Annotated in this window: 226 protein-coding genes and 2 tRNA genes (2 of these 228 cut by a window edge); 114 read left to right on the forward strand and 114 right to left on the reverse strand. The window is 66.3% G+C overall.

Annotation, left to right across the window (positions count from 1 at the left end; genetic code table 11):
* The 3 genes from U1769_RS05155 to U1769_RS05165 all read left to right on the forward strand — a co-directional run.
* A protein-coding gene (locus U1769_RS05155; RefSeq protein ID WP_332712874.1) for an MFS transporter crosses the window boundary here: on the forward strand, positions 1-801 show its 3' portion. 513 nt of this gene lie to the left of the window's left edge; only the last 801 of its 1,314 coding nucleotides appear in the window; its start codon lies off the left edge, out of view; it ends in the stop codon at positions 799-801.
* A gap of 74 nt (positions 802-875) precedes the next feature.
* Positions 876-2,066, forward strand: a complete 1,191-nt coding sequence (locus U1769_RS05160) for a CaiB/BaiF CoA transferase family protein (protein ID WP_332712877.1) — start codon at positions 876-878, stop codon at positions 2,064-2,066.
* Positions 2,063-2,842, forward strand: a complete 780-nt coding sequence (locus tag U1769_RS05165; RefSeq protein ID WP_332712880.1) for an enoyl-CoA hydratase — start codon at positions 2,063-2,065, stop codon at positions 2,840-2,842. Before U1769_RS05160 ends, U1769_RS05165 begins: the two co-directional genes overlap by 4 nt.
* A gap of 198 nt (positions 2,843-3,040) precedes the next feature.
* On the opposite strand, the gene U1769_RS05170 is transcribed toward U1769_RS05165, so the two are convergent.
* The 7 genes from U1769_RS05170 to U1769_RS05200 all read right to left on the reverse strand — a co-directional run bounded on the left by U1769_RS05170 (position 3,041) and on the right by U1769_RS05200 (position 13,348).
* Positions 3,041-4,528 carry an NAD-dependent succinate-semialdehyde dehydrogenase gene (locus tag U1769_RS05170; protein ID WP_332712883.1) on the reverse strand — a complete coding sequence of 496 codons (1,488 nt, stop codon included), beginning with the start codon at positions 4,526-4,528 and terminating at the stop codon, positions 3,041-3,043.
* Complete coding sequence (locus U1769_RS05175; protein WP_332712885.1) at positions 4,528-5,784, reverse strand: iron-containing alcohol dehydrogenase; 1,257 nt, start codon at positions 5,782-5,784, stop codon at positions 4,528-4,530. Before U1769_RS05175 ends, U1769_RS05170 begins: the two co-directional genes overlap by 1 nt.
* A 40-nt stretch (positions 5,785-5,824) precedes the next feature.
* Positions 5,825-6,223 (reverse strand): c-type cytochrome, encoded by a 399-nt coding sequence (locus U1769_RS05180; protein ID WP_332712888.1) that lies wholly within the window; start codon positions 6,221-6,223, stop codon positions 5,825-5,827.
* 85 nt (positions 6,224-6,308) lie between these two features.
* A complete protein-coding gene (locus U1769_RS05185; protein ID WP_332712891.1) occupies positions 6,309-7,598 on the reverse strand; it encodes an MFS transporter in 1,290 nt (429 codons plus the stop codon).
* The gene (locus tag U1769_RS05190) at positions 7,595-8,953 is read right to left on the reverse strand and encodes an amidohydrolase family protein (RefSeq protein WP_332712894.1); all 1,359 of its coding nucleotides are present in this window, start codon (positions 8,951-8,953) and stop codon (positions 7,595-7,597) included. Before U1769_RS05190 ends, U1769_RS05185 begins: the two co-directional genes overlap by 4 nt.
* 380 nt (positions 8,954-9,333) lie before the next feature.
* Positions 9,334-12,447, reverse strand: coding sequence for a TonB-dependent receptor domain-containing protein (locus U1769_RS05195; RefSeq protein WP_332712897.1), 3,114 nt, complete (start codon positions 12,445-12,447; stop codon positions 9,334-9,336).
* 340 nt (positions 12,448-12,787) lie between these two features.
* Entirely contained in the window at positions 12,788-13,348 is a 561-nt protein-coding gene (locus U1769_RS05200) for a TlpA family protein disulfide reductase (protein WP_332712899.1), read from the reverse strand.
* A gap of 19 nt (positions 13,349-13,367) precedes the next feature.
* On the opposite strand from U1769_RS05200, the gene argH reads away from it, so the two are divergent.
* The 6 genes from argH (at position 13,368) to U1769_RS05230 (ending at position 19,166) form a co-directional block, all read left to right on the forward strand.
* Positions 13,368-14,738, forward strand: coding sequence for an argininosuccinate lyase (gene argH / locus U1769_RS05205; protein ID WP_332713677.1), 1,371 nt, complete (start codon positions 13,368-13,370; stop codon positions 14,736-14,738).
* Complete coding sequence (locus U1769_RS05210; protein ID WP_332712901.1) at positions 14,735-14,974, forward strand: hypothetical protein; 240 nt, start codon at positions 14,735-14,737, stop codon at positions 14,972-14,974. The genes argH and U1769_RS05210 overlap by 4 nt, the downstream gene beginning before the upstream one ends.
* Positions 14,975-14,978: 4 nt before the next feature.
* Positions 14,979-16,241, forward strand: a complete 1,263-nt coding sequence (gene lysA / locus U1769_RS05215; protein ID WP_332712903.1) for a diaminopimelate decarboxylase — start codon at positions 14,979-14,981, stop codon at positions 16,239-16,241.
* Positions 16,238-17,005 carry a precorrin-2 dehydrogenase/sirohydrochlorin ferrochelatase family protein gene (locus tag U1769_RS05220; protein WP_332713680.1) on the forward strand — a complete coding sequence of 256 codons (768 nt, stop codon included), beginning with the start codon at positions 16,238-16,240 and terminating at the stop codon, positions 17,003-17,005. The genes lysA and U1769_RS05220 overlap by 4 nt, the downstream gene beginning before the upstream one ends.
* On the forward strand, positions 17,002-17,958 hold the full coding sequence (locus U1769_RS05225) for a zinc transporter ZntB (protein ID WP_332712904.1): 957 nt from the start codon (positions 17,002-17,004) through the stop codon (positions 17,956-17,958). Before U1769_RS05220 ends, U1769_RS05225 begins: the two co-directional genes overlap by 4 nt.
* A gap of 68 nt (positions 17,959-18,026) precedes the next feature.
* The gene (locus tag U1769_RS05230) at positions 18,027-19,166 is read left to right on the forward strand and encodes a GNAT family N-acetyltransferase (protein WP_332712907.1); all 1,140 of its coding nucleotides are present in this window, start codon (positions 18,027-18,029) and stop codon (positions 19,164-19,166) included.
* Here the strand turns inward: U1769_RS05230 and U1769_RS05235 are convergent.
* The 4 genes from U1769_RS05235 to U1769_RS05250 form a co-directional block, all read right to left on the reverse strand.
* The gene (locus tag U1769_RS05235) at positions 19,066-20,766 is read right to left on the reverse strand and encodes a putative glycosyltransferase family protein (protein ID WP_332712910.1); all 1,701 of its coding nucleotides are present in this window, start codon (positions 20,764-20,766) and stop codon (positions 19,066-19,068) included. The two genes, U1769_RS05230 and U1769_RS05235, sit on opposite strands and share 101 nt — an antisense overlap.
* 10 nt (positions 20,767-20,776) lie before the next feature.
* On the reverse strand, positions 20,777-22,507 hold the full coding sequence (locus U1769_RS05240; RefSeq protein ID WP_332712912.1) for a hypothetical protein: 1,731 nt from the start codon (positions 22,505-22,507) through the stop codon (positions 20,777-20,779).
* Between the two features lie 110 nt (positions 22,508-22,617).
* Entirely contained in the window at positions 22,618-23,838 is a 1,221-nt protein-coding gene (locus tag U1769_RS05245; RefSeq protein ID WP_332712914.1) for an argininosuccinate synthase, read from the reverse strand.
* A 41-nt stretch (positions 23,839-23,879) separates the two neighbouring features.
* Positions 23,880-25,205 (reverse strand): MATE family efflux transporter, encoded by a 1,326-nt coding sequence (locus U1769_RS05250; RefSeq protein ID WP_332712916.1) that lies wholly within the window; start codon positions 25,203-25,205, stop codon positions 23,880-23,882.
* Positions 25,206-25,267: 62 nt separating this feature from the next.
* Here U1769_RS05250 and U1769_RS05255 point away from each other — a divergent pair, with 62 nt between their 5' ends.
* On the forward strand, positions 25,268-25,696 hold the full coding sequence (locus U1769_RS05255) for a DUF1801 domain-containing protein (protein ID WP_332713681.1): 429 nt from the start codon (positions 25,268-25,270) through the stop codon (positions 25,694-25,696).
* Here U1769_RS05255 and U1769_RS05260 read toward each other — a convergent pair.
* The 3 genes from U1769_RS05260 to U1769_RS05270 are packed head-to-tail and all read right to left on the reverse strand — an operon-like array spanning position 25,687 to position 28,439.
* Complete coding sequence (locus tag U1769_RS05260) at positions 25,687-26,925, reverse strand: class I SAM-dependent methyltransferase (RefSeq protein ID WP_332712919.1); 1,239 nt, start codon at positions 26,923-26,925, stop codon at positions 25,687-25,689. The genes U1769_RS05255 and U1769_RS05260 overlap by 10 nt on opposite strands.
* An 18-nt stretch (positions 26,926-26,943) precedes the next feature.
* On the reverse strand, positions 26,944-27,705 hold the full coding sequence (locus U1769_RS05265) for a molybdopterin-dependent oxidoreductase (RefSeq protein ID WP_332712922.1): 762 nt from the start codon (positions 27,703-27,705) through the stop codon (positions 26,944-26,946).
* Positions 27,702-28,439 carry a cytochrome b/b6 domain-containing protein gene (locus tag U1769_RS05270; protein ID WP_443030173.1) on the reverse strand — a complete coding sequence of 246 codons (738 nt, stop codon included), beginning with the start codon at positions 28,437-28,439 and terminating at the stop codon, positions 27,702-27,704. The genes U1769_RS05265 and U1769_RS05270 overlap by 4 nt, the downstream gene beginning before the upstream one ends.
* 152 nt (positions 28,440-28,591) lie before the next feature.
* Here U1769_RS05270 and U1769_RS05275 point away from each other — a divergent pair, with 152 nt between their 5' ends.
* Together U1769_RS05275 and U1769_RS05280 are read left to right on the forward strand one after the other, a co-directional pair.
* The gene (locus U1769_RS05275; protein ID WP_332712927.1) at positions 28,592-29,152 is read left to right on the forward strand and encodes a hypothetical protein; all 561 of its coding nucleotides are present in this window, start codon (positions 28,592-28,594) and stop codon (positions 29,150-29,152) included.
* Complete coding sequence (locus tag U1769_RS05280) at positions 29,149-30,990, forward strand: DUF1963 domain-containing protein (protein ID WP_332712930.1); 1,842 nt, start codon at positions 29,149-29,151, stop codon at positions 30,988-30,990. Before U1769_RS05275 ends, U1769_RS05280 begins: the two co-directional genes overlap by 4 nt.
* 12 nt (positions 30,991-31,002) lie before the next feature.
* Here the strand turns inward: U1769_RS05280 and rlmN are convergent, their stop codons facing one another.
* Together rlmN and U1769_RS05290 are read right to left on the reverse strand one after the other, a co-directional pair.
* A complete protein-coding gene (gene rlmN / locus U1769_RS05285) occupies positions 31,003-32,187 on the reverse strand; it encodes a dual-specificity RNA methyltransferase RlmN (RefSeq protein ID WP_503643685.1) in 1,185 nt (394 codons plus the stop codon).
* A gap of 161 nt (positions 32,188-32,348) precedes the next feature.
* Positions 32,349-33,296, reverse strand: a complete 948-nt coding sequence (locus tag U1769_RS05290) for an NAD-dependent epimerase/dehydratase family protein (protein ID WP_332712935.1) — start codon at positions 33,294-33,296, stop codon at positions 32,349-32,351.
* Positions 33,297-33,385: 89 nt separating this feature from the next.
* Between U1769_RS05290 and U1769_RS05295 the strand changes: the two genes are divergently transcribed.
* Positions 33,386-34,315 (forward strand): LysR family transcriptional regulator, encoded by a 930-nt coding sequence (locus U1769_RS05295; RefSeq protein WP_332712938.1) that lies wholly within the window; start codon positions 33,386-33,388, stop codon positions 34,313-34,315.
* Here the strand turns inward: U1769_RS05295 and U1769_RS05300 are convergent.
* Together U1769_RS05300 and U1769_RS05305 are read right to left on the reverse strand one after the other, a co-directional pair.
* The gene (locus U1769_RS05300) at positions 34,252-34,731 is read right to left on the reverse strand and encodes a hypothetical protein (RefSeq protein WP_332712941.1); all 480 of its coding nucleotides are present in this window, start codon (positions 34,729-34,731) and stop codon (positions 34,252-34,254) included. The two genes, U1769_RS05295 and U1769_RS05300, sit on opposite strands and share 64 nt — an antisense overlap.
* Positions 34,728-35,384: a histidine phosphatase family protein gene (locus U1769_RS05305; protein ID WP_332712944.1), complete on the reverse strand. Its 657-nt coding sequence runs from the start codon at positions 35,382-35,384 to the stop codon at positions 34,728-34,730. The genes U1769_RS05300 and U1769_RS05305 overlap by 4 nt, the downstream gene beginning before the upstream one ends.
* Before the next feature lie 136 nt (positions 35,385-35,520).
* Here U1769_RS05305 and U1769_RS05310 point away from each other — a divergent pair, with 136 nt between their 5' ends.
* The 3 genes from U1769_RS05310 to U1769_RS05320 all read left to right on the forward strand — a co-directional run bounded on the left by U1769_RS05310 (position 35,521) and on the right by U1769_RS05320 (position 37,803).
* Entirely contained in the window at positions 35,521-36,126 is a 606-nt protein-coding gene (locus tag U1769_RS05310) for an outer membrane protein (RefSeq protein ID WP_332712947.1), read from the forward strand.
* Positions 36,127-36,269: 143 nt separating this feature from the next.
* A complete protein-coding gene (gene dnaN, locus U1769_RS05315; protein WP_332712949.1) occupies positions 36,270-37,382 on the forward strand; it encodes a DNA polymerase III subunit beta in 1,113 nt (370 codons plus the stop codon).
* 28 nt (positions 37,383-37,410) lie between these two features.
* The gene (locus U1769_RS05320) at positions 37,411-37,803 is read left to right on the forward strand and encodes an energy transducer TonB family protein (protein ID WP_332713684.1); all 393 of its coding nucleotides are present in this window, start codon (positions 37,411-37,413) and stop codon (positions 37,801-37,803) included.
* Positions 37,804-37,822: 19 nt separating this feature from the next.
* Here U1769_RS05320 and U1769_RS05325 read toward each other — a convergent pair whose 3' ends face one another.
* Positions 37,823-38,782: an SEL1-like repeat protein gene (locus U1769_RS05325; RefSeq protein ID WP_332712951.1), complete on the reverse strand. Its 960-nt coding sequence runs from the start codon at positions 38,780-38,782 to the stop codon at positions 37,823-37,825.
* A gap of 305 nt (positions 38,783-39,087) precedes the next feature.
* A complete protein-coding gene (locus U1769_RS05330; protein WP_443030207.1) occupies positions 39,088-40,488 on the reverse strand; it encodes a M20/M25/M40 family metallo-hydrolase in 1,401 nt (466 codons plus the stop codon).
* A gap of 145 nt (positions 40,489-40,633) precedes the next feature.
* Here U1769_RS05330 and U1769_RS05335 point away from each other — a divergent pair, with 145 nt between their 5' ends.
* The 4 genes from U1769_RS05335 (at position 40,634) to gyrB (ending at position 45,989) form a co-directional block, all read left to right on the forward strand.
* The gene (locus U1769_RS05335; RefSeq protein ID WP_332712957.1) at positions 40,634-41,416 is read left to right on the forward strand and encodes a Coq4 family protein; all 783 of its coding nucleotides are present in this window, start codon (positions 40,634-40,636) and stop codon (positions 41,414-41,416) included.
* A 47-nt stretch (positions 41,417-41,463) separates the two neighbouring features.
* Positions 41,464-42,534, forward strand: coding sequence for a DNA replication/repair protein RecF (gene recF, locus U1769_RS05340; protein ID WP_332712960.1), 1,071 nt, complete (start codon positions 41,464-41,466; stop codon positions 42,532-42,534).
* 86 nt (positions 42,535-42,620) lie between these two features.
* Complete coding sequence (locus tag U1769_RS05345; RefSeq protein ID WP_332712963.1) at positions 42,621-43,394, forward strand: OmpA family protein; 774 nt, start codon at positions 42,621-42,623, stop codon at positions 43,392-43,394.
* A 105-nt stretch (positions 43,395-43,499) separates the two neighbouring features.
* On the forward strand, positions 43,500-45,989 hold the full coding sequence (gyrB, locus tag U1769_RS05350; protein WP_332712966.1) for a DNA topoisomerase (ATP-hydrolyzing) subunit B: 2,490 nt from the start codon (positions 43,500-43,502) through the stop codon (positions 45,987-45,989).
* A gap of 9 nt (positions 45,990-45,998) precedes the next feature.
* Here gyrB and U1769_RS05355 read toward each other — a convergent pair whose 3' ends face one another.
* Complete coding sequence (locus U1769_RS05355) at positions 45,999-47,687, reverse strand: hypothetical protein (RefSeq protein ID WP_332712969.1); 1,689 nt, start codon at positions 47,685-47,687, stop codon at positions 45,999-46,001.
* Positions 47,688-47,986: 299 nt separating this feature from the next.
* Between U1769_RS05355 and U1769_RS05360 the strand changes: the two genes are divergently transcribed.
* Positions 47,987-48,256 carry a hypothetical protein gene (locus tag U1769_RS05360; RefSeq protein WP_332712972.1) on the forward strand — a complete coding sequence of 90 codons (270 nt, stop codon included), beginning with the start codon at positions 47,987-47,989 and terminating at the stop codon, positions 48,254-48,256.
* Positions 48,257-48,464: 208 nt separating this feature from the next.
* Entirely contained in the window at positions 48,465-49,433 is a 969-nt protein-coding gene (locus U1769_RS05365) for a DUF1444 domain-containing protein (RefSeq protein ID WP_332712974.1), read from the forward strand.
* Positions 49,434-49,615: 182 nt separating this feature from the next.
* Here the strand turns inward: U1769_RS05365 and U1769_RS05370 are convergent, their stop codons facing one another.
* The 4 genes from U1769_RS05370 to U1769_RS05385 form a co-directional block, all read right to left on the reverse strand.
* Positions 49,616-50,176, reverse strand: coding sequence for a 3'-5' exonuclease (locus U1769_RS05370; protein ID WP_332712977.1), 561 nt, complete (start codon positions 50,174-50,176; stop codon positions 49,616-49,618).
* Positions 50,177-50,467: 291 nt separating this feature from the next.
* Positions 50,468-52,156 (reverse strand): N-acyl-D-amino-acid deacylase family protein, encoded by a 1,689-nt coding sequence (locus U1769_RS05375; RefSeq protein ID WP_332712980.1) that lies wholly within the window; start codon positions 52,154-52,156, stop codon positions 50,468-50,470.
* Positions 52,157-52,238: 82 nt separating this feature from the next.
* Positions 52,239-53,273, reverse strand: a complete 1,035-nt coding sequence (gene adhP / locus U1769_RS05380; RefSeq protein WP_332712983.1) for an alcohol dehydrogenase AdhP — start codon at positions 53,271-53,273, stop codon at positions 52,239-52,241.
* 33 nt (positions 53,274-53,306) lie between these two features.
* Entirely contained in the window at positions 53,307-54,698 is a 1,392-nt protein-coding gene (locus U1769_RS05385) for an NAD-dependent succinate-semialdehyde dehydrogenase (RefSeq protein WP_332712986.1), read from the reverse strand.
* A gap of 190 nt (positions 54,699-54,888) precedes the next feature.
* Here U1769_RS05385 and U1769_RS05390 point away from each other — a divergent pair, with 190 nt between their 5' ends.
* Complete coding sequence (locus tag U1769_RS05390) at positions 54,889-55,638, forward strand: class I SAM-dependent methyltransferase (RefSeq protein ID WP_332712989.1); 750 nt, start codon at positions 54,889-54,891, stop codon at positions 55,636-55,638.
* Positions 55,639-55,657: 19 nt separating this feature from the next.
* Complete coding sequence (locus U1769_RS05395; RefSeq protein WP_332712992.1) at positions 55,658-56,413, forward strand: class I SAM-dependent methyltransferase; 756 nt, start codon at positions 55,658-55,660, stop codon at positions 56,411-56,413.
* 12 nt (positions 56,414-56,425) lie between these two features.
* Here the strand turns inward: U1769_RS05395 and U1769_RS05400 are convergent, their stop codons facing one another.
* From U1769_RS05400 to U1769_RS05420, 5 genes are all read right to left on the reverse strand, one after another.
* Entirely contained in the window at positions 56,426-56,971 is a 546-nt protein-coding gene (locus U1769_RS05400; RefSeq protein WP_332712995.1) for an AAA family ATPase, read from the reverse strand.
* A gap of 139 nt (positions 56,972-57,110) precedes the next feature.
* The gene (locus U1769_RS05405) at positions 57,111-58,043 is read right to left on the reverse strand and encodes an electron transfer flavoprotein subunit alpha/FixB family protein (protein ID WP_332712997.1); all 933 of its coding nucleotides are present in this window, start codon (positions 58,041-58,043) and stop codon (positions 57,111-57,113) included.
* Complete coding sequence (locus U1769_RS05410; protein WP_332713000.1) at positions 58,040-58,786, reverse strand: electron transfer flavoprotein subunit beta/FixA family protein; 747 nt, start codon at positions 58,784-58,786, stop codon at positions 58,040-58,042. Before U1769_RS05410 ends, U1769_RS05405 begins: the two co-directional genes overlap by 4 nt.
* 60 nt (positions 58,787-58,846) lie before the next feature.
* Positions 58,847-60,046, reverse strand: a complete 1,200-nt coding sequence (sucC, locus tag U1769_RS05415; protein ID WP_332713003.1) for an ADP-forming succinate--CoA ligase subunit beta — start codon at positions 60,044-60,046, stop codon at positions 58,847-58,849.
* An 80-nt stretch (positions 60,047-60,126) separates the two neighbouring features.
* Positions 60,127-60,429, reverse strand: a complete 303-nt coding sequence (locus tag U1769_RS05420) for a hypothetical protein (RefSeq protein WP_332713006.1) — start codon at positions 60,427-60,429, stop codon at positions 60,127-60,129.
* Positions 60,430-60,479: 50 nt separating this feature from the next.
* Between U1769_RS05420 and U1769_RS05425 the strand changes: the two genes are divergently transcribed.
* Genes U1769_RS05425 through U1769_RS05435 form a run of 3 tightly spaced genes read left to right on the forward strand, consistent with a single transcriptional unit; the run spans position 60,480 to position 62,150 of the window.
* Complete coding sequence (locus tag U1769_RS05425) at positions 60,480-61,004, forward strand: sterol desaturase family protein (protein WP_332713008.1); 525 nt, start codon at positions 60,480-60,482, stop codon at positions 61,002-61,004.
* On the forward strand, positions 61,005-61,397 hold the full coding sequence (locus U1769_RS05430) for a hypothetical protein (RefSeq protein ID WP_332713011.1): 393 nt from the start codon (positions 61,005-61,007) through the stop codon (positions 61,395-61,397).
* 3 nt (positions 61,398-61,400) lie between these two features.
* On the forward strand, positions 61,401-62,150 hold the full coding sequence (locus tag U1769_RS05435; RefSeq protein WP_332713687.1) for a sulfite exporter TauE/SafE family protein: 750 nt from the start codon (positions 61,401-61,403) through the stop codon (positions 62,148-62,150).
* A gap of 306 nt (positions 62,151-62,456) precedes the next feature.
* Here the strand turns inward: U1769_RS05435 and U1769_RS05440 are convergent, their stop codons facing one another.
* A complete protein-coding gene (locus U1769_RS05440) occupies positions 62,457-63,392 on the reverse strand; it encodes a ribose-phosphate pyrophosphokinase (protein ID WP_332713014.1) in 936 nt (311 codons plus the stop codon).
* A 174-nt stretch (positions 63,393-63,566) separates the two neighbouring features.
* Here U1769_RS05440 and U1769_RS05445 point away from each other — a divergent pair, with 174 nt between their 5' ends.
* Positions 63,567-64,892, forward strand: coding sequence for an MFS transporter (locus tag U1769_RS05445; RefSeq protein ID WP_332713017.1), 1,326 nt, complete (start codon positions 63,567-63,569; stop codon positions 64,890-64,892).
* Positions 64,893-64,914: 22 nt separating this feature from the next.
* Complete coding sequence (locus tag U1769_RS05450) at positions 64,915-65,571, forward strand: ureidoglycolate lyase (protein WP_332713020.1); 657 nt, start codon at positions 64,915-64,917, stop codon at positions 65,569-65,571.
* Between the two features lie 5 nt (positions 65,572-65,576).
* Here the strand turns inward: U1769_RS05450 and U1769_RS05455 are convergent, their stop codons facing one another.
* On the reverse strand, positions 65,577-67,181 hold the full coding sequence (locus U1769_RS05455; RefSeq protein WP_332713023.1) for a carboxylesterase/lipase family protein: 1,605 nt from the start codon (positions 67,179-67,181) through the stop codon (positions 65,577-65,579).
* Between the two features lie 46 nt (positions 67,182-67,227).
* Here U1769_RS05455 and gltX point away from each other — a divergent pair, with 46 nt between their 5' ends.
* From gltX to U1769_RS05500, 9 genes are all read left to right on the forward strand, one after another.
* Positions 67,228-68,553: a glutamate--tRNA ligase gene (gltX, locus tag U1769_RS05460; protein ID WP_332713026.1), complete on the forward strand. Its 1,326-nt coding sequence runs from the start codon at positions 67,228-67,230 to the stop codon at positions 68,551-68,553.
* A 265-nt stretch (positions 68,554-68,818) separates the two neighbouring features.
* Complete coding sequence (locus U1769_RS05465; RefSeq protein ID WP_332713029.1) at positions 68,819-69,451, forward strand: TonB family protein; 633 nt, start codon at positions 68,819-68,821, stop codon at positions 69,449-69,451.
* A gap of 96 nt (positions 69,452-69,547) precedes the next feature.
* A complete protein-coding gene (locus tag U1769_RS05470) occupies positions 69,548-69,895 on the forward strand; it encodes a hypothetical protein (RefSeq protein ID WP_332713032.1) in 348 nt (115 codons plus the stop codon).
* Between the two features lie 14 nt (positions 69,896-69,909).
* On the forward strand, positions 69,910-70,902 hold the full coding sequence (gene ribD / locus U1769_RS05475) for a bifunctional diaminohydroxyphosphoribosylaminopyrimidine deaminase/5-amino-6-(5-phosphoribosylamino)uracil reductase RibD (RefSeq protein ID WP_332713034.1): 993 nt from the start codon (positions 69,910-69,912) through the stop codon (positions 70,900-70,902).
* Between the two features lie 33 nt (positions 70,903-70,935).
* Entirely contained in the window at positions 70,936-71,556 is a 621-nt protein-coding gene (locus U1769_RS05480) for a riboflavin synthase (RefSeq protein ID WP_332713037.1), read from the forward strand.
* The gene (gene ribB, locus U1769_RS05485; RefSeq protein WP_332713040.1) at positions 71,543-72,691 is read left to right on the forward strand and encodes a 3,4-dihydroxy-2-butanone-4-phosphate synthase; all 1,149 of its coding nucleotides are present in this window, start codon (positions 71,543-71,545) and stop codon (positions 72,689-72,691) included. The genes U1769_RS05480 and ribB overlap by 14 nt, the downstream gene beginning before the upstream one ends.
* Positions 72,691-73,110 (forward strand): 6,7-dimethyl-8-ribityllumazine synthase, encoded by a 420-nt coding sequence (ribH, locus tag U1769_RS05490; RefSeq protein ID WP_332713043.1) that lies wholly within the window; start codon positions 72,691-72,693, stop codon positions 73,108-73,110. Before ribB ends, ribH begins: the two co-directional genes overlap by 1 nt.
* A gap of 10 nt (positions 73,111-73,120) precedes the next feature.
* Complete coding sequence (locus tag U1769_RS05495; protein WP_332713046.1) at positions 73,121-73,627, forward strand: hypothetical protein; 507 nt, start codon at positions 73,121-73,123, stop codon at positions 73,625-73,627.
* Positions 73,628-73,672: 45 nt separating this feature from the next.
* Entirely contained in the window at positions 73,673-75,046 is a 1,374-nt protein-coding gene (locus tag U1769_RS05500) for a cytochrome P450 (protein ID WP_332713049.1), read from the forward strand.
* A gap of 102 nt (positions 75,047-75,148) precedes the next feature.
* Here U1769_RS05500 and U1769_RS05505 read toward each other — a convergent pair whose 3' ends face one another.
* Complete coding sequence (locus tag U1769_RS05505) at positions 75,149-76,237, reverse strand: alkene reductase (protein ID WP_332713051.1); 1,089 nt, start codon at positions 76,235-76,237, stop codon at positions 75,149-75,151.
* Positions 76,238-76,382: 145 nt separating this feature from the next.
* Between U1769_RS05505 and U1769_RS05510 the strand changes: the two genes are divergently transcribed.
* Genes U1769_RS05510 through U1769_RS05535 form a run of 6 tightly spaced genes read left to right on the forward strand, consistent with a single transcriptional unit; the run spans position 76,383 to position 82,220 of the window.
* The gene (locus U1769_RS05510) at positions 76,383-77,219 is read left to right on the forward strand and encodes a DMT family transporter (protein ID WP_332713689.1); all 837 of its coding nucleotides are present in this window, start codon (positions 76,383-76,385) and stop codon (positions 77,217-77,219) included.
* An 18-nt stretch (positions 77,220-77,237) separates the two neighbouring features.
* On the forward strand, positions 77,238-77,900 hold the full coding sequence (locus U1769_RS05515) for a COQ9 family protein (protein ID WP_332713054.1): 663 nt from the start codon (positions 77,238-77,240) through the stop codon (positions 77,898-77,900).
* 16 nt (positions 77,901-77,916) lie between these two features.
* On the forward strand, positions 77,917-78,219 hold the full coding sequence (locus U1769_RS05520) for a FeoA family protein (protein WP_443030174.1): 303 nt from the start codon (positions 77,917-77,919) through the stop codon (positions 78,217-78,219).
* Positions 78,220-78,231: 12 nt separating this feature from the next.
* A complete protein-coding gene (gene feoB, locus U1769_RS05525) occupies positions 78,232-80,091 on the forward strand; it encodes a ferrous iron transporter B (protein WP_332713057.1) in 1,860 nt (619 codons plus the stop codon).
* 10 nt (positions 80,092-80,101) lie between these two features.
* Positions 80,102-80,650 (forward strand): single-stranded DNA-binding protein, encoded by a 549-nt coding sequence (gene ssb / locus U1769_RS05530; protein WP_332713060.1) that lies wholly within the window; start codon positions 80,102-80,104, stop codon positions 80,648-80,650.
* A gap of 22 nt (positions 80,651-80,672) precedes the next feature.
* Entirely contained in the window at positions 80,673-82,220 is a 1,548-nt protein-coding gene (locus U1769_RS05535; protein ID WP_332713063.1) for a sensor histidine kinase, read from the forward strand.
* Here U1769_RS05535 and U1769_RS05540 read toward each other — a convergent pair.
* From U1769_RS05540 to metX, 4 genes are read right to left on the reverse strand one after another with little or no spacing between them, the layout of a single operon-like run.
* Entirely contained in the window at positions 82,207-82,617 is a 411-nt protein-coding gene (locus tag U1769_RS05540; RefSeq protein WP_332713066.1) for a response regulator, read from the reverse strand. The genes U1769_RS05535 and U1769_RS05540 overlap by 14 nt on opposite strands.
* A gap of 58 nt (positions 82,618-82,675) precedes the next feature.
* Complete coding sequence (metW, locus tag U1769_RS05545; RefSeq protein WP_332713068.1) at positions 82,676-83,266, reverse strand: methionine biosynthesis protein MetW; 591 nt, start codon at positions 83,264-83,266, stop codon at positions 82,676-82,678.
* Entirely contained in the window at positions 83,259-83,699 is a 441-nt protein-coding gene (locus U1769_RS05550; RefSeq protein ID WP_332713071.1) for a GNAT family N-acetyltransferase, read from the reverse strand. The genes metW and U1769_RS05550 overlap by 8 nt, the downstream gene beginning before the upstream one ends.
* Positions 83,699-84,820 (reverse strand): homoserine O-acetyltransferase MetX, encoded by a 1,122-nt coding sequence (metX, locus tag U1769_RS05555; protein WP_332713074.1) that lies wholly within the window; start codon positions 84,818-84,820, stop codon positions 83,699-83,701. The genes U1769_RS05550 and metX overlap by 1 nt, the downstream gene beginning before the upstream one ends.
* A 352-nt stretch (positions 84,821-85,172) precedes the next feature.
* Here metX and U1769_RS05560 point away from each other — a divergent pair, with 352 nt between their 5' ends.
* The gene (locus U1769_RS05560; protein WP_332713077.1) at positions 85,173-86,081 is read left to right on the forward strand and encodes a prephenate/arogenate dehydrogenase family protein; all 909 of its coding nucleotides are present in this window, start codon (positions 85,173-85,175) and stop codon (positions 86,079-86,081) included.
* 6 nt (positions 86,082-86,087) lie between these two features.
* On the opposite strand, the gene U1769_RS05565 is transcribed toward U1769_RS05560, so the two are convergent.
* Genes U1769_RS05565 through ftsE form a run of 4 tightly spaced genes read right to left on the reverse strand, consistent with a single transcriptional unit; the run spans position 86,088 to position 88,934 of the window.
* Positions 86,088-86,798, reverse strand: a complete 711-nt coding sequence (locus U1769_RS05565) for a lysophospholipid acyltransferase family protein (RefSeq protein WP_332713080.1) — start codon at positions 86,796-86,798, stop codon at positions 86,088-86,090.
* Complete coding sequence (locus tag U1769_RS05570; RefSeq protein ID WP_443030175.1) at positions 86,795-87,328, reverse strand: YdcF family protein; 534 nt, start codon at positions 87,326-87,328, stop codon at positions 86,795-86,797. Before U1769_RS05570 ends, U1769_RS05565 begins: the two co-directional genes overlap by 4 nt.
* A complete protein-coding gene (locus U1769_RS05575; RefSeq protein WP_332713084.1) occupies positions 87,328-88,221 on the reverse strand; it encodes a cell division protein FtsX in 894 nt (297 codons plus the stop codon). The genes U1769_RS05570 and U1769_RS05575 overlap by 1 nt, the downstream gene beginning before the upstream one ends.
* Positions 88,218-88,934: a cell division ATP-binding protein FtsE gene (gene ftsE, locus U1769_RS05580; protein WP_332713086.1), complete on the reverse strand. Its 717-nt coding sequence runs from the start codon at positions 88,932-88,934 to the stop codon at positions 88,218-88,220. The genes U1769_RS05575 and ftsE overlap by 4 nt, the downstream gene beginning before the upstream one ends.
* A gap of 162 nt (positions 88,935-89,096) precedes the next feature.
* Here ftsE and U1769_RS05585 point away from each other — a divergent pair, with 162 nt between their 5' ends.
* Positions 89,097-89,852 carry an MJ0042-type zinc finger domain-containing protein gene (locus tag U1769_RS05585; protein ID WP_332713089.1) on the forward strand — a complete coding sequence of 252 codons (756 nt, stop codon included), beginning with the start codon at positions 89,097-89,099 and terminating at the stop codon, positions 89,850-89,852.
* Here the strand turns inward: U1769_RS05585 and U1769_RS05590 are convergent.
* Entirely contained in the window at positions 89,803-91,203 is a 1,401-nt protein-coding gene (locus U1769_RS05590) for an MATE family efflux transporter (RefSeq protein WP_332713092.1), read from the reverse strand. The genes U1769_RS05585 and U1769_RS05590 overlap by 50 nt on opposite strands.
* A gap of 115 nt (positions 91,204-91,318) precedes the next feature.
* On the opposite strand from U1769_RS05590, the gene U1769_RS05595 reads away from it, so the two are divergent.
* A tRNA-Leu gene (locus tag U1769_RS05595) sits at positions 91,319-91,405 on the forward strand.
* 193 nt (positions 91,406-91,598) lie between these two features.
* On the opposite strand, the gene U1769_RS05600 is transcribed toward U1769_RS05595, so the two are convergent.
* Entirely contained in the window at positions 91,599-92,054 is a 456-nt protein-coding gene (locus U1769_RS05600; RefSeq protein WP_332713095.1) for a nuclear transport factor 2 family protein, read from the reverse strand.
* Between the two features lie 206 nt (positions 92,055-92,260).
* On the opposite strand from U1769_RS05600, the gene U1769_RS05605 reads away from it, so the two are divergent.
* The 5 genes from U1769_RS05605 to U1769_RS05625 all read left to right on the forward strand — a co-directional run bounded on the left by U1769_RS05605 (position 92,261) and on the right by U1769_RS05625 (position 97,784).
* Complete coding sequence (locus U1769_RS05605) at positions 92,261-93,337, forward strand: type III polyketide synthase (RefSeq protein ID WP_332713098.1); 1,077 nt, start codon at positions 92,261-92,263, stop codon at positions 93,335-93,337.
* Positions 93,334-94,020, forward strand: coding sequence for a methyltransferase domain-containing protein (locus U1769_RS05610; RefSeq protein ID WP_332713101.1), 687 nt, complete (start codon positions 93,334-93,336; stop codon positions 94,018-94,020). The genes U1769_RS05605 and U1769_RS05610 overlap by 4 nt, the downstream gene beginning before the upstream one ends.
* Entirely contained in the window at positions 93,999-95,129 is a 1,131-nt protein-coding gene (locus U1769_RS05615) for an NAD(P)/FAD-dependent oxidoreductase (protein ID WP_332713104.1), read from the forward strand. The genes U1769_RS05610 and U1769_RS05615 overlap by 22 nt, the downstream gene beginning before the upstream one ends.
* Before the next feature lie 4 nt (positions 95,130-95,133).
* Positions 95,134-95,544 (forward strand): peptide-methionine (R)-S-oxide reductase MsrB, encoded by a 411-nt coding sequence (gene msrB / locus U1769_RS05620; protein ID WP_332713106.1) that lies wholly within the window; start codon positions 95,134-95,136, stop codon positions 95,542-95,544.
* 98 nt (positions 95,545-95,642) lie between these two features.
* Entirely contained in the window at positions 95,643-97,784 is a 2,142-nt protein-coding gene (locus tag U1769_RS05625; RefSeq protein ID WP_332713109.1) for a transglycosylase domain-containing protein, read from the forward strand.
* Here the strand turns inward: U1769_RS05625 and U1769_RS05630 are convergent.
* From U1769_RS05630 to U1769_RS05640, 3 genes are read right to left on the reverse strand one after another with little or no spacing between them, the layout of a single operon-like run.
* Positions 97,760-98,458 carry a M48 family metallopeptidase gene (locus U1769_RS05630; protein ID WP_332713112.1) on the reverse strand — a complete coding sequence of 233 codons (699 nt, stop codon included), beginning with the start codon at positions 98,456-98,458 and terminating at the stop codon, positions 97,760-97,762. The genes U1769_RS05625 and U1769_RS05630 overlap by 25 nt on opposite strands.
* A complete protein-coding gene (locus U1769_RS05635) occupies positions 98,455-98,889 on the reverse strand; it encodes a YcgN family cysteine cluster protein (protein ID WP_332713114.1) in 435 nt (144 codons plus the stop codon). Before U1769_RS05635 ends, U1769_RS05630 begins: the two co-directional genes overlap by 4 nt.
* On the reverse strand, positions 98,886-99,518 hold the full coding sequence (locus U1769_RS05640) for an SCO family protein (protein ID WP_443030176.1): 633 nt from the start codon (positions 99,516-99,518) through the stop codon (positions 98,886-98,888). The genes U1769_RS05635 and U1769_RS05640 overlap by 4 nt, the downstream gene beginning before the upstream one ends.
* Positions 99,519-99,588: 70 nt before the next feature.
* Here U1769_RS05640 and U1769_RS05645 point away from each other — a divergent pair, with 70 nt between their 5' ends.
* Positions 99,589-100,191: an ankyrin repeat domain-containing protein gene (locus U1769_RS05645; RefSeq protein WP_332713120.1), complete on the forward strand. Its 603-nt coding sequence runs from the start codon at positions 99,589-99,591 to the stop codon at positions 100,189-100,191.
* On the opposite strand, the gene U1769_RS05650 is transcribed toward U1769_RS05645, so the two are convergent.
* From U1769_RS05650 to U1769_RS05700, 11 genes are all read right to left on the reverse strand, one after another.
* Positions 100,188-100,682, reverse strand: a complete 495-nt coding sequence (locus U1769_RS05650; RefSeq protein ID WP_332713123.1) for an MmcB family DNA repair protein — start codon at positions 100,680-100,682, stop codon at positions 100,188-100,190. The two genes, U1769_RS05645 and U1769_RS05650, sit on opposite strands and share 4 nt — an antisense overlap.
* 71 nt (positions 100,683-100,753) lie before the next feature.
* Positions 100,754-101,410 (reverse strand): cell wall hydrolase, encoded by a 657-nt coding sequence (locus U1769_RS05655; RefSeq protein WP_332713125.1) that lies wholly within the window; start codon positions 101,408-101,410, stop codon positions 100,754-100,756.
* 158 nt (positions 101,411-101,568) lie between these two features.
* Entirely contained in the window at positions 101,569-101,910 is a 342-nt protein-coding gene (locus tag U1769_RS05660; RefSeq protein ID WP_332713128.1) for a DUF1491 family protein, read from the reverse strand.
* Positions 101,907-102,377: a PaaI family thioesterase gene (locus tag U1769_RS05665; RefSeq protein ID WP_332713133.1), complete on the reverse strand. Its 471-nt coding sequence runs from the start codon at positions 102,375-102,377 to the stop codon at positions 101,907-101,909. Before U1769_RS05665 ends, U1769_RS05660 begins: the two co-directional genes overlap by 4 nt.
* Positions 102,364-102,831: a PTS sugar transporter subunit IIA gene (locus tag U1769_RS05670; protein ID WP_332713136.1), complete on the reverse strand. Its 468-nt coding sequence runs from the start codon at positions 102,829-102,831 to the stop codon at positions 102,364-102,366. Before U1769_RS05670 ends, U1769_RS05665 begins: the two co-directional genes overlap by 14 nt.
* A gap of 67 nt (positions 102,832-102,898) precedes the next feature.
* Positions 102,899-103,489: a ribosome hibernation-promoting factor, HPF/YfiA family gene (hpf, locus tag U1769_RS05675; protein ID WP_332713139.1), complete on the reverse strand. Its 591-nt coding sequence runs from the start codon at positions 103,487-103,489 to the stop codon at positions 102,899-102,901.
* A gap of 52 nt (positions 103,490-103,541) precedes the next feature.
* Positions 103,542-104,234: a DNA polymerase III subunit epsilon gene (gene dnaQ, locus U1769_RS05680; protein WP_332713142.1), complete on the reverse strand. Its 693-nt coding sequence runs from the start codon at positions 104,232-104,234 to the stop codon at positions 103,542-103,544.
* 8 nt (positions 104,235-104,242) lie between these two features.
* A complete protein-coding gene (gene coaE, locus U1769_RS05685; RefSeq protein ID WP_332713145.1) occupies positions 104,243-104,836 on the reverse strand; it encodes a dephospho-CoA kinase in 594 nt (197 codons plus the stop codon).
* A gap of 4 nt (positions 104,837-104,840) precedes the next feature.
* A complete protein-coding gene (locus tag U1769_RS05690; RefSeq protein ID WP_332713147.1) occupies positions 104,841-105,653 on the reverse strand; it encodes a shikimate dehydrogenase family protein in 813 nt (270 codons plus the stop codon).
* Entirely contained in the window at positions 105,650-106,246 is a 597-nt protein-coding gene (locus tag U1769_RS05695) for a Maf family protein (protein WP_332713150.1), read from the reverse strand. The genes U1769_RS05690 and U1769_RS05695 overlap by 4 nt, the downstream gene beginning before the upstream one ends.
* Complete coding sequence (locus U1769_RS05700; RefSeq protein WP_443030177.1) at positions 106,243-107,064, reverse strand: pyruvate, water dikinase regulatory protein; 822 nt, start codon at positions 107,062-107,064, stop codon at positions 106,243-106,245. Before U1769_RS05700 ends, U1769_RS05695 begins: the two co-directional genes overlap by 4 nt.
* Before the next feature lie 315 nt (positions 107,065-107,379).
* On the opposite strand from U1769_RS05700, the gene hemE reads away from it, so the two are divergent.
* From hemE to U1769_RS05720, 4 genes are all read left to right on the forward strand, one after another.
* Positions 107,380-108,417: a uroporphyrinogen decarboxylase gene (gene hemE, locus U1769_RS05705; RefSeq protein WP_332713695.1), complete on the forward strand. Its 1,038-nt coding sequence runs from the start codon at positions 107,380-107,382 to the stop codon at positions 108,415-108,417.
* Positions 108,414-108,866: a CopD family protein gene (locus U1769_RS05710; RefSeq protein WP_332713153.1), complete on the forward strand. Its 453-nt coding sequence runs from the start codon at positions 108,414-108,416 to the stop codon at positions 108,864-108,866. Before hemE ends, U1769_RS05710 begins: the two co-directional genes overlap by 4 nt.
* 159 nt (positions 108,867-109,025) lie before the next feature.
* On the forward strand, positions 109,026-110,282 hold the full coding sequence (gene rho, locus U1769_RS05715) for a transcription termination factor Rho (protein ID WP_332713155.1): 1,257 nt from the start codon (positions 109,026-109,028) through the stop codon (positions 110,280-110,282).
* A 94-nt stretch (positions 110,283-110,376) separates the two neighbouring features.
* The gene (locus U1769_RS05720; RefSeq protein ID WP_332713158.1) at positions 110,377-110,667 is read left to right on the forward strand and encodes an antibiotic biosynthesis monooxygenase family protein; all 291 of its coding nucleotides are present in this window, start codon (positions 110,377-110,379) and stop codon (positions 110,665-110,667) included.
* Between the two features lie 28 nt (positions 110,668-110,695).
* On the opposite strand, the gene U1769_RS05725 is transcribed toward U1769_RS05720, so the two are convergent.
* Entirely contained in the window at positions 110,696-111,397 is a 702-nt protein-coding gene (locus tag U1769_RS05725) for a dienelactone hydrolase family protein (RefSeq protein WP_332713161.1), read from the reverse strand.
* 166 nt (positions 111,398-111,563) lie between these two features.
* Between U1769_RS05725 and U1769_RS05730 the strand changes: the two genes are divergently transcribed.
* From U1769_RS05730 to U1769_RS05755, 6 genes are all read left to right on the forward strand, one after another.
* Entirely contained in the window at positions 111,564-111,788 is a 225-nt protein-coding gene (locus tag U1769_RS05730; RefSeq protein ID WP_332713162.1) for a DUF6489 family protein, read from the forward strand.
* Position 111,789: 1 nt separating this feature from the next.
* Positions 111,790-113,067: a tRNA uridine-5-carboxymethylaminomethyl(34) synthesis GTPase MnmE gene (mnmE, locus tag U1769_RS05735; RefSeq protein WP_332713165.1), complete on the forward strand. Its 1,278-nt coding sequence runs from the start codon at positions 111,790-111,792 to the stop codon at positions 113,065-113,067.
* A gap of 77 nt (positions 113,068-113,144) precedes the next feature.
* Complete coding sequence (gene mnmG, locus U1769_RS05740; protein WP_332713168.1) at positions 113,145-114,986, forward strand: tRNA uridine-5-carboxymethylaminomethyl(34) synthesis enzyme MnmG; 1,842 nt, start codon at positions 113,145-113,147, stop codon at positions 114,984-114,986.
* Positions 114,983-115,597, forward strand: a complete 615-nt coding sequence (gene rsmG, locus U1769_RS05745; RefSeq protein WP_332713170.1) for a 16S rRNA (guanine(527)-N(7))-methyltransferase RsmG — start codon at positions 114,983-114,985, stop codon at positions 115,595-115,597. Before mnmG ends, rsmG begins: the two co-directional genes overlap by 4 nt.
* Complete coding sequence (locus U1769_RS05750) at positions 115,594-116,376, forward strand: ParA family protein (protein WP_332713172.1); 783 nt, start codon at positions 115,594-115,596, stop codon at positions 116,374-116,376. The genes rsmG and U1769_RS05750 overlap by 4 nt, the downstream gene beginning before the upstream one ends.
* Positions 116,373-117,278 (forward strand): ParB/RepB/Spo0J family partition protein, encoded by a 906-nt coding sequence (locus U1769_RS05755; RefSeq protein ID WP_443030178.1) that lies wholly within the window; start codon positions 116,373-116,375, stop codon positions 117,276-117,278. The genes U1769_RS05750 and U1769_RS05755 overlap by 4 nt, the downstream gene beginning before the upstream one ends.
* Before the next feature lie 67 nt (positions 117,279-117,345).
* On the opposite strand, the gene holA is transcribed toward U1769_RS05755, so the two are convergent.
* From holA to U1769_RS05775, 4 genes are read right to left on the reverse strand one after another with little or no spacing between them, the layout of a single operon-like run.
* Positions 117,346-118,359, reverse strand: coding sequence for a DNA polymerase III subunit delta (gene holA, locus U1769_RS05760; RefSeq protein WP_332713174.1), 1,014 nt, complete (start codon positions 118,357-118,359; stop codon positions 117,346-117,348).
* A gap of 10 nt (positions 118,360-118,369) precedes the next feature.
* Positions 118,370-118,867 (reverse strand): LPS assembly lipoprotein LptE, encoded by a 498-nt coding sequence (lptE, locus tag U1769_RS05765; protein WP_332713177.1) that lies wholly within the window; start codon positions 118,865-118,867, stop codon positions 118,370-118,372.
* A complete protein-coding gene (leuS, locus tag U1769_RS05770; RefSeq protein WP_332713179.1) occupies positions 118,864-121,389 on the reverse strand; it encodes a leucine--tRNA ligase in 2,526 nt (841 codons plus the stop codon). Before leuS ends, lptE begins: the two co-directional genes overlap by 4 nt.
* Before the next feature lie 12 nt (positions 121,390-121,401).
* Entirely contained in the window at positions 121,402-121,839 is a 438-nt protein-coding gene (locus U1769_RS05775) for a DUF3576 domain-containing protein (RefSeq protein WP_332713182.1), read from the reverse strand.
* 228 nt (positions 121,840-122,067) lie between these two features.
* On the opposite strand from U1769_RS05775, the gene U1769_RS05780 reads away from it, so the two are divergent.
* Entirely contained in the window at positions 122,068-122,772 is a 705-nt protein-coding gene (locus U1769_RS05780) for a hypothetical protein (RefSeq protein ID WP_332713185.1), read from the forward strand.
* Here the strand turns inward: U1769_RS05780 and U1769_RS05785 are convergent.
* Entirely contained in the window at positions 122,745-123,263 is a 519-nt protein-coding gene (locus tag U1769_RS05785; RefSeq protein WP_332713188.1) for a thiamine phosphate synthase, read from the reverse strand. The genes U1769_RS05780 and U1769_RS05785 overlap by 28 nt on opposite strands.
* A gap of 70 nt (positions 123,264-123,333) precedes the next feature.
* Between U1769_RS05785 and U1769_RS05790 the strand changes: the two genes are divergently transcribed.
* Together U1769_RS05790 and U1769_RS05795 are read left to right on the forward strand one after the other, a co-directional pair.
* Positions 123,334-124,002 (forward strand): YggS family pyridoxal phosphate-dependent enzyme, encoded by a 669-nt coding sequence (locus tag U1769_RS05790; protein ID WP_332713192.1) that lies wholly within the window; start codon positions 123,334-123,336, stop codon positions 124,000-124,002.
* A complete protein-coding gene (locus tag U1769_RS05795; RefSeq protein WP_332713195.1) occupies positions 123,999-124,661 on the forward strand; it encodes an HAD family hydrolase in 663 nt (220 codons plus the stop codon). The genes U1769_RS05790 and U1769_RS05795 overlap by 4 nt, the downstream gene beginning before the upstream one ends.
* Here the strand turns inward: U1769_RS05795 and U1769_RS05800 are convergent, their stop codons facing one another.
* The 6 genes from U1769_RS05800 to U1769_RS05825 form a co-directional block, all read right to left on the reverse strand.
* Entirely contained in the window at positions 124,662-125,099 is a 438-nt protein-coding gene (locus U1769_RS05800) for a hypothetical protein (RefSeq protein WP_332713198.1), read from the reverse strand.
* A complete protein-coding gene (ribA, locus tag U1769_RS05805; protein WP_332713201.1) occupies positions 125,100-126,161 on the reverse strand; it encodes a GTP cyclohydrolase II in 1,062 nt (353 codons plus the stop codon).
* A complete protein-coding gene (locus tag U1769_RS05810) occupies positions 126,158-126,946 on the reverse strand; it encodes an exodeoxyribonuclease III (RefSeq protein ID WP_332713204.1) in 789 nt (262 codons plus the stop codon). The genes ribA and U1769_RS05810 overlap by 4 nt, the downstream gene beginning before the upstream one ends.
* A gap of 196 nt (positions 126,947-127,142) precedes the next feature.
* Positions 127,143-127,757 (reverse strand): LolA family protein, encoded by a 615-nt coding sequence (locus U1769_RS05815; RefSeq protein ID WP_332713207.1) that lies wholly within the window; start codon positions 127,755-127,757, stop codon positions 127,143-127,145.
* Positions 127,758-128,228: 471 nt separating this feature from the next.
* Positions 128,229-128,480, reverse strand: a complete 252-nt coding sequence (locus U1769_RS05820) for a hypothetical protein (protein WP_332713210.1) — start codon at positions 128,478-128,480, stop codon at positions 128,229-128,231.
* A gap of 96 nt (positions 128,481-128,576) precedes the next feature.
* Positions 128,577-130,871 carry a DNA translocase FtsK gene (locus U1769_RS05825; RefSeq protein ID WP_332713213.1) on the reverse strand — a complete coding sequence of 765 codons (2,295 nt, stop codon included), beginning with the start codon at positions 130,869-130,871 and terminating at the stop codon, positions 128,577-128,579.
* A gap of 124 nt (positions 130,872-130,995) precedes the next feature.
* Between U1769_RS05825 and U1769_RS05830 the strand changes: the two genes are divergently transcribed.
* Positions 130,996-132,213, forward strand: coding sequence for a UbiH/UbiF/VisC/COQ6 family ubiquinone biosynthesis hydroxylase (locus U1769_RS05830; protein WP_332713216.1), 1,218 nt, complete (start codon positions 130,996-130,998; stop codon positions 132,211-132,213).
* A gap of 16 nt (positions 132,214-132,229) precedes the next feature.
* Here U1769_RS05830 and U1769_RS05835 read toward each other — a convergent pair whose 3' ends face one another.
* The gene (locus U1769_RS05835; protein WP_332713218.1) at positions 132,230-132,868 is read right to left on the reverse strand and encodes an LON peptidase substrate-binding domain-containing protein; all 639 of its coding nucleotides are present in this window, start codon (positions 132,866-132,868) and stop codon (positions 132,230-132,232) included.
* Positions 132,865-133,761 carry a tetratricopeptide repeat protein gene (locus U1769_RS05840; RefSeq protein ID WP_332713699.1) on the reverse strand — a complete coding sequence of 299 codons (897 nt, stop codon included), beginning with the start codon at positions 133,759-133,761 and terminating at the stop codon, positions 132,865-132,867. The genes U1769_RS05835 and U1769_RS05840 overlap by 4 nt, the downstream gene beginning before the upstream one ends.
* 174 nt (positions 133,762-133,935) lie before the next feature.
* Between U1769_RS05840 and U1769_RS05845 the strand changes: the two genes are divergently transcribed.
* Positions 133,936-134,010: transfer RNA gene (locus U1769_RS05845), tRNA-Gly, on the forward strand.
* Positions 134,011-134,096: 86 nt separating this feature from the next.
* On the opposite strand, the gene U1769_RS05850 is transcribed toward U1769_RS05845, so the two are convergent.
* Together U1769_RS05850 and U1769_RS05855 are read right to left on the reverse strand one after the other, a co-directional pair.
* A complete protein-coding gene (locus tag U1769_RS05850; protein WP_332713221.1) occupies positions 134,097-134,999 on the reverse strand; it encodes an SDR family NAD(P)-dependent oxidoreductase in 903 nt (300 codons plus the stop codon).
* Complete coding sequence (locus U1769_RS05855) at positions 134,996-135,916, reverse strand: SDR family NAD(P)-dependent oxidoreductase (protein ID WP_332713224.1); 921 nt, start codon at positions 135,914-135,916, stop codon at positions 134,996-134,998. Before U1769_RS05855 ends, U1769_RS05850 begins: the two co-directional genes overlap by 4 nt.
* A gap of 151 nt (positions 135,917-136,067) precedes the next feature.
* Between U1769_RS05855 and U1769_RS05860 the strand changes: the two genes are divergently transcribed.
* The 5 genes from U1769_RS05860 to U1769_RS05880 all read left to right on the forward strand — a co-directional run bounded on the left by U1769_RS05860 (position 136,068) and on the right by U1769_RS05880 (position 142,507).
* On the forward strand, positions 136,068-137,501 hold the full coding sequence (locus tag U1769_RS05860; RefSeq protein WP_332713227.1) for an MFS transporter: 1,434 nt from the start codon (positions 136,068-136,070) through the stop codon (positions 137,499-137,501).
* A gap of 57 nt (positions 137,502-137,558) precedes the next feature.
* Positions 137,559-138,320, forward strand: coding sequence for a nuclear transport factor 2 family protein (locus tag U1769_RS05865; protein WP_332713230.1), 762 nt, complete (start codon positions 137,559-137,561; stop codon positions 138,318-138,320).
* Between the two features lie 86 nt (positions 138,321-138,406).
* The gene (locus U1769_RS05870) at positions 138,407-139,834 is read left to right on the forward strand and encodes an NAD-dependent succinate-semialdehyde dehydrogenase (RefSeq protein WP_332713233.1); all 1,428 of its coding nucleotides are present in this window, start codon (positions 138,407-138,409) and stop codon (positions 139,832-139,834) included.
* Between the two features lie 4 nt (positions 139,835-139,838).
* Positions 139,839-140,894 carry an amidohydrolase family protein gene (locus U1769_RS05875; protein WP_332713235.1) on the forward strand — a complete coding sequence of 352 codons (1,056 nt, stop codon included), beginning with the start codon at positions 139,839-139,841 and terminating at the stop codon, positions 140,892-140,894.
* Entirely contained in the window at positions 140,891-142,507 is a 1,617-nt protein-coding gene (locus U1769_RS05880; protein ID WP_332713238.1) for an MFS transporter, read from the forward strand. Before U1769_RS05875 ends, U1769_RS05880 begins: the two co-directional genes overlap by 4 nt.
* Here the strand turns inward: U1769_RS05880 and U1769_RS05885 are convergent.
* A complete protein-coding gene (locus U1769_RS05885; RefSeq protein WP_332713241.1) occupies positions 142,500-142,982 on the reverse strand; it encodes a DUF3237 domain-containing protein in 483 nt (160 codons plus the stop codon). The two genes, U1769_RS05880 and U1769_RS05885, sit on opposite strands and share 8 nt — an antisense overlap.
* Positions 142,979-144,448 (reverse strand): lignostilbene-alpha,beta-dioxygenase, encoded by a 1,470-nt coding sequence (locus tag U1769_RS05890; RefSeq protein ID WP_332713244.1) that lies wholly within the window; start codon positions 144,446-144,448, stop codon positions 142,979-142,981. Before U1769_RS05890 ends, U1769_RS05885 begins: the two co-directional genes overlap by 4 nt.
* A 24-nt stretch (positions 144,449-144,472) precedes the next feature.
* On the opposite strand from U1769_RS05890, the gene U1769_RS05895 reads away from it, so the two are divergent.
* Positions 144,473-145,018 (forward strand): Saro_0803 family transcriptional regulator, encoded by a 546-nt coding sequence (locus tag U1769_RS05895; protein WP_332713247.1) that lies wholly within the window; start codon positions 144,473-144,475, stop codon positions 145,016-145,018.
* Positions 145,019-145,042: 24 nt separating this feature from the next.
* Here U1769_RS05895 and U1769_RS05900 read toward each other — a convergent pair whose 3' ends face one another.
* The 3 genes from U1769_RS05900 to U1769_RS05910 form a co-directional block, all read right to left on the reverse strand.
* Positions 145,043-146,743, reverse strand: coding sequence for an acyl-CoA dehydrogenase family protein (locus U1769_RS05900; RefSeq protein WP_332713249.1), 1,701 nt, complete (start codon positions 146,741-146,743; stop codon positions 145,043-145,045).
* A gap of 57 nt (positions 146,744-146,800) precedes the next feature.
* Complete coding sequence (locus U1769_RS05905; RefSeq protein WP_332713252.1) at positions 146,801-148,111, reverse strand: MFS transporter; 1,311 nt, start codon at positions 148,109-148,111, stop codon at positions 146,801-146,803.
* A gap of 277 nt (positions 148,112-148,388) precedes the next feature.
* Positions 148,389-149,180 carry a CmcJ/NvfI family oxidoreductase gene (locus U1769_RS05910; RefSeq protein ID WP_332713254.1) on the reverse strand — a complete coding sequence of 264 codons (792 nt, stop codon included), beginning with the start codon at positions 149,178-149,180 and terminating at the stop codon, positions 148,389-148,391.
* A 260-nt stretch (positions 149,181-149,440) separates the two neighbouring features.
* Between U1769_RS05910 and U1769_RS05915 the strand changes: the two genes are divergently transcribed.
* The 9 genes from U1769_RS05915 (at position 149,441) to ligM (ending at position 161,371) form a co-directional block, all read left to right on the forward strand.
* A complete protein-coding gene (locus tag U1769_RS05915; protein ID WP_332713257.1) occupies positions 149,441-151,954 on the forward strand; it encodes a TonB-dependent receptor in 2,514 nt (837 codons plus the stop codon).
* 92 nt (positions 151,955-152,046) lie between these two features.
* Positions 152,047-152,814, forward strand: a complete 768-nt coding sequence (locus tag U1769_RS05920; protein WP_332713260.1) for a glutathione S-transferase family protein — start codon at positions 152,047-152,049, stop codon at positions 152,812-152,814.
* Positions 152,811-153,560, forward strand: a complete 750-nt coding sequence (locus tag U1769_RS05925) for a glutathione S-transferase family protein (protein WP_332713263.1) — start codon at positions 152,811-152,813, stop codon at positions 153,558-153,560. The genes U1769_RS05920 and U1769_RS05925 overlap by 4 nt, the downstream gene beginning before the upstream one ends.
* Position 153,561: 1 nt before the next feature.
* Positions 153,562-155,124 (forward strand): class I adenylate-forming enzyme family protein, encoded by a 1,563-nt coding sequence (locus U1769_RS05930; protein WP_332713266.1) that lies wholly within the window; start codon positions 153,562-153,564, stop codon positions 155,122-155,124.
* A gap of 43 nt (positions 155,125-155,167) precedes the next feature.
* Positions 155,168-157,327, forward strand: a complete 2,160-nt coding sequence (locus tag U1769_RS05935) for a PQQ-dependent dehydrogenase, methanol/ethanol family (RefSeq protein WP_332713268.1) — start codon at positions 155,168-155,170, stop codon at positions 157,325-157,327.
* Between the two features lie 97 nt (positions 157,328-157,424).
* Complete coding sequence (locus U1769_RS05940) at positions 157,425-158,297, forward strand: amidohydrolase family protein (protein WP_332713271.1); 873 nt, start codon at positions 157,425-157,427, stop codon at positions 158,295-158,297.
* A complete protein-coding gene (locus tag U1769_RS05945; RefSeq protein WP_332713274.1) occupies positions 158,294-159,058 on the forward strand; it encodes an SDR family NAD(P)-dependent oxidoreductase in 765 nt (254 codons plus the stop codon). The genes U1769_RS05940 and U1769_RS05945 overlap by 4 nt, the downstream gene beginning before the upstream one ends.
* 1 nt (position 159,059) lies before the next feature.
* Positions 159,060-159,824, forward strand: coding sequence for a glutathione S-transferase family protein (locus U1769_RS05950; RefSeq protein ID WP_332713277.1), 765 nt, complete (start codon positions 159,060-159,062; stop codon positions 159,822-159,824).
* A gap of 140 nt (positions 159,825-159,964) precedes the next feature.
* Positions 159,965-161,371 (forward strand): vanillate/3-O-methylgallate O-demethylase, encoded by a 1,407-nt coding sequence (gene ligM, locus U1769_RS05955; RefSeq protein WP_332713280.1) that lies wholly within the window; start codon positions 159,965-159,967, stop codon positions 161,369-161,371.
* Positions 161,372-161,443: 72 nt separating this feature from the next.
* Here the strand turns inward: ligM and U1769_RS05960 are convergent, their stop codons facing one another.
* Together U1769_RS05960 and U1769_RS05965 are read right to left on the reverse strand one after the other, a co-directional pair.
* The gene (locus U1769_RS05960; RefSeq protein WP_332713282.1) at positions 161,444-162,376 is read right to left on the reverse strand and encodes an SDR family oxidoreductase; all 933 of its coding nucleotides are present in this window, start codon (positions 162,374-162,376) and stop codon (positions 161,444-161,446) included.
* Positions 162,377-162,468: 92 nt separating this feature from the next.
* Entirely contained in the window at positions 162,469-163,344 is an 876-nt protein-coding gene (locus U1769_RS05965) for a beta-keto acid cleavage family enzyme (protein WP_332713285.1), read from the reverse strand.
* A 117-nt stretch (positions 163,345-163,461) separates the two neighbouring features.
* Between U1769_RS05965 and U1769_RS05970 the strand changes: the two genes are divergently transcribed.
* Positions 163,462-164,283, forward strand: a complete 822-nt coding sequence (locus U1769_RS05970) for a helix-turn-helix transcriptional regulator (protein ID WP_332713287.1) — start codon at positions 163,462-163,464, stop codon at positions 164,281-164,283.
* Here U1769_RS05970 and U1769_RS05975 read toward each other — a convergent pair.
* The 5 genes from U1769_RS05975 to U1769_RS05995 all read right to left on the reverse strand — a co-directional run bounded on the left by U1769_RS05975 (position 164,276) and on the right by U1769_RS05995 (position 169,680).
* A complete protein-coding gene (locus U1769_RS05975) occupies positions 164,276-165,670 on the reverse strand; it encodes an MFS transporter (protein ID WP_332713290.1) in 1,395 nt (464 codons plus the stop codon). The genes U1769_RS05970 and U1769_RS05975 overlap by 8 nt on opposite strands.
* Before the next feature lie 38 nt (positions 165,671-165,708).
* A complete protein-coding gene (locus U1769_RS05980) occupies positions 165,709-167,379 on the reverse strand; it encodes a GMC family oxidoreductase (RefSeq protein ID WP_332713293.1) in 1,671 nt (556 codons plus the stop codon).
* A gap of 319 nt (positions 167,380-167,698) precedes the next feature.
* Positions 167,699-168,565: a CmcJ/NvfI family oxidoreductase gene (locus U1769_RS05985; protein ID WP_332713295.1), complete on the reverse strand. Its 867-nt coding sequence runs from the start codon at positions 168,563-168,565 to the stop codon at positions 167,699-167,701.
* 21 nt (positions 168,566-168,586) lie between these two features.
* Positions 168,587-169,015: an acyl-CoA thioesterase gene (locus U1769_RS05990; protein ID WP_332713297.1), complete on the reverse strand. Its 429-nt coding sequence runs from the start codon at positions 169,013-169,015 to the stop codon at positions 168,587-168,589.
* Positions 169,012-169,680, reverse strand: a complete 669-nt coding sequence (locus tag U1769_RS05995) for a glutathione S-transferase family protein (RefSeq protein ID WP_332713300.1) — start codon at positions 169,678-169,680, stop codon at positions 169,012-169,014. The genes U1769_RS05990 and U1769_RS05995 overlap by 4 nt, the downstream gene beginning before the upstream one ends.
* 279 nt (positions 169,681-169,959) lie before the next feature.
* Here U1769_RS05995 and U1769_RS06000 point away from each other — a divergent pair, with 279 nt between their 5' ends.
* From U1769_RS06000 to U1769_RS06015, 4 genes are read left to right on the forward strand one after another with little or no spacing between them, the layout of a single operon-like run.
* Positions 169,960-170,709: a glutathione S-transferase family protein gene (locus U1769_RS06000; protein ID WP_332713303.1), complete on the forward strand. Its 750-nt coding sequence runs from the start codon at positions 169,960-169,962 to the stop codon at positions 170,707-170,709.
* A gap of 26 nt (positions 170,710-170,735) precedes the next feature.
* The gene (locus U1769_RS06005) at positions 170,736-171,569 is read left to right on the forward strand and encodes a beta-etherase (protein WP_332713305.1); all 834 of its coding nucleotides are present in this window, start codon (positions 170,736-170,738) and stop codon (positions 171,567-171,569) included.
* Positions 171,570-171,588: 19 nt separating this feature from the next.
* The gene (locus U1769_RS06010; protein ID WP_332713308.1) at positions 171,589-172,410 is read left to right on the forward strand and encodes a glutathione S-transferase family protein; all 822 of its coding nucleotides are present in this window, start codon (positions 171,589-171,591) and stop codon (positions 172,408-172,410) included.
* Between the two features lie 28 nt (positions 172,411-172,438).
* Positions 172,439-173,893, forward strand: coding sequence for an aldehyde dehydrogenase family protein (locus tag U1769_RS06015; RefSeq protein ID WP_332713311.1), 1,455 nt, complete (start codon positions 172,439-172,441; stop codon positions 173,891-173,893).
* Positions 173,894-173,934: 41 nt separating this feature from the next.
* On the opposite strand, the gene U1769_RS06020 is transcribed toward U1769_RS06015, so the two are convergent.
* Positions 173,935-174,546 (reverse strand): NAD(P)-dependent oxidoreductase, encoded by a 612-nt coding sequence (locus U1769_RS06020; RefSeq protein WP_332713313.1) that lies wholly within the window; start codon positions 174,544-174,546, stop codon positions 173,935-173,937.
* 166 nt (positions 174,547-174,712) lie between these two features.
* On the opposite strand from U1769_RS06020, the gene U1769_RS06025 reads away from it, so the two are divergent.
* Complete coding sequence (locus U1769_RS06025) at positions 174,713-175,549, forward strand: p-hydroxycinnamoyl CoA hydratase/lyase (RefSeq protein WP_332713316.1); 837 nt, start codon at positions 174,713-174,715, stop codon at positions 175,547-175,549.
* Positions 175,550-175,596: 47 nt separating this feature from the next.
* Here the strand turns inward: U1769_RS06025 and U1769_RS06030 are convergent, their stop codons facing one another.
* The 5 genes from U1769_RS06030 to U1769_RS06050 all read right to left on the reverse strand — a co-directional run bounded on the left by U1769_RS06030 (position 175,597) and on the right by U1769_RS06050 (position 180,796).
* On the reverse strand, positions 175,597-177,741 hold the full coding sequence (locus U1769_RS06030) for an acetate--CoA ligase family protein (RefSeq protein WP_332713319.1): 2,145 nt from the start codon (positions 177,739-177,741) through the stop codon (positions 175,597-175,599).
* A 66-nt stretch (positions 177,742-177,807) separates the two neighbouring features.
* On the reverse strand, positions 177,808-178,299 hold the full coding sequence (locus tag U1769_RS06035) for a MarR family winged helix-turn-helix transcriptional regulator (RefSeq protein ID WP_332713321.1): 492 nt from the start codon (positions 178,297-178,299) through the stop codon (positions 177,808-177,810).
* Between the two features lie 80 nt (positions 178,300-178,379).
* Positions 178,380-178,931: a methylated-DNA--[protein]-cysteine S-methyltransferase gene (locus U1769_RS06040; RefSeq protein WP_332713324.1), complete on the reverse strand. Its 552-nt coding sequence runs from the start codon at positions 178,929-178,931 to the stop codon at positions 178,380-178,382.
* Positions 178,932-178,962: 31 nt separating this feature from the next.
* The gene (locus tag U1769_RS06045) at positions 178,963-180,369 is read right to left on the reverse strand and encodes an L-serine ammonia-lyase (protein WP_443030212.1); all 1,407 of its coding nucleotides are present in this window, start codon (positions 180,367-180,369) and stop codon (positions 178,963-178,965) included.
* A 139-nt stretch (positions 180,370-180,508) separates the two neighbouring features.
* Positions 180,509-180,796, reverse strand: coding sequence for a CsbD family protein (locus U1769_RS06050; protein WP_332713326.1), 288 nt, complete (start codon positions 180,794-180,796; stop codon positions 180,509-180,511).
* Positions 180,797-180,943: 147 nt separating this feature from the next.
* Here U1769_RS06050 and U1769_RS06055 point away from each other — a divergent pair, with 147 nt between their 5' ends.
* Positions 180,944-181,141 (forward strand): KTSC domain-containing protein, encoded by a 198-nt coding sequence (locus tag U1769_RS06055; protein ID WP_332713329.1) that lies wholly within the window; start codon positions 180,944-180,946, stop codon positions 181,139-181,141.
* A 4-nt stretch (positions 181,142-181,145) separates the two neighbouring features.
* Here U1769_RS06055 and U1769_RS06060 read toward each other — a convergent pair whose 3' ends face one another.
* Complete coding sequence (locus tag U1769_RS06060) at positions 181,146-182,804, reverse strand: FAD-dependent oxidoreductase (RefSeq protein WP_332713703.1); 1,659 nt, start codon at positions 182,802-182,804, stop codon at positions 181,146-181,148.
* 98 nt (positions 182,805-182,902) lie between these two features.
* Between U1769_RS06060 and U1769_RS06065 the strand changes: the two genes are divergently transcribed.
* Complete coding sequence (locus tag U1769_RS06065; protein WP_332713331.1) at positions 182,903-183,706, forward strand: DUF72 domain-containing protein; 804 nt, start codon at positions 182,903-182,905, stop codon at positions 183,704-183,706.
* 4 nt (positions 183,707-183,710) lie between these two features.
* Here U1769_RS06065 and U1769_RS06070 read toward each other — a convergent pair whose 3' ends face one another.
* The 3 genes from U1769_RS06070 to hemC are packed head-to-tail and all read right to left on the reverse strand — an operon-like array spanning position 183,711 to position 186,193.
* Entirely contained in the window at positions 183,711-184,595 is an 885-nt protein-coding gene (locus U1769_RS06070; RefSeq protein ID WP_332713334.1) for a hypothetical protein, read from the reverse strand.
* A 30-nt stretch (positions 184,596-184,625) separates the two neighbouring features.
* Positions 184,626-185,285: a uroporphyrinogen-III synthase gene (locus U1769_RS06075; RefSeq protein ID WP_332713337.1), complete on the reverse strand. Its 660-nt coding sequence runs from the start codon at positions 185,283-185,285 to the stop codon at positions 184,626-184,628.
* Positions 185,282-186,193, reverse strand: a complete 912-nt coding sequence (gene hemC / locus U1769_RS06080) for a hydroxymethylbilane synthase (RefSeq protein ID WP_332713340.1) — start codon at positions 186,191-186,193, stop codon at positions 185,282-185,284. Before hemC ends, U1769_RS06075 begins: the two co-directional genes overlap by 4 nt.
* Positions 186,194-186,371: 178 nt before the next feature.
* Here hemC and tsaD point away from each other — a divergent pair, with 178 nt between their 5' ends.
* From tsaD to U1769_RS06095, 3 genes are read left to right on the forward strand one after another with little or no spacing between them, the layout of a single operon-like run.
* A complete protein-coding gene (gene tsaD, locus U1769_RS06085; protein WP_332713342.1) occupies positions 186,372-187,406 on the forward strand; it encodes a tRNA (adenosine(37)-N6)-threonylcarbamoyltransferase complex transferase subunit TsaD in 1,035 nt (344 codons plus the stop codon).
* 4 nt (positions 187,407-187,410) lie between these two features.
* On the forward strand, positions 187,411-188,388 hold the full coding sequence (locus U1769_RS06090; protein WP_332713345.1) for an NAD(P)H-dependent glycerol-3-phosphate dehydrogenase: 978 nt from the start codon (positions 187,411-187,413) through the stop codon (positions 188,386-188,388).
* The gene (locus U1769_RS06095; protein ID WP_332713348.1) at positions 188,388-188,918 is read left to right on the forward strand and encodes a DUF1697 domain-containing protein; all 531 of its coding nucleotides are present in this window, start codon (positions 188,388-188,390) and stop codon (positions 188,916-188,918) included. The genes U1769_RS06090 and U1769_RS06095 overlap by 1 nt, the downstream gene beginning before the upstream one ends.
* Positions 188,919-188,994: 76 nt before the next feature.
* Here the strand turns inward: U1769_RS06095 and U1769_RS06100 are convergent, their stop codons facing one another.
* Positions 188,995-189,162: a DUF1674 domain-containing protein gene (locus U1769_RS06100; protein WP_332713351.1), complete on the reverse strand. Its 168-nt coding sequence runs from the start codon at positions 189,160-189,162 to the stop codon at positions 188,995-188,997.
* Between the two features lie 61 nt (positions 189,163-189,223).
* On the opposite strand from U1769_RS06100, the gene U1769_RS06105 reads away from it, so the two are divergent.
* The 4 genes from U1769_RS06105 to purH are packed head-to-tail and all read left to right on the forward strand — an operon-like array spanning position 189,224 to position 194,563.
* Complete coding sequence (locus U1769_RS06105) at positions 189,224-190,507, forward strand: RsmB/NOP family class I SAM-dependent RNA methyltransferase (protein ID WP_332713353.1); 1,284 nt, start codon at positions 189,224-189,226, stop codon at positions 190,505-190,507.
* Between the two features lie 41 nt (positions 190,508-190,548).
* Positions 190,549-191,211: a ribulose-phosphate 3-epimerase gene (rpe, locus tag U1769_RS06110; protein WP_332713355.1), complete on the forward strand. Its 663-nt coding sequence runs from the start codon at positions 190,549-190,551 to the stop codon at positions 191,209-191,211.
* Positions 191,208-192,941, forward strand: coding sequence for a heparinase II/III family protein (locus U1769_RS06115; RefSeq protein WP_332713358.1), 1,734 nt, complete (start codon positions 191,208-191,210; stop codon positions 192,939-192,941). The genes rpe and U1769_RS06115 overlap by 4 nt, the downstream gene beginning before the upstream one ends.
* 38 nt (positions 192,942-192,979) lie before the next feature.
* Positions 192,980-194,563 carry a bifunctional phosphoribosylaminoimidazolecarboxamide formyltransferase/IMP cyclohydrolase gene (gene purH / locus U1769_RS06120; RefSeq protein ID WP_332713361.1) on the forward strand — a complete coding sequence of 528 codons (1,584 nt, stop codon included), beginning with the start codon at positions 192,980-192,982 and terminating at the stop codon, positions 194,561-194,563.
* 3 nt (positions 194,564-194,566) lie between these two features.
* On the opposite strand, the gene U1769_RS06125 is transcribed toward purH, so the two are convergent.
* The 5 genes from U1769_RS06125 to U1769_RS06145 form a co-directional block, all read right to left on the reverse strand.
* Positions 194,567-196,084 (reverse strand): lipopolysaccharide biosynthesis protein, encoded by a 1,518-nt coding sequence (locus tag U1769_RS06125; protein ID WP_332713363.1) that lies wholly within the window; start codon positions 196,082-196,084, stop codon positions 194,567-194,569.
* Positions 196,081-198,834, reverse strand: coding sequence for a DNA polymerase I (gene polA / locus U1769_RS06130; protein ID WP_332713366.1), 2,754 nt, complete (start codon positions 198,832-198,834; stop codon positions 196,081-196,083). Before polA ends, U1769_RS06125 begins: the two co-directional genes overlap by 4 nt.
* Before the next feature lie 123 nt (positions 198,835-198,957).
* Complete coding sequence (locus U1769_RS06135; RefSeq protein ID WP_443030179.1) at positions 198,958-200,100, reverse strand: serine hydrolase; 1,143 nt, start codon at positions 200,098-200,100, stop codon at positions 198,958-198,960.
* Between the two features lie 211 nt (positions 200,101-200,311).
* The gene (gene nadB, locus U1769_RS06140; protein ID WP_332713371.1) at positions 200,312-201,901 is read right to left on the reverse strand and encodes an L-aspartate oxidase; all 1,590 of its coding nucleotides are present in this window, start codon (positions 201,899-201,901) and stop codon (positions 200,312-200,314) included.
* A gap of 44 nt (positions 201,902-201,945) precedes the next feature.
* Positions 201,946-202,869 carry an ABC transporter ATP-binding protein gene (locus tag U1769_RS06145; RefSeq protein ID WP_332713374.1) on the reverse strand — a complete coding sequence of 308 codons (924 nt, stop codon included), beginning with the start codon at positions 202,867-202,869 and terminating at the stop codon, positions 201,946-201,948.
* 104 nt (positions 202,870-202,973) lie between these two features.
* Here U1769_RS06145 and U1769_RS06150 point away from each other — a divergent pair, with 104 nt between their 5' ends.
* The 7 genes from U1769_RS06150 to U1769_RS06180 all read left to right on the forward strand — a co-directional run bounded on the left by U1769_RS06150 (position 202,974) and on the right by U1769_RS06180 (position 208,429).
* A complete protein-coding gene (locus tag U1769_RS06150) occupies positions 202,974-203,207 on the forward strand; it encodes a zinc-finger domain-containing protein (protein ID WP_299904562.1) in 234 nt (77 codons plus the stop codon).
* Positions 203,208-203,226: 19 nt separating this feature from the next.
* Positions 203,227-204,657: a metalloprotease TldD gene (gene tldD / locus U1769_RS06155; protein ID WP_332713379.1), complete on the forward strand. Its 1,431-nt coding sequence runs from the start codon at positions 203,227-203,229 to the stop codon at positions 204,655-204,657.
* A gap of 169 nt (positions 204,658-204,826) precedes the next feature.
* Complete coding sequence (locus U1769_RS06160) at positions 204,827-205,768, forward strand: DUF5996 family protein (RefSeq protein WP_332713382.1); 942 nt, start codon at positions 204,827-204,829, stop codon at positions 205,766-205,768.
* A 48-nt stretch (positions 205,769-205,816) separates the two neighbouring features.
* A complete protein-coding gene (locus U1769_RS06165; RefSeq protein WP_332713384.1) occupies positions 205,817-206,368 on the forward strand; it encodes a pyridoxamine 5'-phosphate oxidase family protein in 552 nt (183 codons plus the stop codon).
* Positions 206,368-206,571: a putative signal transducing protein gene (locus tag U1769_RS06170; protein ID WP_332713387.1), complete on the forward strand. Its 204-nt coding sequence runs from the start codon at positions 206,368-206,370 to the stop codon at positions 206,569-206,571. Before U1769_RS06165 ends, U1769_RS06170 begins: the two co-directional genes overlap by 1 nt.
* Before the next feature lie 143 nt (positions 206,572-206,714).
* Entirely contained in the window at positions 206,715-207,053 is a 339-nt protein-coding gene (locus U1769_RS06175) for a P-II family nitrogen regulator (protein ID WP_332713389.1), read from the forward strand.
* Positions 207,054-207,067: 14 nt separating this feature from the next.
* Positions 207,068-208,429 (forward strand): ammonium transporter, encoded by a 1,362-nt coding sequence (locus U1769_RS06180; RefSeq protein ID WP_332713392.1) that lies wholly within the window; start codon positions 207,068-207,070, stop codon positions 208,427-208,429.
* A 92-nt stretch (positions 208,430-208,521) separates the two neighbouring features.
* Here U1769_RS06180 and U1769_RS06185 read toward each other — a convergent pair whose 3' ends face one another.
* The 7 genes from U1769_RS06185 to recQ are packed head-to-tail and all read right to left on the reverse strand — an operon-like array spanning position 208,522 to position 214,138.
* Positions 208,522-208,686, reverse strand: a complete 165-nt coding sequence (locus U1769_RS06185) for a hypothetical protein (RefSeq protein WP_332713395.1) — start codon at positions 208,684-208,686, stop codon at positions 208,522-208,524.
* A gap of 32 nt (positions 208,687-208,718) precedes the next feature.
* Positions 208,719-210,308, reverse strand: coding sequence for a GMC family oxidoreductase (locus tag U1769_RS06190; RefSeq protein WP_332713398.1), 1,590 nt, complete (start codon positions 210,306-210,308; stop codon positions 208,719-208,721).
* Entirely contained in the window at positions 210,242-211,195 is a 954-nt protein-coding gene (locus tag U1769_RS06195; protein WP_332713401.1) for a sterol desaturase family protein, read from the reverse strand. The genes U1769_RS06190 and U1769_RS06195 overlap by 67 nt, the downstream gene beginning before the upstream one ends.
* A 10-nt stretch (positions 211,196-211,205) precedes the next feature.
* On the reverse strand, positions 211,206-211,595 hold the full coding sequence (locus tag U1769_RS06200) for a hypothetical protein (RefSeq protein ID WP_332713404.1): 390 nt from the start codon (positions 211,593-211,595) through the stop codon (positions 211,206-211,208).
* Positions 211,592-212,020, reverse strand: a complete 429-nt coding sequence (locus U1769_RS06205) for a protein tyrosine phosphatase family protein (protein ID WP_332713406.1) — start codon at positions 212,018-212,020, stop codon at positions 211,592-211,594. The genes U1769_RS06200 and U1769_RS06205 overlap by 4 nt, the downstream gene beginning before the upstream one ends.
* Positions 212,017-212,379, reverse strand: coding sequence for a hypothetical protein (locus tag U1769_RS06210; RefSeq protein WP_332713409.1), 363 nt, complete (start codon positions 212,377-212,379; stop codon positions 212,017-212,019). Before U1769_RS06210 ends, U1769_RS06205 begins: the two co-directional genes overlap by 4 nt.
* Positions 212,369-214,138: a DNA helicase RecQ gene (recQ, locus tag U1769_RS06215; RefSeq protein WP_332713706.1), complete on the reverse strand. Its 1,770-nt coding sequence runs from the start codon at positions 214,136-214,138 to the stop codon at positions 212,369-212,371. Before recQ ends, U1769_RS06210 begins: the two co-directional genes overlap by 11 nt.
* 98 nt (positions 214,139-214,236) lie before the next feature.
* Between recQ and U1769_RS06220 the strand changes: the two genes are divergently transcribed.
* Together U1769_RS06220 and U1769_RS06225 are read left to right on the forward strand one after the other, a co-directional pair.
* Positions 214,237-215,136, forward strand: coding sequence for a hypothetical protein (locus tag U1769_RS06220; protein WP_332713412.1), 900 nt, complete (start codon positions 214,237-214,239; stop codon positions 215,134-215,136).
* A gap of 39 nt (positions 215,137-215,175) precedes the next feature.
* Positions 215,176-215,463, forward strand: coding sequence for a GNAT family N-acetyltransferase (locus U1769_RS06225; protein ID WP_332713415.1), 288 nt, complete (start codon positions 215,176-215,178; stop codon positions 215,461-215,463).
* A 4-nt stretch (positions 215,464-215,467) separates the two neighbouring features.
* Here U1769_RS06225 and U1769_RS06230 read toward each other — a convergent pair whose 3' ends face one another.
* On the reverse strand, positions 215,468-217,288 hold the full coding sequence (locus U1769_RS06230) for an ABCB family ABC transporter ATP-binding protein/permease (protein ID WP_332713419.1): 1,821 nt from the start codon (positions 217,286-217,288) through the stop codon (positions 215,468-215,470).
* A gap of 92 nt (positions 217,289-217,380) precedes the next feature.
* Here U1769_RS06230 and U1769_RS06235 point away from each other — a divergent pair, with 92 nt between their 5' ends.
* Together U1769_RS06235 and U1769_RS06240 are read left to right on the forward strand one after the other, a co-directional pair.
* Positions 217,381-217,611: a hypothetical protein gene (locus U1769_RS06235; RefSeq protein WP_332713421.1), complete on the forward strand. Its 231-nt coding sequence runs from the start codon at positions 217,381-217,383 to the stop codon at positions 217,609-217,611.
* Between the two features lie 74 nt (positions 217,612-217,685).
* Positions 217,686-218,096, forward strand: a complete 411-nt coding sequence (locus tag U1769_RS06240) for a hypothetical protein (RefSeq protein WP_332713424.1) — start codon at positions 217,686-217,688, stop codon at positions 218,094-218,096.
* A gap of 16 nt (positions 218,097-218,112) precedes the next feature.
* On the opposite strand, the gene U1769_RS06245 is transcribed toward U1769_RS06240, so the two are convergent.
* The 4 genes from U1769_RS06245 to crtY are packed head-to-tail and all read right to left on the reverse strand — an operon-like array spanning position 218,113 to position 222,315.
* A complete protein-coding gene (locus U1769_RS06245; RefSeq protein ID WP_332713426.1) occupies positions 218,113-219,057 on the reverse strand; it encodes a phytoene/squalene synthase family protein in 945 nt (314 codons plus the stop codon).
* Positions 219,054-219,635 (reverse strand): LOG family protein, encoded by a 582-nt coding sequence (locus U1769_RS06250; RefSeq protein ID WP_332713429.1) that lies wholly within the window; start codon positions 219,633-219,635, stop codon positions 219,054-219,056. Before U1769_RS06250 ends, U1769_RS06245 begins: the two co-directional genes overlap by 4 nt.
* Before the next feature lie 11 nt (positions 219,636-219,646).
* Positions 219,647-221,128, reverse strand: a complete 1,482-nt coding sequence (locus tag U1769_RS06255; protein WP_332713431.1) for a phytoene desaturase — start codon at positions 221,126-221,128, stop codon at positions 219,647-219,649.
* The gene (crtY, locus tag U1769_RS06260) at positions 221,125-222,315 is read right to left on the reverse strand and encodes a lycopene beta-cyclase CrtY (RefSeq protein WP_332713434.1); all 1,191 of its coding nucleotides are present in this window, start codon (positions 222,313-222,315) and stop codon (positions 221,125-221,127) included. Before crtY ends, U1769_RS06255 begins: the two co-directional genes overlap by 4 nt.
* A gap of 95 nt (positions 222,316-222,410) precedes the next feature.
* On the opposite strand from crtY, the gene U1769_RS06265 reads away from it, so the two are divergent.
* On the forward strand, positions 222,411-223,190 hold the full coding sequence (locus tag U1769_RS06265; RefSeq protein ID WP_332713437.1) for a hypothetical protein: 780 nt from the start codon (positions 222,411-222,413) through the stop codon (positions 223,188-223,190).
* A 9-nt stretch (positions 223,191-223,199) separates the two neighbouring features.
* Here U1769_RS06265 and U1769_RS06270 read toward each other — a convergent pair whose 3' ends face one another.
* A complete protein-coding gene (locus tag U1769_RS06270) occupies positions 223,200-223,814 on the reverse strand; it encodes a glutathione binding-like protein (protein ID WP_332713440.1) in 615 nt (204 codons plus the stop codon).
* An 87-nt stretch (positions 223,815-223,901) separates the two neighbouring features.
* Between U1769_RS06270 and U1769_RS06275 the strand changes: the two genes are divergently transcribed.
* The 4 genes in view from U1769_RS06275 to U1769_RS06290 are tightly spaced (at most 49 nt apart) and all read left to right on the forward strand, a layout consistent with a single transcriptional unit that may run on beyond the window.
* Positions 223,902-224,480: a TetR/AcrR family transcriptional regulator gene (locus tag U1769_RS06275; protein WP_332713442.1), complete on the forward strand. Its 579-nt coding sequence runs from the start codon at positions 223,902-223,904 to the stop codon at positions 224,478-224,480.
* 2 nt (positions 224,481-224,482) lie between these two features.
* Complete coding sequence (locus tag U1769_RS06280; RefSeq protein WP_443030214.1) at positions 224,483-225,049, forward strand: DUF2585 domain-containing protein; 567 nt, start codon at positions 224,483-224,485, stop codon at positions 225,047-225,049.
* 49 nt (positions 225,050-225,098) lie between these two features.
* The gene (locus U1769_RS06285) at positions 225,099-225,920 is read left to right on the forward strand and encodes a sterol desaturase family protein (RefSeq protein WP_332713448.1); all 822 of its coding nucleotides are present in this window, start codon (positions 225,099-225,101) and stop codon (positions 225,918-225,920) included.
* Positions 225,886-226,039, forward strand: the beginning of a protein-coding gene (locus tag U1769_RS06290; RefSeq protein ID WP_332713451.1) for a DUF2141 domain-containing protein. It continues 239 nt past the right edge of the window; 154 of the gene's 393 nt are visible here — the first part of the coding sequence; the start codon lies at positions 225,886-225,888; its stop codon lies off the right edge, out of view. The genes U1769_RS06285 and U1769_RS06290 overlap by 35 nt, the downstream gene beginning before the upstream one ends.

Genomic DNA, 226,039 nt, shown 5'->3' on the forward strand with positions numbered 1-226,039 from the left:
CTGTCCTTCTATGCCTGCGCGCTGATCGGCATCGTCGTCGGTATCATCTGGTACGTGCTCGCGCGCGACCGGCCCGAGGAGCATCCCCGCGTGTCCGCAGCCGAACTCGCGCATATCCGCGCCGGGCTGCCGGCGCCGATGACGGGCGCGGCGCCGCCCACGCCCTGGGGCGCGATCCTGACCGATCGCAATGTCTGGGGCCTGTTCGTCAGCTATTTCTGCTTCGGCTATGTCGCCTGGCTCTTTTTCAGCTGGTTCTTCATCTATCTGGCCGAGGTGCGCCATGTCGACCTGAAGGCGAGCGCGCTCTATTCGATGATGCCGTTCATCGCGATGACCATCTGCTGCCTGAGCGGCGGCGTCGCCAATGATCGCATCGCGAAAAAATATGGCCTGTTCTGGGGCCGCAGCGGCCTGGCCGTCGTCGCCTTCATCCTGACCGCCGGCTTCCTTGCAGCGGGATCGCAGGTGACCGGCACCGGGCTCGCCGTGGTGATCCTCGCGGGCGGCGCGGGGGCGCTCTATCTGTCGCAAAGCTCCTTCTGGTCCGTCACCGCCGACATTGCCGGGCCCTATACCGGCGTGGTCTCCGGCTTCATGAACATGGGGTGCCAGATCGGCGGCGCGCTCACCGCATCGCTGACGCCGTGGATCGCGGCGCAATATGGGTGGATCGCCGCGTTCGGCACTGCCGCCACGCTGGCGGTGATCGGCGCGATCGCGTGGTGCTTCGTGCGGCCGGACCGGCTGATCGTCACGGAGCGCCCCGCAGCCGGGCAGCCGGAGATGGTTGCCGCCTGATATCGCCGACGGGCCCGAATCCCTATACTATCCTGCGGCCGTCGCCGGGCGGCCCGAACGAAGGAAGAGATTGAATGACGACGCTGCCGCTCTCCGGCCTCCGAGTGCTCGACATCACCCAGGTGATGGCAGGCCCGTTCTGCTGCATGCTGCTGGGCGACATGGGTGCCGACGTGATCAAGATCGAGCCGCCCAAGGTCGGCGATTCGACGCGGCACTCGATGGGCTTTCGCCTGAAGGGCGAGGACAGCCCCGGCTTCCTCGCGCTGAACCGCAACAAGCGCAGCATCACGCTCGACCTGAAGAGCGAAGAGGGCCGCGAGGTGCTCTACGCGCTGGTAAAGACCGCCGACGTGGTGGTGGAGAATGCGCGGCCCGGCGTCGCCCACCGGCTCGGCATGGGCTATGAGACGCTGCGCGCGATCAACCCGCGGCTGATCTATGCCAGCATCTCCGGCTTCGGCCAGACCGGCCCCTGGGCGCAGCGCCCCGGTTTCGACCTGATCGCCCAGGCGCTGTCGGGCGTGCTCAGCTCCAACGGCTTCCCCGGTATGGAGCCGGCCAAGAATTCGATCGCGGTCGCCGATCTCGGCGCTGGCCTGTTCTCGGTCTACGGTATCCTCAGCGCGATCATCGGCCGCGAGAAGACCGGCGAAGGCCAGTATATCGACGCGTCGCTGCTCGAGGCGGCGATGGGCCTGTCGATCTGGGAGACGACCGAATTGTGGGGCACCGGCAAGTCGCCGCAGCCGATCGGATCGGCCAACCGCATGTCCGGCCCCTATCAGGCAGTACTAGCCAAGGACGGCTGGTTCGTGATCGGCGCGGCCAACCAGGGCCTGTGGCTGAGCTTCCTCAGGATTCTCGGCCGCGAGGAGCTGCAGGACGACCCACGCTACGCCACAAACGCCGCGCGCGTCGCGAACCGGATCGAGCTGATCGCCGATCTCGGCTCCACCTTCCTCACCCGCAACAAGCAGGAATGGATCGATGCGCTGCTCGGTGCCGGCGTGCCGGCCGCGCCGATCCTGGATTATGCGCAGGCAATGGAGAGCGAGCAGGCGATCGCGCGCAACATGGTGATGGACGTCGCGCATCCGATCGAGGGCACCTACAAGTCGCTCGGCTTCCCGGTGAAGATGATGGGCACGCCGCAGGAAGTCCGCCTCCCGCCGCCGCTGATCAACGAGCATGGCGAGCAGATCCGCCGCGAGTTGCGCGAGCGCGGCTTGCTGCCGGCCGAGCGGGTGGAGGCAGCCGAGTGACCGGCCAGACGATCCTGGAGCGGGACGGCGCGATCGCGCACGTCCGCTTCGACAATCCGGCCATGCACAACGCCCTGACGCACCAGATGTGGGTCGACCTGCACGATATCTGCGTGGCACTGGCCGCCGACCCGACGGTTCGCGTCGTCACTTTTCGCGGCACGGGCGGCAAGGCGTTCATCTCCGGCACCGACATCAGCAGCTTCGCCGATTTCACCAGCGGCGAACAGGGCGTCGATTATGAACGGGAGATCGATGTCTTCATGGGCGCGGTCGACCGGATCCCGGCCACGACTATTGCGATCGTCGATGGCTGGGCGGTCGGCGGCGGCATCAACATCTCCTGTGCCTGCGATTTCCGGGTGGCGACGCCCAACGCGAAATTCGGATCGCCGATCGGCCGGACGATCGGCAATTGCCTGTCCGCCAGCAGCACCGCCCGGGTCGGCGCCGCAGTGGGCGTTCAGATCGCCAAGCGGATGGTGCTGCTCGGCGAGATGATCTCCGCGCAGGAACTGCTCGACAGCGGCTTCCTCTACAAGGTGGCCGAGCCCGCCGAACTCGACGCTGTCGTAGCAGCGCTGGTGCAACGTGCGGCGGAGAATGCGCCGCTCACCACCAGGACGACCAAGGAGACGATCCGTCGGCTGACGCTGGACGGGCTGCCCGATATCCAGCAGCTGATTTCCGACGTCTATGGCAGCAATGATTTCCGGCGCGGTGTGCACGACTTCCTGGCGAAGACGAAACAGACGCCGGTGTGGACGGGAGACTGAGAGGTTTGGGCGGGCCTTCGCTGAGTAACCGTCACCCCGGACTCGTTCCGGGGTCCACGATGCCGCGAATCCGAAGCTGAGAAAATGCGGAACGGTGGATGCCGGAACAAGTCCGGCATGACGGTTGAATTGAAGGCGCCATAAACAAAAGCGGCCGCCCCCTTTCGGGAGCGGCCGCCTTGCGGTCTGTAAAAGCCGTTACCAGCTGACCGCGATATATTTGGCTTCGGTATATTCGTGCAGGCCGTGATGCGAGCCTTCGCGGCCGAGGCCGCTCTGCTTGACGCCGCCGAACGGCGCCGCAGCATCCGAGACCAGGCCGCGGTTGAGTGCGACCATGCCGGCCTCGATCCGTTCCGAAATGGCCAGGCCCTTTTTCAGATCGTTGGTGAAGACATAGGCGGCCAGGCCGAACTCGGTCGCGTTGGCGAGGCGGATGGCCTCCTCCACGTCATCGAACACGGTGATGGGTGCGACGGGCCCGAATACCTCGGTCGTCAGGATCTCCGAATCCGGGTGGATGTCGGCGATCACCGTCGGCGGATAGAAATAGCCGTCGCCCTGCGGGGTCTCGCCGCCGATCAGGACGCGCGCGCCCCTGGCCTTGGCATCGGCGACCAGGGTCTCGATCTTGTCGATCGCCTTCCGGTTGATCATCGCGCCGCATTCAGTGCCCGCATCATAGCCCGGACCGACCTTCAGCGCCCCCATCTTCTCGACCAGCTTCGCCGTGAACGCCTCATAGATGCCGCGCTGGACGTAGAAGCGGTTCGCCGCAGTGCAGGCTTCGCCGGCATTGCGCATCTTGGCGACCATCGCGCCTTCGACTGCGGCATCGAGATCGGCATCGTCGAGCACCAGGAACGGCGCATTGCCGCCAAGCTCCATCGAGGCGCTGAGCACCTGATCGGCGCATTCGTGCAGCAGGGTGCGGCCAACCCCGGTCGAACCAGTGAAGCTGAGCTTGCGCACGCGCGGATCGTGCAGCATCGCGCTGCACACACCGGACGGATTGCTGGTATTGATCACGTTGACGACACCAGCCGGAACGCCGGCATCGAGCATGATCTGCGCGACGGCAAGCGCGGTCAGCGGGGTTTCCGCCGCCGGCTTCAGGATGACCGTGCAACCGGCCGCCAGCGCCGGCGCGATCTTGCGCGTCGCCATCGCCGCCGGGAAATTCCACGGCGTGATCAGCAGCGAAATGCCGATCGGCTGATACTGGACCAGGATGCGGTTGTTGCCGGCCGGCGAGATGGACAGCTCGCCGTTGATGCGCACCGCTTCCTCGGCATACCAGCGGAAGAATTCGGCGGCATAGCCGACCTCGCCACGGGCATCGGGCAGCGACTTGCCGTTTTCCAGGCTGATCAGCTGGGCGAGCCATTCGGCGTTCGCCATCATCTTTTCCCAGCACGCCATCAGGATCGTGGCGCGGGCGCGCGGCGCGGTGGCCGCCCAGGCGGCGGCGGCGGCCTCGGCCGCGTCGACACAGGCGATTCCGTCCTCGACCGTGCCGTCAGCGATCGCGGTCAGCACGCCGCCGGTCGACGGATTGACCACTTCGATGCGCGCGCGGGCGCCGCCCTCGACCCAGGACTTGCCGATCAGCAGATCGGTCGGGACGTCGAACGGCGCTTCATGCTCGCCCGCGGCCGGGGCGGCGTAACTATGCAGGGATTCCATCATACTGCCTTTTGAAGGTCCAGATTGACACCATCGAGCAGCATCGAGCGGTCGCCGGCATAAGCGGCCCCGGTAATGCTGCGCATTGCGTCGAAATCGAGAGGACGGGGGTTGTTCTTGATCAGACGCTGCGCCTTCAGGCCGTTCTCCGCGACAAAGTCCTGCATGTCTTCGGCCAGGCCGAGCTGCTTGAGCGAGGTAGGAATGTTGACCGAGGCGAACAAGTCGGCGACGCCGTCGATGAAGCGCTGCGACAGCACGTCCTCGTCGTCGCCCGGCCCGCCCAGCCCGACAACGCGGGCCAGCTCGGCAAAGGCCGGCACGGCGGCCGGCCGGTTGAACTGCATGACATAGGGCAGCAGCGCGGCGACGCCGTCGCCGTGCGCGGTATGGGTGAGATTGCCGACCGGATATTGCAGAGCGTGCGCCGCCGCCGTGCCGGCGACCCCGAAGGCGCAGCCGGCGGCGAGCGAGCCGAGCATCAGCTCTTCGCGCGCGGCGACGTTGCCGCCGTCGTCATAGGCGATCTTTAGGCTGTCCCACACGCTCTTGACCGCAAGCTTCGCGAACTGATCGGACAAAGCGTTCTTGCCGACGAAGACATGTTCCTGGGTGAGCATCGCGTCGATCGGGCGGGCAAGCGCAGTGAACGCCTCGACCGCATGCGTCATCGCATCGGAGCCGGAACAGGCGGTCAGCCCCTTCGGGCAGGTGATGGTCAGATCCGGATCGCAGATCGCAGCCGTCGGGATGATGTGCGGGCTGGCGATGCCGATCTTGGTGCCGAGCGCGTTATCGGAGACGACCGCGACCGGCGTGACTTCCGACCCGGTGCCCGAGGTGGTGGGCACGGCGACCAGCGGCAGAACCGGGCCGGGCACCTTGAATTCACCATAATAGTCGCCGATCTCGCCGCCATGCGCGAGCAGGACCGCGACCACCTTCGACAGATCCATGCAGCTGCCGCCGCCCACGCCGAGCACCACGTCCGGCGTGAAATCGCTGACCTGCGCGACGCATTCCAGGATCGAATCGACCGGCAGATCGGGCTGAGTCTGATCATAGACATGGACTGCGACGCCGGCCGCCGCGAGATCGGCGAGCATCGTCGCAAAGGCCGGATCGGCGCTCAGCCGGGCGTCCGTACAGATCAGTGCGCGCTTGCCGAGCGCGGCGGTCACCGCGCCGATCGCGCGAATCTGGCCCGCGCCGAACAGGACCGAGCGGGGAAGGCGCATCGCGCCGAAAATGTTCATTGAATGCCTGCCGAAGATAAAGAGGTGGAAAGGGACATGGTTATTGCTTCGCGCCTTTGGCGCTGTTCTGTTTGAGATAAGCGATCACGTCGGCCTGATCCTGCGGCTTGGGCAGCCCGATGAAGATCATCCGGGTGCCGGGCACCGCCTGGCGCGGCGCGGCCAGGAAGCGGGCGAGATTCTGGTCGTTCCAGACGAGCGCCGAGGCCTTCAGGGCCGGCGAATAGGCGAAGCCGGCGACCGTGCCGGCCTTGCGTCCGGCCACGCCCCGCAAATTCGGGCCGAGGCCGTTCTTTCCCGACGGATCGATGCTGTGGCATGCCACGCACTTCTTGAAGATGACGGCACCGTTCACGGCGTTCCCCGGCGGTGCTGCCGAAAGGACAGCTGCCGCGCCGACCATCATGACAAACGTTGTCAGAGCTGCAAGATACTTCATTTTCGCCACTCCTGCGAGCGGAGACCCAAGCCTCGCGCCGGCCTTGGCCCGGCATGGCCGGCACCGTCCTGGATATACCGCACGCTCATCCCCGTGCCGGCTCGTCGATGAGCGGCCGCGAGGCATCGATGGTGAACATCAGCAGTGCTGCCGCCACGCACAAGCCGGCCAGCACACCGAATGCAGCGCCCCAGCCGCTGGCCGTGACGATATAGCCGGTGGCTGCCGCGGCGACGAAGGCGCCGAGATTGCCGATGGTGTTCATCACCGCCGAGACCGATCCGGCGAATTCACCGCCGATATCGAGCGTGACGGCCCAGGACACGCCGACCGTCAGCTCCAGGCCGAACAGTGCAAGGCAGAAACAGGCAATGCTGATCGGATGACTGTCCGACGCGGTCGCCAGCGGGATCATGATGGCGGCGATCGTGAAACCCACCACCGACACCCAGCGGCGGGCGAACAACAGGCCGCGCCCGCGCTTCACCAGATGATCCGAGAACCAGCCCCCGGCGAGATCGCCCACCACACCCGCCAACAGCGGCAGGCTGGCGAACAGACCCATCAGCGCGATATCGTAACCGCGCGCATCGTGGAGATATTTCGGGAACCACGTCAGGAAGATGTTGATGCAATACGCATAGCAGAAATACATCGCCGACAGCAGCCAGAGTTGCGGCCGGGCGAGCAGCTTGGCCCAGGGCACGCTTGCCCTGGTCCGGCCTTCGCCGAGCGCTTCCTCGATCATCACGCGCTCCGCCTCGTTGACCGAAGCATGCTCGCGCGGGCTGTCGCGGTAAAACCAGAACCAGAAGATCGCCCAGGCGACGCCGACCCCCGCAAAGGCGACGAACGGCATGCGCCAGCCGAAATCGACGATCAGCAGCGCGACGAAGAACGGTGTCACCGCGCCGCCGAGCCGGGCACCGGCATGAGTCAGGCCCTGCGCCCAGCCGCGCTCGGCCGGGAGCATCCAGCGCGAAAGCGAGCGCGTGGCGATCGGAAAAGCGCCCGCTTCGCCCATGCCGAACAGGAAACGGGTGACGATCATCGAGCCCGCCGACCAGGTGAGGGCAGTCGCGGCGGTGAAGGTCGACCACCACAGTACGACGCCGGTCAGCGCGCGGCGCGGCCCGAATTTGTCGCCGAGCCAGCCGCCGGGAATCTGGAACAGCGCATAGGAGATGGAGAAGGCGGCGAAGATCCAGCCCATCGTCACATCGTGGAAGCCATATTCCTTCTGGATCGACGGGGCGGCCGTCGAGATGACGACCCGGTCCATATAGGTGATGAGATAGGCGAGCACCGTCAGCCACAGCACCTTGTGCCGGACGTAGGTGGGCCGCGTGGCCCGAGCGCCCCGGGCAGCGTTCACTTAGGACCGCCCGTGCAGGCATCCGCGGCGCGACCCGTGCAGGTCTGCCAGATGGTCGGCACCGGCTCACCGGCGAGATAGACCGTGTCGATCGCGCGGGTGTTGCGGATGTCGGCGGTCGGATCCTTGTCGAGTACGAGCAGATCGGCTGCCTTGTTCGGCGCGATCGTGCCGACATTGGCGGCGCCCATGAACTTCGCGTTGTTGCCGGTCGCGGCGGTCAGCGCCTGGAGCGGGGTGATGCCCGACTTGACCATCAGCTCGAGTTCCCAATGGGCGAAATAGCCCGGGAAGCGCGCCGTGGGGCCGCTGTCGGTGCCCATGCCGTAGGGGATGCCGGCCTTTGCCTCGCGCCCGAAATTCTCCATCGCGTATTTCAGGACGCCCGGATATTGCGCGAAATGCGGCCCGGCCTTCAGGCGATCGCGGCGCGCCGGGTTCTTGAGATCCTCGATCACCTTCGGCGTCACGCCCCGCGAAAAGAAGGGATCGTCGACGAACGGCAGCAGATCATAGGTGAAGCTCGCTTCGCGGCTCAGCGTCGCGGCGATCTGCCACACGCCTTTCGCCTTCATCGCAGCGAGCAGCGGGGCATCGACGGCACGGTCGCGCACGGAATGGGCGAAACCGTTCACGCCCTCGCGCGTCAGTTCCCTGGCGTTGTCGTAATAGAAGATGTGCGCGACGGCCTTCTTGCCGTCCTTGTGCGCTTCGGCGATCACCGCCGTGCTGATCGCCGGCGGCATGCGTTCGGCGATGTCGCCGAACTCGTCGTCGACCCACAGCTTGATGAAATCGCTGCCCTTGGCGACTTCGCGATCGACCATCGCGGTTGCCTCGGCCGGCGTCGCGACCTGGGCGTCGAGCCCCGGGACGCCGCCATAGCTTCCCTTGAACACCACGCCGCGCCCCGCGGTCCACACGCGCGCACGGCCCGCCGGATTGGCGCGCACGTCGCTGACGATGGCGTGGATCTCGTCCTTGTCGGTGCCGAGCACCTGGACCGAGGTGACGCCGTACGCCGCATAGAGCCGCAGCTGCCGCTCGACATTGTCGCGGGTGTAATATTTCAGATCCTGGGTGATGCCATCGACCAGGCCGAGATGGACATGGCTGTCGATGATCCCGGGCATGACGAACTTGCCGGTCAGATCCTTCACCCTGACGCCCTTCGGCACCTTCAGCCGGGCGGCCGGGCCGACCCAGCTGATCCTTCCGTCGCGGATGATCATTGCGGCGTTGCGGACCGGCGCGCGGCCAGTGCCGTCGATCAGCGTGAAGTGCGACAATGCCACGGTCTTCGCCGCGACCGGCGCGGCGCTCAGCGCCCCCGCCATCAGCGCGGCCACCCTCATCCAGCTACAAGCACGCATAGGACCCGCTCCATTGTTCTCGGGACGTTGCTCGCCCCTTTGTTTGTGTCGCCGTCATCGGGCGCGCCGCATCGGCCGGGCCCGGGCGAACCCGCGCACGGTACACGATCCGGGCGAACGATCGGAAGAATTGGGAAGGACCAGGCGCATCCGCGCCGTGGCGGTAGCTCGCCGTTGCCGGCAAAGGGCGAAGGGCGCCCCTGAAATATCGCGGATCTAACAGCCGGGCCGGTGGCGAAGCCGGTGCCGGGGGGAATCCCCTTGAGCCTCCGTTCCGCTTGCTGCTCGCCATGCCGTCCTGGTTTCCGTTCAGTAGAGAAAGATCCGCCCGCTCCCGACCGGGAACGGGCGGATCGGGAGCGTTAGAACCTCGTCCGGAGACCCACCGAGATCAGGCGACCGAGCGGGTTCGACACGAACCCGTTATAGCCCCAGGCGCCACCGATGATGCCGGCCGTATTGCCGTTGTAGTAAGGCGGGGTCTTGTCGAAGAGATTCTTCACATCGACATAGGCCTGCCAGCCGTTGAACGACCCTTCGCTCCTGATCGTGTACTGGAGATGCAGATCGAAGGTGTTGTCGGCCTTGACCTTGTCGCCGCCGCCGGTCGGGTTACCGACCGAATTCGTCGCGATCGGGACCACCGAGGTGCTGATCCAGTTCCGGTACGAACCCGTGTGATTCCAGAACAGATCGGCCGAAATCCCGCCGAGTTCCCACCCCAGCTGAGCGCGATGCTTGTACTGGACCGACGGGAAGGTCGTGTTGTAGCCTGACGTATTCAGAATGTCGAAATCGGTGCCGCCCCCGAAGTTCTGACGGAACTTCGTGAAATAGGTACCGCTGATACCGACCGTGAAGTTGCCCATATCACCGATCGGCGTGCGATAGCTCGTCTGGAAATCGATGCCTTCGACGATCAGGTTGAGCGCGTTGCGCGAGCTTTGATCGAGCGTGAAGTACACGTTCGCTGGCACTGCGCCGCCGATCGTCGCCCCATTGGCGATGTTGGCGAACTCATCGATCTGCGCCTGGCTCATCCCCGTCGGAAAGATCTGCAGCAGGTTGCGCAGGCCGGCCGAGTTCACAATGGCAGTCGGGCTGGGTGAGCTGACGCCGCCATCGAAGGTGTTATGAAACCACGTTACCGCCGCCATGAAACCGGGCAGGAAGCGCGGTGCCAGATCGAGACCGAACGAATAGCTCGTCCCCTTCTGCGGCACCATATTGGAGAAGCCGCCACCGAGCTGACGGCGGAGGCCCTGGTTGACCCCGACCTGACCGATCGTGCACGTTGTTGCACTCTGGAGCGCGAGGTTGGCGTCGTTGCAGGCGAGCTGCGTGTTCGTAATGACGGCACCCGGCACCTGCTTCACGGCGGCATAGTTTGCGACTGGAACGTTGATCGTGTTGGGCTGAACACCGACGCTACCCGAGGCATAGAGATAGCCCTGCGTCGGATCGCCGATCACCGCGAGCGGCGGCGCCACGAAGGCCGTCGCATAGTTGCCGCGGAGCTTGACGCCCTCGAACAATTCCCAGTTCGCCGCGAACTTCGGGTTGGTGGTGCCGCCGACGTCGCTATATTTGTCGTATCGGCCCGAAATGTTCACATCGACCCGGCGGAAGAACGGGATATCCATATCCGGCGAGATCACCGGAACGACGATTTCGGCATAAGCCGAATTGACCGTCCGCTCGTACATGTACTGGCGGAAAGTCGCGCCGGTCACCGATGGGCCGGTGCCGTTCGCGTTGTTGATCTTCTGCGTTTCGTCGGCCCAGTAATGCTCGCCGCCGAACGCGACCTTCACTTCGCCGGCCGGCAGATCGAACACGCCGCCCTGGAAATCGAGCTTGATCTGGTTGAAGGTGTTGAAGTTCGTGTTCTGGGAATCCGCGCCATAGAGCGAACGGAGGACCGCCGCCGAGGTGCGGTTGGCCGACCCCGTCCGCCAGACGTCGAGCGCATTGCCCGCGTTGAGCGGCAGGTTCAGCGCGATCACGTTCTGGCCGGCAATGTCGCTGGTCGTTGTGCTGCCGCTGAGCTGCGCGGTGCCGTTCAGGGCGAGCAATGCACAGGAGTTGCAGAAGCCGTCGATCGTGTTGCCCGCGGAGCGATTCCGGCCGAACGCGTCGCTGAACTTGACCGACCAGCTGTCCGTCAGATCATATTCCGCGACGAAGGTGGCATAGATCGAGTCCGACTCGGACTCGTTATACCCGTAATTGCCGTCATCGCGCAGCGCGAGCCAGCTGACCGATTCCTTGATGGCATCGGGCGAGCCGGCCGGCGCCACGAAGAACGGATTCACCTGTGGCGTAAGGTAAGTGTTGGTGCCGATCGTGATCGACGGGACGCCACCCGAGAAAATCGACGCCGCGCCGTTGCCCAACCCGTCGTCATAGCGCCCAAAGGCCGTAGCGCCGTTGAGCGTACCCGGACCATTCGGCGAGGTCGTCTTCTGGATATTGTAGTTCAGCATCGCCGTGATGCGGAACTTGTCCGAGAATTCGTTGTACACCTTCATCATGCCGTTGGCGCGCCACTGGCCCGATAGCAATACGGTATAGATGGAGTTGTTGCACGGCGCATTGATTGCGGTGTTGGAGACCGTGCTGGTCGCGCTCGGCGAAAGATAGACGCCTGACGGATTGGCCGCGCCGCCGGGACGGCCGGTGACCTGAATCGTTGCCGGGTTGCAGGCGAAGCTGTTGGTGTTGGTGCCGCCCACTGGACGATAATCGCCCATGCTGGCGAACGACCGGTCCTTGTTGAAGAGCGTGCTGCCCTTGCTGTACGATCCGGCGATATAGACGCCGCCATTATCCCACTTCGTGCCCCAGATGCCGTTGATGTCGTAATTGTGGTAATCGTCGGCAAAGCCATAGCGGGCGTTCACTTCGAGCCCGTCATAGGTGCGGCGGGTGATGAAGTTGACCACGCCGGCGACTGCATCCGAGCCATAGACCGAGGAAGCGCCGTCAGCGAGGACTTCGACGCGCTCGATTGCGCCGATCGGAATGATGTTGGGATCGGTCTGCGCGAACTGCGTGCCGCCGCCCGGCAGGCGCAGGCCATCCATGATCACCAGCGTGGTGTTGGACGACGAACCGGCGAGGCTGTGGATCTGCGGCGAATAATAGGAATAGGCGTTCTCGCCCTGGGAAACCGAGCCCGAAGTGGTGATGGCGGGAACGGTGTTGACCAGCTGCGATACGTTGATCGGCGCCGTCTTCTCGATCGTCGCCTGGCCGACCGACACGAGGTTCGATCCGATCGGCGCGACGCCGCGGATGCTGGTGCCGGTGACGATGATGTCGGCCGTATTCTCGAGCGCGCTGCCGTCCGTCAGGGTTTCCTGCGGCAGGGCGGCTTCTTCGGCGGGTGCCGCCGGGCGGGTTGGTGTGGTCGTCGTGCTCTGCGCGAAAGCCGTGCCCGGGGCGAAGAGCATCGCCGCCGTCAATGCCATCATCGAGCCGCTCAATTTGATTTTGGACGAGAAGTGCATCCCCGTTCCCCCTTTCAGACTGTTTATCCTCTCAATTCACAACCTGATCTATTTTATTTGATATGATATAGGATCGTGAATCGACCGCATTCCTACGTACGGTTCGATCGTCCGTCAAGCGGCTCCGTGCATCGCCCAGCGCCTACGCGCCGGGGCGCGTGCCGCCAGATGCAGAAGGAGGCATGACGGAGCCTGTCACCGGCGCGCAGAAGTGCGGCCGCGACATTTGGCGCGCAAAGACGTTGTCAGCAGGTTAATTGGCCGGCCAGCCGCACTAGCGATCGCCGGCCGCGGCGCCGTGCGATCAGTGCGCCTCGGCGAGCAATTTGCGCGCGGCCGGGCTCGTCCAGTCCATGCCGCCAGTCATCCGCCACACTTCCCGGCCCCGTGCATCGTAGAGGATGCTGGTCGGCAGTTCGGCGTTCAGCGCGACGCTGAGGCCGACCTTCGGATCGAGATAGGGCTGAAGCCGGGCGAAGCGGCCCTTGGCGAAGAAGGGCCCGACCTTTTCGGCGCCGGCCAGATCCTGGCTGACCGCCACCACCGTCATGTCCTTCGCCAGGGCATCGAGCGTCGGCATCTCGGCGACGCAGGGCGCACACCAGGTCGCCCAGAGATTGAGCAGCACCGGCTTGCCGGCGAACACCGCGAGCGTGACCGGTTTTCCGGCCGGATCCTCGAACACCACGGTCGGCGCCGCCTCGCCCAGGTGCGTGCGATCGAGCGTGCCGGTCGCTTCGGCCGCCGGGGTGGCAGTGGGCGCGGGCGAGGCCTTTGCTTGCTCCGGCGCGGAGACTTGCCTATCGCAGCCGCCGATCAGCAGCCCTGTGGCCAGGAGAGATACGATCGTCGAGCGCAAGGACATGTCGGACCAATCCAATGCCATGTGGGGCGGCCGCTTCGCCGAAGGGCCGGCGGCGGTGATGCGCGAGATAAATGCCTCTATCCCGTTCGACAAGCGGCTGTGGCGCCAGGATGTCGCCGGATCCAGGGCGCATGCCGCGATGCTGGGCGCGCAGGGGATCGTCTCGCCCGAGGATGCGGCGACGATCGTGGCCGGGCTCGACCAGGTCGAAGCGCATTATGCGGCGCACGGCGTGGCCGAGGACATGGTGCTCGAGGACATCCACATGCAGAGCGAGGCGAGGCTGGCCGACGCGATCGGGCCGGTCGCCGGGCGGCTGCATACGGCGCGCTCGCGCAACGATCAGGTCGCGACCGATTTCCGCCTGTGGGTGCGCGATGCGATCGACGCGGTCGAGGCGGGGCTGGTCCAGTTCCAGCAGGCGCTGCTCACACGAGCCGAAGAGCATGCCGCAAGCGTGATGCCCGGCTTCACGCATCTGCAGAGCGCGCAGCCGGTGACGCTCGGCCACCATCTGATGGCCTATCACGAGATGATCGGGCGCGACCGCAGCCGCTTCGCCGATGCGCGGGTGCGGATGAACCGCTCGCCGCTCGGCTCGGCCGCGCTGGCCGGCACGGGCTTCCCGATCGACCGCGAGATGACGGCGGCGGCGCTCGGCTTCGACGGGCCGATGCGCAACTCGCTCGACGGCGTGTCCGACCGCGACTTCGCGATCGACTATCTGAGCGCAGCCTCGCAGTGCGCGCTGCATCTGTCGCGGCTGGCGGAGGAGTTCATCCTGTGGGCGTCGCAGCCCTTCGGCTTCGTGTCGCTGAGCGATCAATGGTCGACCGGATCGTCAATCATGCCGCAGAAGCGCAACCCCGACGCGGCCGAGCTGGTGCGCGGCCATTCCGGGCGGATCATCGGCTGCCTGACCGCGCTGATGATCACCATGAAGGGCCTGCCGCTGGCCTATTCGAAGGACATGCAGGACGACAAGCCGCCGGTGTTCGAGGCGCACGACCTGCTCGGCCTGTCGATCGCGGCGATGACCGGCATGGTTGAGAGCGCGACCTTCCGTACCGACCGGATGCGCGCGTTGGCCGAGGCCGGCTTCTCCACCGCGACCGACCTGGCCGACTGGTTGGTGCGCGAGGCCGGGGTGCCGTTCCGCGAGGCGCACCACATCACCGGGCGCGCGGTGAAACGGGCGGAAGAGCTTGGCGTGGCGCTCGACCAGCTGCCGCTGGACGCGCTGCAGGCAATCGATGCGCGGATCGACGAACGGGTCTATGGCGTGCTGAGCGTCGATGCGTCGGTCGCGAGCAGGACGAGTTTCGGCGGCACCGCGCCGGCGCGCGTGCGCGCGGCGATCGCGGCGGCGAGAAAGGAAAGCGGAACATGAGGCGCGCCATCATCCTGGGGCTGGCCCTCGCTTTGGCGGGGTGCGGCGTGCAGCAGGACCTGAAACCGCAAAAGGGCCAGTCCCTGCCGGTCGCGCCCTATGGCGCGAAGCAGCAGCCGACTCCCCAGGAACTGCTGAAACCGAGCAACCAGTCCCGCCCCGCCCGCAGCGACGATCTCCTCCGCAATTCGCAGGACCGCCGCAGCGACGAATTCGACCTCCCGCCACCGAATTGAACAGATGGACCATTTCAGACTCATTGACGGCGCCATGCACGCCGAGGGCGTTCCGCTCGACCGAATCGCCGACTCGGTCGGCACGCCGGTCTATGTCTATTCGCGCGCGACGCTGACGCGCCATGCGCGCGTGTTCCGCGAGGGACTGGCGGGCGTCGAGCGCGCCCATTTCGCTTATGCGATCAAGGCCAATCCCAATCTCGCGGTGCTGAAAGTCCTCGCCGACGAAGGGTACGGCGCCGATGTCGTGTCGGGCGGCGAGCTCGCCCGCGCGCTCGCCGCGGGGATGAAGGCCGAGGACGTCGTCTTTTCCGGCGTTGGCAAGACCCGCGCGGAGCTGCAGCGCGCGCTCGACGCCGGGCTCGGCCAGTTCAACCTCGAGCTGGAGGAAGAAGGCGAAGCGCTGTCCGGCCTTGCCGCCGCGATGGGCCTGCGCGCCAACGCGACCTTGCGGGTCAATCCCGATGTCGATGCCGGCACGCACGCGAAGATCTCGACAGGCAAGCGCGAGAACAAGTTCGGCGTGCCGATCGACCAGGCGCCGGCGATCTTCGGCCGGCTTGCCGCCCTGCCCGGCCTCGCGATGCGCGGCGTGGCGATCCATATCGGCAGCCAGCTGTTCGACCTGGCACCGCTGGAAGCCGCCTATCGCAGGGTCGGCGAGCTCGTCGCGCAGCTCCGCGCCGCGGGCCATCCGATCGAGCGGGTGGATCTCGGCGGCGGGCTCGGCGTACCGTACAAGGCCGGCGACAACCCGCCCAGCCCGGCCGACTATGGCGCGATGGTCGCGCGGGTGACCAAGGGCTGGAACGTCATGCTGATGTTCGAGCCCGGCCGGGTGATCGCGGGCAATGCTGGCGTGCTGCTGACCAAGGTCATCTGGGTGAAGCCGGGCGTGGTGAATCCCTATGTGATCGTCGACGCGGCGATGAACGACCTGATGCGCCCGGCGCTGTACGATGCGTGGCATGATTTCGCGGCGGTCCGCCCGACCGGGGAACGCATGACCGCCAACATCGCGGGCCCGGTCTGCGAAAGCGGCGACACCTTCGCGATGGCCCGCGAGATCGACGCAGTGAAATCGGGCGACCTGGCGGTGTTCCGCACCGCCGGCGCCTACGGCGCGACCATGGCGAGCACCTATAACAGCCGCGCGCTGGTGCCCGAGGTGATGGTCGATGGCGACCGTTTCGCGGTGGTCGCCGACCGGATCGAGCCGGAGACGATCATCGCCGCCGAGCGCCTGCCGGAGTGGCTGACCGCGTGACCCTGCACAGCCTGCCGCTGTTCGTGCGGCTGGCAGGCCGGCCGGTGATCCTGCTGGGCGAGGGCGAGGCGGCCGAAGCGAAGCGGCGGCTGCTGGAACGCGCCGGCGCCGTCGTCGGCGACGAAGGCGCCGATGCTGCGCTGGCGATCGTGGCGATCGCTGACGCACAGCTGGCGGGTGAAGCCGTCGCACGGCTCAAGGCGCGGGGCATCCTGGTCAACGCGGTCGATCGACCCGACTGGTGCGATTTCACCCTGCCCGCGATTGTCGACCGCGACCCGGTGCTCGTCGCGATCGGCACCGGCGGCGCCTCGGCCGGACTGGCCGCGGCGGTGCGCCAGCGGCTCGAGACCCTGTTGCCAGCGCGCCTGGGCAGCTTGGCGACCGCATTGCACAGCGCACGGGCCGGAATCCGCGCGCGCTTCCCCACGGCGGAGGAGCGCCGCCGGGCGCTCGGCACGGCCTTCGCTCCGGGCGGCCCACTCGATCCGTTGACGGCCGACCCAGAAAGCGTGGGCCCCTGGCTGGAGCAGGCGGGCGCGACCGGCGACCGGCTGGTGACCATCCGCCTCCGCTCGCCCGACCCCGACGACCTCACGCTCGGCGAAGCGCGGGCGCTGGCACTGGCCGACCGGCTCTATCACGGCGCCGCCGTGCCGCCCGCGATCCTGGATCGCGCCAGGGCCGATGCGGCCCGGATCCTTTGCACCGCAGCGCCCGTTGAGCTTGGTCCGGGACTGTCGATCTATATGGAGATGGCATGAGCGGTTTTGCCTATCGCGTGCACGGCGGAACCGCCGAGCAGATCGAGATCAAGCAGGCGCTGGCCAGCGAGGCCGAGCTGGTTTGGGTCCATTTGACCACCAACAACGAGCATGCCCAGGCCTGGCTGAACGACGAGGTCAAGGCGCCCGACTATATCGTCGAGGCGCTGACCGCGACCGAGACCCGGCCGCGCTGCGACGCGCTGGGCGACGGCGCGTTCCTCAACCTGCGCGGCCGATCGAGCGAGGAGATGACGACGTCCGATCCGCTCGGCTCGGTGCGAATCTGGGCCATAGCGGGTCGGGTGATCTCGGTCACGCGGCGCCCGCTGATCGCGGTGGACGATGTGATCACGACGATCGAAGGGGGCCAGATCCGCGATCCCGGCGACCTGATCGCCGAATTCGCCTCGGCGATCACCCGCAACCTCGATCCGGAAGTAGCCGATCTGGGCGATACGCTGGACGATTGTGAAGCCGACCTGCATGCCGACAAGGTGTTCGAACTGCGCCGCAACGTCACGCGGGTGCGCGTCGCGGCGATCGGCTATCGTCGCTTCCTCGCACCGCAGCGCGCCGCGCTCGAAAAACTGGCGGCGCTTCCGATCGCCTGGCTGCAGGACGACGACCGGCTGCACCTCAACTCAGCCGCCGACCGCGCGGCGCGCATGGCGGAAGAGCTCGAGAGCATCCGCGAGCGCGCCGCGCTGATGCATGAGGCGCTGACCGACCTTCGCGCCGAGCAGATCGACAGCCGCGCACTGATCATCTCGATCGCGGCGATGATCTTCCTGCCGCTGACCTTCATCACCGGCCTTTACGGCATGAACGTAAAGGGGCTGCCCTATGCCGAGGAGCCATGGGCGTTCGATGCGATCATGGGCGGCTGCACCATCGTCTCGATCGGGATCATCATCTATTTCGTGCAACGCCACTGGTTCGGGCGCGGCTGAGCGAACTCCTGAATCCCGACACTCGCTCTCCGGTTGGAAACCCCGCCCGCGCCGCCTAGGTAGGGGCCGTGAGCAAACCAGCCGTCACCGCCCGAATCGCCGACGGCATCTGCTCGATTCAGCCAGCGGACTGGGACGCCTGTGCCGGGACCGGCAACCCCTTCGTCAGCCACCAATTCCTGTCCATCCTTGAAGAATCGGGCAGCGCGACGGCGGAGACCGGCTGGCAACCCATCCCGATCGTGATCGACGGCGCCGACGGGCGTCCCGCCGCGATCGCGCCGGCCTATGGCAAGAGCCATAGCCAGGGCGAATATGTCTTCGATCATGGCTGGGCGGATGCGTGGGAACGCGCCGGCGGGCGCTATTATCCCAAGCTGCAGGTCGCCGTACCGTTCACGCCAGCGTCCGGACCGCGCCTGTTGCTGCGGGACGAAAGCCTCGCCGCCGCGCTGATCGCGTCGATCGAGGCAGTGACCGACCGGCACAATCTCTCCTCCGCCCATGCCAGCTTCATCGCCCCCGATCAGCTGCCGCTGTTCGAGGCGGCGGGATGGCTGATCCGCGCCGGCACGCAGTTCCACTGGCACAACCGCGACTATCGCGGATTCGACGATTTCCTGGGCGACCTGGCCAGCCGCAAGCGCAAGGCGATCCGCAAGGAGCGCGCCGGCGCGGTGGAAGGCCTGACCATCCGGCACGTGACGGGCAGCGCCATCACCGAAGCCGATTGGGACGCCTTCTGGGTGTTCTACCAGGATACCGGATCGCGCAAATGGGGCCGACCCTATCTCACCCGTGCGTTCTTCTCGCTGCTCGGCGAGCGTATGGCCGTTTCGGTCTTGCTGATCCTCGCCGAACGCGACGGCCGCCCGATCGCCGGCGCGCTCAACCTGATCGGCGCGGATACGCTGTATGGACGCTATTGGGGCTGCGTCGAGGAAGTCCCCTTCCTCCATTTCGAGCTATGCTATTACCAGGCGATCGATGCGGCGATCGAGCGCGGATTGCGCACGGTCGAGGCGGGCGCGCAGGGCGAGCACAAGCTGGCGCGCGGCTATGTCCCGGTGCCGACCTGGTCGGCCCATTACATCCCGGACCTGAATTTCAGGAAGGCGGTCGCGCAGTTCCTGGCGCAGGAGCGGGAGGCAGTGGCATCGGACCGGGAGTGGCTGGGAGAGCTGACCCCGTTTCGCCGAGGGCCTTGAGCCGGCGCGCCCGAAGCTCGAGCGCCCTGATCTCTTCCGGAAAGAGCGGCACGCGCGGCGGCGTGACATTGTGATCGACACGGAACAGCGCGCTGTTGCCGTCTCGCCAGACCTCCACCAGCCCCGCGTTGAGCGCGGGATCATAGGGCGGCACCCGGATCAGCCACACATAATCGAAAGCGTCGCGCGGGAAGCGCGCCATGGAGAGCGAGATGCTCCGCCACCATTCGCCCCGGCAATATTTCGCGGTGACGATCTGCGACGCATCATGCGCGAAGTTGCGGGCGGGCGCATAGCGCGTCGTCAGCAGCTGCGCGCCGGCCATCGACCATTGATCGTTGGTATAGGCGAGGCGGCGCACCAGGCCGATCGCGGGCAGATGCTCGAGCCTGGTCATGAACCAGGGCGGCCGGCACTCGCTGCCGACGAAGCTTACGACCTTGGCGCCGATCGGGACATAGTCGAGCGCCTTGAGCTCGCGATCATAGGCAGCGTCGTACATCCAGAAGCTCACCGTCGTCGCGCCGATGCGCACGAGGAAGAAGGCGAGGCCCATGACCGCCAGCACCGCCGCATGCCGGATCGAGACGCCGTGGCGCGGCCGCAGGGCGATCACCGCGATACCGATCATGAACGGCGCAAGGCGCATGTCGGCATAGGCCGAACCGAACACGATGCGCGGCAGCAGGATGAACACGACCAGCAGGAACAGCGCCGACAAAGCGAGGTTGCGGGAATATTCGATGGTCGGATCGCGGAAACCCTTGAACAGGATCAGGCACAGGATCGCCGCTGAGGCGATGTCGAACAGCTCCCACCGGTCCTTAAGGACCATCGTCAGCCACATCGCCTTGGCGCGCCAGTTGAACCAGTCGCCGGTGATGCCGCCGACATGATGGCCGCTGCGCCACAGCACCATCAGCACCATCGGCAGCGCCAGCGGCAGGCAGCCCAGCCCGGCGCGCACCCAGGCATTGAGCCAGCGATGCCCCGCATCGTGCTGGCGGACCATCTCGGCCGAAAAGGCGAGCACGCCGAGCACGCCCCAGCCGAAAGTGTGGCACAGCCACAGCACGCAGGAGAGCGGCACGAAGATAACCGCGCGCAGCCTGAACTTGCCGAGCCGCGCCAGCCTGAGCCACAGGGCGAAGGCGTTGAGCGCGATACCCATCGCCAGCGCGAAATTGATGAAGCCGAAATGGAAGGGATAGCTGTAGGCGATCGGCAGCGCGAACAGGGCGGTCGCCGGGATGCGCCCATGAACTTCGCGCGAGATCCACAGCAGCCCGGTAACCGTCATCGCCGGGATGGTGAGGACGATCAGCTTGACCGCCAGTTCGAGCCCGAAGATCCGGGCCAGCGGGATGATCAGGATATCGATCCCGAGATTGCCGATCAGCTGCCAGCTGAAATTATACCATTCGCCCAGCCAGGGCGCCCGGCCGATTTCGAGCTGAACCCGGTAGCGCCCGAGATGCCCGGGCAGATCGACCAGCGGCGGAATTTCGGGGCGCAGCAGCGGCACGATCGCAATGAGCGCGGCGAATGCCACAAACCAGCGCGTCTGCCACCAGTGCAGCCTTTCGGTATCCCCCAACATGGGGAGGGCCTTACCGCGTTGCGGGTTGCCTAAACAAGCGTGGTTCGACGCGGTACACCGCAAGGCCCCCAGGAACGACCGCAACGGGTTGGAGCCAGTCGGGGACATGGCCGCCCTGGAGCCGGTTCACCATCCGGCCATCGCCGGCCGCGGCATCGCCCAGTTCGCTGAAACTATCGGCGCAGAGCGCGACATAGCCAATTTGCCAGTCCCGTGCGATCGCCGCTGCTTCATCCGGCGTGCCGAGGAAGAAGCGGTAGACCGCCAGATTGCCGGCATTGTTGCGGTGATAGGGCGCCCCGACCACCTCGAGCCGGGACGCGGCAAGCACAAACGCGCCGAGATCGAGCGGCGCGAGCAGCCGCCCGGGCGAGAGCCGGCCAAACCGGGCGAGCGCATCGGGCGCGGTGCAACCAACGACCGAAGCCTCGGCGGGTGCCGGCTCACGCTTGACCAGCGCCTGCGCCGCTAGCGGATACAGCATACCCGCCGAAACGAGCCAGGCACCGGCCAGCCAGCCAATCCCCCGCGCGCGCGCCGCCGTGATCGCAGCCGCGAGGGCGGGCGCCGCGAGGATCGCGCCGGCATAGGCGCCGCGGAGCTGGAAGCAGGCAAGCCCGAACGCCGCGACCTGGAGGACGAGCAGCGGGATCCACCGAGGATCACGGGTCGCGGCAAGCCGCCAGCTGCTCGCGGCGATACCGGCGACCATTACGCCGGCATAGCCGATCGCAACGCCGGCGGGCGCGGTGAACAGAGGCTGTGCCTCCCCAACCTTGCCCAGCCATAGCCGGGCGAGCAGCGGATCGACCATCCCATAGGGCGCCGCGCCAAGGCATTGCGGCGCCTGCGCGAACACGATCGCCCCGATCACACACGCCACCAGCAGCGCCAGAATCGCCCGCACCGCCGGTTTCATGAACTCGCGCGCGGTGAGCGCCAGCAGCATCGGAGCGAACGCCGCGACCACCGCGCCACGCCAGGCGATGACGGTGAAACCGTCGCACGCGGGATAGCCCCATTGCAGCGTCCTGAAGACGATCGACGCACCGAGCAGGCCGGCGCCGAGCGCGATGCCGAAGCCCATCATGCGATCGTCGGCGGACGCCCGGACGAACAGCCATTCGTGGAGCATGGCGAGCCCAGCGGCGGCGAGCAGCGGCGCGGTCTCCATCCCGACCACCAGGCTCGCCGCCGCGGCCAGGCCAGCGACGAGACCGCGACCGAGCGTCGGCGCACTGGTCAGCGTGCGGGCGACGACCAGCAGCAGCACGATCTGGAGACCGTGATGATCGATCCGGCCGGGCATGAAGATCGTCGTCGCGGGAAAGGCAATCGCCGCGACCACCAAGGCGGTGCGCGCGATCTCCGCCCCGCCGATCGACTGCGCGATCCGGGCAACGAGGAACAGGGCAGCGGCGAACAGTGCCGCCGGCCAGACGAGCACGGCAATGAGCGCGGCCTGTTGCGCGCCGAGCAGCGGCGTGAGCAATGCGATGATAGCGGCCGGAGCGAGATCGGGCAGGCGCGACCAGTGCATCGCCAGGCCGGGCGCCTCACCCAGCCGGTGTTGGGACAGATCGTTGAACGGCTGGCCGGCGAGCCAGTCCCGGATCTGCTGCAGGCGCATGACATCGTCGGTATCGGGCAGCCTGAGCGCCGCCAGCTGATGCCAGTCGCGCATCGCCCAGACGGCCGCTAGGCCCATGGCGAGCAGGATCGCAACGAGCGCGTCGCCCAAGGCCTGCCGTCGTACCGTTCCTGTCCCCATAGCGGGGGCCTAGCGCGGTCAGGTTAAGGCCGGGTTAGGGCTATGTGCGGACCGAGCCCCGCCTACCCATATCAGGCAGATCAGTCCCGGTCGCGCCGTCCGAGCAGGCGCAGGCGCAGCGCGTTCAGCTTGATGAAGCCGGCAGCGTCGCGCTGATCATAGGCGCCCTGATCGTCCTCGAAGGTGACGACCTTTTCCGAATAGAGCGAATTGGGCGACCGGCGCCCGATCACATACACGCCGCCCTTGTAGAGCTTCAGCCGGACGGTGCCCGACACCTTTTCCTGGCTGTGATCGATCGCGGCCTGGAGCATCTCGCGCTCGGGCGAGAACCAGAAGCCGTTATAGACCAGCTCGGCATAGCGCGGCGCCAGCTCGTCCTTGAGATGCGCTGCGCCGCGATCCAGCGTCAGCTGCTCGATGCCGCGATGCGCGAGATAATAAATGGTGCCGCCCGGCGTTTCGTACATGCCGCGCGACTTCATGCCGACGAAACGGTTCTCGACCAGATCGAGACGGCCGATGCCGTGCTTGCGCCCGAGATCGTTGAGCTTGGCGAGCAGGGTCGCCGGCGACATCGCCTCGCCATTGACCGCGACGCCGTCACCACGCTCGAAATCGATCGTGATGATCTCGGGCTGGTCCGGCGCATCCTCGGGATTGACGGTGCGCGAATAGACGTAGTCGGGCACTTCCTCCCACGGATCCTCGAGCACCTTGCCCTCGGACGAGGTGTGCAGGATGTTCGCGTCCGTCGAGAAGGGCGCCTCGCCGCGCTTGTCCTTCGACACCTGGATCTGATGCTGTTCGGCGAATTCGATCAGCCGGGTACGGCTGGTGAGATCCCATTCGCGCCACGGCGCGATTACCTTGATGTCGGGCGCCAGCGCGTAATAGCCCAGCTCGAAGCGGACCTGATCGTTGCCCTTGCCGGTCGCGCCGTGGCTGACGGCATCGGCATTCACCAGCTTCGCGATCTCGATCTGGCGCTTGGCGATCAGCGGTCGGGCGATCGAGGTGCCGAGCAGATACAGCCCCTCGTACAGCGCGTTGGCGCGCATCATCGGGAAGACATAGTTGCCGACGAATTCCTCGCGCAGATCGTCGATGAAGATGTGCTCGGGCTTGACCCCGGCAGCCTCGGCCTTGCGGCGCGCCGGCTCGAGCTCCTCGCCCTGGCCGAGATCGGCGGTGAAGGTCACGACTTCACACTGATAGGTCTGCTGAAGCCATTTCAGGATCACGCTGGTATCGAGCCCACCCGAATAGGCGAGGACGACGCGGTTGATCTGATCGGTCATGAAAGCGGCTCCGTGGAGATACGGTGGAATCGGCCCGCGCTCTAGGTCGCGGCTGCGGGTTCCGCAACCTCGATGGTCTTGAGCAACCCGGGCAAATAGGCGGCGAGCGCGAGAGCGCGGTAGGGGTAGCTCGCCATGAACGCCCACCAGATGCCGTTGGCTCCAAAGGGTCGGAGCAAAAGATCAGTGGCGATGTAGAGCGCGGAGGCGACGATTGCGGCGTTGCGCAGCGCTCGCCCCCGAGTCGCGCCGATGAAGATGCCGTCGAGCAGCCAGGCCGGCACGCCGACGGCGGGGATGATCGCGGCGAAGGGCAGCAGCGCCGCCGCCTGAGCGCGAACGCCAGCATCAGCGGCGAAAAAGGCGATGAGCGGCCCGCCGGATACGAAGAACAACAGCGCGAAGCCGATTCCCGCGAGCAGCGAGAATTCCCCGGTCAGGCGGATCGCCCGGACGACGGCTGGGCGCGACCGCGCGCCGATCGCCTGCCCGACCCGCGATTCAGCGGTGAAGGCGAAGCCGTCGAGCACGAAGGCCGCGACGCTGACGAACTGCAGCAGCACATAATTGGCGGCGAGCGCAGTTTCGCCGAGCCGCGCGCCGGCATTGGTGAACCACAGGAAGGTCAGCAGCAGCGCAATGGTGCGGATCATGATATCGGCATTGACCGCGAACAGCCGCTTCAGCGCGCCGCCGCCGAACAGCGCCGGGGAGAGCATCCGCCGCCAATCCACGCCGCGCCCGACGATCGCCAGCCCGACCGCGAGCGAGACCCATTCCGCACAGGCAGTGCCGAGCCCGACGCCCCGCGCGCCCATGTGGAAATGCCAGACGAACAACAGATCGAGGCCGATATTGACCAGGTTCATGACGATCTGGAGGACCAGTGCGGCGCGCGTCCGCCCCAGGCCGAACAGCCAGCCGTTGATCGCGAACAGCGCGAGACTGGCCGGCGCCCCGAAGAAGCGGGCACCGACATACCCACCGGCCGCCGCATCGAGCGCACCGCCGCCGGCGAGCGTAGCGAGCGCGAGCGGGATGAGCGCGATCTGCAGCGCGAACAGAACGACGCCGAGTGCGAAGCCCGCCGCGACACCGCGCAACAGCATCGCCTCGACTTCGCGTCCGTCACCCGCCCCCTGGGCCTGCGCCGTCATCCCGGTCATGCCCATACGCAGGAAGCCGAAGGTCCAGAAGATCAGGTTGATCACCATGGTGCCGAGCGCCACGCCGGCGAGCGCGGCGGCATCGCCCGTGCGCCCGATCACCGCGGTATCGACCAGCCCGACCAGCGGCACCGTCGTCTGGCCGAGCATGATCGGCCAGGCCTGGGCGAAGATCGCGCGACGGGTGAGCGGGGCGGTCATGCGCGTGCCGATAGGCAGGGGCGGGCCGCCGCGCTAGCCTGTCGTCACGACTCGGATGGGATATCGCGATGCCCGAGAACAAGACCAAGCCGACCGATGTCAGCGTCGATGCGTTCCTCGCCGGGGTGGAGCCCGAACAGCGCCGCATCGACGGACGCGTGATGCTCGACATGATGACTCGCCTGACCGGCGAACCGCCGGTGATGTGGGGGCCGTCGATCATCGGTTTCGGCACGCTGCACTATCGTACCGAGGCCGGGCGGGAAGGCGATATCGGCCGGATCGGCTTCTCGCCGCGCAAGGCGCAGCTGGTGCTCTATCTCGCCCCGGGCATGCCGGGCCGCGACGCGCTGCTGGCGAAGCTCGGCAAGCATTCGACCGGCAAGGGCTGCCTCTACATCAGGAAGCTCGCCGATGTGGACCTGGCCGTGCTGGAGGAACTGATCGCCCGATCCTGGGCGTATCAGTCAGCGGCTCAGGATCACCCCTGAGTCCGCAGCGCCTGCTCCCCTTCGATCATGTAATCGCGTGTGATCGGCAAGGTGTGGCGGTTCTTGGCATATTGCAGCTGGTAATTGACCATCCCGCCATAGCGAAACGCCGCGACCGCACCGGCCAGATAGAATTGCCACATGCGGTAGAAGGGCTCGTCGTACAAAGCCACGATAGCGTCGCGCGCGGCGACGGTGCGATCATACCAGTGATCGAGCGTATAGGCATAATGGAGCCGCAGCACCTCGACGTCCGTCAGGATGAAGCGCAGGCCTTCATTGGCGCTGACGATCTCCGACAAAGCGGGGTTGTAGCCGCCGGGGAAGATATATTTGGCGGTCCAGGCATCCGTCACGCCCGGCGCACCCATGCGGCCGATCGTGTGGAGCAGCATCACGCCGTCTTCGCTGAGCAGGTTGCGGCATTGGCGGAAGAAGGTGCGGTAATGCGCCGGACCGACATGTTCGAACATGCCGACCGAGACGATCCGGTCGAAGGTGCCGGTGACGTGGCGATAATCGATCAGCTCGAACTTCACCTTGTCGGCGACGCCGGCCTCTTCAGCGCGGCGGCGGGCGACCTTGAGCTGTTCCTCCGACAGAGTGACGCCGAGCACTTCGGCCCCGGTCTTCTGGTGCAGGTACAGCGCCATGCCGCCCCAGCCGCAGCCGATGTCGAGCACTTTCATGCCCGGCTTCAGCGCGAGCTTGGCGGCGATATGCGCCTTCTTGTCAGACTGCGCCTGTTCCAGGCTGTTGGCGGGATCGGTGAAATAGGCGCAGCTATATTGCCGGTCGGCGTCGAGGAAGAGATCGTAGAGCCGGTCGCTGAGATCGTAATGATGCGCCACGTTGCGTTTCGAGCGGCGCGCCATGTTGATGCGGTTGATGCGGTGCGTGACGGCGGACACTGCGCGGTGTGCGCGGTTGGCCGTCAGCGCGCCGATCCCATGCTCCCACAGATCGTTCGCGGTCATCAGCTGGACGAGGCCCATGATGTCCTCGCCATCGACCGTCATCCGGCCCTGCATATAGGCTTCGCCGGCGCCGAGGCTGGGGTTGCGCACGATGAAATTCGCGGCGCCATTGTCAGCGAAGCGGATCGTGACGTTGGGGAAATCCGGATCGGAATCGGGCTTGCCGAAAGTCCTGATCGCGCCATTGGCGTGGTGGACGGTGAGCTGGCCGCGTTTGACGCGGGCGGCGAGGAATCGGTCGATCAGAGCCATATTCGGCCCCCGTAACAATCAGATGCCCGCATACCAATCGTAATCGACATTATCCTCCCAATAGCCGCCCTTGCCCTTGCCGATTCCGGCCAGAGAGGCGACCGCATCGATGCGCATGACGTATTTCGCATGCTTGTAGCCAAGCTGGCGTTCGACCCGCAGGCGCAGCGGAGCACCGTGCCCGACGCCGAGCACCGCGCCGTTCATCGCCCAGGCAAGGATGGTCTGCGGATGGAAGGCATCGATCAGATCGATCGATTCGTAATAATGCTTCCCGCCGAACAGATCGGCACAGGTGAAGACGACATAGCGCGCCGCGGACCCGATCCCGGCGGCCCGCAGGACGGTGCCGAGTTTCGGCCCGTGCCATTTGCCGATCGCGCTCCACCCCTCGACGCAATCATGCCGGGTGATCTGAGTCCGCGCCGGCATCGCGCGGATCTGGGCGAGCGACAGAGCGAGCGGCCTGGCGACGAGCCCGCCGACCTGGAGCCGCCAGTCGGCGAACCGGTTCGCCAGCAGCGCGGCATATTCCGGCGTGGCCGGGTTGTTGGTGCCGTTGGTGCGGAAACGCGGCGACATCTGATCGGGGCGGAATTCCGGGGCGAGCGCGCCGCGGTCCGTCAGCGCGCGCTGCAGCCCCTGATTCATCGCCTCGCCCGAGAACAGGATCTTCCTGAAGCCCGGATTCTGCGCGATCCGGTCACAGCCGGCGAGCAGGCCGCCCGCCCCGAGCGCGGCGGAGGTGATCAGCGCGCGGCGGGTGATGGGAGCGCTCATGATTCGTCCTCCGGCACGGTCCAGCGGCCGGTGATCATCGAGCGCACCTCGTTCCACGCGCCGGCCAGGATGACGAGCGCGAGATGGACGATGATGAACACCACCAAAGCCGCCGCCGCGATGAAATGCAGCGACCGCGCCGATTGCCGCCCGCCGAACAGATCGAGCAGCCAGGGCCAGGCCGCGTTCAGCGCCGGCGACATGGTCAGCCCGGTGAGGATGATCAGCGGGATCAGCCCGAAGATCACCAGCACATAGGACAGTTTCTGGAAGATGTTGAAGGCGCCGGGATCCTTCGGATCGTGGAAGCGCAGCGCGGCATGCGCCCGCAGATCGCCGAGCAGATGGCGCGGCCCGAGTTCAGCGAGGCGCACGCGCAGATCGCGCTGGAAGTGCCGGTTGAGCAGGCTCGCGACCATGAAGAACAGCAGCGCGAAGCCGAGGATCAGCGCGAAGAACAGATGCCAGCGCCGCGCCAGCGCGAGATTATAGGTCGATGGGATCGTCAGCCAGCCGGGCCATTGCGGGAGGGTGAGCCAGGCATGATCGAAATTGGCGCCGTACAGGCCCCAATAGAGATGCGGGTGCGCGTTGAAGATCATCAGGCCGCTGCCGATCATGATGAAGATCGTGACCGCGGTGATCCAGTGCCACAGCCGCGTGGCGAGCCGGTGCCGGTAGATCACCCGGGCCGGCGGCGGCGCGGGTTCGGGTGCGGGCGCTTCGCTCATCATGGCTGCATATCCGCTCCGGAGAGAATGGAGAACCCGAATCGGAGAAATCGGGGCGTCGGGCAGCGGGGGATCCTCGCCGAAAACTGCCGCACCGCGTGGATTCGGCCCGTTCGTGCAAGCGAATTTTTACCTGCCGCCGTTATCCCGCGCCCATGGACATGCCGCGCCGCAAACTTGTCGAAGAGCTCGCTGTCCATCTGGCCGGGTGGATGACCGGTACCGGGACCCGGCACGGACGATCCGGCCCGATCCCCCATTCCTTCCAGGCGCCGTTCGATTCCTGCTGCCACGCACTATGGCGCCTGCGCGTGGCCTTCCCGACCGACCAGGCGGGATCCGACCTGGGCGAGCCGGGCCTGGGGGAATTCAACGGCCTGCCATCGGGCTATTTCGCCTTTCTCGACGAAGCCGAGATCAGGCGCCGGATTACGGCCTTTTACGATGGTGGCGACGCGCTGTTCCTCGCCGCGATCAACGCCTTTGTCGATTGCCTCAACTGGCGCGACGCAGCGGTCGGCCTGTCGCGCGATCCGCAACCGGCGGATGGCCTGCCCGAATCCCTCTGGCATGCGCTGGAGCAGGCGGCACTCGCGGTGCCGGACGGGACCGGATATCGCTGGACCGACGCCTTCCTGCAGCATGTCTGGCGGCACCATCCCGAATTATCCGGGTTCGAGGAGTCGCGCAGCCAGCGGCGGTCGGCCGGGCGATGACCGGCTATGTTCCGCTCCTCCTGTGCGGCGTGCTGCTGTTCGGTCTGGTCCTAGCGTTGCCGCGCTTGATCAGAGCGACGGCCGGCGGACGCCGCGGCGACGATGACGGGCCTGCGGCCGGATCCGAGCAGGCCCCGTTGCGACGGCGATCGATCGCGACGGTTTCGGATATCGCCCGGCGGGAAACCGATCCCCTCCCCATTTTCTCCGACTCGCCCTTCCCCGATCCACCGGCCGAGCCAGGCCCCGCTCAACCGCCCCACGCCGAACTCGCTCGCGCCGAGCCACCCGCCGACGAGCCACCCGCCGCCGAGCCGGCTCCCGTCGAAGCGACTCCTGTCGAATTACCCCCTGTCGCAGCGCCACCGCCGCCCGCGCCGCAGACGGAGAGCGCGATCGCGGAGACGATGTCCGTCATCCTGCGACGCCAGGTTCCACCGCGATTCGACCAGCCCGCGCGATCGTGGATCGGCGGCTTGCCACAGATGCCGGACGACATGGCGTGGCCGCGGTCCAGCCCGACGGAGCATCGGGACGAACGGCCGCTCCATTTCGTCGCCCAGATCTGTTGTGATGATCTGCCCGAGGCCTTGTGGGGGAGGATCGGGCCGCGGACCGGATGGCTGCTGCTGTTCATTGATCCGAACGCGGGACAGGACGGGCCACACCCGTTCCGGATCCTGCACAGCGACCGTCCCGGCGCGGAGCGCCAGCCGCCCGCCGATCTCGGCCCGGTCCATGACGGTGGCTCCGGCGGCCCGGACTATGGGTATCTGCTGCCCGGCGAACCGATCCCCGCCGGCTGGCGGCGCTGGCCGATCGACCTGGTGAGCGTCGCCAACACCGCCCGCGAGGAGAATGGGCGAACGCTGGTTGCGCCCGAGGCCTTTGCCCGGATCCTGTACGACGCGCCGACCGGGGACGGCGCCCCGCTCCCCCCGCCGCCCCGCCCGCTGACGTTCGGACAGGCGCATTATGCGCTCGCCGAGCTGCGGCGCAGCCTCGACCGCCCCATTACGCCAGTTCCGGTGCCCAACGACATGGCCGACGCGCTGAAGGAAGAAGGGGCAATCCAGGCGGTGATCGCCGGCTGCGGGGCGGACATTCGCGCGCGCCTCGCCGCCTTCGACCAGCAGGGCGACGATGCGGAAGCGCAGGCGCGCCGCGCGGCGGCACGCAAATGGTTCGAGGAACGCACTGCCTGTTGCTACCGCATGTCGCAGTGGCTGGCGGAGCTGCGGACCGCCGAGGCGATCATCGCCTATGTCGAGGAGACGCCCGCCGTCGAACAGGCGTGGCAGGACGATGTGCGCGAGCATGTCGACGAAGTGATCGAGGCGCTGCGCGATTACGATCCGACCATCCCGCTGTCCGATCAGGACTGGAACGCGTTGCTCGAGACGTTCGCTGCCTATGAATTCCTGTGCTGGCGGCCAGACCAGGTACAGGATGCCGATGGCCGGACGCGCCTGACCTTCAGCGAATACCGGCGGTCCGGGGCGCTGCGGCCGCCGGCCGCGATGCACCAGCTGGTCAAGGATCTCTATCTTGATCCCGAACGGCAGTACCTGCTGCCGCGCGAGATCGCCGCGCGGTACGAACCGCACTGGCGGGACCTGAACGACAACCGCCCGCACCGGATGGGGGGCTATCATGACGGCCTCCAGTCGACCGCGGTGATCGGTCCGGCGAAGGAGCTGTTGCTGTTCCAGATCGCATCGGACGACGCGATGCAATGGGCCTGGGGCGATGGCGGCGCCTGCTATTTCTCGATCACGCCGGACCGGCTTGCGGCCAGGGATTTTTCGGGCGTTACGCTGCGACTCGAATCCCGCTGAGGCCGGTTCGGATCAGCCCAGCGCGGCCAGCTTTTCCTCGGCCTGGCGATCGAGCTCGGCGCGGCTCTTCTTCTCCGACGCCGTCTTGAGCTGGCCGCAGGCGGCATCGATGTCGCGGCCGCGCGGGGTGCGCACCGGGGCCGAGATGCCGGCCTCGAAGATGATACTCGAGAAGCTGCGGATGCGCTCCGGCGTCGAGCATTCATAGGGCGCGCCGGGCCAGGGGTTGAACGGGATCAGGTTGACCTTGGCGGGCAGGCGATAATGGCGGATCAGCCGGACCAGTTCATGCGCGTCGGCATCGCTGTCATTCTTGTCGCGCAGCATGACATATTCGAAGGTGATGCGCCGGGCGTTGTTCGCGCCGGGATAATCGGCACAGGCCTGGAGCAGTTCCTCGATACCGTATTTCCGGTTGATCGGGACGATCTCGTCGCGGACTTCCTTGGTAACGGCGTGGAGCGACACGGCGAGGTTCACCCCGATCTCGGCGCCGGCGCGCGCCATCATCGGCACCACGCCCGAGGTGGAGAGCGTGATGCGGCGCTTCGACAGGGCAAGCCCGTCTCCATCCATGACGAGCTTCAGCGCATCGCGCACCGCATCGAAATTATACAGCGGCTCGCCCATGCCCATCATCACGATGTTGGTGAGCATGCGGCCCTCGGGCTGGCTCGGCCATTCGCCGAGACCGTCGCGCGCGAGCATGACCTGGCCGACGATCTCGCCGGCGGTGAGGTTGCGCACGAGACGCATCGTGCCGGTGTGGCAGAAGCGGCAGTTGAGCGTGCAGCCGACCTGGCTCGACACGCAGAGCGTGCCGCGATCGGCGTCGGGGATGAATACCATCTCGTAATCCTGCCCGTCGGGCGAGCGCAGCAGCCATTTGCGCGTGCCGTCCGTCGAGACCTGCGCCTCGACCACATCGGGCCGGCCGATCACGAAGCGCTCGGCGAACCACGGATGCTGAGTCTTGGAGATGTCCGTCATCGCGGTAAACTCGGTAGCCCCGCGATTATACATCCAGTGCCACAGCTGCTTGGCGCGCAGCTTGGCCTGTTTCGGCTCCATGCCGGCGTCTTCCAGCGCAGCGCGGATCGCTTCGCGCGGCAGCCCGATCAGATCGATCTTGCCGTCGGCACGCAGGGTGGGTGCGCGCGGGACGGGCACGGGATCGATGTGCCCGGGGATGGGCATGGAATAATTCGGGGTATCAAGCATGGCGGTGCACATAAGCCAATTGCGCGCATTTTTCCAGCGGGCCGGATTTCGCGCTCTCGCGACAGATCGCCGCGCTTGAATCGAGCGCCCCGTTGTTGGGGCCCGTTGCTGGGAATGTCATGAGGGTCGATGACATTTTACGGGCGGCAACCCAGCGCGGTTAGCGTCTCCGCTATCGCCTCGGGCAGCGGGGTATGCGGTTCTTCGCCGAGCACCGCCACCAGCGCGCGGTTGTCCAGTTCGAGCGGGTGGTGCCAGAAGGGACGCATCTCGATCATTTCACGCATCGTCGGGTTGAAGGGCGCGATCAGCGGCAACAGCGCCCAGGGGAAGCGGAAGACCGAGATGCCGGGATTGCCGGTCGCGGCGCGAATCGATTCGATGATGGCGGTGCCGTCAGCGTCCCAGTGGCCGCGGAAATGATAGCGGGCAAAGGCGGGCAGATCGGCATCGCGCGCGAGCAGGCGGACAAAGGTCTCCGCAACATCGGGCAGATAGGCCCAGCCATGGCCGACGCCGCGCGCGCCGGGATAGAGGATTCGCTTCACTGGCTTGCCCGGCGTGACCATGCCCTGGGAGAGCCAGTTGTTGCCGGGGCGCGGGCCGAAGAAATCACCGGCGCGCAGGATCAGCGCGCGCATGCCGCGGCTGCAGGCATCCTCGATCGCAGCCTCCATCGCCACCCGGATCGTGCCCTTGCGCGTGGCTGGCCGCTGCGGCGTTGCTTCGGCGGCAAGCGGCACGGCCCGGGGATCATAATTGTAGATCGTGCCGGGCAGGACGAGGCGGGCGCCGACGGATTCCGCGGCCGCGATGCTGTTGGCGAGCATCGGCATGACCAGCTTTTCCCAGTCCCGGTAACCGGGCGGGTTGACCGCGTGAACGATCGCCGCGGCGCCTTCAGCTGCGCGCAGCACCGCCGGGCGATCGAGCGCGTCGCCGATGACCCAGTCGATGCCGTCGCCGGTGCGCGGCGTGCGGGTGAGGCCCCGGACACGCCAGCCAGCGGCGATGAGGCCGCGGGCGGTTTCGCCACCGACACCGCCGGTCGCGCCGAGCACCAAGGCAATTTTTCCAGTCGTCATGACAGTCTCCATCAGTCGAGACACGGATATGCGGCATCCGAGCCTCATTTAAAATTGTCAGGTATGTGCAGTCAGCCTATACATTTTTGATGAGCATCGATTGGGAACGTCAGCGCGCCTTTCTCGCCGTGTTGAGCGAAGGCAGCCTGTCGGCCGCGGCACGGACGCTGTCGGTGGCGCAGCCGACGGTACGGCGGCGGATCGAGGAGCTTGAGGGCGCGCTCGGCGTGCCGCTGTTCACCCGCTCATCGGGCGGCCTGCAACCGACCGAGGCAGCGCTGGGGCTGCGCTACCATGCCGAGGCGATGGCGCTGGCAGCCGATGCGTTCGTCCGGGCGGGATCGGCCGGGGCGAAGGAGATTGCCGGCACCGTGCGCATCTCGGCAAGCGAAGTGATCGCGGTCGAAGTGCTGCCGCCGATGCTGGCGACCTTGCGCAATGCCCATCCCCGGCTGGTCTTCGAGCTGTCACCGAGCAACCGCAACGAGGATCTGCTGCGGCGCGAAGCCGATATCGCGATCCGCATGGTGCGGCCGACTCAGGATGCGCTGGTCGCGCGCCGCATCGGCGAGGTGCCGCTGGGGCTGCACGCGCGCGCAGACTATATCGCAACGCACGGTACGCCCGAGTCGCTGGAGGCGCTGCTCGCGCTCGGCGTGATCGGAGTGGAGCGCGAATCGCTGGCGTTGCGCCAGTTCCGGGCGATGTTCGGCGTCGAGCGTGAGGATTTCATCTTCCGCAGCGACAGCGATCTCGCCCAGCTCGCCGCGATTCGCGCCGGGATCGGCATCGGCATCTGCCAGGTGCCCCTCGCCGCGCGTGATCCGGCGCTGGTGCGAGTGCTGCCGGATCTGTTCGAGCTGGGACTGGAAACCTGGGTGGTGACGCATGAGGATTTGCGCGGCGTCGCGCGGATTCGCGCGACCTTCGACCATTTGGCCGCGGGCCTGACCGACTATCTGCGCGCGCAGCCAAGCGCGGCGGCGTCGATCGCGGTGGCGGCACCGCGCAACGGATAGACGTCAGCGAAGGGGTGGCCGCCCGTACCGAGTGTCTCGACGCTCATGCTGCGCCCGGAACGGATCGCGGCCACCACGGCCGCATCAGCGCGCGCGTCCGGCGCCCAGGCGTCAGCCTTGCCGCCGACCAGTTCGAAGCGGCGCTCGCCGACCGACAAAGTGACGCGCGCACGGGGATCACGTTCGCGGCTGAGGCGAATATGGAGCTGGTTGCGCGCGCCCTGACCAGGCCAGGTGGCGATGCTGGCAAAGGGCCGTCCGCCCACGCTACGGTTCAATCCCACAGGCTCGGCAATGGCGAAGCAACGGCGCGGGGATGGATCGGCAAAGGCGCCCCAATGATCGAAGATGCCGAGCGAGTCGCGCGCGGCAACCGGGACGCCGGCGAACAGCAGCAGAAGCAGGGCTCGCTTCACGCCGGCGCGTGACCAGTGCCGAGATGGACGATGGTTTCCACGCCCCGCTCTATCATCACCACTGACCCTTGCGGCAAGCCCGGCGCGGCTGGCGCGTCCAGCCCGGGGAGATCCGGCGCGCCCGTCATCACCCCGCGCAGGACGCGACTCGAAATGCCGTGCATGATCACCAGCCGGTCGCCGGGATCGTCATTGGTCTCGGCCAGCCAGGCGGACACGCGTTCCGCGATTCCGGCATGAAGCTCGCCGTCGGGCGCGCTCATCAGCATGGCATGGACCGGATCGAAGACCGGCCCGACCTCCTCGACCAGATCGGCATAATAGCGGCCACCCCAACTGCCCATGCCGATTTCCACCAGGCGTGCATCGGTCCTGGCGGCATGCCAATCGAGCTCGAGATGTTCGGCGATGACGGCAAGCGTCTGCAGGGCGCGGCCGGCCGACGAGGACCATAAGGTCAACGCCGGTTTTGCGCCCAGCGCGGCCCGTAGCGCACGCCCCATTTCATCGGCCTGAGCGAACCCGGCGCGAGTCAGCGGCGTATGCGGATGATCGCCCTGCAGCCGTCTGGCAGCGTTGAATACGGTTTCCCCGTGCCGCGCGATAAAGTCCCTGCCCCGCCTTGGGGCACCGCGCACTGCCTTGGAATCCATGGGCTCGGTTTCAACCCCGTGTGGCGCAATTGCAACGTTTTTTCCTGTTTATCTGAGGTTCATGCAACGCAGCGCGCGGTCACCTATTTCACGCATCCCGGCTCAACACCCGCCGGCATTCAACGGAGTCTTCGTTATGCGTAAGCTTGTTCTCACCGCCGCCACCGCAGCTCTCGGTATCGGCCTCGCCGCTCCAGCCTTTGCACAGGATTCGGAGAAGGCACCTTTCACCGGGGTCCGCGTCGAAGCGCTGGCCGGTTATGATCACATCAGCGGCGGCGACGGCAACGCGAAGGACGGCGTCGTCTATGGCGGCGCGGTCGGATATGACGCGCAGGTTGGCGGTGTCGTGCTCGGCGTCGAAGGGGAAATCACCGGATCGAGCGCGAAGATCCGCGCCAACGATCTGCTGACCACGGGCGACCGTCTGCGCGTGAGCGCTGGCCGCGATCTCTATGCCGGCGCCCGCCTGGGCTATGTCATCTCGCCGCAGGCGATGATCTACGCCAAGGCCGGCTACACCAATGCCCGTCTCGAGGCGAAATATGCAGTGGGCTCGACCACGATCGAGAACCATGAGGACCTGGGCGGTTACCGCCTTGGCGCCGGCATCGAATATAATGTCGGGCCGACGACCTATGTGAAGGCGGAATATCGCTATTCGCATTACGGCGATCTCGACGGGTACGACATCGATGCCAACCGCCATCAGGTGCTGGCGGGCGTGGGCGTACGCTTCTGAACCAATCCGTCTGTTTACAGGCGTAAAACAAGGGGTCGGGGCGCTTGCCCCGGCCCCTTTTATCGTTAAGGAAAGGAGACGGCGAATTGCCCCCGGCTGAACGCTCGGAGGGAAAGAAATGGGCGGCGGCCCGGGGGAATGAGATGAAGGCCACGATCGAACGCGCAACCCTCCTCAAGGGACTGAGCCACGTCCAGTCCGTCGTCGAGCGGCGCAACACCATCCCGATCCTCTCCAACGTCCTGATCGAGGCGACGGCTGAGGGCAGCCTGAAGCTGATGGCGACCGATCTGGATTTGCAGATCAACGAAACCGTGTCCGCGGCGGTCGATCAGCCGGGCGCGACCACCGTTTCGGCGCACACGCTGTTCGACATCGCCCGCAAGCTGCCCGAGGGAAGCCAGGTCAGCCTGGCGGCGGCCGACGGCAAGATGACGATCATGGCGGGCCGCGCCAAATTCCAGCTCGGCACGCTGCCGCGCGACGATTTCCCGGTGATCGCCGAAGGCGAATTGCCGATCTCGTTCGAGCTCCCCGCCGAAACGCTGAAGCAGATCATCGACAAGACCCGCTTCGCCATCTCCACCGAGGAGACGCGCTATTATCTCAACGGCATCTTCTGGCATGTGTCGGACGATCCTCTGCCCGTGCTCAAGGCCGCTGCGACCGATGGCCACCGCCTCGCCCGGGTGACGATGCCGCGCCCGGACGGCGCCGAGGGCATGCCCGACGTGATCATCCCGCGCAAATGCGTGGCGGAACTCCGCAAGCTGCTCGAGGAGATCGACGGCTCGGTCGGCGTGTCGCTGTCGCCGACCAAGATTCGTTTCGACCTGGGCCAGGCGCTGCTGACCTCTAAGCTGATCGACGGCACTTTTCCGGATTACAGCCGCGTGATCCCGACCGGCAACGACAAGATCCTGAAGATCGATCCGCGCAGCTTCGAAGAAGGCGTCGATCGCGTCTCCACCATCGCGACCGAAAAGACCCGCGCCGTGAAGATGGCGCTGGATCGCGACAAGATCACGCTTTCCGTGACGAGCCCCGAAAACGGCACCGCTGCCGAAGAAGTGCCGGGCGATTATGCCGCCATGCCGTTCGAGATCGGCTTCAACAGCCGCTATCTGCTCGACATATTGGGCCAGCTGGATGGCGACACGATCGAGGTGCACCTCGCCGACGCAGCAGCGCCGACCCTGATCCGCGAGAACGACAAGTCGTCGGCACTGTACGTATTGATGCCGATGCGGGTCTAAGCCGGTGCGTCCCGGAAAGCGGGTGTCGATGCTTGTGGCGGCGTTGCTGCTCATCGCGGCGCAGGATATCCAGATCGCGATCCCATCCGACAATCAGAGCCTCGTCCCGCCCCCCGCGTCCGTCCCACCACCCGAAACGGATGCGGCATGGCAGCGGCAAGTGGTCGCGCAGCTAACGCAAAATCAACGTTATCCGCCCGCAGCCCTGCATAAGGGCGCCCAAGGCACGGCGCATATCCGCTTCCGCGTCGACCGGACCGGACGAATCCTGACCGCGCGGCTCGCCCATTCCTCGGGCACTGCCGAGCTGGATGCGGCAGCGGTGGAATCCGTGCGCGGCGCCCGGCTGCCGCCAATGCCGGCCGGCATGACCGGCCCGGTCGATCTCGTCCTGCCGTTGACCTTTCGCATCGCCGACTAAGCGGGCCCTGCAGGGCCGATTATCGCGACGCGGTGGCGCGGGCGAGCGCGCGGGCAGCCTTTTTCTGCTCCGGATCGAGCGCCACTGCGCGGGTGAACAGCGTCACCGCCTGCGCCTCGTCCCGCTCGACACCTTCGCCGTTCTGGTAAGCGCGGCCGAGCAGATAGCAGCTTTCGCCCTGATCGAGATCGCAGCCGCGCTCGAACAACTCGGCGGCGCGGAGCCGATCCTTGGGCACGCCGGAACCTGACCGGTAAAGCTCGCCGAGATTGCCGCACGCAGCGCCCTCCTTCTCGGCGCAGGCGCGCTCATATAATGTGGCGGCGCGCTCGCGATCGCGGCGCACGCCGATCGCGTCGGCATAGACCACGCCGAGATTGTAACAGCCGTTCGAATCGTCGCCGTCGCACGCCTTGGTGAAAAGCGGCAGCGCGCGGCGACGATCGGTTCTCACGCCGACACCCTTCACATAGGCCGCGCCGAGATTGGAGCAGCCGCCGGCGTTGCCCTGATCGCAGGCGGCCTTAAAATAGCCGACCGCCCGCACCTCGTCCTTCACGACGCCCTCGCCGCGGACATAAGCCAAGCCGAGATTGGAGCAGCCCGACGCGTCGCCCGAATCGCAGGCGCGCGCAAACAGGGCCGCCGCCTTGACCGAATCCTGGGGCACGCCGACGCCCTGATGATGTGCGATGCCGAGATAGATGCAGCTGCCCATGTCCCCGCGGTCGCATCCGCTGATGAACAATGCGGCGCCGCGAACACTGTCCTGCGGGACACCGTCGCCTTCGACGAACAGCGTGCCGGCGCCGCCACAGGCCGCGGCATCGGCCGCGCATTTTGCTTCAAGCGCGCGGGCCGTTTCGACTTCGTCAGCTGGTTCCTCAGCCGGGGTGGCGGTGACCTCGACGAGGGGCGGCTGATCCTGCGCGGGCACAGCCTGGGCCAGCGCCAGCGCGGCGACCATCAGATAAAGCATCGAAAAACCACCTCTCGCCGTTCGCAGCCCGGCGCTGCACCGCTACCTTTCGACGATTTCCCAGAGATTTACGACCCATAACCGGTAAGGGCAGGGCTTCGCCCCGAGGAAAGACCGGCCATGCCACGCAGAGGATATAAGGGCGCAGCGCGTGGCATCGCGATCACGATCCAGTCGGCGACGGCGCGGGCGATAACCTATCGCGTCGCGATCGAGCGGGAAGCGACGCCGGCGACGCATATGTGTCGGCCGAAGGTTGCGACACGAAGATCGCGGAGACCCCCGGCAAATGACGGGCCGATGCGTTACCGCGCATAGGCCTTGACCAGATCGTAGAGGAAATCGCGGCCGACATACACCGACTCCACCCCGCGCCGTTCGTTCAGGCCGTGCGCGCCATTGCCGGCGAAATCGCCCCAACTGCCCGGCACGCCATAGGTCGGGATGCCGATCGGCGCGAGATAGGTCGCGTCGGTGGCGCCGGTCGACATGGTCGGGATAAGCGGGACTCCCGGGAAATAGCGGGCGACGAGCTTTTCGGCCGGCACCATGACTTTCGGATCCAGCGGCGGCGGGACCGCGATCGGGCGCAGCCGCCCGACCAGGGTGACGCTCACCTTGGCACCGGCGACCGTGGCGACCAGCGCCGCACGGGTCGTGTCGGCATCCTCACCCGGCACGATGCGGCAGTTCACCGTCGCCCTGGCCCGTTGGGGCAGCGCGTTCGCGGCGTGGCCAGCCTCCAGCATCGTCGCTACGCAGGTGGTGCGCAGCATCGCGTTGAAGGTGCGATCGGTCGAGACCAGCGCTGCGGCGGCGCGATCGTCCGGATTCGCGGCCAGCGCCACCATGGCACGGCCGAGATCGTCGTTCCGGCCCTTGCCCGCCCGCGCGAAATAGGCGCGGGTCGTATCGTTGAAGCGGATCGGAAAGCGGTAGGCCCGCACTTTTTCCAACGCGCTGGCGAGCTCGTAAATGGCGTTGTCGTCGATCGGAACCGAGCTGTGGCCGCCGGGGTTGGTCGCCTCCAGTTCGAAGCTGCGGTTGGATTTCTCGCCCACCTGCATGGATTGGGAGACGAGCTTGCCCTGGCCGTCGGTGCTGCCGCCGCCGCCTTCGTTGAGCGCGAATTCGGCTGCGATCAGTTCGGGCCGGTGCTCAGCGAGCCATTGCGCGCCGTTCATGCGCGCGCCCGATTCCTCGCCGCAGGTCAGCGCCAGCTTGATCGTGCGCTTCGGCTTGAACCCGGTCTGCTTCAGCCGGATCAGCGTATCGACCCAGGTCGCCACCATTGCCTTCATGTCGGACGTACCACGCCCGTAGAAATAGCCGCCTTCCTCGATGAAGGCATAGGGATCGCGCTGCCAGTCCTCACGCCGGGCGTTGACCACGTCGAGATGGCCGAGCAGCAGTATCGGCTTGGCCGTGGTCGAGCTGCCGGGCAACTGCGCGACCAGCCCGCCATCGAGCGGGAAGCCATCGACCGTGAAAAGCGTGACCTGTTCGTCGGCAAAGCCGGCGGCCTTGAGACGCGCCGCCATCTTTCCAGCGGCAGCGGTGCAGCTGCCGGTCGAGACGGACGTGTCGGTCTCCACCAGTTCCCGGTAGATATCCCGGAAGGCCAGCTGATCCGGCCGCGGATCGCCCGCCGGCGCGGCCGAAGCGGGAGAGGCAAGCAGGGCAAGCACGCTTGCGGCGGCGACCATTAGATTCATGAATATCTCCCGAGCCAGATCACGGCATCTTAAGCAGGGGTTCGCCAATCAGCCAACCGATAACGACGGGCGTAAACGGTCTTGCCTTGGGGATGGAATTCACTTACTGACATAAGTGTCAGCAAGGATCGACTCGATGGCCAAACTTCCTCCCTTTCCCGGAACCACCGGGCGCCGCGACTGGCGGACCGCATTCGACGCGATCCGCAAGCTGCTCGCCAATGGCGACGACACGACTCAGGTATTCCGCATCATGCGCGCGCTGAACGTTGGCAGCACGGCCGCGAACTTCGGTCGGTTCATTGCCACCGAAAAGGGTGGGCGCATGGCCTATGAGCGGGTCGAACTGGCGGAGCGCTTCGTCGATAAAGCCTTTGTCGCCTCATTCGCGCCGGGCACGGTCGGGGCGGCCTATCGCCATTTCCTCGAGACGACCGGCTATTCCGCCGATGGCCTGGCCGAGATCAGCAAGATCAACCGCGAAGAGGAAATGCTTCATCCTTACGCCTGGTTCGGCCGGCGGACGCGCGACACGCATGACATCTGGCATGTGCTGACCGGTTACAAGGCTGACGAAAGCCTGGGCGAGGCAGCTTTGGTTGCGTTCAGCTACGCTCAGGTAGGCGGGCTCGGTTGGGCCTTCATCGGCGGAGCGGCGGCCCTGAAGAGCTTGCGCGTGACCGGCAACACGCTGTTCGCCAGGGCCGTCATCGAGGGCTACCGCAACGGGCGGAAGGCGAAATGGATTGCGGGTGAGGATTATCTGGCGCTGATGCACGAGCCGCTCGACGCAGCGCGCGCGCGTCTCGGCATCCGGACACCTACCGCCTATCTGCATGCGCAGCGCGAACTCGGTGCGGAGCTGGCCTCCTATCTCAGCGCGTCCAAGAAGACGGGTGCGGAGCAGCTCGCCGCCTGATCGGCGGCCCTCGCTAGCCAGGTACGAACTGGGCTAAGGCGCTGGCAATGCTGTCGCGCCTGGTCCTTACCGATTTCCGCAATCACGCCGATGCCACGATCGAGCCCGGCCCGGGTTTCGTCGTGCTGACCGGTGAGAATGGCGCGGGCAAGACCAATATCCTCGAGGCGGTATCGCTGCTGGCGCCGGGGCGCGGGCTGCGGCGCGCGGCGCTGGGCGAGATGGCGCGGCAGGGCGGGACCGGGGGCTTCGGGGTAGCGGCCGCGCTGGTGGGCGAGGTCGACATCGCCACCGGCACGCAGCCTTCAGCGCCCGAGCGCCGCATCGTGCGGATCCAGGGCGCGACCGTCGCCGCAACCGCGCTGGCGGAATGGCTCACCACCCTGTGGCTCACCCCGGCGATGGACCGGCTGTTCGTCGAGCCGGCCAGCGAGCGGCGGCGGTTTCTCGACCGGCTGACCCTGGCGCTGGGCCCGGGCCATGCGGTCCATTCCAACCGCTACGAGGCAGCGATGCGGGCGCGCAACCGTTTGCTCGCCGAGGCGAGCGACAGCGGGCGGCCGGCCGATGCCGACTGGCTGAGCGCGCTCGAGACGCAGATGGCCGAGCATGGCGCGGCGATCGATGCGGCGCGGCGCGCGACGGTCGCAGCACTGGCCGAACGGCTGATAGTGCAGCCCGAGGGGCCGTTCGCCCGGGCGGGACTCACGCTGGAAGGCTGGACCGGCGCTGGCGAGACACTGGCGGCCGATCTCGCCCAGGGGCGGCGGCGCGATGCGGCAGCCGGACGCACGCTGGCCGGCCCGCACCGCACCGACCTGGCCGTCACGCATCTCGGCAAGGGGCAATCCGCCGGCCTGTGCTCGACCGGCGAGCAGAAGGCGCTGCTGCTCGGTATCGTGCTGGCCCATGCCGATCTGGTGGCCGAGCGCACCGGCCAGCCGCCGGTCCTGCTGCTCGACGAAGTGGCGGCGCATCTCGATCCGGTGCGCCGCGCCGCCCTGTTCGAACGGCTCGCCGGCAAGGGCCAGGTGTGGATGACGGGCACTGAATCGGCCTTGTTCGACGACGTCGGGACTGAGGCGTTCCGCCTGACGATCGGGCGCAGCGCCCGCTGAACCTCACCTGTCGAGCCGGCTCACACCGCGTTCAAGCGTCGGGCTGCAGAAACCGCTCCATGGCGGGGGCCATGGGAGTAAGAACAATGAACAAGAACCCAATGATCGCCACTGTGCTGGCAGCAACTCTGTTGACCGCGGGCGCCAGCCCGGCGCTTGCTCAGGAGCGCTGGGACTGGGGCGGCGGTCGCGCTGACGATCGCGACTATGGCCTGGTCGGTGCCGGCGTTCCGATCCTCTACCGCGAACTGCGCGCGACGAATCGCGGCCGTGCGTTCGTGATGCGCAATTTCGATCGGGACCGCGATGGCCGCGTCAGCCGACGCGAGGCGCAGGCCGCCAACCGCGCCTTTGCCGAGATCGCCGGACCGCGGCGCGACCGCTTCGACTGGGAGTCGCGCGACCGGGCAGTAGTGGTCGAGGACCGCGGCGGCGGCTGGGATCGCGGCGCGATGCGTGGCTATGGCTTCCGCCAGACGTCGCGCGGCGCGACACTGCGTCTGCAGGAGGACGTGCTGTTCAGGACCGACAGCGCCGTGCTGCGCCCGGGCGCGATCGAGAAATTGCGGCCGCTCGCATCCTATCTGCGCGCCGAGCCGGGCGTGCGAGTGTCGATCGACGGCTATACCGATGGGCGTGGCACCGACGCGCATAATCAGGCGCTGTCCGAACGCCGTGCTGCCAGCGTGCGCTCTGCCTTCGACCAGCTGGGCGTCGTGCGTGCCCGCTTCTCGGTGGTCGGGCATGGCGAGGCGGATCCGGTCGCGACCAACGCCACCGCCGCCGGCATGCGCCAGAACCGCCGGGTCGAGGTGACTCTGCTCGGCCAGCGCGCCGACCGTTTCTCGCGCGCGGATTAAGGCCCGATACGGGGCATTTGAGGGCGGCCGCGCGCGACATGCGGGCGGCCGCCCCGATGCGGCATTTTGCTTCCGTTTCCAGCCTCGAATCCCTATATGCTTGGCATGGCAGAAGATCCCAACACGAACGATTACGGCGCAGATTCCATCAAGGTCCTGAAGGGCCTCGACGCCGTCCGCAAACGCCCCGGCATGTATATCGGCGATACCGACGACGGATCGGGCCTCCACCATATGGTGTTCGAGGTTTCCGACAACGCGATCGACGAAGCCCTGGCCGGGCATTGCGACCGGATCGACATTGTCCTCAACGCGGACGGTTCGGTCTCGGTGACCGACAATGGCCGCGGCATCCCCACCGGCATCCATACCGAAGAAGGCGTGTCAGCGGCCGAAGTCATCATGACTCAGCTCCATGCCGGCGGAAAGTTCGAGAACACCTCGGACGACAATGCCTACAAGGTTTCGGGCGGCCTGCACGGGGTCGGCGTCTCCGTCGTCAACGCGCTGAGCGAATGGCTCGACCTGACGATCTGGCGCGACGAGACCGAGCATTATATCCGCTTCGCGTTCGGCGATGCGGTGGCGCCGCTCAAGGTCGTCGGCCCCGCGCCGGGCAAGAAGGGCACGCGCGTCACCTTCTTCCCGAGCCCCGCCACCTTCAAGATCACCGAGTTCGATTTCGAAAAGCTCGAGCATCGTTACCGCGAGCTCGCTTTCCTCAACTCCGGCGTGCGCCTGTTCCTGAAGGACGCGCGGCACGAGGACGTGAAGGAAGTCGAGCTCTATTATGAAGGCGGCATCGCCGCGTTCGTGAAATATCTCGATCGCAACAAGGTCGCGCTGATGCCCGATCCGGTCGCGATCTCGGGCACCCGCGACGATGTGACGATCGACGTCGCGCTGGAGTGGAACGACAGCTATTACGAGAACGTCCTCGCCTTTACCAACAACATCCCGCAGCGCGACGGCGGCACGCATCTGGCGGCATTCCGCGCCGCGCTGACGCGCACGCTGAACAATTATGCCGAGAAGACCGGCCTCCTGAAGAAGGAGAAGGTGACGCTGACCGGCGACGACATGCGCGAGGGGCTGACCGCGATCGTCTCGGTGAAATTGCCCGATCCGAAATTCTCGTCGCAGACCAAGGACAAGCTCGTTTCGTCCGAAGTGCGCCAGCCGCTCGAAAGCCTGATGGCCGACAAGCTGGCCGAGTGGCTCGAGGAGAATCCGGCGCACGGCCGGTCGATCATCGCCAAGGTGATCGATGCCGCCGCAGCGCGCGAAGCCGCGAAGAAGGCGCGTGAACTGACCCGGCGCAAGGGCGTGATGGATATCGCGTCGCTGCCCGGCAAGCTCGCCGATTGCCAGGAGCGCGATCCGGCCAAGTCCGAGCTGTTCCTGGTCGAGGGCGATTCGGCCGGCGGCTCGGCGAAGCAGGGCCGCGACCGGCATTTCCAGGCGATCCTGCCGCTACGCGGCAAGATCCTCAACGTCGAGCGCGCCCGGTTCGACCGGATGCTCTCGAGCCGCGAGATCGGCACGCTGATCCAGGCGATGGGCACCGGCATCGGCCGCGACGATTTCAACGTCGAGAAGCTGCGCTACCACAAGATCGTCATCATGACCGACGCAGACGTGGACGGCGCGCATATCCGCACCTTGTTGCTGACCTTCTTCTACCGGCAGATGCCGGAGATCATCACCAACGGGCACCTCTTCATCGCCCAGCCGCCGCTGTACAAGGCAACGCGCGGCCGTTCCGAAGTGTATCTGAAGGACGACAACGCGCTCGACGAATATCTCGTCGAGAATGGCGTGGCGACGAGCGTGCTCGAAGGCGCCGGCGGCGCGCGAACCGGCGCCGATCTGCGCAGCCTGGTCGATCATGCACGGCGGATGCGCACGCTGATGCGCTACGTGCCGCGGCGTTACGACCCAACCATGGTGGAGGCGCTGGCGATGGGCGGCGTGCTCGATCCGACCCTGTCCAACGAAGCGCGGGGCACGCTCGTGGCGACGGTGGTGCGCGGGCTCGACGCGGCCGATACCGATGCGCGCTGGTCTGCGACGATCACTGGCGAGGGCAGCATCCATTTCCAGCGGATCTGGCGCGGCGTGACCGATCACCACATCATCGAGGCGGCATTCCTCGGCTCGGCCGAGGCACGCAAGCTCCACGCGCTGGCAATCGAGCAGGGCGATGCCTTCGTGCAGACCGCAAAGCTGGTCTCGACCAAGGCGGCCGCCGCAGCGCAGGCCGAAGTCGATGCGGCCGCGGAAGAAGATGACGCGCCAGTCACGGTCGGCAAGGGCGAGACGATGGTCGCGCGGCCGAGCCAACTGCTCGACGCGATCCTCGCGGCAGGCCGCAAGGGTCTGGCGATCTCGCGCTACAAGGGCCTTGGCGAGATGAACGCCGAGCAGCTGTGGGAGACCACGCTCGATCCGCAGAATCGCTCGATGCTCCGCGTCGAGGTCGAGCAGGCCGATGTCGCCGACGAGATCTTCACCCGGCTGATGGGCGATGTGGTGGAACCGCGCCGGGAGTTCATCCAGGACAATGCCCTGAGCGTGGTGAACCTCGACGTGTAGGATGTTCGCCTAGCGCCCGGGCGCAGCGAACATCTCGTCTTCAATCAGCGCCGGTGGCAGGATGCCGGGTGCCATCACCCGCGCAAACACGTCCTTCATCTCGAAGGGCTGCCCCGCGGTTTCGGCCTCGTGCGAAGCACGCGCAAAAAGATGGTCGAGCTGCAATTTGCCGACGACATAGCTCGTCCCATAGCCGGGCTGACGCAGGTACAGCAGCTGTTCGAAACCAACGAGCTTGCTCTGCGCATTCGACCAATGGCGCGGCGTCCAGTCGGCATGGAAACGTCCCGCCCGGGCGAGATCGCTCTCATTGGCCTGCACATGCAGCGATGCCAGCCCGCGCGCCGCGCGGTTGGACAGCATGATCCAGACGAGTTCCCGGCCATGCGGGATGTCGTCGTACAGCCCCGCTTGCATGACGATTTCCTCCATCGCCGTGGCGAAGCCTTCCGAGCGATCAGCGAAGATGTTGAACAGGGGCGGCGTCTGCCGGATCGGGCTGGCGCGCGGCTCGAAACGAAGGCGCGCCAGTTCGATCCAGTGGGTGGAGTGCGACAGAAGCGGCAGCGGATCGAGCGCCGTCACGTTGTCGAAAAAGCCGTGATCGGCGTCCGGCGCGAGGTAGTTGCTGGTTTGCGCTTCCATCGCCTTCCGGAAATAGGGCTTGTCGGGCACGAAGCCGGTGGCAACGAGGAAGTCGTTGAACTTCCTGGTCTTGGCTTCGGCCATCCGGCGGTAGGCAGCGGCCACGCTGATCGGGGTGATCGGCGGCAGGTCTCGGTTGCGGAGTTCCTCCAGGCGCAGCGACGCAAGCGCGCGATCGAGTTCGCGCTGGAGCAGCATCACCTGCTGGTCCCAGCCATAAGGAGAGAGATTTACCTTCGCGACATACCAGTCGTAATTGGCCTTGCCGACGCCCGATGGGCCGGTCATGCTCGGCGCCTGCGCGACGATCCAGTCGGCAAAGCTGTCGGTCGCTATCCTGGCCGCCCGCACCGCGTTGCGCAGCGCCGGGCTGGCGCCGGCAAGCGATGCGGCCTGCTCGCCCGAAAAGGTTCGCATCTTGAGGTCGCCGCGCTCCAGCGCAGCGAGCACGGCGCTCTGGTCGCGAAAGCCACGGTCGCCATATCGCCACAGATCGGCGGCGTTGCTCCCGGCAAGGTTGGTGCGTGCCGTCGCCAACATGGCTGGCACGCCGCCGACCAGCTCAGTCAATATGCGATCGTCGGCCCGTGACAGCGGATAGGAGAATTTGAACAGATCGATCGTGGGGCCAGCCGAGGGGCCCTCATGCGCGGGCACGTCGCTCTCCTCGCCGAAGACATTCTGGTAGAAACCCGGGTCTCGCGCCCAGGGTTTCAGCACGCGCAGGAAGAAATCAAAGCCGTTCATCTCCGCTTCCACCAGACGCCAATCGTTCCGGTCGGCGGCGGACCAGCCGGTCGTGGCGATGGCGGCCAGACGGCTGCGGTACCGCGGGAGATCGGCAGCCTTGCCGGCCATCGCCGCCGCGCTGTAATCGGGCACACCGGCGCGGATGGCGGGCTGCACGAAGGCACGCCAATCGTTGAACAGCGCGACCAGATCGGCATGGCTGGTGGACTCGGCGGCGGCGGGGACAATCTGGGCACCCGCGGGCACTGGGCCTGTCGTCATTACAAATGCCGCGAGCGCGATCGTCCAGAGAAAGCGTTGCATGATGTACCCCCACATTGCCGCTCAATGGGGCATGCCAGACACTTGCCAGCAAAGAAACCTGCCGCCGCGCCGTGGGCGACAGGTCGCTCAAAGGAACGCACGACCAGAGCCTCTTCCCACCAGCTCCCGCAGGATCGAAGATCGGCGTCGGCCACGGCGACTCGCTGGTGACGAAGAGGAGTTTGCGCCCAACTGTCCTGGTTTTTTACAATGGGCTGGCGGGCACAATAGCTGGAGGGCCACGATCCTCCGGTGCCGGGCCGCGACCTGCCCCACATGGGAGCGTGCGATGATCCAATTTGATCGCACTGACGCTGGTCAACCTCTGCATTCTCGCTGCCATGCTCCTGCGCGGAACGGCGGCCGGTCCGGATGGCGTGATTCGCGGCCGCGGCCTTCAGATCATGGACAGCCCAGGCAAGGTGCGGGCCAGCATCGCCGTACATCCCGCGACCAGGCAGCCGGACGGATCGGCCTATCCCGAGACGGTGCTGCTCCGCCTCATCACCGCGGAGGGGCGGCCGATCGTGAGAATCTCCTCGGCCGAAGTCGGTGCGGCGATGGCATGATCGGCGCGCAAGGGCCGGCCCATGTTCAGATCCTGGCGCGTGGCGGCGAACCGCGACTGAGCATCTTGGACAATGCCGGCAGGCAGGCGTCGACGCTGCCCTGACCGCTTGGACGGCCGTCCGCTTCGCGTTCGCGGAATTGATCAACTGCATCAGCCATGGTCGCCCAGCACACATCTTCTTCCTTCAACCCGGTCGCGGGCCGCCGATGATCGTCCCGGCCGCCCCTGAACGGCTAAAACTGGTGGGAGGCGGTAGCTTGCACTGCTGGCGCGATGCCGCCACCGTTCCCATGAAGAGCTTCGACCTCGTCGCGAGTCGACCGTTTGATGGGCGAAGAAAAGGACCCATCACGATGACACTGCTTTCGAAACTCTTTGGCCGACGTAAGGACGATACGCCCGGGCCAACGGCGACGCTGACGCGGGAGCAATTCGCTGACCATTATGTGTGGATGTTGGCTGAGCAGGCGTCCGAACTGACGGCACAGCGCGTGGACACCGACGTTCGCCTGCGCTGGAGCGACGGCGGCACGATGAACCAATTCCTGCGCAATGCCTATGCACAGTATCTCGCTGACCCGGACTCGATCGAGCCGATACTGGAAGCTCAGCTCGCTGCGGCCCGCGCCACCGCCGCGGCGCAAGGCGGGCTGGATCTCGACCGCGTGCTGCCTCTCATCAAATCCACCGCCTGGCTCGCGACGGCGATCGCTCAGGTGGGGGAGGGCGCGACCTTCGTGACGCGACCGCTCGTCGCCGACCTGATCATCGTATTCGCTCAGGATCTGCCGGACACCATAGCCTATGTGAAGATCAAGGATCTGGAGGGCGTGTGCGACGAAGCAGCGCTGGCCGCCCGCGCCATGTCAAACCTCTCCCGCCGCGTGGCCTTGATGGAAGTGAATGGAGGCGATGGCAGGTATCGGATCGAACTCGACGGCTTGTTCGACGCAAGCCTGATTCTGGTTGTCGCCGAATGGATTGGATCGCTTGACCTTGAGGGTGATCCAGTCTTCGCGATACCAAGCCGCGACCAGCTGATGGTGTGCGGGTCGGCCAACGCGGCGGCAGTGGTCGAACTGGCCGAGATCGCGCCCCAGATCACCGGGAGCGACGCCTATGCGATATCCGGCCGGTTACTAACGCTGAGGAGCGGTGTTTTCGAGATGATCTGAAAGGCGCGGCATGCCGCAGTTTCGATGCGGCCCTGCCAGCATTCCGGGCCAGCATTCCGGGTTGCGGTGGCGATTGGCTCCGCGCTCACCTTCGATCCGGCCGCGACCGCACCCCCTCGGGGCGCCGGGCCAGAATCGCGTTTCCGTATCGGGCAGATTCCGGCACGTCCGGGTCAGTCAGGTCAACTCCGCGCCAGTTCCACTGATAACGCTTTCGCCGCTGCACAAACCCTGAGCCAGCGCGCGCGTTCCTCGACCGCATCGGGAAGCGCACGGTGCGCCGGGATGCCCTCGGGTACCGGCAGGTCCGTATGCGCGAGCAGGTCGCCGACCACGGCCGCCAGACGGTCTGGCGCTACTATGGGTGCGAGGATTTCGCTGGCGCACTCGCGGCGCGCTTCACCAGCGCCGCGCAACCGCAGGCTGTTTCGCGGGGCGCCGGCAGCCCGCAACAAGGCACTGAGCCATTTGCCGTCCCATGACGGCGCGCTCGCCAGCAGATCGTGCCCGGCCAGGACGTCCAGCATATGGTTCGCCACCAGTTCGTGGGAAGTCCCTTCACGCACCAGCGTTTCGCGGCTGATGCGATGGATCGCCTCCGCTGCCGGATCCCAATCGGTCCACTCTTCGGCGGGCCGGATCAGAAATGTCTCAGAGCGGCCATCCTCGAACACCCAGGCCACCTCGATCGGATAGCTGCGCTTGGCGAGCGACGAGGCTTCGAAATCGAGAAAGGCGTGCATCAGCCGATAACGACACGGAAATGCCGGGGCTTCAACAGGAGAAGGGCCGCCCCTTGCGGAGCGGCCCTTCCATTGTCATCCGAACGTGGACAGCTCAGGCGAGCCGGACCCCCGCGGTGGAGGCCAAGCTCACAGATTCTGCCGCGCGCGGCATGTGACAATGAGACATTCGACCACCTCCTTTCCGTTGTTGAACGATGAAACTTATGTGGGCGGCGGCGGGCGCGTTTCAAGCCATCCTGCTGGCGTTGCAGCATTTAAACAGCGATCGGGGGCCAGCCTGCGGGCAGTTCACGCGCACCGCCGATATCCCGGTCCGCGCACGACCCGGCCGGGCGTCGCGCCGGTATGCTCGCCATCCTTCAGCACCTGGACGCCGTTGACGAAGACGTCCCGCATGCCGGTGGCATAGACTTGCGGTTTGGCGAAGGTAGCGTGATCGGCGATCCGGGCAGGATCGAAGACCACGACATCGGCGAATGCCCCTTCGCGCAATGTGCCGCGATCCCTGATCCTGAGGTTGCTGGCCGGCAGCGAGGTGAGCCGGCGGATCGCCTCGGTGAGGGGAAGCCGCTTTTCCTCGCGCACATATTTGCCGAGCAGGCGCGCGAAATTGCCGTAAGCCCGGGGATGCGTGCCGGACTTGAGGAAGACGCCCTCCGGCGCCTCCGACCCTTCGTCCGAGCCGAAGCTCATCCAGGGCAGCGTCACCTGTCTGGCGACATTGGCTTCATCCATCAGGAAATAGATGGTGCCGACGCGGCTGCCATCCTCGACGACCAGATCCATCGCCGTTTCGGCAGCGCTCTTCCCGCGCATTCTGGCGATTTCGGTAAGGGTCTTGCCGGCGAGCGGCTTGAGCGCTTCGTTCCTGAAGCCGACCAGCAACATGCCGTCGGGGCCGGCGCCCGCGAAGAAATTCTCCCATCCCTTGCCCGGCGCCGCCATCTCCGCCGCAACCCTCACCCGCGTCGCAGGATCTTTCAGCCGTTCGATCCATGCTTCCAGCCCCCCGGCCTGCACCCAGGTCGGCATCGCGGCATCGAGCCCGGTCGCACCGGCGGCATAGAGATACATGTCGGCGGTGATGGACAATCCCTCCGCGCGCGCCGCCTCGATCCGCGCGATCGCCTGATCATATTTGGCCCAGTTGCCGCGCCCGGCCATCTTCAGATGGTAGATTTCCGCCCGCGCGCCCGATTTGCGCGAAATCTCGACCAGTTCGTCGATCGCCTCGATCAGCCTGTCGCCTTCCGAGCGCATATGGGAAATATACATGCCGCCACACCGCGCCGCAGCGGCGGTGATCGCGATCAACTCGGGCGTTTCGGCATAGGTGCCGGGTGCGTAGATCAGCGAACTGCCGACGCCCATCGCGCCTTCATTCATGGCCGTGGTGACGAGCGCCTTCATGCGATCGAGCTGAGCCGGCGTCGGATCGACATCGTCCTCGCCGAGCTCATGGACACGGACCGTCTCGGCACCGACGAAACTCGCGACGTTCGTCGATACGCCCTTCTTTTCGAGCATCTCCAGATAGTCGCCGAGGCTGGTCCAGCCGATCGGGAATTTCACGTCGCCCTGGCGTTTCAGGGCATCCGCCTTCATTCTTGGATTGAGCGGCCCCATCGAGCTGCCTTCGCCCATCACCTCCAGCGTCACGCCCTGCCGGATATCGCTTTGGCTGCGGCCATCGGCGATCAGCGATTCCGTCGCCCAGCTGAGCATGTTGATGAATCCCGGCGCGACCGCCAGTCCCCGGGCGTCGACTTCCGAGCGACCGCGTCCTTCGACCTTGCCGACGGCGACGATCCTGTCATTCCGGATCGCCAGATCGCCTTTGCGCCCTGCCGATCCGGTACCGTCATAGATGGTGCCGTTGCGAATGACGACATCATAGCTCTCATCCGACGCCGCCGGTGCGGCCGCCGAACAGAGCAAAGCGGAAACGGCCAGCGCGACCAGGCGGTGGAGGCTCATCGGACGGCCCTTTCCTTCATCGGGGAATCCCGTGTCGGAACGGGCATAGCCCGGTGGAGCAGGCGGAGCCAGCAGCGGCGGGTTACGCCGCCTGTTCGAAATCGATGACGATCCGCCCCTCGATCTCGCCGCGATGCATGCGGCCGAAAATGTCGTTGATGTTCTCGAGCCGGTCGGTCGCGACGGTTGCCTTGACCTTGCCCGCGCCGGCGAAGTCGAGCGCTTCCTGGAGATCGAGCCGGGTGCCGACGATCGACCCGCGCACGGTGATACCGTTCAGCACGGTATCGAAGATCGACAGCGGGAAATCGCCGGGCGGCAGGCCGTTGAGCGATACGGTGCCGCCGCGGCGGACCATGCCCATCGCCTGCTGGAAGGCGATCGGCGAGACGGCGGTGACGAGCACGCCCTGCGCGCCGCCGATCTCCTTGCGGATGAACTGCGCCGGATCGGTGTCGCGCGCATTGACGGTGAGCGCGGCGCCCAACTCCTCGGCGAGCTTCAGTTTCGCATCGTCGATATCCACCGCGACGACGTTCAGCCCCATCGCCCTGGCGTATTGGACCGCCATATGGCCGAGCCCGCCAATGCCGGAAATCGCCACCCAGTCGCCAGGCTTGGTATCGGTGACCTTGAGGCCTTTATAGACCGTCACCCCCGCGCACAGGATCGGCGCGATCTCGACGAAACCGATATTGGCCGGCAGGTGCCCGACATAATTCGGATCGGCCAGCACATATTCGGCGAAGCTGCCATTGACTGAATAGCCGGTGTTCTGCTGGCTCTCGCAGAGCGTCTCCCAGCTGCCGAGACAGTGCACGCAATGCCCGCAGGCGGTGTAGAGCCAGGGCACGCCGACCCGGTCGCCCTCCTTCACATGCGTGACGCCGGCGCCCACCGCCACGACATGGCCGACCCCTTCATGGCCGGGGATGAAGGGCGGGTTGGGTTTGACCGGCCAGTCGCCTTCGGCGGCGTGAAGATCGGTATGGCACACGCCCGTCGCGGCGATCTTGACGAGAATCTGGCCGGGACCGGGCATCGGCACCGCCACTTCCTCGATGACCAGGGGCTGGCCGAATGCGCGGACCACCGCCGCCTTCATTGTCTTTTCCATGAGTAACTGCCTCTGCGAAAGGGAAGATGAGCTTCAGAAGGGGGCGTCGATGTCGACGACGTTGATGAGCTTGTGGTTGACGAATTCCTTGATCCCGAGACCAAGCAACTCGCGGCCGTATCCAGAGCGGCGGACGCCGCCGAACGGCAGATCGGCCTTCACCATCGTGGGGTGGTTGACGAACACCATGCCGGTCGAGATGCGGCCGGCGACCTCGGCGCCGTGCCGGGTATCCGAGGTGAACACCGATCCCCCCAGCCCGAACGGCGAATCATTGGCGATGCGCACGGCATCATCCTCGTCGCTGGCGCGGAACAGCATCGAAACCGGGCCGAAGAACTCCCAGTACCGCGCCGGATTGTCCTCGCCGATGTCCGTCAGGATGGTCGGCTGCACGAAAGCACCCTGATTGGGCACCTCGGGACCAACGGCGGTGGCCGTGGCGCCATGTTCGACGGCACGGCGAACCATGTCCCTGAGATCGTCCGCCGCCTTTTGGGAAGACAAAGGCGCGAGGGTAGTCGAGGGATCGAGCGGATCGCCCATCCTCAGCCCGGCCACGCCCGTAGCGTAGCGCTCGGCAAAGGCATCATAGACCTGATCGACCACTATCATGCGCTTGGACGACACGCAGACTTGGCCGCCATTCCAGTGCCGACCGAAAACAGCCCATTTGACGGTCTTGTCGAGATCCGCATCCGCGAGAACCACAAAGGCATCGGCGCCACCGAGTTCCATGGTGGATTTCTTGAGCGCCTTGCCGGCATGGGCGGCAACCGTCGCGCCAGCGCCTTCCGAGCCAGTCAGCGCGACGCCGTGGACGCGAGGATCGTTGATGATGAGTTCGATCTGCGCCCGGGTGGCATATAGGTTCCTGAACGCGCCGTCGGGAAGCCCTGCCTCGCGCATCAGCGCTTCGAATGCCGCTGCGCTTTGAGGTACGTTGGCGGCGTGCTTGAGCAGCATCGTGTTGCCGGCGGAAAGCTGCGGCGCGATGATCCGCGCGATCTGGTAATAAGGGAAATTCCAGGGCTCGATTGCGAGCAGCACGCCGAGCGGCTCGTGCACCAGCGTCGCCTTGCCTTCGGCCGGATCGGCAACGGGCAATGCCTCGGGCGCGAGCAGCCGTTCGGCATTGTCGGCATAATAATCGAAGATCGCGGCCGACAGTTCGACCTCGGCCGCCGCCTCCGCCAGGAGCTTGCCCATCTCGAGCGTCAGGATGCGCGCATAGGAGTCGGCGTCCCGACGCAGGATGGCGGCGGCGCTCCGCATGACGGTCGCGCGCGCCGCGAACGACGTTTCGCGCCAGGATCGGAAGGCCAGATCCGCCGCGTCGATCGCCTGCAGCACCTCGGCATCGGTCGCGTCGGCAAAGGTCGCCACGATCTCGCCCGAATAGGGATTGGTGGTTGCGTAGGTCATCGAACAGTCCTTTCCGAGCGCCCCCGATGCGCGCCCTGATGGCCCCGTGCGGAAACCATCCCTATGCGGATTGTTACGTAGACTTCGCGATTTCATCGGATTCCGGCACAACCGCGCGGCAAAAATCGCGATGTGCCTGTTCGCCATTTCGGCCTATGAGAAGCGGGACAAAATCGCAGAGGAGACGGGCATGAGGGCATCACTCACGGGCGCAGCGATCGTGGCGCTGGTCGCCACGGCAGCGACGGCAAAGGACCATCCCGCCGCCGAGACCAGGGCGGCCGTCACCGCAGCGCTCGCCGACCCGGCACGGGCCGATCAGGCGGTCGATGATGCGCGGCGCAAGGCCGCCGAGACGCTGATCTTCTCGGGCGTCGGCCCCGGCGACACGGTGATCGATTATCTGCCCGGCAGGGGCTATTGGACGCGCATCTTCACCGGCGTCGTCGGCGCGAAAGGCCATGTCTATCCGACGTGGCCGGCCGTCGCCGCGCCCCGCGCCACCGCGACGGTCGACGATATCAAAGGCCGCAAGCTGGCGAACGTGACCCCCGTCCTGCAGACCGTCGACATCCCCACCAGCGACAAGCCGGTCGACATGTTCTGGACGGTCGAGAATTACCACGACATCGCCAACAATGGCGGCGAAGCCGCGCTCGCGGCAGTCAACAAGGGTGTGTTCGGCCTGCTGAAGGCGGGCGGGACCTATATCGTCGTGGATCACGCCAGCGCGCCGGGCACCGGCATCACCGTCACCAAGACGCTGCACCGGATCGAAGGCGCGGCGGTGAAGGCTCAGGTGACCGCTGCCGGATTCGAATTCGTCGGAGAAAGCCAAGCGCTCGACAACCCGGCCGACAATCACAGCCTGCCGGTATTCGACCCGGCGATCCGCGGGCATACCGACCAGTTCATCTACAAGTTCCGCAAACCGGGCTGACGCGGAGGAGGAAATCGAGATGATCGCGCGATCGACGATCATGGCGTTGCTGGCCGGCCTGCTCGCGGGCTGCGGACCGGCAACGCCCCCGAAACCCGCCGATATCGCCGCGGCCGCCGCCGATCCGGCCCGGGCCAGGGATGTGCAGCAGGACGCACGGCGGCACGGGCCGGAGATCCTGGCCTTTGCCGGGGTGCCGCAGGGCGGGAAGGTCATCGACCTGATTCCGGGCGGCGGATATTGGACGCGGCTGCTGGCGCGGGCGGTAGGGCCCGAGGGCCATGTCTACGGCATCTGGCCCAGGCCTTACGCGATGGAGGCGAGAGGCGACCTGCTTGCATATCGCAAGCTGGGCACGACACCCGAGTTCGCCAATGTCAGCGGGTCGATCCAGCCGGCGACCGAACTCACTGTGCCGGTGAAAGTCGATCTCGTCTTCACTTCGCAGAATTACCACGATTACCCGGACCCCTTCATGGGTTCGCTCGATCCGGCGGTGTTCAACAAGGCGGCGTTCGCGGCGCTCAAGCCGGGGGGCGTGCTGCTGATCATCGATCATGCCGCGGCGGCGGGATCGGGGATGCGAGACACCGATTCGCTGCACCGCATCGATCCGGCGACGGTGAAGGCGCAGGTGACCAAGGCGGGCTTCGAATTCGTCGGCGAAAGCAAGCTGCTCGCCAATCCCGCGGACGATCACCGCCTTCCGGTGTTCGACAAGGCGATCCGCGGACACACCGACCAGTTCATCTACAAGTTCCGCAAGCCGGGGTGAGAAGCGACCAGGCTAGTTCATGCCGATCCGGCTCACGATGAACGCGACGCGCTCGGCTACGGGCGCGCGGGGCAGTTCGATCAGGTCGTAGCCATAGCCGCGATAGGTATCGACCATCACCGCGAAGGTCGCTTCGGCCACCTCCGGCAACTGTTTGCGTTCCGCGTCTCCGGTGAAGATCTCGGCCCAATAGGGCGCGATGAAGACGGACGGGTTGTAGCGGCAGGTCCGCGCCGCTGCGTCGATGTGCGGCGGTACCGGGAGGCCCGAGACGCGCAGGAAACCGACCACGTCGGGCACGCCGCGATCGAGCACGGTGACCGCGCCGATGGCGAGTGCCGCATCATGCGCGGCGATCTCGCGTCCGATCATCAGTTCGGCAAAGGCGCGCTGATCCGCCCAGGGCAGGGCATCGCCACCCGCGGCCAACTGCTCGCGGATCACGGCGCGGCCGACCTCGGGGCTGGTCGCGACGCCGGCCGCGGCGAGCGCTTCGATCAGGGTCGTCTTGCCGGATCCCGGACCGCCCGTGAGGACATGGAGGCGATCGCTATCCATCCGCGCACCATAGGGAGGCGGAGACGCGGGAGTAAATCCCGCGTCACGTCGGTCGCGGCTATCGCCTCGCCGGCCGGCCTTCCGCGTGCAAGCCGCTTCGCGGCCGCACCGCCGCGCAGCTTGCGCTGCGCGGCTCGCGTCAGGCTAGCTTCTCGGTGAGCTCCGGCACGATCTTGAACAGATCGCCGACCAGGCCGATGTCCGCCACCTGGAAGATCGGGGCGTCCTCGTCCTTGTTGATCGCGATGATCGTCTTGGAATCCTTCATGCCCGCGAGATGCTGGATCGCGCCAGAGATGCCGATCGCGATATAGACTTCCGGGGCGACGATCTTGCCGGTCTGCCCGACCTGATAATCGTTCGGGACATAGCCGGCATCGACCGCGGCGCGGCTGGCGCCGACACCCGCGCCGAGCTTGTCGGCGAGCGGTTCGATCAGCGCGTGGAAGTTCTCCGAGTTCTGCAGCGCGCGGCCACCCGACACGATGATCTTCGCGCTGGTCAGCTCGGGCCGCTCCGACTTGGCGATCTCGGCCCCCGCGAAGGTGGAGAGGCCAGTGTCGCCGGTCGTGGCGACGGCCTCGATCGTGCCCGAACCGCCCTCGGTCGCTGCCTTGGCGAATGCCGTGCCGCGCACGGTGATCACCAGCTTCTTGTCGCTCGTCTTGACCGTCGCGATCGCGTTGCCGGCGTAGATCGGCCGCGTGAAGGTATCCGCGCCATCGACTGACAGGATGTCGCTGATCTGCATCACGTCGAGCAGCGCGGCAGCACGCGGCGCGATGTTCTTGCCGTTGCTGGTCGCCGGGAACAGGACTGCATCGTGATCCGCCATCAGGGCAACGACGAGCGGCGCGACATTCTCGGCCAGCGCATGCGCATAAGCGGCATCGTCGGCGACATGGACCTTGCCCACGCCGGCGATCTTCGCGGCTTCGGCGGCGATGCCGTCAACGCCCTGGCCGGCGACGAGCAGATGCACTTCGCCGAGCTGCGACGCGGCGGTGACCACGGCGAGCGTTGCGTCCTTGACGGCCTGACCGTCATGTTCGACCCAGACGAGCGTCTTCATTTCGCGACTCCCATCGCCTTGAGCTTGGCCACCAGTTCATCAACGTCGGCTACTTTCACGCCGGCGGTGCGCTTGGCGGGCTCGACGACCTTGAGCGTGGTCAGGCGCGGCGCGACATCGACGCCGTAATCGGCCGGCGTTTTCTGCGCGAGCGGCTTGGACTTGGCCTTCATGATGTTGGGCAGCGACGCATAGCGCGGCTCGTTCAGGCGCAGATCGGTGGTAATGATCGCGGGAAGCTTGAGCGTCTCGGTTTCCGAGCCGCCGTCGACTTCACGCGTCACGGTCACCGAATCGCTGGTCAGTTCGACCTTGGAGGCGAAGGTCGCCTGGCCGACGCCGAGCAGGCCCGCGAGCATCTGGCCGGTCTGGTTGTTGTCGTCGTCGATCGCCTGCTTGCCGAGGATGACGAGATCGGGCTTTTCCTCCTCGACGATCTTCGCGAGCAGCTTGGCCACGCCGAGCGGCTCGACCTTCTCTTCCGAAACGACGAGGATCGCGCGGTCAGCGCCCATAGCGAGCGCAGTGCGCAGCGTTTCCTGGGCCTTTTGCTCGCCGATCGAGACGACGACGATCTCGGTGACGCCCTTGTCCTTCAGGCGGATCGCCTCTTCGACCGCGATCTCGTCGAACGGGTTCATGCTCATCTTGACGTTGGCCAGATCGACCCCCGTCCCGTCCGCCTTGACCCGGGGCTTTACGTTATAGTCAAGCACACGCTTGACCGGGACCAGCACCTTCATTGCAAACTCTCCTGCGTCCAAACCAGCCCCTGGGGAGGAAGGCGTGGCACGATAGCGACGTTACGCGGCCGCCTTGACCTCGGCGACGATCTTGCGGGCGGCATCGCCCAGATCGTTGGCGGGGACGATGGCGAGCCCGGAGGTCGAGAGGATCTTCTTGCCCTCCTCGACATTGGTGCCTTCGAGCCGGACGACCAGCGGCACCGAGAGGTTCACTTCCTTCGCCGCGGCGACGATGCCCTCGGCGATGATGTCACACTTCATGATGCCGCCGAAGATGTTGACCAGGATGCCCTTCACCGCAGGATCGGCGAGAATGATCTTGAACGCCGCGGTCACCTTCTCCTTGTTGGCGCCGCCGCCGACATCGAGGAAGTTGGCCGGGAACATCCCGTTGAGCTTGATGATGTCCATCGTCGCCATAGCGAGGCCGGCGCCGTTGACCATGCAGCCGATATCGCCGTCGAGCTTGATATAGGCGAGGTCGTACTTGGACGCTTCGAGCTCTGACGGATCCTCCTCCGTCTCGTCGCGCAGCTCCATCAGATCCTTGTGGCGGAACAGCGCGTTGGTGTCGAAGCCGACCTTGGCATCGAGCACGAGCAGCTTGCCATCGTCCGTGACGGCGAGCGGGTTGATCTCGATCTGCGCGGCATCGGTGCCGAGGAACGCATCGTACAGCTTCGACGCGACATTGGCCGCCTGCTTGGCGAGATCGCCCTTCAGGCCGAGCGCGTTCGCGACGGCGCGGCCGTGATGCGGCATGAAACCGGTCGCCGGATCGACGTCGAAGGTCTGGATCTTCTCGGGCGAATCATGCGCGACGGTCTCGATGTCCATGCCGCCTTCAGTCGAGACGACCAGCGCGACGCGACCGGTGACCCGGTCGACGAGCAGCGCGAGGTAGAATTCCTTGGCGATATCGACGCCGTCAGTGACGTAGAGGCGGTTGACCTGCTTGCCATGCTCGCCGGTCTGCACCGTGACAAGCGTGTTGCCGAGCATGTCGATCGCCGCCGCGCGGACTTCGTCGGCGGTGCGGGCGAGGCGGACGCCGCCCTTGGCGTCGGGGCCGAGTTCCTTGAACTTGCCCTTGCCGCGGCCGCCCGCGTGGATCTGCGCCTTTACCACATAAAGCGGCCCGGGCAGCTTCGCCGCCGCGGCCACCGCCTCATCCACGCTCAACGCCGCAAAGCCTGCCGGCACGGGCACGCCGAATTTGGCGAGAAGCTCCTTGGCCTGGTATTCGTGGATGTTCATGGGGCTCTCTTGCCTTTCGAAGATCGGGGATGGGTGTGCCTTAAGCACAGCGGGCGAGGCGAATCCACCCCGCTCGCGCCTTAGCGGAGGAGACCGGTCGCGCACAGCGCGGCCGAACTGGCCGTCACGCCGACGATCTGGGGATCGTGAAGCGAGCGCAGCCGATGGAGCAGCTCATCGATATCGCGCGAGCGATCAGCCTTGCCGAGCGCCGCAAGCCGGCGCAGCTGAGTCAGCGAGAGCCGGTCGACCATGCGCTTCGCCATGCACGACGCGACCGGCCGGGAGATGCCGGCATCGATCAGCCCCTGCCGAGTCATCGCCTCCGGCGTCGAGCAGGCCGCCAGCGCCAGCAGCAGGCCCATCGTCAAAATCTTGCGCATGCCGGCATCCTTTCGTGCAACCGGGAACCTGCGCCGCTATATCGTGACCCATGTCCTGGATCACCAGCCTTCTCCTGTTCGTCGCCACCATCATCGGCATGGAGGGCTTCGCCTATGTCGCGCACCGCTGGATCATGCATGGGCCGGGCTGGTTCCTGCATGCCAGCCATCACCGTCCGCGCCATGGCAACTGGGAGCTGAACGACCTGTATGCAGCGATCTTCGCGGTACCGTCCTTCGTGCTGCTGCTCGGTGGGGCGCAGCTCGGCTGGTGGCCCGGCTTCATCTGGATCGGCGCGGGAATCGCGGCTTATGGCGCGATCTATTTCGGCTTCCACGACATCATCGTGCACAAGCGGCTGAACCACCGCTATCTGCCCAAATCCGTCTATATGAAGCGGATCATCCAGGCGCACCGGCTGCATCATGTCGTCGAGACCAAAGGCGGAAACGTCAGTTTCGGCTTTCTCTATGCGCCGAAACCGGAGGCGCTGAAGGCCGAGCTCAAGCGGCGTGGCCATGCCGGGGTGCGCGCGCCGGCCGGCGAGTCGGCATCCGGGGCAACGGAGCGCTAGATGTTCGACTGGCTCGGCCGCACCATGCTGCTGATCCTGAGCGGGCTTGCCACCTTCGCGATCCTCGCCTCGCTCGAATCCGCCTCGCGCGGCAACGGCACGCTGCGCAGCGGGATGCCGCCGGCGGAAAGCGCACCCGATCCCCGCGCGCCACCACCCGAAGCCGTGCGGGAAGCGCTGGGGCCGCGTGCCAGAATGCCCGGAACGCCGATTCCCGCCGGCCAGCCCGCCCAGCGAGTCGCGGTGCCGGGCGCCGCGGCGCAGGACGCCGGCGCGCAATTGCTCGAGGCGCTGACCTATGCCGTGCTGGCGCTCGCCGGCTTCGCCGCGGCGATCCTGATCGTGCTGCTGCGGATCACCGCTCATCTCGCGCGCATCGCCGAGCGGAGCTGAGCGATCCCCACCGACTGGTTCTTCTACGCACTCGCCGTGCCCGCCGTGATCCTGCTCGGCCTGTCCAAGGGCGGGTTCGTCGGCATGGGCGCGCTGTCGCTGCCGATCCTCGCTTTGGCGATCTCCCCGGTGCGCGCGGCGGCGGTCCTGCTGCCGATCCTGATCGTGCAGGACGTGGTCGGCGTCTGGGCGTTCCGCAAACATTGGAACGGGCATGTGCTGGGCTGGATGCTGCCGGGATCGCTGATCGGCATCGCGCTGGGCTGGTTCTTCGCCGCGCAGGTCTCGGAGAGCGCCGTGCTCGGTGTGGTCGGGGCGATCTCGATCCTGTTCGGCGGCTACCGGCTATGGGTCGAGCGGCGCGGCGCGATCGGCGCTGCGGCGCAGTCGCCAGGCTGGGTGGGCACATTGTGCGGCATCGCCTCAGGCTTCACCAGCCAGATCGCCCATGCCGGGCAGCCCCCGTTCCAGATCTGGGTGATGCCGAAGCGACTCGAGCGTGACGTGCTGGTCGGCACCACCGCGATCTTCTTCGCCGTCACCAACTGGCTGAAGGTGCCGGCCTATTGGGCGCTCGGCCAGTTCAGCCGGGAGAATATGCTGGCGGCGGCGGTGCTGATGCCGGTGGCGATCCTGTCGACCGTGGCGGGCGTGCGGCTGGTGCAGCGCGTGTCGCCGGCCCGATTCTATACCGCCATCTACGTGCTGATGATGCTGGTCGGCGTAAAACTGGTCTGGGACGGCCTGGCCTGAACTATCCGGGAGAGGTCCTCCAAGATCTCAACGCGTCAGCGCACGCGGATAGTTGCGCTGGCCCAAGAACAGATCGATTTATGCGACACAGCCACGAGAAGGGGTGTTTTCGACGTTATTATCGAGCTGCGGACCCATCCAACACCATTAGAATCGCGGTTCGGCGCAAGCGGTGCGCAGCGACTGAACGACGCCCTGGCGGGACTGTCGAACGGAGGCGTCGTGTCTTCGATATTTATGCGACCCCTATCGGTATTACGCGCGGCGTTACTTTACGCCGCACCGACAGCATGCCCTGTTGTTCACTCAGTCAAAGAGCGAGGATACCGATGTTTCGTCGGCAATCCGCTTGATCGCCTCGGCGAGCAACGGCGCGATCGTCAGCAGGCGAATGCGCTTGGCATCTTTCACCACTTCGTGCTGGCCGATTGAATCAGTGATCACCAGTTCCTCGAGCACAGAGCCCTCGACCCGAGCCACCGCGCCGCCGGACAGCACGCCGTGGGTGACATAGGCGACGACACCCTCGGCGCCCGCCTCCATCAGCGCGGCGGCGGCGTTGCACAGGGTGCCGGCTGAATCGACGATATCGTCGATCAGGATGCAGAAGCGGCCCTCGACATCGCCGATGATGTTCATCACCTCGGATTCGCCGGCGCGCTCGCGGCGCTTGTCGACGATCGCGAGATCGGCATTGTCGAGCCGCTTGGCCAACGCACGAGCGCGGACCACGCCGCCCACGTCAGGCGAGACGACCATGATGTTGCGATCGCCGAAGCGCGTCAGGATATCGGCCGACATCACCGGCGCACCGTAGAGATTGTCGGTCGGGATATCGAAGAAGCCCTGGATCTGCCCGGCATGGAGATCGACCGAGAGCACGCGGTCGGCACCGGCGACGGTGATCAGATTGGCGACCAGCTTGGCCGAGATCGGGGTGCGCGGGCCGGGCTTCCGATCCTGCCGGGCATAGCCGAAATAGGGGATCACCGCGGTGATGCGCTTGGCCGAGGCACGACGCAGCGCATCGATGCAGATCAGCAATTCCATGAGATTGTCGTTGGCGGGATAGCCGGTCGACTGGAGCACGAACACGTCCTCGCCCCGGACATTCTCCTGAATCTCGACGAACACTTCTTCGTCGGCGAAGCGGCGCACGCTCGCGCTGGTCAGCGGGATTTCGAGATAATCGGAGATCGCGCGCGCCAGCGGCAGGTTGGAATTGCCGGTCAACAGTTTCATGTGCAGGTTCCCGCCGGCCGACGCGGCCGTTGCGGGGCTCTTAGCCAGCGATTCGGGCAGGCGAAAGACCCGAGACCAAGTGAACCGTCATATATCCATCACGGACCGGTCCTATCGTCACGGCAAGCGGGGGGCGCAGCCTGCGATCATGATGGCATCGAGGTTTGCAGAGCTATGCCGAAGGGCCCTGAATCGACCACGCCTGAATCCAGCACGCTGAACAAGATTTCCCTCCGCATCATCCCGTTCCTGGCGCTGCTGTATTTCGCCGCCTTCATCGATCGCTCAAACGTCAGCTTCGCAGCGGAGGGGATGAACCGCGACCTCGGCTTTTCCGCCTATGTCTATGGCCTGGGTGCCGGCATTTTCTTCATCGGCTATGTCCTGTTCGAGGTCCCCAGCAACCTCATCCTGCACAAGGTCGGCGCGCGACGCTGGATCGCCCGGATCGCGATCACCTGGGCGTTCGTCGCCATCGCGATGGTCTTCGTGAAGAGCCCGGCGAGCTTCTATCTTGTCCGGTTCCTGCTCGGCATGGCGGAAGCCGGATTCTTCCCGGGCGTCATCTATTATCTCACCCAATGGGTCCCCGCGTCGCAACGGGCGCGGCTGATCGGCCTGTTCATGACGGCCATCCCCATTTCCACCGCTCTGGGTGGACCGATTTCCAGCGCCATCCTCACCCTGGACGGCGTGCAGGGCCTGGCCGGATGGCAATGGCTGTTCCTGCTCGAGACGATCCCCTCGCTGGTGCTGGGCATCACCACGCTCTTCTACCTTCCGGACAAACCTGCGCAGGCGAGCTGGCTCACCCCCGCGGAAAAGGACTGGTTGACCGGCACGCTTGCGCGCGAAGCGTCCGGCCGGCAGGCCCGCTATGGCGCCGGGATGATGCGAATGCTGACGGATTCGCGCACGCTGATCCTGTGCCTCGCCTATTTCGGCGTCGAAATCGGGCTTTACGGGGTGATCATGTGGTTGCCGCAGATCTTCACTTCGGCCGGGGTGCCCGCCCCGCTGGTCGGATATGTCATTGCCGTCCCCTATGGGCTCGCCGCGATCGGCATGGTGCTGTGGTGCCGCCACTCCGATCGAGCGAACGAACGCGTGCTGCATATCGTAGCCGCATCCGCCGTCGGTTTCGTCGGCCTTGCCGCAAGTGCCTATCTGACCGCCGCGCCGATCCTGTCGGTGGTAGCCATCACCATTGACGCCATCGGCACGCTCGCCATCCTGCCGATCTTCTGGACCCTGCCGGCGGCCCGGCTGAACGGGACGGCCGCCGCGGGCGGCATTGCGCTGATCAACGCCGTCGGCAATATCGGCGGCTTCGCCGGACCGTTCGTGATCGGCTGGATCAAGGACGCCACGGGCAGCTTCACCTATGGGCTGCTGGTGGTCGCGGCCGGCGTGGCCCTGACCGGCATCGTCATCTGGCTGCTCGGCCATGATTCCGTCGCGGAACGCGGCGAGGCAGGGCCGATGGCGGCCACGGCATAACAGCATGGAAGTGGGAAACGACATGGACTTCGATGCCGGCGAGATCGCCTATGTTCCGACCACGGGCGTGCGCAGGATCCATGAGACGCCGCTGGTGATGGCCACCGACGAAAGCCTGAAAGGCTATGGCTGCCTGGTCGACGAGCCGGCGCAATTCCCGATCGAGATCGTGCGCTGGCCGGCCCAGGGATGGCGGCCGGTGGACGCCAATTCGGGCGACCAGGGCGGCGTGACCGAAGGCATTTTCGAATTCTGGTGGAAGGGTGAAACGCTCTATGCCCGGAACAACGCCGTCGGCGACAGCTATCTGTTCGGCTGGAGCACCTGGCCCGAAGAAGCCACCTCCCAGGGTTCGGGCGCGCCGCGCGAGCGGGCGCTCATCTGGCGCGCCAATTACCATCCCGATGGCGGGCAGCTCTTCTATCCGCTCAACGGCCAGAGCTTCGTGGTGCCGCTCGCTTTGCCGGGCGACGATGTCACGCCGGACAAGTTCACGACGTTCCGCTCCGACGGGCGCGGGCTCTATATTCATCCGGGCGTCTGGCATGGCGCCTTCGTGCCCATCGACGACCATGGCGAATTCCTCGATCGCCAGGGCCGGGTCCATGCCCGCGTGTCAGTCGATTTCGCCAAGGAATTCGGCTGCTACATCTCCTCGCCGCTGACCGCTCCGCGCTAGCGCGTTCATTTCACGGCGGCGTGCGCCGCCAGAAAGTCCAGGCGCGGTTTGCGCAGGCCGGTTTCGGCATGTTCGCCGTCGCGGTCGAAAACCAGCACATGGTCACCCTTGTCGATCGGCCAGGCCACGAGTCCCGGCCCGTTGGGATCGCCGCGCTTCGCGAAATTTGTCCAATAGCGGCCCATATCGGCGGCGATTCGCCGGTCGAACGGAACATAATCGGGAGTGGACCAGCGAAAACTGCCCAGGGTGCCGAACACGAACTGTACTTCCGCGGCATGGCCCGCGCCGGGCGTGGCGTTCCGATATCCCTCCGGCACATAGGTGAAGAAATAGCGGTAGACCGGCTGGCCCAGCCTTGTCTGGGCAGCGGCGAAGAAACGGGCCGGCTCGGTGAAGGCGTAGTCGGTGGCGATATTCGCCGCGATGACCTTCTTGTCGCTGGTCCTGTCCGGATCGAACAAGGTCATCATGCGCGGCCGGTCCGCTTCGGGAAACAGCGAGAAGACCGCCGCGTCGGGATGCTCCAGGAAGTTCGAGAACAGATCGGCTTCATAATCGTTCGAGCCGACCAGCCACGGCACGGGCGCCTGCCGGCCGTCGGCGAAGCTTCGATCGACATTTTCGCGCACCAGCACGCCGTCCACGATTGGTGCCGGATTGCCGTCGCTGCCGGTTGCGGCGGATTGCCCCGCCAGCACGGTCTCGACCGGCAGGGCGCGCAATGCCGCGAGATCGGCCGCACCCGCCGCCCTGGCAAACGCCTCGCCCTGCGCCTCGGCGACGGCGAGCGGTTTCGCCGCGATGCGGCCAAGCCCGGACTGGGTGATCGCCTTGGCAAACAGACCGCGTGCGTCCGGAGCAGCCATCAGCAGGTTGACTGACATCGCGCCGGCGGATTCGCCGAATATGGTCACGTTGGCCGGATCGCCGCCAAAGCCGGCGATATTGTCGTGCACCCATTTCAGCGCGGCAATCTGATCCATCAGACCGAAATTCCCGGTGGATGCAGATTCGCCTGTCAGCGCCGGGTGAGCGAACCAGCCCAGCCGCCCCAGGCGATAATTCGCGGTCACCACGATGACACCGTCACGCGCAAGCGCTGCGCCATCGAACATCGGATGAGCGGCATCGCCGCGCACGAAGGAGCCACCGTAAATCCACACCATGACCGGGAGCCGCGCCGTCCCGATGCGCGGCTTCCAGATGTTGAGGGTGAGACAATCCTCGCTCTGCACCGGATCAGGGCCATAACCGCCCTGCGCCGGATTATGCTGCGGGCAGGCCGGGCCGGGCGAACCTGCGTCGCGCACGCCGGGCCAAGGCATCATGGGCTGCGGGGCGCGCCAGCGGAGCGGACCGAGCGGCGGTTGCGCAAAGGGAATGGCCTTGAAGGCGACGATGCCGTCCTTCGCCACGCCCTGCAGACGACCCGCCTTGGTGGCGACGACCGCGTCTGCCGGTGCCGCCGCGGCGGGATCGGTCAGGCCTCCCGAAGCGCAGAGGAGCAGGACTGCCGTCGTCACCATTCGCCCGATCGTCATCGCCACCGTCATCCCCCTCGTGCCGCGCTGGCCATAGGCGGGATATGTGACGCTTTCTAACGGCATCGCAGCTCGGTTGTTGCGGCGTGGCGTCGGGGCTACAGGCGCTGGCATGACCGTTCTCACCCGTTTCGCCCCTTCGCCGACCGGCCGGCTGCATGTCGGCAATATCCGCACGGCGCTCCACAACTGGCTGTGGGCGCAAAAACAGGGCGGCCGGTTCGTGCTGCGCATCGACGATACCGATGCCGAGCGGAGCGAGGAGCGGTTCGTCGACGCGATCCGCGCCGACCTCGCCTGGCTTGGGCTGAATCCGGACGGCGAGGAGCGGCAATCGGCGCGGTTCGACCTGTACGAGACGCGCTTCGCAGCGTTGCGCGCGGCCGGCCATGTCTATCCCGCTTATGAAAGCGCGCAGGAGCTCGACCTGAAGCGCAAGATCGCCGCGGGGCGCGGGCTGCCGCCGGTGTACGATCGCGCGGCGCTGAAGCTGAGCGAGGCCGAACGTGCTGCGTTCGAAGCCGAGGGCGTGGCGCCGCATTGGCGCTTCAAGCTGGATCATGCGATTCCGATCGAATGGGACGATTTGATCCGCGGGCATCAGCGCTTCGACCCGGCGACGATGAGCGACCCGGTCATCCGGCGCGCCGACGGATCCTGGCTCTATATGCTGCCCTCGGCGATCGACGATGCCGAGATGGGCGTGACTCATGTCGTGCGCGGCGAGGACCATGTCTCCAACACGGCGCTGCAGCTGCAAATGTTCGCCGCGCTGGGCAGCGCGCCGCCGGCCTTTGCGCATGAGGCACTGCTGGTCGGGAGCGAAGGCAAATTGTCGAAGCGACTCGGGTCGGTCGGGGTCGACCAGTTCCGCGAGGCCGGGATCGAGCCCGAGGCAGTGAAGGCATTGCTGGCGCGGATCGGGACGAGCGACCCGGTCGAGCCACTGGTGCAGATCGAACGGCTGATCGAGACGTTCGATTTCGCGCGCTTCGGCCGTGCGCCGGCGCGGTTCGACGAGGCCGAGCTGGCCGCGGTCAATACCCGGATCGTGCACCAGCTCGATTTCGCCACCGTCACGGCCCGGCTTCCCGCCGGCATGGGCCATGCTGAATGGGATGCGGTGCGGCCGAACCTGGCAATTGTCGCCGAAGCGGCCGACTGGTGGCAGGTGATCGAGGGACCGATCGACGCGCCGGCCGATCCGGCGGACGCCGCCTTCCTGGCCGAGGCAGCAGCACTGGCCGGTACCATCGACTGGTCTGCCGACCCATGGCACGCGCTGACGGCGGCGCTGAAGGCGTCGAGCGGACGGAGCGGAAAGGCGCTGTTCCTGCCGCTGCGCCGCGCACTGACCGGGCTCGACCATGGCCCGGACATGAAGGCGCTGCTGCCGTTGATCGGGCGGGACCGCACGATCGCGCGCCTGACGGGCTGAGCGCCGGCGCACTACCGGGCGAACGATGTGGCGCAATAGCACCGTGCGCGAGGCGCTCGGATTCCCTCGGACGCTTCAACAGCAATAAGCGGATGGATTCGGGCGGCGCTGCACCACAATTGCCAGCCTTTCGCCGTCTCAAATGATATCTTGTATCTTTGTAGTGATGATGTAACATCGCTATCGAGATCGGGCGTCAGACTCGACCACCCACCAAGGAGTTTGATGGAGACAGGCGATGTACGCTGATCGACATGCAAGACGAATGAAGCTTGACCCGGGCAGCCTCGGACTCTCGGCGGCGATGGTCGGGGTGATGATGGCCGGGCTGATCTTTTCGACGCCCGATTTCGTAAAAGTGATCAAGGATAAGGGACTGGGGATCACGAACATCGAGGTGACGCCAATCCCGCCACCCGTCGAGATCAAGCCGCTGCCGAAGACAAAGACGGAGCCGAAGCCGATGGAGAATCCCTTCACGCCGGCCCGCGAAGTGGAGACCGCGCAGCCCTCCGAAAACACCGCTGCGACGACGACGGAATTTCCAACCACTCCCTCCACGGGAACCGGCACCCCCCTGGGTGGTGGTGAGATATTGACCAAGCCAGTGCCTGTCATCGTGGCTCCGGGGGTCAACCCGCGTTTCAACTATCAGCCCGACTATCCGGCCAATGAGCGCCGGCTGGGCCGCGAGGGACGGGTCGTCGTCCGCGTCCTGGTCGGCACTGACGGTCGCGTGAAGCAAGTCGAGAAGATCAGCGCCGCGAGCGATTCCTTCTTCGAAGCGACGCGCCGGCGCGCGCTGGAGAAATGGCGGCTGACGCCGGGCACAAAGGACGGCGTGCCGATCGAAGCATGGCGGCAAATGTCGGTCAGCTTCGTGATGAATGACGAATAAGCTTCTCCCCGGTCGTCCCGGACCTGGTTCGGGACGATTGGGGCGCTTTCTTCGTGGGACTGGCATCGGGCGGCGGCTGCGCCTATCTTCCTGCGCATGAGTTTCCTGCGCACCATTTCCCCCTTGCGGGCATATCGCGATCTTCGCCAGTTCCTGGGGCAGCGCAAGCCGTATGAGCTGGTCTTCTTCGTCCTGGCGATCACCGTCACCTGGACGATCATGCTCGCCATCGCGAGCAATTCGAAGGTCGAAAAAGTCTATCGCCCGAACATCATCTATGTCGAACAATGGTCGGCCAACCGCACCGATGCCGAGATCGTGGCCCAGCAGAAGATCGACGGCCCCAAGGAGAAGGCGGCCGCCGAGGCGTTCAAGCGCCAGCAGGAAGAGACCCAGGCCTCCTACAAGCGCCTCGACGACAAACTGAAGAAGTACGGGCTCTGAGCGACTCGCGCTGGATGGGCGCAGCGCTGGCATTGAGTGAGCGCGGGCGGGGGCTGACGGCGCCGAACCCCAATGTCGGATGCGTGATCGTCAACCACGGGCGAGTCGTCGGCCGCGGCTGGACTCAGCCCGGCGGGCGTCCCCACGCCGAGGCGATGGCGCTGGCCCAGGCCGGCGCCCAGTCGCGCGGCGCGACTTGCTATGTGACGCTCGAGCCCTGCGCGCATGTCTCGCCGCGCGGGCCGGCCTGTTCCGACCTGCTGATTGCGGCCGGCGTGGCGCGGGTGGTGATCGCGCTCGACGATCCCGACATGCGCACCGACGGCGAGGGAATCGAGCGATTGATCGCGGCAGGCATCGCCGTGGCGACGAACGTGCGCGCCGAAGAGGCGCGGCGCGCGATGGCGGGTTTCCTGACCCGCCAGACTCTGGGGCGGCCGCACGTCACGCTCAAGCTCGCTTTGTCGCTCGATGGCGCGGTGGCGCAGGCAGACGGGACGAGCAAATGGATCACCGGCGCCGAGGCACGAGCGCATGCGCATCTCGAACGCGCGCGGCATGAGGCGATCCTGGTCGGACGCGGGACGCTCAAGGCCGATGCGCCGACGCTCGACGTGCGCCTGGCCGGGCTGGAGGAGCGCAGCCCGCGCCGGATCCTGCTGTCGCGCGACCATCTCGCGCCCGATGGCTGGGAGCCGCTCGCCGATCCGGCCGACATCGCTGGCCTGGACGATGTCGATCATCTGCTCGTCGAGGGCGGCGCGGCGACCGCCGCAGCCTTTCTGCGGGCTGACCTGGTCGACCGCCTGCTGCTCTATCGCGCGCCCATTCTGGTTGGAAACGGCCGCACGCTGCCCGATATCGGCCTGAGCGACCTGGCCGCGGCGCATGGCCGCTGGGCGTTGCACGATTCGCGGCGGCTTGGCAGCGACCGAGTCGAGGTTTACGAGCGCGGCAATGGCAGTGCCGCGTCGGAAAATGCGGCAACCGGTTTTCCGCTCCAATGAGGCGGCCCCAATGAGGCGGCGAGGAAGGTCCTAGTGTTCACCGGCATCATCACTGACATCGGGACGATCGAGCGCGTCGAGGCGCTGGCCGATACGCGCGTGCGGATTTCGACCCGCTATGACCTGACGACGGTCGATCTGGGCGCCTCGATCGCCTGTTCGGGCGTGTGCCTGACGGTGGTCGACAAATCGGCTGCCGGGACGCCCGGCTGGTTCGCAGTGGATGTCTCGGGCGAAACCATCTCGCGCACCGCATCGGGGCAATGGTCCGAGGGGCGGCGTCTCAACCTGGAGCGCGCGCTGCGGCTCGGCGAGGAGCTGGGCGGCCATATCGTCACCGGCCATGTCGATGGAATCGGCACAGTGGAATCGGTGATCGAGGAAGGCGGATCGCACCGCGTGCGGATCACCGCCGGGCCCGAGATCGCCCCGTTCGTGGCGCCCAAGGGATCGATCACGCTCGACGGCGTCTCGCTGACCGTCAACGAAGTCGAAGACGGCCCCGGCGGCGTCACCATCGGGGTCAACATCATTCCGCATACCGCGTCCGTCACCACCTTCGGCAGCCTCGCGGCCGGCGATCCGATCAATATCGAGATCGACGTGCTCGCCCGCTACCTCCAACGTATGGAGCATTACCGTGCAAAAGCCTGAACTGGCCCGCCTGCGCCACGGCTTCCTCTCCTCGCCGGAGGAGATCATCGACGAAGCGCGTAACGGCCGGATGTTCATCCTGGTCGACGACGAGGATCGCGAGAATGAGGGCGACCTGGTCATCCCGGCGCAGATGGCGACGCCGGAGAAGATCAACTTCATGGCCAAGCACGGGCGCGGGCTGATCTGCCTCGCGCTGAGCAAGCGGCGGGTGGACGAGCTCGGGCTCGACCTGATGAGCCGCCACAACGGCACGCGGCACGAAACCGCCTTCACCGTCTCGATCGAGGCGCGCGACGGCGTGACCACCGGCATTTCCGCCGCCGACCGGGCGCGGACCATCGCGGTGGCGATCGATTCGTCCAAGGGCCGCGAGGAGATCGTGACCCCGGGCCATGTCTTCCCGCTGGTAGCGCGCGAAGGCGGCGTGCTGGTGCGCGCCGGACATACCGAGGCAGCGGTCGACGTGTCCCGGCTGGCCGGGCTCAACCCGTCGGGCGTGATCTGCGAGATCATGAACGAGGACGGGACCATGTCACGGCTCGACGATCTCGTCTCCTTCGCCCAGCTCCACAATCTCAAGATCGGCACGATCCGTGATCTGATCGCCTATCGCCGCCGCCACGACCATCTCGTCCAGAAGCGCGCCGAGATGGTGTTCCACAGCAAATGGGGTGGCGACTGGAAGGCAATGACCTTCTTCAACAAGGCGACCGGCGACGAGCAGATCGCGCTGGTGAAGGGCAAGATCGATCCCGCCACCCCGACCCTCGTCCGCATGCACAGCCTGTCGATGTTCGCTGACGCGTTCGGCGAGGAATCGGCGCGCGCCGGCCTGCTGTCCTGCTCGATGGAAGCGATCGCGGCCGAGGGCGCCGGAGTCATCGTCGTCATCAACCGCCCGATGAAGGATTCGCTGACTCGGATCATGACGTTGCGGGCCGAGGGCAAGACCTTCGGTACCCCCGAGGCAGCCGAGCTGCGCGATTACGGCGTCGGCGCGCAGATCCTCGCCGAGCTGGGCGTTCAGGACATGATCCTGCTCACCAATACGCACCATACGCTGATCGGGCTCGACGGGTACGGCCTGTCGATCGTCGGCGAGCGCGCGATTCCCGGCACCGGAGGCGAATGATGGCGAAGGTCCTGATCGTTGAAGCCCGCTTCTACGACCATCTGAACGATCTGCTGCTCGAGGGCGCACGCGCCGCGATCGAGGAAGCGGGGCATAGCCACGAGACGATCACCGTCCCGGGCGCGCTGGAGATTCCCGGCGCCGTCGCGCTGGCATCGGAGACCGACGGCTATGACGCGTTCGTCGCCCTTGGCGTGGTGATTCGCGGCGAGACCTATCATTTCGAGATCGTCGCGGGCGAAAGCGCACGCGGCCTGATGGCGCTGTCGATGGACGGCGTCGCGATCGGCAACGGCATCCTGACCGTCGAGAACGAAGCCCAGGCACTGGCCCGCGCCCGCCGCACCGAGAAGGACAAGGGTGGCGAGGCGGCCAAAGCGGCGCTGGCGATGCTGGCGCTGAAAGAGCGGTTCAGCTAGCTTTCGCGTCATGAGCCAGCCCCCGCCGCCGCGATACACCATCGTCGAGCAGGGACGTCGGCTAATCGTGACCGACAATTGGGCGCGCGATAAAGCGCGTCCCGCGCCCCCGGTTCTTCCGCCCCGCGCCGGGCGCGACCTGACTGGGCCCGCCAAAGGCATTGTCGCCAACCGGATCATTCGCACCGGCGACGAAGGCGGCGCGCTGCTCCGCAGACTCGCGCTGATCGCCTGCGCCGGCGCTGAAGATGCCGGCGGACGGCCGATCTTCCGCTCGGCATCGGCCTTCGACGCGAAGGGCCCGCGCGAATTCAGCCTTGGGCCGGCCGGCGTGCAGCGGCTGGGCGGGAGCGTGCTCGCCGTGCTCGGCCTCCTTGGCCTGATCGCCTTGCTGGCTGTCTCGATCGGATTCGAGATTTTCTTCGTCCTGTTTGTCCTGCTCATAATCGTCGGCAAGAACATCGGAACGCTTGCCACGCGCTGGATCGACTGGATCGAGAAGGCTTCCGTTGATTGACCAGCGGCGCGGCTTACTTATACTTGTGTAAGTAAGGAGACCGGCATGGCGCTCGCTCATAGTTTCAAGGCAAACCCGCACTGGCTGCCCAGGCAGAAGAAGCGCGCGGTGGCGGCGATTCCGGGCGAAGACGGCCTGCCCTTCATCGGCAACACGCTACGCATGCTGCGCGACCCGATGGCTTTCGGGCACCATATGGTTTCCAGCTATGGCCGGGTGTTCCGCAACCATGCCTTTGGCGGGCCGACCGTCAGCCTGATGGGACCGGAGGCGAACGAGCTGGTGCTGTTCGACCGGGACAAGCTCTTCTCTTCGGAGCAGGGCTGGGGGCCGATGCTCAACCTGCTGTTCCCGCGCGGGCTGATGCTGATGGATTTCGAGAAGCACCGCGCCGATCGCAAGGTGATGGCGGTCGCGTTCAAGCCCGAGCCGATGCGCCATTATGCCGAAGCGCTGAACGCGGGCATTGCCCACACCGTGGCCGGCTGGGGCGGCAAGCCGATGCGCTTCTACGACGCGATCAAGGCGCTGACGCTCGATCTCGCGGCCGACAGTTTCCTCGGCATGCCGCTCGGCCCCGAGGCCGACCGGATCAACCAGGCATTCGTCGATGAAGTCCAGGCATCCGTGGCGCCGATCCGCATCCCGCTGCCCGGCACGCCGATGCGCAAGGGCGTGAAGGCGCGGGCTTATCTGATCGACCTGTTCAAGCGCGAGATCCCGAAACGGCGCTCGGGAGAGGGCCAGGATTTCTTCTCGCAATTCTGCCGGGCGACCGACGAGGCGGGGCAGCCGCTGCCCGACGACGCGATCGCCGACCATATGAATTTCCTGATGATGGCGGCGCACGACACCATCACCTCCTCGGCAACCAGCCTCGTCATGCTGCTCGGGCGCAATCCGGAATGGCAGGACCGGTTGCGCGAGGAAATTGCCGGGCTGGGACTGAACGATGCCGAAGGGCTGCCCTATGGCCAGCTCGACCGGCTGGTGCTGACCGACTACGCCTTCAAGGAGGCGCTGCGCATGATCCCGCCGGTGCCGTCGCTGCCGCGGCGCGCGCTGCGTGCCTTCGAGTTCGGCGGCCATCACATTCCGGCGGGCACGATGATCGGGGTCAGCGTCGGCTATACGCACGGCATGGCCGAGCATTGGCCCGCGCCGGAGAAATTCGATCCGCTACGCTTCACGCCCGAGGCAAGCAAAGGCCGGCACAAATATGCCTGGGTGCCGTTCGGTGGCGGCGCGCATATGTGCCTCGGCTTGCATTTCGCGACGATGCAGATCCGCATCCTGATGGCGCAGCTGCTCAGCCGCTACCGCATCGAGCTGGACGAAGGCGCCGGCGCGGAATGGCAGGCATGGCCCATTCCGCGACCGAAGGACGGGTTGCCAGTGCGGTTCGTGCCTTTGGGGTGATCTTACACGCTACCGTTCGCCCTGAGCCCGTCGAACGCCGTCCTTCCTCTCGACCGTCGAAAGGAGAACGGTGCTTCGACGGGCTCAGCACGAACGGAGAACTTATTCCGCCGCGACGCGCTCCAGCGTCGGATAGTCGGTGTAACCCTCGGCCCCCTGGCTGTACCAGGTCGCCATATCGTCCGGGTTGAGCGGCGCGCCCTTTTGCAGGCGGACCGGCAGATCGGGATTGGCGAGGAAGGTGCGGCCGAAGCTCACCGCATCGGCCACGCCCGAATCGAGCGCCGCCTGAGCCGAATCGCCGAGGAAATCGGAATTGAGTACCAGCGGGCCAGAAAAGGCCTGGCGAATCTCGGGCGAGAGCCTGGGCTGTTCCGAACGGCCGAACGTGCCGTTGGGTCCGGGCTCGCGCAGCTCGAGAAAGGCGATGCCGATCTCCGACAGCGCCTTCGCGGCGGGAATGAACACGGCCTCCGGATTGCTGTCCTTAACGCCTTGGCTATTGCCGTTGGGCGACAGGCGCACGCCGGTGCGGTCTGCACCGATCACGCCGGCGACCCGCTCGGTCACTTCGCGTAGCAGGCGGACTCGGTTCTCCGGCGCACCGCCATAGGCGTCCGTGCGGAAGTTCGCATTGTCGCGGAGGAACTGGTCGATCAGATAGCCGTTCGCGGCATGGATCTGCACGCCATCGAAACCGGCAGCGACCGCGTTGCGGGTGGCGCGTTCATAATCGTCGAGCAGGCCGGGGATTTCCTCGAGCCCGAGCGGCCGCGCTTCCTCATAATCCTGCTTGCCGTCATAAGTGTGCGCCTGGCCCGGCGCGGTGGTGGCCGAGGCGGAGACCGGCTGGTCACCGCCGAGGCTCGAATGGACGATCCGGCCCATATGCCAGAGCTGGACGACGATCCGTCCGCCGGCTGCATGCACTGCCGCCACGACCGGCTTCCATGCCTCGGTCTGTTCGTCGGTCCACAGGCCCGGCGCGAAGGGCCAGCCCAGGCCCTGGCGCGAGATGCCCGTCGCCTCGGTGATGATCAGGCCCGCGCCGGCGCGCTGCGCATAATATTCGCCCATCAACGGCAACGGCACATGCTCCCGCGTCGCGCGGCCGCGGGTGAGCGGCGCCATCAGAACGCGATTGGGCGCCTGGATCGCGCCAAGCCGGATGGGATCGAAGAGAGTCGGCATGGCGGTTCCTTTTGCTACCTGACGGCGCGGAGATAGAGCGTTAAGGGGCCGCATGAATCAAGCCGGGGATCCAGGAAAAACTGTCGTGCAAGCAAAGGCGCCCCATCATCGGCTGGCCTTTGCGGCGCTGATCGTCGCGAATGTGATGCTTGCCTTCGGATCCTGGTTCGTCCGGATGGCGGATACCGGACCGGTCGCCTCGGCCTTCTGGCGGATCGCGCTGGCGACGCCGATCCTGCTCGCCGCCGCCCTGGCCGGCGGCTGGCGGCCGACCCGGCTCGGCCGCGGCCTCTGGCTGCTGTTCGCGTTGGCCGGCCTCTGCTTCGCGGCGGATCTCGGCAGCTGGCATATCGGCATCCTCAAGACCACGCTCGCCAACGCCACGCTGTTCGGCAATTCGGCGACCCTGTTCTTCCCGATCTACGGCTTTCTCGCGTTGCGCGCCTGGCCCTCGCGCACCCAGGGCATCGCGCTGGCTCTTGCGGCGATCGGCGCCGGCCTGCTGATGGGCCGCTCCTACCAACTCGATCCGCGCAACCTGGTCGGCGACTTGCTGTGCCTGCTCGCCGGGCTGCTTTACACTTTCTACTTCATCATCATGCTGCGCCTGCGCGAGACGCTGGCGCCACTGCCGGCGCTTGGGCTGGCGACGGGCGCAAGCATCCTGCCGCTGCTCGCGCTGGCGCTGCTGATGGGCGAGCGGATCTGGCCGCACGACTGGACCCCGATCATCGCGCTGGTGCTGGTCAGCCAGGTGTTCGGCCAGACCTTGCTGATCTACGCGCTCGGCCAGCTTTCGCCATTGGTGGTAGGCATCGCCCTGCTCGTTCAGCCGGTGGTCGCCGGGTCGGTCGGATGGATCGTCTATGGCGAGCGGCTCGGCCTGCCCGACATGGCGGGCGCTTTGCTGGTGGCGGTCGCGCTGGTGCTGGTGCGCGACAAGCCCGCGCCGCTTGCGCCGGCGGTGGCCGAGGCTAGATAGGACGAGAGGAGACTTCCGATGGCTGCCCTGCTCCAGGATCCGACGCTCGACGAGATTCGCGATGCCCTGGCACCCCTGATCGCCGCCAATGCCGCGTTCGACGGTTGGGGGGAGGCCGCGCGTGATGCCGCGGCCGACGCCGCCGGCGTCGACCGCGACGTGGCGCTGGTCGCCTTTCCCGGCGGGGCGGTCGACATGATCGATGCCTGGTTCGCCCAGGTCGATACCGCGATGGCGACGGCCCTGCCGCCCGAACGGCTCGCGACGATGAAGATCCGCGACAAGATCACTGCGCTGGTCGAGGCGCGGCTGAACGAAGTCGCGCCCCACCGCGAGGCGTTACGCCGTGCGCTGGCGATTCTGGCCATGCCGCAGAACATCGTGCGCGGCGCCAGGCTGGGCTGGCGCGCCGCCGACCTGATGTGGCGCGCCGCCGGCGACACGGCGACGGACTATAACCATTATACCAAGCGAACCATCCTGGCGGGCGTCTATGCCGCGACGATCACTGTTTTCCTCGACGACGAGAGCGCCGGCTGGGCCGATACGCGCGCCTTCCTCGCGCGCCGGATCGACGGGATCCTGCGCTTCGAAAAGGCCAAGGCCGGATTCGTGGCGCGCACCGAGCACCGACCGAGCCTGTCGCGCTTCATCGGCCGGTTGCGCTATCCGGTGGTGTGACCAAAGGGCACGAAAGTTGGCGACGGTTATTGATAATCAATCGCAACGGTTCTATGCCGTGATCGTGCCACCATTGCTCAGCCTCGAATCGCTTCCGCACCGGCAACGGGCGACTGTCGCCGAAATCGCCTGGACATCGCTGAGCGTGCCCGAGGCACGTCGCCTGCGCGAGCTTGGCTTCGACGAGGGCGTCGGCGTCGAAGTGCTGCACCGCGCGACGCTGGGCAAGGGCCCGATCGCCTGCCGGATCGGCCGCATGACCGTCGCGATCCGCCGTGCTGTGGCGGGCGCGATCCATGTTTCTCCCGTCGCCGGCTAGATTGGTCCATCGATGAATGCCGCGCCATTGGTGGCGCTGGTCGGCAATCCCAACGCCGGCAAGAGCGCCCTGTTCAATGCCCTGACCGGCGCGCGCCAGAAGGTCGGCAATTATCCCGGCGTCACCGTCGAACGCCATTCGGGCCGCCTTGCGCTACCCGATGGCCGCCCGGTCGAGCTGGTCGACCTGCCCGGTGCCTATAGCCTCGAACCCTCCAGCCCCGACGAGCGCGTGACGCGCGATGTGGTGACCGGCACGCAGGACGGCGAGCGGTTGCCCGATGCGCTGGTCGTCGTGGTCGACGCCGCCAATCTCGACAATCATCTTCGTTTCACGCTGCAGCTGATTGCGCTGGGCCTGCCGGTGGTGGTCGCGCTCAACATGTTCGATCTGGCCGAGCGCGACGGCCTGATCCTCGATCCCGAACGGCTGTCGCGCGATCTCGGCGTGCCTGTCGTCCCGACCGTCGCGGTCCGGCGGCGCGGGCTCGACGATCTGAAGGCGCGGCTCGGCGACGTCCTCGCTTATGGGGGCGTCAAGCAATTGCGGCCGAGCGACGGCAGCGTGCAGGACGATATCGCGACCCTGCAGCGCCGCGCGCGCGCAATCGCGGTCGCGGCCACCGTTTCCGAAACGCCGACGCGCCGCTGGAGTCATATGCTCGATGCGGTCGCGCTGCATCCGATCGCCGGGCCGATCCTGCTGTTCGCCCTGCTCTTCGTGATGTTCCAGGCCGTGTTCGCCTGGTCCGAAGCGCCGATCGGCTGGATCGAAGCGGGCATTGCCTGGCTCTCCACGGCGGTTGGCGGCGCGTTGCCCGACGGCTTCATCCGATCGCTGTTCGTCGACGGCCTGATCGCCGGCGTCGGCGCGGTGGTGGTGTTCCTGCCCCAGATCCTGATCCTGTTCACCTTCATCCTGGTGCTCGAGGCGTCGGGTTACATGGTGCGCGCCGCGTTCCTGATGGACCGCGTGATGGCGCAGGTCGGCCTTTCCGGCCGCGCCTTCATTCCCCTGCTGTCGAGCTTCGCCTGCGCCGTGCCCGGCATCATGGCGACGCGCACGATCGACGACGAGAAAGATCGGCTGACCACGATCCTGATCGCACCGCTGATGACCTGCTCGGCGCGGCTGCCGGTCTATACGCTGGTGATCGGGGCACTGATTCCCAACACGAAGGTGCTGCCGCTGATCGGTATGCAGGGGCTGGTGATGTTCGGCCTATATGTGCTCGGCATCGTCGGCGCATTCGTCGCGGCGCTCGTGCTGCGCCGGACGGTGACCAAGGGCGCATCGTCCGGGTTCATGATGGAGATGCCGAAATATCAGTGGCCGCGGCTCGGCGACGTGCTGATCGGGCTATGGTCCCGCGCGCTGATCTTCCTGAAACGTGCCGGCACGACCATTGCGGTGACGGTGATGCTGCTCTGGGTGCTGGCGAGCTACCCGGTCGCGCCTGCCGGGCAGAAGCAGAGCGAATATTCGATCGCTGGGCGCATCGCCTCCGGCATCGAGGTGGTGGTGAAGCCGATTGGGTTCAATCACGACATCGCCCTGGCCCTGCTGCCGGCGATGGCGGCGCGCGAAGCGGCGGTGGGCGCGATCGCCACCGTCTATGCGATCGACAATCCCGACCAGGTAGCTGGAGAAACCAAGCTGGCCGATCGCCTGCGCGGTCGCTGGACCCTGCCGACCGCGCTTGCCTTCCTGATGTGGTTCGTGTTCGCGCCGCAGTGCATTTCCACCATAGCCGTCACCCGCCGCGAGACGAATGGCTGGAAATGGCCAGCTTTCATGGTGGGGTACCTGTTCGTGCTGGCATACGTCGCGGCGGGCGCTACATACTGGGCCGCTATCGGACTCGGTTTGTAGGAAGAAACATATGGCGGGCAGCGTCAACAAGGTCATTCTCGTCGGCAATCTGGGGCGCGACCCCGAAAGCCGCTCGTTCCAGAACGGCGGCAAGGTGGTGAACCTGCGCATCGCCACGTCCGACACCTGGAAGGACAAGAACACCGGCGAGCGCAAGGAAAAGACCGAATGGCATTCGGTCGCGATTTTCAACGAAGGCCTGGCGAACGTCGCCGAGCGCTATCTGCGCAAGGGATCCAAGGTCTATATCGAAGGCGCGCTCCAGACCCGGAAGTGGCAGGACGCCCAGGGCCAGGACAAATATTCGACCGAGATCGTGCTGCAGGGCTTCAACTCCGTGTTGACGATGCTCGACGGCGCCCCGGGCGGCGGTGGCGGATCGGGCGGCGGCGGCTTTGGTGGCGGTGCCGGCCAGCGTGACGATTTCGGCGGCAGCGACGATTTCGGCGGCGGCTCCCCGGGCGGCTATGGCGGCGGTGCGAGCCGTGGCGGCGGTGCACCTGCAAGCCGCGGGAGCAGCAGCTTTGCGGACGATCTCGACGACGACGTGCCCTTCTGATCGTTTCGCGCGTTCATCGGCAATGACCGACTATTCCTCGGCCGTCCCGGCCGCACCATCAGAATGGCTGATCGACGAGGCAGCACGCGCCGAAACGCTTGCCGCACATGACATCGACTCGCTGCGCGACAGCGACGGGCTGAAGCAGATCACCGATTTCGCGGCCGCCCTGTGCGAGGCGCCGATCGCCCTGATCAGCCTGGTCGAGGAGCATCGCCAGAGCTTCATCGCGCGCACCGGGATCGACGCGACGGAAACGTCGCGCGAAACCAGTTTCTGCGCGTTCGCAATGCTTGAGCGCGATATCATGATCGTGCCCGACGCGACGACGGATGCGCGGTTCGCCGAGAACCCGCTCGTCACGGGCGAACCGTTCATCCGCTTCTATGCGGGCGCGCCGCTCGTCGCGGATGACGGCGTCCCACTCGGCTCGCTTTGCGTGATCGATACGGTCCCGCGCGCCGGATTGACCCCGCTCCAGCGCCAGGGCCTGGCCACGCTGGCCGAAGCCGTGATGGCGCGTTTGCGCGACAGCCGCGATGCGGCCGCGTGGCGCGAGACCGAGAATGCCACGCACCGCGCGCTCAACGAAAGCCATAGCCGGTTCCGCGTGCTTGCCGATTCGATGCCGCAGATGGTGTGGTCGACCCTGCCTGACGGCTATCACGATTACTACAATGCCCGCTGGTACGAGTTCACCGGCATGCCGGAGGGATCGACGGACGGCGTGGAGTGGAACGGCATGTTCCACCCCGACGATCAGGAGCATGCCTGGCAGAAGTGGCGCCATTCGCTCGAGACAGGCGAGCCCTATCAGATTGAATATCGCCTGCGCAGCGCTGACGGCTCCTATCGCTGGACACTGGGCCGGGCGCTGCCGCTTCGCGACGAATCGGGCGCGATCGTCCGCTGGTTCGGCACGTGCACCGACATTCACGAGCAGACCCTGGCGAACGAGGAGCGCGAGGTCATCGCGCAGGAGCTGAGCCACCGCATCAAGAACATCTTCGCGGTGATCGCCGGGCTGGTCGGCTTCGCCGCACGGACCAAGCCCGAACTGGCAAGCGTCGCCGAGGATCTGCGGGAGCGAATCACCGCGCTTGGCCGGGCGCATGATTTCGTCCGCCCGCACAGCGCGAAGTCTCGCCCGGCGGTCGCGCAGAACAGCCTGCACGGCCTGCTCGGCGAGCTGTTCCGCCCCTATCAGTCAGTCGAGATGGAGCGGATTGCCGTCACCGGCGGCGATGTCGAGATCGACGACCGATCGGCAACGCCGCTCGCCCTGCTGTTCCATGAACTGGCCACCAACGCGACCAAATATGGCGCGCTGGTCAGCGAAGCGGGGCGGATCGCCGTCGATATCGATACTGCGAACGGTGCCATCGTGCTGCGCTGGGCCGAAACCGGCGGCCCGCCGGTCACCGCACCTTTGGGTACCGCCGGTTTCGGATCGCAACTGATGGAGATGAGCGCGGTGCGTCAGCTCGGCGGCAAGCTCACCCGCGACTGGCCAACCGAGGGCCTGGTGGTGACGATCGAAGTGCCGGAACGAGCGTTCAGCCGCCGCTGACGTCGCGGTTCAGCAGCACGAGATCGTCATTGGCGGGATCGCCATGCGGGGTGCCGGCGCTGGCCATCGCCGCCGCCGCCAGGATCGCGGCTTCGGAAAAGGGCTTGCGGATATAACCGAGCGCACCCGGCACAGGGCCGATCTGCGCTGGATTCGCCGTTACGAAGATAACCTTCACACCGTAGTCGCGTGCGAGCTTCTCGGCGAGGCCCGGCCCGGTGGGGCCGTCGCGCAAATTGACGTCGACCAGCGCGAAGTGACAATCGCCGGCGGCCTCGATCGCGCCGGTGCTGTCAGCCGCGATTGCTTTGACGCGGTAGCCCGCGTCCGTCAGGATCCGCTCGAGATCGAGCGCCACGAAGATTTCGTCTTCGACAATAAGGGCGGTAGCTGACATGATTTCCTCTGGGTTCAAGTCGTCAACACGCGAGCCCCGGCAGAGTTCCTGATCCAGATCAATTCCTCAGCAGGAACACCGCATGTTCTGCGAGGAAGTTCGCCGCGGCCGAGGTCGTGCGCTTGCCGGCCGAGAGGAACCAGGCGCCCTCGACGGTGATGCCGCGGCCTTTCACAAAGGCACGGAAATCATCGATCGTGACATGGTGGATGTTGGGCGTATCATACCATTGCTCGGGCAGGAGCCGAGTCACCGGCATGCGCCCGCCCCACATCAGCGACGTCCGCCCGCGCCAGTGCGCGAAGTTCGGGAAGGATACGAAAGCACGCCGGCCGATCCGCAGCAAATGATCCAGCACCACGTCCGGCCGCCTGGTCGTCTGCAGCGTCTGGCTGAGGATCGCATAATCGAAACTGGCATCGGGATAATCGGCGAGATCCGAATCGGCATCGCCCTGGATCACCGAAAGGCCGCGCGACACCGCCGCGGCGACATTGCCGGCATCGAGTTCCAGGCCCCGGGCGTCCACCCCCTTGGTGTCGCGCAGCGCCGCCATCAGCGCGCCGTCCCCGCAACCGACATCCAGCACGCGGCTGCCCGGCGCGACCGAATCGGCGATGATCGCAAGATCGGGGCGGAGCTCAGCCATGAGTCGGTTGCTCCCGCGACGCATCCGGATCGTGGCGCTGCATGAACGGCCCCTCGATCCGGGTCCAGCCGAACCGCTCGTACAGGCTGTGCGCGTCCAGCGTATTGAGCGTCCAGCGCCGCAACCGTTGCAACCGCGGATGATCGTGGAAATAGCGGAGCATCGCCGAGGCGATCCCGCGGCCCTGATGCTCTTCAAGCACATAGACGTCGGCGAGGTGCGCGAAAGTGGCGTGATCCGTGATGACCCGCGCAAAGCCGATCTGCGTCCCGTCGGCGGCGCGATAGACGCCGACGCAATGCGAACCCCGGATCGCCCGCGCCACAAGATCGCGGCCGATCCCCGGCGACCAGTAGCTCCGCGTCAGATAGCCATGGATGGCGTCGATCCGGAGCAGCGCCGGATCGTCGGACAAATAATAGTCCGGATGCATCAGCGCTCCCCCGCTCGCAGGAAGCCATCGATCACGCGGTTCATCCCGGGTGAATCGAGCAGGAAGGCATCGTGGCCGAACGGGCTGTGCAGTTCGACGAAGCTGACCGGCGCCCCGGCAGCATTGAGCGCATGGACGATCGCGCGCGATTCGGGCGTCGGGTAGAGCCAGTCGGTATCGAAGCTGATCAGGCAGAAGCGCGCCTTGCTCGCCCTGAACGCGTTGGCCAGTTGCCCGCCATGCTCCTCGGCCAGGTCGAAATAATCGGTCGCCCGCGTGATGTAGAGATAGGAGTTCGCGTCGAACCGGTCGACGAAGCTGATCCCCTGGTGCCGCAGATAGCTTTCCACCTGGAAATCGGCGTCGAAGCCGAAGCTCTTGGCCGAGCGGGTCTGCAGCCGGCGCCCGAATTTCTCGGTGAGCCCGGCTTCCGACAAATAGGTGATGTGTGCCGCCATCCGCGCGACCGCGAGGCCGGCCGCCGGCGGATCACCCGACGCGTAATAGTCGCCGCCGCGCCAGTTGGGATCAGCCATCACTGCCTGACGGCCGACCTCGTGAAAGGCGATATTCTGGGCGGTGTGCCGCGCCGCCGAGGCGATCACCACCGCCGTGCGCACCCGATCCGGAAAGGTCGCCGACCAGCTGAGCGCCTGCATGCCGCCCATCGAGCCGCCGATCACCGCCGCCAGCGTGTCGACGCCGAGATGATCGAGCAGCATCGCCTGGGCGCGGACCATGTCGCGGATGGTGATGACCGGAAAGGTCATGCCCCAGGGCTTGCCCGTGGCCGGATTGATCGTCGCCGGCCCCGACGAGCCGGTACAGCCGCCGAGCACATTGGCGCAGATCACGAAGTGCCGTTCGGGATCGACTGGCTTGCCCGGCCCGACGAGGCGCACCCACCAGCCCGGCTTGCCGGTGATCGGATGGTTGCTCGCGACATTCTGGTCGCCGGTCAGCGCATGGCAGATCAGGATCGCGTTGCCGCCGTCCGGATCGAGCGTGCCATAGGTTTCATAGGCGATCTCTACCGGCGACAGCAGGGCGCCGCCATCGAGCTTCAGCGGCCCGGGCAGGGTGACGTGGCGCGCAAGCCCGAAGCGTCCATCAGCTGTCATGTGAGATCCGCAAACCGCCGGCCCATTCCCCAACCCGCTCGTGCTGCGCCCGTCGAACCGCCGTCGCTGACGACGGGGCCGTCGACATGGCGAACGGATGGAGTGCGTTAGGCCGCGAAGCGCCGGCGTTCAAGCGGCGGCGTGCGTCGCCGGATGTGGCCATCCATCGCGACGGCCAGGGTCGGCTTCCCGGCACGGCATCGCAATTGCTGCCTTCTGCCGTCATGGCGTCATGAAGGTGTCTCGCGGAGGTACAGGTGCCGCGCCGCGTGCAGTATCCGGCCCCGTTGCGCCGGCGGGATTGGCCGAGCGCCAGCTTGCCTTAGCGAAAGCCATGATCCATGCGGGCGGCATGCTTCCCTTCGCGCGCATCACCGTCATCGGCATTGGCCTGATCGGCTCCTCGATTGCCCGCGCCGTGCGCGTGCACATGCCGACGGTGCGGCTGACCGGCTATGATGCCGATGCCGAGGTGCGCGAGATTGCCGACCGGCTCCAGCTGTTCGACGATGTTGCCGATTCGGCCGGCGCCGCCGTGATCGATGCCGATCTGGTCATCCTGTGCGTGCCCGTCGGCGCGATGGGCGGGGTCGGCGCGGAAATCGCGGCGGACCTGCCCGCCGATGCCGTGATCAGCGATGTCGGATCGTGCAAGGAAGACGTGCTGCGCGCGCTGACCGCTGCGCTGCCCGGCGCAACGATCGTTCCGGCGCACCCCGTCGCCGGCACAGAGCGCAGCGGGCCCGAGGCCGGCTTCGCTACCTTGTTCCACAAGCGCTGGTGCATCGTCACCCCGCCCGAGGGCGCGAATCCCGTAGCGGTCGAGCGAGTCAGCGAATTCTGGCGACGTCTTGGCGCCGAAGTGGAGACCATGGAGCCGAGCCACCATGACCGCGTGCTCGCCATCACCAGCCATCTGCCGCACCTGATCGCCTACACCATCGTCGGCACCGCATCCGACATGGAGGAAGTGACCCGCAGCGAAGTGATCAAATATTCGGCGGGCGGCTTTCGCGACTTCACGCGCATTGCCGCGTCGGACCCGACCATGTGGCGCGACGTGTTCATGGCCAATCGCGAGGCAGTGCTCGACATGCTCCAGCGCTTCTCCGAGGATCTGTCCGCGCTGCAGCGCGCGATCCGCTGGGGCAAGGGCGACGAGCTGTTCGACCTGTTCACCCGCACCCGGGCGATCCGGCGCGGCATCATCGAACAGGGCCAGGACGATCCGGCGCCCGATTTCGGCCGGACCCACGAATAGCCTCGTTCAGGCCGCTGACGTCGGGCTGTACCCTTCTTCCAGCGCATTGATGGCGGCATGGACCCGCCGCTCGGCTTCGGCACGCGGCAGGCCGGGCGGGATCGGCTCGCCGAAGCGGAACGTCACCACGCCCGCATGCTTGGGTCCATGCCTGGGCCAGACCTTCCCGCTGTCGATCGCGACCGGGATCACCGGAATCTTGAGCATCTGGTAGAGCCCGGCGAACCCGGCGCGGAGCGGCGGTTGATCGCCGGGGGCGACACGGGTGCCCTCCGGGAAGATCAGGATCGAGCGGCCGAGGGCCAGTTCCGCCTGGCCCTCGCGCACCATGCGGCGCAGCGCGCCGGCTGAGGCCTCGCGATCGACGACGATGACGCCATAACGTCTTGCCGCCCAGCCCCAGACCGGGATCGACGCGAGTTCCTGCTTCATGACGATCGCCGGCGTGCGCAGCAGCCGTCCCAGCTCGAGCGTCTCGTACATCGCCTGGTGCTTGGCGGCATAGATCACCGGGCCGTCGGCAAAAAGCTCGCCTTCGACGCGGCGGTGGATGCCGAGAATGTGCTCGGTCGCCCAGCCGTGGAATTTGGTCCAGATATGGGTGTGGACGATCAGCGCCTTGCGGCCGAACGCTGCCGTCACCGGCGTGAGCAACACGATCGGGATCGAGATGCCGTAGAAGACGATCATGAACAGGATGGTACGAAGCCAGGTCATGGACCGATCCCCAGCCACAGCGCGGCACGGCGCAGCAACAGCTTGTTATATTCGGTGACGAGCAGCCCGAACCGCGGATTGCTCGGCACGCCATCGCCGAGCACTTCGACATCGTCGCCGAGCACGTTGGTCAGCTCGAGCCGGGCGCGGGCAAGATGCCAGTCGGAGGTGACGAGACGCACCGACTTATAGCCGTGCGTTTTTACCCATGCCGCCGTCTCCTCCGCGTTGGAGCGCGTGTCGACCGCCTCGCGGCCGAGATCGATGCAACAGGCGAACAGCGACGGCGCCTCGCGATATTCATGCGCCAGCTCTGCCGGCCGCACTTCGGGCGCGACGCCGGTCACCAGCATGCGCTTGGCGGCATGGGCCTTGAGCAGGACGATGCCGCGATCGATCCGGCCGGCACCGCCGGTCGGCACCACGATGGCGTCAGTTGTCGCATTGTCGAGCGGCTTGGGCATGGCGAGCAGGAACAGCGCGAAGCCAAGCGCCCATAGCAGCACCGCTGCGCCGATGATGCGGAGCATCACAGCACCCGCCTCAGGGCACCGAGCACCGCGAGCCGCGCGGCATAGGTGGCGAGCAGGGCGAAGGCGATCGGCAGCATGGTAAGCAAAATCCAGTCGCGTACCGATAATTGCAGGCCAGTGAGCAGGTCCGACCCGAGCGTGGCGAGCTGAAAACCGACCAGCACGACCATGCCGGCGGCGAAAGCAGTGCCCAGCGCGCCGCCGACCAGCGTGTCGAGCGCGATCCGCCGCTGGAACAGCCGCGCGACCTGGATATCGGTCGAGCCGAGCATATGCAGCACCTCGATCGTATCGCGGTGCGTTTCCAGCCCGGCGCGCGCCGCCAGGATCACGACTGCGCCAGTCGCCGCGGCGATCAGCACCACCAGCCCGGCGGCCAGCAATGTGACCATGTTCATGAGATTGCTGACCGGCGACATCCAGGTCTCATGCCGGTCGACGCGCGCGGCCGGCGCCACTGCCCGCACGGCCGCCTTCACCCGCGCGACCGCGGTGTCGCTGCCGGTTGCCAGATCGACGTCGATCATCGTCGGCACCGGCAGATCGGGATCGGCCCCGTCCGGACCGAGCCACGGGCGGAGCAGGGCGGCAAGCTCCGCCCGGTCGACCTCGCTGGCGCGCGTTACCTCGGGGAGACGACGCAGCGTGGCCAGCGCGCTGGCGGTCTGCTCGGCCCTGGCACGCTCGGCGGGCTCGACGATCTGCACCGTCAGCCGCCCGGCGAGCTGGCGATCGAGCAGCTTCGCCGCGCTCAACGTGCCGAGCCCGAGGGCGGCGGCAAGCACCGTCAGGAACAGCATGATCGCCATGATCCACAGCATGGCGCGCGTGCCGCGGCGCTCGTCGAGCAGTCGGCGATCGGCCGCCGCGGTGATCATTCGGACGCTCATTGCGCCGAACCTGCGGGCGGCGCGGGCGGGAAACGCAGCGAGCCGGTCGGGTCGAGCAGCCGGCCTTTGTCGAGCCGCATCATATGCGCATCGGGAATACGGCCGAGCAGGTGGAAGTCGTGAGTCGCGACGACAACGGTGGTGCCCAGCCGGTTGAGCGATTCGAACAGATGGAGCAGCCGTTCCGCCATGTCGGGATCGACATTGCCGGTCGGCTCGTCGGCAACCAGGATCTCGGGCCGGCCGATCACGGCGCGCGCGATCGCCACCCGTTGCTGCTCGCCGCCCGACAATGTCGGCGGCTTCGCCTTGACCCGGTCGGACAGGCCGACCCAGGCCAGCATGTCGCGCACCGGTGCTTCGATATCGCTTTCGGAAACGCCGGAGACCCGCAACGGGAGCGCGATATTGTCATAGGCGGACAGATGCGGGACGAGGCGGAAATCCTGGAACACCACCCCGATCCGGCGGCGGAAGCCGGGCAGCCGCTTGCGCGGCAACGTCACCGCATCCTCGCCGAACAGCCGGATCATCCCGCGCGTGGGGCGCTGGGAGAGATAGAGCAGCTTGAGCAACGAGGTCTTGCCGGCGCCGCTGGCCCCGGTGAGGAAGTAGAAGGAACCGGTCGACAGCGTGAAGCTGACGTCGGACAGCGTCTCCTGGCTCGTGCCGTAGCGCAGCCCCACATTCTCGAACTGGACGATATTCGCCATTATCGGCGCTACGCTCGCTTCTACTGATGCCCCGGCCCGCCATCGCACGTTCCGGGCGCGTGCCACAAGGAGGGCCACCCGAAACACTTGCCACGAGGCGCCGGTGCGTGCTTAGATTCGGGACAGGCACCGGGCGGCCCGGAACGTCGGAAGCGGCCATAAATGATCCTCGAATGCCCCCAGTGCAGGACCCGTTACCTCGTCCCGGATTCGGCGGTCGGCCCGGATGGGCGGACGGTGCGGTGCGCGAGCTGCAAACATAGCTGGTTCCAGGCCGGCCAGGTGCTCGATCTGATAACGCGTGCGGAAACCGAGAGCGCGCCACCGCCACCGCCGCCGCCCACTCCGCCATCCGCGCTGCCCGCCGCGCCCCCACCGCCGATCGCGCCCCAGATTCCGCCGCCCCCACCGCCGGACGTCGTGATCGCGCCGCCCGGCACGGCGCCCGATTACGACAGCTTCCTCCAACCGCCGCCCTTCCAGTCCCGCCGGAATCCCGCGCGGCGCTGGATCATCGCGGCGTTCGTCGCCGGCCTCGCGATGCTGCTGGGGGCGGCCGCCATCCTTTATTCGGGGGCGCCCGGGCTGGCCACGCAGTTCGGGCTGCCGATCGGCCCGCCGGCAACGCCGCTGAAGATCGTCAACAACCCGATCGAACGGCGCGATCTCGACAATGGCAACGAGATGTTCGCGATCAGTGGCCGCGTCGTGAATCCGACCGACCAGCGCCAGCACGTCCCCGATATCCGCGTCGAGCTGAAGGATGCGCAGCACCGCCTGGTCTATAGCTGGACGATCCGGCCTGAGGCGATGTTCCTGCCGCCGCGCGGCTCGATCGATTTCAACAGCGCGAAGCTCGACGTACCGGTCAATTCGAAGGAACTGGTGCTGAGCTTTTCTGGCGAAGCCGCGAACTGACCAGCAGGAAGCGGCCGCCATGCAGCAGCGTCGCTGCGACCATGCCCATGCCTGACGCGTAGACGAGTCCAGACACGCCGGCGCCGCCATGGACCAGCCACCAGCCCGCCCCACCCGTCACCAGGAAAAAGGCGATGACGCTGTTGAACCCCGCCACGACCTGGTCACCGAGCGAGCGCAGCGCATAGACGAACACCACCTGTACTCCGTCGAACAGGATGAAGGGCGCCCATAGGGGCACCATTGCCAGCGCCAGCCCGTGTACCTCGGCCGTCGCCGGAAACAGGGCGACAACACCCCCGCGGCCGACGACCAGCAACAACGCGAGCAGCCCGGTGAGCAGCGCGGCGACCGTCGCCGCGATCATCGTGCGTGGAAAAGCCTGCAGCGGCTCGCCTTCTCCCACCGCATTGCCGACACGCACCCCGGTCGCCGACCCGAGGCCGAGCGCGACGGCGAAGGTGACGTTGTGAATCGAGAAGACGATCTGGAAGGCGTGGGAAGACGCATCGCCCAGGCGGGTGGAAAGGGCGATCAGGATCGAGAAGCCGGCCAGCTCGAGCGCGGAAGCGATCGCCGGCACCACGCCGAACAGTGCCAGCCGGACAGCGCCAGCCGGCACGCCGCGCCAGGCAGCGCGCGAGAGATCGTGCACGCCGCGCACCCTGGCGCGGGGCAGAGTCCATACCGCGCCGACCATCCCGATGGCCCCCAGGGCCGAAGCGATCGCGGTCGCCGCAGCCGCGCCGACCGCGCCGAGCACGGGCAGCCCGAGATGCCCGCCCGACAGCGCCCAGGCGAGCACTGCGTTGATCGGCAGGATGGCGAGATTGACCGTCATCACCCGGCGCGGTCGGCTGATGCCCTCCAGGAAGAAGCTCGCCGCGACGATGATCAGCTGGAACGGAAAGCACAGGCCCATCACCTGCACGACGCGCGCCGCCCGGGGCACGAGATCGTCCGCGACGCCGATGCCCGCCAGCAAAGGCGCAGCGAAAAAGAGCAGGACGGCCGCCGCCACGGTGCCCAGCACAAGCGCCAGCGCCAGCCCTTCGCGCAGCACCGCCCCGCTGCGTTTCAGATCGCCGGCGCCATCCGCCCGCGCGGTAAACACGAGCACGCCAGACAGGCCGGCCAGCCCCGCGACGATCGCGACGAAGGTGAGCGAGCGGCTCGCCCCCAGCGCCGCCACCTCGCTTGTGCCGGACAGACCGACAACGATCACGTCAGTGACATGCAGGATCGTCCAGTTGAGGCTGGTCAGCATCACTGGCCAGGCCAGCGCGAGGATGCGCCGCGTTTCCGCCCCAATCGGAGGGGGACCGATCGGACGGGAAGGGGCAATGGGCATGCTGCCCTGCTAGCGACGGACGGCCCGGTGGGATAGAGCGGTTGCCAATGCGCCTTGGCCTTGCTAGGGGCGCTCGCCTACCAGCTGCCGGGGGTTGTCCGGCGGTGTTTCACGTGCGGCCGTGGCGGAACTGGTAGACGCGCAACGTTGAGGTCGTTGTGGGCGAAAGCCCGTGGAAGTTCGAGTCTTCTCGGCCGCACCACACAGTCCAGTGGACTGGAATATCGAGCGCCGGCACCTCAAGCCGGCGGAAAATGGCACGGTTTCGTACCATTTTCCTTTGGCCACTGGTGAACGCGGTTGACCGCGACGCCTTGCCCGCGATCTTCTCCATAACATTCTTGCGGCGCTTGCGCGCGGCGGTAGCAAAACGGCCTGCCGAATCATCCGGTCGATCAGTCCTCGATCGGTGCGGCAGCCGCCTCTGCAAAACCGGTGCCGGCGAGGCGCCGCAGCGCGGCCGCATATTTCTGCGTGTCGAGATAGGGGTGCAGGCTGACGATCTTGCCCCAGCGCAGGCGAATGATGTGGACGCCGTCATTGACATAGGAGGTGTCGCCATCGGCCATGACGGCATAGTCGCGCCATTCGATGACCGCGGTCGTATCCCACGGCGTGCCGCTCGACGCGATGTGCTTGATCTCGAAGCGAAGCGTTGGGTGGACCCTGAACAGACGCTGGAACCAGGCGCGCAGGCCGCCCTTGGTGTGCCGCGTGCCACCGAGTGCATGGTCGCCGGGGAAGATGTGCTCGAATCGATCGGCCATCCCGCCCAGCGCTGATTCCCAGTCGCCCCGGCTCAGACCCTCGAAGATCTTGCGAACCTGGCGACGAACGATGGCGTGGTACATGGTGAAACTCCTTCCGGTGATGTTGACAGCGTCAATATAGCATTGATGTTTACAATGTCAACATGCTCGGCCGGCATCTGCTCCCCCGCGAGATGGTCGGTTCGCCGCGATCGCCCCATCGCAACGCTTTGGTATGAGGATCGACCGGGCTACAGTGGCGTTATGCAACCGAACGCGCGAAGCCTTCGCGCCCCTGAAAGCCGATCTTGCCCGAAGCTGCAGCCTTTCTGAACGCGATTGGCACCGCCGTTCCCGATCACGACATCCACCATGCCTTCATCGCCTGGGCGCAGGACCGTATCGAGGACGGGCGGTCGGCGAGATTGTTCGCGCGCATGGCCGCGCGGTCGGGCATCGATCACCGCTGGTCAGTGCTCGACCGCACCAGCAATGGCGGATCGCCGGTATCGGCCGAAGGCTTCTATGCCCAGGCCCCACTCCCCGGCACCGGTGCGCGCATGACGCTCTATGCCGAGACGGCGCCCGCCCTCGGTATCACCGCCATCGAGGCGCTCGCGGCGCAGCTGCCAATTCACGGCATCACCCATTTCGTCGTCGCAAGTTGCACCGGCTTCGTTGCGCCCGGCATCGACCAGATCATTGCCCGGCGGATCGGCCTGTCGCCCTCGGTCGAGCGGCTGCTGATCGGATTCATGGGCTGTTACGCGGCCGTCGCCGCGCTCCGCACCGCACGCCACATCGTCCGTTCGGAGCCGGCCGCCCGCGTCCTGGTCCTGTGCGTCGAGCTTTCGACGCTTCATCTCCAGGCCGTATCGGAGATCGAGCCGCTGCTGGCGATGCTCCAATTCGGCGACGGCGCCGCCGCCGCCCTCGTCACCGCCGAACCGCGCGGCTTCGCGATTGGCCAGCCCTTCGCGACCACACTGTCCGATTCGGAGAGGCTGATTCGCTGGGACGTCACCGACAGCGGTTTTGCCATGCATCTGTCGGGCGAAGTGCCGGCGCGGATCGCCGCCGGCCTGGCCGATCCCGCGTTCGCCGCCGCCGCGACGGGCGGCCGCGCGCCGGAGGAGATCGACGCCTGGGCGGTGCATGCCGGCGGACGATCGATCCTCGACGCGGTGGAACATAGCCTGGCGCTACCGCCGGGGGCGCTGGCTGCATCGCGCGGCGTGCTGGCCGACAATGGCAACATGTCGTCGGCGACATTGATGTTCGTGCTGGCAAGACTGCTTGACGGACCGTCGGTAAAAGATGGCGTCGCGCTCGCCTTCGGGCCCGGCCTTGCCGCCGAAGGCTTCGGCTTCCGGAGCGTGACATGACCCTCGAGACGCGCGCCATCGCCGAGGAGCTGATGGACGCCGACGATCTCGACGCCGCGACCTATGCCGATGTGGTGGGCGATCTCGCCCGGGTGAATCGCGTCACCATGGCGGCACGCCCCACACTGGATTTCCTGGCGCGCGGCACTGACGGCATGACGTCTTTCCGCCTGCTCGACGTGGGTTTCGGCGACGGCGACATGCTGCGCCGGATCGCGCGCTGGGCAAGACGGCGCGGCATCGCCGCAGAGCTGGTCGGGGTCGATCTCAACCCCCGCAGCGATCTGGCCGCCACCGCCCATACCCCGGCCGACTTCGCCATCCGCTACTTGACCGGGGATTACGCCGCCCTCGCCGGCGGCCGCTGGGATTTCGTCATCTCCAGCCTGGTCGCGCACCATATGACGCATCCCCAATTGATCGCCTTTCTCGGCTTCATGGCGGCAGAATCGCAGCGCGGCTGGATGATCAACGACCTGCACCGCCATCGCTTCGCTTATTGGGGATATCCGCTCCTCGCGCGCCTGGCGGGCTGGCACCGGATCGTTCGTCTTGACGGCACCTTGTCGATCGCCCGCTCTTACCGGCCGGCAGAATGGCCGCCCATCCTCGCCGAAGCGGGCGTGCCGGCGCGCGTCTACCGCGCCTTTCCGTTCCGGCTATGCGTCGAACATCTGCGCTGATCGTCGGCGGCGGGCCGGCCGGGGCAAGCGCCGCGATCCTGCTCGCCCGCGCCGGCACGCCGCACCTGCTGCTCGAGCGCAGCCGCGAGACCGGCGACGCGCTGTGCGGCGGCTTCCTGAGCTGGCGCACGCTCGAATCGCTGCAAAGCCTGGGGATCACACCCGATGCGCTCGGGCCGGCCCGGGTGAACCAGGTGCGGCTGTTCGCCGGCGATCGGGTCGCCGAAGCGCCTTTGCCCCGCCCGGCACACGGCGTGTCGCGCCGCCACCTCGACTCGCTACTGCTCGACCAGGCAGCGCGTGCCGGTGCGGCGATCGAGCGCGGCGTCATGGTGAAGGCGATCGACCGAACGACAGCGCGACTTCATGACGGCACCGAAATCACGGCGGAGGCATTGTTCCTGGCAAGCGGCAAGCATGATGTGCGCGGCCTTGCCCGCCCGCCCGACGCGCGCGGCGCGGATCCAACCCTTGGCCTGCGCATCCGCCTCGCGCCGGCGCCCGCCCTCGCCGCGCTGCTCCAAGGGGCGATCGAGCTTCATCTGTTCGACCGGGGCTATCTGGGCATCGTCCTGCAGGAGGATGGCAGCGCCAATTGCTGCATGGCGGTGCACCGCTCGCGCCTGGCCGAGGCCGGCGATCCGGAGCGCCTGCTCGACGCGCTGGCGGCCGAATCGCCGCGCCTGGGCGAGCGCCTTGCCTGGCGTCATGGCGGCGAAACGATCGATGCGGTGGCGAACATCCCCTATGGCTGGCGGGTCCGCGAAGGCGCGCCCGGGCTGTTCCGGCTCGGCGACCAGGCTGGCGTCATTCCATCACTGGCCGGCGAGGGCATGGGCATCGCGATCGCAAGCGGCATCCGGGCGGCGCGCGCCTATGCCGGTGGCGGCGGCGCGGCGGCGATCCCGTTCCAGCTCGGCCTCGCCCGCGATCTGGCCCGGCCGATCGGGATCGCCGGCTTGATTCGCGCAGGCGCCGAGCGACCCGGCCTCGTCCGCGCGATACTGCCGATCGCGCGCGCTGCGCCCGCCCTTATCGACGTCGTCGCGCGGCTGACCCGAATCAACCATTCGCGCCTTGACCGGGCCGAGGCATCGCGGGAAAGCTGACGTCATGGACCTTTTCATCCTTTCCGAAGCCGAGTGGCGCAAGCGGCTCAGCGCCGAACAATATCATGTGCTGCGTGAGGCAGGGACGGAACCGGCCTTTTCGGGGCGTTACAATCACAACAAGGCGGACGGCATCTATCGGTGCGCCGGCTGCGCGAATCCGCTGTTCGACAGCGCCGACAAATATGAATCCGGCTCGGGCTGGCCCAGCTTCAGCCAGCCGATTTCGCCCGAACATGTGACCGAGCATAGCGACGTCAGCCACGGGATGACGCGCACCGAAGCGCGCTGCGCGCGGTGCGACGGGCATCTGGGCCATGTCTTTCCCGATGGACCGCCCCCGACGGGGCTGCGCTATTGCATGAATTCGCTAAGCCTCGATTTCCGTGCGCGCGGGTCCGAACCGACTCAATAGCCCGCTCCGTTCACCCGGCCTTCACCACGGCTGCACCATATCTCCACGTGCAGGCGGCTTGTTTGCGCAATCAATAGAGCTTATCCCAGCACAGCTTCATGGCCCGCCGCTCCCAGCCACCTTTGCGCACGATCTGGCGCCGCCGACTGATGCTGGCGTTGAAGATCGCCGGCGTGCTCGCAGTCCTCGGGCTGATCGCGCTGGTCGTCGCGGTCTATATCCAGCGCGCGCAGCTGCCGAGCTTCGAGGAGCTCAAATCCTCGCCCAATGGCCAGATGATCCGCGTGCACGCGGCCGACGGCACGGTCATCGTATCGATGGGGCCGAGCTACGGCGAATGGCTGCCCTATGACCGGATTCCGCCGGTGATGCGCGACGCCATGATCGCGGTCGAGGATCGCCGCTTCCGGTCGCATATCGGCATCGATCCGATCGGCGTGGCGCGCGCGGTCAAGCTCGCCTTTGTCAACCGCGGCACCGATCGCCGCTTCCAGGGCGCCTCGACCATCACGCAGCAGGTCGCCCGGACGATCTTCCTGTCGAACAAATATGACGTCGGGCGCAAATCGCGGGAAGCCCTGCTGGCGCTGGCGATGGAGCGCCGATTTTCCAAGGACCAGATCCTCGAACTCTATCTCAACAAGGTCTATTTCGGCGGCGGCGCTTACGGCGTGGATGCGGCCGCCCGGAAATTCTTCGGCCACGGCGCCGAACGACTTACCCTGTCCGAGGCCGCGGTGATCGCCGGCCTGGTCAAGGCGCCCTCGCGATATTCGCCGACGGCCGATGCCGAGGCGGCCGTCGGCCGCGCCGGCGTGGTGATCGAGCTGATGGTCGAAACCGGTAAGATCTCACCGGCCGAAGCGGCCGCGGCCGATCCCAAGAGCGTGACGCTGGCGCCCGAGCCCAAGCAGAACAGCGTGCGCTATTTCACGGATTGGGCGCTGCCGCAGCTCGAGATGCTGATCGACGAAACCACCCGCCCGCTCGATGTGTGGACGACGCTCGATCTCAACATGCAGCGCGACGCCGATGCCGCGATCCGCGCCAATGCGCCGGCGAACGCGCAGGGCGCGCTGGTCGCGATCGACCGCGACGGCGCGGTGCGCGCGATGGTCGGCGGCAAGGATTATGTGTCGTCGATCTACAATCGCGCGACCCAGGCGGTGCGCCAGCCCGGATCGGCCTTCAAGCTGTTCGTCTATCTCGCCGCGCTCGAGGCCGGGCACAAGCCAGAGGACACGGTGGTCGACGAGCCGGTCAATATCCGGGGCTGGAGCCCGCGCAACAGTTCGGGCGCCAATCGCGGTGAAATGACGCTGCGCACTGCCTTCGCCTATTCGGTCAACACCGTGGCGGCCAAGCTCGGCCTGGAGACCGGCTTCGGGTCGATCGCCGACATGGCGCGGCGCTTCGGCATCACCACACCGGTCGACACGCACCCGGCGATGGTGCTCGGCACCTCCGACGTGCGGCTGCTCGACATGACCCGCGCCTTTGCCAGCGTCGCCAACAAGGGTGTCGCGGTAACCCCCTACGGCATCACCAAGGTGACGGCGAACGGCGAGACGATCTACGCGCAGCAGGTCGATCGCAGTCATGTCCTGGTCGCGCCCTATGTCGCAGCACAGATGACGGACCTGCTCCAGACCGCGGTCAACACCGGTACTGGCAAGGCAGCACAAATCGGCCGGCCAGTCGCCGGCAAGACCGGCACCACCACTTCCAACAAGGACGGCTGGTTCCTTGGCTTCTCTAGCGGCCTGACTACGGGTGTATGGATGGGCCGCGACGATGCCCGTCCCGTGCCCGGATTACAGGGCGGCACTGCCCCGGCCCGCGCCTTCGCCGCATTCATGAAGCCCGCCGTCGCGAGCCGCCCGATCGAGCAGTTCGAGACTCAGGTGACGCTGCCCGAATGGGAATTGGAGCCCGATCAGGAATCCTATTTCGGCGAGCCCGACAACGGCCTGTTTGTCGATGCCGATGGCAATCCGGTCGAACCCGGCGCCGTTCGGCAGGCCGATCCGGGTACTCCCCGGGTCGATCCCGACGGCAACCCTATGCCACAAGACGAGGAACGCGCGCCGCCGCCCGAGCGGCTCGACCAGGAATGGATGGATCAGGTGCTCGGCCGCACTCCGCGACCGGCCCGTTCACCTGCCCTACGCGACCGCCCGACTGCGCTGCCGCCGCCCGAACGCTCGGGCGATCGTCAGGATTCGCGCCCGACCCAGTGAAGCGCGGCGCCATTGGCGCGCAGCCATGCCCGGGATCGCGCCGGATCGCTCTCATCGAGGCGATCGACCAGCGCGTGGAATTCCGGCCCGTGATTCATATGGACTCGGTGCGCGACCTCATGCGCGACGGTGGCACGGCGGACGAAGTCGGGTGCGAGAATCAGCCGCCAGCTATAGCGGATCGCACCGCTCGAGGCGCAACTGCCCCACCGCCCGCGCGGATCGCCGACCGCCACCCTGGTCACGCCGACTCCGGCCCGCGCTGCGAATTCAGCTGTCTCCGCGCTCAGGATGCGCAGCGCCTCGCGCTTCAGCCAGGTCTCGATGCGCCGCGACAGCCCATCGCGCGGACCGCCGCAGCGGAGCATATCGCCGTCACGCTCGATCCGGCGGGGCATGTCTTCGCGCCATTCGATCGTGAGCATGGCGTCGCCAAACGGCACCAGCGCGCCTGGCACCAGCGGCCGCGGGCGCGGCAGCCGGGCGCGCTGTGCTGCGATCCAGGCCTGCTGCCCTTCGGCCCAGAGCAAGGCGGGCTTCACTGGCGCCCGCAGCGGCAAGGTGAGTCGAACGCGCCCGCTGGCCGGATCGACCGACAATTTGGCGCGGCGCGCGCGCGCGTTGCGGACCACCTCTACCCCCGGCGTGTCGGAGCGGGAATCAGCCGCGCTCACAATTCGCGATCGATGATGTGGTGCTCGAGCTCGCCCGCATCATCCTCCGAGATGGTCCAGCCGCGCACCGATTCGCCGGCGCGGTGGACGGCATCGCGGTCTCCGCACACCAGATAATGCCAGCGCGGCAGAGTCTCGCCCGCGGCGCGCAGGCGATAGGCGCAGGTCGAGGGCAGCCAGTCGATGTCATGGACATTGTCGCGGGTCAGGCGGACGCATTCACTGACATAAGCGTGGCGATGCTTGTAATCCGAACATTGCGCCGTGGCGCGGTCGAGCAGGCGGCAAGAGACATTGGTCGCCACGAGCTCACCCGTATCTTCATCCTCGAGCTTGTGGAGGCAACATTTGCCGCAACCGTCGCACAGCGCCTCCCACTGGCCCCGGTCCAGCGCTTCGAGCGGCAGGGTCTCCCAGAAGCGGTCGCTCATTTCACCCAGCGCTTGAGCTCGGTCGCGACAGCCTCGGGCGACTTGTCCTGCGGCAACAACGCAAGCGGTTTGCCTTGTGGGTCCATCAGATAAGCAACGCGGCTGTGATCGACCAGATAGCCGCCGCCGGGCGAGACCTCCCCCTTCTTGTGATAGATGGCATAAGCTTTCGCCACGGCATCGATCGCCGCGACGCTGCCGGTAAGGCCGATCATGCGCGGATGGAAATTGGCGACGAAGCTCTTCAGCACGGCCGGGGTATCGCGTTCGGGATCGATCGTGATGAAGATCGGCACGACCCTGGCGGCGATGGCGGGGTCGCTCCGGTCGAGCGCGGCAAGTCCGGCGCCAATGTTGCGCGCATCGACCGGGCAGACATCGGGGCAAAAGGTGTAGCCGAAATAGACGATGCGATATTTGCCCGCGAAATCGGTGTCGCGGGCCGCTCGCCCGTCCTGGTCGGTGAGCGCGAAGGGACCGCCGATCCGTGCGCCCTCGAGCGGCGCCCGGGCGGGCGCGGGCGGGCCGGAACAGGCTGCAGGAAGGGCTGCCACCAGCAAAGCGGCAAGCGCCCGGCGGATGACGTGCGCGCGTGCGCGGGCTATCTCGTTCATGGCGCCGCCAGCCATGATCTGTTAGGGGCTTCGGCGCAAGTTCGACCCGATATCGCCTTAGGAACCACAGGGGCCTGTCCACCAGATGATCGCACGTACTTTCGGCATCGCGCTCGCCGCCGCGCTGCTCGGCACCGCCATTCCCGTCCAGGCGCAGAACCAGTCGGAGGGGTATAAATTCCTCCAGGCAGTGAAAGACTCCAAGGGCACCGACGTCGAGAAGATGTTGAACGTGCCGGGCACCACGGTGCTCAACACGCGGGAGGTCTCAACCGGCGAGGGGGCGCTCCACATCGTCGTCAAGCGCGGCGACGCGACCTATCTGCGCTTCCTCCTGGCCAAGGGCGCCGATCCCAATATCAGGGATGGCCGGGGCAATACCCCGATGATGCTGGCCGCGGGGCTGGGCGCGATCGATCTGGTCGACGCGCTGATCGCACGGAAGGCCAATGTAAATCTCGCCAATGCGAGCGGCGAAACACCGTTGATCCGGGCAGTCCAGCGCCGCGACCTGGGCCTGGCCCGGTCGCTGATTGCCGCCGGGGCCGATCCCGATCAGGCCGACGTCATCGCGGGCAAGTCAGCGCGCGACTATGCACTGGAAGATAACCGCGCCACTGCGATGGCGAAGCTGATGCAGGAAACCCCGAAAAAGGCGCGGCGCGCCGTCTCCGGCCCCGGGCTTTAAAGCAGGGCGCCGGCGTCCGGATCGATCAGCCCAATCATCCGCCGCCCCGCCCGCCGCGCAAAGGCGAGCGTGTGGCGCCGGCGCACCGCGGATTGCAACGGATCGGTATGCGCCTCGCGCACGATCGCCGCGTCGTAGCGGTCCGCCACGATTACGCCGGTGCGGGCCGGCAGGAACGCCGCCCCATTGAGCGGCGACGCATCGAATCCGGCCGGTATCGCCCAGTAGAACCGGTCGCAACAGCCGAGATAATCGGTCCATTTGCCGTCACCGAGCAAATCCGCCCGCGAAACCTTGATCTCGACGATGACGATGTTGCCCCGCGAATCGAGCGCCATCAGATCGGCCCGGCGGCCGCCGTCGAGCGGCACCTCCGCCATCGCGACCAGATCGTGGCGGAGCAGCATACGCACCGTACCCCGCGACACATCGGCGGCACATAGCGGTGAGCCGGGGGCATCGACACACGAATCAGGGGGACGCTGCAGCATCCCCCTGGTGTAGAACATTTGACGAACAGGTCAAACCGGCGCCAGTCGCGCCGGACGGCTCGGACGATCGCTCAACGATAGAAAACGTGGTTGCCGATCGCCGCGATCTTGGTCATCCGCCAGCCCGGCGAAACCCGGCGGGCATGGAAATACATCGCATTCGCGGCCGGGCTGTCCCAGGCATCGCCGATCGCGACGCGTGCCACGGCGACTGCCGTGCGATAGGCCGCGTTATTGGCGATCACCGGTACCCGGCCACCGCGCACGAACGAAAACTGCCCAGGCTGAGTCACCACTGAGCAGATGGATTTCGGGAAGCGTCCCGATTTCATGCGGTTGAGGATCACCTCGGCGACCGCGAGCTGCCCGGACAGGGGCTCGCCCTTCGCCTCGAAATAGATTGCGCCAGCCATGCAGGTCAGGTCGCGGTCGAGCTCGTCGGTATCCTGCGCGGCGACGGCCGCGGCGAGGCTGACAAATTCGGGTTCGTCGACAGGGGCGGGAGCCGGGATGGCGCCGTCAGTGGAGACGGCGGGTGCGGGAGTTTCCACGGAAGCCGGCGTCGGCGCGGCTGCGGGCGTGGGATCCGCCTGCGGAACAGAAAGATCAATCGGGAGTTTAAGGGACCTGTCGAGCTCGAAAGCGAAGCCCGGCGTGCTGGCACCGATCATGCCGGCGAGACTGAAGGAAATCGCCGCGATGGCCGCGACGCGAGTGAAAAGCGACATTCAGACTTCGTAATATGCGGTGGTGTGCGGAAACGATCGGTTCAAGAATGAAGCGATCGTCCGGACGTCCCCCCGACTGCGTAACCTAGCCGGATCGCACCCGGCACGGCGCAACGCGCGTGATAGAGCGCGCCCTTTCGTTGCGCGGCGCAACTAAGTCAACCTTGGACGATCGTTTCTGCGGCGAATCGTTCTGCCCCCGCGATATCCAGTTCAATTACCCACAAATCCGGGTCCCGCGCGCGGCGGCGACGCCAATATTCGGAAATTTCCTGTTGGTTATCAGTATTTTGTGGCCCAACCCGAAGGAGTTCATCGCGACCTTCCGGGCCGATCCCGCGTTCAAAAGTACCGGAATTCACCCCTCTTTCCAGCGCGATGACAAGGATCGCCCCGGCTTGGGTGTCGCCGCGCGCAAGCACGGTGCCGAGACCGCCGGCGTCATTCACCCGCCTGAGCAGGGCGCCGACGAGCAAGTGGCTCGGCAGCCTGGCGCTCAAGGATCGGTCCGATATCCGGGCAGGCCAGCGAGCGCGATCCGGCTACGCATGAAGGTGCCGGTACCGCGTGCAGCCTCTTCCCCCTCGGCATCGATCAGCCGGGCTTCGGCGACGAATACTCGTCGCTGACCGCTGACCCAGCGGCCTTCGGCCACGACCGGGCCCGCCTTTAGCGGCCTGGTGAAGAGCAGATTGAAGGCGGTGGTGAGCAGGAAACGATCCGTCACCAGGCTGTTCACTGCATAGAAGGCGGCATCGTCGAGCATCTTGAAATAGCTCGTGCCGTGCGCGGCGCCGCCGGCATGGAAATAACGCTCGTCGATCAGGAAATGGATACGCGCGACGCCCGCGGCCGGGATCTCCAACGTCGATTCGAACAACCGGTTGATCGGCGCTGCCGCGTAGAGCGCTTCAAGGGCGCGAAAATGCGCCTGCTCGCCCAGAGCGAGACGGTCAGGCTGCGTCACGGGCCTCGTCGGCGGTCAGCAGCGCGTAGATCGCATCGCGCGACCCGGCTCCCCGCAGCTTGTCTACGAAACTGCGGTCACGCAGGCGACGCGACACCCGCGCCAGCGCCTTGAGATGCAAGGCGCTGGCTTCGGGCGGTGACAGCAGCAGGAAGACGATATCGACCGGCAGATCGTCGACTGCCTGGAAATCGATCGGCTGGGCAAGCCGCGCGAATACACCGACGACATGGTTCAGGCCGGGGATCCGCGCATGCGGCGTCGCCACGCCGCCGCCGAAACCGGTCGAGCCCAGCTTCTCGCGCTTGGCCAGTCCCTCGACGACCGCCGGCGATTCAAGGCCGTAGGCGGCTGCCGCCGCGGTCGCGAGCTGCTGGAACAACGCCTTCTTGTTGGCCACCGTGAGTCGTTCGAGAACGGTCTCCGGCAGCAGCAGATCAGTCAGGTCGGTCATCGTCATCCTTGGGCACGCCACCGGGCGCGCCCATAGCCGCGTTTGAAGCCCGGCGATAGCACATGCATCAGGTGGCGCGTTGGGGCTCCACCCATCCGATCGTCCCGTCGCCGCGACGATAGACCATATTGTACGCGCCGGACCCGACATTGCGGAACAGCAGCGCCGTTGTGTTGCGCAGATCGAGCATCATCACGGCGTCGGAGACCGTCGCATCTGGAACGTCGACCCGGGTTTCGGCGATGATCGGCGGGAAATCCTCTGCCACCTCATCATCGCTTTCCCGGAACAACGTGTAGCCCGCATTGTCATCGGCACCGGCCTCTGCCGCACCATTTGCGGCAGCACCCTGGCCGGAATGACGATCCTTCAGGCGGCGCATGTAACGGCGCAGCTGCTTCTCGATCTTGTCGGCCACGCCATCGAACGCGCCATGCGCGTCCATCCCGTCATTGCTGCCCTTCAGCACCAGGCCCTGCATCACATGCGCCACGATATCGCAGGTGAAACCGTTATCGTGCGGCCCTTTGCCGAAAGTAACCTGGGCCGAAATCGCGCGGGAGAAATATTTGGCTGCGATGCCCTGGAGCCGAGTCTCGACATGGCTTTTCAGTGCGTCGCCGGTAGCGACCTGATGGCCCGAAATCCGGATGTCCATGAGCATTCTCCTTCTGTGGAACCGGGCAGCTAGGCCCGGCCCCGTACCTACGTCAACCGGACGCCTCGACCCCCCAAAGCGGATTATTGATCTTCTTCATAAACGCTGCGTGCCGCGCGAGTTCCGCCTCACTCGCCTCAAACAGGCGGGCCGGACGCACGATCGCCGGCGCGGCTGCCGGCGCGAAGCTGCTTTGCACCTCGATCGTTTCGGTCACCAGCGTAAGGCCAATCTGGCGCCCGCCGGTCAGCTCGACATAGACCTGGGCAAGCAATTGCGCGTCGAGCAATGCGCCGTGCAACGTGCGGTGGCTGCGATCGATACCATAGCGCGTGCAGAGCGCATCGAGGCTGTGCTTGGCGCCTGGATGGCGGGTGCGGGCGAGCACGATAGTGTCGACCATCCGATCCAAATGGATATGGGCGCGCCCACACCGCCCGAGCTCGCCGTTAAGGAAGCCGAAATCGAAGCTGGCGTTGTGCGCGACCAGCGGGGCATCGCCGAGGAATTCGAGAAGATCCTGAACGCCATGACCAAACAACGGCTTGTCCGACAGGAACGCGTCACTGAGGCCGTGGATGCGCTGCGCCTCGGGCGGCATCGTCCGTTCGGGATGGAAATAGGCGTGGAAACTGCGTCCGGTCTCGACTCGGTTGAACAGCTCGACACAGCCGATTTCGACCATCCGGTCCCCGTCAGCAAAGCTGAAGCCGGTGGTTTCGGTGTCGAAGACGATTTCGCGCATGATCTATGTTATCGGGATTGCGGAGCCCCGAGGCAAGAGAGCAATGCCCTGACCGCTGCACGGGTTTCGTCCAGGCTGCCGCCGGTCGGGATGATGAAATCGGCACGGGCGCGCTTTTCAGCATCGGGCAGCTGCCGGGCCAGGATAGCGTCCAACTTTGCCTCGGTCATGCCGGGCCGGGCGAGCACGCGCGCGCGCTGGACGTCGGCCGGCGCGGACACCACCATGACCTTGTCGACGCTCGCCGCGCCGCCGGTTTCGAACAGCAGGGGCACGTCGAAAACCACCAGCGGTGCATCGACATGGGCAGCGAGAAAAGCCGCGCGTTCCTCGCCCACGGCTGGATGGACCAGCGCCTCGAGTCGCTTCAACGCACGAGGATCGGCGAGCACCGCCTCGCCGAGCAGCGTCCGGTCGACACCCGCGGGGCCAGTCGTATCCGGAAACATCGCTTCGATCGCCGCGACCAGCCGCCCGCCTTCGCCCTGGAGCCGATGTACCGCGGCATCGGAATCGAACACCGGAACGCCCAGTTCCTCGAACATGCCGGCAACGGTAGACTTGCCCATGCCGATCGATCCGGTGAGGCCGAGCGTCAACATGGCATCACGCCGTCAACAACCCGCGCAGCTCCTCGTCGCGGTCGCGCGGCGGCTCAGCCCCGAACAGCAGCTCGAAGGCAAGGGCACCCTGGCCGATCAGCATGTCGAGGCCATCGACCGTGTCCAGTTCGCGCTCGCGCGCCTGACGCAGCAGATCGGTCTCGAGCGGGGCATAGACGATATCATAAACGACAGCGTCTTCGGGAAGCGGCGCCAGATCGAGCAGCAGCGGCGGCTGCCCGGTCATGCCGAGCGCGCTGGTATTGACCAGCAGGACTGCGGGCGGCAGCGGCGCGGACAACGGCAGCGCCTTGCCCTTGAGCCCGAAGGCGGAGAGCAGGGCGGCGGCCTTCAACACGTTGCGGTTAAGGATCGTGACGTCACCTACGCCGATCCGCGACAGCGCGAACAGGATCGCCCGGGCCGCACCGCCGGCCCCGATCACTACAACCGGGGCGCCCGTCAGCGGCAGATCGGCGATCGGCGCATAGAAGCCACCGGCATCCGTGTTGGTGCCGACGATCGCGCCATCCTCAGCGCGCAGCGCGAGATTGATCGCGCCGATGGTATCGCGCACCGCCCCGCGATCCTCGACAAAATCGAGCGCTGCCTGCTTGTGGGGCAGGGTGATGTTGCAGCCCCGCCAGGCGGGATCCGCCCGGCGCTGCTCGAAATAGTCGGCGAGATCGGCGCTGGTCACGTGATGCGCGCGATATTCGGCGTCGAGACCGAGCGCGTCGATCCAGAAGCCGTGAATCAGCGGGGACTTGCTGTGTGTGATCGGATCGCCGATCACCTCTGCATAAGATGCAGTCACGACGTCAGAACTCCCCTCACCCGCAGATAGTCGAGCACCGGCAACAGGGGCAGACCGAGCACGGTGAACTGACTGCCCTCGATCCGGCTGAACAATTGCGCCCCTGGCCCCTCGATCCGGTAACAGCCGACACAACCGGAAATCTCCGGCCATTCGACCGCGAGATATTCTTCGATGAAGCTGTCCGAGAGTATCCTGACATGCATTTTAGCCCGGTCCACGACGCGCCAGACCGGCCGGCCATCGATCGCCATCACCGCCGCGCTGATCAGTTCGTGGCGCTTGCCGGACAGTCGCCTGAGATGATCGGCCGCCTCGGCCCGATCCGTCGGCTTGTCCAGCGTCGATCCGTCCTCGAGCGCAACGACCGAATCGCTGCCGAGCACGAGCGCTTCGGGATCGCGGTGCGACACCCGCAATGCCTTTAATTCGGCGAGCTTGTCGGCCAGGTCGCGCGGGGCGATGTCCTCGGCGCGTAGCGCCGCCTTGGCCGAGTCCTCGTCGACATTGGCCGCGACTGCCTCGAACGGGACGCCGGCAGCGCTCAGCATCGCCCGGCGCGAGGCGCTCCGGGAGGCCAGTACCAGTCTCATGCCCCGCTCCGTTCCGCGTCCCGCTCCGTCACCAGCTGGACGATCGCCGCCGCGGTTTCCTCGATCGATCGCCGGGTGACGTCAATCACCGGCCAGCCATTGTCGGCAAACATGCGCCGCGCATAGGCGACCTCGCGCGTCACTGCTTCCTGATCGACATAGGCGGTTTCCGGCGCCTGGTTGAGCGAAAGCAGGCGGTTGCGCCGCACCTGGATCAACCGGTCGGCGCTGGTGGTCAGCCCCACCACCAGCGGATGGCGGAGCGAAAACAGGCTGGTCGGTGGCGGGCTTTCCACCACGATCGGAATATTGGCGGTCTTGAAGCCGCGATTGGCGAGATAGATGGACGTTGGTGTCTTGGACGAGCGCGACACACCCGCGAGCACGATATCGGCTTCCTCCCAATCCTCCCAGTTGATGCCGTCGTCATGCGCCATGGTGAACTGGATTGCATCGACCCGCGCGAAATACGCCGCATCGAGCACATGCTGACGCCCCGGCCGGGCTTTGGCCTGCTGGCCGAGCAGGCTCGACAATGCGTCGGTCACCGGATCCAGCGGCGCGACCGCGGGCAGGCCGAGCGCCCGGCAACGCGTCTCCAGCGTCCGCCGCGTGGCGCTGTTGACCAGCGTGAACACGACCAGCCCGGGATTTTGCGCGATCTCCTGCAGGATCCGCTCGAGATGCGTTTCGGTGCGGACCATCGGCCAGAAATGGCGGATCGTCTCCACATCGTCATATTGGGCCAGCGCCGCCTTGGCGATGTTCTCCAGTGTCTCCCCCGTGGAATCGGACAGGAGGTGAAGATGCAACCGCATCAGGCGATTCCGCCGGTTGGGGATGGAGTTGTGGAAAACATCCGGAAAATCGCTAGCGCAACTTTCCGGCCACGCAAAGCGGGCCGCGCGTGTGGAAAAGCCCCGACTTGCCCACAATTGCATTCACACCCCCATGATTCCGCCCACAGGCTGTGGATAATGGGGATCAATGGAACGACTCAGCGGAGTCAGGCGGTGCCGGCCGGTCAAGCTGTTGGCATTTTCGGGATGAACGCATAAGCCCCGGCATCCACGCGCCAACGACAGCTACATCCTTTCAAGACTCTATTCTTTTATAGAAGAAGGACTCTCGCAATCCCGACTCCGACGCCCGGCAAGCCCCTGCTCGATACGCTGAACGGCGTACGCAGCGAGGTTCCACCCGTCTGGCTGATGCGCCAGGCTGGCCGCTATCTTCCCGAATATCGTGCGCTCCGGGCCGAAAAGGGCGGATTCCTCGCCCTCGCGACCGACAGTGAAGCGGCAGCGGAAGTGACGATGCAGCCGATCCGTCGCTTCGGCTTCGATGGCGCGATCCTGTTCTCCGACATTTTGATGGTGCCATGGGCGCTGGGGCAGGCGCTGAGCTTCGGTGCGGGCGAAGGGCCGGCTCTCACCCCGGCGCTGGTAGATCATGCGCTGGCGGGGCTCCAGGCTGTCCCTGAGCGGCTCGATCCGGTCTATGCGACCGTGGAAAAGGTAGCGGCGCTGCTGCCGGCGGAAACCACCTTTCTCGGCTTCGCGGGAAGTCCCTGGACGGTCGCAACCTATATGGTCGCTGGCCATGGCAGCCGCGACCAAAGCGAGACGCGCCGGTTCGCTTATACCGACCCAAAAGCGTTCGCCGAGATCATCGATGCGATTGCCGACAGCACGATCGTCTATCTTTCCCGGCAGATTCAGGCCGGGGTCGAGGCAGTCCAGTTGTTCGACAGCTGGTCGGGCAGCCTGTCGCCCGCGCAGTTCGAACGTTGGGTGATCGCGCCGACCGCAAAGATCGTCGCGGCATTGCACGCGCTGCATCCGGGCGTGCCGGTAATCGGTTTCCCCAAGGGTGCCGGCGGCAAGCTGCCGGCCTATGCCCGTGAGACCGGCGCGGACGCGATCGGGCTGGACGAAACCGTCGATCCGGTCTGGGCGCACGCCAGTCTGCCCGTCGGGCTGCCGGTTCAGGGCAACCTCGATCCACTGGCGCTGATCGCGGGCGGCGAGGGGCTTGATGCCGCGGCGACACGAATCCTCGAGACGCTGGCGGATCGGCCGCATATCTTCAATCTGGGGCACGGCATCCTGCAGGATACGCCGATTGCCCATGTCGAGCGCCTGTTGGCGCATGTGCGGAGAGCGCGATGAATTTCCTCGGCAACGCCTATCTCTGGGTGAAGGCGGCGCATGTCGTCTTCGTCATCTTCTGGATGGCCGGCATGTTCATGCTGCCGCGCTATCTCGTCTACCACCAGGAAGCGCAGCCGGGTTCGCCAGAGGCGCCGCTATGGATCGCGCGCGAGAACAAGCTGCGCAGCATGATCCTGACCCCGTCGATGATCCTGGTGTGGGTGCTCGGGCTGATGCTGGCGGCCAATGCCGGGATGTTCTCGGGTGTCGGCGGGTTGGGCTGGCTGCATGCAAAGCTGCTGCTGGTGGTGCTGCTCAGCGGCTATCACGGCTGGGCGGTGGGCTACGCGAAGAAGCTTGCCGCCGGCCGACCAACGCTGACCGGCAAGCAGTTGCGCATGCTCAACGAGGTGCCGGCGGTGATGGTCGCGCTCATCGTCGTCCTCGTGGTCGTGCGGCCTTTCTAGGGCCGGCGGACTTGACTTGACGAGGGGCGACACCTAGGTCGCAGGGGTCGAAGCGCGCGGAGCCTTGAGCCCCGTGCCGCGGCAAAATTCCTCCAGCATCGTCGCGTATCCTTCGCCGACCGACGCTCTCCCCGACCATCATACGTCCGGACGCCATCCATGCATCTCAAAGACCTCAAGAAGAACAAGCCGGCCGAGCTGGTCGCGATGGCCGAAGAACTCGGCATCGAGAGCGCATCGACGCTGCGCAAGCAGGATTTGCTGTTCGCGATTCTCAAGGTCCAGGCCGAAAATGGCGAGCAGATCATGGGGCTCGGCACGATCGAGGTGCTCCCCGACGGCTTCGGCTTCCTGCGCAGTCCCGAGGCGAACTATCTCGCCGGTCCGGACGATATCTACATGTCGCCGAACCAGGTGCGGAAATTTGGCTTGCGCACCGGCGATACGGTCGAAGGCGAGATTCGCGGACCTAAGGATGGCGAGCGCTATTTCGCGCTGACTCGCCTGACCTCGGTGAATTTCGATGATCCGGACGCGGTGCGTCACCGGGTCAATTTCGACAATCTTACCCCGCTCTATCCCGACGAGAAGCTGACGCTCGATCCGCAGGATCCGACGATCAAGGACAAGTCGGCGCGGGTGATCGACATCATCAGCCCGCAGGGCAAGGGCCAGCGCGCCCTGATCGTCGCCCCGCCGCGCGTCGGCAAGACAGTGCTGCTGCAGAATATCGCCAAGGCGATCACCGACAATCATCCCGAAGTGTTCCTGATCGTGCTGCTGATCGACGAGCGGCCCGAGGAAGTGACCGACATGCAGCGCTCGGTGAAGGGCGAGGTCGTGTCCTCCACCTTCGACGAGCCCGCCACGCGCCACGTGCAGGTTGCCGAGATGGTGATCGAAAAGGCCAAGCGCCTGGTCGAGCACAAGAAGGACGTCGTGATCCTGCTCGATTCGATCACGCGCCTGGGCCGGGCCTACAACACCGTCGTGCCGAGCTCGGGCAAGGTCCTGACGGGCGGCGTCGACGCCAACGCCCTGCAGCGCCCGAAGCGCTTCTTCGGTGCCGCGCGCAACATCGAGGAAGGCGGCTCGCTCTCGATCATCGCAACCGCGCTGATCGATACCGGCAGCCGCATGGACGAAGTTATCTTCGAAGAGTTCAAGGGCACCGGCAACTCGGAAATCGTCCTCGACCGCAAGGTCGCCGACAAGCGCATCTTCCCGGCGCTCGACGTCGGCAAGTCCGGCACGCGCAAGGAAGAGCTGCTCGTCGACAAGAGCAAGCTTTCCAAGATGTGGGTGCTGCGCCGCATCCTCATGCAGATGGGCACCATCGATGCGATGGAATTCCTGCTCGACAAGATGAAGGATTCCAAGACCAACGAGGACTTCTTCGATTCGATGAATCAGTAATGCGGTGCGGCCTGCGGCATATTGCCGCAGGATTCGCACAAGCCCGGCCGACGACGCGGGCAAAGGCTGCGTCGCTTACTGAAGGCCGAGCGACATGATCCTCGAACACGCGCTGCTCTCGATTAAACCCGGTCAGGCCGCGGCGTTCGAGGCTGCCATGGCGCGGGCCAAACCATTGATCGCAGCCTCGCCTGGCTTCCGCTCGATTGCCGTGCGCAAGGCGTGCGAAAGCACCGACCTTTATCTATTGCTGGTTGAGTGGGACGATATCGCTAGTCACCGCGATGGATTCCGCACGTCAATGCGCTACCAGGAATGGCGCACACTGCTCCACCCCTTCTATGATCCTATGCCGGTCGTCGGCTATTTCGGCGCACCGCTATGATGCCTGCGGCCGGGAAGCGCGGCGTTCGCTAGCCCAGATTCGCCGCGAAGAACGCCGCCGTTCGTTCATCGGCCAGAGTCGCCGAGGCATCCGACCTGCGCAGCCCGAACTCGGTAGCAAAGCCATGGTCCTCGCCGGGGTAATCGAAGATCGTCACCTTGGGATGATCGTCGAGACCTTCGTGCATGCGCTGCTGCGCGGCCTTGTCGACGAAATGATCTTCCTCCGGCACATGCAGCAGCACCGGATGCGCGATCGCGTGCTTCTCGCTCAGCAGGCCGTCGATGCCGACGCCGTAATAGCCCACGCTGGCATTCACGTCGGTTCGTGCTGCGGTCATGAACGCTAGGCGACCGCCCAGGCAATAACCGACCGCGCCGACCTTGCCGCCCGTGCCCAGCCGCGCCCGGGCTGTGCGGATCGTCGCCTCGATATCGGCGACGCCCAGCGCCTGGTCGAACTGGCCCATCATCGCAAAGGCCTGCTGCAGCTGGTCGGGCACGTCGGGGTCGAGCTCGACGTCCGGCTCGATCCGCCAGAACAGGTCCGGCGCAATCGCGAGATAGCCGTCCTCGGCCAGCCGATCGCATTTGCGGCGGATGCCGGCATTCACCCCGAAAATTTCCTGAATCACCACGATCGCGGCGCGGGGCTTTCCCGTCGGCTCGGCGCAATAGGCCGAAAAATGCGCGTTACCGTCGAGCGTGTCGATCGTGATGGTTCCGGTCATGGCTTTCCTCGGATATTAAATTCATCGTAAGCAACTGAATTAATTAAGAATAATATCGAGACTTGGGTGTTCTCAATGGGCGTTGCGATCTGAGCGGAGTCGCGCGCATACATGGGCCCAAGCTTATGCAGCGCGGCCGTCGCCCGCTCAAGCGGAGATGAAGCCCATGAAGATCAATGTCGAAGTCGATTGCACACCGGAAGAAGCACGCCGGTTCATGGGATTGCCCGATTTTACCCCGGTCCATGAGAAATATATCCAGAGCGTGATGGGCGCGATGGACGGCGCCGTGCCGCCCGAGATGATCGACAATCTGATGAAGAGCTGGTCGCCGATGGGCGAGGCGGGCATGGGATTCTGGCGCAAAATGTTCGAGACCTCGAGCAAGTAACGTGGAGACGATCTTTGCCGTGTCGAGCGGCGCTCCGCCCGCGGCGATCGCGATCGTCCGGTTGAGCGGGCCGGCTGCGCTCGACGCCGCAAGCGCCATGGCAGGCACGTTGCCGCCGCCCCGCCAGGCGGGGCTCCGCGCCTTACGGGCAAACGGACAGCTACTCGATCGCGCGCTTGTCCTGGTCTTTCCCGGTCCGCATAGCGCGACTGGCGAGGACCTGATCGAGCTGCATCTTCACGGCGGGCGCGCGGTGGTCCGGGCAGTGGAGGCGGCCTTGGCAGCGATGCCGGGCCTGCGCCAGGCCGAGCCGGGCGAATTCACCCGCCGCGCCTTGACCAATGGCCGGATCGATCTGACCGAAGCCGAGGGGCTGGGGGACCTGCTGGCGGCCGAGACCGAGGGCCAGCGCCGCGCAGCGCTGAGCATGGTGGAGGGTTCGATTCGTCGGCGCGCCGAAAGCTGGACGGGCCGGCTGGTCGCGCTTGCCGCCCAAGTCGAGGCGCAGCTCGATTTTGCGGAAGAGGATGAAGTCGACCAGGCCGCGCCGCGGGCCTTCGCGGCCGAGGCCCATGCCTTGGCCGGTGAGATTGGCGCGTTGCTGGATACACCGCCCGTTGAACGTCTGCGCGACGGCCTCCGGGTGGTGATCGCCGGTCCCCCCAACAGCGGCAAGTCGACTCTCCTCAATGCGCTCGCTGAGCGGGATGCGGCGATTGTCTCGCCTATCTCGGGGACAACGCGTGATCGAATCGAGGCACCGATCGTTCGAGATGGCATTGCCTATGTCCTGACGGACACGGCGGGTCTGGTGGCCACCACGGCCGATCCGATCGAACGCATCGGCGTCGTGCGGGCGGAGGAGGCGATGCAAACCGCCGACCTGATCCTGTGGCTCGGGGACACGAGACTCATCGATGCGACGGCGATCCGGGTCCATGCCCGCGCCGATCTGCCGGATCGCGCCCAAATACCCGCTGATGCGGACGTGGCAATATCGGTCGCGACCGGCGCGGGTATGAACGATTTGTGGAAGGTCCTCCACCAACGGGCCGTCGCCCTGTTGCCCCGCGAGGACATGGTTGCGCTCAATGAGCGCCAGCGCGGCCTGTTGGCGCGCTGCGCCGGCTTTCTTGCCACGGCCGGCGGGCAGGGCGATCTGTTGCTGTTTGCGGAGGAGCTTCGGCTGGCGATGAGGGCGCTTGACCAGTTGGCCGGGCGCAGCGACGTCGAAGCCATGCTGGACGCGCTGTTTACACGGTTCTGCCTCGGAAAATGAGTGTTCCACGTGGAACAGTCGGCTCTGAAAGGATCAAGAACTTTGACAGAGCGGAAAGCTCGACCTAGCGCAAGCTGATGGATTTCGATGTTATCGTCGTTGGCGGCGGCCATGCGGGCACCGAGGCCGCGACCGCAGCCGCGCGTCGCGGCGCGCGCACGGCCCTGATCAGCTTCGATCCGTCGAAGATCGGCGCGATGTCCTGCAATCCCGCAATCGGGGGGCTGGGCAAGGGCCACCTCGTGCGCGAGGTCGACGCGTTCGATGGCATGATCGCCCGGGCGGCGGATGCCGCTGGCGTGCATTACCGCATGCTCAATCGCAGCAAGGGTTCGGCAGTGCAGGGGCCGCGTGTTCAGGCCGATCGCCGGCTTTATGCGGCGGCGATCCAGCGCATGCTCGCGGCGCAGCCAGACCTGGATATCGTGCCGGGGGAAGTTGCCGCGCTGATGTTCGACCGGAAGGGTGCTGTCGCCGGCGTTTCGCTTGCCGATGGCCAAAACCTCACGGCGCGCGCGGTGGTCCTGGCGACCGGCACGTTTCTGGGCGGCCGCATTTTCTGCGGCGAGGAACGCCTGGCGGGAGGCCGGATCGGTGAGGCAGCCGCGTCGCTGCTTGCCGTGCAGTTGCGCGATGCCAAGCTGCCGATGGGCCGGCTCAAGACCGGCACACCGCCACGGCTCGATGGGCGGACGATCGACTGGAGTCGCCTCGCCGAGCAGCCCAGCGACGATGACCCCTGGACGATGTCGCCAGTGACGCCACGGCGCTCGCTACCGCAGTTGTTCTGCGCCATCACGCGGACGACCGAAGCGACGCACGCGATCATTCGCGCCTCGCTCGACCGGTCGCCCTTATTCGGTGGAGCGATCGCCGGGCCGGGCCCGCGTTATTGCCCTTCGATCGAGGACAAGATCCATCGCTTCGGGGACCGCGACGGGCATCAGATATTCCTCGAGCCGGAAGGGCTGGACGATTCGACCATCTATCCAAATGGCATCTCCACCTCGTTGCCGGCGGATGTTCAGGCGGCCCTGATCGCTTCGATTCCCGGCCTGGAAAATACTCGCATCATTACGGCCGGCTATGCCGTTGAATATGATCATATCGATCCACGCGCGCTCGAAGCCACGCTCGAGGTGCGCGCGTTGCGTGGGCTGCTCTGTTGTGGGCAAATCAACGGTACTACGGGGTATGAGGAGGCGGCCGGGCAGGGGCTCATTGCCGGGCTCAACGCCGCTGCCATCGCCCTCGGTACAGATGCCGTCGTGCTCGATCGGGCGACCAGCTACCTCGGTGTGATGATTGACGATCTGGTGCTGCAGGGCATCACCGAACCCTACCGGATGCTCACCGCGCGTGCCGAGTATCGCTTGCGCCTGCGCGCGGACAATGCCGAAACCCGGCTCGGGCCCATCGCCAGCGCGGCAGGCTGTCTTGGGGCGGAACGGCTTAGCCGCCTGGCTCACCGCACCACCCGCCGCGGCGAGATTGAAGCGATCCTAGAGAAGCCACTGGCGGCCGCGGCGATATTGGCGAATGGGGCGGCGGGTCCTCTGGACGGCCAGCGGCGGTCAGGAACCGATTGGCTGCGCTTTGCCGGGGTGACGATCGATCACGTTGCCCCGGGGTTGATGGCGGGGAGCGACCCGGCACTGGTCGCCGAGATTGCCGAGGATGCCCGCTACGCGCCATATCTGCGCCGCCAGGATGAGGAAGTGGCGCAGCTCCGTGCCAATGATTCGATCGGGCTGGGCAATACGCTCGATTATGCCGCTATTCCCGGGCTCTCGACCGAAATGGTCGAACGGCTGGGACAGGTTCGTCCCGCTACGCTGGGCGCGGCCGGCCGTATTCGGGGCATCACTCCGGCGGCTCTCACGGCGATCCTGCTGCACGCCCGGCGCCGCGCGGCATGACCGAAGACGACGCACGGTCCTGGATCATCGAACGCTTCGGCCGCGAAGGGGAGGCCCGCATGGCGGACCTTGCGCAGTTGGTGATCGACGAGGCCAGCCGGCAGAATCTGATTGCGCCGTCCACGCTGAGCGCGATCTGGGAGCGCCATATCGTCGATTCGGCGCAACTGATCGAGCTGGCTAAGGAAACGCCGGGCGATTGGCTCGACATCGGCACCGGCGCCGGTTTTCCAGGCCTGGTCGTAGCGGCATTGACCGATCGGCCGACCATTCTGGTCGAGCCAAGGCGCCGGCGGGCAGACTTTCTCCGAGTCGCCGCCGGCGCGCTAGGCCTGTCCAATCGCGTCGAGGTCATCGCCGGTAAGGTGGAGGCGGTCGCGCGGCCCGTCGCGGTCATCTCAGCGCGCGCGGTGGCACCCCTCGGCGGCCTGTTCGAGGCTGCAATGCAATGTAGCCGTCGCAAGACGCTATGGATTCTCCCAAAGGGACGAACGGCGCGCGAAGAGGTGGCGGCCGCGCAGCAGACATGGCATGGTGTGTTTCACGTGGAACATAGCATCACCGATGCGGAATCCCTCATCGTCCTCGCAAAAGGGGTGTCACGCCGATGAATGTCATTGCGGTTGCGAATCAAAAGGGCGGGGTGGGCAAGACCACGACCGCGATCAACCTGGGCACCGCGCTTGCGGCGACCGGACAACACGTGTTGCTGATCGATCTCGATCCCCAGGGCAACGCCTCTACCGGCCTCGGCATCAATCGCGCCGATCGCGAGAAATCCAGTTACGATATCCTGCTCGGGGAAATGCCGCTGGGGGAGGCGGTTATTCCGACCTGCGTTCCGAAGCTCGATATCATTCCCGCGACGGTGGATCTGTCCGGGGCGGAGATCGAACTGGTCGATTATGAGGAGCGCACCCATCGGCTCAATCGGGCATTGGCGCGCTCCGATCACCGCTGGGACGTGGTCCTGATCGATTGCCCGCCCTCGCTTGGCCTGTTGACGCTCAACGCGCTGGTCGCGGCGAATTCGCTGCTGGTGCCCCTCCAGTGCGAATTCTTCGCGCTGGAGGGGCTCAGTCAGCTGCTCAGCACCGTCGAGCGGATCCGCGAGCGCTTCAATCCGGGCCTGTCGATCCTGGGCGTTGCGCTGACCATGCACGATCGCCGTAACCGCTTGACCGACCAGGTCTCGGCCGATGTCCGCGCCGTGCTTGGCCGAGTGGTGTTCGAAACCGTCATTCCCCGCAATGTCCGCCTGTCGGAAGCGCCAAGCCACGGCTTGCCGGCGTTGATCTACGATCACCGCTGTCCCGGCTCCGAGGCTTATATTGCCCTCGCACGCGAGCTGATCCTCCGGCTGCCCCCCAGACCCGCGAAGGCCGCATGACCGAACACGCTGATCCAACGCCGAACCCCCGACCAAAGCCTCGCTCCGGCCTTGGGCGCGGCCTCAATGCGCTGATGGGCGATCTCGCCCGTGAGGAACCGGTGGGCGGCAGCGAACCCCTCTCGGCGGGTGTGCGTACGCTCCCGGTCGGCTCGCTGACGCCGCATCCTGGCCAGCCGCGCCGCCACTTCAGCGAGACTGCGCTGGAGGAACTGGCTGAATCGATCGCAGCACGGGGCGTCATCCAGCCAATCGTCGTGCGCCCGCATGGCAAGGGTTATCAGATCGTCGCCGGGGAGCGCCGCTGGCGTGCGGCGCAACGCGCGCGGCTGCACGATGTGCCGGTGATCGTCCGCGACTATGACGACGCGGAAACGCTGGAAATCGCGCTGGTCGAGAATATCCAGCGGCAGGATCTTAACGCGATCGAAGAGGCTGAGGCCTATTCTCGGCTGATCGATGATTACGGACACACCCAGGATGTCCTGGGCAAGTTGGTCCACAAGTCGCGCAGCCATATCGCGAATCTGCTGCGTTTGCTCGAATTGCCCAAGGCAGTGCAGGACAAGGTAGTCGAGGGCACGCTGTCGATGGGGCATGCCCGTGCGCTGATAGGCGCGGCGGATGTCGAACAGCTTGCCTATCAGGTCATCGCCAAGGGCCTGTCCGTGCGCGAGACCGAACGCCTGGCGCGTGCGGCCAAGCCGGAAACCACACGCATCCGCAGCGGCGATACCGGCCGCGATGCCGATCTTTCGTCGCTGGAGCGGCATTTGGCAGACCTGCTCGGCCTCTCGGTGCGCATCACCCACGGGCCGAAGGGCGGCGCGCTGACCTTGAACTATTCGACGCTCGACCAGCTCGACATGGTTTGCCAGCGTCTGACGGGCGAGAAGATCTGAAATCTATATCAACTGCTTGATTTTTAACAATAATATATGAGCCAGCACCGCGCGCTGTTGCGCGACGCTATCGCTGGCGCGCTGCCATTCGAGCCACTGCGACGATGGCCGATTGCGCGAGCACGGTTCCGGCCGTGCCCGAGCTCATGATGGCGCGTTCGGCCAGTCGAGCGCGCTGAATCGCTTCACTGATCTTCGGTGCCGACCAGGTACGCAAGGCGCGGCCGGTCGCGGCGCGCTCGCGAAAGAAGACCCGTTCGATCACGGTGCCTGCACTCGCGCCGCCATCGACTTCGGCGCGCAGTTCGGCGAGCGTCATCAGCCGGCGCACGAGCTGGCGCAACACCGGTATCTGCGACACGCCGGCTTCCTCCAGCCGGGCAAGCTCGGTACCGAGCAGATCGGGGCGTCCGTCGATCGCGGCATCGATTGCCCGACTCATCTCCGAATCGCCCAGATCGGCACCGACATCGTCCAGCGCCGCGTCGTCCAGCTCGCGCGGGCGCTCGGGCGAGGCATCGAGATAGAGCGCCAGCTTTTCCAGCTCGCGCGTCATCACCGCCCGGTCGCCCGCCGTCGCGCTCGCCAGCCGCGCCGCGGTGTCGCCGACGGTACGCAGGCCCTGCTCGCGGGCGATGGCCGTGGCGAGCTTCTCGGCGTCGCCGCCTTCAGGAAGATAGCAGGCGAAACTCATCGCCCGTGGCGCCGCCAGTGCCAGCTTCACCACCTTGGCGGTCGCCTTGAGCGTCGGCGCGATCGCCACCACTGGATTGCCGGCCTGTTCGGCGTCGAGCAGCAGGGTGAAAGCCTCGAGGCATTCGTCACCGACTCCGGTGATGCGGATATGGCGAGCCCCGCCGAACAACGACATCGACGCGGCTTCATCGGCCAGCCGGCCGGGATTCGACTTGAGTGCGGAGGATTCGAGATCGACCCGCTCGGCTTCCGGACCCATCGTCCGGGCCAGCCGCGCGGCAATTTCCTGCGCGCCAGATTCATCGGGGCCGTGGAGCAGGTAGAGACGGATATCGGGGCTTGCCGCGTCGATCGCCGCACGAATCTGGTTGGCGTTAGCCTTCACCGACGTTGGCTCATTTCGCCGGCGCGCTGGTCCGCTGCGCATAGAGCGCGACGCGTGCGACGATCTCGTCGGCGACGATGTCCGAGAGGCGTTCGAGCGCGCTGTTCTCTGCGGCGATCGTCGCATATTCCGAACTGACCACGTCGATGCCGGCGTCGGACCCGGCGGTCGCGTCGAGCAGCACGGTGCCATTGGCGAGATCTACCAGCTGATAGCGGGCGCGCAGCGTGCGCCGCTCGCGCGAGACGCTGTCGTCGCGGCGTACGCCAAGGCCGATAATCTGGTCATCGAGCTTGATTTCGAGGCGATAGAGCGGGCTGCCGCTCGCCGCGAGCCGGTCATGCAGGGCATTCGTCATCAACCAGCCGGCCTTGCCCTCGATCGGGCCGACCTCGATCCGTGTCAGCGTCGTCGCGACCGCACCCGAACCTCCGCCCGAATAAAGCGGATGCAGCCCGCAGGCCGACAAGGTCAGTGCGAGGCCGGCGAGAAGCGCGACGCGCTTCATGCGACGATGTTCACGAGACGATCCGGCACGACGATCACCTTTTTGGGAACTGCGCCGTCCAGGATACGCTGCACATTGGCATTGGCCAAGGCAATCGCTTCCATCGCCTCGCGCGGCGTTCCCTTAGCCACGGTGACGGTGTCGCGCAGCTTGCCGTTCACTTGCAGCGCAATCGTCGCTTCGTCCTCGACCAGTAGGGCCGGATCCACCTCTGGCCAGTCGGCATCCGCAATCAGGCCTTCGCCGCCATTGGCTGCCCAGGCTTCCTCGGCGAGGTGCGGGGCCATCGGCGATACCAGCCGCATCAGCGTGCGAATCGCGACGACGCGCGAGACGGAGGGCTTCGCCCGCTCGATCGCGTTGACCAGCTCATAGAGCTTGGCGACGGCCTTGTTGAACGACAGTGCCTCGATATCGGCCGCGACGCCGGCGACGGTCTGGTGCGTCTTGCGGTCGAGCGGCGTATCCCGCGCATCGCTCGACTCGGCTTCGGCCAGGCCGTCGAACAGCCTCCACAGCCGTTGCACGAAGCGCCACGATCCCTCGATGCCGGCCTCGCTCCACGGCAGGTCGCGCTCGGGCGGGCTGTCGGAGAGCATGAACCAGCGCACCGCGTCGGCGCCGTACTGGTCGACGATGCCGGTCGGATCGACGGTATTCTTCTTCGATTTCGACATCTTCTCGACGCGGCCAATCGCGATCGGGCCACCATCGGCCTTCAGCGTCGCCTGTCCTTCGGCCAGCGCGATGTCGTCGGGCCCGTACCAGACCCGCTCGGCGCCTTCGCCTCGCGAATAGGTCTCGTGAGTCACCATGCCCTGGGTGAACAGGCCAGCGAACGGTTCGGCGATATCGAGCATGCCGATATGCTGAAGCGCGCGGGTCCAGAAGCGCGCATAGAGCAGATGCAGGATCGCATGCTCCACGCCGCCGATATATTGCGCGACCGGCAGCCATTTCTCGGCGACCACGCGGTCGAACGGCGCATTGCCCGGCTGGCTGGCGAAGCGGATGAAATACCAGGACGAATCGACGAAAGTGTCGAGCGTGTCGGTTTCGCGCCGGCCCTTGCCGCCACAGCTCGGACAATCGACCTGCTTCCAGGTCGGATGCCGGTCGAGCGGATTGCCGGGGATATCGAAGCTGACATCCTCGGGCAGGATCACCGGCAGCTGGTCGCGCGGGACCGGCACGGCGCCACAGGCGTCGCAATGGATGATCGGGATCGGCGTGCCCCAGTAACGCTGGCGCGAGACGCCCCAGTCGCGCAGGCGGAACACGGTGGAGCCGGTGCCCCAGCCGGCTTCCTCGGCCCGGCGGATCACGGTGCGCTTCGCATCCTCGACATCCATGCCGTCGAGGAAGTGCGAGTTCACCAGCGTGCCGGGCCCGGTATAGGCTTCGTCGCCCGTGAAGACGGGATCGGTCACGTCGCTATCGGAGACGACACGGCGTACCGGCAGGCCGTATTTGCGCGCGAAGTCGAGATCGCGCTGATCATGGGCTGGCACGCCGAAAACCGCGCCAGTGCCATATTCCATCAACACGAAATTGGCGATGTAGACCGGAAGTTTCCATTCCGGATCAAAGGGATGCGTCGCACGCAGGCCTGTGTCGAAGCCGAGCTTCTCCTGCGTCTCGATCTCGGCCGCGGTGGTGCCGCCCCGCTTGCACAACTCGATGAATTCAGCCGCCGCAGGATCGCGTTCGGCCGCGGCGCGCGCAATTGGATGATCGGCCGCGACCGCGACGAAGCTCGATCCGAAGATCGTGTCGGGCCGGGTGGTGAACACCCCGACCGTGTCTCCGTTCGACAGCCCGAAGCGGAAGGTCAGGCCCTGGCTCTTGCCGATCCAGTTTTCCTGCATCAGCTTCACCTTGTCCGGCCAATGCTCCAAGCCGTCCAGCCCTTCGAGCAGTTCGTCGGCAAAGTCCGTGATCTTCAGGAACCACTGGCTGAGCTTGCGGCGTTCGACCAGCGCGCCCGAGCGCCAGCCCCGGCCGTCGATGACCTGCTCGTTGGCGAGCACGGTCATGTCGACCGGATCCCAGTTGACCGAGGATTCCTTGCGATAGACCAGCCCGGCCTTGAACAGGTCGAGGAACAGCGCCTGCTCATGACCGTAATAATCGGGCTCGCAGGTCGCGAGCTCGCGTGTCCAGTCTAGCGCGAAGCCAAGCCGCTTGAGCTGCGCCTTCATCGTCGCGATGTTGGCGCGGGTCCAGCCGCCCGGATGCACGCCCTTTTCCATGGCTGCATTCTCGGCCGGCATGCCGAACGCGTCCCATCCCATAGGATGGAGCACTTCGTGCCCGGTCATTCGCCGGTACCGGGCAAGCACGTCGCCCATGGTGTAGTTGCGGACATGGCCCATGTGAATCCGCCCCGAAGGATACGGAAACATCTCGAGCACATAGGTACGCGGCTTGGGCGAATCGTCGCGCGCGGCAAAGGTGCGGCGGTCATCCCACACCGCCTGCCATGCCGCGTCCGCCTTCAATGCGTTGAAGCGTGACGCCATTGGAAAACGCCTTTAATTGGCGATGGCGGCACGGCGCAGATCGCGCGCCTTCGTCAGGATGATGTCTTCGAGCTTCTGCACGGTCGCTGCCTCGACCGGCGCGGCAACCCATTGGCCGCCCTGATTGATCTCGCGCAACGCGGCCACGCGAACGCCGTCGGCACGCAGATCCTGGTCGAGGATCGTCACGGTCACCTTGGTCCGCTCGGTCGGCGCGGCCGGGTTCACATACCAGTCGGTCACGATCACGCCGCCATTCGAATCGGTCTGGAGCAGCGGCATGAAGCTCAGCGTATCGAGGCTGGCGCGCCACAAATAGCTGTTCACGCCGATCGTGGTCACCCGGGAGGCAGCCAGATCGGTCTTGGGACGGTCGCCGCCACGCCCGCCGCAGGCGATAAGCGGGAGGGCGAGCGAAACCACAATCGCGGTACGCAAAAGGCGGATCATCGGCGGTTTCCTGGACGGTTTCATGAAATCACGGGCATCTATAGATGGTCTCGCGCCTGCCGCAAGCGCGGCAGGTACGTGCGGCCTGTGTGCCGCGGGCAACACTTCGGGGGAAAATGCGTCAAGACAGTGGCAGGGTCGGATCGAATCATGTTAGGCGCGATTTATCAGGTGGATGCCGAATCCGGTGCATCGAGAATGGGGTTGCGCGTGTTGTCAGGTCGTTGGATGTCTGGGATCGGGGTGGGGGCGTTGATCGCCGCCGGCCTGGCCATGGCGCCGGCGATCGGCGCGCCGGGCGATGCCCGGCTCGTAAAGCGTGCCCCGCTCAATATCGGTGACATCGGCTCCTTCACCCCGGCTGCCGCCGATCCCCGGCTCGCGGCGGTATTCGCACGCAGCGGCCTCGACACGAGCAGCTTCCGTTTCACCCCGACCGAGTCGCGGCGTAACGGTAATCGCGCCGTAACGGTGGCGGTGCGCGCCCGCTCGACCCGTACTGCGCTCGCGGCGGGCCGGCCCGGCTCGATCGTCGATGCGCCGTCCTCGGTCAGCATCGCGCCGATCGCCTATAATCTCGGCGTCGCAGTCGGCTGGCGCCGGTTCGCTCTGTCAGGCGACGTGGCCAAGGTCGATCTCGCCGGGTTGCCGGGCAGCCGTGAGACAGTCGATGTCGGCGTCAGCTATTCCGGCCAGCGTTTTGTGGGCCGGGTCAAGGCAGCGGCCGATCGCCCGCTGGCGAACGCGCCCAAGCTGGTCGAGGAGGCGCCTGCCTATTCGCTCGATGTCGGCGGTTCCTATCGGCTGACCCGCAATCTCGATGTGACGGCAGGCGTGCGCTACAAGGCCGAACGCGATTATCGCCTGCAGCCTGCGCCTGACGATCGCCGCGACAGCCAGGCGGTCTATGTCGGAACCGCCTTCCGCTTCTGATCGGGCAACCAGGCGTCGATCGCCGCCCATCCGTGAAAACCGAGCCGCCGCAGTCGCCTGAAGCGCGCTGAGTCCATTCCGCCCAGCGCGATGACCGGGATGCCGAGTCCGCGCGCGATTGCGGCAGCCCGTCGGACTCCGAGCGCCGCCGCGCCCGGATGCGAGCGCGTCGGAAAGACCGGCGATACGAACAGCGCATCCGCTCCCAGGCGTTTCCCAGCTATGGCTTCCGTTCGCGAATGGGCTGCCCAGGTGCGGATCCCGTTGCGGGCAGGCTGGCCGCTACCATGAACCCCGTTTTCGCGGCCGAGTCGTTCTGGTCCGGCGCGCACCAGTATCAGGCGTCTGCGTCGCGCGGACCGCGTCACCCGGGCGAAAAGCGCGCGGCGCTCGGGCCGTGGGGTCGCGTGGTGGCGAAAGACGATCCCGGCGCCGGGCGGCAGCATCGCGATGGCGTGCCACAGATCCTCGCCCATCCGCTCGTCGGTCATCAGCCACTGCGTCGGAATCGGCGGGCGCTTGGGGTGGCGGTGCGGCACGGCCCTGCCTATAGCGTCGCCGATGCAGCGCGACGACCCCGCCACCCGCCTTTCCACCGTGCAGCAGGCGATTGCCGGCGCTGCGCGGCTTGCCGGCCGCAAGCCGGATTCGGTCACGCTGATCGCAATCTCCAAGACCATGTCTGCCGGGGAAATCGAACCGCTGCTTGCGGCCGGCCAGCGCGTATTCGGGGAGAATCGGGTGCAGGAAGGGCAGGTGAAATGGCCTGTTCTGAGGGCGGCGTGGCCGGAGGCGAAGCTGCATCTCGTCGGCCAGCTTCAATCCAACAAGGCCGAGGACGCCGTGGAATTGTTCGACTCGATTCACTCGGTCGATCGGCCATCCCTGGTGGTCGCGCTCGCGCGGGCGATGGACCGGCAGGACAAGCGGCCGGACTGTTTCGTTCAGGTCAATATCGGCGACGAGCCGCAAAAGGGCGGGTGCCCGATCGAGGCCCTTCCGGCGCTGCTGGCGGAGGCGCGTACGGCGGGGCTGCCGGTGGTGGGGCTGATGGCAGTTCCCCCGGCCGATACCGAGCCAGCGCCCTATTTCGCCTTGCTGGCCAAGCTGGCGCGTGATCACGGCCTGACGGGGCTCAGCATGGGCATGTCCGGCGATTTCGAGACCGCCGTGACCCTCGGGGCGACTCACGTCCGAGTCGGCACGGCCTTGTTCGGCGCGCGCGCATGAAGTTCGACGCAATCATCTTCGATTTCGACGGCGTACTGCTGGAGAGCGAATATGCCGGCAACCGGCAGATCGCGGAATATCTGACCGGCGCCGGCCATCCGACCACGCCTGAGGAATCGATGACTCATTTCATGGGCCTGGCAGGGACTGATTTCCTTGCCGCGATCGAGCGCTGGATCGGGCGCGCCGTGCCCGACGATTTCCATGTCGCCCGCAAGGCCGAGGACGATCGCGTCATGCGGGAGGGGCTGGAGGAAGTTGTCGGCGCGATTGCCTTTGTGCGCAGCCTGCCGCCCGAGCTGCCGCGTGCGATCGCCTCGTCGAGTTCGACGCGGTGGATCGAACGGCATCTCGAGCATCTCCGCATCCGCGACGCGTTTGGCGACATGATCTTTTCCGGGCGCGAGCATGTCACCCGGGGAAAGCCGGCTCCGGACGTCTATCTCCACGCCGCGGCGGCGCTGGGTGTGGATATCGGCCGCTCGGCGATCCTCGAGGATTCGCCGGTCGGGGCGACGGGCGCCGTCGCGTCGGGCGCGCATGTCATCGGCTTCTGCGGTGGCAGCCATTGTCCGCCGGATCATGCCGCCCGGCTGCGCGCCATTGGCGTGCGGGACATCGCCACCAGCTTCGACGAGGTCGCGCGCCTGATCCTCTGATCAGCCTGCGTCGCGTCTGATCATGTAATCGCGCAGTGCCAGCGCGTCGTGATAGGCGTTGTGCGGCACCGCGCTGAGGGCGGCGGCATCGAAGCCGATCGAATCGATCATGCGGAAAGTGATTCGGTCGAGCGCCACGCGCCGGCCGGGCGCGATGACCATGAGCATGGCGGCCTGGGCGATATCCTCCGGCCAGTCGGCGATCAGGACGGGATTCTCGTCATTGCCGAGATAGGTGGCGAAACGCGACGCCATCAGCGTCCGCGGGATCGGCGCGATCCGCAACACCGGCAGGACATGCTCGGCGACCCAGGGCGTCGGTTTCGCGCAGTCGAGCGCCTCGTAGAATGGCGCAGCGCCGTCCAGCTCCGGCACCAGCGCAATGGAGATCAGCTCGCCGCAGAATCCGTTGAATTCGACGTCGAGGAAATAGCGCATCTAGAATTGATGCCCGGTGCGGTCCCGCTTGGTGGCGAGATAACGTTCGTTGTGGGGGTTGCTGGGCAGGATATGCGGCACGCGCTCGACAACATTGATTCCGGCTGCTTCGAGCGATGCGACCTTTTCCGGATTGTTGGTCAGCAGCCGCACCGATCGTTGGCCGAGCAGGTCTAGCATCCGCGCTGCCACCGCGAAATTGCGCGAATCGACGGCAAAGCCGAGCCTGGTATTAGCATCGACCGTATCGAATCCCTGATCCTGCAGGGCGTAAGCGCGGAGCTTGTTGATCAGGCCGATGCCGCGGCCTTCCTGGCGCAGATAGAGCAGGATGCCCCAGCCGCTCTCGGCGATCGCAGCGATCGCGGCGTCGAGCTGGGGCCCGCAATCGCATTTCAGGCTGCCGAGCACGTCGCCGGTCAGACACTCGCTGTGCAAACGGACAAGCGGCGGCTGACCGTTCGGCGCGCCGATCAGCAGGGCGATATGTTCCCCGGGCATTTCTGGCGAACGGAAGGCGACGATCTCAGCGCTCTCCGCGCCGGCCACCGGAAGGCGGGCGCGCGTCGCAATGGTCAGGCGCGCGGCATCCTCATGCGCGTCGATATCGGCCGGGCTGAGCGTGAGATCGACCTCGGCGGTGGTGCTGGCGAAGAAGGCGGGCAGGACCCCGCCGATCCGTGCCAGGCGCAGCGCAGCCGCCGCGGCTTCGGGCGCCTCGACCGGAATCGCGCGGAACGGCCCTTTCAGGGGCGTCCGGAGATCAAGCTGCGGATCGGCGAGTGCCGTTGCGGCGGCGAAATCGAGCCAGGGTGCGCGTTCGACCAGCACAGGGGAATCGGGCGCTGCGGCATCGCGTTGATTGGCCAGCTTGAGCGTGGCGGCGCGGCCGGCGCTCAGCAGGATGCCCGCGGCACCACTACGGTCGAACGCGGCGAGCCGCTCGGGATCAGCCGTCTCGATCGGAAGCAGCGAGAGCGTCCCATCAGCGCCAGCGATAGCGATCGGCCAGCCGCGGCGCAGCGCGTCGATCGCGTTTGCAGTCCTCCGCGCGTCGCTCACACCGCGAACTCGGTCATGATCGGCACGTGATCGGACGGCTTGAGCCAACTTCGACAATCCTCGAACACCTGGTGGCCGATCGCCGTCTTCGCGACATCGCCCGTCGCCCACATATGATCGAGCCGCCGACCGCGGTCCGAGGCAAGCCAGTCCTTCGCGCGGTAGCTCCACCAGGTGAACAGCCGCTCGGGCGCGGGCACGAAGTGGCGGCCGAGATCAACCCAGTCGTTCGAGTCCCGCAGGCCGTCGAGCGCCGCCACTTCGATCGGCGTATGGCTGACCACGTCGAGCAACTGCTTGTGGCTCCACACGTCCGATTCGAGCGGCGCGATGTTGAAGTCGCCGACCAGGATGGTCGGCACGTTCAGGCCAGCGGACCAGCGCGTCATGCGTTCGACGAAATCGAGCTTTTGCCCGAATTTCGGATTCACCTCACGGTCCGGGACATCGCCGCCCGCCGGGACATAGACGTTTTCGAGCCGGATGCCGTTTTCGAGCCGTACGCCGACATGGCGCGCCTCGCGGTTCGCCTGCCAGTCGAAGCGATCGTCCTCGATCAGCGGCACGCGGCTGATGATCGCCACGCCGTGATGCATGCGCTGGCCGTGCAGGAAAATATGCTTGTAGCCGAGCGCGCGGAACGGCGCGGTCGGGAAATCCCCGTCGATCACCTTGGTTTCCTGCAGGCACAGGATGTCGGGCGACACCTCGCGCAGGAAGCGTTCAACGATCTCCATGCGAAAGCGCACCGAGTTGATGTTCCAGGAAACGATCTTGAGCGTCATTCCGGCGATGTAGCGGTGGGAAGGGGTGCCGACAAGGAAAGGCCCTCGCTCCGGGGGCATGGAGCGAGGGCCGACCTAGCGTTCGTCACGCAGGCGGGAAGCAAGGCGTCCGAGCAACAGGGGGAAAATCTCGGGCCGCCCCACATCCGCAATGTCTTTCTAGGGCCCGGAACCTGTCGCCACTATGAACAGCGGATCAGTTTCTGCCGGCTGTACGCCGTGGGTCGTTCCAATTGAACGTCCTGTCGCTCACGGGCCCGTTGAACTGCTGATTCGACAGCCGGATCGTCGTTCGGTTGTTCTGTGAATCGAGCGCGACCCACCCCTGCAGCATCAGGCCGCCCGGCGCGCCCGCCTGCCTGACGAAGACCAGGGTGATCCGGCCATATTCGGGATGCTTGGGATCGTTTGCCTCGACCGAGATAATGCGTGGATCGAATCCCGGTACAACCTTGGCGAAGCGCGTCATGTCCTTGGTAGGATCGAGCAGCACGCTGAGCGGGGAATTGCCGATCGGCCAGCGCTGTACCTGTTTCACCGAATAATCGATGAAGGTCAGTGCCTTGCCGTCGCCGACGATCAGGATCGGCACCCCCTTCTCATACTGGAAACGGATCTTGCCTGGCTTCTTCAGGGTCAGCGTGCCGGTGAGTACCTTGCCGGCGCGGTCGGTCTGGCTGAACGCGGCGGTCAGGCTCTGCACTGACTGGAGGTGGCTCTGGACGAGGGCAAGGTCGCCGGTGGCGGGTGCCGCGGCGACCAATGCCGGGACGGCGAGCGCCGTCAGCACGGACAGATTGCGAAGGATCACGATATTCTCCCGAGACAGGCTGAGCGGGTAGATCCGCGGGGTTGAACCCGCTCTGAACCACGGATCAGCCGAAACTAAGAATGGCATGCCCTGTGCGATCCATCCGAAAATCGCATTGGCTCAAGACATCCATGCCCAACAAGGCATCCAGTCTGAAACTCTCATTCAAGCCGAAACCCATAGTGGCGTCGAACACATAGGGGAATGCACTCGTTCCTTCGCCAGCTGCGGCGGTCGCATGGAGCCCAATTCTAAATAGATATCTATCGGCTTGACCATCACCTTGTGCGGAACCTAGCGGGCGTTTGCCGAAGCTCAGCAGGCCCAGAGCATCGATAACGCGGCGTGATGCCTGTGGTCGTTGCGCCGGTATCGAGCAACGCCATCGCCTTGTAGCCGTCGAGGTCTGTGACCGGTTCCGGTTTCAGAATAACGACCGGAAGGATGATGCGACGCCGATCGTTAGAGCACTCAAGATGAAACATGCGAGAAGAAACCGAGGTCGATCGGTTCTTCCGTCACTTCCTGAATGGAAAAACCCTGAGGCCCATACGCCTGTAATCCATAGCGATAGGCATCGCCTGGATTCGCGAAGAAATCCACGATCTCCCGCGACTTCAGCAAGGCAAATTGCCCGACATGCTCCGGGAGGAGGGTCCCAAGCGCCCGGACAAAATAGTCGTAATTGGCATCTACTTCGTGCCGCTGGGCATCCCGATCCATGGCGCACCTCTGATTTGCGTGAGAAAGATGGACCAATTGGCGCGCCCAAGCGAGCGTAACTTGCGGCGAACAGACTCTAAAACGAGTCAAACTGATTCAGAGCGGGTTCCCGTCCCGGTCGCGCAACACGTCGCGCCGGCCGACATGGTCGGGGCGGCTGACGATCCCGTCCTTCTCCATCCGCTCGATCAGACGCGCCGCGCTATTGTAGCCGATACGGAGCTGGCGCTGCAGCCAGGAGGTCGACGCCTTCTGGCTTTCCACCACGAGTTGGATGGCGGAACGATATTGCTGGTCCTCGGCCGAATCCTCGCCGTCCGGCGCACCGTCCAGCGCGAAGCCGTCCTCGGGTTCTTCGGTGACGGACTGGATATAGTCGGGCCGGCCCTGCGCCCGCCAGTGATCCGCCACCGCGCGGACTTCGTCGTCGCTGACGAAGGGTCCATGCACGCGCACGATGCCCTTGCCGCCCGGCATGTAGAGCATGTCGCCCTTGCCGAGCAGCTGCTCGGCGCCCTGCTCGCCCAGGATGGTGCGCGAATCGATCTTCGAGGTGACGTGGAAGCTGATGCGGGTCGGGAGGTTCGCCTTGATCACGCCGGTGATGACGTCGACCGAGGGGCGCTGAGTCGCCATGATCAGGTGGATGCCGGCCGCGCGCGCTTTTTGCGCCAGGCGCTGGATCAGGAATTCGACTTCCTTGCCCGCCGTCATCATCAGGTCGGCAAGTTCGTCGACGATCACCACGATCTGCGGCAGCGGCTGGAAATCCAGCGTCTCCTCCTCATAGACCGGCTGGCCGGTCTCGGGATGATAGCCGGTCTGGACGCGCCGGCCGAGCGGCTGGCCCTTGGTGCGGGCCGCGCGGACCTTCTCGTTGAAGCTGGCGAGGCTGCGCACCCCGACCGAGGACATCATGCGATAGCGCTCCTCCATCTGCTCGACCGCCCATTTGAGCGCGCGCACCGCCTTGGCCGGATCGGTCACGACAGGGGAGAGCAGGTGGGGAATATCCTCGTACATGCTCAGTTCGAGCATCTTTGGATCGATCATGATCATGCGGCACTGGTCCGGCCGCAACCGATAGAGCAGTGACAGGATCATACAGTTGAGGCCGACCGACTTGCCCGAGCCGGTGGTGCCGGCGACGAGCAGATGCGGCATCGGGGCGAGATCGGCGATGACCGGATCGCCCGCGATGTTCTTGCCGAGCACCAGCGGCAGGGACGCGGACTGGTCGTCGAAGGTCTGCGAGCCGATCAGCTCGTGCAGGCCGACCGTCTCGCGCCGGACATTGGGCAATTCGATGCCGATCACGGTGCGGCCCGGAATGGTCGCGACGCGCGCGGAAATGGCGGACATGTTGCGCGCGATATCGTCGGCGAGCTGGATCACCCGGCTGGCCTTGATGCCCGCCGCAGGTTCGAGCTCGTACATCGTGACCACCGGGCCCGGCCGGATATTGATGATCGATCCCTTGACGTGGAAATCGTCGAGCACGGATTCGAGCAGCCGTGCATTGCGTTCCAGCGCCGCCTTGTCGATCGGCCCGCCCGGCGCAGGCGGCGCCGGCTTGAGCAGGTCGAGCGGGGGAAGCTGGGAATTGTCGCCGAGATCGAACGACGCCTGCTTCTCCTTGGGCCTGGCGACCGATGGGGCGAGATTGCGCTCGGCAATGACCGGGCCGGGGCGCGAATCGGGCATGGCCACGGCCCGGGGCGTGGGTTTGCGGGCTGGTTCCGGCGCCAGCACCTCCTGTTCGGGGGTGCGCGCCTCGGCCTTGATTGGCTTGGCCTTGGGCAGGCGCCGCGGCCTCTCGGCGATGTCGATGACGAAGCTCAGTGCCCAGAGCGCGACACCGGCCAGCGCGAAGACCAGTCCGATCCCGCGCGAGGTCCACAGGATGGCAGTGGGATCGCCGATCAGGCCGATTGCCCAGTGCAGCAGATCGGACAGCGCCAGGCCGATCAGCCCGCCATAACCGGCGGGCAGGCCATGCACGGCGGCGCGGTACATCATCGCGATGGTGGTATCGACCAGGGCGATGCCGCCGAGCGTCGCCGCCAGCATCAGCCGCCAGCGCCCGACCGGGACGTCGCTCCATAGCCGCGCCGCAATCATCAGCGCGATCGGCAGCACGAACACGATCGGCGGGCCCAACAGGGCGAAGCAGATATCGGCGATCCACGCCCCCGGCGTACCCAGCCAGTTCTCGGCCGGCCCGCCCGAGGCAGTGTTGAGCGAGGGATCGCCTGAATGATACGTCGCCAGCGCGACCAGCATGAGGATCGCGGCGATGACTATCGCGATTGCGCCAATCAGCGCCCCGCTCCGCACCGCGCCCGCTTTCACCGTCTCGCGCCACAAGGGCGGCTGCGCCCGGCTAGCCATGATCTGGTCCTCGATTGTTCGCTGTCTGTACGCATGGAATCATCGCTCCTGGCGAGTCCGGCGTCAAGGCAAACGCGTCGGCGTGCGCATTGGCAGCCACCATGGGCCGCGCTACAGGCAGTGCATGGATCACGCTGATGTCATCATCCTGGGCGGAGGCCTTGTCGGCAGCGCGCTCTCGGTCGCCCTCGATGCGCACGGGTTGACCGCAATCGTCATCGATATCGCGGACCCTGCGGTCATCCTCGCGGCGGGCTTCGATGGCCGTGCTTCAGCGATCGCCAGCGCGCCGTACCGCATGCTCGATGCGATCGGGGTGGTCGACCGGCTCGCCGGGTTTGGCTGTCCGATCCAGGGCATCCGGGTGAGCGACGGGCTTGAGCCGGGCGCGCTCGATTTCGAGCCGGATGCCGACAGCGGCGCCCTAGGCCATATGTTCGAGAATCGCCGGCTGCGCGGTGCGCTGCTCGCCGCGGCAGAGGCGGCGCCGGGTGTCGACGTGCGGATGAAGACGCGCGCCGTATCGGTGGAGCGCGGCGACCACGGCGTCACCGTGCTGCTCGATTCGGGCGCGACCGTCACCGCGCCGCTGCTGATTGCCGCCGAAGGACGCAATTCGCCGACGCGCGAGGCGGGAGGGCTGAAAGTCGCGCGCTGGACCTACGACCATGCCGCGTTGGTCACGTCGCTCCACCACGAGTTGAGCCACGAGAATATCGCGTACGAGATATTCTACCCGAAGGGCCCGTTCGCGATCCTGCCGCTCAACGACGACGCCGAAGGCCATCGCTCGGCGATCGTCTGGTCGGTCCGCCGCGACGAGGCGGCCGGCATGCTCAAGCTGTCCGATCGCGGTTTCCTCGCCGAGGCGGAGAAACGGATGGGCGGTTTTCTCGGCAAGCTCGGCCCGCTAGGCGCGCGGTCCAGCTATCCGCTCGGCTTCCACCATGCCGCGACGATCACCTCGAACCGGCTCGCCCTGGTCGGCGACGCGGCCCATGGCATCCATCCTATTGCGGGCCAGGGCGTCAATGTGGGCTTCCGCGATGTGGCGACGCTGGTCGAGGTGCTCGTCGACGGCAAACGCCTCGGCCTTGACCTGGGCGATCCACAGCTGCTCGCCCGCTATGAGCGGTGGCGCAGCCTCGACACCTTCATGGTCGCCGCCGCCACTGACGGCCTGACCCGGTTGTTCGGCATTCCCGGCCGCACTGCCTCCGCCGTGCGCCGCTTCGGCCTGTCGGCGGTGCAGAAGCTACCGCCGCTCAAGGATCGCTTCATGGCCGAGGCGCGGGGCGAATCGGGCGACGTGCCGAAGCTGCTGCAGGGCCTGACGGTTTAGGGTCTCCTTCCGCTGCTCACTGCAGCGTCACTGAATCCTCGCCGTCGTGCCGGCCGAAGAACTGCATCAGCTGGATGATCAGTTCGGCGCGGTTCTCGATTCCGCCGGCTTCGAGCAGCGCCTGCTTTGCCGCCACGTCGAACGGGGCGATCTGGGCAATGCCGTTGACCAGCGCCTCGTCGTCGAGCCGCGTCACGGCTTCCCAGTCGACCGCATAACCCTGCGCGTCCGCGAAGCGGCGCGATTCCATCTCGAGCGAGGATCGCCGCGACAGCGACAATATCTCGGGTTCGTCCGGCACCGGCAGCAATTCGGCCTCGATCTGGCGGAAGGCGGTCGTCACATCCAGTTCCCGGACGATCCGAAATAGAGAAAGGCCCTCCAGCACGAGATTGTAGCGGCCGTCCTCGCTCGCCTCGAACTCGGCGATCCGGCCGACACAGCCGATATCGAACAGGGCAGGCGATTCGCCCGGCGCCAGTGGCCCGGGCCGCGGCTGGATCATGCCGATGCGCCGATCGCGCGCCATCGAATCGGAGACCATCGCACGATAGCGCGGCTCGAAGATGTGCAGCGGCAGGTGCATGCCCGGAAACAGCAGCGCACCCGGCAGCGGAAAGATCGAAAGCCGAGTCGTGACCGGCGCGTCGGTCATCCGAACAGGATCGCCGACAGCCGCCGCCGCTGTGCGGAAACCCAGGGATCCTCCAGCCCGACGACGTCGAACAGCTTCAGCAGCTGCTGCCGCGCCGCGCCCTCGTTCCATTCCCGGTCGGCGGCAATGATCGCCAGCAGCGAATCGGCCGCGGCGTCGCGGTCACCTGCCGCCATCTGGCCGCCCGCCAGCTCGAAGCGTCTGGCGTGGTCGTCCGGGTTGGCGGCGACTTCCGCCGCAAGCCCGGCGAGATCGTCGACCGGCTTCGCGTCCCGCGCCAGCGCCAGCGCCGATTTCGCGCGTTCGATCTCGGGCAGCCGCGTCAGTTCCTCCGGCAGGGCCAGCAGCGCCGCATCCGCCTCGTCCAGCCGATTCGCCGCGACCAGCGCCCGCAACCGGCCCGAGAGCACCGCGGGATGGTCGGGCGCCATCTCCACCAGCTGGTCGAATACGGAAAGCGCACGCGCCGCATCGCCCTCGGCCAGCACCTGTTCGCCCATCGCGATCAGCGGCTCCAGCTCAGCTTCGGCCTCCGCGGCCTCGCTCGCCACCGGCAACTGCTTCAGGATCTGGTCGAGCATCGTCTTCAACTGCGATTCGGTCCGCGCGCTCGTCAGGTCGGCGACCAGCTGCCCCTGGAACATCGCATAGACGGTCGGGATCGACTTGATCTGGAATTGCGCGGCAATGAACTGGTTCTTGTCGGTATCGACCTTGGCCAGCACCACGCCCTTGTCGGCATATTCGGCCGCGACCTTCTCCAGCACGGGGGTCAGTGCCTTGCACGGCCCGCACCATTCAGCCCAGAAATCGATGATGACGAGCTTCGTCATCGACGGCTCCACGACATCGCGGCGGAACCCCTCGACTGCCTCGCGCTCCGCGGCGGTCATTCCCAAACTGGCCAAGTGTCACTCCCGTTCTGTACGTGCTGCCTTATGTGGGCGCTCCGCCCCGCAAGCCAACCCTTTTCATGGGGAATGATACAGGGGGTTGCCGGGTCGAAAGGCCGATGCTAGAGGCCGCCCCCTTACCCGCCCGGTCCACCGACCGGCGCAGGCGCCAGAGCGGGCGTAGCTCAGGGGTAGAGCACAACCTTGCCAAGGTTGGGGTCGAGGGTTCGAATCCCTTCGCCCGCTCCAGTTTCCAGCAGTGTCAGATATAAAAGGCCTTCGGGCCCCGCCACCCATGCGCACGGTGGCGGGCGCCCTTCACCGCGAGAGCCGGTTCAGCCCTCGCCGCGCGCCGCTGCCCGCGCTGCCTTATATCCTTCGCGCCGTCCCTGTTCAAAGCCCACGCGCCGCTGATAGCCCGGGTCCTCCGGGTAATCGCGGAATTCGGCCACCACTTCGTCGAACAGCTCGCGCAGCTCGTCTTTGAATTCGGGATGCGAAAAAATGTAGAAGCGGTTCGCCCTGATCCCGTCCAGCGTACGCTGGGCGATCACGTCCGGCTCCATACCGAACTGATGGACCTGCTCGAGCCGGCTGACCATCGCGCTGTTGACTGGTCTGGCGCCGGCCAGAAGCGATTCGGGGCGTACTTCGTCGCTGGCGTAGATGTGGCTCTTCACCAGCCCCGGGCACAAAACCGACACGCCGATCCCGAACGGCGCGAGGCTGTAGCGCAGCGATTCGCTCATGCCGCGCACGGCGAACTTCGTGGTGTTGTAGATGCCGGGCTGCGGCCCGCACAGGAAACTCGCCATCGAGGCCGTGTTGACGACATGCCCGCCGTCGCCGCGCGCCTTCATCCGCGGCACGAACGTCATCACGCCGTTGATCACGCCGTGGAGGTTCACCCCCATCACCCAATCCCAGTCGTCGAAGCTCGATTCGTCGATCGTCTGGAAAAGGTTGATGCCGGCATTGTTGAATACCAGGCTCACCGGGCCGAGCTCGGCCTCGACGCGGTCGGCTGCCTCGGCGAAGCTGGCGCGCGAGGCAACGTCGAGCGGCACGCCGATGACGTGCTGGTTGTCGAGTGTCTTCAGCGCCGCTTCGATCGCGTCCTCACGGATATCCGCGATCGCCACCTTGCAGCCTTCGGCGAGCAGCGCGCGCGCCAGCCCAAGGCCGATGCCGTTGGCCCCGCCGGTGACGAAGGCCGTCCGGCCGGCAAGATCCTTCACGCGTCCAGCTCCACGCCGGCATTGAGATGTTTCTGCCGCTCGATCTCCGCGGCATGGATCGGGTTGCGGAACAGCACGGCGTAAATCGCCTTGTACTCGGCATTCTCGGGCAGATCAGGGACCGCCGCGACCATCGCGTTTGCGCGGTCCTTTACCCCATCGTAAAATTCCCGATGCGTCAGGATGTAGAGTTCGTCGGCCAGGATGCCGCGCAGCACGCGTTGCCCTACCTCCTCCTTGGTCTGGTAGAGATGGGCGTTGGGATCGCTGGCGCGGCGCTTGTCGGCCTCGGCATAGCCCGTTTCGGCGAGCGTCGCGGGGCGCGTCTCGGCGGCCTTGGCGATGTTGGTCGCCACCGCGCCGGGGCAGAACACCGAACAGATGATGCCGCGCGGCTCGAGCTCGAGCCGCATCGCTTCCATCATGTTCACCACCGCGCCCTTGCCGGTCGCATAGATCGTCGCGCCGGGGTGCGGCATGATGCCTGACATCGACGAGGTGTTGACGATGTGCCCGCCCTCGCCGTGCCGCAGGATGCGCGGCAGCATCGTCACGATGCCGTTGATCGTGCCGCCCAGATTCACCCCCATCACCCAGTCCCAGTCGGCATAGCTGGCGAGTTCGGTCGGGCCGACGACGGCGACGCCGGCATTGTTGCAGAGGATATGGATTCGTTCGAATCGCGCCTCGACCGCATCGGCCGCGGCGGCATAGGCAGCACGATCGGTGATATCCAGCCGGATCGCCATGACCCTGTCCCCGCCGTCGAGTTCGGCGGTCGCATCGGCAAGGTGATCGTCGCGGATATCGGCGATCGCGACATTCATGCCCGCGCCGAGCAGCGCCTTGGCGATGCCCAGCCCGATGCCGCTTGCGCCGCCCGTCACGAACGCGGTCTTGCCTTCCAGATTCTGCATTCACTCTCTCCTGTACCGCCAACCTTCGATGGCCGGCTTTTTTGTCTCGCCAAATTTGTATCCTACACTTACAGTTTCGATCCAAGACGTCCAGAACGTCAAGGATGGGTGAGGGCCCGCTAGCGGCCCGCCCTGGAGGAGAGGAATTCAGATGGCATTAGGCCCGGTCCCCGCTACCCCCACGCCTCTGCTGCACGAGATTCCACCGGACACCGGGGGCCGGCCGGCAGTGGCCGAGCGCGCCTGGCCCTCTTCGCGAAGCGCCTATTTCGCGCTCTCGATCATCATCCTGGCGACCTTCCTCAACTTTTTCGATTCGACCGTGTTCGGCATGCTGGCGCAGCGCATCAAGATCGATTTCGGGCTGACGGACGAGCAGCTCGGCTTCCTGGGCGGGCCGGCGAACATCATCTTCTACGTGTTCGTGGGCATTCCACTGGCGCGGCTGGCCGACATCTATCCGCGCAAATATGTGCTTGCCGGCGGGATCGCGGTCATCGGCGGGATCACCGCGCTCGGCGGCCTCGCGCAGACCTTCTGGCAGTTCGTCAGTACCCGCATGTTCGTAGGCGCGGGCAGTTCCGCGCATGCGCCGGCGTCCTATTCGTTGCTGGCGGACGCTTTTCCGCCGAAGAAGATCACTCGGGCCTTCGCCCTGCTCCAGCTCGGCTTCATCGGCGGTACCACGCTCGGCGTGTTTCTTGGCGGGCAACTGATCGGGATGGTGTCGAGCTGGCCGGATTCGCACTGGCTGGGGCTGACCATCCACAACTGGCAATGGCTGCTGATCTGGGTCGGGGTACCCGGCTTCTTCGTCTCGCTGCTCTTTCTGCTGGTAAAGGAGCCGCCGCGTGCGCCCCCGTCGACCGACGCTGGCGAAGTGCCCGAGCAAGCCGGGCTCGGTCGCCGAATGCTGACCTTTACCGGGCTCGATGCGGCCAAGGCGATCCACGCGCGCGGACGAGTCTATTATCCGCTGTTCGCCGGCCTGGCGCTGAGCGCGACCGAGACGTTCGGGCTGCAATTCTGGCGCACGCCCTTCATGATCCGCACCTATGGGTGGGATGAGGCGCGGATCGGCACGGTAATGGCGCCGATGCTGCTGGTCGCGTCGTTGCTGGGCGTATTCCTTGGCGGCTTCTTCGTCGAATGGCTGGCCAAGCGCTACAAGGACGCAAATGTGCGCGCCGCGACCATCCTGTTCGGGATGGTGACGATCTGCTCGATCATTTCCCCCCTGATGCCGACGGGCGAATCGTCGCTGGCGGTCATGTCGCTCGGCGCCATGTTCGGCCTCGCCGGGGCCGTTCCGCAGAACGCCGCGATCCAGCGCGTCGCGCCGAACGCGATGCGCGGCCAGGTGACGGCGATCTACCTTTTCATGTTCACCTTCTTCGGCGCGATGGGCAGCTTCGTCGTCGGTTCGGTCGCGCAACGCGTGATCGGCGTGGAGGCCGATTTGTGGAAGGCGCTGGTTCTGACCGCATCGGTCCTGCTGCCGATGGCGACCTTCTTCATGTACCTCGGCATTCGTCCGTACCGGGAAGAAGTCGAGCGTCTGGAGGCCCAGGCAGCGCTGCGTTGACAGGCGTCACCGCACGGCGCAGATTGTACGTAAGACATACAAAAAAGGAGAATGAGGATGCCGGATACAGATCGCCTTGCCACGCTCGAACGACAAGTGGCGGACCTGACGCAACGCCTGACCATTCGCGAAGACGAGCTGGATGTGCGCAAGCTCCAGCATCTCTACGGCTATCTGATCGACAAATGTCTCTACAACGAGACCGCCGATCTGTTCACCGACGATGGCGAGGTGCGGTTCTTCGGCGGCGTCTGGCGGGGCAAGGAGGGCATTCGCCGCCTTTATGTCGAGCGGTTCCAGAAACGCTTCACCTATGGCATCAACGGGCCGATCGACGGCTTTCTGCTCGATCATCCCCAGTTGCAGGATATCATCGATATCCAGCCGGACGGGGTCACTGCCCTAGCTCGCGCGCGCTCGATGATGCAGGCCGGGCGGCACAAGGATTATGTTGGCAGCGAGCCTCACCTGCAGACGCGTCAATGGTGGGAAGGCGGCATTTACGAGAACACCTATCGCAAGGTGGACGGCATCTGGCGGATCCACATCCTGAACTACATGCCGCAATGGCACGCCGATTTCGAAACCGGCTGGGCCAATACCCCCGCCGAATATGTCCCCTTCCCGAAGGTGACCTATCCCACTGACCCGACCGGCCCGGACGCGCTGATCGAGGATCATTGGCTGTGGCCGACCCACAAATTGGTGCCGTTCCACATGAAGCACCCGGTCACCGGCAAGGAGATCGTCGCCGAGCGCTGGCAGGGCGATATCGACCGTGATCTGGCGCGTGCGAACAAGGCTGCCGCAGACGCGTAACCGTCGTTCCGGGCCTGTCGGTTTCGCGCTCGCTGGCGGGCGCGCTCCGGCAGGCTCAGGACGGTCCTATCTCCAGGAAGGCACTGATGACCTATCCCGATCTTGCGATGATCATCGACGGCGAACGCGTGTCCGGCGGTGGACGCCGGACGCATGCCGTGGTGAACCCGGCGACGGGCGAGACTTTGGCCGAATTGCCGCTGGCCGATGCGGCCGATCTCGACCGGGCGCTGGAAACCGCGCAGCGCGGCTTCCGGCGCTGGCGGGATTCGACCCCGCAGGAGCGCGCCGCCGTGCTCCAGGGCGCGGCGCGGCTGATGCTCGAGCGCCAGGAAGATCTCGCGCGCATCGCGACGATGGAGGAAGGCAAGCCCCTGGCCGAGGCACGGATCGAGGTGCTGATGAACGTCGGCCTCTTCAATTTCTATGCAGGCGAGGTGTTTCGACTCTACGGCCGCACGCTCGTCCGGCCGGCGGGGCAGCGCTCGACCATCACGAAGGAACCGGTCGGCCCGGTCGCGGCCTTCGCGCCGTGGAATTTCCCGCTCGGCAATCCCGGGCGGAAGCTCGGCGCGCCGATCGCCGCGGGCTGCTCGGTGATCCTGAAGGCAGCCGAGGAAGCGCCGGCATCCGCGCTGGGCGTGCTCCAGTGTTTGCTCGATGCCGGGCTGCCGAAGGAAGTGGCGCAGGCAGTGTTCGGGGTGCCGGACGAGGTTTCGCGCCACCTGCTCGGCTCGCCGATCATCCGCAAGCTCAGCTTCACCGGATCGATAATCGTGGGCAAGCACCTCGCCAAGCTTGCCGCGGAGGATTGCAAGCGCACGACGATGGAGCTTGGTGGCCACGGCCCGGTGCTGGTGTTCGACGACGTCGATGTCGATCAGGTGCTCGATACCATGGTTGCGGCGCGGTATCGCAATGCCGGCCAGGTCTGCGTCGCGCCGACCCGCTTCATCGTCCAGGAGAATGTGTTCGAGCGGTTCCGCGACGGCTTCACGGAGCGGGCGGGCCGGATCGTCGTGGGCGACGGGCTCGATGCCGCCACGCGCATGGGGCCAATGGCCAATCCGCGCCGCCCCGACGCGATGGAGCGACTGATCGGCGATGCGACGGCGAAGGGCGCCACGTTGCACACCGGCGGTGAACGCATCGGCAATCGCGGCTTCTTCTACAAACCCAGCGTGCTTTCCGAAATCCCGCTCGATGCCGACATCATGAACGAAGAGCCGTTCGGACCGGTCGCGCTGATCAATCCGTTCGCCGGGGAGGAAGCGATGATCGCTGAGGCGAATCGCCTGCCCTATGGCCTCGCCGCTTATGCCTGGACTCAGGACAGCAAGCGCCAGCGGCGCCTCGCCCGCGAGATCGAAAGCGGCATGATCGGCATCAACACTACGATGATCGGTGGGGCGGATTCGCCGTTCGGCGGGGTGAAATGGTCGGGCCACGGCTCGGAGGACGGCCCCGAAGGCGTCGAGGCCTGCCTCGTCACCAAAGCAGTGCATGAAGGGTGAAGCGATGAGCCATGAACTGAAGACCGGCGGCGACCGCGGCTACAAGCGGATCGCGACCGAAGAAGCCTTTGCCACGCGCGAGCAGATCGATGCCTATCTGCGGATGGTGCGGGACGGAACCGCCGACAAGGGCATGGTCTCCTTATGGGGCTTCTACGCGACCAGCCCGTCGGAGCGCGCGACTCAGATCATCGATCGGCTGCTCGACCTTGGCGAGCAGCGCATTCGCCACATGGACGAAACCGGTATCGACGTCGCCGTGCTCGCCCTCACCGCGCCGGGCGTGCAGCCGCTGCTCGACGTGGCGGAGGCTAAAGGCATTGCGCAGCGATCTAACGATCATCTCGCCGAGCATGTCGCGCGCTATCCGGACCGCTATGTCGGCATGACCGCCGTCGCACCGCAGGACCCGGAATGGTCGGCGGCAGAAATCCGCCGATGCGGCCGCGATCTCGGGTTCAAGGGTGTGCAGATCGCCAGCCACACCCAGGGCGAATATCTCGACGATCCCAAGTTCGATCCGATCTTTCGCGCGCTGGTCGACATGGGGCAGCCGCTCTACATCCACCCGTCCACCCCGCCCGACAGCATGATCGCACCGATGCTCGAGGCGGGCCTCGACGGCGCGATCTTCGGCTTCGGGGTCGAAACCGGCATGCATCTGCTGCGGCTCATCACCAAGGGCATCTTCGATCGCTATCCCGATCTCACCATCTGCGTGGGGCATATGGGCGAGGCGCTGCCGTTCTGGCTCTACCGTATCGATTTCATGCACCAGGCCGGGATCCGCGCGCAGCGCCATGATTTCCTGAAACCGCTCAAGAAGACGATCCACGATTATCTGCGCGAGAACGTGATGATCACGACAAGCGGCATGGCGTGGGAGCCCGCGATCAAGTTCACCATGGAGGTGCTGGGCGACGAACGGGTGATGTATGCGATGGACTATCCCTATCAATACATCCCCGACGAAGTCCGCACGCATGACAACCTGTCGATCACCGACGCCGCCAAGCGCAAGTTGATGCAGACCAACGCGGAACGGGTGTTCAACCTGTGAGCGAGCGGGCGGCGATCCGTCCCGCGGCCTGGTATGCGCTGGCACTGGTTGCGGCCACGCAGATGATCAGCTTGCTCGACCGCAATATTCTCGCGATCCTGGCACCGAGCATAAAGGCAGATCTCAAGATCGGCGATGCCGAGATGGGCCTGCTCTACGGCACGGTCTTCGCATTGTTCTATGCGCTCTTCTCCTTGCCGCTCGGGCGTCTCTCCGATGGCTGGATTCGCACCCGGCTGCTGGCGATCACGATCTTCTTCTGGTCGCTGGCAACCGGGCTGGCGGCGTTTGCGAGCGGCTTCCTGCTGCTGGCGATCTCGCGCCTGGGCGTCGGCATCGGCGAAGCGGCGGCGCAGCCCGCGGGTACGAGCCTGCTCTATGATTATTTTCCGAAGCGCCGCCGCGGGCTGGTCATGGCAGTGCTCGCTGCGGCGATCGCGCTCGGGCTGGGCGGTTCGCTCGTCCTGGGTGGGTTCGCGGCCGAATGGTGGGACAGTCGCTATGCCAGGGGCGCCGCGCCGCTCGGATTTTCCGGCTGGCAGTTCGCTTTCTTCGTCGCGTCGCTGCCCGGCGTGGTCATCGCACTATTGATGTGGCGATTGCAGGAGCCGGAGCGCGGCGCGATGGAAGGCATCGTCACGCCGCGCGATCCGCATCCGTTCCTCGCCAGTTTCGGTGTGCTCGGCTCGGTGACGCCGGGGCTGCACTGGGTGGCGCTCGCGCGTCGCGGCGCGTCGCCGCGGGGGTGGGCCATCAACCTCGCCATTCTCGTGGCGATCGTCGCGGGCGCGATTTTCATGACGCGCTGGGCCGACGGTTTTTCGCCGCGCCCACCCCTGGTGCTCGGCGGCGTTCCGGTCAGCCCGCACGCGCTGCAATGGGGCGTGATCGGCTTCGGGCTGTTCGTCGTCGCGAACCTGCTCCAGTCGATGCGCCGCAGCGATCCGCCGGCCTTTGCGGTGATCGCGACCTCCCCCGCGCTTGTCCTGTGCGTGCTGGTCGGCGCGCTCCAGTCGATGATCAACTACGGCATCATGGGCTTCACGCCGTCGTTCCTGATGCGCAGCTACGGCCTGTCGCAAAGTACGACGGGGCTGCAGTTCGGCCTGCTGTCCGCCGCGCTCGGCGTAGCCGGGCCGCTGATCTCCGGGCCACTGTCCGATTGGGTGAACAGCCGCTGGCCAGGTCCCGGCCGGGTCTGGGTGACGATTGTCGCGCTTGCGCTATCCCCGCTGATCGCGATGTGGGTCTATCGGTCGCCCAGTGCCGGCGACTTCTACCTGCGTTTCACTCTGTACAGTGTGGTGCTGACGATGTGGATGCCGCCGCTGTACGCGACGATGTTCGATCTGGTGTTGCCGCGGATGCGCGGGATCACGGCGAGCACGTATATCGTGGTGACGACGATTTTCGGGCTCGGCATCGGCCCCTATGCGGTCGGGATGATCAGTGACGCGACGGGCGATCTCGGGTTGGCGATCCTGTCGATCAACTGGGTCTCGCCCGTCATCGTGGTCCTGCTCCTGATCCTCGCGGCTCGGGTGACCCGGGACGAGGGGGCGATCCTGTCGCGTGCCCGTGCCGCCGGGGAGCCGGTGCAAACGATCAGGTGACCCGCCAGACCCACAGCTTGATCGCCAGCGCATAACGCGCGCCGGCGCAGACGAAGACGCTGCGGTTGAGCCAGTCATAGCGCCCGGCGGGCGCGATGAATTCGGGGATGGTGCGGAAATAATAGTCCGCCGGATCGACGTCCTCGCCGGCGGCAAGGCGCTGCATCACTTCGGCCGGGCCGTGGCGCAGGCCGCGGTTCCGGATCTGGATCACGACGCCGTCATCCGTCTCTATCGCATAGGTCGCGTCGGCCACGGTGACGCCGTCGGGTCGAGTCACCTGCCAGTCGGCACCGCCGCCCAGCAAGTGGCCGCGGATCAGCGGGCCCTCTACGGGTCCGGAGAAAATCGGAATGATCCGACGGACGCCGTCTGGCGTGGAGCCGATCGGAATCGGCTCACCCAGCGCGCCGCCGGCGGCGTAGACGAATTCGAGGCCAGGCCGGATCGGCGCGTCGGGATCGCGCCCGGTCACGCGACCAGCCCGATCTCCTCGGCGCTGGCCCAGTTGCCATGCAGGCCGAAGCGTAGGCGGATCGGAATCCGTACCTCGGCGATCGGGCCCTTCTGAATGTCAGTGGCGTCGAACAGCAGGAGATCGGAGCGATGCTCTTCCAGGCGGTTGCAGACCATCACGATCCATCCATCACCCTCGGGCGCATCGGGTCCGCGCGGGATGAAGCAGGGCTCCTGGAGCGAGGATACCGGGCCGCACCACCATTTCTGCTCCTGCCCGGTCTCGTGATCGACCATGCCCAGGCTGTTCATGATCATGCCGGCTGCGCTGCCGCCCTTCAGTTCGACCGGCTGAGTCGGATCGATCACCAGCATCCAGCCATAGCGGTAAGGCAGGCCGGTCCGCCGTTCGTCGATGCGCGGGAATTCCCCCATCATCGTGGTCAGCCGTTCGAAGCCCTCGAACGCGTCCGAATTGGCGGCCATATCGACCGTCCAGCGCGTCAGGAAGCTCGCTGCCTCCATCGGCTTGAACGGCGCGCCATGGATGTCCGGGAAGAACGGAAACATGTTGTTCTTCGCCTCGGGCGTGTCGAAATGGATCTTCGTTCCCTCCTGAAACGCGTTCATCACATGGCTGGCGAAGCAATTGTCGCGCTTGAACCAGCGGATATCCTCCGCCGTCGCGTCCGGCCGCCGCGGCAGCACCCCGAGATAGACCGGCAAGGTCGTATCGAAGCCGAAATGCGGCAATCCCTGCTCGAGCCGTTCCCAGTTCGACGTGCTCGGCACGACATGGAACAGCGCGTAATCAGGCGTGATCGCGAAGTCGTGCATCATCGCGTAATAGGGCAGCTCGAACCATAATTCCTGCTTGAGCTCGCCCTCGGGCGAGACGACATAATAGGTCATGTCGCGGGTCAGCACGCCTTTTGCGGCATAGCCGAACGCGATCATGTCGCCGGTTTCGGGATCGATCTTCGGATGGGCAGTAAAGGTCTGACCCGTCATCGCGCCGTTGAACCAGGTATAGCCTTCGGTCTCGAGCGTCGCCGGATCCATCACCAGCGCGGGCGAATCCTCCTTCAGCGCATAGAGTTTGCCGCCATAGATGAAAGCATTGGTGTTCGCGGTGCCGCGAATCTTTCCCTTCACGCTCTCGTCGTCGGTCAACGGGTTGCGATAGGCGCCGAACAGGCCCTGGCCTGCCTCGTGCTCCAGCTTCCATTTGTCGGTCTTCGCCCAGCGCTGCTTGAAGTCGACTCGCCCGTCCTTGAAGCGGAACATCGTGATCATGCCGTCGCCATTGAACGAGATGTCGTCGCCCAGGCGCGGCGCGAACTGCGGATCGGGCTGGACACGGTAGAATGCGCCGTCGAGCTCCGGCGGAATCGCGCCTTTCACATCCAGATCGGCGATATCCGCCTCGATCCGCGAAGGCGTGTTGAAGCCGGTGAACGCCGGCGTGTCGGGGAAATGCGCCACGGCCAATCCTCTCGTCTTTTGTTATTGGCCGACATTGTATGCGACACGAACAATTTTTCAAGCCAAGGCATTGACGCTCCAGCTCATGCCGCCCAAACTGTTACTATGAATTACCTGCATCAGCAGAAACGGCCAAAGGTCGTCGAGGAAGAGGATATCGGTGGAATCGACGAGATCGTCGGTTTCCATATCCGCCTCGCACACGGTGCAGTGTATCGCCATTTTACCGAGACCTTCTCCGACCTGGACCTGACGCAGAAACAGGTGTCGGTGCTGTGGCTGATCGACGACCATCCGGAGATTGCCCAGGCGGATATCGGCAGGCGGCTCCAGATGGATCGCGCGACCGTGATGGCGATGGTCAATCGTCTGCAGCAACGCGGTTTTGTTGAGCGCAATGCGTCAACGATCGACCGGCGGCGCCAGACCCTGCACATGACGGAAGCAGGCCATGCCGCGTTGCTCGCGGCGCGCGCGTGCATTCTCGATCATGAGCAGTGGCTCACCAGCCGGTTCAGTCAGGCCGAAACCGCCCTGCTGGTCGAATTGCTGCGCCGGATCCACGAATAGCGACTCCCGGCGCGAGCGCCGCGGTCAGTCGAGATAGTCGCCGATCGCCTCGAGCCGCGCGCTTCCCAATGTCGCAAGGCGCGCCTCCACCTCGGCGCGGGGTTCCAGCTCGGCCAGGAAGAAACGCGCGGCGGCCCTGATCCGGCGGCCGACGGCATCGTCCCCGGCATGCGTGATCAGGCGCGTCGCGATCCAGCCGCCGACCGCCAGTCCGCACAGATCGAGAAAGGCCGTCGCCCCGCTTTCCGCGTCGCGCGTCCGGCCGTGCCAGCCCGAAAGAACCTGCGCGACTTCTTCAAGCCGGTTCAGCACTGCGCGTAGCGGTGCACCATCCTCGCCGTCCGGCACGTCGGCCCGGGCCAGCGCGATGAAGCGCTTGATGCCTTCGCCGCGTTCACGCCACAGCCGCCGGTGGAGCAGGTCGATCGCCTGGATACCGGTCGTGCCTTCGAACACCGCGAACACGCGGGCGTCGCGCAGCCGGCGCTCGACTGGCCACTCCTTCGTGTAGCCGGCCCCGCCCAGCACTTGCAGCGCTTCGCTCGCGACGTCGAAAGCGAGCCGGGCCGAATGGTCCTTGGCGATCGGCAGCAGGAACTGGGCGAGCGCCAGCCAGCCGGCGCGCGCCTCGTCATCGGTGCAGCGCTCGCCAAGGTCCATCACGACGGCCGCAGCGAGCGCGATGCCGCGGGCGATCTCCACCCGGCCGGCCATCCGCAGCAGCTGGCGCTGGACGTCGGCATGGGCAGTGATCGACACTGGTGGAGCGGCCGGGTCGCCACCCTGGCGCCGATCCCGCGCGTAGCCGATCGCGGTCGCCAGCGCGGCCTCCGCCACGCCGACACCCTGTGGAGCGCAGGACAGGCGCATCAGCAACATCATGTGGAACAGGGTCTGCAGCCCGCGGCCTTCCTCGCCGATCAGCGTCGCCTCGGCTCCGTCGAAGCCCATCACGCAGGTCGGCGAGCCGTGCAGACCCAGTTTCTCTTCAATCCGGCGGACATGGACGCCGTTCGGCGCCCCGTCGTCGCGCGCATTGGGCACCAGGAACAGGCTGAGCCCGCGCACGCCGATCGCGTCAGAACTCCGGGCAAGCATGCAATGGCCGATCCGCGCCGCGAGATCATGGTCGCCGTAGGAGATCCAGCATTTCTCGCCGTTGACCCGCCAGATGCCGTCCTCTCCACGGCTCGCCCGGGTACGAATGCGGCCGACGTCCGATCCCGCATCCGGCTCGGAAATGCAGATCGTTGCAGTCCATTTGCCCGACAGGAGCTGCGGCACCCATGCCGCCCGAGTCGCGGCGTCCGCGACATTCTCGAGCATGGCAGCCGCGGTACGGTTGGGAGTGGCCAGCATCGTGAAGGCGGGCGAAGCGTGGTTGAACAACTCTTCGCAGGCGGTCAGCAGGGCAAGCGGCAGGCCTTGTCCGCCGGCTGCCTCGGGCAAGGCCAGAGTGAGCCACCCGTCGTCGGCGAACCGGCGCCACGCCGCCCGGTGGCCATCCGCCGTCACGACCCGGCCGTCGCGCACGCTGGCACCCTGGCGGTCGAGCGCTGCGTCCACCGGATCGATCACGCCTTCAGCGAACCGTGCCGCCTGTTCGACGATCGCCGCCCAGATATCGGGGTCTACGCTGCCCGGCGCCTCGGCTTCGAGCGCATCGAGGAACGGTGCGATCTCCAGCTGGCGAACGAGCGCCTCGGCCTGTCTGCGATACGGCATCAGGCGGCGTGCCTGGGCATGGTCGTTTTCCGTGGGTGGTTGGACATGTGAGTGCGGCTATTTCGCGCCGTCGAAGCGTAGCTTCACGCCGGCAAGCGCGAAGGCGGCAACCAGCGATCCCAGAGCGAGCGCGATAGCCACGCCGGCGAGCGGTAGCCCGGCCTGGAACAGGAACCCGGCGAGGATCGGCGACAGCGCGGCCCCGCCTCGCCCGACGCCGATCGCGAAACCCGTGCCGGTCGCGCGGACATGCGTTGGGAAGGCGCGGGCGAAGATCGTGTAGAGCCCGACCAGCGCGCTGTTGGTGAAGAGCCCCGAGGCGCAGGCCAGCGCCGCCAGCCCACCATAGGAGCGCACGCCCGCCGCGCCGAACATCGCGACCATGACCGAGGACATGGCGAGCACCACGACCGTCATCGGCTTCAGCTGGAAACGTTGCGCCAGCAGCCCGAAGATCGCGCCGCCGACCGCACCGCCGACATTCGCCCAGACCAGCACGCCGGCCGCCTGCCCCGCCGGATAGCCGAAATCGGCGACGATCTTGGGCACCCATTTCAGGATGAAGTAGAAGCTCAATATGTGCGCGAAATAGGCAAAGGTCAGCAGCACGGTGATGCGCAGCAGGCCCGGCTTGAGAATATCCGCGATCGATCCGCCTTCCTCCTCGGCCGTCGGCACCGGAAGTGCATCGACCGGGCCGTGGCCCATCCGCGCCAGCGTGCGGTTGACCTTGGCGAGTGCTCCCGCTGGGCGCCGCGACACCAGGAACTGCACCGGCTCCGGCACGAGGAACCAGACCAGCGGGATGAAACAGGCGGTCACGATCGCGCCGAAATCGAACACCGCGCGCCAGTCGCCATTCTTGAGCAGCACGGCGGCGATCGTGCCCCCGGCTACGGCGCCGATCGGATAGCCGATCACCATGATCGCCAGCGCCAGGTTGCGGCGCCTGATATTGGCATATTCGGCGGTGACGGCGTTGATCGCCGCGATCATCCCGCCAATGCCGAGGCCGGTCAGCACGCGCCAGCAGGACAGCGCGACGATCCCGCCCGCGTGCGGCACCATGAACATGCCGATCACCATCACCAGGAGGCAGCCGAGAATGGTCGAGCGGCGCCCGATGCGATCGGCGACCCCACCGAGCACGACCGATCCGAGCGCCATGCCGATCAGTTCCATCGACAGCACGATGCCGAGCGCGGCGCGGTCGATCCCCCATTCGGCGGCGATGCCGGGGGCGGCGAAGCTGATCGAAAGCACATCGAACCCATCGAGCGCGTTCAGCCCGAAGGCCACGCCCACCGCGGCGATCTGTAACGCGCTCATCGGCGCCTCTTCAACGATGGTGCGCGGATCGCGTGTCATGCTGCTTCTCCCCGTTCCGACCCTATCGGCGCCGAACGTCGTTTCACAGTCGGAACCGTCCGCGCATTCGAAAAGATGGGCGCCGCTGTGGTCAGCTCACGCGAATATGCTTCTGACACCGCTAATTCCCTGAAAATCTGTATGCAAAGCCTACGAATATCTCTCGCCTCGGCGCATGCCTTTGTCACGCCGGAAGCGAAGCTTGTCGCCCGGCGCAGTGATTCGACTCATGTTCGGTTTATGCCCGCTTCGTTCCCGATATGCTCAGCGCCCTGGTCTAGAACCAATAGGCGATCGCACGCATCTCGATCGAAGCGCGGGGTGGAACGTCGGAAGGGCAATCGGGATCGTCGAACGCAACGTGTGGCACGCAATGCGCCCGTGCCAGATCGCTATCGTTGGTCTTGAATATGATCACTTCGTCGGAGCTGAGATCGCTGAACCAGTGCCAGCGATGGCCGGGAGAATGGGCGACCACCAGTCCCTCGAAGGACCACACGTCCACCCCGTCACGGTCGAACACCGCGTCGGCCGCGATCAGATCTTCCGGGGCGATGCTGCGCGCGTCGCACAGGGCAAGCGGTACATCCTGCGGCGGGGCGGATAGCGCACGCCAGATATTATAATGCGCGACGCGGCGCGGCGTGCGGCCCTGCTCCGGTAGCGACCGCACGGCGAAGTCGGCGGCGGTCCTGTCCGAGATATCGACATGCGCAAAGCGCGCGGGCCGCGAATTGTCCAGCGCGCCGGACAAGGTCGATCGCTCGGCGAAACGCCGCACGCCAGCGCCCGTAACGACGATCGCATCCGCGCCGGTAACATTGCCAAGTAGCGCTTCGATCTCGTCCGGATGGATGCGCGCGACCTCGCCCGCATCGCCGAAATCGGCGACGTCGCTGTGATGCCCCACAAGCTGAAATCCCTCCTGATCGAGCAGGGCGCCACGGTCGCGGGAATCGTCGATGGTCATCGGTCGTGGATCCAGCAACACGGTGTCCCGACTCGAATCGTTGGCGAAATAGGCCATCCGTTTCGGGTCGCGCAGCACATAGTTAATCATGGCCTGCATCATGCGATCCTTTCCTGTAGATCGGCGGACTTGCGCAACCGTATCCTTGCGATACACTTGATGCCCGGCTTGGCCACGCCGCGCAAGCGCCATGCAATGCCGTGGTGTCGCTTTCCTGCAACGTTCGAAGACTTCGTATTCGGGCATCTTGCCAGCCGGGAAATTGTATGCCTTACTAACAATCGACGCTCATCAGGGCGTTGCGGCCGGTCGCGTTCCAATCAGGGGCGGACCGAGCCAGATTCAGGAGAGGATCTCAGATGCACGACATCGATCGTTTGCACTTCAAGCGACTGTTTCTCGCTTCGGCCTCGGCCTCGGCGATGTTCGTCGCCAGCCCGGCGATTGCACAGGGCGCCGCCCCACAAGCCGCCCCCGCCGGAACGCCACAATCGACTCCCGAGCAGGTAGCGGACGCCGATCTGTCGGCCCAGGATATCGTGGTCACCGCGCAGTTCCGCGAACAGCGGCTGCAGGACACGCCGATCTCCATCACTGCAGTCAACGCAGCGCAGCTCGAGGCGCGCAGTCAGACCAACCTTGCCCAGGTCGCGGACGCTGCGCCGAACGTATCGCTAAGGCCGCAAGGTGCGTCGTTCGGCCCGTCCATCAGCGCATCGATCCGCGGCGTTGGCCAGAATGATTTCAACCCGGCCTATGAACCTGGTGTCGGTATCTATATCGACGATGTCTATTATCCGCAGCTGACCGGCGCCGTATTTGATCTGCTGGACGTCGACCGCGTCGAGATCCTGCGCGGCCCTCAGGGCACGCTCGCCGGCCGCAACTCCGAAGGCGGCGCGATCAAGCTCTATTCGCGCAAACCGACCGGCGAAAATGGCGGCTTTGTCGAGGCCAGCTATGGTGCGCGTAATCGCATCGGCCTGCGCGGCGCGGCCGATTTCAAGTTCACCGACACGCTGTTCGGCCGCGTCTCCGGCGTGTTCAAGCAGCAGGAAGGTTTCATCGACCGAGTCGATTACGGCTGCGCCAATCCGGGAAGCGGCGTTGCCACGACGCGTTCCGCGGGCAATTGCACGATTAGCAAGCTCGGCGGCGTAGGCTATCAGGCCATCCGCGGCATCCTGCGCTGGCAGCCGAACGACCAGCTCGAGGTCAACATCATCGGCGATTATACGCATGACGAGCACACGATCGCGGGCGAAGTGCTGCTGGAGACCTCGACCATCAACACGTCGAACGTCAACGCAGCGCCCGGCGTGCCTTATGACAATCGCTTCATCTGCGGGCGCCGCTGCAACTACATCACCACGGGTCAGCCGGCGGCGGTCTGGACGACGCCGATCCCCGGAGATCCTTTCGGCGCCACCGGGACCCAGCTCGCTGCCACCTCAGGCAATGATCGCAGCCTTTATGATGGCTGGGGCGTATCGGGGCAGATCAATTATCAGGTGAACGACATGTTATCGGTCACCTCGATCTCTGGCTACCGAGCGTTCGATACGAAGTTTGACAGCGATGACGATCTGTCGCCGGCCAATATCGGCTTCGGATCGAACCATCTCAAGAACTGGAGCTTCAGCCAGGAGCTGCGGGCCAGCGCCAAGATCGGCGAAACGATCAACCTCACGCTCGGCGGTTACTATTTTAAGCAGGAGTCGGTCTATGATTCGCTCCAGGATATCCGCTACGTACCGGTTTATCCGCTGCAGTTCCGCCAGCCCGATCCCACCAATGCCGAGGCCAAGGCGGTATTCGCCCACGCCTCATGGGAGCCGATTCACAATCTGACGCTGAGCGGCGGTCTGCGCTACACCAGCGAATCGAAGGATCAGACCTATTATCGTCTGAACCTCGACGGCACGATCAACCGCTTCGTCGACCCGGTCGGTGCCGCCTATGGCGCTGGTTATGTCGGTCCCGACCCGCTGAACATCGTTCCGGGTACGGGAGATGTGAAGGCATTGACTGGCCTGACGGCGCATTATCAGGCCAAGCGCTGGGATTATCGCGCTGCGGTGGATTATCGCCTGTCCGATGCCCTGCTGGTCTACGGGACCTTCTCGACCGGCTTCAAGGGCGGCGGCAGCAATCCGCGCCCTTTCAACTCGGACCAGGTCATCGCCTTCGAGCCCGAACAGCTGACTGCTTATGAGATTGGATTCAAGAGCGACTTCTTCGGCCGCAAGGTTCGGTTGAATGTCTCCGCCTTCCTCAACGACTATAAGGATATCCAGATCCCGGTCAGTACCTGTCCGGGTGCGCCGTGCGCCGCGCGTCTCAATGCTGGTGACGGCCGGGTGAAAGGCTTCGAAGCTGAACTGACCGCTTTCCCGGTCCCGGGCCTCACGGTCGATGCTTCGGTCAGCTATCTCGACTTCAATTATATCGCGTCGAGCCTGAACCCCGCTGCGAGCTTTCCGACCAACCCGGGCGGTGTCTCCCCCAACGATCCGCCCGTGGTGCCGCCATGGAAGGTCAGTCTCGGGGCGCAATACAAGATCGATCTGGGCAGTGCGGGCAGCCTGACGCCGCGCGTCGACCTCAACTATCAGGACAAGCAATATACCGGGCCGACCTACATCGCGCCGGTTCGCACCCTGAACTACATTCCGTCGTTCCTGCTGACCAATGCCCGCCTGACCTGGCAGAACGAGGACCGGGATCTCGACGTGTCGCTCGAGGTCACCAACGTCACCAACAAATATTATTATCTGTCGATCTTCGATCTGCGCGGTGCCGGGGCTGGCTTCCGCAAGGGTCGCCCGGGTACGCCGCGGGAATGGGCGCTCTCGGTCAAGAAGAAGTTCTGACACCCGCCTCCGGGGTGACGACCGCCATGCGGTCGTCACCCCTCCATCTCGCCGGACACCGTCACCGCTGCCTTCAAGGAGCCCGTCCTCGCATGACTGATGTCACGCTCTACCACTGGGAGCCCAACGCCAATTCGGGCAAGCCGATGCTGGCGCTGATGGAAAAGGGCGTGGCGTTCGACAGCCATTATCTCGACCTTCTCAATTTCGACCAGCACAAGCCGGAATATCTCGCGGTGAATCCGCTCGGCACCATCCCGGCGATGACTCATGGCAGCCGCGTGCTGACAGAATCGACCGCGATCATGGAATATGTCGACGAGGCATTCGAAGGGCCACGGCTTATGCCTGAAGATCCGGTCGACCAGTGGCGCGCCCGCTGGTGGATGAAGTTCATGGACCAGTGGCTTGGCCCGAGCTTCTCGATGATCGGCTGGAGCGTTTTCATCGGCCCGTCGGTACGGCAGAAAGACCCGGCCGAACTTGACGCGGCGATCGAGCGAATTCCGATGCCGGAGCGCCGAGTCGCGTGGCGCAAGGCGATCGGCGGCAGCTTTTCGGACGAGGAGATGGCGGAATCGCGCCGCCGGGTCGAACTCGGCATCACCTTTCTCGAAGAAGCGCTCGGCCGGCGCCAATGGCTGGCCTCGGACAGCTACAGCCTCGCCGACATCAATGGCTTCAATCTCGCCTATGCACTGCCGTTGTCGCAGCCGACGCTGTCGAACGACAGCCTGACCCCCAACATCATGCGCTGGCTCCGCACCATCTATGCGCGCCCCGCGACCAAGGCGTGCTGGGCATTGGGCCGGACCGACATGGCGAAGCGGGTGACGATCCTGGAAAGCGAACCGGCATGACGACCATCCTTTATCACGGCGAGCCGAACGGGCCCTCGTTGACTGTCCTTGCCGCTGCCTTCGAGAAAGCCGTGGACGTAACGCTGGAGCGGATCGATCTGGCCGTGGGCGAACGCCATTCGGAGCGGGTGCCGCATGCCTTCGAGGTCGATCAGTCGATCGAGGGCGAAGGCCCTGTGCTCGTGGTCGATGGCGTCGCGATGACGGACAGCGTCTTCCTCGCCTGCTATCTCGACGATGTCGGGAGCGGCCCGCCGCTGCGGCCCGCCGATCCCTATCAGCGATGGGAGACGATGGCCTGGTGCCGCTACGTCATCGAACGCGTCGCGCCGGCCGCCTCCTATCTCGGGCTCGAGCAGACGCCGCCCGCGCTGGTGCCGGACGCCATCGTCAGTGTCGATCTCGCCGGGCGCTGGCGTGACGCCCAGGCCGGCCGTTTCGACGACGCCAAGCTCGCCGACAGTCGCGCCAAGATTGCCCAGGCGACCGACAAGGTGGAGCAGCAACTCGCCGATGGCCGCGACTGGCTGATGGGGCCGTTCGGCATTGCCGATCTCGAAACCTATGCGTGGCTCGCCGGGATGCGCGAGTTGCTTCCCGATGCCTTTACCGGCAAGCCCCGTCTCGCGGCATGGCTCGCACGGGTCGCGACCCGTCCTTCGGTCGCCCGGGCCCTGTCGCTGGCGCGCAGCGACGCTCCCGAGAAGGTCTGGGCGCCCGGCCCCGAAATCAACCGCTGGGGCTGAGATGCGGTCGATCGACTATTTCGACCGCGGGCACGATCTCGATCCTGATCGGGCCTGCCTGATCGACACCGAAAACGGCGAGCGCCTGACCTTCGCCGAGGTAAAGGCGCTGACCGAGCGGATCGCGACCGCGATGTACGCGAAGGGTTTCCGGAACCAGCAGCCGGTGGCGCTGTACGGCCCGAACAGCGCGGCGATCATGGTCGCGCTGCTCGCGATCTGGCGCGCCAATGGCGTCTGGGTGCCGGTCAACACCCGCAATGCGATCGACGCCAATGCGGGCTATCTTTCCTATGTCCGCTGCGGCTGGCTGTTTTACCATTCGAGCCTGGCCGCCGACGTCGCGGCGTTGCGCGCTCAAGTGCCGACGCTCACGCGCTTCGTCTGTCTCGATCGGCCGTGGGGCGACGATTGCTCGCTCGACCAGTTCATTGCCGACACGCCGGCCGGCAACTTGCCGGACCCGTCCGATCCGTTCGGCAACCCCGACGATGTCGTCGGACTGTTCCCGACCGGGGGTACGACCGGACCATCCAAGGGCGTGGTGGTCACCAACCTGGGCTGGGGGACGATGCTGGAGACGCTGGGCGACGCGGTGGGCGGGCGAACCGCCGATCCGGTGTCGCTGGTGGTGGCGCCGGTGACTCATGCGGCGGGGCCAGTCGCGCTGGGCACGCTGGCGCTGGGGGCGACTCAGGTGATCCTCCCCGGTTTCGATGCCGATGCCGTGCTGCGCACCATCGCCGAATACCGCGTGACCCATATGTATCTGCCGCCGACGGCGCTCTACGGATTGCTCGCCTCATCCGAACTCGGCCGGCACGATACCGGCTCGCTGAAGATTTTCATTCTGGTCGGCTCGCCGGTGTCGCCCGAGAAGCTGCGGCTTGCGGTGGATAAATTCGGCCCATGCATGTGCCAGGCCTATGGACAGGTCGAATCGCCGATGATCACGACCTGGCTGCCGCCCGAGATCGTCGCAGCGGCGGCGGCGGGCGATCATCCGGAACGGCTGGCGAGTTGCGGCCGCCCGACCCGCTCGGTCCGCGTCGCGGTGATGGACGATGCGGGCAATCTGCTGCCGGACGGCGAACCCGGCGAGATCGTCGTGCGCGGGGTGCTGGTCTCGAAGGAATATTTCGAGCTGCCCGAGGCCACTGCCGAGGCGCGCCTGTTCGGCTGGCACCATACCGGCGATGTCGCTTACCGCGACGCCGACGGTTACCTCTTCATCGTCGATCGCAAGAAGGACATGGTGGTGACCGGCGGCTTCAACGTCTTCACCGCCGAGGTCGAGGCCGCGGTGACGGAGCTTGCCGCAGTCCATGAGTGTGCGGTGATCGGCGTGCCCCATGAAAAATGGGGCGAATCGGTCCATGCGATCGTCGTCGCCGACGGCCTGGATGCCGCGACGATCATCGCTCACGCCAAGGCACGGCTGGGAGGCGTGAAAGCCCCGAAAAGCGTCGCGTTCGTTGACTCGATTCCGCGAACCGCGGCTGGCAAGATGGACAAAAAGGCGCTCAGGGCCGCCCATTGGGGCGACGGGCGGATGGTGAATTGACCGGACGGGCACAAAACCGCCGGCCCCGAGGAGGATGCAGGTAATGAGAGTGAATGGGCGAAGCGCCAAGTTTGCGGCGTTGCTGGCCGGAGCCGCGCTGTCGCTGGCCGTCTCGGGATGCGGCGTCTCCAGTGGCGCCGGCAATGTGGGCGGGCCTCGTGCAGGCACTGTGGATGGCCAGCGAATCGCCGCCGGTGCCCCGGGCGAATGGCTGTCGACCGGGCGCACCTATGACGAGCAGCGGTTCAGCCCGCTGGCGCGGATCACCCGCAACGATGTCTCCACGCTCGGCCTGGCCTGGTCGGCCGATCTCGATACCGCACGCGGCCAGGAAGCGACGCCGCTGATGATCGACGGCACGCTCTACGTCTCGACGGCGTGGAGCATGGTGAAGGCCTATGATGCGCGCAACGGCAAGCTGCTATGGTCCTATGATCCGGAGGTGCCGCGCGAGACGTTGGTCAAGGCGTGCTGCGACGCGGTCAATCGCGGCGTCGCCGCTTGGGGCGACCGGATTTTCGTCGGCACGCTCGATGGCCGACTCGTGGCGCTCGACCGGACGACCGGCAAGCCCGCATGGAGCGTCGTAACCGTCGACCAGACCAAGAACTACACCATCACCGGCGCGCCGCGCGTGGTGGGCGGACTGGTGATCATCGGCAATGGCGGGGCCGAATTCGGCGCGCGTGGCTATGTCACGGCCTATGATGCCGCGACCGGCCAGCAGAAATGGCGCTTCTACACTGTTCCCGCACAGCCCGATACCGAGCCGGACGAGCCGGCCTATCTCAAGGCCGCGGCATCGACCTGGTACGGCGCCTATTGGAAGCAGGGCGGCGGCGGCACGGTATGGGATGCGATGGCCTATGATCCCGCGCTCGATCTGCTCTATATAGGGGTCGGCAATGGCAGCCCCTGGAACCAAGCCTATCGGTCGGAGGGCAAGGGCGACAATCTCTATCTGTCGTCGATCGTCGCGATCAAGGCGCGCACCGGCCAATATGCCTGGCATTATCAGACCACGCCGGGCGATTCGTGGGATTTCACGGCCACCCAGCATATCATGCTCGCCGATCTCGTGATCGACGGCACGCCGCGCAAGGTGCTGATGCAGGCGCCCAAGAACGGGTTTTTCTACGTGCTCGATCGCACCAACGGAAAGCTGCTGTCCGCGAAGAATTTCGTCCCCGTGAACTGGGCGACGGGAATCGACATGACGACCGGCCGGCCGATCGAGACGCCCGAGGCGCGCTATTACAAGACGGGCAAGCCGTTCATCGGATCGCCCGGCGCTACCGGAGCGCATAGCTGGCATCCGATGGCGTTCGATCCGAAAAGCGGCCTGGTCTTCATCCCCGCGAACCTCGCCGGCTTCCCGTACATCCCGGATCCGGCCTGGAAATCGGCCGCGCTGGGCTTCAACGTCGGCGTCGACATGGGCAAGGCGGCGATGCCCGCCATTCCGGCGGTGCGCGAAGCCGCGGCCGCCGCGACGACCGGTGCGTTGATCGCATGGGATCCGGTGGCCCAGAAGGAGCGCTGGCGCGTCACCTACAAGGGCCCGTGGAACGGCGGCATCCTGGCGACCGGCGGCGGGCTCGTCTTCCAGGGCAATGCAACGGGTGAGTTCGCCGCTTATTCCACCACCGACGGGCGCAAGCTCTGGTCGTTTCCGACTCAGACCGGCGTGGTCGCGGCGCCGATGAGCTATGAACTCGATGGCGAGCAATATGTCGCGGTGCTGGCGGGATGGGGCGGCGTGTGGGCGCTCGCGCCAGGCGTGCTGATCGACAAGAGCGGCCCAAGCCGCAACATCAGCCGGCTGCTGGTGTTCAAGCTCGGCGCGAAAGGCGCGCTGCCCGCAGCCCCGCCACTGCAGCAGATGCCGCTCGATCCGCCGCCATCGACCGCATCGGCAGCGGATATCGCCACCGGCGCCGATCGCTTCGGTCGCTATTGCGGCGTCTGCCACGGCGATGCGGCCGTGGGCGGCAGCCTGGTGCCGGATCTGCGCCATAGCGGGGTGCTCGGCGACGCCGCCATGTGGCGCAAGATCGTCCATGACGGTGCGCTCAAGGACAATGGGATGGTGAGTTTCCAGTCAGTGATGACGCCGGCCGAGATCGAGGCGATCCGCGGCTACGTCATCAGCCGCGCCAACGAGGACAAGGCGCTCGAGAAAGCGGCGGCCGAAAAACGCTGAGGAGGCGCTAAATTGTATCCAAGGCATACGAACGGTCGTATCGGATCACGCTAGGCCAACACCGCTGCATCTGGCGGCGGGATAAAAAGGAGAAGCCATGCCAGTCGATCCCAGCAAGGTCGTCGCGATCGACGTCCACGTCCATGCAGAGGTGTCGTGCCACGACCCCGAAGACCCGGTCATGGCGAAATATTTCGACGCGGCTTCCGCCTATTTCAAGGCGGATCGCAAGCGGCCGACCATCCCCGAGACGATCGCCTATTACCGCGCGCAGAACATCGCCTTCTGCCTGTTCACGGTCGATTGCGAGAGCGGCATCGGCGCCAAGCGCGTCAGCAATTACGAGATCGCGGAACTGGCGGCCGAGCATGACGACATCGTCATCCCGTTCGCGTCGATCGATCCGCGCAAGGGCAAATTCGGTGCCCGCGAGGCGCGCGACCTGATCGAGAATTTCGGCGTCAAAGGCTTCAAGTTCCACGGCATCATGCAGGATTGCCATCCGGCCGACCGCGTCGCCTATCCGATCTACGAAGTGATCGCCGAATATGGCCTGCCGACCATTTTCCACACCGGGCATTCCGGCATGGGCACCGGCATGCGTGGCGGCGGCGGCGTACGGCTGAAATATGGCCAGCCGATGCTGATCGACGACGTCGCGGTCGATTTCCCCGACATGAAGATCATCCTGGCGCATCCGAGCTGGCCCTGGACTGACGAGAGCCTGTCCATGGCGCTGCACAAGGACAATGTCTTCATCGACCTGTCCGGCTGGTCGCCGAAATATTTCCCGAAACAGGTGATCCAGTACGCCAACACCCAGCTCAAGCATAAGATGATGTTCGGTAGCGATTTCCCGCTGATCCGCCCGGAAAAATGGCTCGCCGCCGCGCAGGATGCGGGGTTTCGCGAGGAGGTGCTGCCGCTGATCATGAAGGACAATGCGATCCGCGTGCTCGGGCTGGCATGAGCATGGTCGCGGGGCGCCACATCCTGGTCACGGGCGCATCCTCGGGCATCGGCCTGGCGACGGCCAGGCTGCTGGCGTCGCGCGGCGCGAGGGTTTCGCTGATTGCCCGGCGGCGGGAGATGCTCGAGCAGGCGGTTGCGGGGATCCGCGACGCGGGTGGCACGGCGATGTGCTGGGCGGCGGACGTTTCCGATCGCACCGCGCTGCTTGGCGCGATCGATCAGGCCGAAGCGGCGCAGGGCCCGATCGACGGACTGTTCGCCAATGCCGGCACCGGCGGCAGCTTCGCGCCCTTCACTGCCTATGACGATGACGTCTTCGAAGCCGTGTTGCGCACCAATCTGACCGCACCCTTCTGGGCGATGAAACGGGTGCTGGCGGGCATGATCGAGCGGAAGCGCGGCGCCATCCTCGTCACCGGCAGCCTCGCGAGCGAGCGGGGCATGGGGCACAACCCCGCCTATGTCGCCTCGAAGCACGGGCTGCTCGGCCTGGCGCGGGCGGCGGCGGTCGAGGCGGCGCCGCATAATGTGCGGGTCAACTGCATCATCCCCGGCTTCATCGAGACGCCGATGCTCGATCAGCTGGGCGACGGGGCGCTTCAGGCGATGCGTAACCGTACACCGCAGGGGCGTGTCGGGACGGCTGAGGAGATGGCTGAGGTGGCGGTTTTCCTGCTGTCCGATGCGGCGAGCCATGTCACCGCGCAGAGCTGGGCGGTGGATGGCGGGATTCTGAACACTATTTCTGTTGGAGACTAGAATGGCGATCAAATATTACCACGCCGAGCCAGTGGCCAATTCGCTGAAGTCGATGATCCCGCTGAAGGAAAAGGGCCTCGATTTCGAGAGCGTCTATGTCGATCTTCACAAATTCGAACAGCATCAGCCATGGTTCGTCGCGATCAACCCGGAAGGGCAGGTGCCGGTGCTCGATCATGACGGGACGATCGTCACCCACACCACGGTGATCAACGAATATCTCGAGGACGCGTTTCCGGACAGCCCGCCGCTGCGCCCCAACACGCCGGCGGGCAATGCCCGAATGCGCTACTGGAACAAGTTTATCGACGAGCATGTGATGAACTTCGTCTCGATGCATGGCTGGCACAGGATGGTCGGGGTGATCGCGCGCGGGATCGACACCGGCGACTTCGCCAAGCTGGTCGAGCGCATCCCGCTCCACGAGCAGCGCGAGAAATGGAAGACGGCGCGCTCGGGCTTCAGCGAGGCCGATCTTGCCAACGCGACGCGCAAGATCGAAGTCGCGGTCGACAAGGTCGAGGCGCAGCTGGGCGAGAGCGAATGGCTCGCCGGCGACAGCTTCACGCTCGCCGATATCAATTTCTACGCGCATTGCGGAATGATGGTCGAGCGCATGTTTCCGGACATGGCGATTGCCAGCCGGGCGCCGCGCCTCGTGGAATGGCGCGATCGCATGACCGCGCGACCGGGCGTCGCCGCGTCGCTCGCCATGCCCGATCACACCGCCCCGGGGCTGCGGACCTGGACGGGACATGTGCGCTGACGGCAGGTCGCGGGCGAATTCGTTTGTCTCGCATACAAAAATTTGTATGACCGGCGTACCGAAACGTCGCCGCGCACGGTGCGCGCGACCTGAGCAATGCCCGCCGACCGTGATCACGGCGGACGACAAGGAGAGGACCGATGGCCCAACGCAGTCTCGAATCAGTGCTGGAACAGGCGGGCAACCCCGTCGAAATGCTGCGCAACTCGCAGCTCGGCGCTTATGTCTATCCCGTCGTCGCGCCCGAATTCCACAACTGGCGTTCCGAACAATGGGCCTGGCAGCATTCCGCCGTTCTGTTCGACCAGTCGCACCACATGGTCGACCTGTTCATCCGCGGCCGCGACGCGCTGAAGCTGATCAGCGATACCGCGATCAACTCGATGAAGGGCTTCGCCATCAACAAGGCGAAGCAGTACGTCCCGACGACGCAATACGGCCATGTCATCGGCGACGGCATCCTGTTCTATCTCGCCGAGAATGAATTCGTCTATGTCGGCCGCGCGCCGGCGGCGAACTGGCTGATGTTCCACGCCGAGACCGGCGGCTACGATGTCGAGATCGTCAAGGACGACCGCAGCCCGTCGCGCCCGATGGGCAAGCCGGTTACCCGGGTCAACTGGCGCTTCCAGATCCAGGGCCCGCGCGCCTGGGAGATCATCGAGAAGCTGAACGGCGGCCCGCTCGAGCAGCTCAAATTCTTCAACATGAGCGAGATGAATATCGCCGGCCGCAAGGTCCGGACGCTGCGTCACGGCATGTCGGGCGCGCCGGGCCTCGAAATCTGGGGGCCCTATGAGGAGCAGGAGGAAATCCGCGCGGCGATCCTGGAAGCCGGCAAGGAATTCGGCATCGTCCCGTGCGGCAGCCGCGCCTATCCGTCGAACACGCTCGAATCCGGCTGGATCCCCTCGCCGCTCCCGGCGATCTACACCGGCGAGAAGCTGAAGCCCTATCGCGAGTGGCTCGGCGCCGACAGCTATGAAGCGACCGGTTCGATCGGCGGCAGCTTCGTCTCCGACAAGATCGAGGATTATTACCTCAATCCGTGGGAGCTGGGTTACGGCCCGTTCGTCAAGTTCGACCATGATTTCCACGGCCGCGAAGCCCTGGAGAAGCTCGATGCCGCGACTCAGCGCCAGAAGGTGACGCTGGCCTGGAATGCCGAGGACATGGCGAAGATCTTCGCGTCGCTGTTCGATCCCGATGGCGAGCAGTACAAGTTCTTCGATCTCCCCCTCGCCAACTATGCCTCGTCCAACTACGACCGCGTGGTCGATGCCGATGGCCGTTCGGTCGGGCTGTCGATGTTCACCGGCTACAGCTTCAACGAGAAGAGCGCGCTCAGCCTCGCCACGATCGACCATGCGATCCCGGTCGGCACCGAGCTAAAGGTCGTGTGGGGCGAGCCCAATGGCGGCACCCGGAAGACCACGGTCGAGCCGCACAAGCAGATCGAGGTCCGCGCGATCGTGAGCCCGGTCCCCTATTCGCGCGTCGCGCGCGAAACCTATCAGGAAGGCTGGCGTACGCACGCGCCGGCCTGACGCCTGCGCTGCGGCCTGTCGCCATTTCGGCGGGCCGCAGCCGTCAGCTTTTCTCTGATATTGCGATCGTAATTATTCGGCCGCTTTCCCGTTCGCCTGATGCAAGGCGAGCTGTTCGTCGAACACCGGATTGCCGAGCAGGAACGGAATCGCCTCGGCACGCGCCTGATTGATCGGCTCGTCGGGGAAGGACGCCAGGATCGCGTCGAAGCGGGTGCGCATGCCGGGCGCGAATTCCGGATGCGTCAGGATATACAGGTCGTTGGCGCGAATGCCCGCCAGGACACGCTCGCCAACTTCGTCGGCATCCATCCACAAGGGTGAATTGGGGCGCTTCTCGAGCGCTTCCTCGCGCTCGCGATAGCCGCTGTCGCTCTTGAAGGCATCGGGGCGCAGCTCGCCCGACATCGCGATATTGCTCTGCACCGGGCCGGGCATGAACGCCGAGACGCCGATATTCTCCGCCGCCAGCTCGCCGCGGATCGCTTCGGACAGGCCAAGCACCGCAGCCTTCGCCGCCGTGTAGATCGCCGAATAGGAAATCGGGATCAGCGACGATTGCGAGGAGGTGGTGACGATCTGCCCGCCTTCGCCATGCGCCTTGATCCGCGGCAGGATGGTGACGAGTCCATTGATCACCCCGCCGAGATTGACGCCCATCCCCCAGTCCCAGTCGTCGTAGCGCGCATCGATCACCGGGCCCATCACGCCGACGCCGGCATTGCCGATCAGCAGATGGATCTTGCCGAAGCGCGCCTCGGCCTGATCGGCCGCACGGGCGAAGCCGGCACGATCGGTAACGTCGAGCTGAACCGTCTCGACCCGGTCATCGGCGCCAAGCGATGCCCGCGCCTCGGCCAGCGCGCTGTCACGGATATCGGCCACGACCACATTGGCCCCGGCGTTCACCAGCGCGCGCGCGATGCCCAGCCCGATGCCGTTCGCGCCGCCGGTAATGAAGGCGGTCTTGCCCGCCACATCGGCCATCGGTGCAGTCTGTGTCATGTCATTTCCTCAAAGGCCGCCGGCGGCGCTCGATCGACGATCCGCACCGTATTTTCGGATAGTGGCAGATGGTCTCTGGCGCGAAAAGCCCGTCAGCTCCTGAGGCCGAGCATCGCGCGCGTCTCGCCAACGCTGGCGACGTCCCCGCCGAGCCGGTCGATGATGTCGACACCCCAGCGGACGAGATCGGCATTGTCCTGCGCCTGCCGTCCGCGCCGCAGATACACCGTGTCCTCGAACCCGACCCGGATATTCCCGCCGAGCAGCACGGCCTGCGCCGCCATCGGGAAGGAGTGACGGCTGACGCCGAAGCCAGTCCAGCGCGCGCCGCGCGGAATCTGGTTCTTCGCGTACATCATCGCCTCGGGCGTGGCGGGCAGACCGTATTTGGTGCCCAGCACGAACGAGAAAGGCACGTTCTTCGGCAGAGCGCCCTTGGCCATCAGATCGTCGGCGAAGACGAAATCGCCGGCTTCGAAACACTCGATCTCGGGCATCACGCCGGCGTCCTGGATCATGTGGCCCATCTTCGTGATCATCGGATCGAGGTTGATCGCCACACCGCCCCACAGCTGCATGGTGCAGATGTCGAGCGTGCAGATATCGGGCTTGAGATCGAGGATATGTTCAAGCCGCCGCTCGGCGGTGAACATCAGCGTGCCGGGGCCGCACACCGCCGGATCTTCCTCGCTCTGCATCCAGGTGCAGCCGGGGCCGGTGGTGACGTTCAGGATCACTTCGTTGTTCTTCGCGCGGATCAGCCCGACGACTTCGCGATAATCCTCGAGCAGCTGCGAGGGCTCGCCCGTCTCGGGGTGCCGCACGTGCAGATGGATAATCGCCGCGCCGGCTTCGGCCGCCGCCAGCGCCTCGGCCGCGACATGATCCGGCCGGAACGGAAAATTCGGATGCGCCGGAATCTTTGCGCTACCGGTCACCGCACAGGTGATGAAGACCTTCTCGGCCAAGCTCGCTCTCCCTTTGGACGTCCGCTATGGTAGGGGCGTCGGGGAAGAGGCTGGCACATGCCGCGACGGCCGGAAAGGCCGCTTGCTCTGCCATTATTGAAAGTAACTGGATAGGCCATGGCGCATCGCGAAGAATTGACCCGCTTTCTGAAGACCGCGCGCGCCCGCCTGTCCCCCACCGATGTCGGCCTTCCCCCCGGCGAGCGCCGGCGGACGCGCGGGCTGCGGCGCGAGGAAGTCGCCACGCTCGCCGGGATGAGCGTCACCTGGTACACCTGGTTCGAACAGGGGCGGGACGTGCAGCTGTCAGTGCCGATGATCGAGCGGCTCGGCCGCACCCTGCGGCTCGACGGCAACGAACGCGAATTCCTGTTCGCCCTGGCGCAGCACCGGCCGCCCCCGCTCGAAACGCAGATCGACGAAGTGATCCGCCCGGCGACCCAGCATCTGATGGACAGCCTGTCGATCCCGGCGCTGGTCATCATCGAGGACTGGACGGTGATCGGCTGGAACGCCCTCGTCACGCGCACCTTCCGCGATTACGGCACCTTGCCCCGCAACGAGCGCAACCTGTTCCGCATCCTGATGCTGAGCGACCAGTATCGGGAGGACCCGGCGCATTATCGCGAGATGGCGCAGCGCCTGACCGCGCGCTTCAAATGGGATTACAGCCGTACGTCGAAGCCGGAGGTATTCGATGCCATCATCGCCGAAATGCTCGAACAGTCGGAGACCTTCCGCGAATGCTGGCAGGAATCGGAAATCCTGGCGCATTTCGAACATATCAACAACGCGACCATGCCCGGCCTCGAACATATCCGTTTCCGGCACACTTCCTATGCGGTCGAGGGCGCGCCGGGCCAACGCCTGATCCTGTTCGCACCGATCGATCCCGCCAGCGCCGAGGGCCTGGCCCGGCTCGCCGCCTCGGTCAGCTGAGCTCGGGCGCGGCGCGCAGCCGGTGGCCGCTCACTTCGGCGCCGGCATCCCGGGGCAGGCGTGCGAACAGCGGGATGGCCAGCGCGCCGATCGCCGCGAGCCCGAGAATCGCGACGCGATAATCGGCCAGCGTCTCCGGCCCGGCGCCGCGCGCGGCATTGAGCAGCAGCGCGGCGAGCGAGATGCCCATCGCCGCCGACAGCGCGTTGGCGAGGTTGTTGATGACCGTCGCCCCGCCCAGTTCGGCATCCTCGACATCGGCAAAGGACAGCGCCATCATCGCGGTGAAGGCGATCGACCGCGCCATGCCGACCACCAGCATCACGCCGCACAAGGTCCATAACGACATGTCCGGGCCGAGTAGCGCCAGTCCGGCGAACGCCGCCATCATCGTCGTCGTACCGAAAGTGAGCGCGACGCGGAAGCCGAGCGCGCGCAGCGCGCGTCCCGCGATCGGCTTCAGGATCAGGTCGCCCAGATTCTGCGCGAGCAGCAGGATGCCGGTGACGACCGGCGACAGGCCGAAGCCGACCTGGAAATAGAGCGGCAGCAGCAGCGCCTGGCCCATGAACGGCAGCCGCATGAGGAATCCCGCGCCGAACGCGATGCTGCGGAACGTCCGGTGGCGCAGCGCGACAAGCGGGATGAGCGGCGCCGCTGCCCGGCGCAGATGCCGCACCGCGACCATCCCGATGGCCAGCGCCGCGACGCCGATCGCGGCCGGGCCGTGCCACGCCGTCGGGTGCGCACCGAGCCGATCGAGCGCGAACACCGCACCCGCCAGCGCCGCCGCGACCAGCGCGAAACCCTTGCCGTCGAACACCCGCGGGGTGGTGGCCTTCAGATCGGGGATAAGCCGCAACACCAGCGTGACGCCGATCGCGGCGAGCGGCAGGTTGATGAAGAAGATGAACGGCCAGCCGGCCGTCGCGGTGATGAAGCCGCCGATCGGCGGGCCGATCACCGGCGCGATCAGCGCCGGCGTGGTGCTGATCGCCATCATCTGGACGAGATCGCGCTTCGGCGTCACGCGCAGCAGGACGAGATTGCCGACCGGCACCATCAGGCTGGCGCAGAACGCCTGGAGCGCGCGCGCCGCGACGAACGCCTCGAGCGTCGGGCTCATGCCGCACAGGAGCGAGGCGAGCGCGAAGCCGACGATCGAGGCGGCGAGCACGCGCCGCGTGCCCAGCCGCTCGGCGATCCAGCTGCTGATCGGCAGGAACATCGCGGAGACGAGCAGATAGGCAGTGATGCCGACGCCCATGTCGATCGGGTCGACCGCGAAGTCGCGCGCCATCGCCGGCAGCGCGGTGGCGATGACCGTGCCTTCGAGGATGGCCATGAACATCACCACCGCCACGATGAGCGCGATCGTTCGCGGCACGGGAGCGGTGCTGGACATCGGTGCGGGCGTGCGGGATTCTAGGATGCGAGCGCGGTGGGCAATTGCGTGCCGAGGATCAGATCGGCCGCGCGTTCGCCGATCATGATCGTCGCCGCATTGGTGTTGCCTGAGACGATCCGCGGCATGATCGAGGCATCGACGACGCGCAGCCGCTCGACACCGCGCACGCGCAGCTGGGGATCGACCACCGAGGCGGGGTCGGCACCCATCCGGCACGTGCCGACGACATGATAGAGCGTCGATCCGGCCATGCGCGCATAGCCGAGCATCGATTCATCGGTATCGCCGAAGGGATCACCATCGGAGGCAAGATAGGGCGTGATCGCCGGCTGGCTCATCACCTTGCGAATCAGTTTCACCTGCGCGACCGCGACTTCCTGATCGATCGGATCGGACAGGTAATTGGCGACGATCTGCGGATAGACGGTCGGATCGGCTGAGGCGATGTGGATATGGCCGCGCGATTCCGGACGGATCTGGCACGGCGTGCAGGTCAGCCCGGGCGTGCGCTCCAGATCGAACGCCTGGTGATCGTTCTGCTTCTGCAGATCGACCGATGCCGCCATCAGATGGAGCTGCACGTCGGGGCTGGCGAGTTCCGGCCGGGTCTTGGTGAAGGCGACGAGATGGGCGACCGCATAGCTCAGCAGGCCGGAGCGGTTGATCGCATATTTCGCGATCTCCTTCGCCAGCCCCCAGCCATGCGCCATCTGGTTGACGGTGCGGTGGCCCGGCTTCACCGCCCATTGCGCGCCGATCATGTAATGATCCTGCATATTCTCGCCGACCCCGGCCGATTCGTGCAGCAGGGCGATGCCATGTTCGCGCAGCACGTCGCCGCGGCCGATGCCGGACAATTCGAGCAGCTTGGGCGATTCGACCGCGCCGGCCGCCAGGATGACCTCGGCATTGGCGCGCGCGCGCACGATCTTGCCATTCTGTTCGAATTCGACGCCGATCGCCGTCTTGCCCTCGAACAGGACGCGCCGCGCATAGGCACGCGTTTCGATGCGCAGGTTGCGGCGCCCCTCGACCGGGTGGAGATAGCCGACGGCGGTCGAGCAGCGCTTGCCGTTGCGGGTGGTCAACTGGAACCAGGTCACCCCTTCCTGCTGGCGCGCGTTGATGTCCGGCGAATAGGGAATGCCAGCCTCGACACAGGCGTCGAGCAGCGCCTGGCTGACTTCATTCTGTTCGGGAAAGTCGGCGGTGTTCAGCGGTCCACCGGCACCGTGCACGTCGCATTCGCCGCGCTCCTGGTTCTGCGACCGGCGGAAATAAGGCAGCACGTCCTCATAGGACCAGCCTTCGCAGCCCATCTGGCGCCAGCCGTCATAATCCTCGGCCTGGCCGCGCACATAGAGCAGGCCGTTGATCGATGAGGAGCCGCCCAGCACTTTGCCCTTGGGCCATTTGTGCACCCGGCCGCCGGTCCCCGCGTCGGGCTGCGTCTCGTACATCCAGTTGACCTTGCGGTCGTTCAGCGTCTTGCCGAATCCGATCGGGGTGTGGATCATCACGTTGGACAGGAACTGGCGCGGCTCCTTCAGCGGCCGATCGTCGCCGCCCGCTTCGAGCAGCAGCACGCGGTTGCCGGGCAGGGCGGACAGGCGGTTGGCCAGGACGCAGCCGGCGCTGCCGGCGCCCACGACGATATAATCCGCCTCGATGTCGAACTGCTGTGCCATGTCATCCTCTTCCGATTTTTGAGGAGACTGTGCGGTCCCCTGCAGGGGCACAAGGACGCCCCCGCTTCTATCAGTCCGGCTACCCCTTATCGGAACAGTGGAGCGTCGATCGGTGCTCGCCGGCGCCAGAGTGGCGCGCGTCAATGCGATCAAACTTCCCCAAGATCTTCTTCCCCGGCGAAGGCGGGCGCCCGGTTGGAAAGGTTGAAGTAACTACGCGTAGCGCTTCGTCATGATCGTCCCCCGGCTGGGCCCCGGCCTTCGCCGGGGAGCAGCAAGAAGAAGTGCGTCCGTTGGCGCTGATTCGACGCGCGACGATCTAGGCAGTGAAATAGGCCAGCGCGCGAAACTCGTAGCTTTCGCGCGTATGGGCATCCGGCCGGCTGGTGTCGTGGAATGCGGTGTGCGGTGCGCGCCACGCGCGATCGTGATCGCTGTCGTGGAATTTGATCAGGATCACCTCATCGGCAGTCATGTCGGGGAAATAGCACCAGCGGTGCGCCGGGTTGTGACGGAAGATGGTGGCCGCCATCATCTCGTCCTCGCCCTCGATCGGCGCGAACAGCGCATCGCCTTCCGGGATCTCGTCGACATCCACCTTCACGTTCGGCACGCCGTCATCGTCGCCGACGCTGGCAAATTCGCACAGCGCCAGCGGCCAATCCTGCGGCGGCTCGGAAAAGGTGCGCCACAGGCTGAACGCGAGGAAGCGCTTGTAGCCGGGTCCGTCCGGGGCGGTCTTGTCGTAGATTGCCCGGGCGATGCGGTTCGCGGTCGGGGTGTTGAAATCGACATGCGCCTCGGCGGCGGGCGGCTGGATTCCCGCGCCCGAGATGACCGGCGAGCGCAGCTGGCCGCCCATCGGGACGACCAGGTCGCACCCGGTCAGTGCCTTGACAATGGTATCGACTTCAGCCGGGTAATCGCGCTTGAGTTCGGCCTGGTCGCGGAAATCCCGGATCCGGCTCGGCATCCGCGCGAGGCAGAAGCCATGGGTGTCCAGCGCCGGTGGCTCGGCCGCCAGCCGCGCGTTGCGGATGGTGACCGGATAGGGCTGATAGATGCCGGTGTTGAACTCCTTGCCCGGCGCCCAGAAGCGGCGGTTGATGCGGGAGGTCGGGATCAGATAGTCGATCGTCGTCTCGATCGCTGCCGGCGCCGTGCTTTTCGCCATCGTCGTTGCCATCATCGCTATCCTTTTTCTTTTTTATCGTTCGAACATCGCCCTTATCTCATCCGGGACGCGCTCCGCCTTCAGCCCGCCGGGCCGGTCCGGCGCGGGCACGGTCCAGACCCGCTTCTCGGTGCATTCGACGCACAGCACGCCATCCAGCAGCAGGCGGTGATCGATCGTGAAGCTCGCATTGCCGAAGGCCGGTGCGGCGCTCTCGATCGTCACGTCGTCGCCATAAGCGGTCGGACGAAGGAAGCGCGCCGACACGTCGACCATCGGGAAACCCGCCACGCCCAGCGTACGCAGCATGTCGCGCTTGCGCGGCAGGCCGGCCGCCTCGAACAGCAGGATCGTGCTTTCCCCGAACATGTCGAGATAGCGCGGCGCATAAACGATCCCGGCCGGATCGCACTGGCCCCATTCGATGCGGACACGGCGGCTGAGAAATGGGGTATCGGTCATGCGAGGATGTTCCTGCCTTGCCGGGTCGTTTTTTCCGCCATCTCCGCCGCGCTCGGCGGAGTCGGCACCATCAGCCCGCGCTGCACTGCCGGACGCGCGGCGACGCTGTCGAACCAGCGCTGCAGATGGGGAAAGCCGCTCATGTCGACGCCGGCCCAGTCGTGCCCGCGCACCCAGGGAAAGCACGCCATGTCGGCGATCGAATAGTCGCCGGCGAGATAGTCGCTGGTCGCCAGCGCGGTATCGAGCACGCCGAACAGCCGCTGGCTTTCGCGCACATAGCGATCGATCACCCTGGGCAGCTTCTCGTCGAAATAGCGGTTGAAGACGGTGGCCTGGCCCATCATCGGCCCCAGGCCGGACATCTGCCACATCACCCACTGGATCACGCGGCTGCGGCCCTTGGCGTCGGCGGGGAGGAAACGGCCGAATTTCTCGGCGAGATAGATCATGATCGCGCCGGATTCGAAGATCGCGAAATCGTCCGCGTCATGATCGATCAGGGTCGGGATGCGGCCATTGGGGTTGAGCGCGACATACCAGTCCTGCTTCTGTTCGAGATTGGTGAGCGAGATCGGCGTGACCTTGTAGGGTTCGCCCAGCTCCTCGAGCAGGATCGCGACCTTCCAGCCGTTCGGGGTCTCGGACGTCAGCAGTTCGAGCATTGGCACCTCTCTCCGGTTCGGCGCGCCCGGGCGGGCGCATGCACAGGCGGCCGCTTTCAACCTGCCCGGGCACCGCGCCGGTGAAGCAAAGGCGCGGGGCGACGGCAAGGCGATTGCTGGCGCTATCATCGCCAGTGACAGCCAGCACGAACGCCAGTGAGTGTGGGCGGGGCAGTTAGTCCCGCTGATAGTATAGGGACACGACTTGCGACACCGGCCCCGCCGGGCCACCAGTTTCGATAACGCGCAATCGCGCGACTGGATTTGGAGAGTCCAAAAATGTTGACGCTGTACAGCTTCGGCCCGGGGGCGAATTCGCTCAAGCCGCTGCTCGCCCTTTATGAAAAAGGGCTCGAGTTCACGCCGCGCTTCGTCGATCCGACCCGGTTCGAGCATCATGAGGACTGGTTCAAGAAGATCAATCCGCGCGGGCAGGTGCCGGCGCTCGATCATGACGGGCATATCATCACTGAATCGACCGTGATCTGCGAATATCTCGAGGACGCCTTTCCCGACGCGCCGGCGCTGCGCCCGCGCGATCCCGTCGCCATTGCCGAGATGCGGGTCTGGACCAAATGGGTCGATGAATATTTCTGCTGGTGCGTCTCGACGCTCGGGTGGGAACGGATGATCGGGCCGATGGCGCGCAAGCTTTCCGATGCCGAATTCGAGGACAAGGTCGCGCGCATCCCGGTCGCGGAGCAGCGCGTCAAATGGCGCAATGCGCGTGCCGGTTTCCCCAAGGAGGTGCTGGACGAGGAGATGCGCAAAGTGCGTTTCTCGGTCGATCGGCTGGAAGCCCGACTGGCGACGAGCGAGTGGCTCGCCGGCGACACCTATACCCTGGCCGACATCTGCAATTTCGCCATCGCCAACGGCATGCAGTTCGGCTTCGCCGAAGTCGTCAACAAGGAGGCGACGCCGCATCTGCTCGCCTGGATCGAACGGATCAACGCGCGGCCCGCCGCGCAGGAGATGTTCGCCCGGTCGAAGAGCGAAATGGCGCCGCGCCAGCCCGCCACTGCCTGAATCACCGCATCCGGAAAGCCGAAGCCATGGCCGATAACAACCGCATCACTCTCTACGATCTCCAGCTTGCCTCGGGCTGCACGATCAGCCCGTTCGTCTGGCGCACCAAATATGCGCTCGCGCACAAGGGCTTCGACATCGATATCGTGCCCGGCGGGTTCACCGGCATCCTCGATCGCACGGACGGCCGGTCCGAACGGCTCCCCGCGATCGTCGACGGCAAGGAATGGGTGCTCGATAGCTGGGTAATCGCCGAATATCTCGACGAGAAATATCCCGATCGGCCGATGCTGTTCGAAGGGCCCAGCATGAAGGTGCTGACGAAGTTCATCGATGCGTGGCTGTGGCGCACCGCGATCGGGCCGTGGTTCCGATGCTACATCCTGGATTACCACAATCTGTCGCTGCCGCAGGACCATGAATATGTCCGCACCACGCGCGAGAACATCTTCCTCGGCGGCCAGAAGCTCGAAGACGTCCAGGCGGGGCGCGAGGAGCGCCTCCCGCTGGTGCCGCCGACGCTGGAGCCGCTGCGCCAGCTGCTGCGCGAGACGAAATGGCTCGGCGGCGACAAGCCCAATTTCGCCGATTATACCGCGCTCGCCACGTTCCTGTGGACCGGATCCGTCGCGACCACGCCGCCGCTCACCGCGGACGATCCGCTGCGCGACTGGCTCGATCGCGGGTTCGATCTCTATGACGGGCTGGGCCGGCATCCGGGCATGCACAGCCTGTTCGGGCTGGAGTTGCGCGAGGGCGATCCCGAGCCGTTCCTGAAACAGGGGACCGGCACGGCGCCGGCGCCGGTCAATCGCGGCGCGGGAACCACGCCGCTGCCCGAGCCGGTCAAGGCGGCGTGACGAAAGCGAGGATCGAGCGATGAGCTGGAACGACGAGCCCGCGGGCGGGCAGCTGCGCATGTATCACATTCCGGGCTGCCCCTTTTCCGAACGGGTCGAACTGCTGCTCGATCTCAAGGGCCTGGATCACATCATGGCCGATCACGAGATCGACATCTCCAAGCCGCGCCCGGACTGGCTGTTGCGCAAGACCCGCGGCACCACCGCGCTTCCCGCGCTGGAGCTGGAAAATGGCGAGACGCTGAAGGAGAGCATGGTGATCATGCGCTATTTCGAGGATCGCTTCCCCGAGCGGCCGGTCGCGCGGCGCGATCCGTACGAACATGCCGTCGAATCGATGCTGTGCGCCACCGACGGCCAGTTCACCGGCGCGGGCTATCGCATGATCCTCAACCGCGACGCGACGAAGCGCGACGAGCATGCTGCCGAAGTCGATGCGCAATATGCCCGGCTCGACGATTTCCTGTCCTATTATGCGCCGGACGGGGATTTCCTGTTCGACAGCTTCGGCTGGGCCGAGGTGGCGTTCGCGCCGATGTTCAAGCGGCTGCAGTTCCTGGAATATTACGAAGCCTATCAGGTGCCGCAGCAGCTGACCCGCGTGCTGCGCTGGCGCGATGCGTGCCTGGCGCATCCCGTCGTCGGGCGGCACCATGGGCACCGCGAGCTGATGACGCTCTATTATGATTATACCCAGGGCGGCGGAAACGGGCGCATCCCGGAGGGGCGCACCATATCCAGCTTCACGCTCGATCCGCCGTGGAGCGAACGACCGATGCCGCCACGCGAAAAATGGGGTATCCCGGCGACCGATGCGGCGCTGGGGCTGATCCCCGCCTGATTTCCCTTTCCCCAACGAGGATGCCATCATGAAAAGCTACCCACAGCATTATATCGACGGCCGCTGGGTCGACAGCATCGGCGGCCGGAAGATCCAGGTGATCAACCCGGCGACCGAGCAGCCCGCATCGGAAATCGTGCTCGGCACGGCGGCGGATGTCGACGCCGCGGTGATCGCAGCGCGCCGTGCGTTCGAGAGTTTCTCCCAGACCACCAAGGGGGAGCGGATCGCGCTGCTCGAGCGGGTGATGGCCGAATATCAGAAGCGCGTGCCCGACATCGCCGAGGCGATCGCGACCGAGATGGGCTGTCCGATCTCGATCGCGAAGACCGCACAGGCCGGATCCGGCATGGGGCATCTCGCCAATGCGCTCCAGGCGCTCAAGGACTATGAATTCTCCGAGAAGATCGGCGCCAATACGGTGCTGCGCGAGCCGATCGGCGTCGTCGCGCTGATCACGCCGTGGAACTGGCCGATGAACCAGATCGTCGCCAAGGTCGGCCCGTGCCTGGCCGCGGGCTGCACGATGATCCTCAAGCCATCGGAGGAAGCGCCGACCTCGGCCGCGATCTTCGCCGAAGTGATGGAAGCGGCGGGCGTGCCGGCTGGCGTGTTCAACCTGGTGCAGGGCGACGGCGCTGGCGTCGGCACGGCGCTCGCCAGCCATCCCGATATCGACATGGTCAGCTTCACCGGCTCGACCCGGGCCGGCATCATGGTGGCGAAGAACGCCGCCGACACGGTCAAGCGCGTCGCGCAGGAACTGGGCGGCAAATCGCCGAACATCATCCTCGAAGGGACTCCGCTCGAAAAGGCGCTGCCGGGCGGCGTGGGCGGCGTGCTGCTCAATTCGGGGCAGAGCTGCGTCGCGCCGACGCGGATGCTCGTCCACAAGTCCCAGCATGACGAAGCGGCCGAGAAGGTCGGGCAGATGTTCTCCGCCAAGCAGGTCGGCGAGCCGCTGGCCGAGGGCGATCATATCGGCCCGGTCGTCAACGCCAGCCAGTGGCAGCGCATCCAGGGCCTGATCCAGAAGGGCATCGACGAGGGCGCAACGCTGGTAGCCGGCGGCACCGGACGGCCCGAGGGCAAGGACACCGGCTTCTATGTGAAGCCCACCGTCTTCGCGAACGTAACCCCGGAGATGACGATCGCCAGGGAGGAGATCTTCGGGCCGGTGCTGGTGATCATGCCCTATGAGGACGATGCCGAGGCGGTGGAGATCGCCAACGACACGCCGTACGGCCTGGGCGCCTATATCGCCGGCGATCCGGCGCGGGCGAAGAAGATGGTGGGCAAGATCCGCGCGGGCGCGGTGTTCGTCAACGCCGGCGGGCTTGCCTTCGACATGCCGTTCGGCGGCTACAAGCAATCGGGCAATGGCCGCGAGTTCGGCAAGTTCGGGCTCGAGGAGTTCCTCGAGGTCAAGTCGGTGATCGGGCAGCTGCCCGAGGACGCCGTCCCGGCCGAAGCCGCGGGCTGACCGGAAAGGCCGCGGGCGGAAGGTCCGCCCGCGGCATCGGTTCAGTACCCGACCGTGAAGCGCCGGCGCGAATGGCGCGGCGTCTCGATCTCGTCGAGCAGCGCGATCGCATAATCCTCGTAACTGATATGGCTCTTGCCGTCCGCTGCGGTGAGCAGCGTGTCGGTGCCGAGCCGGAAGCTGCCGGTGCGCTCGCCGGGCCCGAACATCATCGCCGGCGACAGGAAGGTCCAGTCGAGCTCGGTCTCGTCGCGCAGCCGGTTCAGCGCCTGGCGCGCCGGCTCGGCTTCGGGCTTGATGAAATCCGGGAAAGTGGGCGTGTCGAGCAGCACCTGGCCGGGCGCGATCTCGAGCGAGGCCGCGCCGCCCACCACCAGCAGCCGCGCGACGCCGGAGCGGCGGATGCCGTCGAGCGCGCGCTCGAAATCGGTGGTGCGGAACGGCACCGACAGGATCGCCACGTCATTGCCCGCGAGCGCCGAGACGATCGACTCGGGGTCGGCGAGGTCGGCGGTCCTCCAGGTCACGGCGGGATCGACGGCTTCGCTGCCGGGCTTGCGCGCGATCGCGGTGACCTGATGGCCCCGCGCGGTCGCTTCGGCCACCAGCCGCTGCCCGACATTCCCAGTGGCGCCGATAATCGCAATCTTCATCCATGCTCTCCCTTGCTTCGCGCGAGACTCGCGTTATTGTTTGCTTGGCGTACAATATACCGGAGCCGGGGATGCGCAAGTCCGCGATCCTGCTTCCGTGATTTTTGAAACTGCGCTGGCCCGCCCCGGACAAGCGGCGCGCCAGCCCCCTGGAGAGTACCGAGTGATGAGTGACAAGGATGTGGTGTCGTACCGGGTCGAGAACGGGGTTGCCTGGGTCTATTTCGCGCGCCCGGAGAAGCGCAATGCCATGAGCCCGACGCTCAACCGGCGCATGCTCGAAGTGCTGGACGAGCTGGAATTCCGCGACGATGTCGGCGTGCTCGTGCTTGGCGGCGAAGGCACGGCCTGGTCGGCTGGCATGGATCTCAAGGAATATTTCCGAGAGACCGAAGCGAAGGGCCTGCGCGGCGTGCGCCAGTCGCAGCGCGAGAGCTATGGCTGGTTCCGCCGGCTGCGCTGGTTCCAGAAGCCGACGATCGCGATGGTCAATGGCTGGTGTTTCGGCGGCGGCTTCGGGCCGCTCTTCGCGTGCGATCTCGCGATCTGCGCTGACGGCGCGCAGTTCGGCCTGTCCGAGATCAACTGGGGCATCCTGCCCGGCGGCGGCGTGACCAAGGTCGTCGTCGACCTGCTGTCGATGCGCGACGCGATGTGGATGACGCTGACCGGCGAACTGATCGACGGCAAGAAAGCGGCCGAGTGGCGGCTGGTAAACGAGAGCGTCCCGCTCGACCGGCTCGAAACGCGGGTGCGCGAAGTCGCCGAACTGCTCAACAAGAAGAACCCGGTCGCGCTGAAGTTCGCCAAGGATGCGGTGCGCCGCGTCGGCACGATGACTTATGACGAAGCGGAGGATTATCTCGTCCGCATGCAGGAAGCCGCGAACTTCCACGACAAGACGGAAGGCCGCAAGGAAGGCATCCGCCAGTTCATCGACGAGAAGAGCTACAAGCCCGGGCTCGGCGCCTACGACCAGGCGAAGGCCAAGGTCGAGGGATAAGCGGCAATCCCCTCTCCCGCGCCGCGGGAGAGGGGAATGACCGTGCTTCAGAGGGTGATGAGCGCGTCCAGCGCGATCGCGCCCTGTCCTTCGGGATAGACGATCACCGGGTTGAGATCGACCTCGCGGATCGTTGGCGACGCCGAGACCAGCGCGCCCAAGGCCGCGACCATGTCGGCCACTGCCCCCACATCCATCTTCGGCGCGCCGCGGAAGCCATCGAGCAGCGGTGCCATGCGCAAGGTGCGCAGTGCGGCGATGATCGCGTCGCGCGGCAGATCGGGCGCCAGCAGCGTCGCGTCGTGGAGCAGCTCGGCGGTCACCCCGCCGAACCCGACCAGGATCACCGGACCCCATTCGGGATCGTTGCGTGCCCCGACGATCAGCTCGACCCCGCGCTCCGCCATCGCCTCGACCAGCACGCCGTCGAGCGTCAGATCGGGCCGCGATGCGGCGATATTGGCAGCGAGCTTTGCCCAGCCTTCGGCCACCGCGGCAGCGTCCTTCAGGCCGACGATCACGCCGCCGGCGTCGCTCTTGTGCGGCAGCGCCGCTGCCTGTGCCTTGAGCACCACCGGATAGCCGAGCTTCTCGGCGGCCTGGACCGCAGCCTCGGCCGTCGTCACGAGTTCGAAGGGCGGGAAGGCGATGCCGCGTGCGCCGAGCAGCTCCTTGGAGCGATATTCCGGCACCGTGCTACCGGCGCCCGGCAGGCCCTCAATCGGGGCTGCATCCGTCGTCGCAACGCTGTCGTCGCGGGCGGAGAAGGCCGTGACCCGGGCCAGCGCGCGCATCGTGCGTTCGGCGGTCGGCAGATAGGGCACGCCCAGTTCCCGCAGCGCGGCGATGTCCTCGGCAAGCACGGCGCCGCCTTCATCCACGCCGGCCAGGACGATCGGTTTGGTCGGCCGCAACGCGCGCAGCCCTTCCAGCACCGCCGAGAATTTGACGTGCGACGTGCGGGTCTCGGTCTGGATCAGGGCGATCATGATCGTGCCGACGCGATCGTCCTCGACCAGCGCGGCCAGCGTGCGCCCATACAGGCCGGGATCGACCAGCCCCTGCGCCGTCACGTCGAGCGGGTTGCTGACCGGCACGAAATCGGGGAGCGCAGCGCGCAACGCCGGGCTGTCGGCATCGGTCAGGGCCGGCAGGTCGAGGCCGATCGTCTCGGCCAGATCCAGCATCATCGCCTTGAACGCACCCGATTCGGCGAGCACGCCGGTCCCGCCCGCGGGTAACGACCCGCAACGCACGGCGATCTCGACCACGTCGCCAAGCTCCTCGAGCGAGTCGACCAGGATCACGCCGGCGCGTTCGACATGGGTGCGCATCACCGCATAATCGCCCGCCATCGCCCCGGTATGAGTCGCGGCGCTCGCAGCGCCCGCGGCGCTGCTGCCGGGATGGAGCAGCACGATGCGCTTGCCCGCCGCACGGGCAGCGCGGGCGACCTCTAGGAAGCGGGCGGGTTTACGGAAATGTTCGACGACCAGCCCGATCACCGCAGTATCGCAATCGCCGACGAGGTGCGCGACATAATCCTCGACCCCGCTCGCCGCTTCGTTGCCGGTCGAGACATAGCAGCTCAGCGGAACGTCGCGCGTGATCATCGTCGTGGCCAGCACGGCCGCCATCGCGCCCGATTGCGAGACGATCCCGACGCGCCGTTCGCCGGTGGCGCGCGCTTCCGGCATATCGATGAAGGTCAGCGAGACATGATCGATGAAGTTGACCAGGCCGAGGCAGTTCGGCCCCTCGACGATCATGCCCGCCGCGTCGGCGATCCGGGCGATCTCCTGCTGGTCGGCCAGGCCCTGTGGGCCGTCCTCGGCAAAGCCCGCCGAGAAGATTACGACGGCGCCGACCTTGCGCTTCGCCAGCCCACGCAGCGCGTCGAGCACGCCGACGCGTGGGATCGCCAGCACCGCCGCATCGACGCCCTCGGGCAGATCGTCGACCGAGGCGACGCAGGGGCGCCCGCCGATCTCGCTGCGCTTTGGATTGACCAGATGGATCGCGCCCGGGAAGCCCTGGCGGACGAGATTGTTCAGCACCGAGGCACCGAGCGCGCCGGGCTTGTCCGACGCGCCGACGATCGCCACGGAGCGCGGCCGGAACAACCGCTCGATCGGCAGGCGATCCGCGCCATCGTGCGCCGCATTTGGGGCGGCGTCTTGTATGTCAGCCATGTCGGTAAACCACTCCATCGTGCGGGCGCGCGATCGGGCGCCATACTCAGTCGTTTTCACTGTATGCTAGGCGGACAGTTTTGCAACCCTTTCGGAGCCTGCCCGCTTCGTCTTTACGCCGGATCCGGCCACATCGCGCGGCTGGCGAAGCTTGCGTATCAGGCTCGCCAGGGTAGTGCGCTCCGCAGCGGTGAGCCGGGCGCTCATGCGCTGGTCGGATTCCTGCACGCGGGCGAGCATCTCGGCGAGCCGCACCTCGCCTTCGGCGCTGAGGTGAAGCGCGTTCGTCCTGAGGTCGCGGCCGGGGCGCCGCTCGACCAGGTCGCGCTCGGCCAGATAGTTGATCAGCTTCATCGCACTCGACCGGTTGATCCGCAGCGCCCGTCCAAGCGCGGTCTGGTCGCATCCCGGATTGGCACGGATCAGCAGCATTGCGGTCAGCTTGGCCGGCGTTATCGCGAACGGCGCCAACGCCTCACGCGCATCAGCGATCATCGCAAGATGCGCCATGTCGATCTGGTAGCCGAGCAAGGCCTCGAGATCCCGATCCTGCTTCATTGACGGTCGCCATCCCTGATTGTGCGTCTTTTCGCGTTAATACTTCCGCCATGCCGCGCACAAAAGCCAGTCCCGCGCCGCTAAAAGCCGAAGCCCTGCTGGGCCGGCGCCGGCGGTGTAAGGTCGATTCCCTCGATCGCGAGCATGCGCAGCTTGGCGTCGGCGCCGCCCGGTGCGGAGAAACCGCCGATCCTGCCGCCCGCCGCGAGGACGCGGTGGCACGGAATGATCAGCGGGACCGGGTTCGCGGCCATGGCCTGTCCGACCTCGCGCGCCGCTTCGGGGCCGGCGCCGAGTTCCTTCGCCACAGCGCCATAAGTGACGGTCTCGCCCCAGCCGAGCTTTCGCACCCGATCATAGACCTGGGCGAAGAACGGCGCCTGTTCGCCCAGATCGACACGCACGTCCGAGAAATCCGCTTTCCCGCCCGCAAAATAGCGTTGTGCCGCGGCGACGATTCCCGCCACTTCGGGCGGCGGCTCAGTGCGTACCGCCCCGGCAAAGCGGCGAAGCAACGACTGCTCCGTCGCCTCGGCCGATGTCGCCGGCAGGCGAAAGCCGATGATGCCGGCCTCGCTCCAGGCGATCGCAGCGATGCCGCTCGTAGTGTCGAACAAATGATAGTGGCGCACGACATCTCTCCTGCCCGCAGGCACGGTCAGATCAGCACTCGACCACGTTCACCGCAAGTCCGCCCAGGCTCGTTTCCTTATATTTGGATCGCATGTCGTTGCCGGTCTGGCGCATCGTCTCGATCACCGCGTCGAGGCTGACGATATGGTCGCCGTCACCGCGCAGCGCCAGATAGGCGGCGTTGATCGCCTTGATCGCGCCCATGGTGTTGCGCTCGATACAGGGAATCTGCACCAGCCCGCCGATGGGATCGCAGGTCAGGCCCAGATTATGCTCCATGCCGATCTCGGCGGCATTCTCGATCTGGGTGTTGCTGGCGCCGAGCGCCGCGGCCAGCCCGGCGGCGGCCATCGAACAAGCGACGCCCACCTCGCCCTGGCATCCCATTTCGGCGGCCGAGATCGACGCGCGCTTCTTGTACAGGAAACCGATCGCCGCTGCGGTCGTCAGGAACAGCCGGCTGCCCTCCCGGGTCGGGGCGGCGGTGAATACCTCATAATATTTGAGCACCGCCGGCAATACGCCGGCCGCGCCGTTGGTGGGCGCCGTCACGACGCGCCCGCCCGCGGCATTCTCCTCGTTCACGGCGAGCGCCCACAGGCTAACCCATTCGAATACCGCCGACGGGTCGCTGCGCGGCCCGCGCTGCATCAGCGTCTCGTGCAGGTCCTGCGCCCTGCGGCGGACCTTGAGGCCACCGGGCAGGATGCCGCCAGTGCGGCAACCGCGCGCAATGCAGGCATGCATCGCTGCCCGGACATCGTCGAGAAAGGCGTCGGTTTCCCCGGCCGGGCGCCACGCCAGTTCATTGGCGAGCACGACGTCCCCGAGCGTGAGGCCGGTCGCTTCGCCCTGCGCCAGCAGTTCGGCGCCGGAGGAAAAGGGATGTGGCAGCGTATGATTGATCAGCGCCTGCGGCGCGCCCTCGCGCAGGATCGCGCCGCCGCCAACCGAATAATAGGTCGCCGTTTCCGATCGTCCGTCGTCGAAATGGGCAGTGAAGGTCATCGCATTGGCATGGCCGGCGAGAAAGACGCCGCGGCGGAACAGCAGGTCGACCTGCTCGGTGAACCGGATCCCGGTTCGCCCGGCCAGCACCAGCCGCTCGTCCGAGCGGATCGCCGCTACCTGATCTGCGATGGTGTCGGGATCGACCGTTTCCGGGCTCTCGCCCGACAGGCCGAGCAGGATCGCGACGTCGGTGGCGTGGCCATGGCCGGTCAGCGCCAGCGATCCGAACAGTTCGCAAACGACCCGGCCGACCTTGCCCCCGCCATCGACGCCCCGGCCATCTACGCGTTGCGCGAAATCGAGCGCAGCACGCATCGGCCCGACGGTGTGCGAGCTGGAGGGACCAACGCCGATCGTGAACAATTCGGTCACGCTGATCGCGCGGCCGCTATCGGGGCGCTCGGTGCCGGGTTCGATGTCGGAAATCACGGCAGGCCAGCGTTCATTGTCATGTGCATCCGGAATAGCGGCCCGGACGCGTCGCGCAAAATGCTTTCCCGGCGATGGTCGGGGACCAGGCGCGGCGGCGTTCGACCCGCAGATCGAACGCTACCGCAGATGGCTGCTATTTCTTGCCGCGCAACGTGTTGAACAGGGCGAGTGCAACCGTCCCGACCAGAGCCGCGGTCGCATAGGGCCGCTCGCGCGCGAAGCGCTTCGCCTTGTCGGCCAGCGGGCCGACACCCTGGACGACGGCATCGCGGGCGGCGCCATAGCTTTGCTGGACGTTGCCGCCAACCTGATCCGCCACGCCTTCGTTCTGCAGCGCCGGGTCACCGGTCGCGTCGCCGATCGTTTCCTTGATCTTGCCGCCGATTTCGCGGCCCTGTCCGGTGAGCGTGTCTTCGTTCATGCGTTTCCCTTCCATCACCACCTCCGGCAAGGAGGTGCCACCCCTCCCGAACGGATGAAGTGGCGCAGGTGTCCATAGCATCGGCGCTTTTGCGATCCCATGAAGAACCACCAGTGAACCCGTCCCGCGATACGACGTTGAAACCGCATGCCTTCAAGCGTCATCCGCTCGTTCGATTATGATCCGGCCGATCAGCGGCTGGATATCGAATTCGTCAGCGGACGGCGCTACTCCTATCTCGATGTGCCCGAAGAAGTGTTCGACGCGATGCGCCGGGTCACCTCCAAGGGCGGTTTCTTCAACCGCCGAATCCGCGATCACTACCCCTTTGTCGAGCACGCCTGACGCATCACTCCATCGGATGCAGGAAACGGTGGACGGAAGAGACCACGACCGATCCCTCGCCCACGCCCGACGCGACCCGCTTGACCGATCCGGCGCGGATGTCGCCGATCGCGAAGATGCCGGGCTTGCTCGTCGCATAAGGCGATGTCGATCCGGCGGCGTCGGCGCCGGTCTTCACGAAACCCTTGTCGTCGAGCGCCAGGCAGCCATCGAGCCAGTCGGTATTGGGCTGCGCACCGATCATCACGAACATGTTGCTGATGGTGTGGCGCTGCTCCTCGCCCGTCTTCGCGTTGGCCCAGGTCACATGGCCCAGATAGGTGTCGCCTTCCAGCGCGGTCACCTGGCAATGGGTGTGCAGCGTGATCCGGTCCGAGGAGAGGATGCGCTGGACGAGATAGTCCGACATCGTCTCCGCCAACCCGCGCGAGCGCACCAGGATGTGGAGATGCTTGACGGAGCGCGACAGGAACACCGCCGCCTGGCCAGCGGAGTTGCCGCCGCCAACGACCAGCACTTCCTCGCCAGCGCACAGGCTGGCCTCCATTGCAGTTGCGGCATAATGGATGCCCTGGCCCTCGAACCGGGCATAATCGGGCACGTCGAGCTTGCGGTAGCGGGCGCCGCTCGCGACGACGACTGAACGGCCGGAAACGCGCTGCCCGTCCTCCATCGTCACGACATAGGGATCCTTGCTGCAGTCGAGCGCTGCCGCCGGCCGCGCAATGGCCAGCCGCGCCCCGAATTTCTGCGCCTGCACCTGTGCACGCCCGGCGAGCGCCTGGCCCGAGATACCGGTCGGAAAGCCGAGATAATTCTCGATCTTGGAACTGGTCCCGGCCTGGCCGCCCGGCGCGAGCCCCTCGATCACGATCGTGTCGAGCCCTTCCGATGCGGCATAGACTGCGGCGGCCAGCCCGGCCGGCCCGGCGCCGACCACGATCACGTCATGGATGCGGGTGGGGTCGAGCGTTTCGGTCAGCCCCAGCGCGTCCGCCAGCTCGCCGGTCGGCGGGTTACGCAGCAGGCTTTCGCCGGGTGCGATCACCACGGGCAGCTGGTCGGGCGTGATCGAGAAGCATTCGAGGAAACCGTCGGCATCCGGATCGCTGTCGGTATCGAGCAGGCGGTGCGGATAGCCGTTGCGTTCCAGGAAGCGCTGCAGCCGCTGGGTATCCCCGGAATGGCCCGATCCGATCAGCGTGGCGCCGCCATGCGCGTGCTTGATCAGCCCGACGCGGCGCAGGATGAAGGCGCGCATGATGATCTCGCCGATATCCGCTTCGGTTGAGACCATGCGCCGGAAATCGACCCGGCTGATCTGCAGCACTCGGCTGTCCTCTCCAGTACGGCCGGTGACCAGGATCGCGCGATTGTTGAACAGGTCCAGCTCGCCGGTGAACTGGCGCGCATGGTGCGTGGTGAAGATGCTGGCGACCCCGCACTCGTCGGTGTCGAGCACCTGGATCGATCCGTCCAGCACGACGAAGAAATCGACGCCGCGTTCGCCCCGCGTGTACAGCGCCGTGCCTTTCTCGACCGCTTCCACCCGGCCATAGGCCATCATGCGCTCGATCATCGCCTCGGGCAGGACCGGAAAGGTCTGCGCGGTCCGCTCATAGGGATCAGTCGGATCGATTTCGGTCCGGTTGGTCGCCATCATCTTCCCCACGCAATGTAGTTCGCCATGGTTCTAGCAGCGTCGCGCATCTTCGCGAAAGCCGCTTCCCGTCCTAGAACCGCGCTTTCCAGGAGAATCGCATGAGCAATGGCATGATTCGCACCGGCATCGGCGGCTGGACCTACGAACCGTGGCGCGGGGTGTTCTTCCCCGAGGGCCTCGCCCAGAAACGGGAGCTCGAATTCGCGTCCCGCGCGGTGACGGCGATCGAGGTCAACGGCACCTATTACGGCACGCAAAAGCCCGCGACCTTCGCCTCCTGGGCGAAGACGGTGCCGGACGATTTCGTCTTCGCACTCAAGGCCTCGCGCTTCTGCACCAATCGCAAGGTGCTGGCGGAGGCAGGCGATTCGATCGCGAAATTCGTCGGACAGGGCATCGTCGAGCTGGGCGACAAGCTCGGGCCGATCCTGTGGCAGTTCATGGCGACGAAGAAATTCGATGCCGAGGATTTCGGCGCTTTCCTGAAACTGCTCCCGGCCGCGCATGAGGGGATCGCGCTGCGCCACGCGATCCAGGTGCGACACGACAGCTTTCATGTCCCGGAATTCGTCGCGATGGCGCGCGCTGCCGGCGTTGCCCTGGTCTTCGCCCATTCGGCCGAATATCCGGCCATTGCCGATGTGACCGGCGATTTCGTCTACGCCCGACTGGAAAAGGCAGTTGAGATTGTGCCGACCGGTTATACTGCCCCAGAGCTCGATCGATGGTTCGCCATGGCGAGGGAGTGGGCATCCGGCGGCCAGCCCGAAGGACTGCCCTATGCTTCGGCAGAAGCCCCGGCCATGAAGCCGCGCGACACCTTCGTTTTCTTCATCAACGGTGCGAAGGTGCGGGCGCCGGCCGGCGCGGTGGCGCTCCTGAAACGTATAAACGGATTGTGAGGGGTCAGCGCCCCGGCGCGCCCTGGCCCATGATCGCGGCGGTTTCGATCGTGTCGAGCGCGTTGCGGGCGCCGATGTAGCGCCGCGCGGCGCTGGTCCAGCCTTCGGCCCGGGCAGCCCCGGGCATGCGGGCCACTTCGGCGAGCGCTGCCTCGACATGGCCGGCCTCCAACGTGCGCCGCGCCCGGGCAAGCCGGTCGGCGGGCAGGGGCGACGGTGTATCGGCACGGTGCAGGACGATGAGGTTGCCGAGCTCGCGGCCCAGGCTCGCCACCCAGCCGTCGCTCGCCACCCCGGTTCTGAGTTCCGGCGCGATCGTGTCGAGCCCGACGCGCAGATCCTCGATCGTCACTGGCTGTTGCGCGGCCTGGACGATCGTGCCGACTGCCTGGGGCTGGATCGGGCCAAAGCGCCCGCGCAACTGCTCCTCGAGATAGCCCAGCGGCAGGCCACGATCGATCTGGCGCCGCGCGGCGAACGCAATCATCAGCCCCTCGGCGCGGGTCGCATAGCCGGACGCGGCACGGGCCTGGCCGCCGACGCTGGCGGTCCTGGCTTCCAGGTCGGCAAGGCGGGCCGCCAGCTCCGTTTCACGGGCGGACAGTGCGTCGAGATCGATGGCTGGTGCGGCCGGGCCGCTGCTTCCCGGCACGATCACCACCGGTGTGCGGTCGCCACCGGCGGTCGATGCGATAGGCAAGGTGACGGTCGCGACCGGCGCCGCACCGAACCATTGCGGAAAGCTGCGCAGGCCGATTGCCATCGCGGCCAGGCCGGCCAGGAACGCGATCGCGCCCAGGATCGCTGCGGTGCGCCAGCCCGGCTTCGCGCTCAGCGTCGAGCGCGGCCTCGGGGATGTCGCCGTCGGGGTCGGCAGTTCGTCGCTCATGCCGCCTTATCCCCGTGCTGGCCCACCCGGTCAATCGCGCGTGAGCGCGGCCTCGATCAGCGCGGCATCATTGGGCGCGGCGGCAATGGCGATCGATGCCCAGCCGGTGCCGGCGGCGGCTGCGACCGCCGGGCTGAACGCGGCCACGCCGATGGTCGGCCGGCGCGCGCCGACCAGTTCAGCCAGCCGCGTCGCCGCCCGCACCGAATGGAGCAATGCAACTGTCCCGTGCAGCGCATCCAGGTCCCCCGGTCCGATCGGCAGCGCGTCGCTGGCATAGACGGCGATGGCGCGCGCCACCGGTCCGCCGGCTTCGATCCCGCGCTCCCGGCCGCCGAGATGGAGCGCGCGTGCGACGCCGTTCGCCCATGCCGTCGCGATCAGCGCAGCCGCATCCCGGTCGCCCGACGCCATGACGTCAAATCCGGCTGCGCTCGCTGCGGCCGCCGTCTGCGCCCCCACCGCCAGTACCGGCAAGGTGCGAAACCGGTCGAGACCGGCGCCGCCAAACCGCACGGCATTGGCGCTGGTCAGCAGCAGGGCATCGAAATCTGCCGGTTCGGGCGGAACCCAGTCGAGCGCCTTGACGGCAAACAGGGGCAGGCGGATCGCCCGTGCCCCCGCTGCCTCGATCCGCCCGGCGGTCGTGGTGTTGCCCGGCTCGGGCCGAAGCACCGCGAGTGACGTCATGACGCAAACAGGCGCCGCACGGCGGGTGGTGCGCGGTCGAGCAGTTCCTGCGCCAGCGCCTCGGCCGTGCCGGCGTCGCCGGTCGCCGTGCCCGAAACATGCGCGCTGCCGTCTTCCGCCAGAAGCTCGGCGCGCAGGGTGATCTGCGCCCCAACGATCGTCGCCAGCGCCGCCACCGGCGAATGACAATCCGCCTGGAGCGCGGCTAGCAAGGCGCGCTCGACCAGCACGCAGGCATGGGTGGCGGGGTGGTCGATCGCGCTCAGCCAGCCGAGCACGCGCTCGTCCCCGGCGCGCGCCTCGATCCCCACCGCGCCCTGGGCCGGGGCTGGCAGCATGACGTCATGAGGGATCGGGGTCCCGATTTCCGGGCGTCCCAGACGGTCGAGTCCGGCGGCGGCGAGCAGCGTGGCATCGACGTCGCCGGCGGCCAGCTTGGCCAGCCTTGTGTCGACATTGCCGCGGAACAGCACGGTCGTCAGATCGGGACGGATTCGCTTGAGCTGAGCGCTGCGCCGCGGCGAGCTCGTCCCGATCACCGCGCCCTGGCGCAGCGCGGCGATGCTGTCGGCACCGATCAGCCGGTCGCGCACATCGGCGCGCGGCAGCATGGCGGCAATTCGGATCGCGTCGAGCCGCACCGTCTCGACATCCTTCATCGAATGCACCGCACAATCGATCTCGCTGTCGAGCAGGGCGCGGTCCAGCTCCTTGGTCCATAGCGCCTTACCGCCAATCTCGGCGAGGGCGCGGTCCTGCACCTTGTCGCCTGTCGTCCTGATCGGCACGATCTCGACCGACTGCTCGTCCCAGCCATGCGCCGCGCACAATGCCGTGCGCACCAGGCGCGCCTGCACGAGCGCGAGCGGCGATCCGCGGGTGCCTAATCTCAGGATGGGGCTGGACACTGAAAACTCCGTTCGGGCTGGGCGCGTCGGGCCGAAGACGCCCGCCGGGCAACTCAGCTTGAACCACCGCGTCATCCCGGGCTCGCCCCGGGCCCGGCATGAAGAAGGTGTTCGCCGGCGACTCTAGAAGACGGGACGGCCCTTCGACAAGCGCGGGCCGAACGGTTAGGGAGGCGCGATGGCGATCATCCTTGGACTCGAATCGAGCTGCGACGAAACCGCGGCGGCATTGGTGACCAGCGATCGCCGCGTGCTCGCGCACCGCCTGCTCGGGCAGGAAGCGGCGCACCGGCCTTATGGCGGCGTCGTCCCCGAAATCGCGGCGCGCGCGCATGTCGAGGCGCTGATCCCGCTGGTCGAGGGGGCGCTGGCCGATGCCGGCATCACGCTGGCCGAGGTCAATGCGATTGCCGCCACCGCGGGACCAGGGCTGATCGGTGGCGTCATGGTGGGGCTGGTCACCGGCAAGGCGCTTGCCCATGCAGTCGGCAAGCCGCTGATCGCGGTCAATCATCTCGAAGGCCATGCGCTGTCGCCGCGGCTCAGCGACCCCGATCTCGACTTTCCCTATCTGCTGCTGCTCGTCTCGGGCGGCCATTGCCAGTTGCTGCTGGTCGAGGGCGTGGCGACGTATCGGCGCCTTGCCACCACGATCGACGATGCCGCAGGCGAAGCCTTCGACAAGACCGCCAAGCTGCTCGGCCTCGGTTTTCCCGGCGGCCCGGCAGTCGAGCGGGCGGCCGAGGCCGGCGATCCGACGGCGGTCCCGCTGCCGCGCCCGCTGAAAGGATCGGCCGAGCCGCATTTCTCCTTTGCCGGCCTGAAAAGCGCGGTTGCCCGCGCGCGCGATGCCGGAACCTGGCGGGCCGAGGATATCGCGGCCTCCTTCCAGGCGGCCGTGGTCGATTGCCTGATCGATCGCACGACCCGGGCGCTGGGGCGGGCCGACGGCGCGACCGCGCTGGTGGTGGCGGGCGGCGTCGCGGCGAACCGCGCGGTCCGCACTGCGCTCCAGCAACTGGCCGAAAACAATGGCTTGCGCTTCGTCGCGCCGCCGCTGTGGCTCTGCACCGACAATGCTGCGATGATCGCCTGGGCCGGGGCAGAGCGCTTCGCCGCGGGCCTGACCGATCCGCTCGACGTGCCGGCGCGTCCGCGCTGGCCGCTCGATCCGGGCGCGGAGGCAGTGCGCGGGGCTGGAGTGAAGGCATGACGTCATGAAGATCGGGGTGGTTGGCGGTGGCGCCTGGGGCACGGCCCTGGCGAGCGTCGCGGCGCGCGACGGCGAACCCGTCCTGCTCTGGGCGCGCGAGCCGGAAGTGGTCGAGGCGATCAACGCGGCGCACGAAAATCCGCTGTTTCTCCCCGGCATTGCGCTGCCCGGCTCGATCGAAGCGACCGGATCGCTCGATGCGCTGGCGGGATGCGACGCGCTGCTCGTCGTCGTTCCCGCCCAGCATGTCCGCTCGGTCCTCGGCGCGATGACGGTCGGGCGCACGCCGCTGGTGCTTTGCGCCAAGGGCATCGAGGCGGGGACCCGGCTGCTGGTCGGCGCGGTCGCGCGTGCGGTGCAGCCGGAGGCGCCGATCGCGGTGATCTCCGGCCCGACCTTCGCTTTCGAGGTGGCGCAGGGGAAACCCACGGCCGTCACGCTCGCCTGCGCCGACGAAGCGCTTGGCGCACGGCTGGCGGACCGCCTCGCGGGCGCGGCGTTCCGGCCCTACGCTTCGTCTGACGTCATCGGGGCGGAGATCGGCGGGGCGGTCAAGAACGTGCTGGCCATCGCCTGCGGCGTGGTCGACGGCGCCGGCCTTGGGCAGAATGCCCGCGCCGCGCTGATCGCGCGCGGCTTTGCCGAAATGACGCGCTTCGGCCTGGCGCGGGGCGCGCAGGCCGAAACTTTGGCCGGCCTGTCGGGTCTGGGCGATCTGGTGCTGACCTGCTCCTCGACCAGCTCGCGCAACTTCTCGCTCGGCGTCGGCCTCGGACAGGGCAAGGCCGCGCGCGATTTGCTCGCGGATCGCCGCACCGTCGCAGAGGGCGCCTTCACCGCGCCCGTGCTGCGCGAGGCCGCGGCCGAGTCCGGCGTCGACATGCCGGTGACGGCGGCGGTCTGCGCGCTGCTCGACGGTGCTGACGTCAAGGATGTGGTGGGGGCGCTGCTCGCCCGGCCGCTGACGCGGGAGCATCGCTGATGCGCTGGGCCGCGCTCCTCAAGGGCATCAATATCGGCGGCAAGAAGATTCCGATGGTGGAATTGAAGGCGCTGATCGAAGGGCTTGGGCACCGTGACGTCAAGACCCTGCTTGCCTCGGGCAATGTCGTCTTCAGCTGTGACGAGACGGTGGGGCCGGCGCTGGAACGGGCGCTGGAGACAGCGCTGGCCGGCTGGGGCCTGAAGACTGACGTCATGGTTCGCAATCTGGCCGAACTGAAGGCAGTGATCGCCGCCAATCCCTTTCCGGAGGCGGCGCGGGATCATCCCAATCACCTGCTTGTCGCGTTCCACCGCGATCCGGTGCCCGACGGGCTGATCGAACGAATCCCGGAAATCTATGACGGCCCCGAACGGCTGAAGGCGGTCGGGCGCGAGCTTTATGTGGATTTCCCGATCGATGTCGGCAATTCGAAATTGCTGCCGGCGATGGCCAAGCTCAAATTCCCCAATATCGCGACGATGCGCAACTGGAACACGGTGGGCAAGCTGGCCGATCTGCTCGCCTGAGCGGCCTTGCCGGCTGTCGCGTCGCTATTTAGCTGATCGACAAGGGTAAATCCCGAATAGACGTTTCTGCACCAGGTCAGAAATCGACCGCGACGCCCTTCAGCGCCCAGTCGCCGTAGCGCGTCGGATCGAGCCCGAGCGGATCATTGCCTGGCTCAGCCGGGGGATTCGGATCGGGTTTTGGCACCGGCGGGCTCTTGGAAAGATAGGCTGGCGGCTTCACATGTGGCGGGCGGCGGCCCATGGCGTTCTTCCTGGATGCTGCGCATGCCTCATCCTCCCGCAACCGCACGAGTTCAAGTGATTTGACCAGACCGTCCGACCGTCCCGCCGATCCGCCCGGCGTTCCCGCCCGCCGCGCCGCGCTGAAGCTGCTCGATGCGGTGCTCCGCCAGGGGCTGCCGCTCGAGGCGGCGCTCGATCGCGCGACTCAGGGGATCGATCGCAGCGACGATCGCGCGCTTGCTCATGCCATCGCCGCCGAAACGCTGCGCCGCCTGCCCGATCTCGACGCGCTGATCGATTCGGCGACTCAGCGGCCCTTGCCGGATGACGCCAAGGCGCGCTTCGGGCTGCGCATCGCTTTGGTCCAGGCGCTCGCGCTCGGCACGCCGCCGCATGCCGCGATCTCGACGGTGCTGCCGCTGATCGACGGCGGGCCGCGCAAGCTGGTGCACGGCGTGTTCGGCACGCTGATGCGCGGCGGCGCGACTCTGCCGGAATTCCCGGGCCTGCCCGCCGATATCGAGGCGCGCTGGCAATCGGCCTGGGGCGAGGACATGGTGGCGGCGGCGGAACGGGCGATCGCGGCGCCCCCGCCGCTCGATCTGACGCTCGCCGATCCGGCGCAGACGGCTGACCTGGCCGAGGCGATGGGCGGCACGTCGCTGCTGCCCGGCCATATCCGCCTGGCCGGCGCGCATGTGCCCGAGCTGCCGGGGTTCGAGCAAGGCAGCTGGTGGGTGCAGGATCTCGCGGCCTCGCTGCCGGCGCGGCTGATCGGGCGGGGCACCGGCACGGCGCTCGATCTGTGCGCTGCGCCGGGCGGCAAGACGATGCAGCTGGCCAGTGCGGGCTGGAGCGTCACCGCGGTGGATTCGTCGGAAAGTCGGCTGGCGCGACTTCGCGACAATCTTGCCCGCACGCAGCTGTCTGCCGAAGTGATCGCGGCCGACCTGCTGAAATGGTCGCCGCGCGAGCCTGCAGATGCCGTGCTGCTCGACGCGCCCTGCAGCGCGACCGGCATTTTCCGCCGCCACCCCGATGTGCTTCACCGCGTCAGCCCGAAGCTGATCGTCGAGATGGCGCGCGTCCAGGCCCAGCTGCTGGCGCGCGCCGCGCAGTGGGTGAAGCCCGGCGGTGTGTTCGTCTACGCCACCTGCTCGCTCGAAAAGGCCGAAGGGGAGGATCAGATCGCCGCGTTCCTCGGCAGCCGTCCCGATTTCGCGATCGAACGCGTCGGCGACGACGAACTGCCGGCGGGGATCGCCCCGAATCTCAGCGGGTGCGTCCGCACGCGGCCCGGCATGCTGGTCGACGAAGGCGGATGCGACGGCTTCTTCATCGCGAGGATGCGCCGCGCCGGCTGAGCCGCTTGCCGCGCGACTCAGTCGTGCTACAGGAATCGGTCATGCAACAGCCAGTCCGTATCGCCCCTTCGATCCTCTCCGCCGATTTCGCGCGTCTCGGCGAGGAAGTGCGCGCGATCGATGCGGCCGGCGCCGACTGGATCCATGTCGATGTGATGGACGGGCATTTCGTGCCGAACATCACGATCGGCCCGGCGGTGGTGAAGGCGCTCCGCCCGCACACGCAAAAGCCGCTCGACGTGCATCTGATGATCGCCCCGGTCGACGCGTTCCTCGATCAGTTCGCTGAGGCTGGCGCCGACATCATCAGCATCCATGTCGAGGCCGGCCCGCACACGCACCGGAGCCTGCAGCACATCCGCAAGCTCGGCAAGCGCGCCGGCGTGGTGCTGACGCCGCAGACGCCCGCCAAGGCGCTCGATTATCTGATCGAGGAAGTCGATCTGGTGCTGGTGATGAGCGTCAATCCCGGCTTTGGCGGCCAGGGCTTCATCCCGAGCGCGCTGCGCAAGATCGAAAGCGTGCGCAAGATGATCGACAAGGCCGGCCTCACCGTCGATCTCGAGGTGGACGGCGGCATCGATGCCGTGACGGCGCGGGCGGCGATCGACGCGGGCGCCGATGCGCTGGTCGCCGGCACCGCCACGTTCCGCGGCGGGCCGTCGGCCTATGCCGCGAACATCCTCGGCCTGAGGGGCGGGTGAGCGAAGACGGCCGCGATACCGGCGCCGACGGCATCGACGAAGGCAAGCGGCTGATCCGGCAGGGGGGCGACAAGGGGCTCTCGCTGGCCGAACGCCTTGCCGAGCAGTTCCATCGCCTCACCTGGCGCACCCCGATCCACGGCATGCGGTTGCGGGGTCGTCATCCGCTCAAGCTGATCGCCGTTCCCGACGATCCCTTCCCCGGCGATCCGCGTCGCGGCCGGGCCTTGCTCGACGGCAAGCTCAGCCTGCGCGGGGAAACGCGGACGATCGCTGACCTCGATCTCGCGCGGCCCGATTTCTCGCGCGCCTTTGCCGATTATCTCCACAGCTTCCTCTGGCTCCGCGATCTCTCGACGGTGGCGACGCGCGCGCAGGCGACGCCGATTGCAGAGGATCTGATGCGTCGCTGGCTCGCCGCGCATGCCGATACGGTGAGCGAGCCCGCCTGGCGGGCCGATCATTGGGGCCGGCGCATCCTGTTGTGGACGGCCCATGCGCCGCTGATCCTGTCGAGCACTGACCTGGTCTATCGCAGCCTCGTGCTCAACACGCTTGCGCGGGGCGCGCGGCATATCGATCGCGGCGCCGACAAGCTGCCGCCAGGGGCACCGCGCATCGCCGCTCTGTGCGGCGTCGTCGCGGCCGGGCTGCTGATCGAGGGCGGCGAGGCACGGCGCGCCGCGACCGAGGCCGCGCTGGCCAAGGCACTGTCCGTATCGGTGTTCGAGGATGGTGGCAGCGTCGCACGCTCCCCGCTGGCGCAGCTCGATATCATCATGCTGCTAACCAGCCTGCGCGAAGTCTATCGCGCCCGCCGCCTCGTGGAGCCGTCCGGCATCGGTGCCGTGCTCGCGCGAATGGTGCCGGCGCTGCTCGGCGTGTGCCACGGCGACAAGGGGCTATCGAGCTGGCAGGGCGGCGGCCCCGTGTCGGGGGAGACGCTCGACCAGATCATCGCCGTCACCGAGCTGCGGGCGCGGCCGCTGCGGCAGGCACGCGACTGGGGCTATCAGCGGCTCGCCGCCGGCGCAGGCGTGCTGATCATGGATGCCGCGCCCCCGCCGATCACGCGGCTGGTTGAGGGTGGCTGCGCTTCCACCCTGGCATTCGAATTCTCCGACGGGCCGCACCGGCTGATCGTCAATTGCGGCGGTGCGCGCGCTGCGGTCGCGCAGCTGCCCGCTGCGCTGGCCGATGGCCTGCGCACCACTGCGGCACATTCGACGCTGATCGTCGGCGACAGCAATTCGACGGCGATTCATGCCGACGGCACGCTCGGGCGCGGCGTCGCCGAAGTCGAGCTGGCGCGGCAGGAGAGCGTGGTATCGAGCCGGATCGAGGCGAGTCACGATGGCTATGCCCGGCGCTACGGCTTCGTCCATCGGCGCCAGCTGGTGCTGTCGGGCGACGGCCGCGAGGTGCGCGGCGAGGATCTGCTGGTGCCGGCGAGCAAGCAGCGCAAGCTGGCCGCGAGTGCCTTTGCGATCCGCTTCCATCTCGGTCTCGGCGTATCGGTCTCGCCCACGGCCGATGGCATGGCCGCGTTGCTCCGCCTGCCCGGCGGATTGCTGTGGCAGTTCCGCTGTCGCGGCGGCACGCTTGGCATCGAGGACAGCCTGTGGATCGACGCCGATGGTCGTCCTCACGCCACGCATCAGCTCGTCGTCTCGGGCGAAGCGCCGGCCGGCGGGGCGAGCGTCAGCTGGGTCTTGAAGCGCGCGACCTGAGGTTGCACAGGGTCCGGGACCTTTCCCCCGGAGTATTCATGACCGCCATCAAGATCACCCGCGCCCTGTTGTCGGTGTCCGACAAGACCGGCATTGTCGACCTCGGCCAGGCGCTCGCGCGCCACGGCGTCGAGCTGGTCTCGACCGGCGGTACCGCGGCGGCGCTCCGCGCGGCTGGGCTCCAGGTGCGGGACATCTCCGACCTGACCGGCTTTCCCGAGATGATGGACGGCCGCGTGAAGACGCTCCACCCCAAGGTCCATGGCGGGCTGCTCGCGGTGCGCGACGATGCCGCGCATGTCGCCTCGATGGAGGAGCACGGGATCGGCCCGATCGATCTGGTGGTGGTCAACCTCTATCCCTTCCTGCAGACGGTGATGAAGGGCGCAGAGCGGCCGGAGATCATCGAAAATATCGATATCGGCGGCCCTTCGATGGTGCGCTCGGCGGCGAAGAACCACGCCTTTGTCGCCATCGTCACTGATCCGGCCGACTATGCGGCGCTGATCGCCGAGATGGATTCGAGCGGCGGCGCCACCACGCTCGATCTGCGAAAGCGCCTCGCCGCGCGCGCCTTTGCTGCGACCGCCAGCTATGACGGCATGATCGCCAGCTGGTTCGGCTTTGCCGATCAGGGCGAGGCTTTCCCGGAAACGCTGCCGATCACGCTGAAGCGGGGCGCTGCGTTGCGCTACGGCGAGAATCCGCACCAGCAGGCGGCCTTCTACACCGCTACCGGCCCCGCCGCGCGCGGAATCGGCCAGGCACGGCAAGTGCAGGGCAAGGAACTGAGCTACAATAATTACAACGATGCCGATGCCGCGCTCGAGCTGGTCAGCGAGTTCCGCGATGCCGCGCCCACGGTGGTGATCGTCAAGCACGCCAACCCCTGCGGCGTCGCGACCGCCGCGACGATCGAACAGGCTTATGCGGAGGCGTTCGCCTGCGACACGGTGTCGGCCTTTGGCGGCATCATCGCGCTCAACCGCGCGCTCGACGAAGCGACCGCGCGCGCCATCTCCGGCATCTTCACTGAAGTCGTCATCGCGCCCGACGCCGACGAGGCCGCGCTCGCCATCTTTGCCGCGAAGAAGAATCTGCGCCTGCTGCTCACCGGCGACCTGCCCGATGCGGCGCGCACGGGCATCATGGCCAAGTCGATCACCGGCGGCTGGCTCGTCCAGACCCGCGACAACGGCGCCGCATCCGATCTCACCGTGGTGACCAGGCGCCAGCCGACCCCGGCGGAACTGGCTGACTGCCGCTTCGCCTGGACAGTCGCCAAGCACGTCAAGTCGAACGCGATCGTCTATGCCAAGGACGGCGCCACCGCCGGCATCGGCGCGGGCCAGATGAACCGGCTCGAATCGGCGCGCATCGCCGCGTGGAAGGCGAAGGATGCGGCCGACAAGGCGGGCTGGGCGACCCCGCGTACGATCGGCTCGGCCGTCGCGTCGGATGCCTTCTTCCCCTTTGCTGACGGGCTGCTCGCGGCGGTGGAGGCCGGCGCGACCGCGGTCATCCAGCCGGGCGGGTCGATCCGCGATGACGAGGTGATCGCCGCTGCGGATGAAGCTGGCCTGGCGATGATGTTCACCGGCATGCGCCACTTCCGCCACTGAGCCTCAGGTCGGCAGCGGGGCCTCAGCCGCCGGCACCTTGCCGAACAGGGCGCGGTCCTCCGGGCCGAACGCCCAGCGGTGCAGCACGAAGGCATAGCTCGCCAGGATCATTGGCAGGCCGATGATAAGCTCGGCCCATTCATAGCGCGGGGGCAGCCAGGTGAAGGCAGTCCCCACCAGGATCGCCGCCACCGCCGCCCAGGCGAGCGGCCAGCGAAATCCGGACACGCGCGCCTTGAGCAAGCGCGACAACAGGGTCGCCTTGATGATCGAGCTGAGTCCGAGCGAGATCAGCAGCGCGACGGCCGGGCCCGCCGCCTGGAAATTGATCGGCCATCCGACGCCGCGCATCGCGAAGATCAGGCCGAAGCTCAGCAATACCTGAAAGCCGAGCATGCCGAGCGAGATCACCAGGTTGCGAACCCGCGCGATATAGACCAACGCCGATTCGCACACCGCGCCGGTCGATGCGGCGGCCTCGGCGGTCAGCAGGAAGGCGAGCGCGGCGGTACCGGCGACGAATTGCGGGCCGACCACGCCCATCACCGCTTCGCCGGGGATCGATCCCATCAGTGCGAGGCCGAGCTGGGCGGCCAGAATCCAGAAGCCGACCTGCCGCACCTGCGCCGCCACTGCCTCGCGGTCATCCTTGGCCAGGCTCGCGGTGATCACCGGCCCGAGGATTGGATCGAAGCTCGTCTTGAGCTTGGCGGGGATCGAGGCGACCTGCTGCGCCATGTAATAGATGCCGACCACCTTCGGTTCGAACATCACGCCCAGGATGAAGCGATCGACATTGCGCGTGCCCCATTCGATTGCGTCCGCGCCGGCTAGCGGCACGTTGCGGCTGGCCATGCCGAACAGCCGCACGACCCCCGGCCGCCATCCAACCGGCAGGCCATAGCTGCGCACGAACGGAATGAGCGAAGCGATCAGCGCCGCCGCCATCGACAGGATGTAGGAATAGATCAGCCCGTCGCGCAGCGAGACGAAGGAAAAGGCATAGGCGGCGACGCTGATCGTCCAGGGCTCGACGATCGCGCGTGCGGTCACCGTCGCCTTCACATTGCGGCGATAGGCCAGCGCGGCCAGGCTGACGTCCGACCAGGCGATGGCGAAGACGATGCACGGCAGCCAGCGGTCCATCCCTCGGATCGGGCTGTTCGGATACATGATCTCCGGAATGGCGATCAGCACGGCGCTGGCGATCAGCGCGGCGAAGAACGCCACCGCCATCGCGTCCCAGGCGACATGGACATGCGGCCGCTCGGTCGAGGACAAGGCCTGCGCCAGCCCCCGCTTCAGTCCGAGCGTCGCGAGCAAGGCCGCCAGTTCGACCACCACCACGGCAATGGCGAAGCGCCCGACGATGTCCGGCCCATAGACGCGGCCGGCGATGAACAGGAACGGCAGGCGTGCCGCAAGCCGCAGCAAGAAGCCGATGATGTTGGTCCGCCCGCCCTTGGCGAGCGCGGCAATGTCGTCAGTGCCCCCGTCCGCGGCAGCGCCGGCAAGGGTCAATGCGCTGCTCCCCAGCTCAAGCCGACGCCGATCTCGATGCCGAGCGGCACGGAGAGCTTCACCGCCGGCTCGGCCGCGCTGGCCATGACACGCTCGATCACTGGCCGCGCCGCCGCGACATCGCCTTCGGGCAGCTCGAACACCAGTTCGTCATGCACCTGCAGCAGCATGCGCACCTGGTGCAGCCCGGCATCCGCCAGCGCCGGCCCCATGCGCACCATGGCGCGCTTGATGATGTCGGCGCTGGTCCCCTGGATCGGCGCGTTGATCGCGGCGCGCTCGGCACCCTGGCGCTCATGCTGGACCTTGGATTTCAGCCGCGGGAAATGCGTCTTCCGGCCGAACAGCGTCTCGGTATAGCCCTTGTCGCGCGCCTTCTCGATCGTCTCGGCGATATAGTTGTTGATACCCGGGAAGCGATCGAAATAGCGGTCGATCATCGCCTGCGCCTCGTCCGGCGTGACGTCCAGCCGGCCGGCCAGGCCCCAGCGCGAGATGCCGTACAGGATGGCGAAGTTGATCGTCTTGGCGCGCCCGCGCGTATCGCGCGTCACTTCGCCGAACAGTTCCTGCGCGGTCAGGCTGTGGATGTCGTCGCCATTGGCGAACGCGGCCTTCAGCGCCGGCACGTCCGCCATGTGCGCGGCGAGCCGCAGTTCGATCTGCGAATAATCGGCGGCGAGCAGGACATTCCCCGGTTCGGCGACGAACGCGTCGCGGAGCTGCCGCCCGATCTCCGTGCGGATCGGGATATTCTGCAGATTGGGGTCAGTCGAGGAAAGTCGCCCGGTCTGGGCACCGGTCAGCGAATAGCTGGTATGGACTCGGCCGGTCTCCGGGTTGATCTGGGCCTGCAGCGCATCGGTATAGGTGGATTTCAGCTTCGACAGCTGGCGCCAGTCGAGCACCCGCGCCGCGATCACCTTGCCCGGCGAATCCTTGTCCGCCGCGATCCGCTCCATCTCGTTCACGTCCGTCGAATAGACGCCGGACTTGCCCTTGCGGCCGCCCTTGATGCCCATCCGCTCGAACAGCACGTCGCCCAGCTGCTTGGGGCTGCCGATCGTGAAGGGGCCGCCGGCGAGGCCGTGGATCTCGGTTTCAAGCGCAGCGATCGAATGGGCAAACTCGGTCGACAGCTGGGCCAGCCGTTCGCGGTCGACCTTGATGCCGTGCCGCTCCATCTGCGCGATGACCGGGGCGAGCGGCCGATCGACCATCTCGTACACCCGCGTCGCGCCCTCGGCCGGCAGGCGTGCCTTGAAGCGCCGCCACAGCCGTAGCGTCACATCGGCATCCTCGGCCGCGTAGCGCGTCGCCGCGGCCAGATCGATCTCGTTGAACTGAAGCTGGCTTTTCCCGGTGCCGACCACATCCTTGTAGGCGATGCAGCTGTGCGAGAGGTGAGTCGCCGCCAGCTCGTCCATGCCGTGGCCGTGCAGCCCCGCATCGAGATCGAAGCTCATCAGGATCGTGTCGTCATGCGGCGCGACATCGATGCCGAGCCGTCCGAGCACGATCATGTCGTATTTCAAATTATGCCCGATCTTGAGCACGCCGGGATCCTCGAACAGCGGCTTGAGCTTCGCCAGCGCCACGGCGGCGGTCAGCTGGTCGGGCTTCTCCGCGAACAGGCCGGTGCCGCCATGGGCAAGTGGGATGTAGCAGGCGATGTTCGGCTGAAGCGCCATGCTCACGCCGACCAGATCGGCCCGCGTCGCGTCCACGCCGGTCGTCTCGGTATCGATCGCGATCCAGCCCTGGTGCCTGGCCCGGGCGATCCAGTCGTCCAGCGCGGCCTCGTCCACCACGGTGACATAGCCATCATGGTTGCAGGGCGGATCTTCCTCCTGCGGCACGGTGGACGGCGTCTCGACCGGGGCATCGGCCACTGCCGACAGCTTGGCGAGCAGCGATTTGAACCCGTGATGCTCCAGGAACGCACGCAGCGGCGCCTCCGGAATCCCCTGCAGCGCCAGATCCTCGAGCGCATCGGCCAGCGGCGCATCGTCCTTCAGCGTCACCAGCACGCGCGACAGCCGCGCATTGTCGGCATGCTCGATCAGATTGTCGCGCAGCTTGCCCGGCTTCATCGAAGGGGCGGCGGCCAGCACGCCTTCGATATCGCCATATTCCTGGATCAGCTTGGCCGCGGTCTTCGGGCCGACGCCAGGCACGCCCGGCACATTGTCGACACTGTCGCCCATCAGGCCCAGCACGTCGCCCAGCCGGTCCGGCATCACGCCGAACTTCTCCAGGACATGCTCGGCGCCCAGCCGCCGGTTGTTCATCGTGTCATAGAGGTCGAGCCCCGGCTCAATCAGCTGCATCAGATCCTTGTCGGAACTGACGATCGTGACCGACCAGCCCTCGCGCAGCGCCGCCTTGGCGTAGCTGGCGATGATATCGTCGGCCTCGAGACCCTCTTCCTCGATGCACGGCAACGAGAAGGCGCGGGTCGCGTCGCGAATCATCGGGAACTGGGGGACGAGATCCTCGGGCGGTGGCGGGCGCTGCGCCTTGTACTTGTCGTACAGCTCGTTGCGGAAAGTATGGCTCGATTTGTCGAGGATGACGGCCATGTGAGTCGGCCCGTCGGCCTTGTGCAGCTCGTCGGCGAGCTTCCACAACATGGTGGTATAGCCATAGACCGCGCCCACGGGCTCGCCATGGATGTTGGTCAGCGGTGGGAGCCGGTGATAGGCCCGGAAGATATAGCCGGAGCCGTCGACGAGATAGAGATGAGGCATCGGCGGGGAATAGCAGCGGTCCGCGGGTCGGGCGAGAGGCGAATGCGCAGTGAACGTCCGAGGGGTCGGACCGACCCGACCGGACACTCCCGGGGCAGCGAAATACGGTCCTGCGACCAGGCGTCAGCGCCCGCCCGCTGCTCCGGCAAGGCGGAGATCGCTCCCGCTGTGATTGCTAACCACCGCGGTCACCACTGCCTGCATCAGCCTCTGGCGCTCCGGAATCGCCCTGGGCGTGTCGCCGATCATCACGGCGAGGGCATAGCTGCGGCCGTCCGGCGCGATCAGCAGGCCGACATCGTTATAGCCGGCGGTGCGCCCGCCCAGATCCTGCCCGGTGCCCGTCTTGTGGCCGAAGCTCCAGCCAACCGGCACTGCGCCGTGCATGCGCTGCCGGCCGGTCTTGGACATTTCCATCGTGCCGATCAGATAGTCGGTCGAGCGTTGCGACAGCACCTGGCCGAGTTTCAGCTTCGCCAGCGCGCCGGCGATCGCCGCCGGGGCTGCGCCGTCCGGCGGATCGGCGACATAGCGTTCGAAGGCAGCGACCCGCGTCGCCAGCGGCAGGCGCGCGCGCGCCACGGCAAAGGCGTTGCCATAAGCGAATTCGGGCCTCCATTCGAGGCCGGCCGTCCCGCTCTGCAACAGCTTCTCGCCCGGGCCGAAGCGGATATCGCCCAGCCCCTTGCGACGGATGAAATCGCGCACCGCGGCAGGGCCGCCGACATAGCGCAGCAACCGATCGTTGCAGGTATTGTCGCTCATCGTCAGCGCGCGGCGCAGCAGTTCGCCGACCGTCGTCTGATAGCCCGCGCCATCCTTCACCAGCGCAGCGATCGGCTGGTGGAACAGCGTGAAATCTTCCCTGGTCAGCGTAATCGGATCGTCGAGCGTCAACCGCCCGCTGTCGCGATAATCGAGCACGGTCATCGCGACCCATAATTTGCTGACGCTTTGCTGCGGCAGGCGGACTTCGCCATTGCTCGTCACGGCCCAGCCCTGATCGACGCTGCGCACGGCAATGCCGACCTTGCCGGAGAAATTGCGGCCGAGCGCGGCGATGGTGGCGTTCAGAGCCTCGGGCGCGCGCGGCGGCCGGGGTGTCGGCGGCGGCACGGGAATCACGACCCGATAGGCTGGCGGCCGCGGGGCCGGCGGCACGATCGCGAGATGGCGGCTGGTATCGTGCCCGCAGGCACAGAGCGCTGCCGCGAGCAGGAGCGCCGCTATCGGCCTTGGAAAAATGAAGGTGTTAATCTGCGTCACCAATTAAGCCCCACCCCGATTGTCACCTTAGACATGGAATCTCCTTGAGGAATCCCTAGCGTAGCGGGCTTGCGATGAATGGCGGCTGGCGCGAGGTGAAATGGTGTCGCAGCCTCGCAGGAGATGCGATTGAATCCATTCAGGGTTTCTACGGCCCTGCACGCGCCGGCACCGTTCGATGTCCAGCCTGCAGCGGCGGCTCGGCGGTGCCTTACGGGACGAGAACCGTGTCGACCGCGTCCGGCAACAGCTCGGGATAATCGAGCGTATAATGCAGCCCGCGCGATTCGTGGCGGTGCAGCGCCGATCGCACGATCAGATCGGCCGTCTGCAACAGGTTGCGCAGCTCGATCAGGTCTGGCGTCACCCGGAAATGGCCGTAATAATCCTCGATCTCGCCAGTCAGCAGCTTGATCCGGTGCTGCGCCCGCTCCAGCCGCTTGGTCGTGCGGACGATGCCCACATAATTCCACATGAAGCGGCGGATCTCGGTCCAGTTCTGCTTGATGACGACTTCCTCGTCCGAATCCTCGACGCGGCTTTCGTCCCAGGGGCGGATCGGGGGCGGGGCGGGCAGTTCGTCCCAATGTTCGGTGATGTGCCTGGCCGCAGCTTCGCCGAACACGAAGCATTCGAGCAGCGAATTGGAGGCAAGCCGGTTCGCGCCGTGCAGCCCGGATTCGCTGCATTCGCCGGCGGCATAAAGCCCCGGAAGGTCGGTCTTGCCGTTGAGGTCGATCGCGATCCCGCCACAGGTATAATGCTGGGCCGGGACGACCGGGATCGGCTCCTTCGTCATGTCGATGCCCAGCCCGAGCAGCTTCTCGTGGATGTTCGGGAAATGCTCCTTCACGAAATCGGCGCCGCGATGGCTGATGTCGAGATGGACATAGTCCAGGCCAAGCCGCTTGATCTCATGGTCGATCGCGCGCGCCACGATGTCGCGCGGCGCCAGTTCGGCGCGTTCGTCGAAATCGGGCATGAAGCGATATCCCGTCTCCGGGATCAGCAAATGCCCGCCCTCGCCGCGCACTGCCTCGGTGATCAGGAAATTCTTGACCTCCAGATTGTAGAGGCAGGTCGGGTGGAACTGCATGAATTCCATGTTCGACACGCGGCATCCGGCGCGCCACGCCATCGCGATCCCATCCCCGGTCGCGCCGCGCGGCGCGGTGGAGAAGAGATAGGTCCGCCCCGCGCCGCCCGTCGCCAGGATGGTCGCCCGTGCGGTGAACAGCTCGACCCGGCCGGTCCCCCGGTTGACGGCATAGACGCCCCAGACATTGCCGGCGCCGGAATAGCGCTGCTCGTGGCGGCTGGTGGCAAGGTCGATCGCGACCATGTCGGGCACCAGCGTGATGTTGGGATGGGCCTCGGCCGCGCTCTGCAGCGCGACCTGCACTGCCCAGCCGGTCGCGTCGTCGACATGGACGATGCGCCGGTGGCTGTGCCCGCCCTCGCGGGTCAGATGCGGCGTATTGCCTTCCATGTTGAACGGCACGCCCAGCTTGGTGAGCCGTTCGATCGCCGCCGGCGCGCTCTCGATCACGAATTCGACGGTGGCGCGGTCGTTGAGCCCGGCGCCGGCGATCATCGTATCCTCGATATGGCTTTCGAAGGTGTCGCCCGGCTCAAGCACGGCGGCGATCCCGCCCTGTGCCCAGGCCGTCGATCCTTCGGCCAAGCCGCCCTTGGCGAGCACGGTCACCTTGAAGCGATCGGCCAGGTTCAGCGCCGCCGTCAGCCCGGCGGCGCCGGAGCCGATGATCAGGATGTCGGATTGATGGTCGATATCGGGCACCCAAATCTCCGTTCGGGCCGAGCCATGGCTCAGGACTAAGGGCGTTAAGCGTTCGACGCCCGGGTAAGGTTCAGGAACACGTCTTCCAGATCGGCCTCGCGGGTCGACACGTCGACGATGCCGTATCCTTCCGCCTGCACCGCTGCCAGCACCTGGCCGGCGTTCACCTTGTCCTTGCCATAGGTGATGGCGAGGGTGCGCGTGCCCTTCAGCTCGATCTTCTGGAAACAGCTCGCCTGGGGCGGCGTGGCGACGTCGCGATCGACCGTCACCTCGACCAGCTTCTCGGTCGCCTTGCCGAGCAGCTCGCGGGTCGGCTCGTTGGCGATCACCTTGCCATGGTTGATGATCGCGATCCGGTCGCACAATTGCTCGGCTTCTTCGAGATAATGGGTGGTCAGCACCACCGTCACGCCCTGCTGGTTGAGGCTGCGGACATAGGCCCAGAGCTGCTGGCGCAGCTCGATGTCGACGCCGGCGGTCGGCTCGTCCAGCACCAGCACCGGCGGCGTGTGCACCATCGCCTTGGCCACCATCAGCCGCCGCTTCATGCCGCCCGAAAGCGTGCGGGCATAAGCGTTCGCCTTGTCCTCCAGGTGCACCGCGCGGAGCAGCTCCATCGATCGCCGCTTCGCCTTGGGCACGCCGTAGAGCCCGGCCTGGATCTCCAGCGTCTCGAAGGGGGTGAAGAAGGGATCGAACAGGATTTCCTGATTGACGATGCCGATCGATGCCTTGGCGTTGCGTGGGTGCTGATCGATGTCGAAGCCCCAGATCGTCGCATTGCCGCCGGTCTTGTTGACCAGCCCTGCCAGGATATTGATCAGGGTCGACTTGCCCGCGCCGTTCGGGCCGAGCAGCCCGAATATCTGCCCCCGCGGCACTTCGAAGGAGACATCGTCGAGCGCACGCTTGCCGCCCTGATAGGTCTTGCACAGGGAGTCGATGACGATCGCGGCTTCAGTCATCCTCGCCCCTTAAGCTTGCAGCAAGCGCGCGCCAACCCCTCTCCCGGCGTGCAGGGGAAAGGAAGAATTGCCCCGTCCCCGTCACCTTGCTATCGCGCCTCCTCATGATCGCTCCGCCAGAAACCCTCCGCGTCTCCCACCGCCGCGTCGCCTGTGACGGCGCGACCGACATTCCCGGCGGCGCCGCGCTTGGCCATCCGCGCGTGTTCCTCGAGATCGACGAGCATGGCTATGTCGATTGCGGCTATTGCGACCGACGCTTCGTGCTCATCGGCGGGCCTGCCGACGGGGTCGATCAATCGACTCTTCCCGATCATCCGGCTGGCGCGAGCGTCTGAGCCGCCTATATTGGCCGGCATGACCAGCCGATCAGACCCCCGCTCGTTCCTCTACCATGATGGCCAGCTCGATCCCGCCGAGGCCCAGCGCCTGACCGCGTCGGCCCTAGCCCGGGCCGATGACGGGGAGCTTTACCTGCAATATCGCAAGGCCGAGGCCTTCGGTTTCGACGACGGCCGGCTGAAGACCGCCTCCTACGATACGCATAGCGGCTTTGGCCTGCGCGCCGTGTCGGGCGAGACCACAGCCTTTGCTCATGCCAATGAACTGAGCGCGGCCGCGATCAACCGCGCGGCCGAGACGATGGCGCTGATCGATCCCTCGGCTTCGGCCAAGGCGCCGCCGCCGCGCGCCACCAACCGTCATCTCTACACCGCCGCCGATCCGCTCGATCTCGTGCCCTTCGCCGACAAGGTGAATCTGTGCCAGACGATCGATGCCGCCGCCCGCGCGCGCGATCCGCGCGTCGCGCAGGTCTCGGTCTCGCTGTCGGGCACCTGGAGTGTGGTCGAGATCGTCCGCGCCGACGGATTCGTCGCGACGGACATCCGCCCGCTGGTCCGGCTCAACGTCTCGATCGTGGTCGAGCAGAATGGACGGCGCGAGACGGGCAATTTCGGCCTGGGCGGGCGCTATCTCTATGATTCGCTGATGCAGCCGGAGACGTGGAACCGCGCGATCGACGAGGCTTTGGCCCAGGCGCTGGTCAATCTCGATTCAGTCGCGGCGCCGGCCGGCGAGATGACCGTGCTGCTCGGCCCGGGCTGGCCCGGCATCCTGCTGCACGAGGCGATCGGCCATGGGCTCGAAGGCGATTTTAACCGCAAGGGCACCAGCGCCTTTTCCGGCCGCATCGGCGAACGCGTCGCGGCGCCGGGCGTGACGGTGGTCGATGACGGCTCGATCGCCGATCGGCGCGGTTCGCTGTCGATCGACGACGAAGGCACGCCCACCCAGGAAAATGTCCTGATCGAGGACGGCATCCTGCGCGGTTACATCCAGGACCGGCTCAATGCCCGGCTGATGGGCGTCGCGCCGACCGGCAATGGCCGCCGCGAAAGCTTCGCCCATGCCCCGATGCCGCGCATGACCAACACCTTCATGCGCGCCGGCCAGGACGATCCGGCCGAATTGCTCAGCCGGGTCAAGAACGGGATCTTCGCCAAGAGCTTCGGCGGCGGGCAGGTCGATATCGTCTCGGGCAAGTTCGTCTTCTCCTGCACTGAGGCGTACCGCATCGAGAACGGGAAGATCGGCGTCCCGATCAAGGGCGCGACGCTGATCGGCGACGGCCCGAGCGTGCTCACCAAGGTGACCGGCATCGGCAATGATTTCGCGCTCGACGAAGGTGTCGGCATGTGCGGCAAGGGCGGCCAGAGCGTGCCTGCAGGTGTGGGCCAGCCGACCTTGCTGGTCAGTGGCCTGACGGTGGGTGGCACTGCGGTGTGAGCTATTTCCGCAGTTTCTTTAAAAAGGACCTGTGGCAGGCCGCAGGTGCTACCTTTATCGCCCTGTTCTTCGCGCGGCAGACTTTCAACCACAGGTTCAGGAATCCCGTCGATCGGGTGCCCGGTACGGATGACTGAACGAATCTGTGGTGAATCCAGGGGAAGCAACTGTGCCCGAATCGAATATCTGGCCCGAACTCCACTGGTCGTCCTGGCGCGAAACCGCCATCGGTCTCCAACTGCGCACCCAGATCATCGGCAAGGTCAGGCTCGCGCTGACGCCGTGGCTCAACCATAGCTGGCATGTGCCGCTCTATATCACCGCGCGCGGGCTGAGCAGTTCGGCGATCCCGTGCGGGGATCGCCTTCTGCAGATCGATGTCGATCTGATCGCCGACAAGGTCGAGTTTTCCAGCAGCGATGGCGGTGTCGCGACGATCCCGCTCGCGGCGGGCAGCATCGCCGGTTTCCATGCTGCGGTGGTAGCCGCGCTTTCCGAATTGGGTGTCGCGATTGCGTTCGACGGCACGCCGAGCGAGATGTCCGGCGCGATCCCGTTCGCCGAAGATCATGAAGAGCGCCCCTATGACGCGGATGCCGCCCGCCGCTTCTGGCGGGCGCTGATCCAGGCGCGGCGCGTGTTCGAACGGTTCCGCACCGGCTTTCTCGGCAAGGCCAGCCCGACGCATTTCTTCTGGGGCAGCTTCGATCTTGCCTCGACTCGCTTCTCCGGCCGGGACGCGCCGCGCCACCCCGGCGGCCTGCCCGGGCTGCCCGATGCGGTGACGTGCGAGGCCTATAGCCATGAGGAGGCGAGTGTCGGCTTCTGGCCGGGTAGCGACACCTACCCGCACGCGTCGTTCTACGCTTATGCCTATCCCGCGCCGGCCGGCTATGCCGAGGCCAGGATCGAGCCTGCCGAAGCCGCCTACAGCACGGAGATGGGAGAGTTCCTGCTCTCCTATGACGCGGTGCGTATCGCGGCCGATCCGGATGCGGCGCTGCTCGCCTTCTGCCAGTCGACCTATGATGCCGCCGCGGACCTCGGCGCGTGGGACCGGGATGCCCTGGAATGCCCGCTCGGCCGGCCACGGGTGCCGCGCGCCGTCTGACGCTTCGGCCCTATTCGCAAAGGTGCGGCGGCGCGTTAGGATGGTCCCATGGCCGAATTCTTCGACGCCCTGACGGACGATCACCGCGCGTTCATCGCGAAGCAGCCGCTGTTCTTCGTCGCCACCGCCGCAGCGGATGCGCGGATCAACCTAAGCCCCAAGGGCATGGACTGTTTCCGGGTGCTGGATGATCGCCGCGTGGCCTATCTCGACGTCGCCGGTTCCGGGAACGAAACCAATGCGCATCTCGTCGCCGATGGGCGCATCACGATCATGTTCTGCGCCTTTGAGAGCCCGGCGCTGATCTTCCGCATCTATGGCCGCGGCACGCCGGTCCTTCCGCAGGACGATCGCTGGACCGAACTGGCGGGGCACTTCACCCTGCTGCCGGGCACCCGCCAGATCTTCGAGGTGGCGATCGATCAGGCGCAGACCAGTTGCGGCTGGGGCGTGCCGCATATGAGCTTCGAGCGCGAGCGGACGACGCTCAGCAAATATCACGCGAACGCCGGCGACGCGGCGCGCTTCGCCAAATATGCCGTGCGCACCCACAGTATCGATGGCTTGCCCGTCCGCAATCCGACGCGCCCCGCGCAATAATGGCGCTCGTCGAGCTTGGCCGCTTCAATCGCAACGAAGCCCATATCCTGATCGGACGGCTCGATTCCGAAGGGATCGATGCAGTCGCGCTCGATGGCAATGCCAGCATCGCCGACGGGAGTTATCTGTTCATCCCGGTTCGCGTGATGGTCGACGACGGGGATCTCGCAACAGCTCGGGTGATCGTCGCCGGCGCTGCCTGATTCTTGGGCAGTGCTTCGCGGCTGCACAAAAATTTACCTTGAAGTAATATTTTCGTAGCGGAACCCCCGCGGAAACGCGTGTTTTCGATTTTGGCACGACCATTGCTGTGTCTTCTCCGGGACAATTGCAAAAGGGGGCGCCGGTGAAACTCATCATTGCCATCATCAAGCCGTTCAAGCTCGACGAGGTCCGCGAGGCCCTCACCGAGATCGGCGTTGCGGGAATGACCGTGACGGAAGTGAAGGGCTTTGGCCGACAAAAGGGTCAGACCGAAATCTATCGCGGGGCCGAATACAGCACCAACATGGTGCCCAAGATCAAGATCGAGATCGTGTGCGCGGCGGATCTCGCCCCCAAGGTCGTCGAGGCGATCCAGGCATCGGCCAACACCGGCGCGATCGGCGACGGCAAGATCTTCGTTCTCGATGTCGGCCAGGCGGTGCGCATTCGCACCGGCGAAACCGATGAAACCGCGCTGTGAGTAAGGGGGCAGTGATGAAGCATGCATTGAAATACGCCGGCACTGCCGGTCTCGGAGCCGGGCTTGCGCTGTTCGCGGCGCTCCCGGCCTGGGCGCAGGATGCCGCCGCCGCGGCGGCACCGGCCGCGCCTACCGTCGACAAGGGCGACACCGCCTGGATGATGACCGCGACGGTCCTCGTCCTCATGATGATCCTGCCGGGCCTGGCCCTGTTCTACGGCGGCCTCGCCCGCACCAAGAACATGCTCTCGGTAATGACGCAGATCGGCGCCGTCGCGGCGCTGGCGATGCTGGTCTGGGTGATGTGGGGCTATACCATGGCCTTCGGACCCGATTACACCAGCGGCCTCAGCAACATTCTCTCGAACTTCGACAAGGCGTTCCTCAAGGGCGTCGACTCCTCCAGCGTCGCCGCGACCTTCACGGCGGGCGTGGGCATCCCCGAATATGTCTTCGTCTGCTTCCAGATGACCTTCGCGGCGATCACCGTCGCGCTGGTGCTGGGATCGGTCGTCGAGCGCGTTAAGTTCTCGGCGGTGATGGTCTTCGCGCTGGTCTGGCTGACGATCGTCTATTTCCCGATCGCGCACATGGTGTGGGCGGCGAGCGGCTATTTCTTCAAGCTCGGCGCGCTCGATTTCGCCGGCGGCACGGTGGTTCACATCAACGCCGGCGTCTCGGCTCTGGTCTTCGCCCTGATCCTCGGTAAGCGCATCGGTTACCCGACCGAGCGCATGGCGCCGCACTCGCTGACCCTGACCGCGGTCGGCACCGGCCTACTGTGGGTCGGCTGGTTCGGCTTCAACGCCGGCTCGGCGCTCGAGGCGAACGGTTCGGCCGCCCTCGCGATGATCAACACCTTCGTCGCCACCGCTTCGGCTGGCCTGTTCTGGATGCTCGCTGAGCGTGCGTCGGGTCACAAGGCTTCGGCACTCGGCTTCTGCTCCGGCATCATCGCCGGCCTGGTCGCCGTCACCCCGGCCGCCGGCAACTCCGGCCCGTTCGGCGCGATCGTGCTGGGCGCCGTCGCCTCGATCGTCTGCTTCCTCTTCGTCACCAAGGTGAAGCCGAAGCTCGGCTATGACGACTCGCTCGACGCCTTCGGCATCCATGGCATCGGCGGCATCGTCGGCGCGATTGGCACTGCCATCGTCTATGCTCCGTCGCTCGGTGGCCCTGGCGCCGCCGACTATGACATGGGCGCGAAGATCCTGGTCCAGATCCAGGCCGTCGGTGCGACGATCATCTGGGCTGCGATCGGCACCACGGTTGCCGTGTTCATTGCCAAGGCAGTCACCGGTGGCCGCGTCACGCCCGAAGTCGAGCTGGAAGGCCTCGACGTCGGCGAGCATGGCGAGCGCGCCTACAACTATTGACAAGATTGGGGCCGGTCTTCGGGCCGGCCCCCCACGATGTTCCTCCTGCGGACGACCTAGGCCGGTGCGGCAACGCACCGGCCCTTTTTATGTCAGGGCTGCTTCTCGTCTGGCGCGGGTTCGACCTCAGGTTCGGTCTCCCCGGCGTTCCGGTTGCGATAATGGCGCGCAGCGAGCGTCGCGCCCAGGATGAAGCCGCCGGGCACCAACAGGATGGCGGCGGCCAGGCCGACGCGGTTCATGATCTTTCTGTCCATCGTGCCGCGCTACACGCGCGACCCGACCCGCGCTATCCCGCGAGATCGGCCTTCACGAAATCGGCGCAGCGCTCCCCGATCATGATCGACGGCGCATTGGTATTGCCCGATACCAGCTTCGGCATGATCGACGCGTCCGCGAGATAGAGGCCAGCGACGCCGCGCACGCGCAGCTGCGGATCGCATACCGCCATCGCGTCCGATCCCATCCGCGCCGTGCCGACCGGGTGATAGATGGTATCGGCGCGCGCGCGGATCAGCTGCTCCAGCGCGGCATCGTCGTCGAGATCGACCGGATAGCGGTCGCGGCCCTTATGACCGGCGATCGGCGGCGTCGCGAGGATGCGGTACATCGCCCGCACGCCCTTCATCAGCAGCTCGACATCGCGGCGTTCGCTGAGGAAGGCCGGATCGATCAGCGGCGCGGCGCGCGCATCGCTCGATTGCAGCCGCACCGTGCCATGGCTTTCGGGGCGCAGCACGCAGGCGTGGCAGGAAAAGCCGTGGCTCTTCACTTTGGTCCGCCCGTGATCCTCCAGCACGACCGGCACGAAATGGAGCTGGATGTCGGGCGCCGGCGAAGCCGGATCGACTGTCAGGAATCCGCCCGACTCGGCATAGGGCGTCGTCATCGCCCCGCGCCGGTGCCGCATCCACTGCAGGATCGCGCCGATCGACTTGATCTTGCCAGCCAGCGTCTGGCCGATGAAATAGCGGCCGCTCGTCTCGAACGCAGCGACATAATCGACATGGTCCTGCAGGTTCGTGCCGACCGCCGGCCGGTCGACCAGCACCGCGACGCCCTGCTCGCGCAAGTGATCGCCCGGGCCGATGCCCGACAGCATCAGCAGCTGCGGCGTGCCGAACACCCCGCCCGCCAGCACCACCGCGCGGCGCGCGCGGATCGTCTTTGCCTCGCCACCCTGGATGTAGACGACACCGGTCGCGCGGCCTTCCTCGATCAGCACGCGTTCTGCGACGACATCGGTCAGCACGCGCAGATTGCCCCGTCCGGCCGCGCTCTCGATATAGGCGCGCGACGAACTCCAGCGCTCGCCGCGCTGCTGAGTCACCTGATAGACGCCGACGCCGTCCTGGCGCGGGCCGTTGAAGTCCTCGTTCACCGGGATCTGCAACTGCCGCGCGGCCTCGACGAATTCGACCGAGCCGGGATGAGGATCGCTCTGGTCGCACACGTGCAGCGGCCCGTCGCCGCCGTGCCAGGCATCGGCGCCGCGGGCATTATGCTCGGCGCGCCTGAACACCGGCAGGACGTCGTCATAGGACCAGCCGGGGCAGCCCAGCGCCGCCCAATTGTCGTAATCCCATTTATTGCCGCGCAGATAGAGCATCGCGTTGATCGCACTCGATCCGCCCATTCCGCGCCCGCGCGGCTGGTATCCCCGCCGGCCGTTCAGCCCGGCCTGCGGCACCGTCTCGAATTGCCAGTTGGTCGCCGGGGTCTGGAAGGCGAGGAATCCCGGAATCCGCGTGCGCAGTCCGGTATTGCTTCCGCCCGCTTCGAGCAGGGCGACCGTGTAGCGGCCGCCTTCGCTCAGCCGGCCGGCCGCCGCCGCTCCGCCGGATCCGCCTCCGATGACGACGATGTCGGCTTCTTCCATTCGGCTTTCTCCTGCTCGAGCCAGCGTTGTTTGATGATCTCGGACGTGTCGCGGCTGCCGTCGTGGCTCCAGCCGGGCGGTTTCGCGATATAGCCCCATCGGGCGCGGAGCGTGGGTGCCGCCCACACGTCCCGGGCGATGCCCACCCATTCGTGGAATGCCGCCCAGAGCAGGTTGAAGCTGCCCAGATCCTTGACGATGCCGTAGCGCGGGCGATCGTCGTCGCGCTCGGGCTCGAACGTGCCGAGCCATTTGTCCCACAGGATGAACACGCCGGCATAGTTGCGGTCGAGATAGCGCGGGTTGGTCGCGTGATGGACGCGGTGGTGCGACGGCGTGTTCATCACGGCCTCGAACCAGCGCGGCATGCGGCCGATCACTTCGGTATGGATCCAGAACTGATAGATCAGGTTCAGCCCGCCCACGAACACCACCATCGCCGGCGGAAAGCCGATCAGGAACAGCGGCAGCCGGAACAGGAAATTCAGGCTGAGGACGCCAGTCCAGGTCTGCCGCAGCGCGGTCGACAGGTTATAATGCTGGCTGGAATGATGGATGACGTGGCTCGCCCAGAACCAGCGGACCCGGTGCGCGGCGCGGTGGAAGACATAATAGAAGAAATCGTCGATCACGAAGCACAACGCGAACCAGTACCAGGCATAGCCGATGTCGAAGAGGCGGAACTGCCACACCCATACCGCCATTCCATAAGCAAAGGCGGCGGTCAGCGCGCCGGCGACGGTGCTGCCGGTGCCCAGCGCCAGCGAGGTCAGCGTGTCCTTCGGCTCATAGCGTTTCCGGTCGCGCGCCCAGGCCACCAGCATCTCGGCCAGCACGAGCAGCACGAAGGCTGGCACGGCATAAGCGACGGGATCGGGCAACGTCATGTCCCACTGCTTACACTCTTGTCAGCGACGCTTCCAGTCCGCGCACATCGGCCTCGAGCACGCCGAGCAACGTCACGTCGCCGAACAGGCGTTCGCCCGTCTTCACCGTCACGCCCTCGATCGCCGGCCCCAGCGCGAGCGGCGGGAGCAGCCGCCGTGCCGCGACCTTTGCCCCGTGCCGCTTCAGCACGGCGATCGCGCCATTACCCGCGACGATCGCGGCGCCGCCGTCCTGGCTGACCAGAGCGGCATGCGCGACGAAGCCGGCCAGCATCTGCTCGGCGATCTCGCGCGCCTCGGCCGCGCTGCCGATCCGGCTCTCGCCCAGCCGCAGCCACCGCGCGATCCCGGCCAGCACCAGGACCGCCGCGATCGACCCGGCAAGCTGAGTCCAGTTCATCTGCCCCCGGCCAGCGCGTCGAGCAGCGGGCGGATGCCGGTCAGGTCATATCCGGTCGCCGCGGCCTTCGCCATCAGCCGGTCCGGATGGTCGCCCTGCTTCGCCCGTGCGAGCGCCCACAGATTGCAGGAGCGCGTGCCCGACCGGCAATAAGCCAGCACCGGCCCGCCCGCCACGTCGAGCGCTTCGACCATCGCGTCGATCTGGTTGCCCGAAAAGCCGGCATGGGTGATCGGGATGGCGGTGTAGGACAGGCCGGCGGCTTCCGCCGCGGCGCGGATCGCATCGCCCTCGGGCTGGCCGCCCTCTTCCTCGTCGGGCCGGTTATTGACGATCGCGGTAAAGCCGGCCGCCGCGATCTCCGCCACGTCTTCGGGCGTGATCTGTGGGGCGACTGAGATGGTGTCGTCGATACGTCGGATCATAGCCCTACCGTTTCATAGTTGCGCAGCACCGCGCGGATCTTGGGATATTTGGCGTAGCGCTTGCGCAAAGTCACGGCGCTTGCGTCGAGCCCCTTGCAGGATGCCGCGATACCGCGCTCGATCTCGCGGCGTCGCGGCGCGTCATACGGCTCTTCGCCGGCCCAATGCTCGCAGTCACTGTGCCTGACGATGAAGTGCTGGATATCCGCCGGCAGCCCGCGTGCCTCGGGATAGGTCTGCAACTGCGCCTCGGTCAGCGGCTTCGGCTCGCGCTGCTTTGCCGAAAGCGCGCCGGGCGCCGCCATCAGCACCGCCGCCAGCGCAAGGCGGACCACGAGCGGTCCCGCGTCAATGGTCACGGATCACCTCGAGGAAGCTGTTGCCATAAGCATCGAGCTTGCGTGCGCCGACGCCCGAGATCCGCCCGAGCGCGGCGAGATTCGCCGGCCTCGTCGTAGCCATGTCCCGCAGCACCGAATCGTGGAAGATCACATAGGGCGGTACGCCGCCCTCCTGCGCCAGTTCGCGCCGCCTGACGCGCAATGCCTCGAACAGCGGATCGCCGATCGGGTTGGGCGCGCCCGTACCGCCGCCGCGGCGCCGCCGCTCGCGCTTGGGCGGCAGGATCAGCGCCACCTCGGCCTCACCCTTCAGGATCGCCTTCGCCTCGGGCCCGAATTCGAGCCCCCCGAAATCATTGGCGCGCAGCGCATCGCGTAGCAACAGCGCACGTGCCACCGGCTTGATCAGGGCAGCTTCCTCGGGGCTGGACGCGATGCCGAACACCCCGAGCGCCTCATGCCCGTTCATCAGGCTGCGCTCGCTCGACTGGCCGGTCAGGATGCTCTCGATATAGCCCACGCCAAAGCTCTGCCCGGTGCGGAAAACCGCCGACAGGAATTTGCGCGCCACTTCGGTCGCATCGACGGCGCTCGGCGGATTCAGGCAATTGTCGCAATTGCCGCAGGTCTCCGGGGAATCGTCGCCGAAATGCTTCAGCAGGATGCGTCGCCGGCACCCGGCCGTCTCGACCAGCGCGCCAAGCGCGGTCAGGCGGGTGCGCTCGCCCGCCTGGCGGTGCGGCTCGACTTCGGCGATGCGCTGGCGCGCCTTGGCGAAATCCTCCGCGCCCCAGAACAAATGCGCGATCGCCGGATCCCCGTCGCGCCCGGCGCGGCCGGTCTCCTGATAATAGGCCTCGATCGATTTGGGCAGGCCGGCATGCGCGACGAAGCGCACGTCGGGCTTGTCGATACCCATGCCGAACGCGACCGTGGCGATGATCACCATGTCCTCGGACGCGACGAACTCGGCCTGGTTGCGCGATCGGATATGGGGCTCCAGGCCGGCATGATAGGGCCGGGTCGAGCGCCCCGTCGCCGCCAGCTTCTCGGCAAGCTGCTCGACGGCCTTGCGCGTCTGGGCATAGACGATGCCCGGGCCGGGCTGCTCGGCGATCAGGTCGGCGATCTGCCGCGTCGTGTTGTCGCGCGGCGAAATCAGATAGCGGATGTTCGGCCGGTCGAATCCGGCGACGATCTTGCCGTCGCGTGGGATGCCGAGCTGGTCGAGGATGTCGGCGCGGGTATGCGCGTCGGCCGTCGCGGTCAGGGCAAGGCGCGGCACCCCCGGGAAATGGTCGAGCAGCGGCCGCAGCAGGCGGTAGTCGGGCCGGAAATCATGCCCCCATTCGGATACGCAATGCGCTTCGTCGATCGCGAACAGGGCGATCGGCGCCTGGCCGAGCAGGTTGCGGAAGCTGTCGCCGGAGGCGCGCTCCGGCGCGACATAGAGCAGGTCGAGCTCCCCCGCCCTGAACCGCGCGATCGTCTCGGCCTGGTTGGTATCGACCGAGGTGAGCGTCGCGGCGCGTATGCCGATTGCCTCGGCGGCGCGCAGCTGATCGTGCATCAGCGCGATCAGCGGGGAGACGACCACACAGGTCCCGTCCAGCATCACCGCCGGCAATTGATAGCAGAGCGACTTGCCCGCGCCCGTCGGCATCACCGCCAGCGTGTTCAGCCCGCCGAGCACGCGATCGACCACCTGGCGCTGGACGCCGCGGAACTCGGGAAAGCCAAAGGTGGATTGCAGGATGGGCAACGGATCGAGCGGCATGCCGGCCGACCTAGAGTTCATCGCGCGCCGTCGCAATGCCGCCATCAATTCGCCGCGCTCGGCGGTGACAGTCGCTGGCGAAGCGGGGGAATGAAGCGATGACTGGACCGAGCCTGTTTGTCGTCTGTGGCGCGGTGCTGCTGGTCGCCGCCGCCGATGCGCCGCGCGAGCGCATCGTCACCGGCGACGGGATCGTGCCGGGCAATGTCGCCACCATGCCGGGCCGGATCCTGGTCGATCCCGGCGCGCCGTCGATGCTGATGCTGGCGCCCGATTATGCCGCCCGCATCGGGTTGCGTCCGGGCATGTTCGGCATGCGCTATATGGTCGGCCCGGTATCGGTCGACGGGTCGAGCGCCGTCACCACGATCGATACCGGCGGCGGCCCGCGCAAGCGGCGAGTGGCCTGGACGGTCCAACCCTATACGGCCGACGCCGATGGCGTGATCGGGCCCGGCGGCCTCGCCGAGGATGTGGTACGCTTCGCCCTGAGAGCGCCTCGTCCGGGCGAGCGGACCGTTACCCTCCCGATGGTCGATGCGGGCGGATTGATGGGCAGCAAAGGCGGGCTGTTCGCGCGGATCGATCTTGGCGGCCAGCCGCTCAAGGTCCGTTTCGATCTTCGCCACCGCCGAACGGTGGCCACGGCGGGCGCCGGGGTGCGGATCGCCGCCGCCCTGAACGGCAGGACCGAGGGTGAGGTCGAACGGGCCGAGATCGTCTTCGGCGTCGAGCGGCCGGTCCGTCGGCTCCATCTTGCCGCGCCGTTGCAGGTGGGGCCGCTCGCGATCGACCGGCTGTTCGTCCGCGTCGCCGATTTCGGCGATGCCTCGATCATCGCGGACGAGCGGGACGATCCGGACGAGGTGGTCGTCACCGCCGGTAAAAAGCGCGATCCGGACCGCGATCGCCTGAGCCTCGGTCTCGACCAGCTCGATCGCTGCTCGTCGATCGTCTTCGACAAGCCCGCCGCGCAAATAAGGCTCAGCTGCGCCTGAAGCGGTTGGCCGCCGGGATTTTCCTGCTAGCTTGGTCGCATGACCGAAGACGTCCGAGACAATCCCGCTGCCCACCGGTTCGAGCTGGTGGTCGATCGCCATCTCGCCTTCAGCGACTACACGCTGGAAGGGAACGTGATCACTTTCACGCACACGCTCGTCCCGCCCGCGCTCGAAGGGCACGGCGTTGCCAGCCGCCTGATTTCCGGCGCGCTCGCCCAGGCCCGCGACCGCGGCCTGAAGGTCCGCCCGGTCTGCGAATTCGTGAAGGCCTATATCGATCGGCATGCCGAGTGGCAGGATCTGCTCGCCGAACGGGCGGCCTGAGGGTTCACTCCGCCGCGAGCGCCCCGTCCTCCTCGCGCTCCTGCGCCTGGCGGTTCCACATCTCGGCGTACAGCCCGTCCTGCCGCAGCAGCGCCGCATGGCGCCCGCGTTCGACCACCCGGCCGGCCTCTAGCACGACGATCTCGTCGGCATGGATCACGGTCGACAGCCGGTGCGCGATCACGATGGTGGTGCGGCCCCGCTCGATATCCTCCAGCGTCGCCTGGATCTCGGATTCGGTGCGGCTGTCGAGCGCACTGGTCGCCTCGTCCAGGATCAGGATAGGCGGATTCTTCAGCAGCGTGCGGGCGATGGCGACGCGCTGCTTCTCGCCGCCGGACAGCTTCAGCCCGCGCTCGCCCACCCGCGTCGCATAACCCAGCGGCTGGCGCTCGATGAAGTCGGCGATCGCCGCGCCGCGCGCGGCGCGCTCGATCTCCTCTTCGCCGGCATCCTCGCGGCCATAGGCGATGTTGTAGCCGATCGTGTCGTTGAACAGCACCGTGTCCTGCGGGACGATGCCGATCGCGGCGCGCAGCGATTCTTGCGTGACCCCGGCGATGTCCTGCCCGTCGATCGTGATCCGCCCGCCCGTCAGGTCGTAGAACCGGTACATCAGCCGGGCGAGCGTCGATTTGCCCGCACCCGACGGCCCGACCACCGCCAGCGTGTGGCCCGCGGGGATGTCGAGATCGATGCCCTTCAGGATCGGCTGGCCGTCGTCATAGCCGAAGCGGACATCCTCGAACCGCACATGCCCGGCGCCGACCGCAAGCGGGCGCGCGCCGGGCGCGTCGATCACCTCGGACGGCGTGTCGATCAGGTCGAACATCGCGCCCATGTCGATCACGCCCTGGCGGATCGTGCGATAGACCATACCGAGCAGGTCGAGCGGGCGGAACAGCTGCGACAACAGGGTCGATACGAACACCACGTCGCCCGCCGAAAACTGGCTCTTGCCCCAGCCCCAGGCGATCACGCCCATGCCGATCGCCATCATCGCATTGGTGATCAGCGCCTGGCCGATATTCAGCCAGGCGAGCGAATTCTCGCTGCGCACCGCCGCCGTGGCATAAGCCAGCATCGCCTTGTCGTAGCGCCGCGCCTCGCGCTCCTCGGCGTTGAAATATTTGACTGTCTCGAAATTCAGCAGCGAATCGACCGCGTGCGAGACTGCGCCTGTGTCGAGGTCGTTCATCTGCGTGCGTAATGCCGCGCGCCAGTCGGTCACCAGCCGGGTGAAATAAATGTAGATCGCGACCATCGCCACGGTCGATGCGACCAGCCACAGCCCGAAATTGCTCCAGAAGATGGTGAGCACCAGCACCAGCTCGAGCAGAGTCGGCGCGATGTTGAACAACATGAAATACAGCATCGTATCGATGCTCTTGGTGCCGCGCTCCACCACCTTGGTAACGGCGCCGGTGCGCCGTTCGAGGTGGAAACGCAGCGACAGGCGGTGGAGGTGCCGGAACACGCTGGCCGCCAGCCGGCGGGTCGCTTCCTGCCCGACGCGCTCGAACACGGTGTTGCGCAGATTGTCGAACAGCGTCGTGCCGAAACGCGCCGCAGCATAGCCCAGCACCAGCGCGATGACGATCCACGCCGCGCTCCGGTCGCCCTGCGCCATGCGATCGACGGCATAGCGCATGGCATAGGCGACGCCGAAGACCTGCAGAAGTTTCGATCCGACCACGAGCGTCATCGCCGCCACGATGCGCAGCCGCAGCGCGGGCGCATCGGCCGGCCACAAATAGGGCAGGAAGCGCCGGAGCGTCGGGATCAGCGGCCGCTCGCTGCTTGGGGTCTCGGTAAGTGGGGGCATCACCGCCCATATAGGCGGCCAAATCGGGATCGGAAGCATTTCGCGGAACCAGAGACGCGCCCGTCGATTGATACCGGGACTGGAGACGAGGCATGGAACCCTTCTTTTTCGTGATGGCGATCATGGGTTGCGCGGACGGTTCGGCCAATTGTGCCGAGGCCCGGGTCGTGCCCGTGCGCTATGCCTCGGTTCAGCAATGCCAGGCGGCGATGCCCGTCATGCTCGAGCGCAACAGCGATATCGATTATCCGGTAATCAGCGCCACCTGCCGGTCGAATCGGCCGCAACTCGTGCAGACCAGTCAGCAACGCCGCGGCGGCTGATCCGGTCTTTCGCTTTTCCCGGCCTTCCGCTTTCCTTATCCGATGCTAGGCTGGCGCCTGAACAGGGGCAGCCGATGCGGAAGATTTTAAGTGTTGTGCTTGGCGCTGGCGCGGCGATGCTGGTCGTCGCGGCCTTCGATGCGCTGGCCAGCTATCTCTATCCGTTGCCCGTCCTCGAAAGCGGCGATCCGGCCGCGCTTGCCGCCGTGGTCGCCGGCATGCCGCTGACGGCCAAATGGCTCGTCGTCGCAGGCTGGCTGGCCGGCCCGCTGGCCGGTGCCTGGCTCGCGTTGCGGATCAGCGACTGGCGCCCGACCGGGTGGATCGTCACGGCGGTGGTCCTTGCCGGCAGCATCGCCAACATCGCGATGCTGCCCCATCCGCTGTGGATGCAGCTTTGTGCCGTCCTGCTGCCGGTGCTGGGCGGCGCGGCCGGCATCTGGCTGCACCGCAAGCCCTATCCGGGCGAACCGCTGCTCGGCTGAACGCCTGCCGCAGCGGTCAGCGCGGCCGCTGCCACAAATCGGGGTTGCGCGGCACTGGCGGGTAAAGCGACCGACGCTGCGCCGCCTCGCGTGCGGCCCGCGCGATCATCGCGATTTTCGCCATGGCCGATGTCGAGACGCGGTGGTCCCAGGCCTGTTCGCCGCGCTCGGCGACTTCGCGTCCGATCGCGCCATAGATGCCCGCCGCCGCCAGCACGGCCCAGGCCGATCGGAACGGCAAAGCGGGCGTTCCTGCGCGCGCGCTTTCCTCGAACGCCGCCGCGCGGGTGGCGAGCCGTTTCGCCAGCACCGCGAGCCGCTGGCGGAACGGCGGCTTCATGTGCTGCCCGGGCGGGATATCCATTTCGACCAGCCATTCCTCGGGCAGGTAGCAGCGGCCGACCCGGTCATCCTCCTCGATGTCGCGCGCGATATTGGCGAGCTGGAACGCCATGCCGAGATCGCAGGCACGGTCGAGGGTCGCTTCGTCGTCCGGTGAAACCCCCATCGCCACCGCCATCATGCAGCCGACCGCACCCGCGACGTGATAGCAATATTTGTACAGGTCATCCTCGCTGCGCGGCCGCCATTCCTCGGCGTCGAGCGCGAAGCCGGCGATCAGGTCGTGCGCGAAACGCTTCGGCATCCTCGTCTCGGCCGCGACGATGCGCAGCGCGTCGAAGGCCGGATCGCCGACCCAGTCGCCCGCCAATGCTGCGTCGGTCATCGCCGAAAGCCGCAGGAGCCGCGCCGGCGCATCCTCGACGATGGTCATGCCGTGCCCGTGATCCTGGCCATCGGCGATATCGTCGCATTTCCGGCACCAGGCGTAGAGCAGCCAGGCGCGCTCGCGCGTCCTGCGGTCGAACAGCCGGCTCGCGGCAGCAAAGCTCTTTGATCCGCGCGCGATCGATTCCGCGGCGGTCGCGACGATCGCGTCACGCGACGGCAGGTCGCTCACAGGTCCTTGGCGCTCATCTTGGTGATCGTCTCGATCGGGACATGGGCCGCCATTTTGGCTAGCAGCCCGTCAAGGCCGCTGTCGACGATCAGGATGGCCTGGTGCTGCGGCCGCAGGAAACCGACCTCGCCCATCTTCTCGTAAAAGGCGATCAGATCATTGTAATAGCCCGCGACGTTGAGCAGCCCGACCGGCTTGGCATGATAGCCGATCTGCGCCCAGCTCAGCGCCTCCCACAATTCGTCCATCGTGCCGGTGCCGCCGGGCAGGTTGACGAATCCGTCGGACAGATCGGTGAAGGCCTGTTTGCGCTGGTGCATCGTGTCGACGACATGCAGCTCGGTCAGCCCGCGATGGGCAACCTCGGCGCTGACCAGCGCGGTCGGGATGATCCCGATCACTTCGCCCCCCGCATCGAGCGCGCCGTCCGCGACCGCGCCCATCAGCCCAAGCCGTCCCCCGCCATAGACGACGCCGATGCCCCGCTCGGCCAGGGCACGGCCCACGGCGCGCGCGGATTCGATATAGACGGGATCGCTGGGCGTGGCCGATCCACAATAAACCGCCAGGCGTTTCATCGGAATCGCCGTCACCGCTGTCCCTCCAGCATCAGCGCCGCCGTCGCCTTGGCGCTCCCGACCACGCCCGGGATACCGGCCCCCGGATGCGTGCCCGCACCGACGAAATAGAGGTTCGGGATCTCGTCGTCGCGATTGTGCACGCGGAACCAGGCGCTCTGCGTCAGGATCGGCTCTAGGCTGAAGGCGCTGCCGAGATGCGCGTTTAGGTCGGTCGCGAAATCGCTCGGCGCGTAATGGAATTTGGTCACGATCCGCTCATGGATATCGGGGATCAGCCGCCGCCCGACTTCGTCGAGGATGCGCTTTTCCAGGATGGGCCCGATCTCCGCCCAGTCGACCGGGAACTTGCCGAGATGCGGCACCGGCGCCAGCGCGTAGAAGGTCGAATGCCCCTCCGGCGCCATGCTCGGATCGGTGACGGTCGGGTGATGGAGATAGAGCGAGAAATCCTCGGGCAGCACGCCGGTGTCGTACAGGTCGGCGAGCAGGCCCTTATAACGCGGCCCGAACAGGATCATGTGGTGCGGGATCCCGGGCCAGGTGCCCTTGATCCCGAAATGCACCACGAACAGCGATGGTGAGAAGCGCTTGCGTTCGAGCTTCGGCGCCGTGCGCTGCGCGCTGCGCGAGGTTTTCAGCAGGTCGCGATAGGTGTGCACCACATCGCCGTTGCACGCCACCATGTCGGCCGTGCCCTCCCAGCCCGATGCGGTCGTCACGCCCGTCGCCCGGTCGCCCAGCGTCTCGATGCTCGTCACCGGATCGTTCAGCCTCAGCACGCCGCCGAGCCGCTCGAAATGCGTGACCAGGCCGGCGATCAGCTTGTTGGTGCCGCCCATCGCGAACCACACGCCGCCGTCGCGCTCCAGCTTGTGGATCAGCGCGTAGATCGCGCTCGTCGTCATCGGGTTGCCGCCGACGAGCAAGGTGTGGAAGCTCAGCGCCTGGCGCAGATGCTCGCTCTTCACGAAGCTCGACACGATCGAATAGACCGATCGCCACGCCTGATATTTCATCAGCGCCGGGGCCGCCTTGATCATCGACGCGAAGTCGAGGAACGCGACATGGCCGAGCTTCTCATAGCCTTCGTGGAAGACCCCGGCGGAATAGTCGAGGAACTTGCGATACCCGGCGACGTCCTCGGGGTTGAGCTTGGCGATCTCCGCCATCAGGACGTTGTCGTCATTGGTGTAATCGAAGCTGGTGCCGTCGGGCCAGTTGAGCCGGTAGAAGGGCAGCACCGGCGTCAGCGTCACGTCGTCCGCCATGTTGCGTCCGGTCAGCGCCCATAATTCCTGCAGGCACGGCGGATCGGTGATGACGGTTGGCCCGGCATCGAAGGTGAAGCCGTCCTTCTCCCAGACATAGGCGCGGCCGCCCGGCTTGTCGCGGGCCTCGACGATGGTCGTCTCGACGCCCGCGGATTGCAGCCGGATGCCGAGCGCGAGCCCGCCGAACCCGGCGCCGATGACGATAGCGCTGCGGCTCATGTAGTGCTCCGGTGGAGGGTCGGGCGGATTGCCGTGCCCGTTATCGCTTCGATTGCCCGCCCGATGGGAACGGGCGGCTTGCCCATCAGCACGCGGGCCTTGTCGGTCATGGTCGATCGTCCGGCATAGAAACGGCCTATAAGCCGGGGATCGAGGCGATAGAAGCGTTCGAGCACGCGATATCGTTCCGCTGGCTCTGCGGCCTTGAACAGCATCTTGTCGAGCATGCGGTAGAAGCCACGCTGGCGCCAGGTCGATTGCGCCAGGCCATGCGTCAGCTCGTGCAGCGCCGCGCCTGAAAAGTCGGTCGAATCCGCGATCAGTGACGCGGTTCGTATGGCGTCCGGAAGGGAATAGCCGGTGGTCGGATGGAACAGCCCGGCGCGCATCCCCGCCTTGGCGACCTTGTTGCCGCCCGATCGCCAATATTGCTCGAAATCGCCGCCCATCGCGACCGGCAATACTCCTGTCTCTTCGCGCAGGACGCGATCCGCGTGCCACCCGCGATTGGCGACATAGGCATCGATCCGGCCGGCCAGCTCGGCCCGGTCGAATCCGGGCGTGTCGCTGTAATAAGTGTCCTCGACGAACATCCTGGTTGCAGCGAACGGCAGGCAATAGACGAAGCGATAGCCGTCGATCTGCGGGACGGTCGCGTCCATCACCATCGGGCGGGGATCGTCATGCGCTTCGCTCAGCTCGAATTCTCGCCCGAGGAATTTCTGCCATCCGAGCTCGAGCAGACCGAGGTCGCCCGGCCCGCGCGCGTCGATCACGCCCTTTGCGGCAACCCGGTCGCCATCGGCCAGCACCACGGCGGTCGGGCTCGCGCCGAGCACCTTGCGCCCGGTCATCAGCGCGCCGTCGGGCAGGGCGGCGCGCACTACGGCATCGAGCCGTTCGGATTCGATCGAATAATAGGCGGCTTCGAGCGTCCGCCGATGCGCCGGGAAGGCGATGTCGTAGCTCGTCCAGCCATGGCTGATCAGCGGCGCGACGATCCACCGGTCGGCATCCGCCACGTCGCTCGCGAAGAACGACCAGAGATGATTGCCGCCGATCCGGTCCGATCCCTCGATCAGCCGCACGTCGAGTTCGGGATGTTTCTTCTTCAGCGCGAGCGTCACCAGCCCGCCGGCCAGTCCGGCGCCGACGATCGCGATGTCGCAGGAGATGACGGCAGGCATGGCCCGTGCCTAGCCCAATCCCCTCGTCATGCAAATCATGCGCTTGCGCTGGAGACGTGTCCCATTACGATCCGCCCTGAAAAAGGGGGAAATGCATGCGCCTGCTCGCCGCCGCCATACTGCTCGCCGTCAGTGCCGCTCCAGCGGCCGCGCAGCAAAGCATCGGGACCGCCGATCTCGCCACCGTCAGCAAACGCGGCGCCCAGCTCTATGCCTTCGATCAGGCCGCCTGGCACAGCACCGATGCAATGCTCGCGAAGGGTCTCCCGCAAGAGACGATGCAGGCGATCCGCGGCTGGGTGGTCGAGCCGAGTGGGGACATGCTGAGGGTGACCTTTTACGGGCTCAGGGATGCCAGGCCCTACGCGATCTACGTCGCTTTCATCGGCGACGGAAAGGTCGTGGTCGATGTGGTGCCGGAGTCGGAGGGCAGCGCGCTGTCGGCTCAGGGCGCGCGCATGGCCGCCGCGGCCAGTGTCGCCAGGGCGCAATCTTTCTCGCGTTGCGTCGATCGTCCCTTCAACACCGTAATCCTCCCGCCCGAGCCCGACGGCACCGTGCCGGTCTATTTGCTGACGCCGATGACAAAGGCGGGTGAATATCCTTTTGGCGGCCATCACGAAGTGGATGTCGGCGCCAACGGCACCGTCGTCGGGACGCGCGATTTCAGCAGGGCCTGTCTTCCGATGCAGGCGCCGCCCGATAGCGCTATGCTCTTCATCACGCACTTGCTCGATCCGCATCCGACCGAACTCCACGTCTATCTGTCGCTGTGGAGCGGAAAGGCGGTTGCCGTCGGTACCGGCAGCGATCGGATATGGGAAGTTGCGGGTACGCGGATCGCGCCGATGGAGGGCAAGCCGCAGGCCAAATAGCCGCGGCGATCAGGCCGCTTGCCGCAATGGCATCTCCGTCGCCATTGCCTGCGCGACCGACGGCCGTTTGCGCATCCGCGTCCGCCAGCCGAGCAGTACTGGCCAGTCGGCGATCGCGATGCCGGCAAATTCGCACCAGTTGAGCACGCTCAGCAGATAGGCATCGGCGACGCTGAAGCTGCCGACCAGATAATCGGCCCCGTCGAGATGGGCCGAGAGCAGGTCGAGCCGCCTGGTGGCGAGATGGCGCGCCCACTCCCTGGCGCCCTCGGGCGTCGCCTGGCTCATCAGCGGCGCGAATACCGATTTGTGCAGCTCGGTCGAGATGAAGTTCAGCCAGCGCAGCATCTGGTATCGCTCGGCGGTATAGGGCGCCGGCGCCAGCACGCCTTCCGCGGCGAGATCGGCGAGATAGGTCAGCACCGCCGGCCCTTCGCTCAGCGCGAGCCCGCCCGCCGTCTCCATCGCCGGCACATAACCCATCGGGCTGATCGCGGTGAACGGGCGCCCGTCGGGCAGCCTGCCGCCGGGCAGGACCTGCACGAATTCGGCGTCGAGTTCAGCCTCTTCGATCGCGATCCGCGTCGCGAGCGAGCAGGCGAAGGGGATGAAATACAGCTTCATGGCAGCCTCCCGGGGTACGGTTGATTTCCATACCGTTTCGCATAATATGTGGTGGAGTCAATGATTCTTTGCGAAATGGTACAGAATTTGTCACAGCGCCCGCGCGGCCGTCCGCGCAGCTTCGATGCGAATACCGCCCTGAAGGCCGCGTCCGAGCGGTTCCGCACGCATGGCTTTGCCGGCACGTCGCTGGACGAGCTGGCCGATGCGACCGGGCTGGCCAGGCCCAGCCTCTATGCCGCCTTTGGCGACAAGCGCGCCCTGTACCTGGCGGCGCTCGCGCGCCTGCATGATCGCGCCGAACGGGCTTTTGCCGGACTGGGCACGCTCGACCTGCCGCTCCAGCCGATGGTCGAGCGCATGCTGCTCGGGGCGATCGACGGCTATATGTCGGGCGAGAAGGGGCCCTCGGGCTGCCTGCTGGTCGGCACCGCGACCGCCGAATCCGCCGCCGATCCGGAAGTCCGCGCGGCGCTCGCCAAATTCCTCGCCATGGAGGATCGCTGCATCGAACAATTGCTCGTTGCCGCCGGCAGCACGCGCCCGGCAGCGTCTGCCGCGCTCGTCGCGTCGGTGATTCATTCGCTCAGCGTGCGCGCCCGCGCCGGCGAACCGCGCGCGGCGCTCGACCGGATCGCCCGCGATTGCGCCGGGATGATCGTTTGACCGTGTTTCTGCGCCGCTGGCGCGTCCCACTCGTCGCGCTCGCCCTGGTCATTGCGGTCGGCGCGATCGAATTGCTCAATGCCCGCCCGCCGATCTGTCCGTGCGGCACGGTCAGCCTTTGGCACGGCACGGTGCAGTCACCGGAAAACAGCCAGCAGATCGCCGACTGGTACAGCTTCAGCCATATCATCCACGGCTTCCTCTTCTACGGCGCGGCGTATCTCGCGCTGCGTGGGCGCCCGGCCTGGCGCGCCTGGGCGCTGCCACTGGCGGTGCTTGTCGAGGGCGGCTGGGAATTGCTCGAGAATTCACCGCTGATCATCGATCGTTACCGCGAGGCGACGATTGCCTTTGGCTATACGGGGGACAGCGTGCTCAATTCTTTGTGCGACATCGGCTGGATGATCGCCGGCTTCTGGCTCGCGGGGCGGCTGCCCGCCTGGTGGACCGTCGCGCTCGCCATCGCGTTCGAACTGATGACGCTCGCCATCATCCGCGACAATCTCACCCTCAACGTGCTGATGCTGGTCTGGCCGGTCGAAGCGATCAGGGTCTGGCAATCGGGATAGGATGACGCGGCAGATGACGCGGCAGGGGCTTGGCGTGTAAGGCGATGCCATGACCGTAGCGCTCGCCGTCCTGCTCTCCGCCGTCGCGATGACGCTGATCGTCGGTATACGCTACCTGATCGTCAGCGGCGCTTTCGCCGCCGCGACTCGGGCGAAGCATCCTGGCCTCTATGCCGGGCTCGATCCGCAGATCCGCCGCGAGATCGCCTGGAGCCTCGCCTCGGCCGCGATCTACGGCGTGCCGGCCGGCATCATTGCCTGGGGCTGGCAGAATCGCGGCTGGACGCTGATCTATGCTGATGTCCACGCTTATCCGCTCTGGTATCTGCCGGTCTCGGTGCTGCTCTTCCTCATGGCCCATGACACGTGGTTCTACTGGACTCATCGCTGGATGCACTGGCCCACGCCGTTCCGCATCGCCCATGCCGTCCACCATGCCAGCCGCCCGCCCACTGCCTGGGCGGCGATGGCGTTTCATCCGGTCGAGGCGATCACTGGCGCTGTGGCAATTCCGCTACTGGTCTTCGTGATTCCGATTCATCCCGCTGCGCTCGGCATGGTGTTGACGGTGATGACCGTTATGGGAGTGACCAACCATATGGGGTGGGAGATTTTCCCTGCGTTCATGTGGCGGGGCCGATTGGGGGATTGGCTCATCACGGCGAGCCACCACCAGCGGCACCACGAGCAGTACAGGGGGAATTATGGCCTTTATTTCCGGTTCTGGGACCGCCTGTGCGGCACCGATCGCGGCGTCGGCGATTTCGCCCGCGATCATGCCCGCTCCGGGCTTCGCCGGCCGGCTGGGGCGGCGGCTCGCGCTGGGGGCGGTGGCGATGGTGCTGCTGCCGGGGGCGATGCCGGTCTCTGATCTGTCGCTCGACGTGGCGAAGCTCCGCTCCGCCCGCGGCATGATCCGCATCTGCCTCACCGCGGTGCCGGCCAATTTTCCCAAATGCAGCGATGATGCCCATGCAGTGACCCGCTCGG

The organism is Parasphingomonas zepuensis (assembly GCF_036663735.1).
GTDB lineage: Bacteria > Pseudomonadota > Alphaproteobacteria > Sphingomonadales > Sphingomonadaceae > Sphingomonas.

Coding starts and splice junctions, on each gene's coding strand:
- U1769_RS05365 (WP_332712974.1), top strand. CDS start 48,465: ATGATCGTCCCGGCCGCCCCTGAACGGCTAAAACTGGTGGGAGGCGGT.
- U1769_RS05790 (WP_332713192.1), top strand. CDS start 123,334: ATGCAGCGCGACGACCCCGCCACCCGCCTTTCCACCGTGCAGCAGGCG.
- U1769_RS05980 (WP_332713293.1), bottom strand. CDS start 167,379: ATGGCACAGCAGTTCGACATCGAGGCGGATTATATCGTCGTGGGCGCC.
- U1769_RS05775 (WP_332713182.1), bottom strand. CDS start 121,839: ATGATCCGCCTTTTGCGTACCGCGATTGTGGTTTCGCTCGCCCTCCCG.
- U1769_RS06100 (WP_332713351.1), bottom strand. CDS start 189,162: ATGGGCCGCCGCCCGCCACATGTGAAGCCGCCAGCCTATCTTTCCAAG.
- U1769_RS05800 (WP_332713198.1), bottom strand. CDS start 125,099: ATGCGCTATTTCCTCGACGTCGAATTCAACGGATTCTGCGGCGAGCTG.
- U1769_RS05235 (WP_332712910.1), bottom strand. CDS start 20,766: ATGTTGGGGGATACCGAAAGGCTGCACTGGTGGCAGACGCGCTGGTTT.
- adhP (WP_332712983.1), bottom strand. CDS start 53,273: ATGGAAAAGACAATGAAGGCGGCGGTGGTCCGCGCATTCGGCCAGCCC.
- U1769_RS05385 (WP_332712986.1), bottom strand. CDS start 54,698: ATGACCTACGCAACCACCAATCCCTATTCGGGCGAGATCGTGGCGACC.
- U1769_RS05625 (WP_332713109.1), top strand. CDS start 95,643: ATGGCCCGCCGCTCCCAGCCACCTTTGCGCACGATCTGGCGCCGCCGA.
- U1769_RS05950 (WP_332713277.1), top strand. CDS start 159,060: ATGGCGATCAAATATTACCACGCCGAGCCAGTGGCCAATTCGCTGAAG.
- hpf (WP_332713139.1), bottom strand. CDS start 103,489: ATGGACATCCGGATTTCGGGCCATCAGGTCGCTACCGGCGACGCACTG.
- U1769_RS05320 (WP_332713684.1), top strand. CDS start 37,411: ATGCTTGTGGCGGCGTTGCTGCTCATCGCGGCGCAGGATATCCAGATC.
- U1769_RS05190 (WP_332712894.1), bottom strand. CDS start 8,953: ATGAGGGTGGCCGCGCTGATGGCGGGGGCGCTGAGCGCCGCGCCGGTC.
- U1769_RS06025 (WP_332713316.1), top strand. CDS start 174,713: ATGAGTGACAAGGATGTGGTGTCGTACCGGGTCGAGAACGGGGTTGCC.
- U1769_RS06065 (WP_332713331.1), top strand. CDS start 182,903: ATGAGCAATGGCATGATTCGCACCGGCATCGGCGGCTGGACCTACGAA.
- U1769_RS06230 (WP_332713419.1), bottom strand. CDS start 217,288: ATGCCCCCACTTACCGAGACCCCAAGCAGCGAGCGGCCGCTGATCCCG.
- U1769_RS06220 (WP_332713412.1), top strand. CDS start 214,237: ATGACTGGACCGAGCCTGTTTGTCGTCTGTGGCGCGGTGCTGCTGGTC.
- U1769_RS06015 (WP_332713311.1), top strand. CDS start 172,439: ATGAAAAGCTACCCACAGCATTATATCGACGGCCGCTGGGTCGACAGC.
- ligM (WP_332713280.1), top strand. CDS start 159,965: ATGGCCCAACGCAGTCTCGAATCAGTGCTGGAACAGGCGGGCAACCCC.
- U1769_RS05430 (WP_332713011.1), top strand. CDS start 61,005: ATGTTCGACTGGCTCGGCCGCACCATGCTGCTGATCCTGAGCGGGCTT.
- U1769_RS05495 (WP_332713046.1), top strand. CDS start 73,121: ATGAGCCAGCCCCCGCCGCCGCGATACACCATCGTCGAGCAGGGACGT.
- U1769_RS06050 (WP_332713326.1), bottom strand. CDS start 180,796: ATGAACGAAGACACGCTCACCGGACAGGGCCGCGAAATCGGCGGCAAG.
- crtY (WP_332713434.1), bottom strand. CDS start 222,315: ATGCCTGCCGTCATCTCCTGCGACATCGCGATCGTCGGCGCCGGACTG.
- recF (WP_332712960.1), top strand. CDS start 41,464: ATGCTGTCGCGCCTGGTCCTTACCGATTTCCGCAATCACGCCGATGCC.
- gltX (WP_332713026.1), top strand. CDS start 67,228: ATGACCGTTCTCACCCGTTTCGCCCCTTCGCCGACCGGCCGGCTGCAT.
- U1769_RS05275 (WP_332712927.1), top strand. CDS start 28,592: ATGGACATGCCGCGCCGCAAACTTGTCGAAGAGCTCGCTGTCCATCTG.
- U1769_RS05645 (WP_332713120.1), top strand. CDS start 99,589: ATGATCGCACGTACTTTCGGCATCGCGCTCGCCGCCGCGCTGCTCGGC.
- U1769_RS05325 (WP_332712951.1), bottom strand. CDS start 38,782: ATGCTTTATCTGATGGTCGCCGCGCTGGCGCTGGCCCAGGCTGTGCCC.
- U1769_RS05250 (WP_332712916.1), bottom strand. CDS start 25,205: ATGACCGCCCCGCTCACCCGTCGCGCGATCTTCGCCCAGGCCTGGCCG.
- U1769_RS05425 (WP_332713008.1), top strand. CDS start 60,480: ATGTCCTGGATCACCAGCCTTCTCCTGTTCGTCGCCACCATCATCGGC.
- U1769_RS05995 (WP_332713300.1), bottom strand. CDS start 169,680: ATGCTCGAACTGCTGACGTCCGAGACCCCGAACGGCTGGAAGGTCGCG.
- polA (WP_332713366.1), bottom strand. CDS start 198,834: ATGCCTCATCTCTATCTCGTCGACGGCTCCGGCTATATCTTCCGGGCC.
- U1769_RS06270 (WP_332713440.1), bottom strand. CDS start 223,814: ATGAAGCTGTATTTCATCCCCTTCGCCTGCTCGCTCGCGACGCGGATC.
- U1769_RS05245 (WP_332712914.1), bottom strand. CDS start 23,838: ATGACCGATCAGATCAACCGCGTCGTCCTCGCCTATTCGGGTGGGCTC.
- U1769_RS05870 (WP_332713233.1), top strand. CDS start 138,407: ATGACCTATCCCGATCTTGCGATGATCATCGACGGCGAACGCGTGTCC.
- U1769_RS05445 (WP_332713017.1), top strand. CDS start 63,567: ATGCCGAAGGGCCCTGAATCGACCACGCCTGAATCCAGCACGCTGAAC.
- U1769_RS05785 (WP_332713188.1), bottom strand. CDS start 123,263: ATGACCGACGAGCGGATGGGCGAGGATCTGTGGCACGCCATCGCGATG.
- U1769_RS05750 (WP_332713172.1), top strand. CDS start 115,594: ATGAATGTCATTGCGGTTGCGAATCAAAAGGGCGGGGTGGGCAAGACC.
- U1769_RS05375 (WP_332712980.1), bottom strand. CDS start 52,156: ATGAGCCTCCACCGCCTGGTCGCGCTGGCCGTTTCCGCTTTGCTCTGT.
- U1769_RS05210 (WP_332712901.1), top strand. CDS start 14,735: ATGAGGCGCGCCATCATCCTGGGGCTGGCCCTCGCTTTGGCGGGGTGC.
- U1769_RS05670 (WP_332713136.1), bottom strand. CDS start 102,831: ATGACCGACCTGACTGATCTGCTGCTGCCGGAGACCGTTCTCGAACGA.
- U1769_RS05700 (WP_443030177.1), bottom strand. CDS start 107,064: ATGCGGTTGCATCTTCACCTCCTGTCCGATTCCACGGGGGAGACACTG.
- U1769_RS05330 (WP_443030207.1), bottom strand. CDS start 40,488: ATGGTCGCCGCCGCAAGCGTGCTTGCCCTGCTTGCCTCTCCCGCTTCG.
- msrB (WP_332713106.1), top strand. CDS start 95,134: ATGGACCTTTTCATCCTTTCCGAAGCCGAGTGGCGCAAGCGGCTCAGC.
- U1769_RS06090 (WP_332713345.1), top strand. CDS start 187,411: ATGAAGATCGGGGTGGTTGGCGGTGGCGCCTGGGGCACGGCCCTGGCG.
- U1769_RS05860 (WP_332713227.1), top strand. CDS start 136,068: ATGGCATTAGGCCCGGTCCCCGCTACCCCCACGCCTCTGCTGCACGAG.
- U1769_RS05515 (WP_332713054.1), top strand. CDS start 77,238: ATGGCTGCCCTGCTCCAGGATCCGACGCTCGACGAGATTCGCGATGCC.
- feoB (WP_332713057.1), top strand. CDS start 78,232: ATGAATGCCGCGCCATTGGTGGCGCTGGTCGGCAATCCCAACGCCGGC.
- U1769_RS05455 (WP_332713023.1), bottom strand. CDS start 67,181: ATGCCGTTAGAAAGCGTCACATATCCCGCCTATGGCCAGCGCGGCACG.
- U1769_RS06145 (WP_332713374.1), bottom strand. CDS start 202,869: ATGACTGAAGCCGCGATCGTCATCGACTCCCTGTGCAAGACCTATCAG.
- U1769_RS05465 (WP_332713029.1), top strand. CDS start 68,819: ATGAAGCTTGACCCGGGCAGCCTCGGACTCTCGGCGGCGATGGTCGGG.
- U1769_RS05810 (WP_332713204.1), bottom strand. CDS start 126,946: ATGACGCTCAAGATCGTTTCCTGGAACATCAACTCGGTGCGCTTTCGC.
- U1769_RS05290 (WP_332712935.1), bottom strand. CDS start 33,296: ATGACGACTGGAAAAATTGCCTTGGTGCTCGGCGCGACCGGCGGTGTC.
- U1769_RS05925 (WP_332713263.1), top strand. CDS start 152,811: ATGACGACCATCCTTTATCACGGCGAGCCGAACGGGCCCTCGTTGACT.
- U1769_RS05940 (WP_332713271.1), top strand. CDS start 157,425: ATGCCAGTCGATCCCAGCAAGGTCGTCGCGATCGACGTCCACGTCCAT.
- U1769_RS05820 (WP_332713210.1), bottom strand. CDS start 128,480: ATGGATCGGGATGCCCAGCGGCACGAAGTAGATGCCAATTACGACTAT.
- U1769_RS05270 (WP_443030173.1), bottom strand. CDS start 28,439: ATGATGAGCGAAGCGCCCGCACCCGAACCCGCGCCGCCGCCGGCCCGG.
- U1769_RS05985 (WP_332713295.1), bottom strand. CDS start 168,565: ATGGCAACGACGATGGCGAAAAGCACGGCGCCGGCAGCGATCGAGACG.
- U1769_RS05855 (WP_332713224.1), bottom strand. CDS start 135,916: ATGCAGAATCTGGAAGGCAAGACCGCGTTCGTGACGGGCGGCGCAAGC.
- U1769_RS05440 (WP_332713014.1), bottom strand. CDS start 63,392: ATGAAACTGTTGACCGGCAATTCCAACCTGCCGCTGGCGCGCGCGATC.
- U1769_RS05640 (WP_443030176.1), bottom strand. CDS start 99,518: ATGGCTGGCGGCGCCATGAACGAGATAGCCCGCGCACGCGCGCACGTC.
- U1769_RS06010 (WP_332713308.1), top strand. CDS start 171,589: ATGAGCTGGAACGACGAGCCCGCGGGCGGGCAGCTGCGCATGTATCAC.
- U1769_RS05225 (WP_332712904.1), top strand. CDS start 17,002: ATGAGCGGTTTTGCCTATCGCGTGCACGGCGGAACCGCCGAGCAGATC.
- U1769_RS06190 (WP_332713398.1), bottom strand. CDS start 210,308: ATGGAAGAAGCCGACATCGTCGTCATCGGAGGCGGATCCGGCGGAGCG.
- U1769_RS05600 (WP_332713095.1), bottom strand. CDS start 92,054: ATGTACCACGCCATCGTTCGTCGCCAGGTTCGCAAGATCTTCGAGGGT.
- U1769_RS05780 (WP_332713185.1), top strand. CDS start 122,068: ATGTCTGGGATCGGGGTGGGGGCGTTGATCGCCGCCGGCCTGGCCATG.
- U1769_RS05280 (WP_332712930.1), top strand. CDS start 29,149: ATGACCGGCTATGTTCCGCTCCTCCTGTGCGGCGTGCTGCTGTTCGGT.
- rsmG (WP_332713170.1), top strand. CDS start 114,983: ATGACCGAAGACGACGCACGGTCCTGGATCATCGAACGCTTCGGCCGC.
- U1769_RS06150 (WP_299904562.1), top strand. CDS start 202,974: ATGATCGCTCCGCCAGAAACCCTCCGCGTCTCCCACCGCCGCGTCGCC.
- U1769_RS05650 (WP_332713123.1), bottom strand. CDS start 100,682: ATGCTGCAGCGTCCCCCTGATTCGTGTGTCGATGCCCCCGGCTCACCG.
- U1769_RS05310 (WP_332712947.1), top strand. CDS start 35,521: ATGCGTAAGCTTGTTCTCACCGCCGCCACCGCAGCTCTCGGTATCGGC.
- U1769_RS06070 (WP_332713334.1), bottom strand. CDS start 184,595: ATGAGCGACGAACTGCCGACCCCGACGGCGACATCCCCGAGGCCGCGC.
- U1769_RS06055 (WP_332713329.1), top strand. CDS start 180,944: ATGCCTTCAAGCGTCATCCGCTCGTTCGATTATGATCCGGCCGATCAG.
- U1769_RS06020 (WP_332713313.1), bottom strand. CDS start 174,546: ATGAAGATTGCGATTATCGGCGCCACTGGGAATGTCGGGCAGCGGCTG.
- U1769_RS06240 (WP_332713424.1), top strand. CDS start 217,686: ATGCGGAAGATTTTAAGTGTTGTGCTTGGCGCTGGCGCGGCGATGCTG.
- tsaD (WP_332713342.1), top strand. CDS start 186,372: ATGGCGATCATCCTTGGACTCGAATCGAGCTGCGACGAAACCGCGGCG.
- metX (WP_332713074.1), bottom strand. CDS start 84,820: ATGACAGCTGATGGACGCTTCGGGCTTGCGCGCCACGTCACCCTGCCC.
- U1769_RS05755 (WP_443030178.1), top strand. CDS start 116,373: ATGACCGAACACGCTGATCCAACGCCGAACCCCCGACCAAAGCCTCGC.
- dnaQ (WP_332713142.1), bottom strand. CDS start 104,234: ATGCGCGAAATCGTCTTCGACACCGAAACCACCGGCTTCAGCTTTGCT.
- U1769_RS05560 (WP_332713077.1), top strand. CDS start 85,173: ATGCTTCCCTTCGCGCGCATCACCGTCATCGGCATTGGCCTGATCGGC.
- argH (WP_332713677.1), top strand. CDS start 13,368: ATGTGGGGCGGCCGCTTCGCCGAAGGGCCGGCGGCGGTGATGCGCGAG.
- mnmG (WP_332713168.1), top strand. CDS start 113,145: ATGGATTTCGATGTTATCGTCGTTGGCGGCGGCCATGCGGGCACCGAG.
- U1769_RS05970 (WP_332713287.1), top strand. CDS start 163,462: ATGGCGCATCGCGAAGAATTGACCCGCTTTCTGAAGACCGCGCGCGCC.
- U1769_RS05615 (WP_332713104.1), top strand. CDS start 93,999: ATGCGTCGAACATCTGCGCTGATCGTCGGCGGCGGGCCGGCCGGGGCA.
- U1769_RS05170 (WP_332712883.1), bottom strand. CDS start 4,528: ATGGAATCCCTGCATAGTTACGCCGCCCCGGCCGCGGGCGAGCATGAA.
- U1769_RS05795 (WP_332713195.1), top strand. CDS start 123,999: ATGAAGTTCGACGCAATCATCTTCGATTTCGACGGCGTACTGCTGGAG.
- U1769_RS05910 (WP_332713254.1), bottom strand. CDS start 149,180: ATGCAGGCCATGATTAACTATGTGCTGCGCGACCCGAAACGGATGGCC.
- U1769_RS06285 (WP_332713448.1), top strand. CDS start 225,099: ATGACCGTAGCGCTCGCCGTCCTGCTCTCCGCCGTCGCGATGACGCTG.
- U1769_RS06235 (WP_332713421.1), top strand. CDS start 217,381: ATGGAACCCTTCTTTTTCGTGATGGCGATCATGGGTTGCGCGGACGGT.
- U1769_RS05370 (WP_332712977.1), bottom strand. CDS start 50,176: ATGCACGCCTTTCTCGATTTCGAAGCCTCGTCGCTCGCCAAGCGCAGC.
- U1769_RS06075 (WP_332713337.1), bottom strand. CDS start 185,285: ATGACGTCACTCGCGGTGCTTCGGCCCGAGCCGGGCAACACCACGACC.
- U1769_RS05405 (WP_332712997.1), bottom strand. CDS start 58,043: ATGAAGACGCTCGTCTGGGTCGAACATGACGGTCAGGCCGTCAAGGAC.
- U1769_RS06180 (WP_332713392.1), top strand. CDS start 207,068: ATGAAGCATGCATTGAAATACGCCGGCACTGCCGGTCTCGGAGCCGGG.
- U1769_RS05505 (WP_332713051.1), bottom strand. CDS start 76,237: ATGCCGACTCTCTTCGATCCCATCCGGCTTGGCGCGATCCAGGCGCCC.
- U1769_RS05565 (WP_332713080.1), bottom strand. CDS start 86,798: ATGACCTGGCTTCGTACCATCCTGTTCATGATCGTCTTCTACGGCATC.
- U1769_RS05410 (WP_332713000.1), bottom strand. CDS start 58,786: ATGAAGGTGCTGGTCCCGGTCAAGCGTGTGCTTGACTATAACGTAAAG.
- U1769_RS06000 (WP_332713303.1), top strand. CDS start 169,960: ATGTTGACGCTGTACAGCTTCGGCCCGGGGGCGAATTCGCTCAAGCCG.
- U1769_RS05900 (WP_332713249.1), bottom strand. CDS start 146,743: ATGCCGTATCGCAGACAGGCCGAGGCGCTCGTTCGCCAGCTGGAGATC.
- U1769_RS05160 (WP_332712877.1), top strand. CDS start 876: ATGACGACGCTGCCGCTCTCCGGCCTCCGAGTGCTCGACATCACCCAG.
- gyrB (WP_332712966.1), top strand. CDS start 43,500: ATGGCAGAAGATCCCAACACGAACGATTACGGCGCAGATTCCATCAAG.
- U1769_RS05420 (WP_332713006.1), bottom strand. CDS start 60,429: ATGCGCAAGATTTTGACGATGGGCCTGCTGCTGGCGCTGGCGGCCTGC.
- U1769_RS05335 (WP_332712957.1), top strand. CDS start 40,634: ATGGCCAAACTTCCTCCCTTTCCCGGAACCACCGGGCGCCGCGACTGG.
- U1769_RS05450 (WP_332713020.1), top strand. CDS start 64,915: ATGGACTTCGATGCCGGCGAGATCGCCTATGTTCCGACCACGGGCGTG.
- U1769_RS05540 (WP_332713066.1), bottom strand. CDS start 82,617: ATGTCAGCTACCGCCCTTATTGTCGAAGACGAAATCTTCGTGGCGCTC.
- tldD (WP_332713379.1), top strand. CDS start 203,227: ATGACCAGCCGATCAGACCCCCGCTCGTTCCTCTACCATGATGGCCAG.
- U1769_RS06165 (WP_332713384.1), top strand. CDS start 205,817: ATGGCCGAATTCTTCGACGCCCTGACGGACGATCACCGCGCGTTCATC.
- U1769_RS05345 (WP_332712963.1), top strand. CDS start 42,621: ATGAACAAGAACCCAATGATCGCCACTGTGCTGGCAGCAACTCTGTTG.
- U1769_RS06060 (WP_332713703.1), bottom strand. CDS start 182,804: ATGATGGCGACCAACCGGACCGAAATCGATCCGACTGATCCCTATGAG.
- U1769_RS05610 (WP_332713101.1), top strand. CDS start 93,334: ATGACCCTCGAGACGCGCGCCATCGCCGAGGAGCTGATGGACGCCGAC.
- rho (WP_332713155.1), top strand. CDS start 109,026: ATGCATCTCAAAGACCTCAAGAAGAACAAGCCGGCCGAGCTGGTCGCG.
- U1769_RS06250 (WP_332713429.1), bottom strand. CDS start 219,635: ATGAAACGCCTGGCGGTTTATTGTGGATCGGCCACGCCCAGCGATCCC.
- U1769_RS05510 (WP_332713689.1), top strand. CDS start 76,383: ATGCTTGCCTTCGGATCCTGGTTCGTCCGGATGGCGGATACCGGACCG.
- rlmN (WP_503643685.1), bottom strand. CDS start 32,187: ATGCCCATCCCCGGGCACATCGATCCCGTGCCCGTCCCGCGCGCACCC.
- ribH (WP_332713043.1), top strand. CDS start 72,691: ATGGCGAAGGTCCTGATCGTTGAAGCCCGCTTCTACGACCATCTGAAC.
- U1769_RS06095 (WP_332713348.1), top strand. CDS start 188,388: ATGCGCTGGGCCGCGCTCCTCAAGGGCATCAATATCGGCGGCAAGAAG.
- U1769_RS05570 (WP_443030175.1), bottom strand. CDS start 87,328: ATGCTCCGCATCATCGGCGCAGCGGTGCTGCTATGGGCGCTTGGCTTC.
- U1769_RS05400 (WP_332712995.1), bottom strand. CDS start 56,971: ATGGATAGCGATCGCCTCCATGTCCTCACGGGCGGTCCGGGATCCGGC.
- U1769_RS05935 (WP_332713268.1), top strand. CDS start 155,168: ATGAGAGTGAATGGGCGAAGCGCCAAGTTTGCGGCGTTGCTGGCCGGA.
- U1769_RS06265 (WP_332713437.1), top strand. CDS start 222,411: ATGCGCCTGCTCGCCGCCGCCATACTGCTCGCCGTCAGTGCCGCTCCA.
- metW (WP_332713068.1), bottom strand. CDS start 83,266: ATGGCTGAGCTCCGCCCCGATCTTGCGATCATCGCCGATTCGGTCGCG.
- U1769_RS06200 (WP_332713404.1), bottom strand. CDS start 211,595: ATGAACTGGACTCAGCTTGCCGGGTCGATCGCGGCGGTCCTGGTGCTG.
- purH (WP_332713361.1), top strand. CDS start 192,980: ATGACCGCCATCAAGATCACCCGCGCCCTGTTGTCGGTGTCCGACAAG.
- U1769_RS05710 (WP_332713153.1), top strand. CDS start 108,414: ATGAATTTCCTCGGCAACGCCTATCTCTGGGTGAAGGCGGCGCATGTC.
- U1769_RS05395 (WP_332712992.1), top strand. CDS start 55,658: ATGATCGCGCGATCGACGATCATGGCGTTGCTGGCCGGCCTGCTCGCG.
- lptE (WP_332713177.1), bottom strand. CDS start 118,867: ATGAAGCGCGTCGCGCTTCTCGCCGGCCTCGCACTGACCTTGTCGGCC.
- U1769_RS05590 (WP_332713092.1), bottom strand. CDS start 91,203: ATGCCCATTGCCCCTTCCCGTCCGATCGGTCCCCCTCCGATTGGGGCG.
- U1769_RS05960 (WP_332713282.1), bottom strand. CDS start 162,376: ATGACACAGACTGCACCGATGGCCGATGTGGCGGGCAAGACCGCCTTC.
- U1769_RS05915 (WP_332713257.1), top strand. CDS start 149,441: ATGCACGACATCGATCGTTTGCACTTCAAGCGACTGTTTCTCGCTTCG.
- U1769_RS06035 (WP_332713321.1), bottom strand. CDS start 178,299: ATGAAGCAGGATCGGGATCTCGAGGCCTTGCTCGGCTACCAGATCGAC.
- U1769_RS05730 (WP_332713162.1), top strand. CDS start 111,564: ATGAAGATCAATGTCGAAGTCGATTGCACACCGGAAGAAGCACGCCGG.
- U1769_RS05575 (WP_332713084.1), bottom strand. CDS start 88,221: ATGAGCGTCCGAATGATCACCGCGGCGGCCGATCGCCGACTGCTCGAC.
- ribD (WP_332713034.1), top strand. CDS start 69,910: ATGGGCGCAGCGCTGGCATTGAGTGAGCGCGGGCGGGGGCTGACGGCG.
- U1769_RS05200 (WP_332712899.1), bottom strand. CDS start 13,348: ATGTCCTTGCGCTCGACGATCGTATCTCTCCTGGCCACAGGGCTGCTG.
- U1769_RS05180 (WP_332712888.1), bottom strand. CDS start 6,223: ATGAAGTATCTTGCAGCTCTGACAACGTTTGTCATGATGGTCGGCGCG.
- U1769_RS05550 (WP_332713071.1), bottom strand. CDS start 83,699: ATGCATCCGGACTATTATTTGTCCGACGATCCGGCGCTGCTCCGGATC.
- U1769_RS05830 (WP_332713216.1), top strand. CDS start 130,996: ATGGATCACGCTGATGTCATCATCCTGGGCGGAGGCCTTGTCGGCAGC.
- U1769_RS05470 (WP_332713032.1), top strand. CDS start 69,548: ATGAGTTTCCTGCGCACCATTTCCCCCTTGCGGGCATATCGCGATCTT.
- U1769_RS05295 (WP_332712938.1), top strand. CDS start 33,386: ATGAGCATCGATTGGGAACGTCAGCGCGCCTTTCTCGCCGTGTTGAGC.
- ftsE (WP_332713086.1), bottom strand. CDS start 88,934: ATGGCGAATATCGTCCAGTTCGAGAATGTGGGGCTGCGCTACGGCACG.
- U1769_RS05305 (WP_332712944.1), bottom strand. CDS start 35,384: ATGGATTCCAAGGCAGTGCGCGGTGCCCCAAGGCGGGGCAGGGACTTT.
- U1769_RS06005 (WP_332713305.1), top strand. CDS start 170,736: ATGGCCGATAACAACCGCATCACTCTCTACGATCTCCAGCTTGCCTCG.
- U1769_RS05875 (WP_332713235.1), top strand. CDS start 139,839: ATGAGCCATGAACTGAAGACCGGCGGCGACCGCGGCTACAAGCGGATC.
- lysA (WP_332712903.1), top strand. CDS start 14,979: ATGGACCATTTCAGACTCATTGACGGCGCCATGCACGCCGAGGGCGTT.
- U1769_RS05585 (WP_332713089.1), top strand. CDS start 89,097: ATGATCCTCGAATGCCCCCAGTGCAGGACCCGTTACCTCGTCCCGGAT.
- U1769_RS05930 (WP_332713266.1), top strand. CDS start 153,562: ATGCGGTCGATCGACTATTTCGACCGCGGGCACGATCTCGATCCTGAT.
- U1769_RS05905 (WP_332713252.1), bottom strand. CDS start 148,111: ATGACACGCGATCCGCGCACCATCGTTGAAGAGGCGCCGATGAGCGCG.
- coaE (WP_332713145.1), bottom strand. CDS start 104,836: ATGTTGACGCTCGGCCTCACCGGATCGATCGGCATGGGCAAGTCTACC.
- U1769_RS06205 (WP_332713406.1), bottom strand. CDS start 212,020: ATGATCCGACGTATCGACGACACCATCTCAGTCGCCCCACAGATCACG.
- U1769_RS05865 (WP_332713230.1), top strand. CDS start 137,559: ATGCCGGATACAGATCGCCTTGCCACGCTCGAACGACAAGTGGCGGAC.
- U1769_RS05920 (WP_332713260.1), top strand. CDS start 152,047: ATGACTGATGTCACGCTCTACCACTGGGAGCCCAACGCCAATTCGGGC.
- rpe (WP_332713355.1), top strand. CDS start 190,549: ATGCAACAGCCAGTCCGTATCGCCCCTTCGATCCTCTCCGCCGATTTC.
- U1769_RS06030 (WP_332713319.1), bottom strand. CDS start 177,741: ATGGCTGACATACAAGACGCCGCCCCAAATGCGGCGCACGATGGCGCG.
- U1769_RS05260 (WP_332712919.1), bottom strand. CDS start 26,925: ATGGCTCTGATCGACCGATTCCTCGCCGCCCGCGTCAAACGCGGCCAG.
- U1769_RS05175 (WP_332712885.1), bottom strand. CDS start 5,784: ATGAACATTTTCGGCGCGATGCGCCTTCCCCGCTCGGTCCTGTTCGGC.
- U1769_RS05390 (WP_332712989.1), top strand. CDS start 54,889: ATGAGGGCATCACTCACGGGCGCAGCGATCGTGGCGCTGGTCGCCACG.
- U1769_RS05535 (WP_332713063.1), top strand. CDS start 80,673: ATGACCGACTATTCCTCGGCCGTCCCGGCCGCACCATCAGAATGGCTG.
- U1769_RS05265 (WP_332712922.1), bottom strand. CDS start 27,705: ATGAGCGCTCCCATCACCCGCCGCGCGCTGATCACCTCCGCCGCGCTC.
- U1769_RS05945 (WP_332713274.1), top strand. CDS start 158,294: ATGAGCATGGTCGCGGGGCGCCACATCCTGGTCACGGGCGCATCCTCG.
- U1769_RS05825 (WP_332713213.1), bottom strand. CDS start 130,871: ATGGCTAGCCGGGCGCAGCCGCCCTTGTGGCGCGAGACGGTGAAAGCG.
- U1769_RS06185 (WP_332713395.1), bottom strand. CDS start 208,686: ATGGACAGAAAGATCATGAACCGCGTCGGCCTGGCCGCCGCCATCCTG.
- U1769_RS05835 (WP_332713218.1), bottom strand. CDS start 132,868: ATGACCGACGCGCCGGTCACGACTCGGCTTTCGATCTTTCCGCTGCCG.
- U1769_RS05990 (WP_332713297.1), bottom strand. CDS start 169,015: ATGACCGATACCCCATTTCTCAGCCGCCGTGTCCGCATCGAATGGGGC.
- ssb (WP_332713060.1), top strand. CDS start 80,102: ATGGCGGGCAGCGTCAACAAGGTCATTCTCGTCGGCAATCTGGGGCGC.
- U1769_RS06195 (WP_332713401.1), bottom strand. CDS start 211,195: ATGACGTTGCCCGATCCCGTCGCTTATGCCGTGCCAGCCTTCGTGCTG.
- dnaN (WP_332712949.1), top strand. CDS start 36,270: ATGAAGGCCACGATCGAACGCGCAACCCTCCTCAAGGGACTGAGCCAC.
- U1769_RS06255 (WP_332713431.1), bottom strand. CDS start 221,128: ATGAGCCGCAGCGCTATCGTCATCGGCGCCGGGTTCGGCGGGCTCGCG.
- U1769_RS05355 (WP_332712969.1), bottom strand. CDS start 47,687: ATGCAACGCTTTCTCTGGACGATCGCGCTCGCGGCATTTGTAATGACG.
- recQ (WP_332713706.1), bottom strand. CDS start 214,138: ATGCCGCTCGATCCGTTGCCCATCCTGCAATCCACCTTTGGCTTTCCC.
- U1769_RS05500 (WP_332713049.1), top strand. CDS start 73,673: ATGGCGCTCGCTCATAGTTTCAAGGCAAACCCGCACTGGCTGCCCAGG.
- U1769_RS05725 (WP_332713161.1), bottom strand. CDS start 111,397: ATGACCGGAACCATCACGATCGACACGCTCGACGGTAACGCGCATTTT.
- U1769_RS05195 (WP_332712897.1), bottom strand. CDS start 12,447: ATGATGGCATTGACGGCGGCGATGCTCTTCGCCCCGGGCACGGCTTTC.
- U1769_RS06225 (WP_332713415.1), top strand. CDS start 215,176: ATGACCGAAGACGTCCGAGACAATCCCGCTGCCCACCGGTTCGAGCTG.
- leuS (WP_332713179.1), bottom strand. CDS start 121,389: ATGGCGTCACGCTTCAACGCATTGAAGGCGGACGCGGCATGGCAGGCG.
- U1769_RS05720 (WP_332713158.1), top strand. CDS start 110,377: ATGATCCTCGAACACGCGCTGCTCTCGATTAAACCCGGTCAGGCCGCG.
- U1769_RS05655 (WP_332713125.1), bottom strand. CDS start 101,410: ATGTCGCTTTTCACTCGCGTCGCGGCCATCGCGGCGATTTCCTTCAGT.
- U1769_RS05635 (WP_332713114.1), bottom strand. CDS start 98,889: ATGAGCGACCGCTTCTGGGAGACCCTGCCGCTCGAAGCGCTGGACCGG.
- U1769_RS05840 (WP_332713699.1), bottom strand. CDS start 133,761: ATGACCGCCGCGGAGCGCGAGGCAGTCGAGGGGTTCCGCCGCGATGTC.
- U1769_RS06170 (WP_332713387.1), top strand. CDS start 206,368: ATGGCGCTCGTCGAGCTTGGCCGCTTCAATCGCAACGAAGCCCATATC.
- sucC (WP_332713003.1), bottom strand. CDS start 60,046: ATGAACATCCACGAATACCAGGCCAAGGAGCTTCTCGCCAAATTCGGC.
- U1769_RS05695 (WP_332713150.1), bottom strand. CDS start 106,246: ATGAGACTGGTACTGGCCTCCCGGAGCGCCTCGCGCCGGGCGATGCTG.